This window comes from Solibacillus sp. FSL R7-0668 (assembly GCF_038006205.1).
GTDB lineage: Bacteria > Bacillota > Bacilli > Bacillales_A > Planococcaceae > Solibacillus.
Map to the genome: position 1 here is coordinate 3,600,001 of NZ_JBBOUU010000001.1, position 230,686 is coordinate 3,830,686.

At 38.8% G+C, this 230,686-nt stretch carries 222 protein-coding genes, 24 tRNA genes, 6 rRNA genes, 3 pseudogenes and 1 riboswitch (1 of these 256 cut by a window edge); of the genes and pseudogenes, 59 read left to right on the forward strand and 196 right to left on the reverse strand.

All coding sequences use genetic code 11. The features are described from left to right. The 11 genes from MKX47_RS17945 to acpS form a co-directional block, all read right to left on the reverse strand. Window positions 1-1,589, reverse strand: partial view of a Tex family protein gene (locus MKX47_RS17945; protein WP_340776906.1) — the 5' portion only. The gene continues 583 nt to the left of window position 1, outside the view; the window shows 1,589 of its 2,172 coding nt (coding positions 1-1,589); its start codon is at window positions 1,587-1,589; its stop codon lies beyond the left edge, outside the window. Window positions 1,590-1,715: 126 nt separating this feature from the next. Beyond that, the gene (sigB, locus tag MKX47_RS17950) at window positions 1,716-2,501 is read right to left on the reverse strand and encodes an RNA polymerase sigma factor SigB (protein WP_340776907.1); all 786 of its coding nucleotides are present in this window, start codon (window positions 2,499-2,501) and stop codon (window positions 1,716-1,718) included. Beyond that, window positions 2,479-2,946 carry an anti-sigma B factor RsbW gene (rsbW, locus tag MKX47_RS17955; RefSeq protein ID WP_340777877.1) on the reverse strand — a complete coding sequence of 156 codons (468 nt, stop codon included), beginning with the start codon at window positions 2,944-2,946 and terminating at the stop codon, window positions 2,479-2,481. Before rsbW ends, sigB begins: the two co-directional genes overlap by 23 nt. Further along, a complete protein-coding gene (locus MKX47_RS17960; protein WP_340776910.1) occupies window positions 2,946-3,278 on the reverse strand; it encodes an STAS domain-containing protein in 333 nt (110 codons plus the stop codon). Before MKX47_RS17960 ends, rsbW begins: the two co-directional genes overlap by 1 nt. A gap of 71 nt (window positions 3,279-3,349) precedes the next feature. Beyond that, window positions 3,350-4,345, reverse strand: coding sequence for a PP2C family protein-serine/threonine phosphatase (locus MKX47_RS17965; RefSeq protein ID WP_340776912.1), 996 nt, complete (start codon window positions 4,343-4,345; stop codon window positions 3,350-3,352). Between the two features lie 13 nt (window positions 4,346-4,358). Continuing rightward, window positions 4,359-4,760, reverse strand: a complete 402-nt coding sequence (locus tag MKX47_RS17970; protein ID WP_340777879.1) for an anti-sigma regulatory factor — start codon at window positions 4,758-4,760, stop codon at window positions 4,359-4,361. Window positions 4,761-5,094: 334 nt separating this feature from the next. Continuing rightward, entirely contained in the window at window positions 5,095-5,445 is a 351-nt protein-coding gene (locus MKX47_RS17975; protein WP_340776914.1) for a type II toxin-antitoxin system PemK/MazF family toxin, read from the reverse strand. Window positions 5,446-5,459: 14 nt separating this feature from the next. Next, window positions 5,460-5,741 carry a transcriptional regulator gene (locus MKX47_RS17980; RefSeq protein WP_445683596.1) on the reverse strand — a complete coding sequence of 94 codons (282 nt, stop codon included), beginning with the start codon at window positions 5,739-5,741 and terminating at the stop codon, window positions 5,460-5,462. Window positions 5,742-5,907: 166 nt separating this feature from the next. Then, window positions 5,908-7,026: an alanine racemase gene (gene alr / locus MKX47_RS17985; RefSeq protein ID WP_340776916.1), complete on the reverse strand. Its 1,119-nt coding sequence runs from the start codon at window positions 7,024-7,026 to the stop codon at window positions 5,908-5,910. A gap of 46 nt (window positions 7,027-7,072) precedes the next feature. Continuing rightward, window positions 7,073-8,071, reverse strand: a complete 999-nt coding sequence (locus MKX47_RS17990; RefSeq protein ID WP_340776919.1) for a LolA family protein — start codon at window positions 8,069-8,071, stop codon at window positions 7,073-7,075. Between the two features lie 66 nt (window positions 8,072-8,137). Beyond that, window positions 8,138-8,491 carry a holo-ACP synthase gene (acpS, locus tag MKX47_RS17995; protein WP_340776924.1) on the reverse strand — a complete coding sequence of 118 codons (354 nt, stop codon included), beginning with the start codon at window positions 8,489-8,491 and terminating at the stop codon, window positions 8,138-8,140. Window positions 8,492-8,577: 86 nt separating this feature from the next. On the opposite strand from acpS, the gene MKX47_RS18000 reads away from it, so the two are divergent. Next, window positions 8,578-9,201: a rhomboid family intramembrane serine protease gene (locus MKX47_RS18000; protein ID WP_340776927.1), complete on the forward strand. Its 624-nt coding sequence runs from the start codon at window positions 8,578-8,580 to the stop codon at window positions 9,199-9,201. Window positions 9,202-9,245: 44 nt separating this feature from the next. On the opposite strand, the gene MKX47_RS18005 is transcribed toward MKX47_RS18000, so the two are convergent. The 4 genes from MKX47_RS18005 to MKX47_RS18020 form a co-directional block, all read right to left on the reverse strand. Next, entirely contained in the window at window positions 9,246-10,715 is a 1,470-nt protein-coding gene (locus MKX47_RS18005) for a PH domain-containing protein (protein ID WP_340776930.1), read from the reverse strand. Further along, on the reverse strand, window positions 10,708-11,187 hold the full coding sequence (locus MKX47_RS18010; RefSeq protein WP_340776932.1) for a PH domain-containing protein: 480 nt from the start codon (window positions 11,185-11,187) through the stop codon (window positions 10,708-10,710). Before MKX47_RS18010 ends, MKX47_RS18005 begins: the two co-directional genes overlap by 8 nt. A gap of 159 nt (window positions 11,188-11,346) precedes the next feature. Next, entirely contained in the window at window positions 11,347-12,900 is a 1,554-nt protein-coding gene (locus tag MKX47_RS18015; protein ID WP_340776935.1) for a DEAD/DEAH box helicase, read from the reverse strand. Between the two features lie 358 nt (window positions 12,901-13,258). Continuing rightward, the gene (locus tag MKX47_RS18020; RefSeq protein WP_340776937.1) at window positions 13,259-13,957 is read right to left on the reverse strand and encodes an alpha/beta hydrolase; all 699 of its coding nucleotides are present in this window, start codon (window positions 13,955-13,957) and stop codon (window positions 13,259-13,261) included. 85 nt (window positions 13,958-14,042) lie between these two features. Here MKX47_RS18020 and MKX47_RS18025 point away from each other — a divergent pair, with 85 nt between their 5' ends. Then, window positions 14,043-15,734 (forward strand): methyl-accepting chemotaxis protein, encoded by a 1,692-nt coding sequence (locus MKX47_RS18025; RefSeq protein WP_340776939.1) that lies wholly within the window; start codon window positions 14,043-14,045, stop codon window positions 15,732-15,734. 61 nt (window positions 15,735-15,795) lie between these two features. On the opposite strand, the gene MKX47_RS18030 is transcribed toward MKX47_RS18025, so the two are convergent. The 3 genes from MKX47_RS18030 to MKX47_RS18040 all read right to left on the reverse strand — a co-directional run bounded on the left by MKX47_RS18030 (window position 15,796) and on the right by MKX47_RS18040 (window position 19,105). Next, entirely contained in the window at window positions 15,796-17,163 is a 1,368-nt protein-coding gene (locus tag MKX47_RS18030; RefSeq protein WP_340776941.1) for a UDP-N-acetylmuramoyl-tripeptide--D-alanyl-D-alanine ligase, read from the reverse strand. Between the two features lie 12 nt (window positions 17,164-17,175). Beyond that, complete coding sequence (locus MKX47_RS18035) at window positions 17,176-18,249, reverse strand: D-alanine--D-alanine ligase (RefSeq protein ID WP_340776944.1); 1,074 nt, start codon at window positions 18,247-18,249, stop codon at window positions 17,176-17,178. Between the two features lie 106 nt (window positions 18,250-18,355). Beyond that, a complete protein-coding gene (locus MKX47_RS18040; RefSeq protein WP_340776945.1) occupies window positions 18,356-19,105 on the reverse strand; it encodes a hypothetical protein in 750 nt (249 codons plus the stop codon). 516 nt (window positions 19,106-19,621) lie between these two features. Between MKX47_RS18040 and MKX47_RS18045 the strand changes: the two genes are divergently transcribed. Next, window positions 19,622-20,812, forward strand: coding sequence for an FtsW/RodA/SpoVE family cell cycle protein (locus MKX47_RS18045; protein WP_340776948.1), 1,191 nt, complete (start codon window positions 19,622-19,624; stop codon window positions 20,810-20,812). A gap of 66 nt (window positions 20,813-20,878) precedes the next feature. Here the strand turns inward: MKX47_RS18045 and MKX47_RS18050 are convergent. From MKX47_RS18050 to MKX47_RS18060, 3 genes and pseudogenes are all read right to left on the reverse strand, one after another. Beyond that, window positions 20,879-21,748, reverse strand: a pseudogene (locus tag MKX47_RS18050) (IS3 family transposase); the annotation flags it as partial. Continuing rightward, window positions 21,706-22,269, reverse strand: a complete 564-nt coding sequence (locus tag MKX47_RS18055; RefSeq protein ID WP_340770878.1) for a transposase — start codon at window positions 22,267-22,269, stop codon at window positions 21,706-21,708. The pseudogene MKX47_RS18050 and the gene MKX47_RS18055, both read right to left, overlap by 43 nt. 68 nt (window positions 22,270-22,337) lie before the next feature. After that, window positions 22,338-22,475, reverse strand: a complete 138-nt coding sequence (locus MKX47_RS18060) for an Lmo0850 family protein (RefSeq protein WP_340776952.1) — start codon at window positions 22,473-22,475, stop codon at window positions 22,338-22,340. A 428-nt stretch (window positions 22,476-22,903) separates the two neighbouring features. Here MKX47_RS18060 and MKX47_RS18065 point away from each other — a divergent pair, with 428 nt between their 5' ends. Together MKX47_RS18065 and cls are read left to right on the forward strand one after the other, a co-directional pair. After that, window positions 22,904-23,707, forward strand: coding sequence for a YwqG family protein (locus MKX47_RS18065; RefSeq protein WP_340776954.1), 804 nt, complete (start codon window positions 22,904-22,906; stop codon window positions 23,705-23,707). 104 nt (window positions 23,708-23,811) lie between these two features. Then, window positions 23,812-25,278 carry a cardiolipin synthase gene (gene cls, locus MKX47_RS18070; protein ID WP_340776956.1) on the forward strand — a complete coding sequence of 489 codons (1,467 nt, stop codon included), beginning with the start codon at window positions 23,812-23,814 and terminating at the stop codon, window positions 25,276-25,278. Window positions 25,279-25,315: 37 nt separating this feature from the next. On the opposite strand, the gene MKX47_RS18075 is transcribed toward cls, so the two are convergent. From MKX47_RS18075 to MKX47_RS18085, 3 genes are all read right to left on the reverse strand, one after another. Beyond that, window positions 25,316-26,161: a M15 family metallopeptidase gene (locus MKX47_RS18075; RefSeq protein ID WP_340776958.1), complete on the reverse strand. Its 846-nt coding sequence runs from the start codon at window positions 26,159-26,161 to the stop codon at window positions 25,316-25,318. Window positions 26,162-26,190: 29 nt separating this feature from the next. Further along, window positions 26,191-26,445: a hypothetical protein gene (locus tag MKX47_RS18080; RefSeq protein WP_340776959.1), complete on the reverse strand. Its 255-nt coding sequence runs from the start codon at window positions 26,443-26,445 to the stop codon at window positions 26,191-26,193. Window positions 26,446-26,619: 174 nt separating this feature from the next. Then, window positions 26,620-27,414, reverse strand: a complete 795-nt coding sequence (locus MKX47_RS18085) for a helix-turn-helix transcriptional regulator (protein WP_340776962.1) — start codon at window positions 27,412-27,414, stop codon at window positions 26,620-26,622. A gap of 568 nt (window positions 27,415-27,982) precedes the next feature. Between MKX47_RS18085 and MKX47_RS18090 the strand changes: the two genes are divergently transcribed. Together MKX47_RS18090 and MKX47_RS18095 are read left to right on the forward strand one after the other, a co-directional pair. Continuing rightward, window positions 27,983-28,633: a LytTR family DNA-binding domain-containing protein gene (locus MKX47_RS18090; protein WP_340776964.1), complete on the forward strand. Its 651-nt coding sequence runs from the start codon at window positions 27,983-27,985 to the stop codon at window positions 28,631-28,633. Between the two features lie 341 nt (window positions 28,634-28,974). After that, window positions 28,975-30,495, forward strand: coding sequence for a succinate CoA transferase (locus tag MKX47_RS18095; protein ID WP_340776965.1), 1,521 nt, complete (start codon window positions 28,975-28,977; stop codon window positions 30,493-30,495). A gap of 56 nt (window positions 30,496-30,551) precedes the next feature. Here the strand turns inward: MKX47_RS18095 and MKX47_RS18100 are convergent, their stop codons facing one another. From MKX47_RS18100 to MKX47_RS18155, 12 genes are all read right to left on the reverse strand, one after another. After that, on the reverse strand, window positions 30,552-30,878 hold the full coding sequence (locus MKX47_RS18100) for a hypothetical protein (RefSeq protein ID WP_340776967.1): 327 nt from the start codon (window positions 30,876-30,878) through the stop codon (window positions 30,552-30,554). 285 nt (window positions 30,879-31,163) lie between these two features. After that, complete coding sequence (locus tag MKX47_RS18105) at window positions 31,164-31,445, reverse strand: GNAT family N-acetyltransferase (protein ID WP_340776969.1); 282 nt, start codon at window positions 31,443-31,445, stop codon at window positions 31,164-31,166. A gap of 88 nt (window positions 31,446-31,533) precedes the next feature. Continuing rightward, entirely contained in the window at window positions 31,534-32,454 is a 921-nt protein-coding gene (locus MKX47_RS18110) for a DUF1002 domain-containing protein (protein WP_340776971.1), read from the reverse strand. A 126-nt stretch (window positions 32,455-32,580) separates the two neighbouring features. Next, on the reverse strand, window positions 32,581-33,438 hold the full coding sequence (locus MKX47_RS18115; protein WP_340776973.1) for a CvfB family protein: 858 nt from the start codon (window positions 33,436-33,438) through the stop codon (window positions 32,581-32,583). Window positions 33,439-33,464: 26 nt separating this feature from the next. Next, window positions 33,465-33,884 (reverse strand): transcriptional regulator MntR, encoded by a 420-nt coding sequence (gene mntR / locus MKX47_RS18120; RefSeq protein ID WP_340776975.1) that lies wholly within the window; start codon window positions 33,882-33,884, stop codon window positions 33,465-33,467. 205 nt (window positions 33,885-34,089) lie between these two features. Beyond that, the gene (locus MKX47_RS18125) at window positions 34,090-34,368 is read right to left on the reverse strand and encodes a late competence development ComFB family protein (RefSeq protein WP_340776978.1); all 279 of its coding nucleotides are present in this window, start codon (window positions 34,366-34,368) and stop codon (window positions 34,090-34,092) included. 141 nt (window positions 34,369-34,509) lie between these two features. Next, window positions 34,510-36,630 carry a heavy metal translocating P-type ATPase gene (locus tag MKX47_RS18130; RefSeq protein ID WP_445683597.1) on the reverse strand — a complete coding sequence of 707 codons (2,121 nt, stop codon included), beginning with the start codon at window positions 36,628-36,630 and terminating at the stop codon, window positions 34,510-34,512. Between the two features lie 5 nt (window positions 36,631-36,635). Continuing rightward, window positions 36,636-36,977: an ArsR/SmtB family transcription factor gene (locus MKX47_RS18135; RefSeq protein ID WP_340776982.1), complete on the reverse strand. Its 342-nt coding sequence runs from the start codon at window positions 36,975-36,977 to the stop codon at window positions 36,636-36,638. Window positions 36,978-37,100: 123 nt separating this feature from the next. Further along, on the reverse strand, window positions 37,101-39,512 hold the full coding sequence (locus MKX47_RS18140) for a penicillin acylase family protein (protein WP_340776984.1): 2,412 nt from the start codon (window positions 39,510-39,512) through the stop codon (window positions 37,101-37,103). A gap of 81 nt (window positions 39,513-39,593) precedes the next feature. Next, a complete protein-coding gene (locus MKX47_RS18145; RefSeq protein WP_340776985.1) occupies window positions 39,594-40,346 on the reverse strand; it encodes an exodeoxyribonuclease III in 753 nt (250 codons plus the stop codon). 165 nt (window positions 40,347-40,511) lie between these two features. After that, a complete protein-coding gene (gene murB / locus MKX47_RS18150) occupies window positions 40,512-41,426 on the reverse strand; it encodes a UDP-N-acetylmuramate dehydrogenase (RefSeq protein ID WP_340776987.1) in 915 nt (304 codons plus the stop codon). 85 nt (window positions 41,427-41,511) lie between these two features. After that, entirely contained in the window at window positions 41,512-41,817 is a 306-nt protein-coding gene (locus MKX47_RS18155; RefSeq protein ID WP_340776989.1) for a winged helix-turn-helix transcriptional regulator, read from the reverse strand. A gap of 184 nt (window positions 41,818-42,001) precedes the next feature. Here MKX47_RS18155 and MKX47_RS18160 point away from each other — a divergent pair, with 184 nt between their 5' ends. Further along, entirely contained in the window at window positions 42,002-42,550 is a 549-nt protein-coding gene (locus MKX47_RS18160) for a YceI family protein (RefSeq protein WP_340776991.1), read from the forward strand. A gap of 89 nt (window positions 42,551-42,639) precedes the next feature. On the opposite strand, the gene MKX47_RS18165 is transcribed toward MKX47_RS18160, so the two are convergent. Together MKX47_RS18165 and MKX47_RS18170 are read right to left on the reverse strand one after the other, a co-directional pair. Then, on the reverse strand, window positions 42,640-43,278 hold the full coding sequence (locus MKX47_RS18165; RefSeq protein WP_340776992.1) for an FMN-dependent NADH-azoreductase: 639 nt from the start codon (window positions 43,276-43,278) through the stop codon (window positions 42,640-42,642). A 137-nt stretch (window positions 43,279-43,415) separates the two neighbouring features. Beyond that, entirely contained in the window at window positions 43,416-44,120 is a 705-nt protein-coding gene (locus tag MKX47_RS18170; RefSeq protein ID WP_340776996.1) for a DsbA family oxidoreductase, read from the reverse strand. 114 nt (window positions 44,121-44,234) lie between these two features. On the opposite strand from MKX47_RS18170, the gene MKX47_RS18175 reads away from it, so the two are divergent. Beyond that, window positions 44,235-45,611, forward strand: a complete 1,377-nt coding sequence (locus tag MKX47_RS18175) for an FAD-dependent oxidoreductase (RefSeq protein ID WP_340776998.1) — start codon at window positions 44,235-44,237, stop codon at window positions 45,609-45,611. Between the two features lie 20 nt (window positions 45,612-45,631). On the opposite strand, the gene MKX47_RS18180 is transcribed toward MKX47_RS18175, so the two are convergent. Continuing rightward, window positions 45,632-46,558 carry a manganese-dependent inorganic pyrophosphatase gene (locus MKX47_RS18180; RefSeq protein WP_340777000.1) on the reverse strand — a complete coding sequence of 309 codons (927 nt, stop codon included), beginning with the start codon at window positions 46,556-46,558 and terminating at the stop codon, window positions 45,632-45,634. Between the two features lie 184 nt (window positions 46,559-46,742). Here MKX47_RS18180 and MKX47_RS18185 point away from each other — a divergent pair, with 184 nt between their 5' ends. Next, window positions 46,743-47,531, forward strand: coding sequence for a GNAT family N-acetyltransferase (locus tag MKX47_RS18185; protein ID WP_340777003.1), 789 nt, complete (start codon window positions 46,743-46,745; stop codon window positions 47,529-47,531). 41 nt (window positions 47,532-47,572) lie between these two features. Here the strand turns inward: MKX47_RS18185 and MKX47_RS18190 are convergent, their stop codons facing one another. After that, complete coding sequence (locus MKX47_RS18190) at window positions 47,573-48,415, reverse strand: MurR/RpiR family transcriptional regulator (protein ID WP_340777006.1); 843 nt, start codon at window positions 48,413-48,415, stop codon at window positions 47,573-47,575. A 379-nt stretch (window positions 48,416-48,794) separates the two neighbouring features. Then, a complete protein-coding gene (locus tag MKX47_RS18195; protein WP_340777009.1) occupies window positions 48,795-50,030 on the reverse strand; it encodes an MFS transporter in 1,236 nt (411 codons plus the stop codon). Between the two features lie 210 nt (window positions 50,031-50,240). On the opposite strand from MKX47_RS18195, the gene thrC reads away from it, so the two are divergent. The 3 genes from thrC (at window position 50,241) to MKX47_RS18210 (ending at window position 53,015) form a co-directional block, all read left to right on the forward strand. Further along, on the forward strand, window positions 50,241-51,299 hold the full coding sequence (thrC, locus tag MKX47_RS18200; protein ID WP_340777011.1) for a threonine synthase: 1,059 nt from the start codon (window positions 50,241-50,243) through the stop codon (window positions 51,297-51,299). Then, window positions 51,296-52,204, forward strand: coding sequence for a homoserine kinase (thrB, locus tag MKX47_RS18205; protein WP_340777014.1), 909 nt, complete (start codon window positions 51,296-51,298; stop codon window positions 52,202-52,204). Before thrC ends, thrB begins: the two co-directional genes overlap by 4 nt. 163 nt (window positions 52,205-52,367) lie before the next feature. After that, on the forward strand, window positions 52,368-53,015 hold the full coding sequence (locus MKX47_RS18210) for an NAD(P)-dependent oxidoreductase (RefSeq protein ID WP_340777017.1): 648 nt from the start codon (window positions 52,368-52,370) through the stop codon (window positions 53,013-53,015). Between the two features lie 62 nt (window positions 53,016-53,077). Here the strand turns inward: MKX47_RS18210 and zupT are convergent, their stop codons facing one another. The 11 genes from zupT to hflX form a co-directional block, all read right to left on the reverse strand. Further along, complete coding sequence (gene zupT, locus MKX47_RS18215; RefSeq protein ID WP_340777020.1) at window positions 53,078-53,899, reverse strand: zinc transporter ZupT; 822 nt, start codon at window positions 53,897-53,899, stop codon at window positions 53,078-53,080. A 134-nt stretch (window positions 53,900-54,033) separates the two neighbouring features. After that, on the reverse strand, window positions 54,034-54,645 hold the full coding sequence (locus tag MKX47_RS18220; protein ID WP_340777022.1) for a phosphatase PAP2 family protein: 612 nt from the start codon (window positions 54,643-54,645) through the stop codon (window positions 54,034-54,036). A gap of 111 nt (window positions 54,646-54,756) precedes the next feature. Beyond that, complete coding sequence (locus MKX47_RS18225; RefSeq protein WP_340777024.1) at window positions 54,757-55,089, reverse strand: antibiotic biosynthesis monooxygenase family protein; 333 nt, start codon at window positions 55,087-55,089, stop codon at window positions 54,757-54,759. A 62-nt stretch (window positions 55,090-55,151) separates the two neighbouring features. Beyond that, window positions 55,152-56,204 carry a siderophore ABC transporter substrate-binding protein gene (locus MKX47_RS18230; RefSeq protein ID WP_340777027.1) on the reverse strand — a complete coding sequence of 351 codons (1,053 nt, stop codon included), beginning with the start codon at window positions 56,202-56,204 and terminating at the stop codon, window positions 55,152-55,154. 182 nt (window positions 56,205-56,386) lie between these two features. Continuing rightward, entirely contained in the window at window positions 56,387-57,154 is a 768-nt protein-coding gene (locus tag MKX47_RS18235) for an iron ABC transporter ATP-binding protein (RefSeq protein ID WP_340777029.1), read from the reverse strand. Then, complete coding sequence (locus tag MKX47_RS18240) at window positions 57,151-58,107, reverse strand: iron chelate uptake ABC transporter family permease subunit (RefSeq protein ID WP_340777030.1); 957 nt, start codon at window positions 58,105-58,107, stop codon at window positions 57,151-57,153. The genes MKX47_RS18235 and MKX47_RS18240 overlap by 4 nt, the downstream gene beginning before the upstream one ends. Then, entirely contained in the window at window positions 58,094-59,050 is a 957-nt protein-coding gene (locus tag MKX47_RS18245) for an ABC transporter permease (protein ID WP_340777032.1), read from the reverse strand. Before MKX47_RS18245 ends, MKX47_RS18240 begins: the two co-directional genes overlap by 14 nt. A 253-nt stretch (window positions 59,051-59,303) precedes the next feature. Beyond that, window positions 59,304-60,413 (reverse strand): o-succinylbenzoate synthase, encoded by a 1,110-nt coding sequence (gene menC / locus MKX47_RS18250; RefSeq protein WP_340777034.1) that lies wholly within the window; start codon window positions 60,411-60,413, stop codon window positions 59,304-59,306. Between the two features lie 12 nt (window positions 60,414-60,425). Then, window positions 60,426-61,259: a GNAT family N-acetyltransferase gene (locus MKX47_RS18255; RefSeq protein WP_340777035.1), complete on the reverse strand. Its 834-nt coding sequence runs from the start codon at window positions 61,257-61,259 to the stop codon at window positions 60,426-60,428. A 245-nt stretch (window positions 61,260-61,504) separates the two neighbouring features. Further along, window positions 61,505-62,989, reverse strand: a complete 1,485-nt coding sequence (locus tag MKX47_RS18260; protein WP_340777037.1) for a peptide MFS transporter — start codon at window positions 62,987-62,989, stop codon at window positions 61,505-61,507. 165 nt (window positions 62,990-63,154) lie between these two features. After that, a complete protein-coding gene (gene hflX, locus MKX47_RS18265; protein WP_340777039.1) occupies window positions 63,155-64,432 on the reverse strand; it encodes a GTPase HflX in 1,278 nt (425 codons plus the stop codon). 135 nt (window positions 64,433-64,567) lie between these two features. Between hflX and MKX47_RS18270 the strand changes: the two genes are divergently transcribed. From MKX47_RS18270 to MKX47_RS18285, 4 genes are all read left to right on the forward strand, one after another. Next, on the forward strand, window positions 64,568-65,737 hold the full coding sequence (locus MKX47_RS18270) for a class I SAM-dependent methyltransferase (protein WP_340777041.1): 1,170 nt from the start codon (window positions 64,568-64,570) through the stop codon (window positions 65,735-65,737). 194 nt (window positions 65,738-65,931) lie between these two features. Further along, on the forward strand, window positions 65,932-66,552 hold the full coding sequence (locus tag MKX47_RS18275; RefSeq protein WP_340777043.1) for a DUF47 domain-containing protein: 621 nt from the start codon (window positions 65,932-65,934) through the stop codon (window positions 66,550-66,552). Between the two features lie 19 nt (window positions 66,553-66,571). Further along, a complete protein-coding gene (locus MKX47_RS18280; RefSeq protein ID WP_340777044.1) occupies window positions 66,572-67,588 on the forward strand; it encodes an inorganic phosphate transporter in 1,017 nt (338 codons plus the stop codon). A 124-nt stretch (window positions 67,589-67,712) separates the two neighbouring features. Beyond that, a complete protein-coding gene (locus tag MKX47_RS18285) occupies window positions 67,713-69,824 on the forward strand; it encodes an MMPL family transporter (protein WP_340777046.1) in 2,112 nt (703 codons plus the stop codon). 526 nt (window positions 69,825-70,350) lie between these two features. On the opposite strand, the gene MKX47_RS18290 is transcribed toward MKX47_RS18285, so the two are convergent. The 3 genes from MKX47_RS18290 to MKX47_RS18300 form a co-directional block, all read right to left on the reverse strand. After that, window positions 70,351-70,578, reverse strand: a complete 228-nt coding sequence (locus MKX47_RS18290) for a hypothetical protein (RefSeq protein ID WP_340777048.1) — start codon at window positions 70,576-70,578, stop codon at window positions 70,351-70,353. 17 nt (window positions 70,579-70,595) lie between these two features. Then, window positions 70,596-71,057 carry a hypothetical protein gene (locus MKX47_RS18295; RefSeq protein WP_340777050.1) on the reverse strand — a complete coding sequence of 154 codons (462 nt, stop codon included), beginning with the start codon at window positions 71,055-71,057 and terminating at the stop codon, window positions 70,596-70,598. Between the two features lie 97 nt (window positions 71,058-71,154). Beyond that, window positions 71,155-71,499 (reverse strand): AI-2E family transporter, encoded by a 345-nt coding sequence (locus MKX47_RS18300; RefSeq protein ID WP_445683598.1) that lies wholly within the window; start codon window positions 71,497-71,499, stop codon window positions 71,155-71,157. Window positions 71,500-71,557: 58 nt separating this feature from the next. On the opposite strand from MKX47_RS18300, the gene MKX47_RS18305 reads away from it, so the two are divergent. The 3 genes from MKX47_RS18305 to tnpC all read left to right on the forward strand — a co-directional run bounded on the left by MKX47_RS18305 (window position 71,558) and on the right by tnpC (window position 73,751). Further along, complete coding sequence (locus tag MKX47_RS18305; RefSeq protein ID WP_340770610.1) at window positions 71,558-71,752, forward strand: hypothetical protein; 195 nt, start codon at window positions 71,558-71,560, stop codon at window positions 71,750-71,752. Further along, window positions 71,749-72,102, forward strand: a complete 354-nt coding sequence (gene tnpB / locus MKX47_RS18310; protein ID WP_340770612.1) for an IS66 family insertion sequence element accessory protein TnpB — start codon at window positions 71,749-71,751, stop codon at window positions 72,100-72,102. Before MKX47_RS18305 ends, tnpB begins: the two co-directional genes overlap by 4 nt. A gap of 62 nt (window positions 72,103-72,164) precedes the next feature. Beyond that, window positions 72,165-73,751: an IS66 family transposase gene (gene tnpC, locus MKX47_RS18315; protein ID WP_340770614.1), complete on the forward strand. Its 1,587-nt coding sequence runs from the start codon at window positions 72,165-72,167 to the stop codon at window positions 73,749-73,751. A gap of 54 nt (window positions 73,752-73,805) precedes the next feature. On the opposite strand, the gene MKX47_RS18320 is transcribed toward tnpC, so the two are convergent. From MKX47_RS18320 to ypfJ, 6 genes are all read right to left on the reverse strand, one after another. Beyond that, a complete protein-coding gene (locus tag MKX47_RS18320) occupies window positions 73,806-74,606 on the reverse strand; it encodes an AI-2E family transporter (protein WP_340777052.1) in 801 nt (266 codons plus the stop codon). Window positions 74,607-74,740: 134 nt separating this feature from the next. Beyond that, window positions 74,741-76,438, reverse strand: coding sequence for a M3 family oligoendopeptidase (locus MKX47_RS18325; RefSeq protein WP_340777055.1), 1,698 nt, complete (start codon window positions 76,436-76,438; stop codon window positions 74,741-74,743). Window positions 76,439-76,518: 80 nt separating this feature from the next. Beyond that, window positions 76,519-78,258: a methyl-accepting chemotaxis protein gene (locus tag MKX47_RS18330; protein WP_340777057.1), complete on the reverse strand. Its 1,740-nt coding sequence runs from the start codon at window positions 78,256-78,258 to the stop codon at window positions 76,519-76,521. Between the two features lie 197 nt (window positions 78,259-78,455). Further along, window positions 78,456-80,204, reverse strand: a complete 1,749-nt coding sequence (locus MKX47_RS18335; protein ID WP_340777059.1) for a methyl-accepting chemotaxis protein — start codon at window positions 80,202-80,204, stop codon at window positions 78,456-78,458. Window positions 80,205-80,354: 150 nt separating this feature from the next. Next, window positions 80,355-81,074 (reverse strand): YebC/PmpR family DNA-binding transcriptional regulator, encoded by a 720-nt coding sequence (locus MKX47_RS18340; protein ID WP_340777062.1) that lies wholly within the window; start codon window positions 81,072-81,074, stop codon window positions 80,355-80,357. A gap of 159 nt (window positions 81,075-81,233) precedes the next feature. Then, the gene (gene ypfJ / locus MKX47_RS18345) at window positions 81,234-82,097 is read right to left on the reverse strand and encodes a KPN_02809 family neutral zinc metallopeptidase (protein ID WP_340777065.1); all 864 of its coding nucleotides are present in this window, start codon (window positions 82,095-82,097) and stop codon (window positions 81,234-81,236) included. Between the two features lie 256 nt (window positions 82,098-82,353). Between ypfJ and MKX47_RS18350 the strand changes: the two genes are divergently transcribed. Both MKX47_RS18350 and MKX47_RS18355 read left to right on the forward strand, forming a co-directional pair. Continuing rightward, complete coding sequence (locus MKX47_RS18350; protein WP_340777067.1) at window positions 82,354-82,872, forward strand: sigma-70 family RNA polymerase sigma factor; 519 nt, start codon at window positions 82,354-82,356, stop codon at window positions 82,870-82,872. Further along, complete coding sequence (locus MKX47_RS18355) at window positions 82,865-84,226, forward strand: hypothetical protein (protein ID WP_340777069.1); 1,362 nt, start codon at window positions 82,865-82,867, stop codon at window positions 84,224-84,226. The genes MKX47_RS18350 and MKX47_RS18355 overlap by 8 nt, the downstream gene beginning before the upstream one ends. Window positions 84,227-84,270: 44 nt before the next feature. Here the strand turns inward: MKX47_RS18355 and MKX47_RS18360 are convergent, their stop codons facing one another. The 8 genes from MKX47_RS18360 to MKX47_RS18395 all read right to left on the reverse strand — a co-directional run bounded on the left by MKX47_RS18360 (window position 84,271) and on the right by MKX47_RS18395 (window position 90,865). Continuing rightward, window positions 84,271-84,726, reverse strand: coding sequence for a low molecular weight protein-tyrosine-phosphatase (locus MKX47_RS18360; RefSeq protein ID WP_340777071.1), 456 nt, complete (start codon window positions 84,724-84,726; stop codon window positions 84,271-84,273). A 54-nt stretch (window positions 84,727-84,780) separates the two neighbouring features. Further along, window positions 84,781-85,383, reverse strand: coding sequence for a lysophospholipid acyltransferase family protein (locus MKX47_RS18365; protein ID WP_340777073.1), 603 nt, complete (start codon window positions 85,381-85,383; stop codon window positions 84,781-84,783). A gap of 72 nt (window positions 85,384-85,455) precedes the next feature. Then, complete coding sequence (locus tag MKX47_RS18370; RefSeq protein WP_340777074.1) at window positions 85,456-86,337, reverse strand: NAD-dependent epimerase/dehydratase family protein; 882 nt, start codon at window positions 86,335-86,337, stop codon at window positions 85,456-85,458. Window positions 86,338-86,343: 6 nt separating this feature from the next. Continuing rightward, window positions 86,344-87,180 (reverse strand): putative RNA methyltransferase, encoded by an 837-nt coding sequence (locus MKX47_RS18375; protein WP_340777880.1) that lies wholly within the window; start codon window positions 87,178-87,180, stop codon window positions 86,344-86,346. A gap of 173 nt (window positions 87,181-87,353) precedes the next feature. Then, window positions 87,354-88,253 (reverse strand): polysaccharide deacetylase family protein, encoded by a 900-nt coding sequence (locus tag MKX47_RS18380; protein WP_340777077.1) that lies wholly within the window; start codon window positions 88,251-88,253, stop codon window positions 87,354-87,356. A 114-nt stretch (window positions 88,254-88,367) separates the two neighbouring features. Beyond that, window positions 88,368-89,126, reverse strand: a complete 759-nt coding sequence (locus MKX47_RS18385) for an SDR family oxidoreductase (RefSeq protein ID WP_340777079.1) — start codon at window positions 89,124-89,126, stop codon at window positions 88,368-88,370. Window positions 89,127-89,346: 220 nt separating this feature from the next. Next, window positions 89,347-90,012: a nuclease-related domain-containing protein gene (locus MKX47_RS18390; protein WP_340777080.1), complete on the reverse strand. Its 666-nt coding sequence runs from the start codon at window positions 90,010-90,012 to the stop codon at window positions 89,347-89,349. 142 nt (window positions 90,013-90,154) lie between these two features. Next, the gene (locus MKX47_RS18395; protein WP_340777081.1) at window positions 90,155-90,865 is read right to left on the reverse strand and encodes a YjjG family noncanonical pyrimidine nucleotidase; all 711 of its coding nucleotides are present in this window, start codon (window positions 90,863-90,865) and stop codon (window positions 90,155-90,157) included. Window positions 90,866-90,999: 134 nt separating this feature from the next. Between MKX47_RS18395 and MKX47_RS18400 the strand changes: the two genes are divergently transcribed. After that, entirely contained in the window at window positions 91,000-91,767 is a 768-nt protein-coding gene (locus tag MKX47_RS18400; protein ID WP_340777082.1) for a TSUP family transporter, read from the forward strand. 41 nt (window positions 91,768-91,808) lie between these two features. Here MKX47_RS18400 and MKX47_RS18405 read toward each other — a convergent pair whose 3' ends face one another. The 6 genes from MKX47_RS18405 to MKX47_RS18430 all read right to left on the reverse strand — a co-directional run bounded on the left by MKX47_RS18405 (window position 91,809) and on the right by MKX47_RS18430 (window position 96,383). Then, entirely contained in the window at window positions 91,809-92,486 is a 678-nt protein-coding gene (locus MKX47_RS18405) for a DUF554 domain-containing protein (RefSeq protein ID WP_340777083.1), read from the reverse strand. 60 nt (window positions 92,487-92,546) lie between these two features. Next, entirely contained in the window at window positions 92,547-93,017 is a 471-nt protein-coding gene (locus MKX47_RS18410; RefSeq protein ID WP_340777084.1) for a DinB family protein, read from the reverse strand. Between the two features lie 70 nt (window positions 93,018-93,087). Beyond that, window positions 93,088-93,609, reverse strand: coding sequence for a DNA-deoxyinosine glycosylase (locus tag MKX47_RS18415; RefSeq protein WP_340777085.1), 522 nt, complete (start codon window positions 93,607-93,609; stop codon window positions 93,088-93,090). Then, window positions 93,596-95,176 carry an amidohydrolase gene (locus MKX47_RS18420; protein ID WP_340777086.1) on the reverse strand — a complete coding sequence of 527 codons (1,581 nt, stop codon included), beginning with the start codon at window positions 95,174-95,176 and terminating at the stop codon, window positions 93,596-93,598. The genes MKX47_RS18415 and MKX47_RS18420 overlap by 14 nt, the downstream gene beginning before the upstream one ends. A gap of 15 nt (window positions 95,177-95,191) precedes the next feature. Beyond that, on the reverse strand, window positions 95,192-95,665 hold the full coding sequence (locus MKX47_RS18425; protein ID WP_340777087.1) for a fructose-2,6-bisphosphatase: 474 nt from the start codon (window positions 95,663-95,665) through the stop codon (window positions 95,192-95,194). 148 nt (window positions 95,666-95,813) lie between these two features. Beyond that, entirely contained in the window at window positions 95,814-96,383 is a 570-nt protein-coding gene (locus MKX47_RS18430; protein WP_340777090.1) for a hypothetical protein, read from the reverse strand. 544 nt (window positions 96,384-96,927) lie between these two features. On the opposite strand from MKX47_RS18430, the gene MKX47_RS18435 reads away from it, so the two are divergent. Both MKX47_RS18435 and MKX47_RS18440 read left to right on the forward strand, forming a co-directional pair. Beyond that, the gene (locus MKX47_RS18435; RefSeq protein WP_340777091.1) at window positions 96,928-98,670 is read left to right on the forward strand and encodes an ABC transporter ATP-binding protein; all 1,743 of its coding nucleotides are present in this window, start codon (window positions 96,928-96,930) and stop codon (window positions 98,668-98,670) included. Next, window positions 98,667-100,403 (forward strand): ABC transporter ATP-binding protein, encoded by a 1,737-nt coding sequence (locus MKX47_RS18440; protein WP_340777094.1) that lies wholly within the window; start codon window positions 98,667-98,669, stop codon window positions 100,401-100,403. The genes MKX47_RS18435 and MKX47_RS18440 overlap by 4 nt, the downstream gene beginning before the upstream one ends. Before the next feature lie 51 nt (window positions 100,404-100,454). On the opposite strand, the gene MKX47_RS18445 is transcribed toward MKX47_RS18440, so the two are convergent. Then, on the reverse strand, window positions 100,455-102,656 hold the full coding sequence (locus MKX47_RS18445; protein WP_340777095.1) for an MMPL family transporter: 2,202 nt from the start codon (window positions 102,654-102,656) through the stop codon (window positions 100,455-100,457). 171 nt (window positions 102,657-102,827) lie between these two features. Here MKX47_RS18445 and MKX47_RS18450 point away from each other — a divergent pair, with 171 nt between their 5' ends. Next, window positions 102,828-103,697 carry a MerR family transcriptional regulator gene (locus MKX47_RS18450; RefSeq protein ID WP_340777098.1) on the forward strand — a complete coding sequence of 290 codons (870 nt, stop codon included), beginning with the start codon at window positions 102,828-102,830 and terminating at the stop codon, window positions 103,695-103,697. Window positions 103,698-103,761: 64 nt separating this feature from the next. Here the strand turns inward: MKX47_RS18450 and MKX47_RS18455 are convergent, their stop codons facing one another. After that, window positions 103,762-104,346 carry a CueP family metal-binding protein gene (locus tag MKX47_RS18455; RefSeq protein WP_340777100.1) on the reverse strand — a complete coding sequence of 195 codons (585 nt, stop codon included), beginning with the start codon at window positions 104,344-104,346 and terminating at the stop codon, window positions 103,762-103,764. 120 nt (window positions 104,347-104,466) lie between these two features. Beyond that, window positions 104,467-105,759 carry an FRG domain-containing protein gene (locus MKX47_RS18460; protein ID WP_340777102.1) on the reverse strand — a complete coding sequence of 431 codons (1,293 nt, stop codon included), beginning with the start codon at window positions 105,757-105,759 and terminating at the stop codon, window positions 104,467-104,469. 155 nt (window positions 105,760-105,914) lie between these two features. On the opposite strand from MKX47_RS18460, the gene MKX47_RS18465 reads away from it, so the two are divergent. From MKX47_RS18465 to MKX47_RS18480, 4 genes are all read left to right on the forward strand, one after another. Continuing rightward, the gene (locus MKX47_RS18465) at window positions 105,915-106,577 is read left to right on the forward strand and encodes a response regulator transcription factor (protein ID WP_340777104.1); all 663 of its coding nucleotides are present in this window, start codon (window positions 105,915-105,917) and stop codon (window positions 106,575-106,577) included. Beyond that, on the forward strand, window positions 106,574-107,938 hold the full coding sequence (locus MKX47_RS18470) for a sensor histidine kinase (RefSeq protein WP_340777105.1): 1,365 nt from the start codon (window positions 106,574-106,576) through the stop codon (window positions 107,936-107,938). The genes MKX47_RS18465 and MKX47_RS18470 overlap by 4 nt, the downstream gene beginning before the upstream one ends. Window positions 107,939-108,002: 64 nt before the next feature. Next, window positions 108,003-108,398 carry a hypothetical protein gene (locus MKX47_RS18475; protein ID WP_340777106.1) on the forward strand — a complete coding sequence of 132 codons (396 nt, stop codon included), beginning with the start codon at window positions 108,003-108,005 and terminating at the stop codon, window positions 108,396-108,398. Window positions 108,399-108,401: 3 nt separating this feature from the next. Further along, on the forward strand, window positions 108,402-110,444 hold the full coding sequence (locus tag MKX47_RS18480; protein ID WP_340777108.1) for an MMPL family transporter: 2,043 nt from the start codon (window positions 108,402-108,404) through the stop codon (window positions 110,442-110,444). Between the two features lie 52 nt (window positions 110,445-110,496). Here the strand turns inward: MKX47_RS18480 and MKX47_RS18485 are convergent, their stop codons facing one another. The 6 genes from MKX47_RS18485 to MKX47_RS18510 form a co-directional block, all read right to left on the reverse strand. Then, window positions 110,497-110,790, reverse strand: coding sequence for an RNA polymerase alpha subunit C-terminal domain-containing protein (locus MKX47_RS18485; protein WP_340777883.1), 294 nt, complete (start codon window positions 110,788-110,790; stop codon window positions 110,497-110,499). Window positions 110,791-110,916: 126 nt separating this feature from the next. Further along, window positions 110,917-112,476, reverse strand: coding sequence for an alkyl hydroperoxide reductase subunit F (ahpF, locus tag MKX47_RS18490; protein WP_340777885.1), 1,560 nt, complete (start codon window positions 112,474-112,476; stop codon window positions 110,917-110,919). A gap of 221 nt (window positions 112,477-112,697) precedes the next feature. Then, entirely contained in the window at window positions 112,698-113,261 is a 564-nt protein-coding gene (gene ahpC, locus MKX47_RS18495) for an alkyl hydroperoxide reductase subunit C (protein ID WP_340777109.1), read from the reverse strand. A 443-nt stretch (window positions 113,262-113,704) separates the two neighbouring features. Then, window positions 113,705-115,732, reverse strand: a complete 2,028-nt coding sequence (locus MKX47_RS18500; RefSeq protein ID WP_340777111.1) for a methyl-accepting chemotaxis protein — start codon at window positions 115,730-115,732, stop codon at window positions 113,705-113,707. 188 nt (window positions 115,733-115,920) lie between these two features. Then, window positions 115,921-116,043 (reverse strand): hypothetical protein, encoded by a 123-nt coding sequence (locus MKX47_RS18505; protein ID WP_340777113.1) that lies wholly within the window; start codon window positions 116,041-116,043, stop codon window positions 115,921-115,923. 24 nt (window positions 116,044-116,067) lie between these two features. After that, on the reverse strand, window positions 116,068-116,190 hold the full coding sequence (locus MKX47_RS18510; RefSeq protein ID WP_340777117.1) for a hypothetical protein: 123 nt from the start codon (window positions 116,188-116,190) through the stop codon (window positions 116,068-116,070). Window positions 116,191-116,618: 428 nt separating this feature from the next. Here MKX47_RS18510 and MKX47_RS18515 point away from each other — a divergent pair, with 428 nt between their 5' ends. Further along, window positions 116,619-117,164, forward strand: coding sequence for a glutathione peroxidase (locus MKX47_RS18515; protein ID WP_340777118.1), 546 nt, complete (start codon window positions 116,619-116,621; stop codon window positions 117,162-117,164). A gap of 56 nt (window positions 117,165-117,220) precedes the next feature. Here MKX47_RS18515 and MKX47_RS18520 read toward each other — a convergent pair whose 3' ends face one another. Beyond that, entirely contained in the window at window positions 117,221-117,622 is a 402-nt protein-coding gene (locus MKX47_RS18520; RefSeq protein WP_340777120.1) for a DUF948 domain-containing protein, read from the reverse strand. Between the two features lie 194 nt (window positions 117,623-117,816). Further along, window positions 117,817-117,918: riboswitch (SAM riboswitch) on the forward strand. Window positions 117,919-118,030: 112 nt separating this feature from the next. Between MKX47_RS18520 and MKX47_RS18525 the strand changes: the two genes are divergently transcribed. Genes MKX47_RS18525 through MKX47_RS18540 form a run of 4 tightly spaced genes read left to right on the forward strand, consistent with a single transcriptional unit; the run spans window position 118,031 to window position 121,791 of the window. Next, the gene (locus MKX47_RS18525; protein WP_340777122.1) at window positions 118,031-119,056 is read left to right on the forward strand and encodes a methionine ABC transporter ATP-binding protein; all 1,026 of its coding nucleotides are present in this window, start codon (window positions 118,031-118,033) and stop codon (window positions 119,054-119,056) included. Further along, complete coding sequence (locus MKX47_RS18530; RefSeq protein WP_340777126.1) at window positions 119,046-119,708, forward strand: methionine ABC transporter permease; 663 nt, start codon at window positions 119,046-119,048, stop codon at window positions 119,706-119,708. The genes MKX47_RS18525 and MKX47_RS18530 overlap by 11 nt, the downstream gene beginning before the upstream one ends. A 13-nt stretch (window positions 119,709-119,721) precedes the next feature. Further along, window positions 119,722-120,573 (forward strand): MetQ/NlpA family ABC transporter substrate-binding protein, encoded by an 852-nt coding sequence (locus tag MKX47_RS18535; RefSeq protein ID WP_340777129.1) that lies wholly within the window; start codon window positions 119,722-119,724, stop codon window positions 120,571-120,573. A 15-nt stretch (window positions 120,574-120,588) separates the two neighbouring features. Further along, complete coding sequence (locus MKX47_RS18540) at window positions 120,589-121,791, forward strand: M20 family metallopeptidase (protein ID WP_340777131.1); 1,203 nt, start codon at window positions 120,589-120,591, stop codon at window positions 121,789-121,791. 79 nt (window positions 121,792-121,870) lie between these two features. Here the strand turns inward: MKX47_RS18540 and MKX47_RS18545 are convergent, their stop codons facing one another. From MKX47_RS18545 to MKX47_RS18575, 7 genes are all read right to left on the reverse strand, one after another. Next, window positions 121,871-123,427 carry an NlpC/P60 family protein gene (locus MKX47_RS18545; RefSeq protein WP_340777133.1) on the reverse strand — a complete coding sequence of 519 codons (1,557 nt, stop codon included), beginning with the start codon at window positions 123,425-123,427 and terminating at the stop codon, window positions 121,871-121,873. Window positions 123,428-123,698: 271 nt separating this feature from the next. Beyond that, window positions 123,699-124,463: a glucose 1-dehydrogenase gene (locus tag MKX47_RS18550; protein WP_340777135.1), complete on the reverse strand. Its 765-nt coding sequence runs from the start codon at window positions 124,461-124,463 to the stop codon at window positions 123,699-123,701. A 168-nt stretch (window positions 124,464-124,631) separates the two neighbouring features. Beyond that, window positions 124,632-125,774 (reverse strand): hypothetical protein, encoded by a 1,143-nt coding sequence (locus MKX47_RS18555; RefSeq protein ID WP_340777137.1) that lies wholly within the window; start codon window positions 125,772-125,774, stop codon window positions 124,632-124,634. Then, a complete protein-coding gene (locus tag MKX47_RS18560) occupies window positions 125,728-126,282 on the reverse strand; it encodes a sigma-70 family RNA polymerase sigma factor (protein WP_340777139.1) in 555 nt (184 codons plus the stop codon). The genes MKX47_RS18555 and MKX47_RS18560 overlap by 47 nt, the downstream gene beginning before the upstream one ends. Window positions 126,283-126,373: 91 nt before the next feature. Continuing rightward, window positions 126,374-126,730, reverse strand: coding sequence for a hypothetical protein (locus MKX47_RS18565; protein ID WP_340777141.1), 357 nt, complete (start codon window positions 126,728-126,730; stop codon window positions 126,374-126,376). An 84-nt stretch (window positions 126,731-126,814) separates the two neighbouring features. After that, on the reverse strand, window positions 126,815-127,858 hold the full coding sequence (locus MKX47_RS18570; protein ID WP_340777144.1) for a DUF4097 family beta strand repeat-containing protein: 1,044 nt from the start codon (window positions 127,856-127,858) through the stop codon (window positions 126,815-126,817). 2 nt (window positions 127,859-127,860) lie between these two features. Further along, entirely contained in the window at window positions 127,861-128,175 is a 315-nt protein-coding gene (locus tag MKX47_RS18575) for a PadR family transcriptional regulator (protein WP_340777146.1), read from the reverse strand. Between the two features lie 150 nt (window positions 128,176-128,325). On the opposite strand from MKX47_RS18575, the gene MKX47_RS18580 reads away from it, so the two are divergent. Further along, window positions 128,326-129,552, forward strand: coding sequence for an NAD(P)/FAD-dependent oxidoreductase (locus MKX47_RS18580; protein WP_340777149.1), 1,227 nt, complete (start codon window positions 128,326-128,328; stop codon window positions 129,550-129,552). A gap of 21 nt (window positions 129,553-129,573) precedes the next feature. Here MKX47_RS18580 and MKX47_RS18585 read toward each other — a convergent pair whose 3' ends face one another. The 7 genes from MKX47_RS18585 to MKX47_RS18615 form a co-directional block, all read right to left on the reverse strand. Beyond that, window positions 129,574-130,032 carry a DUF1648 domain-containing protein gene (locus tag MKX47_RS18585; RefSeq protein ID WP_340777151.1) on the reverse strand — a complete coding sequence of 153 codons (459 nt, stop codon included), beginning with the start codon at window positions 130,030-130,032 and terminating at the stop codon, window positions 129,574-129,576. Between the two features lie 23 nt (window positions 130,033-130,055). Next, a complete protein-coding gene (locus MKX47_RS18590; protein WP_340777153.1) occupies window positions 130,056-130,439 on the reverse strand; it encodes a DUF3887 domain-containing protein in 384 nt (127 codons plus the stop codon). Between the two features lie 69 nt (window positions 130,440-130,508). Further along, window positions 130,509-131,849 (reverse strand): sensor histidine kinase, encoded by a 1,341-nt coding sequence (locus tag MKX47_RS18595; RefSeq protein WP_340777155.1) that lies wholly within the window; start codon window positions 131,847-131,849, stop codon window positions 130,509-130,511. 3 nt (window positions 131,850-131,852) lie between these two features. Next, window positions 131,853-132,584: a response regulator transcription factor gene (locus MKX47_RS18600; protein ID WP_340777158.1), complete on the reverse strand. Its 732-nt coding sequence runs from the start codon at window positions 132,582-132,584 to the stop codon at window positions 131,853-131,855. 37 nt (window positions 132,585-132,621) lie between these two features. Continuing rightward, a complete protein-coding gene (locus tag MKX47_RS18605; protein WP_340777160.1) occupies window positions 132,622-133,593 on the reverse strand; it encodes a M23 family metallopeptidase in 972 nt (323 codons plus the stop codon). A gap of 132 nt (window positions 133,594-133,725) precedes the next feature. Then, window positions 133,726-135,432, reverse strand: coding sequence for a sensor domain-containing protein (locus MKX47_RS18610; protein WP_340777162.1), 1,707 nt, complete (start codon window positions 135,430-135,432; stop codon window positions 133,726-133,728). A gap of 546 nt (window positions 135,433-135,978) precedes the next feature. Continuing rightward, the gene (locus MKX47_RS18615; RefSeq protein ID WP_445683599.1) at window positions 135,979-136,350 is read right to left on the reverse strand and encodes a nuclear transport factor 2 family protein; all 372 of its coding nucleotides are present in this window, start codon (window positions 136,348-136,350) and stop codon (window positions 135,979-135,981) included. A gap of 110 nt (window positions 136,351-136,460) precedes the next feature. On the opposite strand from MKX47_RS18615, the gene lepB reads away from it, so the two are divergent. Genes lepB through MKX47_RS18630 form a run of 3 tightly spaced genes read left to right on the forward strand, consistent with a single transcriptional unit; the run spans window position 136,461 to window position 138,044 of the window. Then, entirely contained in the window at window positions 136,461-137,021 is a 561-nt protein-coding gene (lepB, locus tag MKX47_RS18620; protein ID WP_340777164.1) for a signal peptidase I, read from the forward strand. 21 nt (window positions 137,022-137,042) lie between these two features. After that, entirely contained in the window at window positions 137,043-137,585 is a 543-nt protein-coding gene (locus tag MKX47_RS18625; protein ID WP_340777166.1) for a GNAT family N-acetyltransferase, read from the forward strand. Window positions 137,586-137,597: 12 nt separating this feature from the next. Beyond that, complete coding sequence (locus MKX47_RS18630) at window positions 137,598-138,044, forward strand: NUDIX domain-containing protein (protein ID WP_340777168.1); 447 nt, start codon at window positions 137,598-137,600, stop codon at window positions 138,042-138,044. A gap of 46 nt (window positions 138,045-138,090) precedes the next feature. Here MKX47_RS18630 and MKX47_RS18635 read toward each other — a convergent pair whose 3' ends face one another. Then, window positions 138,091-138,681 (reverse strand): histidine phosphatase family protein, encoded by a 591-nt coding sequence (locus MKX47_RS18635; RefSeq protein ID WP_340777171.1) that lies wholly within the window; start codon window positions 138,679-138,681, stop codon window positions 138,091-138,093. Between the two features lie 78 nt (window positions 138,682-138,759). On the opposite strand from MKX47_RS18635, the gene MKX47_RS18640 reads away from it, so the two are divergent. After that, complete coding sequence (locus MKX47_RS18640) at window positions 138,760-139,368, forward strand: Type 1 glutamine amidotransferase-like domain-containing protein (protein ID WP_340777174.1); 609 nt, start codon at window positions 138,760-138,762, stop codon at window positions 139,366-139,368. Window positions 139,369-139,418: 50 nt separating this feature from the next. Here the strand turns inward: MKX47_RS18640 and MKX47_RS18645 are convergent, their stop codons facing one another. Next, window positions 139,419-139,916, reverse strand: a complete 498-nt coding sequence (locus tag MKX47_RS18645) for a GNAT family N-acetyltransferase (RefSeq protein ID WP_340777177.1) — start codon at window positions 139,914-139,916, stop codon at window positions 139,419-139,421. Window positions 139,917-140,048: 132 nt separating this feature from the next. On the opposite strand from MKX47_RS18645, the gene MKX47_RS18650 reads away from it, so the two are divergent. From MKX47_RS18650 to MKX47_RS18670, 5 genes are all read left to right on the forward strand, one after another. After that, window positions 140,049-140,612 (forward strand): sigma-70 family RNA polymerase sigma factor, encoded by a 564-nt coding sequence (locus tag MKX47_RS18650; RefSeq protein WP_340777178.1) that lies wholly within the window; start codon window positions 140,049-140,051, stop codon window positions 140,610-140,612. Next, window positions 140,609-141,634, forward strand: coding sequence for a DUF4179 domain-containing protein (locus MKX47_RS18655; RefSeq protein ID WP_340777180.1), 1,026 nt, complete (start codon window positions 140,609-140,611; stop codon window positions 141,632-141,634). Before MKX47_RS18650 ends, MKX47_RS18655 begins: the two co-directional genes overlap by 4 nt. A gap of 165 nt (window positions 141,635-141,799) precedes the next feature. Beyond that, complete coding sequence (locus tag MKX47_RS18660; RefSeq protein WP_340777181.1) at window positions 141,800-142,261, forward strand: RidA family protein; 462 nt, start codon at window positions 141,800-141,802, stop codon at window positions 142,259-142,261. Between the two features lie 12 nt (window positions 142,262-142,273). Further along, window positions 142,274-143,251, forward strand: coding sequence for a threonine ammonia-lyase (locus tag MKX47_RS18665; RefSeq protein ID WP_340777183.1), 978 nt, complete (start codon window positions 142,274-142,276; stop codon window positions 143,249-143,251). 13 nt (window positions 143,252-143,264) lie between these two features. After that, the gene (locus MKX47_RS18670; RefSeq protein ID WP_340777186.1) at window positions 143,265-143,879 is read left to right on the forward strand and encodes a hydrolase; all 615 of its coding nucleotides are present in this window, start codon (window positions 143,265-143,267) and stop codon (window positions 143,877-143,879) included. 37 nt (window positions 143,880-143,916) lie between these two features. On the opposite strand, the gene MKX47_RS18675 is transcribed toward MKX47_RS18670, so the two are convergent. Both MKX47_RS18675 and MKX47_RS18680 read right to left on the reverse strand, forming a co-directional pair. Beyond that, on the reverse strand, window positions 143,917-144,588 hold the full coding sequence (locus MKX47_RS18675) for an HAD family hydrolase (protein ID WP_340777188.1): 672 nt from the start codon (window positions 144,586-144,588) through the stop codon (window positions 143,917-143,919). 3 nt (window positions 144,589-144,591) lie between these two features. Continuing rightward, complete coding sequence (locus MKX47_RS18680) at window positions 144,592-145,056, reverse strand: GNAT family N-acetyltransferase (protein WP_340777191.1); 465 nt, start codon at window positions 145,054-145,056, stop codon at window positions 144,592-144,594. A 201-nt stretch (window positions 145,057-145,257) separates the two neighbouring features. Here MKX47_RS18680 and MKX47_RS18685 point away from each other — a divergent pair, with 201 nt between their 5' ends. Further along, entirely contained in the window at window positions 145,258-145,776 is a 519-nt protein-coding gene (locus MKX47_RS18685; RefSeq protein WP_340777194.1) for a DUF6773 family protein, read from the forward strand. 6 nt (window positions 145,777-145,782) lie between these two features. Continuing rightward, window positions 145,783-145,980 carry a helix-turn-helix transcriptional regulator gene (locus tag MKX47_RS18690; protein WP_340777196.1) on the forward strand — a complete coding sequence of 66 codons (198 nt, stop codon included), beginning with the start codon at window positions 145,783-145,785 and terminating at the stop codon, window positions 145,978-145,980. Between the two features lie 94 nt (window positions 145,981-146,074). Here MKX47_RS18690 and MKX47_RS18695 read toward each other — a convergent pair whose 3' ends face one another. Further along, window positions 146,075-146,899 carry a ComEC/Rec2 family competence protein gene (locus MKX47_RS18695; RefSeq protein WP_340777198.1) on the reverse strand — a complete coding sequence of 275 codons (825 nt, stop codon included), beginning with the start codon at window positions 146,897-146,899 and terminating at the stop codon, window positions 146,075-146,077. Window positions 146,900-147,234: 335 nt separating this feature from the next. Between MKX47_RS18695 and MKX47_RS18700 the strand changes: the two genes are divergently transcribed. Continuing rightward, window positions 147,235-147,729, forward strand: a complete 495-nt coding sequence (locus MKX47_RS18700) for a GNAT family N-acetyltransferase (protein ID WP_340777200.1) — start codon at window positions 147,235-147,237, stop codon at window positions 147,727-147,729. Between the two features lie 217 nt (window positions 147,730-147,946). On the opposite strand, the gene MKX47_RS18705 is transcribed toward MKX47_RS18700, so the two are convergent. The 35 genes from MKX47_RS18705 to MKX47_RS18875 form a co-directional block, all read right to left on the reverse strand. Beyond that, window positions 147,947-148,018: transfer RNA gene (locus MKX47_RS18705), tRNA-Glu, on the reverse strand. 6 nt (window positions 148,019-148,024) lie between these two features. Further along, window positions 148,025-148,100 (reverse strand) — tRNA-Asn (locus MKX47_RS18710). Between the two features lie 10 nt (window positions 148,101-148,110). Then, window positions 148,111-148,187 (reverse strand) — tRNA-Ile (locus tag MKX47_RS18715). Window positions 148,188-148,197: 10 nt separating this feature from the next. Then, window positions 148,198-148,271: transfer RNA gene (locus MKX47_RS18720), tRNA-Gly, on the reverse strand. Window positions 148,272-148,274: 3 nt separating this feature from the next. Continuing rightward, a tRNA-Phe gene (locus MKX47_RS18725) sits at window positions 148,275-148,350 on the reverse strand. 5 nt (window positions 148,351-148,355) lie between these two features. Beyond that, window positions 148,356-148,431: transfer RNA gene (locus MKX47_RS18730), tRNA-Asp, on the reverse strand. A gap of 3 nt (window positions 148,432-148,434) precedes the next feature. Then, window positions 148,435-148,509: transfer RNA gene (locus MKX47_RS18735), tRNA-Met, on the reverse strand. Window positions 148,510-148,658: 149 nt separating this feature from the next. Then, a tRNA-Ser gene (locus MKX47_RS18740) sits at window positions 148,659-148,751 on the reverse strand. A gap of 12 nt (window positions 148,752-148,763) precedes the next feature. Further along, a tRNA-Met gene (locus MKX47_RS18745) sits at window positions 148,764-148,837 on the reverse strand. 21 nt (window positions 148,838-148,858) lie between these two features. Further along, a tRNA-Ala gene (locus MKX47_RS18750) sits at window positions 148,859-148,934 on the reverse strand. A 7-nt stretch (window positions 148,935-148,941) separates the two neighbouring features. Beyond that, window positions 148,942-149,018, reverse strand: a tRNA-Pro gene (locus MKX47_RS18755). A 23-nt stretch (window positions 149,019-149,041) separates the two neighbouring features. After that, a tRNA-Arg gene (locus MKX47_RS18760) sits at window positions 149,042-149,118 on the reverse strand. A 9-nt stretch (window positions 149,119-149,127) separates the two neighbouring features. Next, window positions 149,128-149,216, reverse strand: a tRNA-Leu gene (locus MKX47_RS18765). Window positions 149,217-149,306: 90 nt separating this feature from the next. After that, window positions 149,307-149,382 (reverse strand) — tRNA-Lys (locus MKX47_RS18770). A gap of 14 nt (window positions 149,383-149,396) precedes the next feature. After that, window positions 149,397-149,471, reverse strand: a tRNA-Gln gene (locus tag MKX47_RS18775). 23 nt (window positions 149,472-149,494) lie between these two features. Beyond that, window positions 149,495-149,570 (reverse strand) — tRNA-His (locus MKX47_RS18780). 17 nt (window positions 149,571-149,587) lie between these two features. Next, window positions 149,588-149,661, reverse strand: a tRNA-Trp gene (locus MKX47_RS18785). A 12-nt stretch (window positions 149,662-149,673) separates the two neighbouring features. Then, a tRNA-Tyr gene (locus MKX47_RS18790) sits at window positions 149,674-149,757 on the reverse strand. Window positions 149,758-149,793: 36 nt separating this feature from the next. After that, a 5S ribosomal RNA gene (gene rrf / locus MKX47_RS18795) occupies window positions 149,794-149,909 on the reverse strand. A 66-nt stretch (window positions 149,910-149,975) separates the two neighbouring features. Beyond that, window positions 149,976-152,903, reverse strand: a 23S ribosomal RNA gene (locus tag MKX47_RS18800). A 215-nt stretch (window positions 152,904-153,118) separates the two neighbouring features. After that, a 16S ribosomal RNA gene (locus MKX47_RS18805) occupies window positions 153,119-154,671 on the reverse strand. Together the 16S, 23S and 5S rRNA genes with 18 tRNA genes alongside form the textbook arrangement of a ribosomal RNA operon. Window positions 154,672-155,335: 664 nt before the next feature. Then, window positions 155,336-155,875 (reverse strand): AAA family ATPase, encoded by a 540-nt coding sequence (locus MKX47_RS18810; RefSeq protein ID WP_340777202.1) that lies wholly within the window; start codon window positions 155,873-155,875, stop codon window positions 155,336-155,338. After that, window positions 155,872-156,531: a hypothetical protein gene (locus MKX47_RS18815; RefSeq protein ID WP_340777205.1), complete on the reverse strand. Its 660-nt coding sequence runs from the start codon at window positions 156,529-156,531 to the stop codon at window positions 155,872-155,874. The genes MKX47_RS18810 and MKX47_RS18815 overlap by 4 nt, the downstream gene beginning before the upstream one ends. A 3-nt stretch (window positions 156,532-156,534) precedes the next feature. Next, window positions 156,535-156,672, reverse strand: a complete 138-nt coding sequence (locus MKX47_RS18820; RefSeq protein ID WP_340777208.1) for a hypothetical protein — start codon at window positions 156,670-156,672, stop codon at window positions 156,535-156,537. 125 nt (window positions 156,673-156,797) lie between these two features. Beyond that, window positions 156,798-158,219 (reverse strand): HlyD family secretion protein, encoded by a 1,422-nt coding sequence (locus MKX47_RS18825; RefSeq protein WP_340777211.1) that lies wholly within the window; start codon window positions 158,217-158,219, stop codon window positions 156,798-156,800. A 2-nt stretch (window positions 158,220-158,221) separates the two neighbouring features. Continuing rightward, window positions 158,222-158,902 (reverse strand): amino acid transporter, encoded by a 681-nt coding sequence (locus MKX47_RS18830; RefSeq protein WP_340777213.1) that lies wholly within the window; start codon window positions 158,900-158,902, stop codon window positions 158,222-158,224. Window positions 158,903-159,152: 250 nt separating this feature from the next. Next, window positions 159,153-159,662 (reverse strand): YfiT family bacillithiol transferase, encoded by a 510-nt coding sequence (locus tag MKX47_RS18835; RefSeq protein ID WP_340777216.1) that lies wholly within the window; start codon window positions 159,660-159,662, stop codon window positions 159,153-159,155. Between the two features lie 146 nt (window positions 159,663-159,808). After that, the gene (locus MKX47_RS18840; protein WP_340777219.1) at window positions 159,809-161,026 is read right to left on the reverse strand and encodes a translocation protein TolB; all 1,218 of its coding nucleotides are present in this window, start codon (window positions 161,024-161,026) and stop codon (window positions 159,809-159,811) included. A 192-nt stretch (window positions 161,027-161,218) separates the two neighbouring features. After that, entirely contained in the window at window positions 161,219-162,874 is a 1,656-nt protein-coding gene (locus MKX47_RS18845) for a DUF4179 domain-containing protein (RefSeq protein ID WP_340777220.1), read from the reverse strand. Beyond that, complete coding sequence (locus tag MKX47_RS18850; protein ID WP_340777223.1) at window positions 162,861-163,394, reverse strand: RNA polymerase sigma factor; 534 nt, start codon at window positions 163,392-163,394, stop codon at window positions 162,861-162,863. The genes MKX47_RS18845 and MKX47_RS18850 overlap by 14 nt, the downstream gene beginning before the upstream one ends. A gap of 471 nt (window positions 163,395-163,865) precedes the next feature. Further along, window positions 163,866-164,405 (reverse strand): PadR family transcriptional regulator, encoded by a 540-nt coding sequence (locus MKX47_RS18855; protein WP_340777227.1) that lies wholly within the window; start codon window positions 164,403-164,405, stop codon window positions 163,866-163,868. Window positions 164,406-164,498: 93 nt separating this feature from the next. Next, complete coding sequence (locus MKX47_RS18860) at window positions 164,499-165,641, reverse strand: YhgE/Pip domain-containing protein (protein ID WP_340777229.1); 1,143 nt, start codon at window positions 165,639-165,641, stop codon at window positions 164,499-164,501. A 296-nt stretch (window positions 165,642-165,937) separates the two neighbouring features. Beyond that, entirely contained in the window at window positions 165,938-166,501 is a 564-nt protein-coding gene (locus MKX47_RS18865) for a YdhK family protein (protein WP_340777230.1), read from the reverse strand. A 99-nt stretch (window positions 166,502-166,600) separates the two neighbouring features. Continuing rightward, window positions 166,601-167,275 carry a response regulator transcription factor gene (locus tag MKX47_RS18870; RefSeq protein ID WP_340777232.1) on the reverse strand — a complete coding sequence of 225 codons (675 nt, stop codon included), beginning with the start codon at window positions 167,273-167,275 and terminating at the stop codon, window positions 166,601-166,603. 2 nt (window positions 167,276-167,277) lie between these two features. Continuing rightward, a complete protein-coding gene (locus MKX47_RS18875; RefSeq protein WP_340777235.1) occupies window positions 167,278-168,648 on the reverse strand; it encodes a sensor histidine kinase in 1,371 nt (456 codons plus the stop codon). A gap of 299 nt (window positions 168,649-168,947) precedes the next feature. Here MKX47_RS18875 and MKX47_RS18880 point away from each other — a divergent pair, with 299 nt between their 5' ends. Next, complete coding sequence (locus MKX47_RS18880; RefSeq protein ID WP_340777889.1) at window positions 168,948-169,115, forward strand: four-helix bundle copper-binding protein; 168 nt, start codon at window positions 168,948-168,950, stop codon at window positions 169,113-169,115. Window positions 169,116-169,209: 94 nt separating this feature from the next. Here MKX47_RS18880 and MKX47_RS18885 read toward each other — a convergent pair whose 3' ends face one another. The 3 genes from MKX47_RS18885 to MKX47_RS18895 form a co-directional block, all read right to left on the reverse strand. Next, complete coding sequence (locus MKX47_RS18885; protein WP_340777237.1) at window positions 169,210-169,695, reverse strand: GNAT family N-acetyltransferase; 486 nt, start codon at window positions 169,693-169,695, stop codon at window positions 169,210-169,212. Between the two features lie 75 nt (window positions 169,696-169,770). Further along, complete coding sequence (locus MKX47_RS18890; RefSeq protein ID WP_340777239.1) at window positions 169,771-170,544, reverse strand: ATP-binding cassette domain-containing protein; 774 nt, start codon at window positions 170,542-170,544, stop codon at window positions 169,771-169,773. 180 nt (window positions 170,545-170,724) lie between these two features. Beyond that, window positions 170,725-171,699, reverse strand: a complete 975-nt coding sequence (locus MKX47_RS18895) for an alpha/beta hydrolase (protein WP_340777241.1) — start codon at window positions 171,697-171,699, stop codon at window positions 170,725-170,727. Between the two features lie 238 nt (window positions 171,700-171,937). On the opposite strand from MKX47_RS18895, the gene MKX47_RS18900 reads away from it, so the two are divergent. Both MKX47_RS18900 and MKX47_RS18905 read left to right on the forward strand, forming a co-directional pair. Beyond that, the gene (locus MKX47_RS18900; RefSeq protein WP_340777244.1) at window positions 171,938-172,531 is read left to right on the forward strand and encodes an RNA polymerase sigma factor; all 594 of its coding nucleotides are present in this window, start codon (window positions 171,938-171,940) and stop codon (window positions 172,529-172,531) included. Then, window positions 172,503-173,639 (forward strand): DUF4179 domain-containing protein, encoded by a 1,137-nt coding sequence (locus MKX47_RS18905; RefSeq protein WP_340777246.1) that lies wholly within the window; start codon window positions 172,503-172,505, stop codon window positions 173,637-173,639. The genes MKX47_RS18900 and MKX47_RS18905 overlap by 29 nt, the downstream gene beginning before the upstream one ends. Window positions 173,640-173,731: 92 nt before the next feature. On the opposite strand, the gene MKX47_RS18910 is transcribed toward MKX47_RS18905, so the two are convergent. The 3 genes from MKX47_RS18910 to MKX47_RS18920 all read right to left on the reverse strand — a co-directional run bounded on the left by MKX47_RS18910 (window position 173,732) and on the right by MKX47_RS18920 (window position 176,198). Continuing rightward, window positions 173,732-174,406, reverse strand: coding sequence for a hypothetical protein (locus MKX47_RS18910; protein WP_340777248.1), 675 nt, complete (start codon window positions 174,404-174,406; stop codon window positions 173,732-173,734). Between the two features lie 153 nt (window positions 174,407-174,559). Next, window positions 174,560-175,336: a GNAT family N-acetyltransferase gene (locus tag MKX47_RS18915; protein ID WP_340777252.1), complete on the reverse strand. Its 777-nt coding sequence runs from the start codon at window positions 175,334-175,336 to the stop codon at window positions 174,560-174,562. A gap of 184 nt (window positions 175,337-175,520) precedes the next feature. Then, the gene (locus MKX47_RS18920) at window positions 175,521-176,198 is read right to left on the reverse strand and encodes a GntR family transcriptional regulator (protein ID WP_340777254.1); all 678 of its coding nucleotides are present in this window, start codon (window positions 176,196-176,198) and stop codon (window positions 175,521-175,523) included. Between the two features lie 207 nt (window positions 176,199-176,405). Between MKX47_RS18920 and MKX47_RS18925 the strand changes: the two genes are divergently transcribed. Beyond that, on the forward strand, window positions 176,406-176,843 hold the full coding sequence (locus MKX47_RS18925; RefSeq protein WP_340777256.1) for an OsmC family protein: 438 nt from the start codon (window positions 176,406-176,408) through the stop codon (window positions 176,841-176,843). Between the two features lie 193 nt (window positions 176,844-177,036). Here the strand turns inward: MKX47_RS18925 and MKX47_RS18930 are convergent, their stop codons facing one another. From MKX47_RS18930 to MKX47_RS18975, 10 genes are all read right to left on the reverse strand, one after another. Next, complete coding sequence (locus tag MKX47_RS18930; RefSeq protein ID WP_340777259.1) at window positions 177,037-177,855, reverse strand: methyl-accepting chemotaxis protein; 819 nt, start codon at window positions 177,853-177,855, stop codon at window positions 177,037-177,039. Window positions 177,856-178,060: 205 nt separating this feature from the next. Then, on the reverse strand, window positions 178,061-178,927 hold the full coding sequence (locus MKX47_RS18935; protein WP_340777261.1) for a glycerophosphodiester phosphodiesterase: 867 nt from the start codon (window positions 178,925-178,927) through the stop codon (window positions 178,061-178,063). Then, complete coding sequence (locus MKX47_RS18940; protein ID WP_340777263.1) at window positions 178,928-179,782, reverse strand: glycerophosphodiester phosphodiesterase; 855 nt, start codon at window positions 179,780-179,782, stop codon at window positions 178,928-178,930. A gap of 116 nt (window positions 179,783-179,898) precedes the next feature. Next, window positions 179,899-181,257, reverse strand: a complete 1,359-nt coding sequence (locus MKX47_RS18945) for an ABC transporter substrate-binding protein (RefSeq protein WP_340777265.1) — start codon at window positions 181,255-181,257, stop codon at window positions 179,899-179,901. A gap of 75 nt (window positions 181,258-181,332) precedes the next feature. Then, complete coding sequence (locus MKX47_RS18950) at window positions 181,333-182,148, reverse strand: carbohydrate ABC transporter permease (RefSeq protein WP_340777269.1); 816 nt, start codon at window positions 182,146-182,148, stop codon at window positions 181,333-181,335. Further along, a complete protein-coding gene (locus MKX47_RS18955) occupies window positions 182,145-183,038 on the reverse strand; it encodes a carbohydrate ABC transporter permease (RefSeq protein WP_340777892.1) in 894 nt (297 codons plus the stop codon). Before MKX47_RS18955 ends, MKX47_RS18950 begins: the two co-directional genes overlap by 4 nt. A 47-nt stretch (window positions 183,039-183,085) precedes the next feature. Further along, a complete protein-coding gene (locus tag MKX47_RS18960) occupies window positions 183,086-184,204 on the reverse strand; it encodes an ABC transporter ATP-binding protein (RefSeq protein WP_340777271.1) in 1,119 nt (372 codons plus the stop codon). A 131-nt stretch (window positions 184,205-184,335) separates the two neighbouring features. Then, window positions 184,336-185,127 (reverse strand): HAD-IIA family hydrolase, encoded by a 792-nt coding sequence (locus MKX47_RS18965; RefSeq protein WP_340777274.1) that lies wholly within the window; start codon window positions 185,125-185,127, stop codon window positions 184,336-184,338. Between the two features lie 298 nt (window positions 185,128-185,425). Further along, window positions 185,426-186,019 carry a glycerol-3-phosphate responsive antiterminator gene (locus MKX47_RS18970; protein WP_340777276.1) on the reverse strand — a complete coding sequence of 198 codons (594 nt, stop codon included), beginning with the start codon at window positions 186,017-186,019 and terminating at the stop codon, window positions 185,426-185,428. Between the two features lie 203 nt (window positions 186,020-186,222). After that, window positions 186,223-186,936 (reverse strand): ZIP family metal transporter, encoded by a 714-nt coding sequence (locus MKX47_RS18975; protein WP_340777279.1) that lies wholly within the window; start codon window positions 186,934-186,936, stop codon window positions 186,223-186,225. 257 nt (window positions 186,937-187,193) lie between these two features. Here MKX47_RS18975 and MKX47_RS18980 point away from each other — a divergent pair, with 257 nt between their 5' ends. Then, entirely contained in the window at window positions 187,194-187,562 is a 369-nt protein-coding gene (locus tag MKX47_RS18980; protein ID WP_340777281.1) for a polysaccharide deacetylase family protein, read from the forward strand. Here MKX47_RS18980 and MKX47_RS18985 read toward each other — a convergent pair. The 4 genes and pseudogenes from MKX47_RS18985 to MKX47_RS19000 form a co-directional block, all read right to left on the reverse strand. Next, on the reverse strand, window positions 187,466-188,698 hold the full coding sequence (locus tag MKX47_RS18985; protein WP_340777282.1) for an MFS transporter: 1,233 nt from the start codon (window positions 188,696-188,698) through the stop codon (window positions 187,466-187,468). The two genes, MKX47_RS18980 and MKX47_RS18985, sit on opposite strands and share 97 nt — an antisense overlap. A gap of 139 nt (window positions 188,699-188,837) precedes the next feature. After that, window positions 188,838-189,464 (reverse strand): LysE family transporter, encoded by a 627-nt coding sequence (locus tag MKX47_RS18990; protein ID WP_340777285.1) that lies wholly within the window; start codon window positions 189,462-189,464, stop codon window positions 188,838-188,840. 370 nt (window positions 189,465-189,834) lie between these two features. Then, complete coding sequence (locus tag MKX47_RS18995) at window positions 189,835-190,362, reverse strand: GNAT family N-acetyltransferase (protein WP_340777287.1); 528 nt, start codon at window positions 190,360-190,362, stop codon at window positions 189,835-189,837. A 221-nt stretch (window positions 190,363-190,583) separates the two neighbouring features. Then, window positions 190,584-190,855: pseudogene (locus MKX47_RS19000) on the reverse strand (CD3324 family protein). A 442-nt stretch (window positions 190,856-191,297) separates the two neighbouring features. Here MKX47_RS19000 and MKX47_RS19005 point away from each other — a divergent pair. Both MKX47_RS19005 and MKX47_RS19010 read left to right on the forward strand, forming a co-directional pair. Beyond that, entirely contained in the window at window positions 191,298-192,320 is a 1,023-nt protein-coding gene (locus MKX47_RS19005) for a S1 family peptidase (protein WP_340777289.1), read from the forward strand. Between the two features lie 71 nt (window positions 192,321-192,391). Further along, the gene (locus tag MKX47_RS19010) at window positions 192,392-192,796 is read left to right on the forward strand and encodes a DUF3221 domain-containing protein (protein ID WP_340777291.1); all 405 of its coding nucleotides are present in this window, start codon (window positions 192,392-192,394) and stop codon (window positions 192,794-192,796) included. A 329-nt stretch (window positions 192,797-193,125) separates the two neighbouring features. Here MKX47_RS19010 and MKX47_RS19015 read toward each other — a convergent pair. The 21 genes and pseudogenes from MKX47_RS19015 to MKX47_RS19115 form a co-directional block, all read right to left on the reverse strand. Continuing rightward, window positions 193,126-193,557, reverse strand: a pseudogene (locus MKX47_RS19015) (TnsA endonuclease N-terminal domain-containing protein); the annotation flags it as partial. Between the two features lie 106 nt (window positions 193,558-193,663). Further along, window positions 193,664-195,232, reverse strand: coding sequence for an IS1182 family transposase (locus MKX47_RS19020; RefSeq protein ID WP_340777293.1), 1,569 nt, complete (start codon window positions 195,230-195,232; stop codon window positions 193,664-193,666). A 283-nt stretch (window positions 195,233-195,515) separates the two neighbouring features. Next, window positions 195,516-197,315 (reverse strand): glutamine--fructose-6-phosphate transaminase (isomerizing), encoded by a 1,800-nt coding sequence (gene glmS, locus MKX47_RS19025; protein WP_340777295.1) that lies wholly within the window; start codon window positions 197,313-197,315, stop codon window positions 195,516-195,518. 573 nt (window positions 197,316-197,888) lie between these two features. Beyond that, entirely contained in the window at window positions 197,889-198,413 is a 525-nt protein-coding gene (locus tag MKX47_RS19030) for a type 1 glutamine amidotransferase domain-containing protein (protein WP_340777298.1), read from the reverse strand. Between the two features lie 141 nt (window positions 198,414-198,554). Further along, window positions 198,555-199,907, reverse strand: a complete 1,353-nt coding sequence (gene glmM, locus MKX47_RS19035) for a phosphoglucosamine mutase (protein ID WP_340777300.1) — start codon at window positions 199,905-199,907, stop codon at window positions 198,555-198,557. 86 nt (window positions 199,908-199,993) lie between these two features. After that, window positions 199,994-201,001 carry a CdaR family protein gene (locus tag MKX47_RS19040; RefSeq protein ID WP_340777304.1) on the reverse strand — a complete coding sequence of 336 codons (1,008 nt, stop codon included), beginning with the start codon at window positions 200,999-201,001 and terminating at the stop codon, window positions 199,994-199,996. Beyond that, window positions 200,994-201,830, reverse strand: coding sequence for a diadenylate cyclase CdaA (gene cdaA / locus MKX47_RS19045; RefSeq protein WP_340777306.1), 837 nt, complete (start codon window positions 201,828-201,830; stop codon window positions 200,994-200,996). Before cdaA ends, MKX47_RS19040 begins: the two co-directional genes overlap by 8 nt. A gap of 154 nt (window positions 201,831-201,984) precedes the next feature. After that, on the reverse strand, window positions 201,985-202,596 hold the full coding sequence (locus tag MKX47_RS19050) for a zf-HC2 domain-containing protein (RefSeq protein ID WP_340777308.1): 612 nt from the start codon (window positions 202,594-202,596) through the stop codon (window positions 201,985-201,987). 13 nt (window positions 202,597-202,609) lie between these two features. Next, window positions 202,610-203,173 (reverse strand): RNA polymerase sigma factor SigW, encoded by a 564-nt coding sequence (gene sigW, locus MKX47_RS19055; protein WP_340777310.1) that lies wholly within the window; start codon window positions 203,171-203,173, stop codon window positions 202,610-202,612. Between the two features lie 145 nt (window positions 203,174-203,318). Then, complete coding sequence (gene rocF / locus MKX47_RS19060) at window positions 203,319-204,224, reverse strand: arginase (protein ID WP_340777313.1); 906 nt, start codon at window positions 204,222-204,224, stop codon at window positions 203,319-203,321. 186 nt (window positions 204,225-204,410) lie between these two features. Beyond that, a tRNA-Lys gene (locus MKX47_RS19065) sits at window positions 204,411-204,483 on the reverse strand. A 16-nt stretch (window positions 204,484-204,499) separates the two neighbouring features. After that, window positions 204,500-204,574 (reverse strand) — tRNA-Gln (locus MKX47_RS19070). Window positions 204,575-204,587: 13 nt separating this feature from the next. Then, window positions 204,588-204,671 (reverse strand) — tRNA-Tyr (locus MKX47_RS19075). A 31-nt stretch (window positions 204,672-204,702) separates the two neighbouring features. Beyond that, window positions 204,703-204,778: transfer RNA gene (locus MKX47_RS19080), tRNA-Val, on the reverse strand. A gap of 43 nt (window positions 204,779-204,821) precedes the next feature. Beyond that, window positions 204,822-204,896 (reverse strand) — tRNA-Glu (locus MKX47_RS19085). 136 nt (window positions 204,897-205,032) lie between these two features. Then, a tRNA-Asn gene (locus MKX47_RS19090) sits at window positions 205,033-205,108 on the reverse strand. A 228-nt stretch (window positions 205,109-205,336) separates the two neighbouring features. Next, window positions 205,337-206,611: an alpha/beta hydrolase gene (locus MKX47_RS19095; RefSeq protein WP_340777894.1), complete on the reverse strand. Its 1,275-nt coding sequence runs from the start codon at window positions 206,609-206,611 to the stop codon at window positions 205,337-205,339. 144 nt (window positions 206,612-206,755) lie between these two features. Beyond that, window positions 206,756-207,388 (reverse strand): FusB/FusC family EF-G-binding protein, encoded by a 633-nt coding sequence (locus tag MKX47_RS19100; protein ID WP_340777316.1) that lies wholly within the window; start codon window positions 207,386-207,388, stop codon window positions 206,756-206,758. Window positions 207,389-208,263: 875 nt separating this feature from the next. Then, a 5S ribosomal RNA gene (gene rrf, locus MKX47_RS19105) occupies window positions 208,264-208,379 on the reverse strand. A 66-nt stretch (window positions 208,380-208,445) separates the two neighbouring features. Then, window positions 208,446-211,373, reverse strand: a 23S ribosomal RNA gene (locus MKX47_RS19110). Between the two features lie 215 nt (window positions 211,374-211,588). Next, a 16S ribosomal RNA gene (locus MKX47_RS19115) occupies window positions 211,589-213,141 on the reverse strand. A 249-nt stretch (window positions 213,142-213,390) separates the two neighbouring features. Here MKX47_RS19115 and MKX47_RS19120 point away from each other — a divergent pair. Next, window positions 213,391-214,038, forward strand: a complete 648-nt coding sequence (locus tag MKX47_RS19120) for a hypothetical protein (RefSeq protein WP_340777319.1) — start codon at window positions 213,391-213,393, stop codon at window positions 214,036-214,038. A 43-nt stretch (window positions 214,039-214,081) separates the two neighbouring features. Here the strand turns inward: MKX47_RS19120 and MKX47_RS19125 are convergent, their stop codons facing one another. Beyond that, window positions 214,082-214,762, reverse strand: coding sequence for a KinB-signaling pathway activation protein (locus MKX47_RS19125; RefSeq protein ID WP_340777322.1), 681 nt, complete (start codon window positions 214,760-214,762; stop codon window positions 214,082-214,084). A gap of 169 nt (window positions 214,763-214,931) precedes the next feature. Between MKX47_RS19125 and gerD the strand changes: the two genes are divergently transcribed. Continuing rightward, entirely contained in the window at window positions 214,932-215,525 is a 594-nt protein-coding gene (gerD, locus tag MKX47_RS19130; RefSeq protein WP_340777325.1) for a spore germination lipoprotein GerD, read from the forward strand. Window positions 215,526-215,545: 20 nt separating this feature from the next. On the opposite strand, the gene MKX47_RS19135 is transcribed toward gerD, so the two are convergent. The 5 genes from MKX47_RS19135 to MKX47_RS19155 form a co-directional block, all read right to left on the reverse strand. Continuing rightward, window positions 215,546-216,601, reverse strand: a complete 1,056-nt coding sequence (locus tag MKX47_RS19135) for a P-loop NTPase (RefSeq protein ID WP_340777328.1) — start codon at window positions 216,599-216,601, stop codon at window positions 215,546-215,548. A 75-nt stretch (window positions 216,602-216,676) separates the two neighbouring features. Continuing rightward, window positions 216,677-217,390 (reverse strand): N-acetylmuramoyl-L-alanine amidase, encoded by a 714-nt coding sequence (locus tag MKX47_RS19140; protein WP_340777330.1) that lies wholly within the window; start codon window positions 217,388-217,390, stop codon window positions 216,677-216,679. A 60-nt stretch (window positions 217,391-217,450) separates the two neighbouring features. Further along, window positions 217,451-219,223, reverse strand: a complete 1,773-nt coding sequence (locus MKX47_RS19145; protein WP_340777896.1) for an ABC transporter ATP-binding protein — start codon at window positions 219,221-219,223, stop codon at window positions 217,451-217,453. 25 nt (window positions 219,224-219,248) lie between these two features. Beyond that, window positions 219,249-220,988, reverse strand: a complete 1,740-nt coding sequence (locus MKX47_RS19150; protein WP_340777333.1) for an ABC transporter ATP-binding protein — start codon at window positions 220,986-220,988, stop codon at window positions 219,249-219,251. Between the two features lie 73 nt (window positions 220,989-221,061). After that, window positions 221,062-221,334 carry a 2-keto-3-deoxygluconate kinase gene (locus MKX47_RS19155; protein ID WP_340777335.1) on the reverse strand — a complete coding sequence of 91 codons (273 nt, stop codon included), beginning with the start codon at window positions 221,332-221,334 and terminating at the stop codon, window positions 221,062-221,064. 203 nt (window positions 221,335-221,537) lie between these two features. Between MKX47_RS19155 and MKX47_RS19160 the strand changes: the two genes are divergently transcribed. After that, on the forward strand, window positions 221,538-222,362 hold the full coding sequence (locus tag MKX47_RS19160; RefSeq protein WP_340777337.1) for a methyl-accepting chemotaxis protein: 825 nt from the start codon (window positions 221,538-221,540) through the stop codon (window positions 222,360-222,362). 108 nt (window positions 222,363-222,470) lie between these two features. Continuing rightward, window positions 222,471-223,505, forward strand: a complete 1,035-nt coding sequence (locus MKX47_RS19165) for a C45 family peptidase (RefSeq protein ID WP_340777340.1) — start codon at window positions 222,471-222,473, stop codon at window positions 223,503-223,505. Between the two features lie 69 nt (window positions 223,506-223,574). On the opposite strand, the gene rpsI is transcribed toward MKX47_RS19165, so the two are convergent. From rpsI to rpsM, 10 genes are all read right to left on the reverse strand, one after another. Further along, entirely contained in the window at window positions 223,575-223,967 is a 393-nt protein-coding gene (gene rpsI / locus MKX47_RS19170) for a 30S ribosomal protein S9 (protein ID WP_241370766.1), read from the reverse strand. A gap of 29 nt (window positions 223,968-223,996) precedes the next feature. Further along, entirely contained in the window at window positions 223,997-224,434 is a 438-nt protein-coding gene (gene rplM / locus MKX47_RS19175; protein ID WP_340777343.1) for a 50S ribosomal protein L13, read from the reverse strand. A 235-nt stretch (window positions 224,435-224,669) separates the two neighbouring features. Continuing rightward, on the reverse strand, window positions 224,670-225,413 hold the full coding sequence (gene truA / locus MKX47_RS19180; protein WP_340777346.1) for a tRNA pseudouridine(38-40) synthase TruA: 744 nt from the start codon (window positions 225,411-225,413) through the stop codon (window positions 224,670-224,672). 7 nt (window positions 225,414-225,420) lie between these two features. After that, complete coding sequence (locus tag MKX47_RS19185) at window positions 225,421-226,218, reverse strand: energy-coupling factor transporter transmembrane component T family protein (RefSeq protein WP_340777349.1); 798 nt, start codon at window positions 226,216-226,218, stop codon at window positions 225,421-225,423. Beyond that, window positions 226,215-227,087 (reverse strand): energy-coupling factor ABC transporter ATP-binding protein, encoded by an 873-nt coding sequence (locus MKX47_RS19190; RefSeq protein WP_340777351.1) that lies wholly within the window; start codon window positions 227,085-227,087, stop codon window positions 226,215-226,217. The genes MKX47_RS19185 and MKX47_RS19190 overlap by 4 nt, the downstream gene beginning before the upstream one ends. Further along, window positions 227,063-227,911, reverse strand: a complete 849-nt coding sequence (locus MKX47_RS19195; RefSeq protein WP_340777356.1) for an energy-coupling factor ABC transporter ATP-binding protein — start codon at window positions 227,909-227,911, stop codon at window positions 227,063-227,065. Before MKX47_RS19195 ends, MKX47_RS19190 begins: the two co-directional genes overlap by 25 nt. A 460-nt stretch (window positions 227,912-228,371) precedes the next feature. Next, the gene (gene rplQ / locus MKX47_RS19200) at window positions 228,372-228,749 is read right to left on the reverse strand and encodes a 50S ribosomal protein L17 (protein WP_008406715.1); all 378 of its coding nucleotides are present in this window, start codon (window positions 228,747-228,749) and stop codon (window positions 228,372-228,374) included. Window positions 228,750-228,806: 57 nt separating this feature from the next. Beyond that, complete coding sequence (locus MKX47_RS19205) at window positions 228,807-229,751, reverse strand: DNA-directed RNA polymerase subunit alpha (RefSeq protein WP_008406717.1); 945 nt, start codon at window positions 229,749-229,751, stop codon at window positions 228,807-228,809. 145 nt (window positions 229,752-229,896) lie between these two features. Beyond that, window positions 229,897-230,286, reverse strand: coding sequence for a 30S ribosomal protein S11 (gene rpsK, locus MKX47_RS19210; protein ID WP_340777357.1), 390 nt, complete (start codon window positions 230,284-230,286; stop codon window positions 229,897-229,899). A gap of 26 nt (window positions 230,287-230,312) precedes the next feature. Continuing rightward, window positions 230,313-230,678, reverse strand: coding sequence for a 30S ribosomal protein S13 (rpsM, locus tag MKX47_RS19215; RefSeq protein WP_340777359.1), 366 nt, complete (start codon window positions 230,676-230,678; stop codon window positions 230,313-230,315). Between the last annotated feature and the right edge of the window lie 8 nt (window positions 230,679-230,686).

A 230,686-nucleotide genomic window follows, 5' to 3' on the forward strand; every position in this document is an offset into this window, starting at 1 on the left:
TTTTTCAGTTGTGCACGTGAAGTGAACTTTCCATTTTCACCGCGCATGCTTACGATATTTTCTGCCACTGTTTTCGATAAGCCCGATACATATTGAAGCAATGAAGCAGACGCTGTGTTTACATCTACGCCGACTTGGTTTACCGCTGTCTCTACAATAAATGTTAGGGACTCTGCTAGCTTTTTTTGTGATACGTCGTGCTGATATTGTCCGACACCAACTGCTTTGGGTTCGATTTTTACTAATTCAGATAAAGGATCCTGCAAACGGCGCGCAATTGATACCGCACTACGCTGTTCCACTTGTAAGTCCGGGAATTCGGCACGGGCTACATCGGATGCTGAATAAACAGATGCACCGGCCTCATTGACGATTACATATGCAACTTGCTCATTTACTTCTTTTAGCACTTCTGCGATAAATTGCTCAGTCTCGCGTGAAGCAGTCCCATTACCAATCGCGATAATGCTAATCGGGTACTTTTTCAATAATGCTTTAATCGTTGTTTTTGATTTTGTCGTATCAGATGTCGTATGCGGATAAATTACACCGATTTCGATCATCTTTCCTGTTTCATCCACTACTGCTAGTTTACAGCCTGTTCGATAAGCCGGGTCCACACCTAATACCATTTTTCCGCGCATTGGTGGTTGTAATAATAAATTACGCAAGTTTTCCGAGAATATATGAATCGCCTGTGTCTCACCTTTTTCCGTTAACTCTGAGCGTAATTCATTTTCGATAGATGGTTTAATTAAGCGTTTATAGCTATCTGTAATTGCGAGTGTAACTTGTTCGACAGATGGACCCACAAAATGATTCGGAATGAAATGCATCGCCATTTGGGCTGTCGCCTTCTCTATAGGTACATCAATTGATACACGGAGTATATCTTCTTTTTCCCCTCGATTTACTGCTAACGTGCGGTGTGGGGCTATACGAGAAACGGGTTCTTCATATTCATAATACATTTCGAATACTTTTTTTTCGTCCTTCTCCGCATTTTTTACAGCTGTTACAAGCTTCCCTTCACGCCACGATAATTTTCGTAACTTTTCACGAATTGCGGCATCGTCTGCAAAATACTCTGCTAAAATATCCCGCGCACCTGCTAATGCATCATCTATCGTTGCAACCCCTTTTTCTTCATTAATAAAACCGGTAGCCAATTGGTCTAAGGATTGCTTTGTAAATTTTAAAATTTGCTCTGCTAATGGCTCTAGCCCTCGCTCTTTGGCAATCGTGGCTTTCGTACGACGCTTTTGCTTAAATGGGCGATATAAATCTTCAACACGCTGTAACACGGTCGCTGCTTGGATGGCTTGCTGTAATTCTTCTGTCAATTTCCCTTGCTCATCAATTAAGCGGAGGACTTCTTCTTTTCGTGTTTCTAATTGTTGTATGTAATGATAGCGATCTTCAATAGCTTTAATTTGCACTTCATCCAAAGAACCCGTAACTTCTTTTCGATAACGAGCAATGAACGGCACGGTGTTCCCTTCTGCCAATAAATCAATAACGGCTTGTGCCTGTTTTAACTGTACATTTACATCTTTTGCAATCATTTGTAGCATTTTCTTCTGTTCCATCGTGCCACTCCTTTTATGTTCGAACTCCTTTTAGTTTACCACTAACAAGCTGTAGCTACTCTTAAAAAACCACAATTTCACCAAACAAAAAGAGCCTACTATGCAAAAATAGTAGACTCCAAACATTTATATTGATACGCTGCCACTTGAAGAAATGGCATCTTGTAATTTTTGTATAGCCTTTCGTTGAATACGCGAAACATGCATTTGTGATATACCTAGTCGTTCAGCAGCTTCTTTTTGACTGAGCTGAGCTAAGTAGGTCAATTGAATAATTTGACGCTCACGTTCACTTAATATATTCATGGCCTCCGCTACAATCATACGACGATCGGTTACTTCATAGCCATCATCTTCTTTCCCAATGATATCAAATAAAGTAACCGTACTACCATCTGAATCGGATTCAATCGAATGATCCATCGATAATGCTTGATAGCTACGCCCCATCTCCATTGCTTCAAGCACCGTTTCATCATTCACCTCTAAACGAGTAGCTATTTCACTTATCGAAGGTGAACGCTGTAATTCTATCGTTAATGCTTCTACTGCTGATTTAATACGGGGTCCAAGCTCTTTAATCCGTCTCGGTACATGAACATCCCATGTTTTGTCACGCAAGAAACGTTTAATTTCCCCAACAATGGTTGGAACGGCAAATGCCTCAAAGCTTCTTCCAAAAGCAGGATCAAATCGTCGAATCGCACCTAATAAGCCAAGCATACCAACTTGTACTATATCATCATAATAAGATTTACCATGAGAATATTTGCGAGCAATTGATTCTACTAATTGTTGATAGTGCAGTACTAGGTTGGTTTGTGATTCTTCACTCGCATGCTCTTGATATTCTGCAATCCATTTTAGTACCTCTTCTTTTGATGCATTTCTAGGTAGTGATTCTTTCGACATTCTCCCTCACCTGCTCTCTCGAGACATACTTAGTCATGAAAACAGTTACGCCGCCTTCATTATTTAATTGGACTTCATCCATTAAAGTTTCCATTAAATAGATACCTAATCCACCTTCACGTAAAAGCGCCACGTTTTCATCCTCACTATATGGGCCAATCTTTGACTTTACTTCTTCAAAATTAAAGCTAACGCCGTAATCCGCAACCATGATTTCTATCTTGTTCTCAAAAAGTGCACAGCCAATTACTACCTCTCCACTGTCACCTTTATACGCATGATGGACAACATTGGTTACAGCTTCACTTGCCGCAATTTTTAAATCCTCAATTTCGTCATAAGTGAATCCAACACGCACAGCTAGACCGGAAACCATCAAGCGAATGACACTTACATATTGCGGTTTAGCGGGTACTCGGATTTCGATATAATCAAATGCTTTCATCATTTCAATTCCAGCTCCTCGTCGGTCTCAATACTCATTAATTCACTTAATCCTGTAATCTCAAATAAGCGTACTAAACGACTGGACAAATTCACTAATTTTAACGATGCATTTTCACGTATTACCTTTTTGTAGAATGCGACAAAAATCCCTAAGCCGGTACTATCCATATAGTTCACTTTTGATAAATCTAGCTCAATCTTTCGCCCTTCTACAATGCGAACAGTTTCCAATTCTTCACGCAATACAGGTGCTGTAAACGTGTCGATTTCGCCTTCGATATAACCACGTAGCACATTTCCATCTTCTCTAAACTGAACATTGACATTCATTATTAGACACCTCCATCTACTAAACTATAGTAAGTTACCCTTATCTCATAAAGTTAAACCTATTTTTGGAATTATTTTTTAAAAATAACGACCGTAAAATCATCTTCTAAGTCAAACTCTGGCATGGATTTTAAATAACTGTACATTTGCTCACACATTTTTTGTGCTGATAGATGGTTATATTTTAAGGCTAAATTTTTTATAACATCTCGCGGATCCAACTCACCCTGCTTGCGGAAATCTGTCACACCATCTGTCATCATTAATATAAAGTCATTTTTTTTCATTTCAATTTCATATTGAGGGTACTTCACTTCAGGCATTACACCTAATAGCAACCCTTTAGACTCTAAATCATAAAAACTTTGCTTGCTTGCACAATAGTAAATTGCCGGCTCATGTCCAGCAGAACCATATGTAAATTGACTGCTTTCAACTTCATACGTGCCATAAAACATCGAGACAAACATACTATCATCTACGCTTTTTTCAATGATGCGATTTAAAACTTCTAATATATAAGATGGCTCATTTGTTGCATACTCTAATGTATCCAAGCCATACTTCACCATCGACATACAGAGTGCTGCGGGTACACCCTTGCCTACTACATCCGTCACTGCGACGCTAACATACTGTTCATCATCACTTAAGATATGTACATAATCACCATTCATTTTACGGATAGGAACGGATACCATACCAATATCGATGGCTTCGATTTTTGGAACGGTTGTCCGAAGAAACATATCTTGAATTTTTGTCGCCACATTCATTTCAGTCCGTAATTCTTCTTGCTGTTCTAGCAAACTTTGATGCTCTTTTAGTGTCAGCCCAAAATGCACCATCACTTCAATTAAAAAATCAAAACTATTTGAAACATCGTCCGGCAAATTCCGATAAATTTCTTCGATTGCATGCTTATGGATATTAATCACTTCTTCAGGTGTTACCTTCTTCAGAATCAATTGTCGAATAAAATTTTGACCAATATATAAATTTCGTTCCGTTTGATTCTCTAAGTAATCAGATAATATTTTCTGATACTGAATTTGTAATTCTTTCAATCGTCATCACTTCCTATTGCATCCATTTTTCAATAACAACAATCGTTCCATTGCCTTCAGACGACTGAATATCCATTGAATCCATCAGCCTTTTGACGCCCGGTAAGCCTGCACCAAGTCCACCCGATGTAGAATAACCATCTTCCATCACTTTTTTTAAATTATTTATACCAGGACCTTTATCTTTAGCGACAATACGAATCCCAGTTTTATCGCCATTACTAATTTGTTCTATTGTTATTTCTCCTGCACGGGCATATAAATAAATATTTCGAGCAAGTTCACTTATTGCCGTCGTAATTCGAGCTTGGTCTACTACGCCAAAGCCTATAGCCTTTGCTTCGTTCCTTCCTAGTTGGCGTGCAGCTACAATATCCCATTCTGTTATGATCTCTACAGTAGACTTTGTATCCATCATAGCGCCTCCAATTTCTTTAATATACTTCAAGAGAATCAACGAATAACCCAAATATTTTAAATTATCAATTAATTATATCAAACTTTGTCATTTTTTGCGTAACCAAATAGCAATAATTATAATTTTACAAAAATAGACAACTCACTATTTCCATTTTAAAGCAAGATTCTAATTTTTACACTATTTAAAACTTGTTTATACTCAATTTCTCATTTAAATTCTATTTCTAGCATATTTCTATTCGTATTGTCGAAAGCTATAGAGCTCCACATCCATTTTTTTATCTATTAAAAAACACCGAAACAATTATGTTCCGATGTTTTTTTATGTATTAAAATTTTACAAGTCCTAAACTAATATTAAGTGCAATATCCACTTCATGCATTAATTTGGCATCTAGCTGCGTAATTCGATCTGTTAATCGAGATTTATCAATAGTACGCAATTGCTCAAGCAAAATTACAGAATCGCGTTCAAATCCATACTTTTTGGCATCGATTTCAACATGGGTAGGTAATTTTGCTTTTTGAATTTGCGCAGTAATTGCAGCGATAATGACTGTTGGACTAAAACGATTACCTATATCATTTTGAATAATAAGGACTGGTCTTGTACCACCTTGTTCTGAACCTATAACCGGTGATAAATCGGCAAAAAAAACGTCTCCACGTTTTACAATCAAATTGTCATCCCCCGCTAACGAGACGCTCCACCATATGTTTGATCCGCTTCATATTCTGCATGTAAGCATTCACTACAAATTGTCAGATTAATTTGCGACATTTCCACATAGCCTTTCATTAAAGCTTCCCGTATTTGATTTGGTTGCATATGCTTTGTATATTCCTTAGCCGCTAAATACGAAATCATATCACGATTATTTGTATCGCGACCTAACTTTCTCTCAAATTGCACAATTAACTCGTTTGGATAATTAAACACTACTTCTTCTACATTGACAATATCTTTTGTGTACAAAACAAGCACCTCCACCGAACATCCCATTTCCATATCATTCTAACATTGAATGATTGCGAAGAAAAGACAAGAAAGTAAAAAAACTTACAATTCTCGCGATGGTCATGACAAATAAGTGAAAGTACTTGCTTTAATCTACAATTTTTCGACAAAGCTCATCGTACAATTACTGATATTTTCTAGGAACTCGAGCCGTAATGACACAAGGCACTTCATAGTTGATGGTCTCTAACTTATTTGCCCAATCATCTAATGTAATTTCCTCTTGGCCTTGACGTCCAATTAATACAACAGGCTCTCCAATATTATATGCTTTTGGTAATAAAATCATACTTTGATCCATACAAATTCGTCCAATAATTTTAGCACGCTCGCCACCTACAAGTACCTCTTGCCCACCAAGCTTACGAAGCATACCATCTGCATAACCAATCGGAATTGTCCCAACATAAATATCTTCTTGTGCGGTAAATGTCGCACCATACCCCACAGATTGCCCTGCTTGAAGCGGTTTTACATGAACTAACTCTGTTTGTAACGAAAATGCCGGCTGAATTGGAAACGGTAAAATTTCTCCAACATATGATGAAGGAAGTAAACCGTACATTGAAATACCAAATCTTACAGCATCATATTGTAAAGATATATCTTTAACTAATGCGGTTGCGGTATTAGCTACATGTACAAGTCTTGGCTTCGACGGCAATGCCGCCAATAATTCCTTAAACAAGGACACTTGGTTATCAAAGTACAAAGAATCTTCCTCATCAGCCGTTGCAAAATGCGTAAAAATGCCATCGACAATGAAATGCGGTGAATCGGTAATCATTTGGTATAAGGGAATAAGCTCCTCTTTTGAAGTTACTCCAATGCGCCCCATACCCGAGTCGACCTTAATGTGTAACTTCACTGGTTGTGCCTGCGGTAAATAGCTAGCCGCATATTTTATCCAATCTGTTGAAAAAACAGTCAGGGTAATATTTTCCTTTGCAGCGTATGGAATAAAATTCGGTGGTGTTGCACCTAGTATTAATATATCAATTTCCGGGAAATGTGCTCTCATATGTACTGCTTCATCTGGTGTGGCAACCGCGAGCATTGTTGCCCCCGCTTCAATTGCCGCTGCTGCTACCTCTACGTCACCATGGCCATATGCATTTGCCTTTACAACGGCAATAATTTGCACATTTTTTTGGAGATGCTGGCGCAATGACGCAACATTTTGCTTGATCGCTTGTAAATTAATTATTGCTTCTGTAGGTCGATAATTCGTTTGAATATCCATCGTTAACATTACCCTCTTTTTGTAAATTTAAACATATACTTATAAACTATTTTTGACTACCTTCTTGAACACTTGCCGCTACTTCTAATAGCTCTTCTTTTGTCAACTTTGTTGATGCAATGAAGAATGACATGCCATCTTTGTCCCATTGAATAGAATGCTCTGTAATCGCACCGATTGTATCTCCTAAATCAGCCGGATCCCCTGTAGAAAACACAGGTAGCATACTTTCATTATAATTGATTGGCTGTTGCATCATCGTATATGGCTTTTCCCCTTCAAACGTTAAAATGACACGTGAGCTTCCATTATCCTGCACTTCGTACTCATCCGTTAATTTTGTATGAGCCCAATCGACTGTTGGATAATAAACTTTGAACTCTGTGTTAACTATATCGGCACTAGCTGCCTTTTTTTCCTCATTTTCCGAAAATTTTTCTACCGCATATTCTTCCGCCTTATGATGTGCACCTAAATTGATGTCTTTAAATTGAATAACGACTTGTTCCTGCAGCTCTCCGTCTAGCACACTCACTTTTGTTGGCAACATCGTCTTTTTGTTGATCGAAATTTGTTGAACTGGTAATGCTGTACGATCGACATTTCGTGTAGCTAGCTCAAATATAAAGTTTTCTTCATCTTCTGTCATCACTACATTTTTATCTGCCAATAAATCTTCTGCTAAAGCACCAATTAAATACCCTTGACTATTTTGCTTCGGCCATTCACTTTGAAACTTATGTGTCTTACGTAGTGCTGGGGTTACGACAAATACCCCTTCTTCATTGCGAACAATTAACTGCTGCTCTGTCTCACCTTGTGGATTAACCGATACACGGTAAAAATCCGGTTTCGTATGCCATACATTGACATCATAAATTCTCGGCTCGTTTCCTGTTCGAACTTCCATAGATGCTGTTAGTTCGTAGCCTTTTGGATCATTCCACTTTTTATTGACATCTTCAATCACTTCTTCCTGCGTCACTTTTCCACAAGCCGCTAAAAAAATACAAAATGCGACAACTACGAGCAATCGAATGTTCAATGCTCCACCCTTTCCTTCATCTGTTCTCGATAAAACAGCATATGAAAGAAAGAAGGCATGTATGTATTATTGCATTAAGATTACTTGCGCAGCAGCTGTTGTTTTCGTATGTGTAATGGATATAAAGCCATTTACTTGTTCCCCATCAAAGAAGAGTAGCGGCTTACCGACTTCATCTTTTAATATTTCGATTTGCATCAGCTCGCAGCCCTTTCCAATTCCTGTTCCATTTGCTTTTGCGTATGCCTCTTTCGCAGCAAATCGCCCCGCTAAAAATTCAACTTTGCGTGCATGCGAAAGTGCCTCAAAAATAGTTCGTTCTCTTACCGTCAAAATGCGTTCGACAAATTTAGTTGAGCGTAACATCATTTTTTCGATACGTTCTAATTCGATTAAGTCTAATCCAATTCCTTTAATCATTTGAAGGCTCTCCCTTTCTTTTACGTAATATTCCAATGTATAATGAAAATAATTCGTTTTTTTATAGGACGTTATCGAGGTGAAATATGTTTATTCGTAGAGAAAGTTTTAAGCAATACATTCGGTTATACCCTGTTGTATCGTCACTCATCGCCATCAATTTAGTCGTTTATTTACTGACGTTAATCCCTGGCTTTGGTCGCAACCTTTTATATATGGGTATGAGCGTAAATGCTCTCATTGCTCAAGGTGAATGGTGGCGCATCATTACATCCATGTTTTTACACCTGGGCTTTACACATGTGCTATTTAATATGTTTTCCTTATTTTTATTTGGTCCTGAGCTCGAAAAAATTGCAGGCAAAATGCGCTTTTTAACGATTTACTTTTTAGCTGGTATTTTTGGTATTGCCGCCAGCTTTTTAATTGAGGATCCTACCTATGCAAGTGTTGGTGCAAGTGGTGCGATTTATGGGATGTTCGGTGCGTTCGCTGCTTTAGTCTATTACACAAGACATTTATTCCCTCAGCTCAAGCAAATCATCTTACCGTTAATTGTCGTTAGTGTTATTATGACATTTTTAATGCCAAATATTAATATTACTGCCCATCTAGGTGGACTGATTACCGGCTTTATTTTAGGTTTTGTCTATTTCAATCCGAAAAATATGGTACGTTGGCGCGAAAAAGGCATTCGACGTGTAAAATAAGATATGGGTGCGTTAAAAGTATTTCGACTTTTAACGCACCCATTTTAATGTTCATACCAATCTAAAATTCGCTCCACTTCCTGCTGTTCAATATGACGTACTGTAGCAGATGCTCCTGCCATCCCAGACATTACAACAATCTTTGCCGAGCCAATATCGCGTCGCTTTTGAAAGTACGTTTGACGCCCCTGTGTTACTTGAATACGCTTTTTCACCGCAAAAAAGGTAACGCGACTAATCATACGAGATGTAATCGTAATTTGATTGTCGTAAAGGGTATAGCCTGTTGTATTGAACTGCCATCTCCCTAATAAAAGAATCGGTATTATAAGTAAAAGCGACAATAACCCATACGGATAAAAGAAGTAGGATATCACTCCAACAAGCGGCACAAACCAAATAAAATCAATGCGATAGAAAAACGGCTGTGCTTTTTTTGGTGGCTTTACATGTGATGAATAGGCAAAATCATAATCCGGAAACAGTTCTTGCAGCGGTGTAAGCAACTCCTTTTTCGCTATGAGTGGAAACAAAATAATTTTTTTATCCGCCTCTCCGCTAAAACCGCCACCTGCACTTTCTACCGCAACCGAAGCAAGCCCTAATACTTGTTGAAAGGGGTTTTCAACAATCTTAATTGCCTGTACGCGATTCAACGGAATTGTCACACGCTTCTTTTCAATCAAGCCTCGCGTAATAATTAACCGCTCCTGCTCTTTTAATACCGTAAAATTATAATAATTTAAACAGGTAAAGCCAACTGAAATAATCCATGTTAATAGCAGGGCAAGGGCAATTAAAATCGCTACCACAATAAAGCTATATTTCATCAAAAACGCCACTTCATCATAAATTGCATCAAACGGAATAAACTCTGCAAATTGCGAAACAATGGCAAATACCCCGGCAAGCACTACACCTACACCGCTTGATGTTGTTGCAAGTAACAACAGCTCTGGAATTTGCATTTTATGTACGACCGTTGATGGCATTTCTTCTTGAATTTGTGGTTCGTTTTCTTCTATTGATGTTTGTTTATTTTTCGCCTGCTTCATTCGAATTTCAATTTCATCAGCCGCAGCACGTGTCACAGCCGTCAATTCTGCCTCTGCTTTTCCGTTTTTACTACCAGCTGTTTCTACTTGTACTTCCACCAGCTTAAAAATTCGGTGAAATATACCTTCTTTATAATTTAAATTTTGTATACGTTCAAAGGGTATATAACGCTTCTTTTTTACAAATAAACCATATTCTACACGAAGTTCGCTATCCTCAAACCAATAAACGAAGGTCCACCATTTAATTCCCCCATTGATGAGCGTCCAAAGTAACATAATGAATAAAATCATCAATGGTATGATTTCTGCAAAAAAATCCTCACTCCGAAAATCTAGATTAAAGTTAAATCCATTGGCTACTATAATAATGACAATGGGCACTAACAGATCCTTCAATGCCTTCACAACATTGATCAATACCGCTGCCGGATGAAGTTTAAATTTTTCGTTAGACATCATCTTCCGCCACCCTTGCTAATTCTGAAATCTTCATACGTAACAAATCTGCATCCTCTAGCTCCAACATCGGAATCGTATGAACCGTTGCCGCTGACGAAATCGAAATATTTGCCAAATTATATTTCTTTAGAATAGGACCTTGCTCGGTATCGACATGTTGTACGCGCACCATCGGAATTAATGTACGTGTCACAACAAATAAGCCGCTTTGAATTTCAATCTCCTGCTCACGTACTTCATAGCGCCAAATATTCCAACGAACAGTTGGAAAAATGATGATGGAACAAATAATTGATAGGACAACAGCGGCAATCATTACCCACTGAATCCATGTTGGCCAGTCAAATCGAACTGTTAGGAATATGGCCCCTGCTGCAAGTAATGCTAAAATCATCGTTTGAATCAATCCATACAAACGCCAAACTGTTACTGCTTTTTTTGGCAATTTGTATTGTGGTTGTGCTCTCATCTTTTACACCTCATTTTCTCTAACTAGTTCTACGATTTAAATCATCTTTTGTTTCACTTTATTTTACTATAAGACTTCCACATTTTTGAAACTTAACACAAATAATTAAGAAAAAACACACCAGCAAAATTTTGCTGATGTGTTTTGCTTTGTAATAAATTAGTCTTCGCGACGTTGACGAGGACGACGATCACGAGAAGTTGAACCTTCGCGACGTCCGCCACCATCACGACGACTTCCATCACGACGTTCGCCTCCGCGATTACCACCTTCGCGACGACGGTCTCCACCGCCTCCGCCACGACGATCTCCACCACGATAGCCACCGCCACCACGGTTACGGTCATTGCCACCGCGACCACGGCCACCACCATGAGAACGATCGCGACGCATTGGTAATGGACGCTCTTCTGTTAATGAAACAGGAGTTGCATCTGGCTCTTTTGTAATAGATTTGAGTGCAGCTGCCACTAAATCTAACGCTTCGTTATTTTCTAATAACTTCGCCGCTAATTCACGGTAGTTGCCTAAATCATTGTTTTGTACTAATTCCACTAACGATTGCATTGCATCTTCTTGTAAGCCTACTAATGCTTCCTCTGATGTTGGTGGACGTAAAGGCGTCATACGTTTTTTCGTAGTTTCTTCTACGATACGTAAGTAACCCATTTCACGAGGTGTTACGAATGTTACAGAAGTACCTTGTTTACCAGCACGGCCTGTACGACCAATACGGTGAACGTAAGACTCTGGGTCTTGTGGGATATCGAAGTTGTAAACATGTGTTACACCTGAAATATCTAAACCACGAGCCGCTACGTCTGTTGCGATTAAAATGTCAATTTTGCTTTCTTTGAATTGACGTAATACCGAAATACGTTTTGCTTGTGATAAGTCACCGTGAATTCCTTCTGCTAAGAAACCACGTAAGCCTAATGCTTGAGATAGCTCATCAACACGTCGTTTTGTACGACCAAAGATAATAGCTAACTCTGGTTTTTGAGAATCTAATAAACGAGAAAGTGCATCGAACTTCTCACGCTCAGTAGCTTTTACAAAGAACTGCTCAATGTTTTCCATTGTTAATTCTTTTGCTTTAATCTTAACGATTTCTGGGTCTTTCATGAATGTTTCAGCAATTTTGCGGATTGCAGGTGGCATTGTTGCTGAGAATAATAATGTTTGACGATCAGATGGAACTGATTCTAAAATCGCGTTAATATCATCGATGAAGCCCATGTTTAACATTTCGTCTGCTTCGTCTAATACTAACGTTTGTACTTCGTCTAATTTCATCGTACGACGGTTAATATGGTCTTGAATACGACCAGGTGTACCTACGATAATTTGTGGACGATTTTTAAGCGCACGGATTTGACGGCCAATTTCTTGTCCACCGTAAACTGATAATAATTTTACGCGCTTATCATAGCCTAATTTATAAAGTTCTTCTGAAACTTGGATTGCTAATTCACGAGTTGGGGCAATTACTAAAGCTTGGATATTTGGATTTTTAGGATCGATTTTCTCGATTAATGGAATACCAAATGCAGCTGTTTTACCAGTACCTGTTTGCGCTTGACCTAATACGTCACGACCAGCCATGGCAAAGTTAATTGTACCTTCTTGGATTGGTGTTGCTTCTTCAAATCCCATACGTTTAACTGAACGTAATGTAGACTCACTAATGTTTAATTCTGAAAAATTTGTCAAACTCTTCAATCTCCTTTTTCCTATATAAGTTGACAAATGGTTACATTTTCAGATGAAATGGCGGCAAAGTTCGAGCCATTATAAATGGAACGTTTCCGTTACTAAAAAATTCTCTCTACTTACAAAACGTAGAGTCTCTTATATGAAGGGAAAGCCCGGTCATTGCCGAGCGGTTCGATTCTACAGTTTCTTATTGGCAATACATAGTTAAAAAATAGAATAAAACCGTTATCAAAAAAAAGCACTCTTCACCTAAAACGCTTGAAGAGTCTTTGCACAAAATGTATCCATTGCTTTACATAGTCTAACACGGGACTTCTCGGTATGCAACGATTATGCTTTTTTGAAATGCTTTACACTAGCTAGCTGTCAAAAAATCAAAAACTTCCTGAAACCAAATTTCACAATCATCGCTATAGCAAATATGGTGTTTGCCCTGCTCAGAAATGTACAATTTTTGCTCGGATGCTTGAAGCAAATTTTGCAAATAAGCAGCTGTTGAAAATGGAACAATCCCATCTAATTTCCCTTGTACGATAAATGTCGGGCATTTTACGTTTTGAATATACGGTGCAGTTTTTTGCACAACACGTGTAAATTCAACTGTAGCCGATAATGGGACATGCTTAAACTTAAATTTATAGCGTGCAAATAATTCATTGTCCTCTAATTGATGATGCATAAAATCTTCAGCCATTGCACGAATGTCTTTGACAAGCTGTGTCGGACTAATATATTTTGCCGCCGCACTAAGCAGCACTAGCTTTTTCACCTGATAACGAATCGCTAAATACATCGCAATAACGCCACCCATTGAAAATCCAACGACGATGACATCATCCACTTTTTTCTTTAAATTTCGATAGGCAATTTCCGCTTCCATCATCCAATGCTCCGCCTTATAGCCCTTCATCGCCAATTCTTCCGCTTCCCCATGCCCTGAAAAAGTGGGAATGCTTACTTCCCATGTTGTACGCTGCTGAATAAAGTCTGCAAATGGCTGTACCTCATAGGGTCCTCCCGAAAATCCGTGTAGAAAAAGTATACCCGTCGACATCGTATCACCTACATTCACAAATTTTTGTTTATTATTCCCAGTAAAATAGTATAATTTATTTATTAATAAAAGAAAGGGAATGAATATGAAATCATTATCAATTGCCACGAAAATTAATGGCTTAGTCATCGCTAGTATTGTATTGATTGCACTTGCCGTTAGCTTCGGCGTCAATCAAATTGTAGAAAAAACATTATTACATACATATGAAGAGAATTTACTAAGTTTATCCCATAGTAACTACCAATATTTAGATACTTTATTTAAAGGAGACTGGCATGTCCAAGATGGCTCGCTATTTAAAGGGGAGGAAAACGTTGAAAATATGAGCGACGAGCTCGATCTTATTTTATCGGATATGGGCATCGTATCAACTATTTTCTTACATGATACCCGTATTGCCACGAATGTCAAAATTGAGGGCGAACGCGCTGTCGGTACAACAGCCTCTGAACAGGTTTCTCAAAAGGTATTAAGCGGCGAAACCTATATCGGAACGGCTGATGTAGTCAATACACCCCATTTAACGGTGTACACACCTATAAAAGATGCCAATAATCATGTCATTGGCATGTGGTTTGTTGGCGAATCCATTGAGACCATTGATACAGCCATCGCCACTGTCCAAAAAATTATTTTAACCATCATTACCGTAGTAGGACTATTCGCTATCGCTATTAGTATGTTTGTTGCACGTAAAATTGTAGCACCTATCAAAACAATTCGTCAGCAGCTTTACGCGATTTCTAAAGGCGAGGGTGATTTAACGCAAACCCTCCAAGTAACAACAAAGGATGAAATTGGAGACTTAGCAACTTCCTTTAATGACATGCTGGTAACCTTACGCGATATGATGAATGAAATATCCAATACTGCGGAAGAGATGACCGTGTCCTGCGAAGATTTATATGAAAGTGCCGCTCAATCGACCAATTTTACAAATAGTATTACGAACTCGCTACATGAGGTAGCAGACGGTGCAGTGACACAGCGTAAAATTACCGTGCAAAGCGAGCGGGATATTGATTCCTTACACGATAATATTAATCAAATTGGACAGGCTGTGGATCTTATCGAACAATCTACAATTCACACATCAAACCAAGCAAGTGCTGGCAATGACGCCATCCAAAAGGTTGTCGCACAAATGGAATCCATTCGTGGGTCTGTTTTAGAAAGTGAAAAGGTAATTCAACAATTAGGTGAGCAATCCAATGAAATCGGCTCTATTTCAGATGTCATTACAACGATTGCGGATCAAACGAACCTACTCGCCTTAAACGCAGCCATTGAAGCAGCTCGTGCAGGTGAACATGGTAAAGGATTCGCGGTCGTCGCCGAAGAGGTACGTACGTTAGCAGAGCAATCAAAACACTCCGCTTATCAAATTACAGAACTGATTGCAGCGGTTCAATCGAATACAGAAAAAGCCGTTCATATGATGTCACAGGGCTCACAAGAAGTGACTTCTGGCATTCAAGTTGTTAGCAATACCGAACACGCCTTCTCTGCCATTCATGACGCCATTCAATCCGAAAATGTTCTATTCAAACAAATTGTACAACTGACAGATCAAATTGAAACAAGCATTCAAAGCATTCATGAGCTTACATTGAAAACAAGTGCCATTGCTGATCAATCTGCTCGTAAAGCTACACATACAGCCGAGCTTTCAGACCAGGAGCTCGCTGCAATGGAGGAAATTACAGCTTCTGCAAAATCATTAGAGCAGGCTTCTGAAGGCTTATCCAACCTCATTCACCGCTTCAAATTTTAATAAGCAAAAAGGTGTGGACCTAACAGCTAAAATGCTGCTGGTTTCCACACCTTTTTATCATTTATTGCGCTACGCCTTGGATAATCGTTTCAAGCTTCATACCGCGCGAACCTTTTACTAAAATTAGTGTATCGTTCGTTGCTTGTTGTTTGATTGTTTCAATAATCGGCGCATAATCTGTTTCTGAATAAATAAGACGTTGTGATTCAAATTGACCTTGTAGCTTTTCATATAACCATTTCATACGTGGACCATATAAGCATACATAGTTCACATCACCCATTTTGATATGTTGAGCGATTTTTTCATGCATTTGTTGCTCCTCATCGCCTAGCTCTAGCATATCTCCTAGCACTAACCATTTGTCACTGCGAATCGATGTTTGATTGACAAATTGAATGGCTGCTTGCATGCTGGTCGGCGCAGCATTGTAGGCGTCATTAATGAATAGCACCTCGCCTACAGGAATTAGCTGCATACGCATATCCGTTAACACGACCTGCTTTAATGCCGCGCGAATTTGCTCATCCGTTAAGCCAAGTGCCTTACTGACTAGCATTGCATTTAACGTATTTTTCACCTGGTGTTCACCGAGAACCGAAATAAAGAAATCCCCCTCGATGGCTCCTTCAACATGGAAATTGCTACCTTCAGCTGTTGCTACAATTTCAGAGGCCACCAAATCAAGACACGCTGCAAAGCCCACTGATTGCGTGCTTAAAGCTGGCTGCTTTGCCACAAGTTTTTGTAGTAATGGCTCATCCCCATCAAAGAATAATACACCGCTTTCATCTAACCCTTTAATAATTTCAAACTTGGCTTTCGCAATACCTTCGCGAGAGCCTAAATCTTGCATATGTGCTTCACCAATATTTGTAATAATTGCATAGTGAGGGCGTGCTAGCTTCGTTAAAAACTCAATTTCACCAAAACCGCTCATCCCCATTTCCAGTACTGAAATCTCCGTGTCCTCATCCAGCTGTAAAATCGTAATAGGTAAGCCTAATTGGTTATTAAAGTTACCGATTGTTTTTTGTACTTTATAGTATGGAGCTAGTGCGCTTGCTAAAATATCCTTCGTTGATGTTTTACCATTTGAACCCGTAATACCAATAAAGGTTGCTTGATGTTCGTTACGGTAGCCCTTCGCCATTTCCTGTAGCGCGATTTCTGGATCATCGACAAAAATTAATGGATAATGCTGCGGCGGATTCGGTTCATCACTCATCCATAAAGCAGCCGCTGCCCCTTTTTCAAATGCTTGCTCCACAAAGCGGTGACCGTTTACAGCCTCTCCGCGAAACGGAACAAATAAGTCCCCTTTTTGAATCGTGCGCGTATCAATGGACACACCTGTAACAATGGTATCTGGAAATGCTTGATTTTCAATGTTTAGCCAATTTGCTAGCTGTTGTAAATTCTTTTTCACGGTTTACCCCACTTAGTCTTTGTTGTATTGAAGTTGTTGTTTTTCTTTATAACGTGCTACTGCAAGCTCGATTAATTTTTTGATTAGCTCTGGGTAAGGCACATTTGTATGCTGCCATAATAATGGATACATACTTACCGGTGTAAAGCCTGGTAATGTGTTCACTTCATTGATAAAGATTTCATTATTTGCTGTCACGAAGAAGTCTGCACGTACTAGTCCTGCTCCATCAATGGCCTTAAATGCTTTTTTCGCCATATCTACTAAGCTCGCATAAACTTGCTCTTCTAATGGAGCTGGAATAATTAACGCTGTTGAACCATCTTTATATTTCGAATCATAATCATAAAACTCCGTCATTGGCTTAATTTCACCAGCAACAGATACTTGTGGATTATCATTTCCTAATACAGCTAGCTCAATTTCACGCGCGATTACCCCTTGCTCTACAACGATTTTACGGTCATATTGTAGGGCAAATGCGACCGCTTTTTCTAATTCGGTAGCATTGGAAGCCTTACTTATTCCGACACTTGAACCTAAGTTTGCTGGTTTTACAAACATCGGATAGCCTAATGCTTCTTCACATTTTGCTGTATAGCCTAGCTTATTGCTTTCCCACTCACTACGAATGAAATGGACATAGGGCACTTGCGGTAAGCCTGCCATTTCAAATAATTGCTTCATCGCCACTTTATCCATACCAGCAGCAGAACCAAGTACACCGTTACCTACGTAAGGAATATTTAAGACTTCTAAAAAGCCTTGTACCGTACCATCCTCACCATTTGTACCGTGTAATAACGGGAAGATTACATCAAATGGATTTTCCATATGTGCCGTTACAAACTGCATAATATTATTATCAGATTGCTCTGATGTGGCTGTAAATTGTAATTGTTCGATTGATTGTGCGGCTTCTGTTAGTTGAGGTCCCACGCGCCATTCACCATTTAATGTAATAAAAATCGGAAAGACTTCAAACTCGCTAAAATCTAAAGCTTGTGTAACTGCCTTCGCTGTCGACAGTGATACTTCATGCTCGGCAGATTTGCCCCCATATAATAAACCGATTCTTTTTTTCATTTCTTTGACCTCCAGTTTTCACTCATTACGAGTGTATCATTTCCCTAAAACGATGCGATCGAGCATTCGTCATAAAAAACACCCACTGCCTATTTTGCTGTGAGTGTTAACTAATTTGTATTAATTCATCATAGCCGAGTTTTAAAATTTCATTTAAGTCATCCCATACTTCATCTGGATAATCATAGTCACTAAGCATGCGAACTTCGACTCCATAATGCGCATGAGGCTTATCTAATTTATATAGTGACAGTAACGCGCCTTCCTTCACATATGGTCTATATAATCGTAATGTTGAAGGATCTATTGTTGGAAAATTATTTTTACTTTTTCTTCGCCAAAAACTTCCCGCACCTTCTTTTTCCTTAATCATTTGATTAAACAAATTCGACACGAGCAGTTCAGAATCCCCGATGAAACGATAATAAACTTTCGTCATTTTATCTGCAACGGATGAATAATACATATAGCGGTTTTGTAATTTATTAAAGAATGGTGTCGCCAGTGGCTCACGCTTATGACTTAAATAGAGCAGTTCAGCCTGTTCAAAAGGTGTTAGTGCATTGACATTTTTTTCAGATGCAAAATCAACCCAACATAGGTCCTGTTTTAAATCACTTTCTTTTTTCAAAAAATCGGCCATATCTTCATTCGTTACAAAATCGAATTGTGTATGCATATTAAACGAGCCATCTTCGTAAGCGTGCTTTAACAGCAGAATATTTTTCATCGGCTCAACAGAAGTAATAAACTGCTTCACCGTTAACCCACTATATACGACAAAATGTTCAACATCGTTCATATGTATATAGATATGATGCATAAAATCTTCTGCTGCTTTCATTTTTTTCGCCACGAAATACACGCTCCTTTAATACGAATAATAGATTTATTATATGACTTCTTGTGCAAATTTGAAACATTTTATCATTCGTTTCGTCCAACTTTTAAGTTAGAAGAAGTTCAAGTATTTTTTCAAAGAATATGATACAGTAATTAAGAAAAGTGCATTCGCGCCCTTTTAGCTCCGAGTGGGCAAAACGCCACGTCCATGTGGCATGCCCCCAATGACTCACATCGTGTGAGCCTGTGGCATTGGAGGGCCCGACTAGAAAGTAAACGCTTCACCACTTTCCACGGCGGGATTGAAATGACCGAGGAGCTGGCGCGAATACCTAGAAATTTTAAAATGCTTTGTCTTTTGCGTTTATTCTACTTTACATAAAGTAGCGCATCAATTCAATGAGTAGAGATACTTACACAAAGTAGCATCAACTAATAAATATTTATGATAGATACAAAAAACACAGTCTTTATTTTGTTAGTATCTTAAGCCCCCATTGGGTAATTAAAAAATATAAGGTGAAACGATATGGATACAAACAATTATAATTTTAATAAGCGTTTCGATTGGCCGCTTACCATTATTTTATTTTTATTTTTAGGGGTTAGCCTGCTTGCCATTGCATCAGCTCAAACTTCAGGGCAATATGGCGAAAACTTCGTGCTCAAGCAAGCGATTAACTATGTGATTTTTGCCATGATTGCCGGGGTTGTCATGTACTTTGACCCCGACCAATACAAAAAGCTCGCCTGGCCTCTTTACGGTATCGGTCTTGTGCTTTTAGTTGCCGTAGTAGCGATCCCTCCTTCATCTGGAATTACTGTGGAACGAAATGGAGCACAAAGCTGGTTCCAAACACCTATTGGTAATATTCAACCTGCTGAATTTATGAAGACGTTTTATATTTTAGCTGCTGCCTACTTAATTAGTAAGCATCATGAAAAAAATCCGAACAAAACTGTTAAAACCGATTTTATGTTACTCGGTAAAATCGCATTAACATTAGTCGTTCCTTTAGCACTTATTATGTTGCAACCTGACTTAGGCTCCGGTCTTGTATTTATTGCCATTACTGCAGCACTTATCATCGTTGCAGGAATTACATGGAAAATCATTTTACCACTATTTGGTGGGACAGCTATAATTGGTGCTTCCCTTCTTTGGATGGCACTGTATATGCAAGATTTCCTTGAAAAAACATTTGGCTTCGAACCCTATCAATTTGCACGAATTTATTCTTGGATAGATCCCTATTCTTATTCTACATCCGAGGGCTATCACTTAATTACCTCTCTAAACGCGATTGGCTCTGGTGAAATTTTTGGAAAGGGCTTTATGTCACGTGAAGTATATGTAGCTGAAAACCATACCGATTTTATTTTTGCTGTCATCGGGGAAGAATGGGGCTTTATCGGTGCAAGTGCCGTTATATGCTTATACTTCTTACTCATTTATCATTTAACCAAAACAACACTTCTGTTAAAAGATCCGTTTTGTACGTATGTTTGTGCTGGAATTATCGCGATGATTACGTTCCATGTCTTTGAAAATATCGGCATGACGATCCAATTATTACCGATAACTGGTATTCCACTTCCTTTCATAAGCTATGGGGGTAGTTCAATGATGGGGAATGCGCTCGCAATTGGTCTAGTCTATAGTATGAAATTCCACTACCGCACATACATGTTTACAGCAAATGATGCAGATGATGAATAAAAAACAATATAAAAAGCGACCGCAGCCAAACGCTTGGGTAGTGACCCCTTAAAGTTAGAGTTTTTATTATGCAGCTAATTGGCTGGCATGCGTTCGATATTGTATCGGACTCATGCCGGCCAGTTTTTGTTTAATACGCTCGTTGTTATAGTAGTGAATATATTTTTCAATTTTCTTTTTTAACACGTCATATGAAACTAATTCTTCTCCGTAATACATTTCTTGTTTGAGTAAGCCAAAGAAGTTCTCCATTGCCGCATTATCTGCACATGTTGCTTTACGAGACATGCTTTGGAAAATCTTGTTCTGCTTTAATGCTTTGACCCATTTTTTGTGTTGATAGTGCCAACCTTGATCGGAATGGATGGTTGTTCGATATTCTGCACGTTCTTGAATGATTGGAAGAGCTTGTTTCAAAGAATCTAGCACAAAATCGAGTGTCGGTCGTTTAGACATACTAAATCCAATAATCTCGCCGTTATATAAATCCATAATTGGGCTCAAATACAATTTTTCATCATTTGTACATTTGAATTCTGTTACGTCGGTTACCACTTTTTGAAGGGCATAAGGGGTATTGAAACGGCGATTCAAACGATTTTTCGCCACTTTTCCAACCGTGCCTTTATACGATTTATAGCGTGATTTGCGGACGAACTTCTCACACTTCAAATTCATTTCCTGCATGAGACGCTGAACTTTTTTATGATTAATTGTGTACCCTTTCCCTTTCAATTCCGCATGAATACGACGATAGCCATATCGACCTTCATGTTTCTTAAACGCCTCTAAGATTAACCTTTTCCAGTCTTTATCTGAATCGGCCTGATGCATTTGCTTGATGTGATAATGATACGTCGCTGCTGGAATATCCACGCGTACAAGGACATCTTTTAATCGGAATCCTTCTGTTTTAAGTTCAAAGGCAATCGCTGCTTGTGCTTTTCGAGGAAGGCATTCGGATTCTCTCGAAAAGCCTTCAACTTTTTTAAGTACGCAACCTCTAGACGAAGCAGTTCATTTTCGCGTTCTAACTGCTCCTCACGTGACATTTCTTTTTCCTGCTTAGTTGAAATTGATTTTGGTTTTTTAGACATAGACGGGCGCCCCTTCACTTTTTCTAGCAGGCCCTCTATTCCTTGTTTTTGGAATATACTGTTCCAATTAGCGATTAAACTCGGGTTGTTCATCTTAAATTGAATCGCCGTATCTTGATAAGAAGCACCTGTTTGTTTCATAAAGTGTAATACATCTACTTTGAAATGAACAGAATAGACTTCATTTTTGCTTTTTCGTTGTAAACCCTCTTTTCCATAAGCTTTATAGGCAGTTACCCATCGTTCAATCACAGACTTAGATGGAATTGAATATTTTTTCGCTAACAACTGAAACCCCAATGGTCCTTTTAAATACTCCTTCACAATCTGTAACTTGAATTCATCGCTATATTTTGACATAGAAAAACACCCCAAAAGTTAGTTTTTTAACTCTAACTTTTGGGGTGCAGCACCTTGCGGTCGCTTTTTTAATTTTGTGCTTGCGGAGTTTGCGTTGGTGGTGTTAATACTTTTAAAAGCTCAAGACGCGATTTTGTAACTGTCGCTGTAACACCGACTTTTGCTAAATTGGTAACAATTCGTTTTAAATCTAATTCTTTCGCCATTCTGTACACCTCAAACTTTCCTATTGTCATTTATATAACGTATTTTGAATCTAAAAAGTTTCATTTTTAAAGGTCAGACCTTATACTTCTATATATTACCACAATCATTGTTGTCTGAATTTTTCAGATTTGTTACAAAAAAAATGACTCACTTATTTATTACCAATTAACCCCTCAATTAAACACACGGAATTAACTTGTAACTATTCTCATGTATTTCTTGCTAATTAATAATTTACACTATGTTCGCAGTAAAAACGATAGGTAAATTGCAAGAAAGAGTGTTTAACAAATATTTTAGGTGGAAATATTGTAAAGAGCAGGAACATCTTATCCTTAAAATTCGCCTAAGAATAAATAACAGCCGAGCTCAATATGATACATTACGTTCTTTCACATAAAAAAAGCATATTAGGAGGTGCTTCTTAATGAACCATTACGAAAAAAACATCTATGTTCCAAAAGAATTAATACATTTCCAGACTCGCTTAACACAGTCCGCTGAACAGGTCGCTATTTTAAATCCTGTTTTTCAACCTGCATTTTTGCAGGAAAGTAAATTTGCAGGACTTCCATTTTTGACACATGAGCTGGAACATCCAAAAGATGCACAGAACCAGTATATGCTGTTTTTAGCACAAATCAATTTTGAAGAATTCCAGCTTGAACAGCCATTTCCTGCGGACGGGATTTTACAATTTTATATTTCTCAACAATGCTATAAGCAAGTTAATTATCATGCGCAATCTGGTCATTTCAAAGTACAATATTTTCCTAAAAAAACTCTGAATAAAAATTATCTTCAAGACTTTACGTATTTGAAAGATGCCAATTTAACTCATTTTCCAATTCAGCAGGAAATGAAGCTACGTGCGACAACACAATTCGAGCCCGTTTCGGCTACAGATTATCGCTTAAATGACTATTTCAATCCAGAAATAATGACGACTTCCATTACGTTAGATGATCGCTCTTTTGAAGATATTTATTTGGAAAGCTATTTGGCAGCCGAACATAAAATTGGGGGCTACCCCTATTTTATTCACGAGGATTTCCGAAAGCAGTCGTTTCATTTACAGTATTATGATACATTACTACTGCAAATTGTATCGAATGATGCACAAAACATCATGTGGGGTAACAGTGGTATTATTAGCTTCTTCATCAATTCTGAAAAACTAGCGAATCGTGACTTTTCTGATATTTACCTTCATATGGATGAATATGAATAAACAATCCATTTTCACACTCGGTATACAAAGGACCGAGTGTTTCTTTTTGCGTTCCATTCGTTTACGATATAATAACAAACACGTATATACTATTAAAAAAGTAGGTGAACTTTTTGAGCGCAATTATTGAAAATTACTTTCTTGTTCCAATCACCCTCTTCATCAATATCATCTTTGCGATTACTGTCATCTTTTTAGAGCGCAAAAAACCTTCATCCACATGGGCTTGGCTACTTGTCCTTTATTTTTTACCATTTGTCGGGTTTTTTCTCTATTTACTATTAGGTCGACAGTTGCGTAAAAAACATTTATTCCGTTGGGATGGCAAAAAGGATATCGGTATTGACCGTCTTATTAATTATCAAATCGAAGCTATTAAAGATGATCAGCTCGACTATCGTACGGATCACATTAAGGACTACAACCATCTTATTTATATGAATTTAACAACGAATAATGCTGTCTTAACTCAAGATAATGCTGTACATATTTTTGATGATGGTGCCGATAAATTTGAAGCACTCATTAAAGATATTCTTGCAGCTAAAAATCATATTCATATTCAATATTATATTTTCAAGCTCGATAATTTAGGTCAACGAATTTATAACGCGCTATTAAAAAAAGCAAAACAAGGGGTAAAGGTGCGCATTTTGTATGATGAAATGGGTTCACGTGGCGTACGTAAACGTCATTTTAAGGAGCTCCTTGATTTAGGTGGCGAGGTAGAAGTATTTTTCCCATCGATTTTACCGCTAATCAATCCACGCTTAAATTTCCGCAATCATCGAAAAATTGTCGTCATTGATGGTCGGATTGGCTATATTGGGGGATTTAATGTAGGGGATGAATACCTCGGATTGTCTGACCGATTTGGTTATTGGCGTGATACACATTTGCGCATTGAAGGAAGCTCTGTACATCCACTACAAACACGCTTTATTTTAGACTGGAATCAAGCAAGTGCTAAAAATGATATTCAATATGCCGAGCGTTACTTCCCAATCATTCCGCAAAAAGGCACGGCTGCATTACAAATTATTTCAAGTGGGCCTGATACAGACTGGGAGGTCATTAAAAATAATTATTTACGCTTAATTAGTAATGCAAAGCGTTATGTTTATATTCAAACACCGTATTTTATTCCGGACGATGCCTTCTTTGATGCTATCCGGGTTGCGGCACTCGCTGGAATAGATGTGCGCATCATGATTCCAAATAAACCTGACCATATGTTTGTTTACTGGGCAACATATTCCTATGTTGGTCAGCTCGTTGAAGCAGGCGCAAAAGTATATCACTACGAGAAGGGCTTTATTCACGCCAAGATGATTGTTGTTGATGATGAGGTAGCCTCTGTCGGAACGGCCAATATTGATGTGCGGAGCTTTAGCTTGAACTTTGAGGTCAATGCTGTTTTGTATGACCGTCTATTAGCACATCAGCTTGCGGAAATTTTCGAGAACGATATTTTAGAATGCACAGAATTAACACATGAACTTTATAAAAATCGTTCGAATATCATTAAATTTAAAGAGTCGATTTCTCGTTTGTTAACACCAATTCTCTAAAAAAACGTGTGGAAAGTGATCACTTTCCACACGTTTTTTATTCTAACCCTAAATATTCTTCTAGCGTAACACCTGAGTTATATACTTTCGTTGCTAAGTCACCCTCTAAATAGCGGAAATGCCATGATTCATACATAAAGCCTGTTATCTCTTCTTTCCCTTGTGGGTAACGTAAAATAAAGCCGTACTTGTGCGCATTGTTAACAAGCCATTGTCCTGCCTTGGATTCTCCAAAGGCACTTGTGAGCCATAAATCCTCGCGTCCCTTTTCTCCAATATCAAATGCTAGTCCAGTCTGATGCTCTGAATAACCAGGGCGAGCACTGTAACGGTCTGCTGCATCCTTACCATCCTTTGCTACATAGCGATCATACAGCGTAGTTTGGTATTCATAGGAACGGAAGCCACTAAATGCTACTAGCTCCAAGCCTTCTTCTTTTGCTGCTGCAGCCATTTTGTCAAATGCTGCTTTTGCTACTGGATCCTCACCCTTATTATACGTTGCTGGCAATGGGTTCTTTTTATTTACAATCATAACCCCTTGGACATAGGTAGGCTCAGTCGGTGATTGCTGCTCCTCTGGATAGCCATTGACCGTTTTTGGCTCCGTTGTTGGTGGCTCTGTCTGCGGTGTAGATTCTATTGGTTTCTTTTCAATAGGCTCTTTTGGTGCCTCCACATCATTTGTTTTGGAACTAGAATTATCCACTCCATTATTATTCGGTACCTCTTGTTGTTGTCCATCTTTAGCATTATTTTGCGATTCAGAAGATTGTGCAGCCTCATATTTATAATAGACTGAGCCTAAAATCGCGATTAATAAGACACATGAAATCGACACAATGACGACAAGAGGGCTCTTTTTTTGCTGTTTTGAGTTCATTATTATTCGCCTTCTTCTTTTAATCTTTTTTATCCATTCAACATAACGATAGCCACTAACACCGATAAGACAGCAAAAATGATAGACATTTTACGCATCCAGTTTGCTTCTTTATCATGTCCCTTTTCTTTAAACGTTCTTGAACGGAAAAAGTTTGTTAATGTAAACATTAATGTCATCGATAAAATTGCTGCATCCATGTTTTGTTTAATAATAAAAAATAGTGCCGATAAGCTTAAAGCGGCTACTAAAACAAGCGAAATTGCCTTTTCATACTTCTTCATGAAAATCTCCTTCTATTCTATTAATAGCATTCTTCATGATTATATACCAAAATAAAAAACCCTCCACCCTTTTGCCTCAATCATGCTAATAATTTGCATGAAAATGAGCGTGCTATGAATGGAGAGTTTATCTGATTAATTTTTGACACTTGCTATTTCTGCACAACATAATAATTAGATGGTTTGATACGCTACTTCAGCTATTTCAAAGCGGAAAAATTCATGATGCAATTCATCGCGGAAGTGTTTTGGTGTAACACCTGTGTATTTTTTGAAAATACGTGTGAAATAACTTTGATTGCAGAAATGGAATTGATCTGAAATGGACGTAATACTTTTATTCGTATGTCGTAAATAATATTGAGATTCTTCGACACGGCGCACATTTAAATATTCTACTAGCGTAATCCCTACATGCTCACGGAAGATTCGTGATAGATGGCTCGTGCTAATATGGAAATTCGCTGCAATACTCTCAACTGTCAAGTCATTTTCAAGCTCGTCATTTATGTACATAATTACTTTGTTAACCGTTTGATGACGGAATGTTGGCTGCTTACGGTCTGCGATAAAGTAAACATAAAAGTCGATTAAATCATCTGCAAACTGTAAAAATTCTGCATCCTTCATTTGGTTATCTACCATATCTGCACAGGCTAAATTAAATGCAAAGGCCTTTTTTGAGGGCACTTGATTATCTAATAATTTACGTGCGACAATAGAAGATAAAATAATAAAATATTGACGTACCACTTTAATTACTTGTTTTCCAAAACGTAAAGTTAAGATATCAATAATATCATGTAAGGTTTTTTTCGCCTTCGAAGCTTCTAAATGATAAATTTCAAATAAAAGTTTTGATTCCAGTACGAAAAAATCCTCGATGCCAGCATATTGATTAATATGATCAATTTCCTGGAAATAGCGTTTTGAAATTGTTTCCGAGATTGAATGTTGATGTAGTTGCATAAATTACCCCATCTTTCTTCAGAATAGCTATTCTGTTTCTTGTTTGAAAAACTTTAACACTGTCTTTCACACATGCAGATAGAGCTGTTTCTCGCATCCACCAATCTACCTACATTTTTTCATAAAAATGTTAGATTACAATAAGCAATCTATACATAAGGTTAAATTTATTAAGAGAAATGATTATTTATACGATTCAAGAAAAACATCATACAATACTATGTTTTTGCATATTTATATTCGTAATATTAGTAACTATAGTGAATATTACCATATATTATATTTTCCTTTCAACCTAAATTTAACAATTTTTATAGTTCGAAATTATCATGACAACCTGCATTTCCCTAAAAATAGATGTTAATTAGACCAAAAATTCTTGATTTCATGCACTCTTTCATGCATAAAGCTTTGTTATTATTATCCAAATGATAATTACCAAATTTTTCACTTTACTTTGTCAAAGATAACTTTTTACTAATAAAAAAAACTTCTTAACCTAATTTCTTTAAATATGTAGTAAAATAGTTCATAATTGTATAAAATGCTTATAAAGAGGTGTTAGAGAGTGGATCCAAGACAAATAGAAGAAATTATGGAAGTCATTAAAGAATTTTTCCCGGAAAATACGTCAATTGCTATTTCAGACACAAATGAGTATATATACTACCAACCTAGCAAAAAGGTAGATTTAAAAATCAAACCTGGCGATCCGATTAAGGAAGGTTCAACGGCTTATAAAGCGTTAACTTATGGTCAAAAAATAAACTCATACATCGAATCAGATGTGTTTGGTGTTCCATACTACGGTATGAGTATTCCCTTAATTGAAGAGGGTGAAACAAAGGGCGCAATCACAGCCATTTTCCCTCAAAAGCCTTCACCATTTTTAACAAACTACATTACCGTTAAAATCGATGATTGCTGGTACCCAATTAAACATAACCAAGTAATTTATCTTGAAACTCAATTACGTAAAACATTCGTAAAAACAATGCACCGAGAAGGTTATCACCGCTTAAACTTAAGCGATTTAGAGCTATTTTTAGCACCAGATTCCTTCATTCGTTGTCACCGTTCATACATTGTCAATATTGATTTCATCGATGAAATTCAACCAGATTCTCATTCAACATTTTTATTAATTATGAAAGACGGTACGCGCATTCCAGTTAGCCAACGTTATGCAAGTTACTTCCGTCGCTCATTAGGCTTCTAATAGACACAAGGCGATTTCTCATTTGAGGAGTCGCTTTTTTCAGTTCATTAGTTAAATAGTTAGTCTTTTTACCCTCTTTTTTAGTCGTTATTGCATATTTTTGCTACACAGCCCTTATTTTTTGCATCCACCATTGCGGTTAATTTGTCGAATTTGTCGTATTTTATCTCTAAATAACGTTTTTTAAGCGCTTTTTTACATTACGTGAAGAAAGTGTGACAATATGGTGATACTATTAACGTAACTGCCACTGTATTCAATGGCGAAAAAAACAGAAAATTCTAATAAAATTTTCTAATTGCTCAAACCATCATAAAAACTTTTTAGGGGAGGATTTTTTAATGGATCCACGAGTTGAGAAACGTTTAGGTTTAAAAGAATTAGCAGGTAAAATCATGTCTGCTCAAGAAGCAGCCGCTTTAATTGAAGACGGTTCAGTAGTAGGGATGTCAGGCTTTACTCGCGCTGGGGACGCGAAAGTTGTTCCTATGGCATTAGTAGAGCGCGCTCAAAACGAAAAATTCAAAATTGATGTATATACAGGGGCTTCATTAGGTCCTGAAGTTGATAACCACTTAGCAGCTGCTGGTGTTATTAACAAACGCGGTCCTTTCCAAGGGGACGCGGTAATGCGCGGTTTAATTAACAAAGGCGAAATTTCATACGTGGATGCTCACCTTTCTCACAATGCGGAGTTAGTACGTCAAGGTGTTATTGGCCCAATCAAACATGCAATTATCGAAGCAGTAGCAATTACTGAAGATGGTCAAATCATCCCAACAAACTCTGTTGGTAACTCACCGATTTTCGCACAATATGCGGAAAACATTATTATTGAGTTAAATATTGCTCACCCAGAATCATTAATCGGTATCCACGACATCTACGTTCCAGCTGAACAAGGGAAACGTGAGCCATTCCCGATTACTAATGCAGAGCAACGTATCGGTACAAAAGGTATTGTCGTTGATCCAGCAAAAATTCAAGCAATCGTTATTTCTGAAGAGCCAGATGCACCTTCATTAATCGTTCCTCCAGATGAGGAAACACAAAATATGGCAAACATCTTATTAGACTTCTTCCGTTCTGAAATTAAAGCGGGTCGTTTAACTAACGAGTTAATGCCATTACAATCAGGTGTAGGTTCTGTAGCAAATGCGGTATTAGATGGCTTTGCGAACTCAGAATTCGAAAACTTAGTCGTGTCTTCTGAAGTATTACAAGATGCGGTATTCAACTTAATCGACGCTGGTAAAGTAAAATTCGCAGCTGCAACTTCAATTACACTAACTGAAGAATTACAGAAAAAAGTTTATGGCAACTTAGAAAAGTATGCTGATAAAATTTTATTACGTCCACAAGAAATTTCTAACCACCCAGAGCTTATCCGTCGTTTGGGCTTAATCTCAATCAACACAGCGCTTGAGTTAGATATCTATGGTAACGTAAACTCTACACATGTTTCAGGTACAAAAATGATGAACGGTATCGGTGGTTCTGGTGACTTCGCTCGTAACGCTCGTCTTGGTATCTTCGTAACGAAATCATACGCGAAAGGCGGCGCGATTTCTTCAATCGTACCAATGGTTTCTCACGTAGACCACACTGAGCATGACGTAGATGTAATCGTAACAGAACAAGGTATTGCCGACTTACGTGGTCTTGCACCAAAAGAGCGTGTTGAATTAATCATCGAAAACTGTGCTCACCCAGACTTCAAAGAGCAATTACGCGACTACTACAACCGCGCTGTTGAAGCAACTGGTAACGCACAAACACCTCATATCTTAGAGGAAGCTCTTTCTTGGCATGTAAACCTTGCTAAAAACAAAACAATGAAAAAAGAAGTTGTAAAAGCTTAATTTTCTTGTTTACATGATAAAAGGCTTGTCTCGCATATGCAAGACAAGCCTTTTTCTTATTGTTGCTTATTGTATTCTGTAATTGTTCGCTGTGCGCCACCCTCAGATAAAAATTCATTTTCATTAATGGTTAATGTATCTGGGCTTGCTGCTGCTTCCGCTACATCTCCCGCTACTTTTCCAACCGGCTGCATTTCTTCATTCACTGAATCTGTATTCGCTTGGTAATTTTGCTTCGTGTCTGTCATAACCTTTGAGGCCTTTGTTTTTGCATCATTTAAAAAGTCCATTGCTTTATCACGATTTTCCTTTTTACTTAAAAAGGAAGCTGCACCCGCTAATAATCCTGCTACTACAACACCTTTACCTTTAAATTTAGCCATTGTATATTACCTCCTAAATCTTGATGATTACACATTATTTAGATTACCCTTTGATTTGCTTATTCAAACATTTTCAAAAACGTGATTAAAAAATGCGAAAAATGGGTATGCTAAATATATTACAGATTAAAGGAGTGTTGACCATGTTCCAAAATAAAGAAGTTCAATACAAAGGTGTTGAAGTATTAAGTTTATTAGGGGTGGCGACATTCCTAACATTCGTTATTTCAATTTTTATTAGCTAAAAAAGAAGGCCCATGAAGTGATACACGGGCCTTCCTTTTTTTATGCTTTTACATCATCATAGGCATCGCTTTTTTCAAACGCCGAAACAACATAACTACAAATGGCATTCATTTTCAAATTATTTTCACGCGCATAGTTTGCTGCTGTGTCTAATAATTTTTTGGCTACCCCTTGTCCGCGCAGTACATCAGATACATAGGTATGGCCCATATTCATAACCCCATCGCGCAAAACCCATGTAATTTCTGCTACACGCTCACCTTGTTGCTCATACTCAAATGCACCCTGATTATTCCCTTTGTCTCGATACGTAAATTCCATATTTCTCCCTCCTTGTTCCTTTTACTATAGCATATTCAGTAGGCAATCAAGCAAAAAAGCTCTCAAATTCGAGAGCCTTCTCTATCCATTATTCTTTTGAGAACCAAGATGACACCGTGTCGATTAAATTATTAAAGAAGTTTTTCACACTTTGCCAGAAGCCTTCATCCTCTAATATCGCACCGAATTTTTCATCAAATTTAGCAGTTAAATCAGAAAGCTGATCGGACCATTTACTAAAATCAATATTTAGGTTGCTAATGCGATCCATTAAATCGACCAATAATTGACGGTCTGCATCACTTAAGTTAATTTGGAATTTTGCCAACTGCTCTTCAACAATTTGTTGTACTTCTTCTTTTGATTCCGGTTTGTTTTCAGCAATGACTTGTTTAATTTGTGTTAACAATTCTGCTACTTGCTCATCTGTTACCCCTGCAGATTCAGCAAGTGATGTTGCTACAGATAATTCGTCGTTTGCTACATCTGTACGTTCGATATCAAGTGTTTCACCTGTTTTCGCTTCGTAGGCCTTATAAATCCCTACTAACGCCGAGTGCCCAGTTACTGGCTTTGGTGCAGCGATTTCAACGATTGCATCCTCTATACCGGCTGTTAACATCGCACTTGCATACATTTCTGATGTCACTTGTGTAATATTTTCTGGTGTAACAATACTAATTGTAAGCCCTTTTCCTTCATCCTGGCGTGTAATTTTCGCAGACGAGAACATACGTGAGCTTGGGTTTGAGTCTTTAATATATTTTGCTAAATCTTGTCCTGTAATGGTAATTTCGTCTACTTCGGTTTCCTTGTCTACGCGTAAAGCTATTTTCACAGTTTCCTTTTCATCCGCAGATAGGTTCCCACCATAAACAACGATTGGAACACCTAATTTTTCATTAATTGGATTTTTAGTTTCCGTTGTTGCAGCGAATGTGCTAACTGGCATTACGATTGAAAGCATTAAAACAAGCGCAGCAACTAGTGCGATCCATTTTTGTTTCATAATAATTCCCCCTTCGAAATATATATGCCTTTGCATGTACATTCCATTATTAATACGGTTAAAAAAAGTAAAAGGTTGCACTAACAATTGCCTTTTACTTTTTTCATCGTACAATATTATCGTTCGTTAAACAATTTCTGTCCAACCATCTTGCTGTATAATTTTTCTTGCCTTCATTAAAGTACCTAATGCACGTTTGAAAGCCCCTTTACTCATATTGAACATTTCTTGGATTTCTTCCGGTGTGGATTTGTCTCCAAATGGCATTTTACCGCCAACGCTTTCTAAATAGGCGAAGATTTTTTCAGCATCATCTCCTAAACGCTCATGCTTACGCGGTAAAAACGAGCCATTTAGTGAGCCATCTTCCTTTACGTCGATTATGCGCACCGTTACATCTTGACCTAAACGCGGCTCAGCCTTCATTTCAGATTGATGCACAAAAATACGGTATGGTGCTTCTACACCAAGTAAAAATGAGCCTACTGGTAATAAACGATATGGGCGAGCCGTAATCGTTTTATTGAACATATCTTCTAGCGCGCCTTCGTACATATCATTGACTTTTTCTTCTGTAATGAGACGACCAAATAAGTCGCCATTACGATCTGTGCGCAATGTCATGTATAAATGGTCACCTGGCTCTGGCCACACCTCTTGGATTGCCGGTAAATCCTCTGCACGTACGAGCACCTCGCGCGACGTACCAATATCACAATACGCGCCTTCTTTTGTTACCTTTAACACACGAGCCCAGCCATAATCTACCTCTGTTATATGAGGAATTGCGGTTGTCGCTTGTAAGTCCCCGCGACGATCTGTATATAAAAATACCTTTACTGTGTCACCAATTGCTACCGTTTCTACTACATCAGAAGCATTTAACGGAACTTCGATATCTCCGTTTGTTAAAATATAGCGTGAACCTTGCTCCTCTAATACCGTCAAACGAACAACTTGTCCTGATTTCATTAATTGATTCATTGATTTCTCCTTTTCCTTGTCAATCATTACATATTATGATTTGATTTCATTTCTTCTAGCTTCTTTGTCATTTGTGGCTCCTCTTCCAAGAGCTGCACAAGGTCTGCAATTCGATCGATTGAATTCCAGCTTAAGTGATGCTCGATGCCCTCTACATCTTCGTAAATTCGTTCTTCATCAACCCCAATTAAACGCAAAAATTGTTCCAGCAGCTCATGACGTTGTACTAAACGCTTACCTAATTTTTGCCCTTTTGGCGTCAATGTTAACCCTCTATATTTTTCATAGACTAAGTATCCATCTTTATCTAACTTCTGTACCATTTTCGTTACTGAGGAAGGTAGAACAGATAAAGCTTCTGCAATATCGGACACACGCGCATATCCCTTATGTTCAATCAATAAATATATTTGTTCTATGTGGTCCTCCATGCTAGGTGTTGGCATAACTGTTCCCTCTCTTTCCAATTGCTCCTTTAAGTGTACTACAATTTTAGACAAAAGGTTAACCGAAAAACCGTATTCGTCATGAAAAGAGACGATTCAAGTTTAAACGAATACTTGAATCGCCTCTTTTTAATTTCTATACTACTTTTAAACGTCGCCAATTATTTAATACTTTACCAATAGGCACGCTTAAAAGGATTCCTCATTAATGGCGTGGATTTCGACCAACGATATGAAGTGCGTGAATAATTTGCTTGTTAATCTCTTCAATATTTTCTGGGGTATTCAATTGTTTGAACACGGCATCCCTTGCCTTTTCTGAAGCAACATAGCGCGTAGGCAATGCATTTAGTGCAATTGCATTTACATCCATTTCACACTGCTCACAATGGCAAAAGGTTTGATACTCAACACCATGTAGAAGGAAGCTGACAAGCCCTCGGACAATTTCTTCGGTCACATTTATTAATTTAACATTTGACATCTCTATCCTTCGCCTCATTCGCCTTCTTTTTTATTCTAATTAATCATATAACGTTCTTATAAATAACTCAAGATTAATAGAATTATAATTGAAACTTGCTTACCGATAAGTATGGAATGGTAGTATTACATATTAACCAATTTAAGACGCTTTATTATTTTTTAATAATCTTAAAGCATTTAATATGACTAATAATGTTGCGCCAATGTCGGCGAAAATGGCAATCCATAATGTTAGCCATCCTGGAATTACAAGCAATAGCGCAACTAATTTCAATCCAAGTGCGAAAATTATATTTTGTTTAATAATCGTCAGTGTTCGTTTACTTAGCTTCATTGTAAATGGTAGCTTTGTTAAATCATCACGCATGAAAACAATTTGTGCTGTTTCAAGTGCTGCATCGGAACCAGCACCACCCATCGCAATACCAATATCCGCAGTGGCTAATGCCGGGGCATCATTGACACCATCTCCAACCATTGCGACAGAACCATATTGCTGTTGTAGCTCTTTAATCGCCTGTAGCTTATTTTCTGGTAGTAAGCTGGCACGAACATCGCTAATCATTAAACGGTCGGCAATTTTTTGCGCCGTTAATGGAGCATCTCCGGTAAGCATGACCGTATGCTCAATCCCACTCTTATGAAGTGCTTCAATGACGGATTTACTCTCTGAACGCACTTGGTCAGCGATTGATACTATTCCCAATACGCGTTCTTTATTGGCTGTCACAATTACCGAATGACCATTTGATGCGTGCTCTTCTATTGCCTTTGATAGATTTTGTGGAATAGCTACGATTGATTCAATCCAACTGACACTACCTACATAAATAATTTCATCCTTCACCGTTGCATAAGCCCCTTTGCCTGTTACAGATTGGAAATTTTCGGCTTGAGGGATATCAATTTTTTCATCAAAAGCTTTTGCTAATATGGCACGTGCTAACGGATGCTGTGATTTCTTTTCAACCGCTGCCATTTGAGCAAATAGCGTTCGTTCATCATAATTATTTGTCATGATGTCTACTACTTCAGGCTGCCCTTTTGTTAACGTACCTGTTTTGTCGAACGCCACCGCGCGAATATGACTAAGCTGCTCTAAGTACGCACCGCCTTTAATCAGTACCCCTTGTCGTGCTGCATTACCAATTGCGGTTACAATGGCTACGGGAGTTGATATGACTAATGCACACGGACAACCGACAACTAACACAGCCAGACCTTGGTAAATCCAATGTGCCCAATCACCTGTTACGAAACTCGGAACAATGGCTACCACTACCGCCACGAGCATAATCGCCGGCGTATAATATTTGGCAAAACGGTCGACAAATTTTTGAGACGGCGCCTTTTGTGCCTGTGCCTCCTCAACTAAATGGATAATCTTAGAAATGGTTGTATCTTCCACACGCTTTGTTACTTGAATTTCAAGTGCCCCAGCTTCATTAAGCGTTCCTGCAAAAACATGGTCTCCTACTGTTTTCGTTACCGGGATAGATTCGCCCGTTATCGCTGCCTGATTTACAGTAGAAGTACCCACCATTACAATACCGTCCATCGCAATTTTCTGACCTGGCTTTACGAGTAGTATATCCCCTATCTGAATTTGCTCAGTCGCCACTTCCATCTCATGAAAATGCTGGTCATGTGCGCGTTTGATCAGTGCTGTTGTCGGTGCAAGCTCTACTAATTGCGAGATGGATTGACGAGCCTTATTCATCGAGTAAGCTTCGAGCGCTTCACTAATTGCAAATAAAAACACGACAACTGCTGCTTCCTGCCACTCGCCGATTAGCGCTGCTCCTATAATCGCGATAGTCATAAGTGTTTTCATATCAAACTCAAGGCGTAGTAAGTTTTTTATACCCGTTTTAAAAATCGGATAGCCACCTACAACAATAGCAATGGCAAACAGACTGTTTACTAAAATATGCCCTTCTCCTAGTAATAGGCTCCCAAACAAACCTAAAATGACAAATACTAATGAAAAGGCTGCTAGTTGATTTTCTTTACGTTTGTAGAAGGGCACGGTTTGTACGACTTTACGCTCACTTGCTTTTGATACCTTTATGCCATCAAATGCACCCGCTGCTTCTAATTCGGCAACGGTTGCCTCACCGACTATCGTTAATTTTGCTGCACCAAAATTAAGCTGTGCGTCTTGTACGCCTGCAATTTCTTTTACGTTTTTTTCAAACTTTATCGCACAATTTGCGCACGATAAATTTTCCAATCTGTATTGCTCCGTTTTAACTGCCACATTGCTCACTCCTCCGAATGTTCATATGCTAATCGCACAATTTGGTATACATGCTCATCTGCTAACGAATAATACATAAGCTTTCCTTCACGCGTCGATTTTGCCAAGCCGTTCTCTTTCAAATTTCGTAAATGGTGAGAGGTCGTTGCAATACTGGCCTCAATGATCGTCGCAACATCACAAACACAAAGTCGCTGCTCGATTGTCAGTGCATATAAAATTTTTAAGCGTGTCTCATCCGATAACACTTTTAGCAATTTCGATACAGCCGTTAATTCGGGCATTTGTGCTTTTACTTGTGCAACAGCCTCATCATTGACGCATGTTACTTCACACACATCCTTCATCTAACTCACCTCATTCAAATTTCTATTTGAGTGTATTATATCGTATGCAGCAAAACATTCAAAGGTTAATTTGAATGAAAAAATAGCTCCTCTTTACCGTAAAGAGAAGCTACAGAGCGATAGTTATTCAGCTTTCAATGTTAATTCATAGCGTACATCCATATCACCATTTATTTTCGTTTGATGATAATGACCTTCCACCCAGTTTACTACTTGGTTATCATACCACTTTGATTTTACATGACCACTTTGCCCTGGACCTACAATATGTTGTGCAGATGATAAATCATTTAAATCCGCAACAAAGCGCCAGGATGCCCCGTGTTTTACATTACCATACCCATCCTCAGCTGCAGCCTGTACCGTAACACTAGATCCCCCTACAGCTAACTTGTCAGGATTTAAGTAATTGGCTAATAGATCAGAGGCACTTGATAATGGGTGATTAAATGTGAGCTTATTATAGCTACCCCATTGCCATTTTGACACAGATGTACCAAGACGATCTTCAATTTTTATTACAGCATCTTCAAAGGCCGTATAGACAAATTGATTCAATCCACCCTCGCCCTGTATCCATACCCCTTCATTTCCAGCGAAGGCATCTCGTAGCATTTGGTCGGTAATTTGTGATTTGGCGGGCATTAATTTATACATATCTGCTGGCATGGCATCTTCAAATAACGCTTTTTCCATGTTTTCAATCAAGAAATGATAAACAAGTGGTGCACCTTGCTCTTTATCATCATAGTATTCCCACTCTTCTAATAAGGAAATAACCTTTGCATACTTGCCCTCTGCATCTTGTTCCTTAATTGTTGCTACTAAACGAGGTAAAAATTCCTCGGCATGTAAGTTCTTCTGATCCATTTGCATTACTTTCATATAGTCTGGCGTCAATTTTAATTGCACACCTGTTTTTTGATCAATTGATGGGTTTTCTATCATTTCGACAATGCGCTCGTAGCGATATGGCTGTGCCCAAAGATTGGATAGATGATACGGGTAGTGTTCGCCAACGACTTCATTATTGGCCGTTGCAATATACCCCTCTTCCGGATTAATCACTGTTGGTAGCTCATCAAACGGGATATAGCTTTCCCAGCCATATTGTGAGGAGTTCCCGGGTACTGGCAATGCACCTGTACCTTGTTTACGAATGGGTACGATTCCGTTTGCTTTATAGGCAATGGTGCCATCGGTTGAGGCAAAGACGAAATTTTGTGCGGGTACTTTAAAGTCCTCTAATGCCTTTTCAAACTCTTTCCAGTTTGTTGCTTTATTTAAACCTATAATGGCTTTTAATTCTTGTGTAGATTGAAGTGCTGTCCATTGCATAGAAAACACTTCCTTCACCTCTGTATCTTTTAACATAATATTTGAAATAATAGGACCGTGACGTGTTTCTACTACTTCAAAGTCTACCGTTTCGCCGTCCTTTACTCGAATTGGCTCTTGACGAACAGTAGCGTCCTCCCATTTCCCATCATATTCAAATTGGTATGGGTTTTTCGGGTTTGGCACCTCAATATATAAATCCTGTACATCCGGATTGACATTCGTTACACCCCAAGCGATTTCTTCATTATGTCCTAAAATAATTCCGGGAATCCCCGCAAAAATAACACCGCTTACATTTTGCTCAGGTGATTGTAAATGCATTTGATACCAAATTGACGGCGTACTCAAGCCTAAATGTGGGTCATCTGCAAGTAGTGGCTTACCAGATTCCGTTAATTCGCCGCTAATTACCCAGTTATTACTACCATTAAATTCTGGCGGTAAATAATCTGGTGTAAATGCTGTCGCAATATCCGCTTCTATATTTAGGTTGGCTTCAATAATCGATTGTGCGTTTTCTGGGTACTCAACAAATAATTCTTTTGCCTCTTCTTCAGTAAAGTTTTGTAATGCCCAAGAACGGAATGCTTGCTGATTCCAGTTACCGCCTAAATCATAGGCCATATATTTCCCAATGGTTAATGAATCCAGTGGCGTCCATGGCTCCGGGGTATAGCCTAGTAGTTTAAATTCATACGATAACTTGCTTGTGCTCTTCACTTCTGCAATAAATGCATTCACCCCTTCAGCATACCATTCGAGTATTTGCCTCGATTTTTCGTCATAGTCTTCCCATGAAAGCTCTGCCGCATGACGTAAGCTAAATGTACGGAAGTATTTATCGGTTTCTACCGCAGCCTCCCCAATTACTTCCGCGAGCATGCCACTTGCCTGTCGACGTGCTAAATCCATTTGGAATAAACGATCCTGTGCTTGTACATAGCCTTGCGCGCGGTAAAGGTCGGCTTCTGTTTTTGCAAAAATATGGGGAACGCCTATCTCGTCCCTTGTTACTTCAACATCTTCATCTAGAATTTTGACAACGGTCTCCCCTTCAATGACCGGCTTCGAAGTTGCTAAGTAAAAATGGAGCCCTGCAAATGCTGCGCCACCTATTATAATAATGACACCTATTATCCAACTCAGAATCTTGACCCATTTACGCCTTTTTGATTTACTCACTTGTTGTGCCATAAAATCCACCCTCCAATTTCAATATTAAAATCGTTGAAAATTGATCGTGCTTCTTTACCCAACAGAATTTTCTATCTTACTCTACTTTAACTTTAAAAGAATCGGACAATGATCGCTCCCTAAAACTTGCGAATGAATCGCTGCATCTTCTATTTGTCCTACGATACGGTTGGATACGATGAAATAGTCGATGCGCCAACCGATATTACGTGCACGCACTTGATTCATATACGACCACCATGTAAAATGGTCCGTTTCATTTGGATGGAAATGGCGGAACGTATCCGTAAAGCCGCTTGCTAATAACTCGGTCATTTTTCCGCGTTCCTCATATGTAAAGCCCGAATTCCCGATATTCGATTTCACATTTTTTATATCCATTTCTTCATGGGCCACGTTTAAATCGCCACAATAAATGACCGGCTTCTTGCTATCAAGGTCCTTTAAATACAGCGCCATACGTTCCTCCCATAAAAGCCGCTCTGCTAAACGTGTCAAATCACGTTTTGCATTTGGAACATAGGCATTCACTAAATAAAAATCCGCATACTCCAACGTCAAAATTCGTCCTTCATCAGGAGCTACTTCATTTTCAATCCCGTAGCTTACGGATAGTGGCTCATGCTTTGTGAAAATGGCTGTTCCTGAATAGCCCTTCTTGACCGCCGAGTTCCAGTATTGATGATAGCCATCAAGGTGAAGCTCGATTTGCCCTTGTTGACATTTTGTTTCTTGTATACAGAAAAAATCCGCGTCCATCTCGTGAAAATAATCTAAAAACCCTTTCTTGACACATGCGCGGATGCCGTTCACATTCCATGAAATAAACTTCATAATGCTCTTTCCCCTTCGTCGTAGTATATGTATGAATAGAGGCTACTAGTAGAAAAATAGATTTCGCACATAATCGTACGAAATCTTATTTTTTCACCTTATGCATTTTGTTAACAATTGCCGCTCAAATATACACTCATTTTATAGGAATGTGTCTACCTATTCTTAAGCCTCTTCGCCGACAATTTTTACTTCCATTTCTAAATCCACATCAAATTTTTCCTTCACAACGCGCTGTACCATTTGAATGGTTTCGATGTAATCTTTTGCAGTTGCATTGTTTTTATTGATGATAAAGCCTGCATGCTTCGTTGATACTTCGGCACCACCAACGCCTTTGCCTTGTAATTCGCTATCTTGAATAAGTTTTCCTGCAAAATAGCCTGGAGGTCTTTTAAACACACTCCCTGCTGATGGATATTCAAGCGGTTGCTTTGATTCACGTTGGTATGTTAAATCAGCAACCTTGGCATCAATTTGCTGTTGCTCGCCTTTTACTAATTCAAATGTAGCAGACAGTACAAAATAGCCTTTTTTCGCAATAATGCTTTTACGATAAGAAAGCTCTAGCTGTTCATTGGATAGTACTAGCACTTCACCTTCCACTGTTACGACCGTGCAAGATGTGACGATATCTTTAATCTCACCACCGTAAGCACCGGCATTCATAGCCATCGCACCGCCAATTGAACCCGGGATACCACAGGCAAACTCAAAGCCCGTTAAACTATCTTCTGCGGATTGCTTTGAAACTTCTTTTAATAATGCACCGCTTTGTGCAAAAACAGTCGTACCCTCAATACGAATCTCATTTAATAGCGCAAAATGGATCACGATGCCACGTACACCGCCATCACGCACGACCATATTCGATCCATTGCCAAGCATTAACAATGGAATTCGGTTTTGATGTGCATATCGAATCACTGCTACTGCCTGTTGTTCTGTTTCCGGCATAACAAATACATCTGCATTGCCACCTAGCTTTGTCATCGTATATTTTTTTAACGATTCATTTATCTTTACATTCGTTGATGGAATCCACTGTAATAAATCATTTACCCATTGCTCAATCGTCATAAATCATAAATTCCTTTCCCTTGAAGCTTTGTATCTTTTCTAGTATCTGTTTTTAACGCAACATTTACAAGTAAAATACGATAGGCTAGAGCCATTTTTTTGACCATATTTCAATTTCACGAACGGCTTGCTCAAGTGAGAGTCCTTTGCTCGTCAAATTGTACTCCACGCGAATCGGTACTTCTGAAAATACTTTTCGCTCAACAATTCCCTCTTTTTCAAGCTCCTTTAGGCGTTCCGACAATAATCTGCCACTTATCGGTAACGCCGCTTCAATCGCATTAAAACGCTGCGGACCTTCTAATAATTGATAAATAATTAATGCGGTCCAACGCTTACCCACAAGTTCCATTGCCTTCGATAAACGTGGACATAATGCTGTTTCTTTCATTTTTTCACCTCATATTTAAACAAATTATGCATTTGTTCTATTTATAATCCATGTAATTATTTTAACACTTCTCTTCAATTACGAAAAGTAAGTAGCTTACTCCAAGCAAAATCCCATTGTAATCTAAAACTTTATATTCTATGATGGATTTAGAAAATTGTTACAATTAAGGGAGGGAAACTACATGGCAACTTATATAGTTGACGTATTCCATTCTTCTGTTAACTTTACAATCAAGCATATGATGATTACAAAGGTTAATGGAACATTCGATTCTTTTTCAGCTCAAATTGAAGCGAATGATATCGAAGCATTCGACATTTCAACCATTCGTTTTGATTTAGATGTGGCAAGTATTAATACCCGTGATGTTTCGCGCGATCACCACTTAATATCTGCTGATTTCTTCGATGCAGATCGCTACCCTAAAATTTCCTTCGTTCTAACATCTACAGAAGGAACCAATAATCCATATAAGCTTCATGGCAATTTAACCATTAAAGATGTAACAAGACCTGTTACATTTGACGTTACATACAATGGTCATGTAAAAAGTCCATGGGAAGCCGAAGCCTATGGTTTTTCTTGTACAACGGTTATCAACCGTAAAGATTTTGGCTTGGTATATAATGCGACACTAGAAGCAGGGGGCTTTCTTATCGATGAGCTTGTGACGATTTCGGTTGAATTGGAATTAGAACAACACAAACACTTACTACATAACAGTATTTGATACGCTTGACTATTACATTAGATTTCGTAAGAACTTAAAAAGGCCACTCGCTAATTTGGATGCGAGTGGCCTTTTCATCTAACCGACTATTATGCAGTTACTTTTGCTAATTTTTGAGCTGCTGCTTTAACATTTTCTAATCCAGCAGCAATGATGTTTTCTGCTTCTGCAGGGTTGGCATTGTGACCTTCGATAATTACTTCTTCTACTTTTTCCATACCATAAACGCCACCAATTACACTGTTCATGTAGTTAACTGACATTTCCATAGGAGCCATTTCTGGTGTTGAGTAGTAACCACCACGAGCATTTAATAAGATGTATTTCTTGTCTGTCATTAAGCTAATTAATTGACCTTGCTCACCATATTTAAATGAATAGCCAGCGCTATAAGTGTAGTCAATGAATGATTGTAAAGCTGCTGGAATTGTTAGGTTCCATAATGGGAAAGCAAATACAACTACTTCTGCTGCATCTAAAGCTGCACGAGATTTGTTCATTGAATCAACTGAAGCTTGTTCACGAGCTGTTAAAGCTTCACCGTTTTGTAATTTACCGAATGCATTGAATAATTCTTGACCGAAGTATTCTAAGTTTTCTTCAAATACGTCAAATGTTGATACATTTAACCCTTCAACAGTTGCTACCTCTTCCATGAAAGTATTATACATTTTTGTTGAAATACCGTCTGGACGGTTGTTTGCTTTTACTACTAATACGTTTGTCATTATATTAAAACTCCCTTTATTTTTTATTTTTAAATTATATATCTTTGTTGCGAGTATCTCAAATTCGAGGTACTTTTATATAATATAAGAACAACCGCAAAAAATCAATACGATTGCTCTCGGACTTTAGACTGAAATTAGATTTCGCATGAATCATCCGTGCATGTAGCACCATTACCACCCTGCATTTTTAATGGTTTACGTAAGCCCGCCTCTTGTGCTGCTTTTTCGATGGCTTGTTCAAACACTTCTTTTGGTTGTGCGCCTGAAATACCATATTTTTGATCAATTACAAAGAAAGGCACGCCTCGTACACCTAGTTGTTGTGCAACGGCAATATCTTGTTGCATCTCCGCTAAATAATCATCACTTGCTAATATGGCTTGCGCTTGTTCACGCACTAAACCAACTTCCTCAGCGATTTTTAGTAAGGTTTCATCTAGTCCAATTAATTGACCCTCTGTAAAATAAGCCTTTAATACGCGTTCTGAAAATGCTTTGCCCTTGCCTTTTGTTTCAGCCCACTTTGCTAAACGGTGTGCTTTCACTGTATTGGCATTTTTCATTTCATCGAAGTTAAAATTCAATCCAACTTCACTGGCACGGCCTACTATATTTTGCGTCATGTTTTTCACTTCTTCGATTGACATGCCGTACTTTTGTTGTAAGCTCTCATACACCGGCTCTGATGCATCTTCCTTCACTGTCGGATCTAGTAAATAACTTTTCAGCTCTACTTCAATAGCCTCTCCGTAACCTGCTTGTTCTAATACTTGCTCTAATTGTGTTTTACCAATATAACAAAATGGACACACATAATCTGACCATACTTCAATTTTCATTTTTCTCACTCCTTATCCACCTCATTGTAATGAGTTCACATTAAAAAGTACAATTAAGTGTACTTGTATAAAATACTGTTCAATGAATCATACTGAAAAATAAAAGGTGATTATTTGAGACAATCGCTCTGGCTATCTGACCAGCAACCTAGCTCTGCTCCATCTGTCCAACAGTCGATTACTTGCGACATTTGTATCGTAGGAGGGGGCATTAGTGGCATTTATAGTGCCTATGTATTAGCAAAACAAGGCTTTTCAGTTGTACTAATTGAAGGATTATCACATTTTGCCAACGGAACAACTGCCTACTCCACTGGCAAATTATCCACACAGCATGATTTAATTTATTCCAAGCTTTCGCTAGAAGATGGGCTTCTTTATTACAAAGCAAATCGTCAAGCAATTGAACAAGTTATGGAGCAAAATCCAGCGAGCTTTTCACGCGCTACATCCTTTTTATATAGCACCACGCAACAAGGCAAGGCGCAATTGATGGAGGAAGCGCGACGCTATGAACAATTAGGCATCCCTCATATCGCAACAAAGGAAACAGAGCTTGCACTTTCCGTCGAGCTGGCTCTCGGTATAAAGGACGAGGCACAAATTAACCCTGTCGCCTTTACTAATCACTTTGCGGCACTGGCTAAAAAGCATGGGGCACAGCTCTATTTAAATACACGTATTACAAAAATCGAGTTAAAAAAGCGCCTTTTGCTAACAAATTTAGCGCATTCTATACACTATAAAAAGCTTATTTTATGTACGCATTACCCCATTGAAGCTTTAAAAAATTTAACGATGCTCAAATTACAAGTAAGCCGTTCCTATTTATCCGCAACAAAGTGCAATGATTTACTTGAGGGACAATATTTAAGCATCGATCCATCCAGTCGAACAATTCGAACGGCCGTCATGGGGGAGGATTCTTATTTACTATATGGGGGCTATTCACATATAGTTGGAAAGCAATCTGATGTGAATTACTTCGGGTCCCTTCAGCATGAGGTGCAGACGTTGTTTGAACTACCGGCACCTAGCTTTTGCTGGGATGCACAGGACATGATGACATTTGATCAAATCCCATATATTGGGCAAGTAGACGAGTCCGATGATTCGCTCTATATGGCAACAGGCTTTAATAAATGGGGGCTGTCCTCATCACTTGTCGCGGGGCATTTGCTCTGTGATTTATTAAAAGGAATAAAAAATCCCACTAGCGCCTTATTTTCACCGAGTCGCTCGAATTTTGGGAAAGCATTATATTTTATGTTGCAAAACGGAAGCTTTATCGGGAAGGAATTTGTCAAAGGCTATGTAACCCGCCAAGATGCACCGCGCTGTACGCATTTAGGCTGTAAAACAAGATGGAATGAAGACGATGAGACTTGGGACTGTCCATGTCATGGCTCACGCTACAATAAAGACGGCCAAGTAATCGAGGGACCTGCTGTTTATCCGCTTGACATCAAAAAATCCGGTCATTCCAATTAAGGAATACCGGAATTTTTTTATTATTTTAAGCCTTCTGTTAAGACAGGAACGATTTGTTTTTTACGAGACACAACGCCTGGTAAAGCAATTCGACCATTAATAATTTCTGCACCAAAGCTTCGCGCTGCCGCTTCTGCAACTTGTCCTGCAGCGACTGCCGTTGAATCGTTATTTAAAATGTCTGTTACGACGAAGAAGAATAAATCTAACCCGTTGTCCGCTACATTTTTATTTAATAAGTTCACTAGCTCTGTTTGACGACTTAATACGTCCTCGATATCTACTGCGTTTACCTGCGCAACTGTTGCTTTGTATTCGCCAAACTCGAAACCTTTTGCGTCTAATGATAATAAGTCTTCTAATGACTTATCTGAAAGGTCTGCACCTGCTTTTAACATAGCTAAGCCGTATTCCGCTGCGTCAACACCTGCGATTTCAGCTAATTCTGCACCTGCTTTTACATCTTGCTCTGTGCAAGTTGGTGATTTGAATAATAATGTATCTGAAACAATAGCTGATAACATAAGACCCGCGATGTTTGCAGGAATTGCTACGTCATTTTCTTTAAATAATTTATTTAAAATCGTAGCCGTACAACCAACTGGCTCTGCACGGAAGTAAAGTGGGTCAGCTGTTTGGAAATTGGCAATACGGTGGTGATCGATGACTTCTGAAATTTGAACTTCTTCAATACCATCCGCTGATTGTTGGAATTCATTGTGGTCTACTAAGATTACTTGAGTTGTCTCGTCTTTTACGTTAGCGATTAAGCGCGGTGCTTCGAAACCAAATTTGTCTAACGCAAATTGTGTTTCATTATTCACTTCACCTAAACGTACGGCTTCTGCATCTACACCTACTTGTTGCTTTAAGTATGCATAAACGATAGCAGATGTAATTGTATCTGTATCTGGATTTTTATGTCCGAAAACTAATGTTTTACTCATGAGTTGATCCTCCTATATAAAATACGCTTCGATTACCATTTTAACATAACGCTTTATAGAGAAAAATAGAAGTTTTCTTGTAGTTTTTGTTTAAAATTTAATATATAATAATAATTTTTTGATATTTTTGATGTATTTGTTATACAATAGGCTTTGGAAATGAAAAGAAATGAGGAATTCCCCAATGAAGAAGATGGAAAGGAAATATATTCCATTAGCACGTTTTTTTGAAGCCTGTACGCAAAGTACATTTACTCTTACATATGATGAAATTCAAAATATTATGGGTCATGAACTACCAAACGCAGCGTATTTAAACGTAAGCTGGTGGAAAAAAACGAAGGCGCCTTCCACGCATTTTTTTGCTTGGATTAACTATGATTACTATGTAACGAATGTCAATTTAGGACATTCAGTAACATATTCATGTACCGAGCAAGATGCTATTAGTGACGCTAAGCCACAAAACACCTATATTACACGGCCTATTGAAGCAAATGATGCCCGTGCCTATATTAATTTACAAGAAGAATTATTCACACAATCTTCTTTTTGTTATTATCACCCGCAAGAGCGTAATTTAACTGTACAACAAGTACGTAAAACGATTGCAGATTGGCGCAAAGACAAAACAAGTACTGTGCTTCTTTGCATATACAATGGACATTTTGCAGGCTATGCCGCGCTTTTAGGCAATACAGCCTCTAAGACCAAGCATCTTGCACATGTACGCATCGCAATTCACAAAGATTTTCAACAAAAGGGCCTTGCTACCGTTCTATTAAAAGAGGCTGAAAAATGGGCTCGTACAAACACCATTTCACGTTTAGAAGCCAGTGTGACAACAACAAACACAGCAGCTCAACATTTATTCGACAAGCTCAACTATGTCAAAGAAGGTACACGTACACAGGCAATCAAAATCGATGACCAATTCGTCGATGAAATACTATACAGCAAGATTTTAAAATAGAAAAAAACGTAAAGGTCCCCTATAACCTTTACGTTTTTTCATTAGCTAATTGCGATGAGCTTCGGTTGGCTTCCAATTTTTTGTTGCTGTTTAAATTCTTCATATTGCTGTGGTTGTTGACTGACCATTTCTTCCACTAATACATGCAATAATGCAAAAATTGCAATCGTACATGTAGCGCCACCCTCCTGCGCAGATGGCACATATAAAACAACATCCGCAGGTTCATCGGAAGTTAATGGCTTATCACGAATCGCTATCACCTTTACATTTTTACGTTTCGCAATTTCTACAGTCGTTGCCACATCTTCATATTCATCATCCAAAGCAATCATGAACAATAATGAATGCTCATCCATCATTGCAAGCTGATGGGCAATTTTGTCTGCTTCATGATCGATTGAAAATACATTCTTTCGTTGCATATCTAAATTCGTATACATCCACAACGCAGCAGCTGCAGATTGTCTAAATCCTAAGAAATGAATACTTTTTGCGTTATGCAATAATTGAATCGCTTGTTTAACATCCTGCTCCACTAACTCATTAAATGTTTTTGAAATGCCTGCTAAATCTTGTTTTACAATTTGGGCACCGAGCTGATTTTTAATTTTTTTCGTAGGCAATGCCTTTTTTACAGCCGTCATTTCACCCTTATCAATCAAATATGCCTTTATTTGATCTTGCAAATCACTAAAGCCCGATAAATCCATCGCATAGCAAAAGCGAATCACCGTCGATTCACTCACATCTGCCAAACGACCTACTTCCGAAGCAATTTGTGTTGCGACCACATTCGGATTATCCATTACAAATTGGGCAACTTTACGCTGTCCTTTGGATAAACGAATGTATTTTCTTTTAATTTCTTCGCAAATACTCAACTTTCTCCCTCTCCTTTTCTCTAGCTCCATTCCATTTTCCTATTACCTATATGCTTTACTATATATGTGTGAAATTAATCCCAAAATAAAGAAGGCACACAATGCTGTATCAAATTGCGTACAAAATTCCTAATAATAAAAAATACAGTAACATGAATATTAATAGAATTCAACGAGTTTTCTGAAAAAACTTTAGTCAACTAAAGAATTGACGATTTTATGTAGAAAACTGACATGATTTCGTAAAGATTTAAAGAATACAAAAAGAATTATTAAGCATGTACTTTTCTTATAAAATTACTACGATTAAATATATTGTATATTTGATGTTTAAAAGGGCCCATTTCATGTAGAAATGAGCCCTTCAAATTAGAAGGCGTTATTGTAATTCCGTTTGCTTTGTTTCTTTGCCTAAGAATATAACCCCAAGTACACCAATGATAATAGCTCCACAGAAAATCGTGAAGATGTAGCTAATATCATACCCTTTGGCAAGTAGGGACCCTACTAATAACGGGCCAAAAATACCACCGACACGTCCGACCGCTGCCGCCATTCCTGCGCCTGTTCCACGCACAATGGCAGGATATTGCTCTGGCGTGTACGCATATAACGCGCCCCATGCACCTAAATTAAAGAACGATAAGAACATCCCCGAAATAAGTAATGTTGTTGCCGTTTCAGCACCACCAAATACAAATGCACTTGCCGCCGTTCCTAATAAATATGTAACAAGTACAAATTTGCGTCCGAATTTTTCGATGAACCATGCTGCCGTAAAGTAACCCGGCAATTGGGCCAATGTCATGATTAATACATATTTAAAGCTGGAAATTAAATCAAAGCCTTTTCCAACCATAACACTTGGTAACCATAAGAACATACCATAATAAGAAAATACAACAGCAAACCATAAAATCCACAGCATTAATGTATTGCGCGCGTATTTTTTATGCCATACTTCTGCGATATTTTGAAAAACTGAGCGTTTTTTCGATTCAGCTTTTACTACAAACTGTGGTGAGTCAGGTAGCTTCATACGAATGTAGATTGCATAAAACGCTGGTAAAGCTGTTAATAATAATGCCACACGCCAACCTTCAATTGGCCAAAAATCTGCTGGAATAACGAAATAGGATATCACAGCAGCAATTAACCAGCCACCAGCCCAAAAGCTTTCTAATAAAACAACGACGCGTCCACGTTCTTCTGCTTTTACACTTTCTGAAACAAGCGTTGATGCAACCGGTAGTTCACCACCAAGCCCCATTCCTACAAAGAAACGTAATAGTAAAAATGCTGTTAACGTTGTCGTAAAGGCGGATAAACCACTTGCCACAGAAAATATAATTAACGTCCACATAAAAATTTGTTTACGTCCGACTTTATCTGCTAATACTCCAAACAGTAGTGCACCCACTGCCATACCAATAGAGTTAATGGAACCGATCCAACCCATTTGGGTACTATTCAATCCCCAATCTACCGCAAGCGCTGCAATAACGAACGAAAGAATACCGACATCCATTGCATCAAACATCCATCCAACACCCGCAACGCCTAGTAATTTATTGCGTGATAGTGGCTGTGGTTGTTGTTGTTTTTGTTCGGTCATTTTACTTTTCCACCTTCCACTTGTCTTTACACTTGACTTAACGTTTTCTATCATACATTTATTTCGTAAAAGTGACAACTATTATCTAATTTATTGAATTGTATGGACAATTTATCGTTTCCTATTGAAATAGACATCTTATAGGTTTAAAATGTCTTGTATATAAAAACAACTGTTCATCTAGCGTGAACAAAAGGAGCTAATTTGTCTATGTGGAAAGGTCTTATCGAAGAATATAAACAATATTTACCTGTTACAGAAAATACACCTGCTTTATCTTTAAATGAAGGAAACACACCACTTATCCCTTTAGTGAACTTATCTAAAGAGTTAGGAATTGAGCTTTACGGGAAAATTGAAGGCGCTAACCCTACTGGTTCATTCAAGGATCGTGGCATGGTATTTGCTGTTGCTAAAGCCATTGAAGAAGGTTCAAAGGTTGTTATTTGTGCCTCTACAGGAAATACATCTGCGGCAGCTGCTGCTTATGCAACTCGTGCTGGCATCCAATCCATCGTCGTGATTCCAAAAGGAAAAGTCGCGCTTGGTAAACTTGCTCAAGCCTGCATGTATGGCGCAAAAATTATTGAAATTGACGGCAACTTTGATGATGCCCTTAATATTGTGCGCAAAATTGGGGAAACTACTCCTATCGCCCTTGTTAACTCAGTTAATCCATACCGTATTGAAGGACAAAAAACTGCGGCCTTCGAAATTGTTGATCAGCTTGGGCAAGCACCAGACTATTTATGTATCCCAGTAGGTAACGCAGGAAATATTACAGCGTACTGGAAAGGCTTTAAAGAATATAATGAAGCAAAACAATCAGGTCTTCCTAAAATGTACGGCTTTGAAGCAGAGGGTGCTGCAGCCATCGTAAAAGGTGAACCAATTGCTAATCCAGAAACAGTCGCAACAGCAATTCGTATTGGGAATCCTGCAAGCTGGAAATTCGCTGAAGCTGCACGTGACGAATCAGGCGGTATTATCGATTCTGTAACAGATGAAGAAATTTTAGCAGCCTATCAATTAATCGCAGGTCGTGAAGGAATTTTTGTTGAGCCAGGCTCTGCTGCATCATTAGCAGGTGTGATTAAATCTGTAAAAGCAGGGAAAATTGCTCCTGGTAGCCGAGTTGTTACGGTATTTACAGGTAACGGCTTAAAAGACCCTGATACAGCGATGAATGTTTCAACTGTTGACCTAGTGTCACTTCAAAATGATGAGCAAGAAATCCGCAATTACATCGAAGGCGTATTCAATCTATGAGTAAATGGCAAATCAAAGTCCCTGGTAGTACAGCAAATCTAGGACCTGGATTTGACTCGATTGGACTAGGGCTTTCTCTTTACTTAACATTAGACGTAACATTACAAGGCAAGTGGGAATTCGTTCATATTGGTGAACATGTTCCTGCTGATACAACAGTTGAAACACATTTAATTTATAAAATCGCTCAGCAAGTAGCCGCACAGTATCATGCAAAGTTAAAGCCATGCAAAGTGGAGATGACCAGCGAATTACCACTTGCACGCGGTTTAGGTAGCAGTGCTGCAGCGATTGTTGCGGGAATTGAATTGGCCAATCTTTTAGGAGATTTGAACTTAACGACACAAGATAAGCTCGATATTTCTTCGCAAATTGAGGGCCATCCCGATAATGCAACCGCTTCTGTTCTTGGTGGTTTAACGATTTCTTCAATGAATGAACAAGGGCAGGTCGATACCCTGCATATTCCAGAAGTAGATGCAGCCTTTGTCGTGTTCATTCCAGATGTGGAGCTCAAAACAGCGGATTCACGAGATGTTCTACCACAGGATTTCAGCCGTGGCTATGCGGTTCGAGCAAGTGCTAATGCAAATATGCTCGCCGCCTCACTCATCGCAAAAGATTATGTACGTATCGGGCATTATATGGAGCAAGACCTGTTCCATGAGCCGTATCGAGCACAGTTAATTCCAAACTATGCTGAAATTCGTTTAGCCGCTAAACAGGCAGGTGCATACGGTACAGCATTAAGCGGGGCAGGTCCTACATTAATTTCGATTATTCCAACAGCCATTCAAGAGTCCTTTTTGAAGGCTATGAACGCACAGTTCCCAGGACATCGCATCGTCTTAACGCATGCAGATGCAATCGGCTCTCGCGTAGTGGCGTACGAACAAAAGTATTAACCGAAAGAGTGCATGAAAAGATACGCTTTTCATGCACTCTTTCATTTGATGGTGAGCAATTCCATATTTTCTCATACTAAAGACTGACATTTTACTATTTTTGCATACTTTTCAATATAAATGGGTATATTAAGTAATCTACAAGTTGAAAGGGGTAATAGATATGAAAATTGCTGTGATTGGAGCTGCTGGTAAGGCAGGGACTCATATTTTACGTGAAGCAATAATGCGCAACCATGACACTACAGCCATCGTTAAAAATGGTGCAACATTACAGATCGAGGATGTACTAGTTATTGAAAGTGATTTATTCCACTTAACAAAAGAACAACTTGCTCCTTTTAATATTATTGTCAATGCCTTTGCCCCATTACCGGGTGAGGCACATTTACACATTACAGCCGGAAAGCACCTCATCTCGCTATTAGAAGGTACAGACCAAAAACTATTTGTCATCGGATGCTCGGGCTGTCTTTATGTCGATAAGGCCCATACAAAACGGTTGATGGACACCGAAGACTACCCAGAAGAGCTCGTTCCAAATGCGAAGGCACAATTGCAAAATTTACAAGATCTAGAAAATTCATCGATCAATTGGACTTTTGTCATTCCTTCTGCGATGTTCGACTCAGACGGGCCGCGTACAGGGCATTATATTACAGGCAATGAAAAGCTATTAGTCAACTCCCAGTACAATAGTTATATAAGTTATGCAGACTTTGCCGTAGCCCTGTTAGATGAAATCGAAAATAATGAACACCCAAATACAAGCTTCACCGTTGCATCGGAAAATGTAACAACCGCTTCATAATACTATAAAAGCACCGAAATTTTACAGCGTGTAAAATTTCGGTGCTTTTTTCAATTTCCTTATTATGAAAGAAGCACGAGACTTACTGCCATAACAGCCATACCTGCAATTAAGCCGTAAATCGATGAATGTGCTTCATCATATTTTTTGGCTGCTGGTAATAATTCATCGATTGAAATGAACACCATAATCCCAGCAACTCCAGCAAAAACAATACCAAACATCGTATCTGTCATAAACTGCATCAAGATTAAATACGCAATTAGCGCGCCAATTGGTTCAGATAATCCTGAAGCAAATGACCATTTAAATGCCTTCATACGCTTCCCTGTCGCATAGAAAATCGGAATTGCCACTGCAATACCCTCTGGAATATTATGAATCGCTACGGCAATCGCAATAGCAATCCCGACATTAGGATCCTGTATTACCGACATAAACGTCGCAATACCTTCTGGGAAATTATGAATCCCAATCGCAAGGGCTGTAAATAAACCCATTTTCATTAAACGATCCGCTTCCATCTCTTCCTGACCGAGGCGTTGCGCATTTTGTACATCTTCTACTGATTTAACTTCATGTGGGTTGTTGCCCTTTGGTATAAAACGGTCGATTAAAGCAATAATAAACATCCCACCAAAGAAACCAACTATTGTAAGCCAATACCCCATCTTGTCGCCATGAACATTGACTAAGGCCACTTTTGCTTTCACAAAAATTTCAACAAGTGAAACATAAATCATGACCCCTGCCGAAAAGCCTAATGCAATCGATAAAAACTTTTTATTTGTACGTGTGGTAAAAAAGGCAATTAAACTACCAATCCCAGTAGCAAGACCTGCAAAGAGCGTTAAACCAAGCGCTAATAATACATGTTCATCCATATGATTCTCCTTCTTTATTTTATTAATTAGTCTGATTATAACGCTAAAGTTTCCTTTACGCAACTTTTTTCAACCAAGTAACATCTTATGTTATCGACCAACTTTCTGAACTAAAAAAAGAATCCCTAAAATCTCTAGGAATTCCTTTTTTTGAATTTACGCTCTCGTTGCTCATACCACAACACACAAATAATAAACCATGTATAGCCTATACTCCACCCTGCAAGTACATCCGTAGCAAAGTGACGACTTTCTGCAATTCGTGATAAGCCAATTAAGCAAGCTAACACAATGGCGGCAACCCATACAATGGTTATACGTTTGTGATTCGTTGTTATTTTTGAAAATAAATACGCTAACATAAACAGATAAAGTACACCCATTTGCGAGTGCCCAGATGGGAAGCTATAAGATGTTAATTGCTCTAATATTTCAGGTCGCGGGCGTGCAAAAAGTGCCTTTAGCCCCTGATTGATTGTTGTTCCTACTGCCATCGTTAATACAATATAAAGCATAGCACGATAATTTTTTTCCCTAAACCAAATATAAAAGAACACCAGTAATGTCACAATCACGACAAACACCGTCTCACCTAAATAATGAAACAGTCCAATAAATTCATTGCCTCGCACTATCGAAGCTATTTGTTCATCAAACGCCATAAAGCTTGGCGATTGAAAATTTATTGCCATTACTAAAAAAATGGCTAATGTAACTAACGCTAATGGATATGCCCATCTTTTCAAAATAATTTCCTACTTTCTACTCGAACAATTCTTACTTGTATTTTAACATAGCCACACATCCAAAGAAAAAACTACTTCACCTTTTTCGGATGAAGTAGTTTAACTAGACACTTATTCTACCACTGAATAATTACCATGTTCCATTGAAATGACAAACTCTGGCTTCGGCGGCTTTCCACCGTGCTCAGCAATTTTCTTTTTATGGCCAGCAATATGCTCCGGACTCTTTTCCCAAGCTTTCCATGCCTCTTCGGATTCCCAACGAATTATCATAACAACCTCTTCTTCACCTCGTCGAACATTTTTTACTAAAAGTTCGCGACTAATGAAGCCTTCACGTTGCTCTAATAATGATAGGCCTTGATCTGGCTTTTTGCTAAAACGTTCAATAATTTTGCCTGAATTGCCTTCTGTTACTGTCCATTTACGGATTTGTACGAACATCAAAACAGCCTCTCTTTCTAAAAAGCATGCCTCAAGTTTGAGACATGCTCCATATTTTGAAATTATTTTAATTCGTTTAAGATTTCATCTAACTTGTCTGCTTCAGTTGTGACACCGTTTGAAGAGAAGTACCAGTTTACGCCATCAAGGTAAACGATTTTACCTTCTTTATAAGCACGTGTTTTCTTGATAATATCGTTTTCAATGTCTGCTTTGATTGTTTCTACATCAGAAGCTGTACGGTCGATGATTAATAATACTTCTGGATCTACAGAAAGGATTGACTCATAAGAAAAGTCCGAACCATGTGAAGATGAAGTAATTTCAGTTGTTGCTGGTTTAAAACCAAAATCATTATATACATAAGCAAAACGTGAATCTGGACCGTTATCGAAACCAGAGATTTTTTTGTCGTTGTACATTGCTACTAAAGCATTTTCATAGCCAGCAGTTTTTGCTTTTACTTCGTCAACTTTTGCTTGTAAGTTTGCTTTTAATTCTTCTGCTTTTTCTTTTTTACCGAAGATTTGAGCAGCTAAGTCTACTGTTTCAAATACACCATCAATGTAGTTTTCGTTATCAGAACCAATGAAGACTACGTTTGGTGTAATTTCTTTTAGTTCTTCATAGAATGGCGCTTGACGACCAGAGATGAAAATTGCATCTGGGCTAGCAGCTGCTACTTTTTCAAAGTCAATTTGTTTTAATGAACCAACGTCCGCTACTGAATCAGTTACATATTTATCTTTAATATGTGTTGGGATATTTCCTTTACCACCGTTTGCTGCGATACCAACAATACCTTCAACGCCTAATGCGTCAAGTGTATCTAAGAACCCATAGTCGAATACGATAATGTTTTTTGGCGCTTCTTCAAATGTTACGTCTTCGAAAGTAATAGATTTACCGTCTTCTGTTTCACTACCTGCTGATAATGAAGATACAGTCATTGGGAATACTGGTGCATCTGTTGCTGCATTTTCTTTGTTATCAGTTGTAGTCTGCTCAGTAGCAGCTTGATCGTTTGTACCTTCTGTTTTTGACTCTTCATCTGAACCACATGCTGCTAACATTAATGTTAATGCTGCTGCCGTTAAAAATTTCCACTTTTTCATTTCTACTATTTCCTCCTAAATTGATACCACCGAACGATAGTGATAATCGTTTTCATTTGACTACCGTTAGTCTAAAACAACAGAGTGGTATTGTCAATCGTTTTTATGAAATTAAGATTCATTCTCATTTGAGTTTAAGAAATAAATGCATAAGCGAGAAAAACTTATACATTTATTCTACACTAGCTATGTGAATTGAAATACACGCAAATACGACAACCATCCTGCTCTTGAACAGGAATATGCATATCATATACTTCTCGTAATGCTTCGGAATTAATAATTTCATGTGTCGGACCATCTTTTACAAGACGTCCATTTTTCAATGCAACGATGCGATCTGAGTATACCGATGCAAAGTTAATATCATGTAGGACGATGACAACCGTCTTGCCTAACTCGTCCACTAGCTTACGTAAAATTTTCATTATTTGAACCGAGTGCTTCATATCTAAGTTATTTAACGGCTCGTCCAGTAAAATGTACTCTGTATCTTGCGCAATAACCATCGAAATAAATGCACGCTGCTTTTGACCACCTGATAACTCATCTAAAAACTTATCCTGCATATCACCAAGCGTCATATATTCAATGGCGCGGTCAATATGCTCTTCGTCCTCTGGTGTTAAACGCCCCTTTGAGTAAGGATAACGGCCAAAAGAAACTAACTCACGCACTGTTAAACGAACATTGAGATGATTGGACTGACGCAAAATTGCTACTCGCTTGGCAAAATCATTGGACTTCATCTTTTTGACGTTATTTTGATCTAATAGCACCTCACCCGTATCGGCATCCATTAAGCGACTTACCATCGACAATAGCGTTGATTTCCCCGCACCATTTGGCCCGATGAAGGATGTAATGGCTTTTGGCTCAATCTTTAACGTCACATCTTCCACAACTGGTTTTTTGCCAAAGCTTTTCGAAAGCCCTTTTATTTCAATCATGCTGCTCTCCTACTTTCTCTCAGGATTAGGTAAATAAAGTACAGACCACCGACAAAGTTGATCATTACACTTATTGTTGTACTCAAGTTAAAGACATGTAGAACAAGGAACTGCCCTCCGACAAGTGCAATAATACTAATCAAACTTGCACCCGCAATTAATACGGAATGCTTATACGTTGCAAAATATTGATACGCTAAATTCGACACGATTAACCCTAAAAATGTAATCGGTCCAACTAAAGCGGTAGAAGTAGCAATTAAAACGGAAGATAAAATTAATACTTTTAACACGACACCATCATAATTGACCCCTAAATTCATCGCATTTTCGCGTCCTAAAGACATCACATCTAAGTCACGTAATAGGCGATATCCATAAATAAACGCAGCGCCTAAAATAACAAGCGCAATTAATAACAGCTCTGTTTTCACATTCATAAAGCTTGCAAATAAACGCGATTGTAAGCTTTCATATTCTACCGGATCAATAATGACCTGTAGAAATGTAACAAAGCTTCCGAGCAATGTCCCAATAATCATTCCTGCAAGTAGCAATAAGAAAATCGGATATTTATCTGCACGGAATAAGAAACGATACAAAATAAGGGCAAATAGCACCATCGCTACAATCGATAAACCAAAGTTTAAATAACGGCTTACTACAAAGACCGATGCAGAGCCCGCAAAGAAGAAGATGACGGTCTGTACAACTTCATACATCGAGTCTACCCCCATCATAGAAGGCGTTAATAAACGGTTATGCGTGACAGTTTGGAATGTCACAGTTGCATATGCAATCGCTGTACCTGTAATAATCATCGCAAGTACGCGCTCTACTCGCTTTGGAAAGGCATAGCTAAAGCCCCCTTGGATATTATAAAAACAAAACAACAACACACAAATAATAGCAATCACTGCTAACACAATAAGCTTCGTACTATTTTTTCGCATATGCTTTCCCCCTAAATAACATCACTAAGAAGATGGCACTGCCGATTACAGCAACGGTTGTATTTACTGGAATTTCAAATGGATAAACAATAATACGACTAATGATGTCACAGAACAATAGGAATGCAGCCCCTAAGAAAATCGTATGTGGAATCGTTTTACGTAAATTGTCTCCTAAATACAACGAAACTAAGTTCGGTATGATTAATCCTAAAAATGGAATAATCCCAACAGTTAATACAACCGTTGTAGAAATAATTGCAACCAGTACTAAACCGAGATTTAATACAGTACGATAGCTTAATCCTAAATTCTTAGCAAAGTCCTCACCCATACCTGCAACCGTAAATTTATTCGCATATAAATACGCTAAAAAGATGGCTGGAACTGCTACATACAGTAGCTCATAACGACCTGAAACAACAAGCGTAAAGCTACCTAAGAAGAATGTGTCTATACTTTGCATCACTTCTGCTTCATAGGCAATAAATGTCGAAATCGCACCAATAATATTTCCGTACATAATCCCGATTAATGGAACGAAAATAGCATCCTTGAATTTAATACTTTCAAGAAGACGCATGAAAATCATCATACCGATTAATGCAAATGTAAAACTGAAGAGGATTTTCTCCATATAGCCTACACTTGTGAAAAATACCATCGATACTACAATACCAAGCTTTGCAGCATCAAGTGTTCCCGAAGTTGTCGGTGATACGAACTTGTTACGACTTAAGCTTTGCATAATTAAACCTGAAATACCCATCCCTGCCCCAGCAAGTATGATCGCCATTAATCGCGGCACTCGACTCATTAAGAAAATCTGTGTTTTATCTGAATCAAGGTCCAATAAATCAGATGGTTTAATGTCGATTGCTCCGATAAATAGTGATACGAAGGACAAGATGATAGTTGCGACAACAAGCATCCAAAGTCTCATTTCATTCTCCCACTATTCTATCTATATATTTTTATGTTCTCACTGAAAATGAGAATCATTTTTCCCTTCATTATTATATAATTGCTGAGAATGAAAATCAAACACCCTATTTTAAACTGAAAAAGCATTACGTTGAAAAAGACGAAAATTTAGTTCTTTCAAGCAATAATGACGTATGTTTGAACAAATTATGTATTTTATATTTAACGTTCAATAAAAAATGACTATGCAGCAAAATGCATAGTCATTTTTGTTAGATTGTAAAAACTCGTTTGTTCATCGTATATTTTTCAAGTGCCATGCGGTTTACCTGATAACCTAAACCTATTGCTTGTGGCACGGTTATATAACCGTTATCTACTATTACTTCTGGCGTAATAATATCCTCATCCCAATAACGACTTGATGCAGCCGTATCCCCTGGCATCGTGAAATTTGGTAGACTTGTCAATGCTACATTTTGCGCACGACCAATCCCTGCCTCTAGCATGCCACCGCACCAGACTGGAATATTTTTTTCCTCGCAGTAATCATGGATGCGTTTTGCCTCACTAATACCACCTACTCTAGCAATTTTAATGTTCACAACACCGCATCCACCAGCTGCAATTGCCTTAATCGCATCCTCTAAAGACGTAATACTTTCATCTAAACAAATTGGTGTTTGAATTTGCTTTTGTAATGCCGCATGGTCAATGAAATCATCATGGGCAAGCGGCTGCTCAATCATCATTAGCTTAAATTCATCGAGTTGCTTTAAATGCTCGACATCTTGTAGCTGATACGATGAGTTGGCATCTGCCATAAGTGGAACATTCGGAAAGACTTTGCGAATCGTTCGTAAAAGCTCAATGTCCTTGCCCGGTTTAATTTTCACCTTGATTCGTTTATAGCCCTGCTCTAAAAAACGCTCGATTGTCGCAAGTAGTTGCTCATCAGTCGGCTGTAATCCGATGCTAATCCCCACTTCAATTTTTTGCCGCGTACCACCGATTGCTTCAGCTAAAGATTGGTTTTGCTGCTGGGCATAAATATCCCATACCGCACCTTCAATGGACGCTTTTGCCATTTGATTTCGACGAATCGGGCGGAACATATCATATACTTCATCCGGATGTGTTATTTCCTTACCTAGCAACATAGGAATTAAAAAATCCTCTAGCATATGTAGCGATGTTTTAAAGGTTTCCTCCGTATAGGAAGGCTCCTCAAACGCCACGCCCTCTCCCCAACCAATCGTACCGGCTTCATCCTTTGCTTCAAGTACAATGAATTTCTTATTTTGCATCGTGCCTAAGCTAGTTGTAAAAGGCGTTTTCATGTTCATTTCGACTTCATATAATATTACTTCTACTAATTTCATAATTTACTCCTCTTACAGAGCAAATAGTGTGCGCTTTACAAGTACATAATGACTAAGATGCTCATCTTTTTTGATAAGATGAATGATTTTATAGCCTTGCTCAAACATTTCCTGCAAAATATGGCGTGTTTTATAGCGCCAATCTTCCGCTAATGCTGGGCTTTCTACTTTGATTTTTTGAAAATATGTCGGAATCGGTAATAGATATGCGTCATGAATTAGTGCTTCCCCCTTGCGAAACGTATGCTCTGGATCTAATGTAGGGAGTCCCACCATATTCGCAGTGCATGCTACAACAGGCTTCGCTTCCTCAATTAATTCATCGACTTTGGCATCCCATCTTAAATAATCGTTATCGACTAGCTGCCATTCGACACAAAGGCGATCCGTCGGTAATGCACGATTGAACGGGTCTTCCATTTCACCGTAGCAGTTTTCAATATACGTATCACTATGGCTTCGTAATTTCGTAAAGCTTAAAAACCCACTGCGTGCTTCAAGCGGATCAAACGTCCAACGGCAATCGCGATAGCCTCGATCACGTGCAAGATCCTTTAAGAAAATTTTTAATAATTCACCGACACCCCGCTCACGATAATTTCGCTTAATGCCAAGCATATGCGAATATAAATAAACCGATTCATTGATATAGCCTGGGCAGCTATAATTAAAGCCGATCAGCTCATCATTTAAATATGCACCTAATACAATACCGCCATTACGAATCGTAGCGATTGTCTGATGAACTGGTATGCTGCCCACTGCCCAAATTTCATGTTCTAGCTTGCGTGCCTCTTCTATTTGCTCAATTGTCGTTAATTCCTTAATCGTTACTGATTCTAACATACTTCTCTTCCTCCTCTGTAGTTACTTTTCGTCAAGCTTAATAAACAGCGCTTGTTCATGCCATTGCCTGTTTTATTACACGCAATACTATCCCGACAAAGTTGTTTATTTTCGCAAATATTCTTATAATTCCAATTATAACCTACTACAGTATGAGTAAGTAGCATTGTTTCTATTATTCCTTTTTACCAAAAAGAAAAACCCCTATTTATAGAGTTTTATCTATAAAATAGGAGTTTACTGCATTATTTAATGCCACGCATGGCTTTTGTAATAATTGGTGAAATGAGTAAAATGATCATACCAATTACAATGGATAAACCACCTAATACACCAAAGTACACTGTTTCTGACACGAGCTCATAAACACGAACAAGCTGTGCATTAATTGCTTGGGCAGCCGCTGATGCTAAAAACCATAAGGCCATTGTTTGACCTGCGAAAGCTGCTGGCGCTAATTTGGTAGTAGCGGATAAACCAACTGGGGATAATAATAATTCACCAGCAACTAATAAGAAGATGGATAGTACCACCCATAATGGATTTACTAAAGTACCTTCTGGCGTTACTACAATTGCGGCGATGATGATTAAGAAAGAAACACCTGCAAAGAATAAAGAATAGGCAAATTTACGAGGCGTTGATGGCCCTGAATCACCTAATTTTGTCCATAATATCGCAAATAATGGAGCCATAGCGATAATGAATAAGGGATTAAATGATTGGAACCATGCTGCTGGAATATCAAAGCGCCATAGATGTAAATTCGTACGTGTATCAATAAATGTCGCTAAAATCGTTGAAGATTGCTCAGCGATTGCCCAGAACATTACTGCACATATGAATAACGGAATATAAGCTAAGAGACGTGATTTTTCATCTGCACTTGTTTTTGGACTACGGTACATATAAATGATAAATACTGTAGGAATCATAACTCCTAAAAATGTGATTAATAACGAGAAGTTTTCGACACTTGCATTCCCAGTCCTGTATGCCACTATACCTAATGCAAGCATCACTAAACCACCGATTGTGAAGTTACGTGCTGTTGTTTTCTTTTCTGCAGCCGATAATGGGTTAGGCGCTACAGAGCCTGCTAAACCAAGGCTCTTTTGTGACATGGAGTAAACCACTAAGCCAATAAACATCCCTACTGCAGCAACACCAAATCCTGCGTGGAAGCCCCAGTTCTTTTGAAATAAACCAACAAGTAATGGTGCTATGAAACCACCTAAGTTAATCCCCATATAGAAAATAGAGAAGCCTGAATCACGACGAACATCATTAGGTGCATATAAATCTCCGACGACGGATGATACATTTGGTTTTAGTAAGCCTGTCCCAATAATAATGAAGAACATCGATAAGTAAAGCGCTGTCGCACCAAGTGGTAATGCAAGTAAAATATGACCGATCATAATTAAGATACCGCCATAAAATATTGCTTTACGCATGCCTGTAATTCGATCGGCAATCCAACCCCCGATAATGCCCGACATATAAATTAACGACCCGTAAATCGACATGATAATATTTGCTTGCGTCCGGTCTAACCCTAAGCCACCATCTTTAAGAGAATAGTACATATAAAATAATAGTATGGCACGCATACCATAATATGAAAATCGTTCCCAAAACTCTGTAAAGAATAAAGTAAATAGCCCTTTAGGTTGCCCTACGAAGCCAGTTTGAGGAACCGATTTCACAATTTCTTCTTTAGAATACATTTGAAACCTCCTCCGATTTAGTAAATATTCTGATAATTGATTTTTTCAGTACTTTCCTAGTATAGAGGATTTTCTAGCGTTTGCAAAATGGTTTGTTTAACTAACAGGGGAATGCAAAGAGCTTGTCCTGAACTATTCTTCAAGACAAGCCCTTATTTTCGCCGTTTATTTCACTTCATAATTTTCATATTTATTGTAATCCGCTTGTTTGAGCTCCAAGGTTAATAGCGTGCCTTGTTCTTCATAAGCTGTTTCTAATATCGTTGCCTGTTCATTCAAATAAGAAACGACTGCTCCCTGCTCATATGGAATAAGCATTTGGCATGTAACATAATCCGAGAAAATTTGCTTACGAATCATTTGAAGTAATTCATCTAAGCCGACTCCCTCTTTTGCTGCAATCCAAATATTATCCCCGCTAATTAATGGATATTCTAACTTTGCCAAATCTGATTTGTTGTACACATAGATTGTCGGGATATTTTCTACATCAATTGCTTGTAATGTATCGTTCGTCACATCCATCATAAAGCGATATTCCTCATTCGATACGTCCACAACATGCAGTAGTAAATCTGCTTCACGCGCTTCCTCTAGCGTTGAACGGAAGGCCTTTACTAAATGGTGCGGCAACTTACTCACAAACCCAACGGTATCCGTTAATAAAAATGATTTATTATCCTCTAATTCAATATTGCGCACCGATGTTTCAAGCGTAGCGAACAGCATATCTTTTTCGAAAACTTGCTTGCTATCGTCCTGACCAATCTTCGCTAAAAGTTGGTTCATGATTGTTGATTTACCTGCATTCGTATAGCCTACAATTGACACGACAGGCATTGCATTTTTACGGCGCTGCTTACGCTGTGTTTCACGTTGCTCTTTGACTGCTTCTAATTCTTTTTTGATTTTTGAAATTTGGTCCTCGATTTTACGGCGATCGAGCTCCAGTTTTGTCTCCCCGGCACCACGGTTTTTAAAGCCACCACCTGTACCACCACCCTGACGTGAAAGTGAGGCATGTAAACCAACTAGGCGTGGTAGCATATATTGAAGCTGTGCAAGCTCTACCTGTAACTGAGCCTCTCGTGTTTTAGCACGGCGACTGAAAATATCTAAAATGAGCATTGTACGATCGATAACTTTACAATCTAAATCACGCTCTAAATTACGAATTTGCGATGGCGATAATTCATCATTGAAAATGACAATATTAGCACCTGCTTCTTCGTAAAACGCTTTAATTTCATCAATTTTTCCTGTGCCTACGTAGTGCGAAGGTGTCACACGCTCTAAGTTTTGTGTCACCATCCCCACGACTTCTACATGTAAAGCTTCTGCTAAATTCGCTAATTCTTCCATTGAATAATCAAAGTGCTCGTCCTTTTGCAAATTCACGCCGACTAAAATGCCGCGTTCAATTAATATTTCTACCTCATTCAAACAGTTAGCCTCCTCAAAAGATCATTCTTTCATTTTATCGTAACATACATACTAAAAGCCTGTACAATCACACCGTAAAACGCATTGTGATAAAATAGAAGCAACAATATTTTCATTATAGAAAAGGCGGTATTTATGGAATTTCAACAAATGAAAGAGCAGTTGATGGCTCTTTTACAAAATAAAACACTCATTCAAGCAACAATCAGCCAGCCACGTCTCAAATCAAATGACCTAAAGCGTGTAAAGTTAAAGCCTATAGAGCTTCGCGGTGACTATCTGATTCAGCTTGAATATCAATACGAGCGTATTTTAAAACACGAAAACGTACCACTTGCTGATGTGGTGCTAAAGCTGGACGAATTATTTGATCAATTTCGCCAAGCACATGCGGAATTTACAGAGCAAACCGTGCAAATCCAATTATCAAAGAAAAACAAAGTGCTATGGAAACCTAATGCGAGTTCCTCAACAAAGCAAGTGAACTTATCCCATAATCGTAAAAAGCAATATTTATTAGATGACTCATGTGTGCATCCGTTTTTAGTACGCTTAGGTGTGCAAGCAGAAGACGGAAAAATTAAAAAGCAAAAGTACGATAAATTTAAGCAAATTAATCGCTTTATTGAATTCATTGACGATTCTTTAGCACACTTACCAAAGGATAAGCAAATCCGCATTTTAGATTTTGGTTCAGGTAAATCGTATTTAACATTTGCGCTTTACCATTATTTAAAAATAGAAAAAGGGTTAAATATCCGTGTGACTGGGTTAGATTTAAAGAAGGAAGTTATCGAAGAATGTAATCGCATCGCGCAGGATTTACGTTACGAGGACTTGGAATTTTTAGTGGGCGATATTAATGATTACAACGAAGAAACAGCTGTCGATATGGTCGTAACCTTGCATGCATGTGACGTTGCAACCGATATGGCATTAGCGCGTGCGGTCAAATGGGGGGCGAAGGTAATTTTAAGTGTGCCTTGTTGTCAGCATGAACTAAACCGTCAGCTACAATCACCAGAGCTGTCCTTAATGACACAGCATGGCTTAGTGAAAGAACGATTTGCAGCACTTGCCACGGACGCAATTCGCGCTGAGTTACTATCACTTGTCGGCTATGAAACACAGCTATTAGAATTTATCGACATGGAAAACACACCAAAAAACATATTAATTCGTGCCTATTTCACTGGAAAGAAACCTACCGACGAGCAGCGTTCGAAATATGTCGAATTTGTGAGATTCTTAAATGCACAGCCATTTTTAGAAAAAGAACTCCAGGATTCATTAAATCAGGCTTAATAATTCTTTTATAAATCTCTTTTTTCTATATTACGACTGGATATACTGTAAAAGTCATGTAATCCTTTTGTTACAGAATTGTAAAGTTTAAGATGTATTGAGTAAATTTTATATAGATTTTTTTTAGATTTTGTTATGATAATTAAGGTCAATTTTTAAGTCGGTTTGATTATATAATTCCAGGAGGCAATTCCATGTTTAGTTCAAAAAAGCAAGATCCATTTTTCGCGACATTATTAAAAATTGCTGAAAATATGCGTGAAGCAGTACATTACGCGAATGATTTCCGCATCGAAACAGTTGCTGATTTAAAAGAAATTAGCGTTCGTATGAAGCAATACGAAACAGCTGGCGATAAATTAATTCATGAGTTAATCGTAATGTTAAATAAATCATTTATGACACCGATCGAGCGCGAGGATATTTTATCTTTAGCAATTCGTATGGATGATGTATTAGATGGTACAGAAGGCACAATTGGGCACTTCGAAATGTTTTCTTTAACAGAAGTTGACGACTCTATGCGTAACTTCTTAACCTATATCGTAAAATCATCAGATGAAATTGTAAAAGCAATGGTGCTTTTAAACAAAAAGGATCTTGTTGGTATGCGTCAGCATGCAATTTTAATTAAAGATTATGAGCGTGAGTGCGATGAAGTATTACGTTCTTCCATCAAACAATTATTTTTACATGAAAAGGACCCTATTCGTTTAATCAAATTTAAAGATATCTATGAGCAACTTGAAGAAATTGCTGACTATTGCCAAACAGTAGCCAACACAATCGAAACAATCATTATGCGTAATGCATAATAATAGGGAGTCTTAGAAAATGAACACACTATTAATCATTACCGTATTAGTAGTCTTTTTTGCACTAGCATTTGACTTCATTAATGGTTTCCATGATACGGCTAATGCTATTGCTACATCTGTTTCTACACGAGCCTTACCGCCACGTGTAGCTGTATTGATGGCAGCATGTATGAACTTTATCGGTGCTGTTACCTTCGTCGGTGTAGCAAAAGCCATTGCATCTGATATTGTTGACCCATTCTCATTATCAACACCTGAAGCACCCTTAATCGGTTCTGTCGTTATTTTAGCGGCTCTGCTTTCTGCCATTACGTGGAACCTAGTAACATGGTATTTTGGGATTCCATCTAGTTCATCTCACACATTAATTGGTTCGATCGCCGGTGCTGCGATTGCTGCTTCTGGTTTTGGTGTATTAAACTATAGCGGGTTTTCAAAAATCATTATTGCATTATTAGTCTCACCTGTAATCGCAATTTGCGTTGGTTACTTAATGATGACTTTAATGAAATTCCTATTTAAAAACATGAACCTTTATAAAACCAATAAAGGCTTCCGTATTATGCAAATTTTCACTGCGGCCATTCAATCGTTTACGCACGGTACAAACGATGCACAAAAGGCGATGGGGATTATTACAATGGCATTAATCGCTGCCAATTGGCAAACAACGGATGATGTACAAGGCTGGGTTCGTTTTGCCTGTGCCCTTGCAATGGGGCTAGGTACTTCAATTGGTGGTTATAAAATCATCAAAACAGTAGGTGGGAAAATCATGAAAATTCGTCCTGTCAATGGCGCTGCAGCTGATATCTCGTCTGCATCCATCATTTTCGGGGCAACATTAATTCATTTACCTGTTTCCACAACACATGTTATTTCATCTGCGATTATGGGTGTAGGTGCTGCACAAAATGTTAAAGGCGTTAACTGGGGCATCGCACGTAAAATCGTTACAACTTGGATTATTACAATGCCGATCTCAGCTGTTATGGCAGCCTTGATTTACTCTGTTTTAAATTTATTTTTCTAATCGTAAGCCTCCAGAATTCAACAATTATTCTGGAGGCTTTTCCTTTTTTATTTATCGAGGGACTTTTGCCGAAATAAGTTAAATCTATTACACTAGAGATAATGAAATAGAGAGGCGGTATATTATGAAGCACTTTGCAGCTTTTGTTACAAAATTTTCAAAACCAATTGTCGCCATTTGGTTTGTTATTTTTGCGCTCTTCGCATTTTTTGCCCTACAGCTTCCTTCTAAATTACAGGGAGATGGCTTCTTTGTAGATGGCGATCATACTTACGTAACAAACGAGCTTTCTGAAACCTTTGATTTACCAGCAAAAACGATTTTTATTTTATTTAAGGATAAGTCCGACGCTGAAATTACAGCTGTTATGGAGAAGCTCGAAAAGATGGACGCGGTACATGCCATGACTTCTCCTGTAGGCAATGCCGCATTAAATAAAGGCAACTATGCTTATGGTCTGCTTGAATTTGACAATACAATTATCGATTACTTCCCTATTATTGACGACATTCGGGAAATCATTGACAAGGAACAAGGCATTTCCATTACAGGAGAACCCGTCATTTCAAAGGATATTAACGTAGCTAGCCAAAAGGATTTAATTAAAGCCGAGGCAATTGGCCTACCAATTGCCTTAATTGTTTTATTGTTAGCATTTGGCTCCATTGTCGCCTCCTTATTACCATTATTGATTGGCGGCGCAACGGTTGTGATCGCGCTAGGTATTTTAACACTATTAGGCGACCAATTTAACTTATCCATCTTCGTCATGAATATTGTACCGATGTTAGGTTTAGCGTTAAGCATCGATTTTGCGCTGTTATTTATTAACCGTTACCGTGAAGAGCGCGCACAGCATTCGGTGAATGAATCGGTTCAAACCGCAATTCAAACGGCTGGGCGTTCCATCGTTTTCTCTGCACTCTGTGTCATGATTGGCTTAGGGGCAATGGTTGTTATCAATGTAGAAATTTTCATGAATATTGCACTTGGCGGTACCATTGTTGTATTCCTAGCCGTACTAACAGGGCTTACTTTTTTACCAGCAACGATTACGTTATTAGGGGATCGATTAAATAAAGGGCGTATTTTCCGCGTAAAAGCAAGTGCTTCTCGTTGGCAAAAGTTTGCGGCCTTTGTCATGAAACGCCCGGTGATGATTATCTTTATCGCGGTGCTTTTACTATGTGTAGCGATGGTTCCAATTAAGGATATGAAATTAACAATTCCTTCTACTGAATCATTACCAGCCTCCTACGAATCCCGTCAAACGTTCGACACGCTTGAAAAGGAATTCGGCATTGGTGAAAACACACCTGTCTTTTTACTCGCTGAAAACTATGAGGCATGGGATTCGACGGAGGGTCGTGAAAAAATATTAGCCATTCAGGAGCAGCTACTTGCTGATCCTTTAGTAGACCGTGTTACATCCATATTTACAGTAGCAAATATCGAATCGGTTGAAATGTGGGAAGTGGCTAATAATAATCCACAAGCACCTGGTGCACTTGATGCAGTCGCAGAAAACTTTATTCAAAATGATAAAATGTATATGATCGCCTATTTAAATACAACAGGGGCTACAACTGAGGCACAGAATTTTGTACGTGAATGGACGGATAAGGATTTAGGTGTGGACTTCTCATTGTCTGGACAAGCGAAGTTCAATCAAGAAATTTTCGATGAAATTGCCAATAAAGTGCTCCTTGCCATTTCAATTATTATCGTTTCAACGTTTATTATTTTAATGATTGCCTTCCGTTCAATTTTAATTCCGCTAAAGGCCATTCTCATGAACATTCTAGGACTTGGCGCAACATTCGGGATACTCGTTTACATTTTCCAATACGGGCATTTTGGCTTGGAAGCAGGCACAATTGTGTTAATCATTCCAGTACTTGTATTTTGTTTAGTCTTTGGCTTAAGTATGGACTATGAGGTATTTTTAATTTCGCGTATTCAAGAGGAGTATTTAAAAGGAGCAACGAACACAAAAGCGACAGTCGATGGGCTTGTTTCAACAAGTAAAATTATCACATCTGCTGCGCTAATTATGATTGTCATTACCGGTGCATTTGCCTTTACTGATGTTATGCCTGTCAAGCAAATCGGGGTCGGCATTGCGATTGCCATTGCCATTGACGCTACAATCATTCGCCTTATGCTCGTACCAAGTTTCATGAAGCTCCTTGGCGATTGGAACTGGTGGCTACCATTTAAAAAGGATTCAAGATAATATACGAACTACAGCTTATTTGTATTTTAATTCCATTTGCTAAAATGGGGGATATTTCGTTGGAAAATGAGCAATTAATTATTGAAATGATTCAATACCTGACAACAAGTATGGATAGCTTTAAGAACGAGGTAAAGTAAGATATACAGAATCTTAGAACAGAGCTAAAGCAAGACATAGGTGCTGTTAGATCAGAGTTATCTGATTTTAAGAAAGAGGTTAATAATCGTTTTGACCAAGTCGACCATCGCTTAGATCAAGTAGAAAGCCGCCTGAAAGCAGTGGAAAACAAGCTTAATAGGACAGGGTAAAACTTCAACCAGAATCCATTGCGAAAGTTAATGAAACCCTTCAATATCATACACATAAAATTATTGAGCATGATCAAGAACTATTTACAATGCGACATAAGCAATAAACGCCACTACAATATAAAATGAAAAGGCTGTTCAAAGACAAAATACATCGTCTTTTGAACAGCCTTCTTTGTTGTCATTACGTACTGGATATACATTGATAGAAATTTTTAAACTAAACGTAATAGATTGTCATAATGAAGCATTGCTGATTTTGAATAGCTTGGCTTTTCATTTTCATCTTGGCGCTCATTTTGCGTGGGCTCTTTTGGCTCCCATAGCATATAAAACGCTTGAATGACACCGACGATAATGATGGAAGCGACGACTATTGTACCTAAAATAATTTTCACCATTTTATTACCAGACATTTCTTTTGTTTGATGCGATTGCTCCATACTTTTCCCTCACTTATCTATTTTGAAAGTCGGAAACCCTCTTCACGTAAATAGGCTACTGCATCTTCACGCGTGCCGAATGTTTCCTCTAAATTCCCTTGATGATAAATGTTCCATGAACGATTGTTAAATTCTAGCTCTAGCTTCGTGCCTTCACGTGACGTCCAATTTTCGATTATTGGTGAATCGTCAATTTCCTCAGACAAATAATGGATCGCTGTTTCGATAATTTCGCGCAACTGCTGCTCGCTATAGTCACGAATGTTGACTAAGCCTTTGTCATTCGCTTCTTTTTCGTATTTTAGTAAATCCCCGACAAAGACAAAGCCATTGCCGTTTGGATGTAGCTTTTCGACAACATTTGTTTTTTCGTATAGACTCCCTTCAAAGTGATAGTTTAAACGCTTTAACGAAATTTCCTTTTTCGCTAATTGCGGAAATGATTCAATAATGGCTTGCTTCTGTTCAAATGTTAGCATCGTATGCTCCTTTAATCGTTCTTCTCAACTATTAAGTATACCGTTTTCGCTTTAAATAAAAAAGTGAAGCATATGCTTGTCACATATGCTCCACAATTTACACGGACTTAGTCATTTCTTTTTTTATTTTTTGGCGTTCATGGTAAAGATTTTGCACCACTACTTTAATGACGCCATACGTTGGAATGGCAATAATAATTCCAATGAAGCCCGCAATATTCCCTGCTGCTAAAACGAGTGATATAACAGTTAACGGATGGATATCTAAAGATTTCCCCATTACATTTGGCGTAATTAAATTACTTTCTACTTGCTGTGCCACTAATGTAATGACACATACCCAAATGACTAAGATTGGATCTTGAATAAGTGCGACAATCACTGCCGGCACCAGTGAAACCCACGGACCGATGAATGGTAAGCCCCCAATCAAATAACGCATATAAACACCCTGGCACCTCCGGTACGATAAACGTATCAATTTAAGGAGGTGCTTTTTTATGCCAACGAATCAACCGACAATTGTGCCAGTTTATCTGGATCCTCTGCCAACCAAACAATCTTCGATGTCTTCTTTCCCACATGCAGCTGGGCCAAGCTGTGTGATTAAAACCGCTGCGGCTGAAATTTCCTTTTTCAATGGTGTAGAGGAGCGCATCATTCAAGCCGTGATAAAGGAGCTGATTCAAAAATGAAGCACGATTTTACGCGTGTGCAAAATATTTATATTGTCTGTGGAAAAACAGACATGCGTAAAGGGATTGATGGTCTAGCGACCCTCGTTCAAGATTCATTTGAACTCGATCCTTTTAGTGACTCGATTTTTTTATTTTCAGGTACAAGTAAGGACCGCTATAAGTGTCTTTATTTTGATGGGGATGGCTTTGCGTTGCTTTATAAAAGGCTAGACAGTGGCCGATTACAATGGCCGAAAAATGAAAAAGAAGTGCGCAATCTCTCTCAACAGGAATTGCGTTGGTTATTAGAAGGCTTATCTCTTCAACAACCAAAAGCGATTTTAAAATCTGCAAAAGGTGCCTTTTAATCCTAACCTTCCAAATGGTATAATTAACCTCATATTATTCGAACGGAAATGTGGTGAATCAGATGAGTGCAGAAGCAACTGAAAAAATAATTCAGTTATTAGAAGAACAACTCGCTTTTATGAAACAACAAAATCAAGAGCTTTCGAAAAAATTAGATGCATCGTTCGCCCAAAATAAATACTTATCTGAACAAGTTCGCCAATTAACAAAAATGATTTATGGTTCACGCTCAGAGAAGTCAAAATACCAAGCACCCGATGGGCAAGTCTCGCTATTTGAGGATGACCCATCTTTTAATGATTCTGAGCAAACAGAAGAACAAAGCACGGAAACTGTAACCTATACAGTGACCCGTTTAAATAAAAAGAAAAAGCGCAATGATTCATTCATAGAAGGTGTGGAAGTAGAGGAAATTCACCATCATCCAACCAATCTCGAATGTGACTGTTGCCAAAATCAACTACAAAAAATTGGCTCCACAATTGCTCGGGAAGAAGCAACATTTATTCCAGCTAAGTTGGTGCGCGTGCAGCATATTGAGCATGCCTATGAGTGTAAGCAATGTAAAAAAGATAACGAGCAAAGTTCGTTTATTCAACGCGGAAAAGCGCCAACGGCGGCGATTCCTCGTAGCATTGCAGGGCCAACGGTGTTGGCAAAAGTAATTTATGATAAATTCTCGCTTTATCTACCGCTTTATCGTCAAGTCAAAGAGTGGACACGTGCAGGATTAATCACGAATGATAAAAATCTTTCGAATTGGGTCATTCGTGTAGCTGAAGATTGGCTATTGCCAATTTACGAGGAAATGAAAAATGTCCTTTCGGCCAAAACACTGCTTCATATTGATGAAACGGTTGCTAAAGTATTAAATCGTTCCGATGGAAAACGTCCACAATCAAATGCGTATAACTGGGTATTCCGATCCGTTCCAACAGAGGGGCCAGTGGTTATTCTATTTGAGCATGCATTAACGAGAAGTCGAACGGTATTGGAGAACTATTTGGCTGACTTTAAAGGCACGGTTATTTGTGATGGTTACGCTGCCTATGATAAGTTATCCAACATTACGTTCGCTAACTGTTGGGCGCACGTTCGACGCTATTGGGGAAAGGTTGAAAGCAAGAATGGGCGTATTGGCTTGGCTTACTGCAACAAACTCTATGTATTAGAACAAAAATTCAAAGGACTACCACCGAAGCAACGACAAAAAATGCGATGGCGATATGCAAGAAAGGTTATTCGTAAGTTTTTTGGCTGGCTTGAAAAGTCACAGTTCTTTGGTAAAAATGCATTAGCTACGGCAACCGAGTATACGTTGAATAGAAGAAAAGAGCTGAAAGCCTTCCTGTATAATGGGCAGATCGAAATTGATAATAACCCAGCAGAAAATGCGATTCGTCCAACGGTAATCGGTCGAAAAAATTGGCTCTTCTCTGTAAGTGAGGCGGGTGCAAAAGCGAATGCGATTTGTTTGAGTTTAGCGGAAACAGCAAAAGCAAACGGAATTGATTTCTATCAATACCTGGTAAAGCTTTTAACGGAACTGCCGAATTTACCAATTCACCAGCAACCTGAATTATTACAAGAGTACATGCCTTGGTCGGCTAAAATTCAAGCAACATGTGCCAAAATCAAAGCAGCATAATAGCCAGCTTTCTGAAAAAAACGTCAGAAAGCTGGCTATTTGTCGTGCGTGCAGTCAGGTGCGCTTGTTTTTTGAATTCGGGCTTACGATGAATGGAATCATATTCATGAAAAATGCGAATACGGCTAATAATAGCGAGTATTCTAATTGAATAATTAAATAGCCGATTAACATCATCGTTGCAAGTAGAAAACTTACAAGCACTTGTCCCTGTACATAGCTGCGTAATACCTTATCAATATCCTCTAATGTTTTCTTAATCCAAGAGCGTGTGCTTCCTGAAAAAATATCATAGATTTGAGGAGCAAATTTTTCATGATCCTTTAGCATAAAGATAAAGAAAAACGGTACTAAAATTAATGTAAATGTGACCGATACCGCGCCACTTACAAAGTTGACAAAATAGCGACTACTTGTAATGGCAATATTTTGAATAGAACTCGTAATCGATGTTACAAATTCTTCCACTTGAGGTGGTAAAATTTCACGATTTTCCAATACATAGTTGATCGCCTGCTCAATTTGACTGGCGATGTTTGGTGCGTTATCTACTAGACGATTCACCTGATTCGCAATAGGAGTTCCGATTAACAAGAAAACCGTTGTTAAAACACCTGCTAATAATAGGACAATCGTCGATAAGCTCCCCCATCTCGGCATTCCTCGTTTCTCGAGAATCCGCTGTAATGGCTCCGTAATATAATACAGTACACCGCCTAATAATAACGGTATCATAATCGTTTTGAAAATGATGATGATTGGATCAAAAATATGATAGATTTCCATGAAATATTTTATAATTAATAACGTAATTAATAATCCGATTCCAATTTGAAACCATAGCTTTCTCGTCATTGACTCACTTCCCTTTTCTACTATCTTCATGTTAATATGTTGTACGTTTTAGCATGCCATAAAGTGTCATAAATTACAAAAGAAAAAGGACATTTCGTATGTTTTACACATACGAAATCCCCTCCTAACCATTCTTATAAATTTTTATCATCCACTGCGTTTAAATAATCTTCAATTGGTCCAATTACGGATTCTACGCAGCCCTCTTCAAATGGTGAAATAAGACCCGCTTCTTCAACGAGCTTTGTGAAGGCAAAGGATCCACCTAATCGGCAAAGATGTAAATAATCTTTCCATGCCCCTTCGAAGTCCTCGCGTGAGCGTTTCCAGAATTGGAACGCACAAATTTGCGCTAATGTATAATCGATATAGTAGAATGGGCTTGCATAAATATGACCTTGACGCTGCCATACCGCACCTGATTCTAAATAGTCGTGCCCGTCATAATCACGATGTGGTAAATATTTTGCCTCTATTTCCTTCCATGCGGCATTGCGCTCAGCTGGCGTCATTTCAGGATTTTCATACACAACATGCTGGAACTCATCCACTGACACACCATATGGTAAGAATATTAAGCCGCTGCTTAAATGTGCGAATTTATATTTCTCTGTTTGATGCTTGAAGAATAGCTCCATCCAAGGCCATGTGAAGAATTCCATACTCATTGAGTGAATTTCACAAGACTCATAGGTTGGCCATAAGTATTCTGGAATTCCGATATCACGACTGGAAAACACTTGAAATGCATGACCTGCTTCATGGGTTAAAACGTCGATGTCACCTGATGTACCATTAAAGTTTGAGAAAATAAACGGCGAATCATAGTCTTCGATAAACGTACAATAGCCGCCACTTTCCTTCCCTTTTTTCGCCACTAAATCCATTAAATCATGCTCGATCATATAGTTGAAAAATTCGCCTGTTTCTTTTGAAAGCTCTTCGTACATTTTCTTGCCGTTTGCAACAATCCATGCAGCATCGCCTTGTGGGACAGCATTTCCTGTTAAAAATGATAAGCCTTCATCATAAAACTTGAATTCATCTACCCCAATACGCTCTGCTTGGCGCTCATATAATTTCGATACAAGTGGCACGATAAATTCACGTACTTGCTCGCGGAATTTTGCAACCATTTCTGCATTATAATCTACGCGGTTCATGTTGACATAACCAAGCTCTACATAGTTTTTAAAGCCTAACGTTGTCGCAATTTTATGACGTAGCTTTACTAATTGATCATAAATCGAATCAAACTTTTCTTTGTTGTCTGCAAAGAAATTGAAATTTGCTTCACGAGCCGCTTTACGTACAGCACGGTCTGTTGATTCTGCATAAGGTGCTAGCTGTGCTAAGGTTAATGTTTTGCCGTCAAACTCAATTTGCGCTGAAGCGACAAGCTTGCTATATTCAGACGTTAATTTGTTCTCTTGTTGCATCAATTCAATAACTTCTGGCGAGAAGCCTTTTAACTGATTTTCTGCTAATGCAAATAATTGTGTGCCCCACTTTTCCTCAAGCTGTGCGCGGAATGGTGATTTTACGAGCTCTGTGTAGTAGTTAAATACAAGCTCTTCTACTACTGGATCGATTTCATCAAAATAATCACGCTCTTTTTGATAAAATTCATCATTTGTATCAATTGAAGCACGAATATAAACGATATTTGCCATCGTTGAATACGTATTGCGAATTTTGTTAAGCTTATCAATTGCTTCACTTTGTGTTTCCACAGAACTCGCTGCTTTAAATTCCTCTAAAAGCATCGCGTATTGCGCCTTCATGTCCTCTAAATTCGGACGTTTGTATTCAAAATCTTTAAATGTTGCCATTCTATTCACCTCATATTTAATTCGGATTCCGAAACGATTATACTCCATTATTTATTATATTTTCATAAATTGCAAATATTTCAAATCTTAAAGCGTTTGATTGAGTTTTGTAACCCCGCGATTTCATCTGATAAATCACTTGCTGAGGTCGTTACTACCGCAATCGCACTTTGCTGTTCTTCTATTGATGAAGTCATTTCTTTTGCCATCGTGGCATTTTCTTCACTTACATGTGAAATACGCTCTACCGCATCAATAATCGTCACCTTTGACGCATTTAGTTCTGCTATGCTTGCCGATACTTCTTCAATTGAGCTACTAATTTGTTGAACAGCTAATTCGATTTCTTTAAACGCATGTTCTGTTTGCCCTACGGAATTATTTTGCTCATGAATGATATGATAGGTCTTCTGCATCTCTGCGGTTACAACCGTCGTTTCCCCTTCAATGCCGTACAATGTTTTTTGTACTAATTCCGTTGCTTGCGTTGTTTGGTCCGCTAATTTACGTACTTCCTCTGCGACAACTGCAAAGCCCTTTCCATGCTCCCCAGCACGTGCCGCTTCAATAGATGCATTTAATGCTAATAGATTGGTTTGATCCGAAATATCATTAATCGTTCCAACAATGCCTCCAATTTCTTTGAGCTTAAGCATTAGCGATGTGAACACGCTTTGCATTTGTTCAATGAGCCTAGTGGATTCATTTGAATGCGTATTTAGGGTAACTAAATTTTGAAGCCCTTGTGTATTTGATTTTTGCATTTGCTCAGATGAAACGAGCATTCTTGCATTTTTGTTGTGTAATTGTTCAATTTCCTGTGCAAATAACCCAACTGAGTGATTCATGGACTCTGTATCTGTCGCTTGAACTGCTGCCCCATCTGCTACAGCGCTTACCGACTGAATGATATCGTCACTATAAGCCGTTGTTTCTTCTGCTACCGCGGTTAAATTTAAGGAGGTTTGTTGAATTTCAACAATCGTCTCTTCTATTTCTGTCACAAGTAACTTTAATTGATCACACATTTCATTAAACCCATCATTCAATGTCGCAATTTCATCTTTACGATGCATTTCATTGCGTTCTATATTTAAATTGCCCTGCGCTACTTGACGTACCTGCTTTGCTAATTGATGCAGCGGCGTTGCCAAATGACGCGAAAACAGCACGGTCGCAATTGTTGCTAATACAATAGACACGATTAATGTAATGACTAAAACCTTTATTAAAGCCATTGCAGACGCGTTAAAATCCTGCATATAGCTTCCTGATGTGACAATCCAGTTCCAATACGGATCTACAGCCGAATAAATAATTTTTGGCGCTTCTACGTCCATATTTGGTAATGGAAAACGATAATATGTATACCCACCGCCAGCCTGGGCTTGTTGCTTTACTTCTCGAATATAATATTTTCCAGAACTATCTTGACTTTCCCATAAATTATCGCCTTCTCTTGTAGGGTGTCCAATTAACGTTCCTTCTTCGTCCATAATGTAAATATAACCATTGTCCCCTAGGTCACTTGTGTTTGTAATATTGCGCTTGCCTTCACTATTTTTCTCGCCTATTAATTCGCTACGAACGAGTTCCTGTGCCTGCGCTAATGTTAGCTCGCCACTTTCTACACGCTCATTGGCCATTGCGATTAATTGTAGTGATGTTTCCACGCTATTTTTAATAATCGTTTCCCCTAGTTGATCCATACCACTCTTTGCTTGAATATAGCTTGCTGTCCCAATGACCAAGCTTGGAATTAAAAATAGTAGAAATGAAAAAACAAATAGCTTCCCCCGAATGGATTGAAAAACCTTCACAAAATCCCCCCAAATCATTCAATTCCCTTTGTTTTAAGTATTCCAATATAATATATTTTTTACTTAAAAATCACCATTTTAGCTAACTAAAGCGTGATTCATGTTTTAGTATACCACTGTGAAATGAAAAAACTACAAAAAAATCACACTATCCTTTACGATAGTGTGATTTTTTAAGTTATTGCTTCAATAGATAGTTAAACATTGAATTTTTGCATTTCTGAAACAACATGCTTCGAATGGCTATCTAATTGATGTACGACTTCTTTTAAATGATCCACGACCTGTGTTTGATCATCCGAAGCATAGGCTAAATGTTTTGACTGCTCGGAAGTATCGTTGACAAGTCGGCTCATTTCTTCCGTTGACGCTAATATTTCTTCCGCACCGGCAGACATCTGCTCCACTACTGCCGAATCATCTTGAATGCGGTTATTGACATTATGAACAGACTGTAAAATCTGTTGTAAACGTTGCCCTATTTCATCCACCGCTTGTGTACCTTCTTTGACGCCTTCCGTTGTCGTACTCATATCTACTAGTACGCGCTCCGTAATTTGCGAGAACATTTGAATATGTGTTGAAATTTCATCAGCGGATTGACGTGACATTTCCGCAAGCTTTTTCACTTCATCAGCTACAACCGCAAAGCCTTTGCCCGCCTCACCTGCACGAGCTGCCTCAATCGCCGCATTTAACGCTAATAAATTCGTTTGATCGGCAATACTTGTAATGACGCTAATCATTTCTTTAATGGCCGAGAAGCTTTCGCCCATCTCACGCACTTGCTCGGATGTATGTTCTACCGATTTTTCAACACCTTGAATTTGTTTCACAACAACCGTAGCATTTTGTGAGCTATCTTCTACCATTCCAGTCATATCCGATGAAATTTCAGCAATTTCGTTAATCGTATCGGCTAATTTTTGAATTCCAATGGCCATTTCATTCATCGCGACACTTACTTCACCATTACTTGTTTGTTGCAAGGCACCGCTATGCGAAATAAGTGCAATATTTTCAACCATACCATTATTAGAGTCAATCACTTGGTTGGTTGACGTCTCGATTTGATCTACAACCATTCCTAAATCAATTGTACGCTCTTTTAATACTTTAAATGTATTCGATAATTCACCTAATGAATTACTAAAGTTTTTCGCGAATAATGTAATTTCGTTGTTCGCTTTAAAATCCATCTCATCTAGCATTGCTTTTGATTCCAAAATATCACCTGAAGCAAATTTTTCCGCCGCCGCTGATATCGTATTAAGTGGTGCTAGTGCTCGTTTCACATAGATACGAATTCCTATTAGTGCAATCATAATAATAGCAACAAATAACAGTGTCATGAGCGGTATAATTTGCTCCGCTACATCGCTCGTTAAGCTATCAATATAGGATGCATCAATATCAACACCGAGGTAGGCAATCGTATCACCAGCAGCATTTTTCACTGGCACAATACCTGTTACAAACTTACCGTAATCACTTGTTAAAATATCTGTAGCATAGTGGCCTTTTTCCATTACTTGCTCAATATGCTCATATTTTGTAGCGCCCGATACCTCATAGATTGCTGCAGCACTCTCTGTTTCATTTATAGGCATGCCATCGACTAAAAATTCAATATCTCCATTCTTCTCTGGTACAAAATACGTGTACGCATAGAGAACACCATTATGCTCTCGAAGCTCATTTAGTTGTTCTCTTAATTCCCAATATAAGTCATTCTCACTTGGATCTTTAATGAATTGTTCGTATTTTGCTGCATCAATAAATGTCACCATATTTTCGGCTACTTCTGTTGTTCGGTCTTTTACAGCAGACTCTACTGAACTAAATGTATTCTTCACCATCATAAAAATATTTAATACTAAAATAATAGCAAAGATGATTCCAATAAGTAGTATAATTCGACTACCTAATTGCTGCGTCTTTTTCATCTATGTTTCTCCTAATTATATTATTTTTGGTACATATATTTTGAATTATCAGAGGAGCTTTTGCAATAGCTTTCATAAAACACGCATACTTCTAACTATTTTCTAAAAAAAAAAACTCAAAGGAAATGATCCTTCAAGTCTTTTTACCTATTATTCGCCTAAATCTGCGTTATGGTATACGCGTTGAACGTCTTCTAAATCTTCTAAAGCATCAATCATTTTTTCGAATTTTACTAAATCGTCACCAGTTAATTCAACTTCTGTCATTGGTAACATTGTTAGCTCTGCAACTGTAAATTCCTCGATTCCAGCAGCTTTAAATGCTTCTTGCGTTGCATGGAATTGCTCTGGCTCAACATAAACAATAATTGTGCCTTCTTCATCCATAATGTCGCGCATATCTAAATCTGCTTCCATTAGGATTTCTAGGATTTCATCTTCTGATTTTCCTTCAATACCGAATACTGCAGTATTTTGGAACATATGCGCCGCCGAACCCGACACACCCATATTCCCGCCATTTTTACCGAATGCCGCGCGCACTTCTGAAGCAGTACGGTTTACATTGTTTGTTAAAGCATCAACAATTACCATTGTTCCCGCTACACCAAAGCCTTCGTAGCGTAACTCGTCGAATTGCTCATCGCCGCCACCTTTTGCTTTGTCGATTGCTTTTTCAATGATATGTTTTGGTACTGAGTATGTTTTCGCACGCTCTAATACGGTTTTTAATGCACGGTTTGATTCTGGATTTGGTTCACCTGATTTTGCAGCTACATAAATTTCACGACCAAATTTTGCATAAATACGACTGTTCGCTGCATCCTTACCAGCTTTTTTGTCCTTAATATTATTCCACTTACGACCCATTTCGTTCACTCTCTTTCAATAATCTATTAGATAATGTTATATAAAATCGAAAAAATATTTTAACCTAATTATTATACTTGAACTCTTAAAAAAAGTGAAATTACTATCCATAAAAATGCAAAAGTTTTAGCCTATTTTTCTTACTCTCCATTTGCTTTCTTATAACTTAGATGCTTCAATGCTAAATGTATCGCCGCCTTTTAAAGTACCACTTTCATAGCCTTTTTCGAACCAGCGCATACGTTGTTCACTTGTTCCATGCGTAAAGCTTTCTGGGACCACATAGCCCTGCGCTTCCATTTGAAGAGTGTCGTCTCCAATTGCATTGGCTGCTGTTAATGCTTCTTCAAAATCGCCCTTTTCTAAATAGCCTTTATTTTGCACATAATGCGCCCAGACACCCGAATAATAGTCTGCCTGTAGTTCTAATCGCTTCACCGCTTCATTGTATTCTGCTTGAGAGACTTTCCCATTTAGTGCATGTACTTGCTGTGATGCACCTAATAATGTCTGAACATGATGCCCTACTTCATGTGCCACAACATAGGCCATCGCAAAATCTCCTGGTGCATTGAAGCGGTTTTTCAATTCCTTATAAAAACTTAAATCAATGTACAATTTATAATCAGCTGGACAATAAAACGGCCCTACTGCAGCACTTTGTAGACCACAGCCTGAACTAACGCTATCCGTAAAGAGCACAAGTGTAGGATTTTTGTAAGTGCGGCCATTCTCTTCAAACACATGCTGCCACACATCCTCTGTATCTGCTAATACTACAGAGACAAACTCAGCAAGCTCTTGCTCTTCAGCAGTTGGCTCATAATTTTCAGTGGTTTGTCCATTTTGTGTGATGCCCTTTGTCACCTCATTCAGCACATCACCCGCATCGCCGCCATTTAATAATGTGAAAATAATGGCAATAATAATCCCAACACCGCCTAGCCCGCCACCTATTTTCCCAGCGCTCATACCACGGCGATCTTCAACGTTCGTACTTTTTCGTCTTCCTTTAACATCCATTTGATTTTCCCTCCAAGTAAAGTTCCACTTAATATCTCAAATAATTACCCGAAATGATGCTTACAATAACTTATCGTATAAATAGCCCAAGTGTTTAAATTTTTTTCATTTGTACTAAAACGTACTTGGCATTTTCCTCGTCTAATGGATAAGAAAAACAACCTTTGCGCCAAAAATAATGTGAATAGCTGTCTTTCTATATGTGATAACGTATACTTTCCTGTTCACCAAAAAGGAGAAAGGAGCGGATGCTTAGATGCTACTCTCAGATGAACATGCTTTTGGAGAGGCGATGAAAGCACATAGTGATTATTTGTTACGAATTGCGTATTTATACGTTAAGGATTGGCAAGTAGCTGAAGATATCGTACAAGATACATTTTTAACATATTATTTAAAATTTGAGCAATTCGAGGAGCGTTCTTCTCTTAAAACCTATCTTGTTCGAATCGTCATCAATAAATGCAAGGATTATTTAAAAAGCTGGAAATATCGCAAGCTCACACTGACGAATCAGTTTTTCGGCAGCAAAAAAGAAACGGCCCATACAATCGAAAAGGAAGAGCGGCTTGATATTGCTGAGGCCGTATTAGCATTACCGATTCATTTACGAGAGGTCATTATCCATTATTACTATGAGGAACTATCTGTACTAGAAGTCGCTACATTACTAGCGATTTCCGATAATACCGTTAAAACAAGACTTCGTAGAGCACGGCAATTATTAAAAGGTCAATTATCTCAAGATGCATGGGAGGTGCTCTCACATGAATGAAGTGAAACGCCAGCTCGATCATAAGATGGGCAATACATCACAAAGGGTGGAACGCATTATGAATCACGTCAATGATAATAAACGACAAGCAAAAAATAAAAAAGCAACACAAAAGCTGTACTATGCAACATTTGCGGGGTTTATCGCATTGCTTGCTGTCATTGCGGTCATCATCAATCCCTTTTCAACAAATGAGCCAAATAAAGCAACACGAATACCTACCGAACTAGAGGAACCATCAGTTGAAATAAAAGAGCCAAAAGACTATCGTGAAACGCTTAAAACATTCTTTAAGCAAGACGGCGATGTCGCGCACTTTTTAGGCTCGGGTAATGAGTTTGCAAGCTTTACAGAAAAAACGACATGGTTATTTGATGATTATGTCCAAATTTTAGAGGATAATGGCGGGGCCGTTTCTCAAAAGATTTATCGCATTACAGACAAAACCATTGAACTTGTCTACCAAGAGATTGCCGAACCAACAGCTAAAGTATTTACTGAACTTGAATTATCAGCTCTGCCAACAGCTCAAACGGTTTTACAATGGCCTCTTACAAATGAAGACAAGGTTGGCGATCTGTCTATTCAAATGCCTGTAGAAATTAAAACACCGTACCAAACGTTCTCTAATGCCATTATGCTTACGGAAGAAGTTGAGGGGGGGGAAAATAATTATTATTATGTAGAGGGCTATGGCTTAGTCGCTCGGGTTTTCGAGACAAGTGACGGCTATCGTGTAGCGTCTTCCCTTGCCTCAATTAATGAGCCACCTGCAACGACATCTGACGAAACCATTTCGATTTTAAACGTCGACACAAATGAGCTCGAATTACTACCGCTGCAGGAATTACCCTTTATTGATCCGATGCAGCCTTACACGACAACGGATGATTTTGAAATCACATACGAGCCACTATTCCGAACAGACGAAGGAGAGTTCGGGATGTTCGCTGCTTATTGCGGGGATTATAATTGCCAGCTTGCATTTGTCGTTCGAAACGGCAAAACCATTATTAGTGGGCCTGTTGTTTTTGGAAGTAAGATGAGTTTCAAACGCTCACCAAATCTCGAAAAGGTAATCATTGCATTGCGCTATATCGAGCCACTTGAGGATACCCTTATTGAACGCTCGATGCTCCAAATTGTTAACATCACAACGATGCAAGCAGAGGTGCCTACTTCTCAAGAAGTCTACTTTAGTGAACAAAGCTATCCCATCACTCATTATGATTGGATAGATGATACTATGATTCAACTGGAAGTAGCTGACATAAATGATGCCAAAGCAGATACAATTTATCATTGGCAGCAATATAACAGACCAACAAAAACAACCGAAGTTTATTTGCCATAAACCAAATGCCCACCATTCTTTAATGATTGGCGGGCATTTTTAATTTAACCTTCTAACACTTTCTCCAATAATGCCTCGCAGCCTTCCACGCATAAGTCATACGTCTCTTGAAAATCACCGGTATACCACGGATCAGGCACATCCTTTTGATGTGATGTTAAATCTAAAAAGCGAAACACCTTTGCATCGCCCTCTGCTCGTAGCATCTCAATCGTATTACGCACATTGCTCTCGTCCATGCATACTAAATAATCAAAATCATGTAAATCCGAGCTGCGTAATTGGCGTGCTCTCATTCCGCTCGTTGTGATGCCATATTGCTGTAGCTTTGCCTTTGTTCCCCGATGTGGGGGCTCGTCAATATGGTAATCACTTGTGCCAGCTGAATCGACTTTAATTTGGCTAGTTAATCCGCGCTTTTTTATTAAATCGCGCATCACTGCTTCAGCCATTGGGGAACGACAAATATTGCCTAAACAAATAAAAAGCACCTTTTTCATTTTTTCACTCCTCATTGAAAGAAGCTGCACGAAAAGTTTCGTACAGCTCGCATCTTATTTTACTTCGGGATGTTTGGCTTTTAGCTCGTTCGTTAAACGCACTAATTCTTCTTCTAAAAATTGCACTGATGCGTCACGACCTTCTTTGCCAGACTCCACTGTAAAAGGCTTGCCGTAAATTAAATAACCTTTTTGACGTTTGAATACACTCTTTGCATCTTTTGGTCCAATATAAGCAGCTGGTAATATTTGCGATTTCGAAAGCTGTGCAATCGTTACAGCACCCGCCTTTAGCTCTGAATTTTCTGAGCTACGTGTGCCACTTGGGAAAATACCAACAATTTTGCCTTCTTTAATTAATTGACGAGGAATTTTAATAACACTTGGTCCCGGGTTGTCACGGTCTACCGGAAAGGCATTTAATTTAGTAATAAGCCAGCCTAATCCTTTAATGTCAAATAACTGCTTCTTGGCCATGAAATGAATTTCACGAGGCAGCATCGATAAACCTAAATTTAAAATATCGATATAGCCATTATGTGTACACGCCACAACAAAGCCGCCCTCTTTTGGTACATTTTCGACACCATATACTTTTGCCTTGGACCCATTAACCCCTAAAATTCCGTTTACTACACCTGCGATAAATTTATACACGATTCGTTTCCTACCTTATTCGTTCATTGTCATTCTATTGTAAGCGATAATTCACTATTGCTTCAACCGAAACTATTTCTCACTTGCTTTGGCAATTGCTTCAACTAAGCTTGGCAACCAATCCGCCAAATGACTAAAGGCAAAACCTTTTTTCGTTGCACGCTCATTATTCATATACCATGATGCCGGAATTGCATAGGGTGAACGAATTTCGTCTGTACCGAGCAATGAAATTTTCGCACGTTTATTCGTTTTTTCTTCAATTAAGGCAATTAAATCTTTCAATGAAATGATTCCATTCGCTGTTGCATTAATTGGGCCTTCTATATCTTTCATGCCTACCCATGCTAAAAACTCTGCTGCTTCAGTTGCTTGAATGAACGACATCTCGGCATCCATATTAACAAATCCAATTGGCTCATCATTCAGAATGCGTTTGATATGGAAATGCAGCCGACGCGTGTAATCATCCTCGCCCATAACAATTGGGAATCGAACCGCTACAACTGGAAATTGTGCATATTTGTAAAATACGGCCTCAGCTTGACGCTTCCCTTCACCGTACGTAAACTCATGCGTATCGCCCATACGTATTTCGTAATTATATGGATTAAAATCTTCTTCCACATGGGCAATACCATTGGCTTCATAGGTAGACAATGTCGATGTAAAGACCAATTTTTGTATTGATCCGTTGAAAATTTCACAAAGCTGCTTTGCTTCATTTGGTGAATAGCAAATATTATCGAAAACAACATCGTATGTTCTATTGGCTAACGCGGTTTGAAAGGCCTCAGCATCTCTACGATCGACCTTAATATGCGCAACCTTGTCACCAAAAGGATTTTCGGACATCCCGCGCGTTACAATCGTTACTTCATGGTTATCGGCTAATAAATTTTCAACTAATTTTCTTCCAAAAAAGCGTGTGCCACCTAATACTAAAATTTTCATAGTCCATTACTCCATTCCAATTAATAGATCTAAATCAATCGTAATTTGCTGTAGCTTAATATTTTCCTTATGTTCAATATGCCATCCAATCGGCGTCATTTCTAGTAATTTCTGCACCAGATGTTCAGCAAGTGGAAGCGTATAGGTTACTCGTTTTATATCTACCTTGTTAAAGCTCGCCTTAAAGCGCTCGACCGTTCGCTCATTGGAATAATTTTCTTTTTCTGAATCAGCAAAGGCTTGCACACGTAATTCCTTTAAATAATTTTCCTGAGGTACGACTTTAATCACCTTACCCCCCGGCTTTAAAAGACGCTTAAATTCTTCGTAATTTGCAGGCGATAAAAAATTTAAAATGACATCAAATGCTGCTTCATTGTATGGACTGTTTGCTAAATCGCCTACACACCAAATCTCTTCATTATAAAACTTTGCTGCAGCAACAATGCCTTCCTTTGCAATATCAACACCAACGCCTATTGCGCCATCAAGTCGCTGACAAATACGGTGTAGATGGGAGCCCTCCCCGCAGCCTGTATCTAAAATAATGGGATATTGGTCGTTTATTTCCCCGGCAATAACCTGTTGTACTTGGTCATATATGCCTGATTGAATTACTTCATGACGCGATTCAAATAAGTCTTTTGAATACATCGATTGCATCGGATGACTTAATAAATAGATATACCCTTGCTTGGCAACATCAAAGGAATGGTTCGACGGACAGCTCATTTTACCTTCATCGCTCATTGTCATTTGTTGTTTACACAGTGGGCATGCAAAAATTTCAATTATTTGTTGAAACTGTTGAATACTTTGCGCGCGTTTTGATAATAGACCCATCATCAGATTCTCCTTCTCTTGTTGTTCGCTAGTATCGTACCATAAATGATGTGAAATTAGAAAAACTCCATTCTTGCCACATGCTTGCGAGTTGATAGGTCTTCTTCCGCTAGATCCCCTTAATCACTATAAAAAAGGGAACTAGTGATCACTAGCTCCCTAAAATTATTATTCTATTGATATAATTCATCAATCGTCACAAATTCATAGTTTTCTTGCTTTAAATATTGAATAACGGCGTCTAGTGCATCCGCTGTTTCCTGATGAATATCATGCATTAAAATGACACTTCGATCTTTTGCATGTAATTTTACACTCTCTAATGTTTTAGCAGGTGTTTTATGCTTCCAATCCATTGTGTCGATATTCCATAACACCGAATTGACCTTAATTTCGTTGCGTACATTCTCATCAATCGCTCCATAAGGTGGACGATATGCTGTTGGGTACTGTCCTATTGCCTCAAATATTGCATTGCTTGCACGGTCGATTTCCTCATGCATTTGAGCTGGTGTTAATTTCGTCAAGTTTTTATGACTCCATGTATGACTAGCAATTTCATGTCCTTGTTGCGCCGCTTGTTTTACAATTTCCGGATGTTTTACTACATTTATCCCTAGCACAAAAAATGTTGCCTTCACATCATGCTTTTGCAAAACATTTAAAATTTGTACTGTACTCTTATCGTTAGGACCATCATCGAATGTTAGCGCTATTTGTTTGCGCTGTTCTTGTGGCTGAGGCTCTTCAATCGGTTCCTTTTGATTTTCCTCTTCGGTCTCTTCTGTATTTACCAATAACTCACTCACCGTTATGTATGCTTCACAATCACGAATAACACGGTGAAGTCCACCTTTATCCATATAAAAAGGATGACTCAAGTCCATTTTATTCCATGTTTGTTGTGGTAATTGCTTTACAAATTGTTCATAGCCTTGTTGTTCGTGATACGTCGCGTTCATACCTATATTTTCAGCATTTGTACCAATTGGACTTGCCGGCCATCGAATAATCAGCAAGCTTACCAACCCAACTAAAATACCGATTATTATTATTATTATTTTTTTGCGCATCTTGCTACCCTCCACCCGTCTATTCTACATATATAGACGTATGAAGAACATCAAAAAGTTGATAAAATATAAAAAAATGCTCGAAAAATTTCCGAGCATTTCAAAAGTCATGTATTAGTAGGCTGTCCACCCTGCATCTGCCGTAATGACAACACCATTTACAAAATCTGAATCTTCCGTGGCCAAAAATAGAGCGACACGTGCAATATCTTCTGGCTCCCCCGAACGTGGATTGAATCCAGCGCCTGCCATTGCACGAGCCAAACCATGTTCATTTGCACTTTGGAAACTTGCTCCAATATTTGTATTAACTCCACCAGGGGCTATTGCATTACATTTAATTCCTTTTTCTGCATATTGGAAGGCGGTGTTCTTCGTAAGTCCGACTACCGCATGCTTAGCTGCTGTATAGGCTGCACCAGCACGTGAACCATATAAACCACCTACAGAAGCGATATTAATAATTGTACCTGCACCTTTTTCTAAGAAAATCGGCATCGCTTGACGAATTCCACGCATAACACCTTTAACGTTCACATCAAACACGCGGTCCCATAATTCATCTTTTACATCCCCTACTGGAGAGAAATCATCCATGATGCCTGCATTATTGACTAATATATCAAGTGTACCATAGCTATTTTGAGCTGCTTTAATCAGCTTATGAATGTCTGCTTCAACTGCTACATTGGATACAACAGCCGTTGCCGTACCTCCCAATGCTGTAATTTCTGAAACGGTTGTACCCGCACCCTCTAACGTCAAATCTGAAACAACAACCTTTGCGCCCTCTTTAGCAAATAAGATGGCAATGGCTTTCCCCATACCGGATGCTGCCCCTGTTACAACTGCTACTTTACCTTGTAATCTCATGAAAAAACCTCCCAAACAGAAATTTTTACTACACTCAGTATTTCGACAATTCACTACAAAATCCTCTGCACCATGGATTCTTTTTTTCATTAGGGAACCCAAATTATTCTAAATCGTACACTTTTATGTCTTCTTTATCTATAGCTGTTCCCGTATAGCCAATTCTCCACAAAACATAAAAAAAGCTAAGCAGACACTTCTAATCTACTTAGCTTAATGTTTATACAGTCGATACCTTATTTGCTTTTAACAGAGCACTCTTTGTATTCATCGTGCTTTCTAATGCCACAAATAATGTTTGAATGTCAGGTTCTGAAATGGCTTTCCCCTTGAGCGTACTCGTCCATTTTTTTAGATCCTTCATTTTTAATACTTCTACATTTTCTGACTCAATTTCAATTTGCTGGAACGAACAATCATTTGTGAATAATACGACAGATTGAAATACCTGTTCATCCACTTCTGATAGCTGATCTTGTAGAGCAAACATGAGAAGCTTTGTTTCATGGATTGGATTATTGAATGTACGACTCTTTCCCTTATGTAATAACTCTTTCCATTCATAATCACGCTCACGGCCATTAATCCAACCTGATTTTGCTCTCATATCAATCACATAAATGCCCGACTCATGTAATAATACCGCATCGATTGATTTTTGCTCATCATTCACTGGGATTTGTACATCCACCAAAATTTTGTGGGGACCATTTACTTGATTTAATACATCAACTATTTTATACATTTTGCGAATTTTTTTGCTGGCTAGCATATCTAAGTAAGAATACCCCGTCAGTTTATAAAATGGGGAATTATCATGACGGTATATATTTACCATAAAGTAACTTATTATAACAAGCGCTACTACTATTAAAACTAGTGCCACAGAGCCCACTCCTTGCCTCATGCTTCATTATCCTTCATTTTAACAAACCTCATGGGTCTTTTCTATGCACCTATAGACCACTTTTACTATTACAATTATCCTTTGTATAAAGCAAGAAATAACGGAAAAGTACTAGTAATCATCATTTTTTTAGTGATTGCTGATCCTGACCGATGAGAGCAACCAGCTGCTCTAATTTTTCTATCGTATAGGTTGGCAAAACGGTTGTTGTTGGCGCCTTTTTCAGTGGATTTAGCCAGCATGTGTCAATACCAGCCCCTGCACCACCGATTATATCTGCACTATAGGAATCCCCGATAATCATTGCCTTTTCGGGGTCAAAATGCGGAATACGTTCAAATACATAATCAAAAAATGGCTTCATCGGCTTCTGATAGCCTGTATCTTCAGAGACAAATACTTGCTTAAAATACGGGGCTAAGCCTGTTACTTGTAGGCGTTTGGCTTGTGTTTCTGAAATGCCATTTGATGTAATATAGAGCTCATATGTTGGGGCTAATAATTGAATCGTTTCTAGAGCGCCCTCAACAAATACTTTGCTTTCTGCTAAGTAACTACGAAATTCTGCATCTAATGCAGGACCGTCTACATTGCGGCCGAAATATTCAAATGTTTTACCGAAACGTGTTGCCATTAGCTCTTGTCGTGTTACCTGTCCTTGCTCTAAAGCCGTCCATAATCCACCATTAATCTTCTGGTAAACATGCTCCACTTCAGGTGTTAGTGGAAAATCATGCGCTGCAAATAATTTAGGGAGCGCTATCTTTTCTGCTGCTTTAAAATCTAATAATGTATCATCTAAATCGAAAAATAAAAATTGGTAGTCCTTCATTTGCTTAAAACTCCATTTCGTTCAATCTCATTCACTTACCTTATCATAAACCCCCTAAAATATTAACTATTTACACCATCAACATCTTTCGTGTAACATGCCTATAGTGAATGTATAGAAAGAAGGTTTCTTTTATGGGTTTTGATTTAGACCCACAGCTCATTATTATCTTAATTGGCTTTGGTTTTTTGGCGGCATTTATTGATTCGGTTGTTGGTGGAGGTGGCCTTATTTCATTGCCTGCACTCATGTTCGCAGGTTTAAGTCCCTCTGCTGCAGTAGCTACAAATAAACTAGCTAGTTCGATGGGCGCTTTAACAAGTACGATTACATTTTATCGGTCTGGTAAATTGGATTTAAAATCGGTCTTAAAATTTGTACCATTTGTCTTTATTTGTTCGATTATAGGTGCATGGATCGTGCATTTGCTCGACCCCAATTTATTAAAACCGCTCATGCTACTCATGTTAGCGATTGTAGCGGTTTATACAATATTAAAAAAGGATTGGGGTGGCATTTCTGGGGTCAAAAATCTTTCAAAGCCGAAATATCTCTTATTTTTCCTTGTTATAGCATTAATTGGCTTTTATGATGGCTTTTTAGGCCCGGGAACTGGCTCCTTTTTAATCTTTGCCTTTTTAGTAGTAGGCTATGATTTTTTAAAAGCAGCAGGCAATGCCAAACTACTTAACTTAACGAGTAATGTCGGCGCATTATTGATGTTTATCTATTTAGGTCAGGTTAATTATGGGTACGGAATCATTATGGGCTTATCGCAAATTGCCGGGGCAATGGTAGGCTCACGCTATGCCATTAAACGAGGTAGTGGCTATGTGCGCGTGCTATTCATTATTGTGACATTTACACTGCTTGCCAAAAATGCGTATGATTATTTCTTTTAATCAGAAAAAGCTTGTTCGAATTATAATGAACAAGCTTTTTGTCATATTAAGCCAATGATGATAAACCAAACAACCGGTACCAGAAGTGCCGGGAGCATATTTAACGTTTTACTATCCTTTATTCCTAAAATAGATAGCCCCGACGCTAAAATAAGCACACCCCCAACAATCGATACTTCCGTCATTAAGCTCTCCGTTAAAAACGGCTCTAAATAACCAGCCGCTAAATAAATGCCGCCCTGCCAGAAAAACAAGACCACAGCAGCAAACATAATACCGATGCCATATGTCGCTGCTAATGCCATCGACGTCACCAAATCAAGCGTAGCATTTGTTAATAAATAGGTATGGTTATTATATAATGCGCTTTCAATCGGACCTAAAATAGATAAGGTCCCAACACAAAATAATAAAATCGCGGTTGAAAGGCCCTTACTTAAATTTGAATTTCCAAAGCGAGCTACAAGCATATTAAATCTCCCATCTACATTCAGCATAGCGCCGATCAAGCCCCCGATTGCTAGGCTCATAATAAATAGTACGGGATAGGTACTTTTCGGCATATTCTGCACGATTGCATTTGCGCCTAATGCAACTGCGGCAAAGCCCATTGCATTAAATAATGCTGCCTGGTATTCCTCTTTAATGCCCTTTTTCAATACTGTACCGATAAGTGTTCCTAAAATAATTAATACCGTATTGACGATTATTCCAAACATCCGGTAAATCTCCTTGTTTTATGTATGAAAAAACTCCGAAAAACTTCGGAGCTTTATAAATTATTGCATTTCTATTGTTGGTCCCATTACTGGTGGTACACTTAGCCCTGCTTGGCGCAATAATACCGTCATTTGGCCAACATGATGCGTTTGATGTGTAATGACTAAGCGCAATAATGCCCCGCGCTTCATTGTTCCACCTAATGCTGGTACTTCTTCAAGCAGCTGCTGTTCTGTTAATGTCGCCGCTTCCTTTTTATAAGCTTCGCGCACCTGTTCATACATATCTGTGATTTCAGCCATCGTTTCCGGCTGCTTCATATCAGGGCCAGGTGCTGGAATTTGTAGCCCAGCAAAATGGCCAAATGCCCCTGCAACTTGAATCAAATGCCATGATAGCCAACCTAAAGAGTTATGATCTTCTATAATAGCTACACCCATCTTGTCATCTGGAATGGCTTGCATCACTTTTAATACCCCTTTAGATGCAATTGCCCAATCTTGAACAAAATCTTCTGCTACACGATACATATATAAATCCCCCTTATATTTTACTACCATTATCATACAAAACTCTCTCGCATTACGCTATTTCAAACACTTATCTAAATGCCTTTAATACTTGCCATACCTGTACTTTTTCCTCAAAGGACTTTATATTTTTTCCCGGGATTGGACTTGTGGAAGGCATTTTTTCATAAGCTCGGTTTCCAAGTACCTGTAAACCAACATGCTTTTTAAAAACATCAAAGCTCTTTCCACCATTAAACAACACGAGTTGAATTTGCGGGTATTGTTGAAATAAGGCTTCAAAATTATTCGGTACTTCATTTTTAATCGTTGCATCTAAGCTACCTTTTCTTTCGCAGCTCGCAATGGAGTCCCATAGCCCGATGTAATTGGCACGTAAAAGTGCGATTCGTTCTTCATAGCTATCTGGGATTTCAATATGAAACAATTCACCGATAATTGGCCAAAAGTGATTGCGTGCATTGCCGTAATATTGCTGTTTGTCGAGCGACTGCTTACTTGGCATAGAGCCAACAACCAAGACACGTGTGTTTTCGTCCACAATCGGCGGTAGGATATTTTGAATCGGTTGCATCTTGTTATACTCGCTCATAAACAACCTTCCCAGCTACAACAGTTTTCAAAGCGATTGTTTGTAAAATTTCCTCTGATGCACAGGTTAATAAATCACGATCTAAAATTGTAAAATCGGCATCATAGCCCTCTTTTATTAATCCGCGCTCATGCTCCTTACAAATCGCCTGCGCACTACCGAACGTATACATTCTCACCGCTTCGTAGCGCGATAATTTTTGGGCAGCATCATAGCCATCATGCGTATCGCCCGCCTTTTTACGTTCCACTGCCGCATAAATCGTTTCAAACGGGCTAATGGCTTCAATCGGTGCATCTGTTCCCGCTGCACAAATAAGACCTTGTTCTATAAATGTTTTCCATGCATAAATATGCCCAGCTCGATTATGCCCTAGTTTTTCGAGCACCCATGGAAAATCAGACGTCACAAAGGCCGGCTGCAAATCTAAAATAACCGGTAGCTGTTTAATCCGCTGTAATTGGCAATCTGAAATATAGCAGCAGTGAATTAAACGATCACGCTTGCCTTGAGGTACAGGATATTTTTCTAAATATGTAAGCACTTGCTCCACACCCGCATCGCCAATTAAATGAATCGCTACAGCTTCATTATAATGACGGGCTAATTGAACAAGAGTCTCGATTTGATCATTCGTATGAATAAGCATGCCTTTATTCGTTGGATCATTTGCATAAGGCTCAAGAAGTGCGGCAGTCGAACCCCCAAAGGAGCCATCTGCATAAAACTTCATCGCACCTGGCTCAATAAATGGTTCGTTAAAGGACGCCTGCTGCTCATTCATCTGTTCAAATACGGCATGATGGCGCAATAAATTAACACGGAAATGTTGATGCACTCCAATCGTTCTATGATAGGCCGTTAATGGATTGGTATAGTCACCAAAGTAACTCATCTCCTCCGTATGACCACCTGTTAAGCCGTACTGTTGCATATCTGCAATTGCCAGCTCGAGCGAATGTACTAAACTGTCAATATACGCCTCCCCCTGCTGCTGAAAGGTTTCGGACACTACATTCATCGCTTGTTCATATATTAAGCCATTCAGCTGACCATCTTCAGTGCGTCCAAACTTTCCACCTTTAGGATCTGGTGTTGTAGATGAAATATTCGCTTGTTCAAGTGCTGCTGAATTCACAAGCGCAACATGGTGACAAATGCGATTTAAATACATAGGATGAGACGTTACCATATCGAATTGCTCTTTTGTCGGAATAGTGCTGTCTGTAAATTGATTTTCATTCCAACCTTCTCCGATTAGCCACTGACCCGGTTGGAGCTTATTTGAAGCTTCACCAATCAATTGCAAAAGCTGTTCGCCACTTTTAGCATGTGTTAAATCCAAACGCTTCAGCTTTTCACCATGCCCTATCATGTGTAAATGACTATCAACAAAGCCCGGATACATAACCGCGCCCTGTAAATCGATTATTTCGTCTGCTAGAGGCTGTAACGCATCGAGCGTTCCCGTTGCAAGAATTTTCCCACTCTCTACAAGTACAGCTTGCACTATTTCCCATTCATATTCCATTGTATAAATAACGCCATTTGTCCACAGTTGCCTCATTGTAATATCCCCATTCTACATATCAAAAACTTGTCGTGTATACGGCTCTCCAATATTCATATGGTCTAAAATTGATTCATATGAGCCTTTGTGAATAAACGTGATTTCCTCAAGTTCTGCGAAATTTTCAAAATAAGATTTCGCTAATGTTTCTACAAACATCGATGCCCCAGCCGAACCTTGAATGGTATAAACATCATCACCTAAATTTAAAATCAAGCTCTTATTGTCATTCTCAAAGGTATAATCCAATAGCTCAACCTCATGCTGATTAACATGTTCAAAAATAAACGGTACTAAATCTGCATCATTCCCTGTAAAGGATTCTTCATATGGCATCGTATATTCTGCATTGCTATCCGCTTTATAAAGTACAATTGTTTCTGCTTCTTCTAATTTTCCTTGTCCCGTATTCGTAGGCTCTTTTTTATCCGTCCCACAAGCAGCCAACACAACGGTCATCAATAATACAAAAACTAGCTTTTTCATGCGCTCCCACTCCTTATGATGTATTAACTTTACGATAACGAAAATAATCTAAATTTTCAAATACCAACTACACCGAGGCATAATTGCGTACGTATTTTTAAGCTCGTTAAAAAAACCCCCTTATCACTATGTAAAAAGGGGGGCATTTTCATTTGATATAGCTCTGGATTTCTTGAATAATCTCTGTTAATTCTCGATCCGTCGTTTGGATACGAATGAATTCACTTTCTAATGCATGGAATTCTTCAACAAAACGCTGGCGCAATGCTTCATCATTTAATTGGTCGTCTAAAAAGCCTCGACCACGTGCATCTAAACGCAATTGACGCTCACCTTCTTCTACATCTAAATAGAATATGTAGTCTGGCTTTCGGATTGTGTAAAGTTCTGTTTCGTATTCATATTTTACATCCACACCCTTTGCTCGGTGCGAAACAACGGTATCGATAAAATGGCGAATACAATAAATATTATGGTCATGCTCAGCCATTTTTTCATTGATTACCTCTGTTAATTGAACATTTGATGCTAAGTAGTATAAATAGTGTGCGGTTGGTGACTGATGGAATAACTTTTCATCAATATCATGGCGATTTGATGAAAATGGATATGGCGGTGATTTTAATAATGAAGAACCTGGATCTTCGAAGTGCAATTGATCGCCAACTGTACTCGTACCACTGCCATCTAAACCTGTAATAACAACTAATTTACCCATGAAAGTTCATCTCCTTTCGAATCCTCAAAAATGTACCATACTTCCACTATTTCGTAAATGAATCCTAGTATAACTGTTCATATATCGTCACAATAATTTCCAGACAAATACCAAGAAAGAAAATAAAATATTTTCTAAAAATATTGACAATGAATATTCACTACACTAATATTAAGGAACACTAAATAATTTAAACTAAGTAAAGGAGGCAATGACCATGATGAACCCAATTGTAAAATTACAACCAAACTATACAACATCATACATGCCTACCTTAACTCTTTGTTTTAAATGTTAATTCGAACGTAAATAAAAGGGCACAGGTATGGTTATATCTGCGCCCTTTTTCGTTTTGACACCTTTTCGAAAAATCGGATTGGTGTCTTTTTTGTTTGTATGACAGACAAAACGACAGATATTTAGTGAAAAAATTCTTGGGAGGGCTTTGTATGATGATTTTCATGCAACGAAAACTATTAAGACAGGATCTCTATGACGATGGGTAGCTACTTAGCAAACTTCAAAGAAAGAAGGTACACAACTAATGTTTAATGTGTTTGTCAAAATGAAATGGTTTTTTAAAGAATACCGTAAACAATACATGCTCGCGATTACATTACTAATGATTGCGAGCGTTATCGAAGTCTTGCCTCCTATGATTTTAGGGGAAGCGATTGACTCGATGACGAACGGTGAAATGAGTAGTACACTGCTATACAAGTATATCGGCTTCATTCTTGTTGCAGCAGCGGTGAGCTATGCACTGAATTTTGTATGGCAATATCAGCTATTTGGTGGCTCGATTGCCTTAGACCGTATTTTACGAAAAAAATTAATGCATCAATTTTTACAAATGACGCCGACGTTTTATGAAAAGAATCGTACGGGTGATTTAATGGCCAAAGCAACAAACGACTTAAATGCTGTTACCTTAACAGCAGGCTTTGGGATTATGACATTAATTGATTCGACTGTATTTATGGCACTCATTATTTTAGCGATGGGCTTCTTCATCTCTTGGAAGCTCACATTCTTTTCTATGCTCCCTATTCCGATTATGGCGATTATTATCCAATATTTAGGTAAAATTGTTCATGAGCGCTATATGATCGCACAAGGGGCATTCGGCGAAATGAATGATAGCGTTTTAGAATCAGTCGCTGGAACACGTGTTATTCGTGCCTATGTTCAGGAAACAAAAGACGAAGAGCGCTTTAGTGAGATGAGCGAAAATATTTTCGCAAAAAACATGCGTGTTGCTTACATTAATGGTCTGTTCATGCCGATTACGAAAATCGGTACGGGCATATGCTATGTCATTGCGCTTGGCTACGGTGCAGTGCTTGTTTCGAATAACCAATTATCCGTAGGTCAGCTTGTTTCATTTAATGTTTATTTAGGTTTAGCGATTTGGCCGATGTTTGCAATTGGAGAGTTAATCAATGTTATGCAGCAAGGGAGTGCTTCATTAGACCGTGTTCAAGACACATTAGACTATGAGGCAGATGTGAAAAACCCTGCGCATGCAACAGCCTTTACATCACCAAACACGATTGGATTCTCGGAGTTCACGTTCCAATATCCATTATCTCAAGCAAAAAACTTACAGCAAATTTCGCTGAATTTACAAAAAGGGCAAACGCTAGGTATCGTAGGAAAAACAGGTGCTGGTAAGACGACGTTCATTCGTCAATTACTGCGTGAATACCCTCTTGGTGATGGTCATATCGTCATTAACGATACGGACTTAGCAAACATGAACAAAGAACAAGTTTTAGACTGGATTGGCTATGTACCACAAGATCATGTGTTGTTCTCACGTACGATTCGAGAAAACATATTATTTGGTAAAGAGGAGGCAACGAAAGCTGACATTGATGAAGCCATTCGTTTAGCCGATTTCGAAAAAGACTTAGCCAATTTACCACTTGGCATTGAAACTCTTGTTGGTGAAAAAGGGGTGTCTTTATCAGGTGGACAAAAACAGCGTGTATCCATTGCACGTGCTTTAATTAAAGACCCAGAAATTTTAATTTTAGATGATTCGTTATCCGCGGTAGACGCGAAAACCGAATCAAAAATTATCGAAAACATTCAAACAGAGCGTGCTGGAAAAACGACGATTATTTCAACACATCGCTTATCAGGAATCCAACATGCCGACGAAATTATCGTGCTGGATGATGGACTGATTGTAGAGCGCGGTACACATGAAGAGCTTCTTCTATTAGGTGGCTGGTATAAAGAACAATTCGACCGCCAGCAGCTTGAGGAGGTGGAATCATGAGTACGTCAAAAAGACTTTATCTCTACGCATTACAATTTAAAAAGCCGATTTCAATCGGGTTATTCTTACTAACAATTGCCGTTGCTACCGATATTGCAGGGCCATTTATCGCCAAATATATTATCGACCATTACATGACACCAGGAAGCATCGAAGCAAGACCAATCATTATTTTACTTTCGATTTTCTTCCTACTTTCTGTGTTAACCGCTGTATTCCGCTATGCGATGAATATTTTCTTGCAGCGCGGCGCAAATCATGTTGTTCAACAGCTACGTAAAGATATTTTTGGACATATTCAAAAGCTACCAATTGAATACTTTGATAACTTACCAGCCGGAAAAGTTGTTGCCCGAGTAACAAATGATACGGAGGCAATTCGAAACCTTTACGTAACAGTACTTTCTCAATTTGCCAACAGCTTTATTACAATTGCAGGCGTCTATATTGCGTTATTCATTTTAAATTGGAAAATGGCGTTATTTGCGCTACTGTTAATTCCAATTGTCTATGCATGGATGATTTTATACCGCAAATACGCATCACAATACAACCACGTGATTCGTACAAAAATCGCGGATATTAACGCGATGATTAACGAATCCATTAATGGGATGACGATTATTCAGGCGTTTCGTCGCGAGGAGCAAATGAAGGCTGAATTCGATGAGATGAACGACGAACACTATGCCTACAACCGTAAATTATTAATTTTAGATTCTGCGACAAGTCATAACTTAGTTAATATTCTGCGCTTGTTGATGTTTGCTGTATTTGTCTACTATTTCGGTACTCAATCGATGACTTTACCAGAGGCCATATCGGCGGGTACTTTATATGCATTCGTTGATTACATCACACGTTTATTCAATCCAATCACGAATCTAGTCAACCAATTCTCTCAATTAGAACGTTCACTTGTTGCAGGTTCTCGTGTGTTTGAACTACTAGACCAAAAAGGTGAAGATGTTAGTCTAAAACGCATTGATCGCTATAAAGGTAATGTTGTATTTGATAATGTATCGTTTGCTTACAAAAACAACGACTACGTATTAAAAAACATCAACTTTGAAGCAAAGCAAGGTGAGACGATTGCCCTTGTTGGTCATACCGGCTCAGGGAAAAGCTCAATTATGAACCTATTATTCCGCTTCTACGATCCACAAAAAGGGCGAATCGTTATTGATGGGCAGGACATTACAAAGCTGCCGCGCCAAGCAATTCGTGAGCATATGGGCATCGTATTACAAGATCCTTACTTGTTTACAGGAACCATTGCATCAAACGTGAGCTTAAATGATGCGCGTATTACACGTGAAATGGTGGAAAAGGCGTTAGAGGCAGTTGGTGGCGAGCGTGTATTAGCGAAATTTGAAAAAGGGATTGATGAGCCTGTCATTGAAAAAGGAAGTACGCTTTCTTCAGGTCAGCGCCAACTTATTTCCTTTGCACGTGCCTTAGCATTTGACCCCGCCATTTTAATTTTAGATGAAGCGACTTCGAATATTGACTCAGAAACTGAGGAAATTATTCAACACGCGATGGACGTCTTAAAGCAAGGCCGTACAACGTTCATCATCGCACACCGTTTATCAACAATTAAAAATGCTGATAAAATCCTAGTATTAGACCGTGGCGAAATTGTTGAGCAAGGTAACCACGACGAGCTCGTAGCCTTAGGTGGGAAATATGAGCTAATGTACCGATTGCAGTCAGGTGCACTAACTTCATAACATTGAAAGGCGTATGGCCTCTTCACTTTGAAGACTCCATACGCCCTTTTATTATTTTAATAATTTTTTATTTGGCCAATAGGACCATTTACCAAACACCGTAATCAATGCTGGCACGAGCAGTGGACGTACGACAAATGTATCCAGTAATATACCAACTGCTGTTACGATACCAAACTGAACTAATAATTGAATCGGTAATGAGGCCAATACTAAGAATGTTCCGGCTAAAATTAAGCCTGCTGACGTTATCACTGCCCCTGTTGACGCAATCCCTTCACTAATCGCCTTTTTATGCTCGATCCCATGCTTACGATTTTTCCAAATGTCTGAAATCATGAAAATATTATAATCATTTCCAAGCGCAATAATAAATACAAAGCTGTACAACGGAATAGCACTCGCCATTGCTTCATGCCCTAAACCATAATGAATGATTAACCAACCCGCGCCTAGTGCCGAGAAGAATGAAATCACCACGGTAATCATTAATTGAATCGATGTAATAACCGCACGTAAATAGACTAACAATACAACAAAAATAATCATAATCATTACTGGTTGAATGAGCTTTTCATCACCAAGTTGTACAACCTTGTTATCTAACTGTGAACTCGTTTCACCACCAATCCAAAATGCCCCGTCAGCTAAGCTATGATCTGCTAAAATCGACTTCACATCAATTTTCATTTGCTTAATATCATCCATTGCTGCATTTGAATAGGGATCTTTATTTAACTCAATTTCATAAAGCTGGATATTTGCATTCGTTTCACCTGTACGCACATCTTTCACTACCCCAACATAAGGTAAATTGGCTAGTTGCTCGCCAATATTTATCTCCTTACCTTGTGTATCTACTAATAACTGTACAGGCGCTAACTCACCAGCCGTGAAATTTTCCTCGATGATCGTAAAACCTTCACGTGACTGCATATCTTCTGGGAATGAAGAAATTAAATCGTAATTGTATTTTATATTCGTTGAGGTAAATGCTAAGCCAATTAAAATTGCACCTGCAACTACGATTACTAACAACGGTTTTGCCGTTACAAATTCCCCTACTGCACGCATAAAACGATGGTTTTCTTTTCGAGCTTTTAGCGCTTTGTTTTTCTTTTCTGCTTGTGCCTTTTCTGCTATCTCTGTACGAGGAATAAATGGCCAAAAAGCCGCGCGCCCCAAAATGCCGAGAATAGCTGGTAATAGTGTCACAACGGCAAAACCGGTAATAAGTACCCCAAAACTAAACGGGACTGCGAAGCGCTGGAATGCACCATAGTCTGCCAACCCCAATGTAGCCAACCCGATTACAACGGTTAAACCACTCATAACAATAGCACCTGTTGATTCGCGAACTGCCTGTGCAAGTGCTGTAAATTTATTTTCCTCCGTTAATAATTTGTCACGATAACGCGTGATTAAAAATAAACAATAATCTGTCCCAGCACCGAATAAGAGGACAATCATAATCGATACGGCTTGTGCATCCTTATCAATCCATCCATTTTCAGCCATTGCCCCGAGTAATGGACTCACGACTAAAAAGGCAATTCCTACAACAGCTAAGGGAATAATCGCTAAAATTGGCGAACGATAGATGACCAATAAGATCACTAAAATAATGATGACGGTTGCAATCATTAACTGTACATCAGCCGATTTAAAAAGGTCTGTAGCATCTACCGAAATCCCAACTGGACCTGAGAAGCGTGCATGTAAGCCTTCATCTTCTAGCTTATTTTCGTATGGATTTTCACCAAATTGCACTTCGGTTTTTTCAGCTAACACTTGTAAATTTTCTTTTAATACTTCCGTTGTTTCGTCCGCTGAAAAGAAAATTGGCGTTACAAGCGCAGCACCATTTTCTGATAGTGAACCCATTAACGCCTGCACGGGCATTTCATGGAATGGCGGAATCGTTTCTTGCCCTGGTAATGGATTTTGTGCTAATTCCTTATAAAGCCCTTGAATATTTGTTACATCTTGTTCTGTTAAACCGGATTCGTTATACCATGTAATCAATAGCGGAATCCCACTATCTGTAGCAAATTGTTCCTCGATGATTTTTCCAGCTTGAATCGATGTATATGTTTCTGGAATTTCTTCGCCAGCATAATTTTCCACACTGTTAATTTGCGGGAAAATAAATGCTAAAACGAACGCAAATACAATCCATAATGCTGCAACAACCCAGCGTGTATTTTTCCCGCCCATTAAACTTCCCCATTTTTCTAATGGATGCTTCGACATGACTCGTTCAACCCCTTCTTTTTTCATAATTAAGTAATTTGCCAACTAAACTTAAATATCCTTCACCAACATTATACAAACATTGTACAAGAAATGAAAAAGATTTGACAAGGGTTTTTATTTTCGCTTCAATAGAACTAATTATTACTACAATCATAGGGAGGTGTCATTTTGCCTGAACAAACCTACTCCATTCAACAAATATCGGAGTTAACTGGATTATCTAAGCAACTCATCCGTAAATGGGAAGACCGCTATCAAATCATTCAACCACAACGACTAGCAAATGGTTATCGTGTGTATACCCACAACGAGCTACAAGTATTAACCACAATTAATGAACTCATTAACACTGGGTTCAGCGTAAGCCAAGCTGTCGAACATTATAAAAAAAAGTTAGCACAACCAAAACAAGATGATACACAAGCAATCCTCAAAGCATTAATCATTGCTGGAACACAGGCTGATGAACATCAGTTATTACATTTACTTGAGAAAGCACATCATCATTTCGGTGTCGAAAAATTACTCGAGAAAATAATTATTCCGTTTCTACATGAAGTTGGACAGTTGTGGTGTGAGCGAGCATGGGGGGAATATCAGGAAGCTATTAGTAGTCAAACGGTACGTGATTTTTTAACACATATTCGTCGTCAATTTTTTGTAAAACAAGATGCACCTCTCGTATTAGGAAGCTGTCTACCTGGAGAACGACATGAAATCCCTATGCACATATTACTTATTCAATGTATGCTGCGAGGCTATCAAACAATGATGCTCGGTCCTTCACCAGCACCGACCGCAATTCAATCAACCATCGCGTTAAAAAAGCCAAAAATCGTCTTGTTATCAGGATCAACAGATGTACCCTTTACCGAGCATGCCGAAGTTATCCAAAAGCTCGAAAAATTAGCTACAGGTCACCAAGGTATCACATTTTATATTGGCGGGGCTGGTTCCGAAAAGTATTATAAACCATTCAAACTTCAAGCACTTAAGCTCTCCCATTCCATTCATGATATTTTGCCAACATCATACTAGGAAAGGATATATTTTTTTGTATTAAAAAAGGAATTGGAAGTTTCTCACCTCCAATTCCTTTTGCTTAAATAAGCTGTAAAGTTGTGACACAAGTTCCGTCTTCCTCAAATGTCGTCAAGTCTCCCGAAACCTTTTTGCCGTCATGGCTCAGTTCAATAACATAGGCCTCATCACGTGGTAGCCATAAATCAATAAAGCCGTTTTGCATAGTTGTCATCGTTTCATCGACAAGCACTTCACCGTTTTCATTTTCAATCAATACATCGATTTCTTTCCCTACAAGCTCCCCTTGGCAACCTGTTAAGCTATGATCTTTACAAGGATGTGTTTCATTGATATAGGGTGCAATTGATATGAAAAATTCATCCTCTGGTAATGCATATACCGTTTCGTTGGCATCTGCATCCATTACAATTAATTGCTGTGACGTAATCGATGCTTTTTCAGCCGTTGTTTTATTGCTGCTATAATTAGCTACTAATCCTTTAATATCATCGGTTTGCCCTTGTGTGACAGTTGGCGTTTTTTGCTCTTGCTGCTCGCTTTGTGCTTCTTTTTCAGCGATGCCCTCACTTACCGTTTGATCATCACCACATGCTGCTACTATTGCTACTGCTAAAAAGGCTGGAACTGCAAATTTCCATTTCATCGAATCATTACCTCCTACATTTCTTCCTATTGTAATTGAAGTAAGTAAAAATAACTGTGAACAATACGGGACATTTCTATGACATGTTATAATTTCGCTCGTTTATACAAAATCCTGTTGTTATGAGCGATATAATCCTTTCAAATACATTGCTACGCGATCAATTTCCGGATAAATGGTTGATTCATTGATTCCAACGATATTCAACGCCTGCTTAATACTTTTTTTGTAGGCGCTCGGAATAATCAATTTCACCTTTAATCCATCTGCATTTCGAAGGCGTAGTTGATTTAGCGAAGCAATACAATCCTCTCGATTTTGTAGCCCACCGACGATGAACGCCCCGCTTTGACGAATAATTCGATGATTATTTTGCAATGGCTTTACAAAATGAGGCTTCACCAGCTGTAACGGGTCCATCTGCAACCCTTGATTCATCGTAAGGCGACCAATACGCTTCGTTATTTGCTTTACTTCATATTGTGCATTAAAGGTTTCCAGCATTTCTAAATGTATATGATGGATCGCCGTATCTGCTTGTTCAATGTATTTAGTGCGTAAATCATCTGACGCGATTGCTTTTAATTCCTCATGAAGCTGTACTTGAATCGGCTCCACCTTTTGCTCATAGTCACGCACAAAATGCTCCGCCAAATGCTTCAAATGTAGCTTTTCAGAAAAAGTAAGCTTCGCCATCGCACAGGCAATTTCGATTGTATCATTATCATAATATAATACGTCTTCTGGCTTTTGATTGAAAATAATGATCTCTCCATCCCGATCATTAATACTATCGGCAGCAAAGAAGATCGCCACCAATAAATTAGTCGTGACATCCAGCAGTCTTGTTGGCATCGAATAATGCTGCATCGTCGTTAAAATATCTAAATGCGACGTTGCTTTCTCAAAATCCTGTGGACATTTAATTTGCAGCTCATAATGCATTTTGTCCTCATTTACTAAGTATTGCTCTGTCCTAAAAATACTTGGCAGCAAATAAAAATTACTGTCTACTTGACCACGGTAATAATAATTTAATGTAACACGCTTAATTTGCTTTTCAAATGCCTCTTCTGCGTGATCATCCGGAACTTCCGTAGCAATATCACGTTCAAGGACATTCGGTTCAGAGGTGCGTGACTCATTAATATCAATCACCTCTTTAATAATCTTATGTAGTCGCTTCCCCATAAAAACTGGTAGCACTTCGGTTGGATCATATGCATAGGCCTTACCAAAACAGTGTACGACATGATATTTATTTAAGTTAATTTGGTCTACGAGCAACTGTTTATTTTTATTAGAAACCTTCCCTTTTCGATCCATTAAAAAATCATCTAAACATATATAATCATTACATTTCAGTATTAATTCCATTGCTTCAATTAATTCCGTTAATTTTTGAGCTTCCACACTGTCACCTTCTAAGTCAATTCGTTACTTTTATTATAGTCTGCCTGCAAGAGAAACACTATTGAATCTACCAATGCCCCACACTTAACTTGCGATTCCATTTTCTTCATGTCATAATCCTAGGCAATGAATTCGTTTAAAGGATGCGATCTGTTTTGAGAAAAATATTACTTGTAGATGATGATGATGCAATTTTAAAATTGCTCGAAACTTATTTTAAGAAATGGCAATATACGACACTAACCGCTACGAATGGCCAACAAGCACTCCAAGCTATGGATGAGACCATCGATTTAGCAATTGTTGATGTCATGATGCCACTCCTTGACGGTTTTGAATTAACAAAGCGCCTTAAAGAAGAATGGGAAATCCCTGTACTTTTACTTACTGCCCGTACACAGCTAGAAGATAAACGTACGGGCTTTTATGCAGGTGCTGATGACTATTTAGTTAAACCGTTTGAACCAGAGGAATTATTGTTCCGTATACAAGCTATCTTACGGCGCTACGATAAACCAACCGAAAACAAAATAAGTTGTGGCGATTTACTGTTAAAGCGTGATCAATATGAAGTACAAAAAGGAGCATTTACCCTTGTATTACCATACAAAGAATTTGGATTACTCGCTATTTTATGCAGTCGCCCTCGCGTATACGAAAGACTGTACTTGATGGAGCAAGTATGGGGAGATGTTGTCAGTGATGATACATTAAACACACATATTAAACGCTTACGCGAAAAATTAGCCCGTTTAAAAAGCACGGTAACGATTAAAACTGTGCGCAACGTCGGCTATCAAATTGAGGTACTCGAATGAAAACGCTCTATAGCAAATTTACCGTATATACACTTGTCATTATGATTATGAGCTCCATTGTAGGTTTCTTAATAACTAACACCTTGTATCATCAAGTCGTAAAAGGACAAAATGACGAAAAGTATACGATGTTAGTTCAGGATATCGCAAGCTATATTGAGCAGCATCCCCCCACTTCTTTAGATGCCTATTTGACACAACTCGGTCAAATTGGCTATCAAATTTATTTAGTAGAAAACAACAACCAGCGGCAATTTTATGGTGCTAACTTTCGCTTAAACGAACTCTCTCAACCTGTTGTAGATTCTGTTCTTAGCGGTGAAACCTATCACGGCATAAAAGAATATCCTCAGCAATTATTTATTACGGGCTTTTTCGCAAATGACCTTAAAAACACTGTTGGAATGCCTTTTACGTACAATAACCAAACTTATGCCATGTTTGTTCGATTAGATATCAAACTTTTATTTAACGAAGTCCACTTTATATTAGGGGCTTTATTAGTTTTAATTCCGCTAATCAGTATTATCGCTATGATATTGGCCGCAGCCTATTTAATAAAGCCAATTCAGTATTTATCAGCAGCCACGAAGCTAGTCGCGGGCGAAAATTTCGATGCTTACGTAGAGCTTTCACGTCAAGACGAAATTGGCGTCTTAGCAAGGAACTTCAATTTTATGACAGAAGAATTAAAAAAACAGCGGGAGTCTCAGAAAGAGTTTATACGAAATGTTTCTCATGATTTCCAAACACCGCTTCAAAACATTAAAGGCTATGCAGCACTTATCCAACAGCATCGTGAAGATCCGCTGTTACAGGAATATAGCTCTATTATTGAAGCAGAAAGTAATCGACTTTCCTATTTAACAAAACAATTACTGCTTTGGCAAAATGCACCAAAACTAGCCAAGCAGCGTCAACTTTTTTCACTCGATCAGCTCATTAAGGAAGTCGTTCAAGATTACCAATGGTCCCTCCAGCAAAAACAAATAACGGTCTGGATGGAACTTGAAGAAGTGACCATGTTAGGAAACGAAACACTGTTAACATATGCAATTGAAAATATTTTATCCAATGCAATTAAGTACGGACATAAACAAGGAGAAATTACAATTACTAGTCAACAAAAAGCACAACATGTTGAACTAGCAATTCAAGATAACGGCATTGGGATTGCAGAGCAGGAAATACCTTTTATTTTCGAGCCCTTCTATCGAATAGATACTTCAAGAACTACGAACGGCACTGGCTTAGGGCTTGCCATTGTTAAGCAAGTAATTGACATGCTTAACGGCTCAATCGAAGTGCATTCAATTGAACACGAAGGCACAACATTTATAATGCACTTACCTCACCATTAATTCAGATTCAGTTCAGATTGCACGTTTATACTCTCCTTATCTACTAAATAAGGAGAGATTTTTTATGGAGAAAAAATGGAGTATTCGACTTATTCAACTTGCGGCTATTTTCGGCATGGTTGGCGTAATAATCGGTTCTGATATGTCAGGTTCAGGCAATTATCAACTACGTGCCATTCACGCTCATATTTTAGTTGTGGGATGGTTATCTATATTTGCATGGGGGTTATTTTACCGTGTGTATACCGTGCGTTCAAAAAAACTAGTAAACTTCCATGCATGGACAGCCGTCATTGGTTCGATTGGGCTGACAATTGGGATGCTGCTATACAATGTAAACCCTTTGAATTTAAGCGAAACATTTACGCTCATTTTCTTTATCATAGGCGGATCGATTTTAATGATTAGTTTTGCCATCTTTATTTGGATTACTTTTACTTTAAAATCTGAGGAATTGTAAAAATTGAGAGAAAAAAAATTATGGATTGGAATTTTAGCTGCATGGCTCATTGTCATGATGACGCTTTCTATGGTAGCACCATCATCTAAAGAAATGAAAGCCCCTATGACAAATAGTGGGTTACCAGCAGATTTCCAATCTATTGAAGCTACTAAATTAGCTGAAGAATACTTTCCTAGTGACAACGGGGTTCCTTTATTTGTCGTATTTTCACAAGACAACAAATTCACCCAAGAGGCAATTACAGAATACAGTAAAAACCTGAATGACGTTTTATCGCAACATCCATTCCGTATAATCGAGTTTGCTCAATTACCACCTGTCTCTCAGCAATCATTTATTAGCGAAGATGGCAACACATTCTTCGTTCCGGCCTTTTTAACAGCCGAATTAGAAAATAAACAGCTGAAAAAAATGCTTGATACGATTAAAGAGGACATGGCTAAGCTTGATTCAGTTGAAGTAGACTTCACTGGTCCTGTAGGGATTATTTCAGATACGTACGAAATGTTCTCAAAAGCTGACGTTGTATTAATGCTCGCAACGATTGCTGTAATCTTTATTATTTTAATCGTTATTTACCGTTCGTTTATTTTAGCACTTCTACCATTGATTGGTGCGACTATTGCGTACGAGGTTGTTAACCGATTAATCGGATTGTTCGGAGATATGGATTTATTTACTGTCGAGGGACAAGCCTTATCGATTATGATGATTTTACTGTTTGCTGTTATTACCGATTATTCATTACTATTATTCGCTCGCTATAAAGAGGCAATTTTAGCAGGTTTAGCACCTACACCTGCGATGAAACAAGCGATTTCACAAGTAAAAGAGCCAATCCTATTTAGTGGTGGTACTGTTTTAATGAGTATGCTTACACTGTTCTTCGCAGTGTACGAATCATATCGCAACTTCGCACCAGTGTTTGGTATTGCGATGTTCGTCATGATTCTTGCCGGTTTAACTTTAATGCCTGCATTATTCGCTATTGCAGGTAAACGTAGCATCAAGGCACAAAAAAAATCTAATAAAGAACCATTCTGGGATCGTTTCAGTAAGTACGTAACCAACAGTCCATTTAAAGTAATGATGCCAATTATTGCGGTACTTGTATTTTGTATTACATTATTTATGCCTGCGAACTATATGTTCAATTTACTTGATTCATTCCCCGATGATATGTCATCCGTACAAGGTTATGATCAATTAAGTGAAGCATTCAGTGAAGGGGATATTGCTCCGAGTACAGTTGTTTTAGAAAGTAAATCAACTTTAGATGAAGAAGATGTTCGAGCTTTCATGGACGATTTAAAAGCACATGATTCAGTCGCTAACGTTCATTCATTAAATTTCACTGAAGATCAAAAGGTCGCAAAATTCACGTTAATCTTTGACAGCAATCCATATGTGAAAGAAACGTTCCAGTCATTACGTACAATACTTGATGAACAAGATGACATTTTAAAAAAGTATGAGTTAGAAGATAGCAAAATGTGGATTGGCGGCGAAACAGCGATCCATGCAGATATAGAAGACGTAAATAAAAAGGATACATTATTGATTCCAATTTTAATGTCTGTATTAATTTTCATTACATTGTTAGTACAAACACGTTCAGTATTATTCTCATTAGTTATTTTAGGTAGTATTTTAATGTCCTTCTTCGCAACAATGGGAATTACCGTCTTTACGTTCCAAACATTGTTTGATTATGAAGGAATCAGCTATCGCATCCCGCTATATACGTTTATTTTCTTAGTAGCGCTTGGTGTGGATTACTCGATCATGATGATTTCCCGCATCAAGGAGGAGCAAAAGAATTATCCTACATTTAAGGAAGCTGTTCAGCACGGTTTAGCTAAAACAGGTGGTGTTATTTCATCTGCCGGCTTAATTTTAGCTGCTACTTTTACTGTTTTAATTACACAACCAGTTGCTGAATTACGTGTATTCGGCTATGCTGTAGCAGTTGGGATTATTATTGATACTTTCTTAATTCGACCAATTGTTATTCCAGCATTATTAGTAAAACTAAAAAAATAATATTAAAGAGCTGTAACGAAAAGGTTATTTCCTTTTCACTACAGCTCTTTTTCTAATTTTTAAAATCCAAGTTTTCTTCCTCTAATGCTATTTTTAAAATTGGCATCGTAGCTGGGCCTACACCATGTAAGGCTAAGATCTCTTTTTCACTGTATTCGGCCAGCTGCTCTAGCTCTGTTATACCTTCATAAATTAACGCATTGCGCGCAGGTGAAGAAAGTCTTGCTAAAAACCCTTCAGTCGGCTTGTTTTCCTGCTCGCATTTTGGACAGGTACCACAATCTGTACTTTTATAATAACGATGCCCCTTTGGACAAATGCGTAAAGTTCGTTCGTGTTTTACGATAACGTCCACACTCCTTCAAACTGCTTTTGCATTTAATGTAGCGTATTACGGGCTGTCTTGTCGACTACGTATCTATTCCAAGAAAAAAATCCGCTGTACGAATAATTCCATACAGCGGACATTGGTTTATGCTTCTATTAATTGGTTGTCGGTTACATTTCGAATCATATAATCAAATGCGCCAAGTGCTGCAGTTGCACCTGAGCCCATTGAAATAACGATTTGCTTGTATGCTGCATCTGTACAATCCCCTGCTGCGAATACACCTGGGAGATTTGTTGCACCGTGCTTATCAACGATGATTTCACCATGCTCCGTCATGTCAATCACACCTTGCAGGAATTCTGTATTCGGTAATAAACCGATTTGAATGAACACACCCTCTAATGCAACATGCTTTTCTTCACCGGATACACTATCAATATATGTTAAGCCGTTCACTTTATCGGTACCCGTAATTTCTTGTGTTAATGCATTTGTAAGAACGGTTACATTTTTTAGTGATCGTACGCGCTCTTGTAATACTTTATCAGCCTTTAGCTCCGCGCCACGTTGAATTAATGTCACATGATTTACGATACCCGCTAAATCAATTGCCGCTTCAACGCCTGAGTTACCCCCACCGATTACAGCCACATTTTTACCTTTGAAAATCGGGCCGTCACAGTGTGGGCAGTACGCAACACCTTTATTTTTAAACTGTTCTTCACCTGGTACATCTAATTGACGATAGCGGGCACCTGTTGACACAATAACTGTTTTTCCTTTTAATACCGCGCCGTTTTCTAATGTAACCTCAACGAAATCCTTTTTCTCGACTTTCGCCGCACGCTGAGATTTCATCACATCGATATCATAATCTAATACATGTGCCTCTAAACTTGATACGAATGCAGGACCTTCTGTAGCCTTTGTTCCGATAATGTTTTCAATCGATAATGTATCATTCACCTGACCACCGAAGCGCTCTGCTACAATGCCGGTACGAATCCCTTTACGAGCCGAGTAAATTGCAGCCGCTGCACCAGCAGGACCACCACCAACTACTAATACGTCGAATGGGTCTACATTGTCAAATTCAGAACCATCTGATACTTCACCAAGCTTCGTTAAAATATCCTCTAATTCCATACGACCGCCACCGAAGTTTTCGCCGTTTAAGAAGACGGTCGGCACAGCCATAATATCGCGTGCTTTAATTTCATCCTGGAATGCGCCACCTTCAACCATTGTGTTGGAGATGTTCGGATTTAACACCGACATAATATTCAATGCTTGTACAACATCTGGACAGTTGTGACATGTTAAGCTTACGTATGTTTCGAATTTCATTGGTTGCTTAATCGCTTGAATACGTTTAACAACCGCGGCATCTACTTTCGGAGCACGACCTGAAACTTGCAATAGCGCCAACACAAGTGATGTAAACTCATGACCTAGTGGTAAACCCGCAAAAACAATCCCCGACTCCTCAGCCTCTGCTTTATTAATGCTAAAACTTGGCGTACGCTCTAATAATGCGTGCTGCACCGTAATACGTGGTGACATTTTTTCCAATTCTTCTACTAGGTTTAACATATCCTGAGACGTTTTATCATCACCAGCACTTACTTTAATCAGTAAGTCGCCTTCAAGCATTGTTAAATACTGCTGTAATTGTGCTTTAATTTGATTATCTAGCATTATATTTGCTGCTGTATCTATAGTGCGTTATTGATTTACAAAAAATAATGCACTATACACTCGCTAACACAGCAACAACTCACCTCTTTTCCGTATTTATTCTTAGACAGAGAGCCAATCTATTTTTATTCCCTAATTAAAAACGTAAGCGACAAAAATCAATCCATTAAGGTTAATTTTTGCCGCCATAAAAGTTGTCTTGATTAACGTGTAGTCGTTAGAACTTAGATTTTACCTACTAAGTCTAAGCTTGGTGTTAATGTTTCGCCGCCTTCTTGCCATTTAGCTGGGCAAACTTCACCTGGATTGTTACGTACATATTGAGCTGCTTTAATTTTGTTTACTAAAATTGAAGCATCACGGCCGATACCGCCAGCGTTAATTTCTAATGCTTGTACAACACCATCTGGATCGATGATGAATGTACCACGTTCAGCTAATCCATCTTCTTCGTTTAATACGTCGAATGCTTTAGAAATTGTGTGAGATGGGTCACCAATCATGATGTACTCAATTTTACCGATTGTATCAGAAGTGTCATGCCATGCTTTATGTGTGAAGTGTGTGTCAGTAGATACTGAGTATACTTCTACACCTAAAGATTTTAATGTAGCGTATTCGTTTTGTAAGTCTTCTAATTCCGTTGGGCAAACGAATGTGAAGTCTGCTGGGTAGAAGCAAACTACAGACCATTGTCCTTTGAAATCTTCTGATGATACGTCGATGAATTCACCTTTTTGGAATGCTTTTGCATTAAATTCTGCAATTTCTTTACCGATTAAAGCCATGTGTATTTCCTCCTAAAATGTATATAAATGATTAACATTATAATTATTATAAAATAATTATTATTACCATTAAGATTATCTTATATTAACCAATTTTAGTCAACCTATTCGCTCTAATAATAAATTACAGCCAATTCAATCGTCACAATCCAAACTTACCACCTACACCTCAGCTCTTACATCGATTATGCTGTTATTTTCTACTTAATGTCGTTTTTTATGCGGAAGGAAAAATCATTTTTCCGTATCACCACTTTATTTTTGTCTAAAATAATATTCTTATCCCAAAAAGTTCGTTTTTCGCCACAATGAGAAAAGAGCGAAATCGATGATAATCGAATCCACTCTTACGCTATTTCCTTCAATTCTCGCTTAAGTACTTTTTTATTCAATAATTGAGAAACAATCCATTACGCTGAGATTTTAACGCCGTCTCAATCCACTTAGAACAATTTTTCTAATTCGCCTGTATGATTTACTAATTTATCAAGCAATTCATCTAAGCGGTGCACCGATACCGAAACATCCTCTACCATTGATAATAGCTCCTCGCTGTTAGCTGCATTACTTTGAATACTTGAATACAGCTTAGAAAATATTTTATTTTCTTCGCTACTTCCTGCCTTTAAATGCTCCACTAATGCATCCAGCTGCTCAATTTTTTGATGGGATTGCTCTGTATTATCAATTAACAGCTCAATCGCTTCACGCGCATCGTCCATTTCAGATTTACTCGTTTCAATCGTTGCGATTTGCTGGTCATTACTGTCCTTCGATAATTGTATTTCACCCTGTAATTGTAATAAAATGTTGCTAATTTCCCGCGTTGCTACCGTACTTTGCTCTGCTAATTTACGCACTTCTTCTGCAACCACTGCAAAGCCCTTGCCATGCTCACCTGCACGTGCAGCCTCAATCGATGCATTTAATGCCAATAAATTAGTATTATCCGCAATACTTTCAATTAATTGAATGATTGTACTAATTTGCGCTGAGCTTGCTAACAACGAATTAACACGCTCTCCATTATAGACAACCTCGTTAGAAATCGTTTCGATCGTTTGTGATAACACATCGATGCCATGAACACTGCCCATCATGGTAGATTTCGTTTCTGTTGAATATTGGGCTAATTCATCCGTTTGTGTTAATACTTGCTGTAAAATATCCGTATTCATTTCGAGATTTTTTTCTGCTCGAATAACCTGTTCGGCCTGTTGCTGTGAATGGCTCGCTGTTGCCCGCACAGCCTGTGTTACTTCTTTTAAAGTTTCTGCCGTTGTACGCATTTCGGCTGAATATTCGCCCTGTGCTTTCGAAACAATTTGCGTATTGCTTTGCACAGATGTTAAGAGTTTCTGATAATGCGCGTTCACTTCATCAATGGCATCCTGAATCGCTCTTAATTCGGGCTCTTTGACATCTACCGCATTCGCATTAGAGCCGAGTTCGCGTAAGCGCTGTGCAAATATTGAAAGTGGCTTTAATTGTCGATTAATCATGCTCGCTAAAATAATTAATAAAATAACCGTTACAGCAATACTTCCAAGCATACTATTCTTAATGGATGAACCAATCGCATCATTTACTGTAGCTAACGCATCGGTTGTATAGTTGGTCGCTATAAAATAGGGCGTTGTATCAATTGAAGCATACAGTGCATAGCGTACAGCACCATCATAGTAAACAGGTGCATATACTTCTGCTCTATTTTCGTCAAATGTAACAGAGGCTTCTGCTCCTTTAAAAATAGCACTTACTTTTTCATCGTCTGTAATCATGCCTTTTTCAAATTTTGATGTATTGCCTTCGATTGTATTATCTGTTAATACTAAATTGCTGCTATCAAATAAATTTAAGCTATGTAAACCAAAGTCTTGGTCGAAAAAAGTGGTTAGCATTTCTTCGATTGCATCAGCTGCTAATGCTGATTGTACAATCCCATTGCCATCAGCACGTGGAATCGCTGTAAATTTAAAAATTTCGCCCGTTTCTACTTTTATCTTTAGTGTAGATGGTAACACATCCGCTTCTCCAGTCATTAGCATCTGGTAGCCATCCCAAATATCAAATAGGCTCATACCCGTAGCATTTTCCTCAGTAGTAAGTGTAAATGTACCTTCTGGATCGGTAAAATAGTAATCACTCATGCCCGTGGTTTCCTTCAATTGTTCCATTTGCGCGATTGTAACCTCACCATTTCGATCCATTTCCTTTAATATCAGGGCGGCACTTAACATGGAATTGTCTATTTCTTTTTCCATTGTCGTTACTTGCTCTGCTATTAAGGCTGTTAATCGCTTTAAATCCTTTTCAGCTGTTTCATTTGCCTGAACAGCTAATGTCGCTGTTGTTTCTGTTGCTTGTTGATCGATTTCATTGCGCTCGATTGCTAGCATGACGCCAACAATTCCAATTAACACAACTGTGAAAACAACAAAGAAGCTTAACACTTTTGATTTTATCGACATTACTTTCCTCCTTATGATTATGAAATACTTAAGGATTCCCCACATAAATAGTACCAATATTTTCAAGTTCCTTCTATAATTTTTGGAATATTTAACAAATTATCCTTATTACCTAATGGAGGCATTTTAGATAAAATAAAAAAAGCCAAAGTCGATTTAACTTTCGACTTTGGCTTTTCATGTATTGATTAGTTTGTAAATGATAATACGGCATTTGAGTATTGTGCTAACATTTTAGCCGCCTCATTTTTTGTTGTGTATTCGAACATACGAATATCGTTTGGATTATTGAATACTGTTACTACCCACATGTTTCATTTCTCCTTTTTTTAAAATTAGTTTGTGTATGATAATACCGCGTTTGTATATTTTGCTAATTGAACTGCTGCTTCACTTTTTGTTTTGTATTCGAACATACGAATATCATTTTGATTATTAAATACTGTTACTACCCACATGTTTCATTTCTCCTTTTTTATAAAGCTGTATTATAAAATAGTTCATTCCCCAATGACTTATGCGACTTGTTGTATAACACCTTATCTGAATCCTATTCTACTCCGATTATTTTAAAAAGAAAGCAATATGTTCACCTTTTCACAATGTGTTCAAAATTAAAACGCTTTCTTTGAACACTTTGTGACACTAGGTTTTTAGACGAATAATTCGGAAACAAGAGAAAAAATCCACGAGCGAGCATCTACTGTTGTAGTACAGAAGAAAAACGCTTTCATTTGATGTTTTTGACACGACACAAAAATCCAATGAAAAAATTCGAAACAGTTTTCATCGAGCTTTTTTAGTGTGAACAAATCAATTTTATGGAAAAGCAACCGTTATCTTTATATAATTACGAGGAAATGAGATACATATTGGAGGAATTTCAGTGAGCATTTATAATTACTTAGTACAAAAGCCAAACGGTGACATATTATCAATGGAAACGTACCGCAACAAAATTATGCTAATAACAAACACAGCAAGCCAATGCCAATTTACATATCAATATGAAGATATGCAAAAGCTCTACGAAAAGTATAGTCCCCAAGGCTTTGAAATTTTAGCTTTCCCTTGCGATCAGTTTGGCAACCAAAACCCCGAGGACGGCGTAACAACTTCTAATCAATGCAAACTGCAATATGGTGTAGCGTATTCTGTTTTCGATAAAGTCCAAGTGAATGGCAACCAAACACACGCATTATTCAATTATTTAAAGCACGAAGTCGATTGCCCTCAATTTGAACAGCAAACAATGCAACAAAAAATGCTGTATAACCGCATTCAAGAGCATTACCCGGACTACTTAATCGGTCGCAATATTCGTTGGAATTTCACGAAGTTTTTAGTCGACCAAAATGGTAAGGTGATTCAGCGATTTGAGCCTGATGCTTCCATGTTAGATGTAGAAAAAGCAATCGAAAGCCTTTTATAAACAGCAAAAGCATACAGGATGTTCGGGACTAGCCGCCTCATCCTGTATGCTTTTTTCTATCCATTGCGTTTTAAGAAACCCATAGCGGTATTTGTCCACTGTTCCACTTGCGCTTGGCGTACTGGGTCCTCCGCTGCTTTTTGCATCACTTTAGATGTTAGTGCCTGCGAGGAATCATTTATTTGATTTAGCACTTCACCCGTATTTTTCAAAGATTGTACAACGCCCTGCACAGTCTCCTTTTTGTATTCAATATCGTATTTCATTTTTTCGGCAGTTGCTGACAAAAGCATCGCTTGCGTTTGAATGCCGTTCATCTGTTTTTGAATCCCATCTGCATGCGAAAGCAAAACCGTCACTGTATTTTTGATTGGCTTGATGACTGCAATCATGCATACGATTAGTATAACAACTGCTAGTATTAATAGGATTACCGAAGCTAATAGCCAACTATTCACCTTAACGCCTCCTACTCATTTTCTTTATTTTATTATAGATACCCCATTTCTCTCTAGTGATAAGTAAATTTTTATCCTATTCATTTGTAGGCAATTCGTATTTTTCAGAAAAACAAAAATTATATAATTTTTATATTGACAAGTGGTTTACTTGGATTTATGATAAGACTCATAGCAAACGACAACTACATATTTTCTTATCAAGAGAGATGGAGGGACAGGCCCTTTGAAGTCTCGGCAGCAGCTAGTCTTAGCGTTGTGCCAAATCCTGCAAGTATACACTTGGAAGATAAGAGCAAAAGTTTTGATGACTATTCAACTTTCGTATCTTATTTTCAAGATGCGAAAGTTTTTTTATTGTCTCAAGAAGGCTTCGCATCAAGCATTCTAGTAAAGGTGGGTTTTAAAATGATTGAATTTTCGAATATATCAAAAATATTCAAAACGAAGGATCGAGAAGTTCATGCTGTGCGTGATGTCAATTTAACTATTGACCAAGGTGATATCTTTGGAATTATTGGGTTTAGTGGTGCTGGCAAAAGTACATTATTACGCCTGGTGAATTTACTTGAAACGCCTTCAACTGGCACCGTAAAAATTCAAGGTACCGATTTAGCAACACTCCCTCAAAAGGACTTACGCCAATTACGTCGTCGCATTGGAATGATTTTCCAAAATTTTAACTTAATGGCGTCAAGAACGGTTGCGGGGAATATCGGCTATCCGCTGAAATTAGCAGGTACACCAAAAGCAGAAATCGAACGTCGCACAGCCGAGCTTTTAAAGTTCGTTGGCTTATCTGAAAAAGCACGTGACTATCCTGAACAACTATCCGGTGGGCAAAAGCAGCGTGTAGGTATTGCTCGTGCGCTTGCAACAAATCCAGATATTCTTATCTGTGACGAAGCAACCTCAGCACTTGACCCAGAAACAACGGCTGATATTTTAAAACTACTAAAACGAGTAAATGAAGAATTCGGCATTACGGTTTTATTAATTACACATGAAATGAATGTCATTCAATCGATTTGTAACCGTGTCGCTGTGATGGAGCAAGGACAAGTAATCGAGCAGGGCGATGTTTATGAGGTGTTTACACAACCTCAGCACCCGACAACACAACGCTTTATTCAGTCAGTGCATCAGGATATCCCATCAGAGCAAATTTTAAAGGAATGGCAGCAATCTGGTGGTCAGCATTTATATCGTGTGCTATTTAAAGGGTCACTCACACATAACCCTCTACTATCCGAAATTACGCAAAAACATCAAGTACCATTCAATATTATTTACGGTTCGGTACGCGAGTTACAAAATAAATTGTTTGGTAACTTACTCATTTCGTTCCAAGGTAATGATACGCAAGTTAAAAAAGTAATCGACGAGCTTTCACAGCAAGTTGAAATCGAGGAGGTACAATTACATGAAAGTTGATTGGAATACATTTTGGCCGAGGATTGTAGAAGCAACAGGTGAAACGCTTTATATGGTTATTTTAACGCTTGGTTTCGGCTCAATTCTTGGTATTTCGATAGGAATTCTCTTATTCGTAACACGCGAAAACAATATTCTAGAGAGTAAGCTGACATTTAACTTACTCAATCTGTTAATCAATATTGTGCGACCGATACCCTTTTTAATTTTCTTAGTCGCCATTTCCCCACTTACACGAATTGTTATGGGGACGACAATTGGGACTAGTGCAGCCGTCTTCCCAATGACTATTGCTGCCGCGTTCGGAATCGCCCGCATTGTAGAAACAAATTTAATTAGCATTGATCCCGGTGTAATTGAAGCAGCAAAAGCAATGGGTGCTAGCCCACTGCAAATTATCTTTACCGTATTAATACCAGAAGCATTAGGGCCGCTTATTTTAGGGCTTACATTTGTCACAATTAGTTTAATCGATTTCTCAGCTATTGCAGGAACAGTTGGCGGCGGTGGTTTAGGTCATATCGCCATCACATATGGCTACCAACGATTTGATGGTAGTGTCATGATCGTCACAGTCGTCATATTAATTGTTTTAGTTCAACTGGCGCAATGGCTTGGCAATACATTAGCAAAGAAAATTTTAAGACGATAGGAGTCCAATCATTATGAAAAAAATCTTATTAACAGCGATTACAGCTTTATCCGTGTTTGCATTAGCAGCTTGCGGGGATGACAACGAAGTGATAAAAATCGGGGTAAACGGTGCAGATGGTGCACAATGGCCCATTTTAGAAGAAAAATTAGAAAAAGAAGGCATTGACATCGAGCTTGTCGAGTTCGCTGATTACACATTACCTAATAACGCATTAGCACAAGGGGAAATTGATTTAAATGCATTCCAACATATTTCATTCCTTGCAAGCTATGTAAACGAAAGCGGCAATGAATTAATTCCTCTTGGCTCTACAGTATTTGCGCCACTTGGCTTATACTCTGAAAAAATTACAGACATTAAGGAAATTAAAAAAGGCGACAAAATTGCCATTCCAGACGATCCATCAAACCAAGCGCGTGCATTACGTTTATTAGAATCAGCAGGCTTCATTGAACTTGCAGATGACTTTGGACTATTCGGTGATCCAACGAAAATTACAGCAAACAAATTGAACTTGGACATTATCCCAATGACAGCACAACAAACACCCCAAGTACTACCTGATGTCGTAGCTGCCATCATTAACAACGGTATTGCTGGTCAAGCCGGCTTAAATCCAGGCGAAGACCCAATTTACCGCGAATTAGCCGAAGATGAAAGCGTCTATCCATATGTCAATATCATCGCTGCCCGTGCAGAAGATAAAGACAATGAAGTGTATCAAAAAATTATCGAGCTTTACCATACAGAAGAAATTGAAAAGGCCATTGCAGAAGATACAAATGGCGGTCAGTTAATGACAATCTTATCTGACGAAGAGCTACAAAAAACATTCGAGGACTTAAAAACACAATCGAAATAATAAGGAGGAATTTCCATGACAGTAACCGTAGAAAACGAAGCAATCATTGCCAATTCAGTAAAGCAAAATAGTGAAAAATATATTGCAATAAGTAAGGCTATTCACGCCAAACCGGAAATCGGAAATGAGGAGGTGTTTGCAAGTGCACAGCTTGTGACACTTCTTGAAGAAGCAAACTTTGACGTAACAACAGCGGTTGCAGGTCATGAAACTTCTTTTTATGCACAAAAAGATAGCGGCAAACCTGGTCCTACAATTGCTTATTTAGCGGAATATGATGCATTACCAGGTTTAGGTCATGCTTGCGGTCATAATATTATTGGTGTAACTAGTGTTGCTGCTGCAATCGCATTGGCTGATACACTTGCAACAACTGGTGGTAAGGTTGTCGTACTAGGGACACCTGCAGAAGAAGGCGGTCCTAATGGTAGTGCGAAAGGCAGCTTTGTACGCCACGGATACTTAAAGGATGTTGATTTAGCCTTCATGCTACACCCTTCTGGAAAAACAGGTGTGACAAATGAATCGCTTGCCGTTGATCCTCTTGACTTTCATTTTTACGGACAAGCAGCGCATGCATCGGCTTCACCTGATAAAGGCATTAATGCACTAGACGCCGTTATTCAATTATTTAATGGCATTAACGCACTACGCCAGCATGTACCATCGGATGTGCGCATTCATGGGATTATTACACATGGCGGAGATGCACCGAATATCGTACCCGAATATGCATCAGCTCGCTTTTACATTCGTGCAACTTCTTGGCCAAAAACAGTGGAAGTTTCAAATAAAATCCGAAAAATTGCAGAGGGTGCGGCACTTGCAACTGGGGCTACAGTGAAAATTGAACGCTTCCAAAACGAAGTAAAAGACCTTGTTGTCAACGAAGTAACCGATCGTATTTTAGCCGAAAAGCTAGCAGCACTTGGAGAAGACGTTCATCCACGCGGTCACCGTTCACCTGGCTCAACAGATGCTGGAAATATTAGCTATGAAGTCCCTACTTCTCACGGCTATATTAAAATCGGACCGAATGATTTAGTTGCACATACAAATGAATTCCGTGAAGCAGCAAATTCTGAGCAAGGTTACCAAGCACTTATTACAGGTGCCATTGCTCTTGCACAAACAGGTCACACATTTTTACAAAACCCTTCCCTTATAGAGGAAGCTAAGGTTGCCCATCAGAAAGCATTAGAGCAAAAAAACACATAACGAAAAAAACATCAACTCACATGAATTTAGCGTGAGTTGATGTTTTTCGTATGTGAATGACACGGAAATAACGTTTCTACTATAAATAACGACGTGCACCTGAGTAATTCTTTTTATACGTACCTTGATTCATCGATTCAATTTTTACTTTAGATGCATAATGTGGCGCATGCAGCATTTTTCCATTACCAAGATAAAGCCCTACATGATACACTTTCCCTTTTCCTCCATTATAAGCGAAAAAAACAAGGTCCCCAGGCTTTAAATCCTTCTTAGCGACTGCTTTTCCGCCTGTCGCCTGATAAAACGAATCACGTGGAATCATAATACCATGTGTTCGGAACACACCGTATAAAATGCCTGAGCAGTCATAGCCCCAAGAGGACGTCCCTGCCCATAAATAAGGTAAATCTAAAAAGCGTTTAGCCTCTTTAATAATCGTATCGGCAGTTGGCTTTGGTAGATCACTATAGTTTTGATAAGATTTGGCATCACTTTTCTTTAATAGCTTGATCCCATCACTTGGCGTTTCTACGTAGAAGAACTTCGCATCTTCGTCGATGATTGGTAATATCGTGGCATAGCTAATATCTAAAAACGACTTTTGTGTTTCTTCGTCTAATAATGTCGTTTTCTTTGCTGTGATAATAGCTTTTGCACAGTCATCATAATTTTTTGTCGTTGCCGCCACATGTGACACGGGAACCCAACCCGGATAGCCGGCTTTTAAATAAGGCACATATTGATCTTTTGCCGCAATACGTTGCCAATTTCCTTTTGTCTCTAGAAGCGATACTTCATCACCATATAATGCTTGTGTATCAGTTTTCCCTACTAACCATTTCTTTTGTGACAATGACATTGAAGAAATCCATTTTTGCATTTCTACTGGATTTTTCGTTGAAGGGTAGTCCACTTGACGAGCCTGATTGGAATTATGCCATAAGTTTGTTACGGCTACATCGACTACATAGCGTTTTTTCCCTGTATCAACTGCACAGCTCTCAAATACAGGCTGTTCTGGTTCCGTTATGCGTATAAAAGGTTCCATAATTCGGGCTAAGTACGAAGCAAACTGTCCACGTGTCATCATTGCATTCGGTTTAAATTTTTCATTTTTCGCTGGTATAATAATTTGATTGGCAATAAAAGCTTGCACGGCAAAATAAGCAGGATGATTTTTTGGAATATCTGTATATGCTTGTGATGCTTCCCCAGTTAAACCATAAACTTGTGCCAAAAGTTTTACCGCTTGCGCACGTGTTACCGTAACATCTGGATTAAACTTTCCATCATAGCCGTTCATAATTTTTGCCTGAGAAATGGCCGCAATGACAGGCATTCTTTTATCATCTGCCTTAACATCTAAAAATGTAGGAATACTACTGAAATCTGGCTCTAATTGCAGTGTGCGTACTAAAAATTCAGCCATTTCATAGCGCGTAATGGCATCATTTACTCGAAGGGGCTTATCTGGTGTTAATGTAATGGCACCATAATCGCTTAAAACCATTAATTCTTCATGTAATTTGGAATCGTCGGGCACATCTTTAAAGGTTTTGGCCTGACTGATTGAAGCAGCACTTGTAAGAATAAGGGTTATTACAAGCATTTGCATCATTATTTTTTTAATCATCTCTCCACCTCGTTCTTTTATTTTCGACAATATGTCTTACTATTTTTTCTATCACTACATTAAATATATACCATTTATTATAAAATAATAGATTAATTGTAAAGATACATATGTTTTATAGCGTATTATTATTTTATAGCTTATATTTTGTCAAAAAAGAACGTTTTTCACGTGAAACATTTTGCGACATATTGCGCTATATCTCGCTTTTCAACGCCAATAAAAAAAGCCCCCTCAGTTGGGAGCTTCTTTTACTATTATATACGTTGGATTAATAAGCGCTCCAGCCGCCATCTGCAGCTAAAACAACACCATTAATATACGATGATTCATCACTTGCTAAAAATAGGGCGATGTTTGCAATTTCTTCTGGCTGTGCAACGCGGTGCATAATGCCTTTTACTCCACGTGATGCCTGTCCTAGACCAAACATATCATAGCCTTCAATTGATTGTGTCATACCTGTATCCACTTGTGCTGGGGCGATGGCATTACAACGAATTCCAAGTGGGCCGTAGTGAGAGCCTACGTTTTTCGTCATTCCTGATACTGCATGTTTTGCCGCAGTATAAGTGAAACCACCACGACCACCCATTAAACCTGAGATGGAAGATAAGTTAACGATAACGCCACTTTTTTGCTCTTGGAAATATGGTAATACTTTACGCATACCGCGCATCACGCCACCTACGTTAATATCCATTACGCGATTCCAAATGGCATCTTCCACATTATGCGCTGCTTGCATTTTGTCTAATACACCAGCACAGTTTACTAGAATATCGACTTGTCCAAAGTGAGCAACCGTTTCTTCTACCATACGTTGTACATCTTCTTCAACTGCGACGTTCACTTTTACGCCAAATGCTTCTTTCCCATCTGCTTTGAATGCTTCAACTGTTGCATTTAATGCCTCTTCATTGAAATCGGCAATGACAACTTTTGCCCCTTCTGCAGCATATTTCGTTGCGATTGCTTTCCCGATTCCGTTCGCTGAACCTGTAATAATTGCGACTTTATTTTCTAAACGTCCCATAAAAGAAACGCCTCCCTTAAATAATATAGTTTAATTGTAAACCTCTTGTTACTATGCGTCAAAAGATAGGATTTATCCTTTTGTAATCGCTACCAAAATTATTGTATTCCTCTAAAAAGTATCGAAAAATCCCTACGATGATAACTAGAAATCATCGCAGGGATCTCATTATTTAAAGCGAATCAAATAAATCGGGCGGTCCGGTCCCTCACTCGTAACAACCAGCGTGCCATCCTCTGTAAAACGTGGTGACACAAGGCGCTCCTTAATTGTTGGTAACGAAGAAATGCGCTTTAACCGCCCCTCTTCCTCTTCAAATAGCTGCACGGAATTGCTATCCCCTTTTTGTACAGCTACTGCAAAATGCTGACCGTCTGTTGCGAAATCACCTACTTTAACTGATGTTTTTAGCGTCGTAAATCGATTCGTTTCGAGGTCCAGTACACCAATTTCACCCGGTTGCTCAACATTACTATGCCATACATAAGCATATATTTTTTTATCATGGAGTGAAATGTCTTGCACAGTATCATATGGGATATTATATGTCCCTACATTTGTTAATTGCTGTAAGTCATGAACAGAAATAATGGTTTTCTCTTCATCATCCATTTCGATTTGATTAGAAATGGTCATATAGTTTCCATCCACATTGGACATAGTACCAGTACTTGTTACTTCGATTTCCTGAATTATTGTTGATTGTTCTGTTAGGATATTATATTTTTGATAACTCACTTCTGATCTTGAACCATCAATTGGCTTCAATGCTAAATAAATGATTTCATCGCCCTGTAAATGTACATCAAAAAAATAATCTGTCTCTATTACTTTTACCTCATTCGTTAAACGGTTAAATACATGGAGTTTTTCCTCATTATTTACCGCTGCGCTCCATACAATCCATTTTTCAGATGCTGCATAGCCATAGCTCATCTTAGAACCCGCCACTAATAAGGTTTCCTGCTTTTTAGCAACATCAAAGGAATAAAAACCATCCTCTTTTTTATAGACAAATTCATTCGTTGCATCGATATAAACAGCATGGTATAACGCATCATATGCGGATTGCGGGAATACCACCTTCTCCACTGTAAACTTTTGCTGCATAAAAAAGGCTTGATACACATACGGGCCGGCTAAAAATAGCGACAAAATGAGTACACATGCAGCCACTAGAATAGGTACTACTAGGCGTTTTTTCTTGCTCGTTTTCATGGCTTGCGGCTCCATATTCCCACGTGTTTTTTCGATAATCCGCTCCTTATTTTTCGCTGTATCGCGCAGTGGTGTTAAACGGTAGTTCGACATCTAGTAGCACCTCCCATTCTTGCTGTTGTAGCTGATTCTTTAATAGCTCCTTACCACTTTTTAACCTTGATTTAATCGTGCTTTCGGGACGTTCGAGCAGCTCTGCTATTTCCTTCACGGACAAGCTTTCTAAATAATAGTACACAATCGCCTCGCGCTGCTTTAATGGTAAATTTAAAATCGCTTGATCAAGGGCATTTAATTCCTCTTGCTCTACTAGTTTGTCCTTTGGTGCTTTATAATTTTTCGAAAAGATTTTTTCAGTCAGCTGCACTTTGCGATAGGCCCAGCTTTTCAAATAATCTTTGCTTTTATTCGCAGTCATTTTCGATAAATAGGCGCGTAGCTCCCCTTGCTCTACGTAATTTGCACAATATAATTTCATGAACACATCCTGTACAATATCCTCTGCAATGTAGGTATCTTTCACATAATAATACGCAATACGAAACAAGAGCTCGCTATAATTTTCCATCGCCTGCTCCACTAATTGCCGTGAACGCTCCAAAGTCCTCGCCCCCCTCTCTCTAACATAAACGAAGCTAACCCAATAAAAGACGAAACAATTTTTCCCCATTATAAAAAGCCTAGCATAATTGCTAAGCTTTCAAATGAACAAATTCAATTGTTTTGCATCGTTTTTTTAAGATATCTAACACATCATTTAGTTTTGCTAGTTCATCTTTTTCCACCATAAAGGCATTTTCATCATGCTGGGCAACATAGGAGCTGCTTAAAAATTCTTCATTTTCCTTTGTAATCAAGCGCACATAGCCGAACGTCATGCCCGCTTCTTTATAATCAACACGTAAAATATCACTGTATACTATTGTTTTCTTGCGTGGCTTCGCTTTTTGAATGAACAAAAATTTTTCACCCGCATAATCGATGGTTACTTCGGTTTTATCTAAGTGTACCTTGTAGCCACCAAACAACCTAAAGCTAAATGTATCCATTGTCATTACTCCATTTCCAACTTCATTAGCTTTATTATACGGATTTTACATTGGAAATTCTAATTTCTGCAATGCCCTTGCTTACTAGGCACCCACTTCCTCAACAATAATCTTGCCATTACTTGTTTTTAAGTGAATTTTATTTTCTTTTGTCCCATGTTCATAGTGTGATGTTTGCACATTATACATCGTCGCTGAACCCCAACTTGTTGTTCCTTCAATTAGTACATTTTCTAACTTTCTTAAAGTTGAAAGTTCTATTCGGCCATTTTCCGTTTTAAGTGATACGGGGTGACTTATTTGTGCAAATTGTGCCTCGATTCGGCCATTACTTGAATAGGCTTCCACTTGTGCATCTATCTCTTTTAATTGTACGCGGCCATTTGAGGAATCCAATTTAAATTTCTGCCCTCTGCAGTTTTCGACAACTACGCGTCCATTGTTTGAGCTAGCCTTTACATGTTGTACTGTTGAATTTTCTAAAATAATACGACCATTATCTGAATGTGCGTATAAATGATCGCCTTGAATGGCATTCATCATTACACGACCATTATCTGATTGTAAATCGAATTGAGCTGCACTTATATCTGACACTTTGATCGCGCCATCTTGATTTTCGACAATTAGCTTTTCGTAATACTTTCTCGGTAAATGCAAAATCGCATTCACTTTATCAACTGAGCTAACAATGGTAATAAACCAAAAACGACGGATTTTTCCCTCTTGAGCCACATTCACAACGAGCGTATTATTCTCAATCGTCAGCGATGTTTCGATGGCTTGATCTTTGTTATTTGTTTCAATCATTGCTTCATCTGCATCTGTTGCAACAATGGATAGATTTACATTATTAGCCTTCACTTTAACTTTAAGATATGGTACATCTTTGTCTTTCTTTTCAAGTATTATAGCTTGTACAAAATCCTCTTCATCATAGGAAGCTAGTAATTCTTCTGCAAGCTCGTCTAATTCACCAAATGATTGAATAATTTCTTCAGTTGTTTTCCCTTCTGCTCGTCCATTTTCGAAGTATTCTTCAAAATCTCTACGAATGTCTGCTCGCTCTTGCTCATTGATTTTTTGTAAATGACTTTCAAGTATATCTAAAAATTGTTGTTCATTCATTTTTAATTACTCCCTTGAATTAATGTATTTACGCCTGCACTAAAGCTTTTCCATTCTGCCTTTAAGCTATTTAACTGCTCGATGCCTTGTGATGTGATTTGATAATATTTGCGCGGTGGTCCCTCTGTGGATTCCATTAAATACGTTGTAAATAAACCTTCATTGGTCAGCCTTCGTAATAATGGATAAACTGCGCCTTCTGATATTTCAATTTGAGTAGAGATGGCTTGTACCAGCTCATAGCCATACATATCTTTCTTTTCTAAAAGAGCCAGCACACATAAATTCAGCACGCCTTTTTTAAATTGAGGATTCATTGCTTCACCTCACTACTATTTTATGAATAATAGTGTATCAAATGCTATTATTCATTGCAAGGTACTGACTTAAAAAATATATACTTTCTTTTAGATTCGTTTTATGTAAATTAGGGAAATGTTTATCAAGATAATTAAGGAGGGTTTTTTATGGAACTACATAACGGAATGCTCTATTGGCCAACTACCTTTGTAAAACCTAGTCATACAAATCCAGCAATAAAAGGGCGTTATGATGTGATTATTATCGGGGCTGGCATGAGTGGTTTACTCACAGCAAATGCACTGATGAATGAAGGTTTAAGCGTAGCCATTTTAGAACGTAACGAAATTGCATCAGGTAGCACCTCTGCCAACACCGGTTTGTTACAATATTCAAATGATATTATGCTGCATGAATTAGCGGAACAGATTGGTGAACAAGATGCCGTTCGTTTTTATACCTTATGCTACGAGGCGCTTGAAACGTTAGATAAAATTGCCGCCATATTACCCGATAAGGCCGATTTTATTCGTCGTCCAAGCATTTGTTTTGCAAGTAAAAAGAGCGATGTCAAAAAGCTTGAAGCAGAATTTGAAATGCTCCATAGACATGGTTTCCCAGTGGAATTTTGGAATGATATCATCGTAAAAAATCGGCTGCCCTTTGAAGCTCCTGCAGCACTTTATACGATGAATGATGCAGAAATTAACCCATTTAAATTTGTCGTCTATTTAGCCGAACAGCTTAAATCACAGGGGGTGCATATTTTCGAAAATACTTTTGGTAATATTATTGAAGAAGAAGGTACACAGCAAATAATTAAAACGATGCACGGTGATTTTAAAACATCGCGTATTGTTTATACGACCGGCTATGGTCGGCTACCTTATGGGAAGATGAAAGGTGCGAATATTAACCGCTCTTACGCAATTGTAACCGAGCAAAACCCGCGCTTTAAGGGCTGGTACGAAAAGGCGCTTATTTGGGAAACTGCGCGTCCTTATTTATATTTACGAACAACCGTTGATAACCGCATCATTATCGGTGGGCTAGATGAAAACCGTGCACACCCCGCAAAAGATGAGGAAAAAATGGATACAATGGCAAAAGCCTTGCTTGAAAAATTGCAGGGGCTCATCCCAAACGAACAATTCCATGCGCCGTATAGCTACAGTGCCTCTTTTGGAGAGTCCTATGATAATCTGCCGTTCATCGGTCAGCATCCCCAAGAAAAAAGTCACTATTATTTACTAGGCTATGGTGGCAATGGAACCGTATATAGCATGCTCGGTGCTGAAATCCTCGCTGACTTAATTATGGGACGCGCTAATGACGATGCCCGCCTTGTTACGCTTGATCGTAAATATGGCTTAAAGATGAAAATGGATGTGTGAGCAATCGCCACACATCCATTTTTATATAGACTTTAATTTGTTATTTTTTAAGATATACCATATAACCGTCGCTGTCGTCATCGCTATAAATATACCAAACTCCCAAATGCCTAAGTGAATTGGATAGCCAATTGATGTCACTACTTCCTTTAACGTCAAAAAGGACATGAAAAGTAGCATTTCATTTCGAAGGGCATGAAGCATGTTTACACTATTTTGGATCTGTGCTTCATTTAACGGCTCGCCACCATTTGGCATATTAATATATTCAGGAAATTTACCAATCTGTCCAAGTAATAGCCAAAGTCCAAAACCTAAAAGCGGTAAAAAGAAAATAAACCATTTATTAGCCCAAGCATCTGCCTCGCCCATTATGTTGTAATGACTCGGCACCTCACTTGGTAAATTCGGAAATTGAATCGCAGTAAAAGCAACGGTAATGAAAAAAACTACGAGTGTCATCCTGTTGAAGAGCTTCATTCCACCTTGCCCCTATCTAAAAATTACTGAACAAAAAGACCGGCGATTTTATCTTCGCCATCATAGGAAATGGTAAAGACACGTTTATCGTTGCTATATTGTGCAACTAATACAACCACCTTCATGCCATCTTTTTCTTCTACCGTCGATTTTTCGACCTGTTCAAAATCACCTGATTGCTCGATAACTGGCTCAATTTGCGCCAATTGATCCACTGTTAACTGTGCGGTTAAATTCGCATCAAATTGCTCAATTAAAGGCTCGTAGTTTTTTTCATTTAGCCATTTTACAACATCTTCAGCCTTTTCACGATACACTTGTGATGTGTCTTCATCGGCTTTATTACCACAGCCGATTAATACAATACTTAACATCATACCTACTAAAATAACTGCCCACTTTTTCATAGAAATCCCCCTCATTACTAAGTTATCCTTATTGTAAACGATATTTTTTAGTATTGTTGGGACATTTCATCATCGGTTCTTTTTCATTCCTGAATGGTTATTTTTCATAATGAGCTTTTGTTCGAAGACTTGCTGCTCTACTGCTGTAGATAAGGTGCTATTCGGATGCTGATTGGTAATTCGTTTAATCGAATAGAGTCCAAGCCCTCGCTCTATCCCTTTTGTAGAATAACTTTTTGCATATAATTCGCCTAAAGCAGGTGGTGAGGCATCAATGCTATTTTTTACGATGCAATATTGTGTGCCATCCACTGTAAATAACGCTATATATAAACTACGCTCCGTTGATTTTTCAGCTGCTTCGATTGCATTATCTACTAATATCGATACGATACGGATAAAGGCCTCTGTCGGCATATATAGCTCCTCCATGGGCTCTGGAATATCAATCGTTATGGTTAACTTCCTTTGCTGTGCTGTTACAATTTTTACACTTAGCACTGCCTTTACTTCGGGAATCATCACGCGAGACAACTTTGTTAGCTCCAGCTGCTGATGATTAACAATGGCAGTCGTTGGTGCAATAATCCCCTCATAAATCTGCTTCATTTGCTGGACATCCTCCGTACGCACGGCTTCCCCCATTGACAGCATTAAGTTCATATAATCATGACGAAATGTTGCCAGCTCATCATGCATAAATTCTAGCTTTGTCACATAATCCATCAGCTGCTCATGCATTTTCTTTTCATGCCGCTCGATCAACTGTGCTCGCGAGCGATACATATTCATCGAAATCATAAGCATTAGTACAATCGAAATTATCGTTAATCCTATGTATAAAGCTTCGCCGTACAATTCATGTAAATTCGCTAATACACGCACTGTCGGGAAATTGATAATAAGTAAAAATACCGTACAAATTGAAATGATGATAAAGGTAGGTATAAAGAGCTTACTCGTTCGCAAATATTGACCCGTTAAGTAGATTTTCCTGCGTGCACCGTACATTAACAGCAACACCACAAGCAATGTCCCAACCAGTAGCACACTCGACGTCCAGCTATAATACGGAAACGGGCTATCTAAATAGACCGTGTAAACAAGCGTGAACAGACCATTTTTAATAACGGAATATAGCACGACACTCAGCATGGCAAAATAAAGAATTTGGATACTAGTTCCCGCCTTTGTAAGCCAGCCAAGAATCATTAAAAAGCCGATCAATGCCACAATATTTAATTCAATAAAGCCCGAATAGCCGATTAGCATGGATAAAAGCACTGTAAATAACATACTAATCAATGCATAAAAGCGCTTCGAAACCTGTGTTGCCCCTACTAGCAATTGAAACAAATAAAAGTGCCCAAACCCGATGAGTACATAGCCTAGTAAATTATAAAACAACATCCCTTATCCTTCTTTCAACAATGTTTTCATCGTTTTCATGAGCCTTCGTGAAACCGGGACTTGTTTGCCACTTGTTAATTGGACAAGCTGCTGCTTTGAATCTAGCTGCTGCATATGCATCTTATTAATCAACACCGACTTATGACAACGTACGAGGCGTTCATCCATCTGTTCGATTTCTTTCAGCGTGCCATAAAATCGGATGAGCTGATTGGTCGTCACAAGCTCCAAGCGATGTGGCTCATCCGTCATAATATATTCAACCGTATCAAATGGCACTTTAATCGTTGTATACGAATTGTCGATAACGAAATAATCCTTATCCATTACACCCTTATTTGTCTTAACATAGTGTGCCAAGCAATCCTTAATCAGCTTTCGACGCATGTCATAAGGCAAATCCTTTTCAATAAATGTTAAGGCCGATACCATATATTGATACGAAATCGGTGCAAGCTCAGAATGGGTTGTCACAAAGACAATAATACCCTCCGAATCAATCGTGCGTATCTCTCGCGCCACCTCTAAACCCTTCCTTATTTCCTGCTTAATTTCAATATCTAGAAAATAGATTGGTGTATAGGTGCAACATGCAATTTTTGATACAATTTCATCCGCACGACTTGTCGTTTCGATAAAATTGTATGGTATTTGCTCTTTTTCACAAATGTCTTGAATCATTTGCTGCATGCGCTGTGCCTGATAGAGGTCATCTTCCAATATAAAAATACTCATAGCCCTCCTCCTTTCATGGCGCCTCAAAAACATCCCTTTATTGAATAAATCTCCAAATCGCCCGTGGAATTAACATTAATACTTCTGCTAATGTAGCGATTAAATCCAAATGTTCCGCCTTTTCTCCCATCGATTTTTTCATTTTTTTGCTCACTACGGTATCTCCTTGAATAGGCTCCTTTCCATCATGAAATCGAATGCGCCGTGATTTGCACTTTGTAAGATTTGGCGCATCCATCACTTGAAAATGCAAATGAGCCTCCGACGAATTGCCTGAATTACCACAACGTCCAATCCTAGTGCCCGTTTTTACTTGCTGACCCTCTTTTACAACAATCGAACCCGGAATCAAGTGAGCCAACAAACTATATTCTTGATTGGCATGCTCCAAAATAACGTAATTGCCCGCAGGATTTTGCTCATCCATTTGCCCTGGGACATTATCTGCTATTCCATCCACCACTTCTAAAACCTTCCCATCAAGCGGTGCTACGATTGCTTCGTTATATGCCAAGTAATGCTCATTATGCTCAGCTATATCTATATATGTCAGACCATCTTGTACTTTAACAAAATCATAGGCAAATTGCTGTGTTTCATAAGCATAATGGTAATTAATTAACTCATTTGCCCCACCCCAAAACACAAACCACTCCCCTTTAAATGGATAGTGATATTTATTTTTTGTATAACAATTATTTGCTTGCTCATCTATCATGAAAGGGGTTAAAAATAAGCTTTCAATTTCAGATTGACGATTAAATGTCACAACAATCGCCTTTGATTTGGAAGTATCCAGCCAAATCGTTTGCTTGCTTTGCTGTAACACGGCCTCGTATGTTCGTTCAAATTGTGTAACATCTTCTACAAAAGGGACTGCAATTTCAATAAATTTATCGTACGGAATATAGTGCTTAAATTCAGCTGTTGTTGCCGTATAAATCGTTTCAAATTGCTGCTTTAAAAATAAGGTGCCAATTGATGTGTTTAAATCCGACTGCCTTTCCATATTTATGCCCTCCGAATACAAAGAATTTTCTTACTCTTTTACGGTTCAATACGTAAAAAGGTTTCACCCTATGAATCTACGGCTGCCATAAAAAAAACCGCGTTCAGCCTTTATAGCTAGACGCGGATTGGATTAATGGAAGAAAGTCCCCTGCTCACTTAAACGACTCGAAAAATCATCTACTTTTAGAGGTCGACTATAATAATAGCCTTGTACAAACTCGCAATTAAAATCTTTTAGTAACTGAATATCCTCCACTTCTTCCACACCTTCAGCCACTACCTGTAATTTCAATGCGCGTGCTAATGAAATGATGGCTGACACCATTGCTACATCCGCGCTATTTTCATTCATTTTATGAACAAATGAGCGATCGATTTTTAATGTATCTACAGGGAATTTTTTTAAATAGCTTAAAGAAGAATAGCCTGTACCAAAATCATCGATTGATAAGGTAATGCCCATTGCCTTTAATTGCTCAATCGTATTTAATAAGCTCATATTTTGGTCTAAAAAACTCATTTCTGTAATTTCAATTTCAAGCATCGTAGGCGGAATTTCATTTTCCTGCAAAATCAAATGGAGTCGCTCTACAAAATTGTCTTTTGCTAAATGGCTCGGTGAAATATTGACAGCCACACGTAAATTCAGCCCAAATAAGGCATTCCACTGCTTTACTTGGCAGCCAGCTTCTTTAATAACCCATTCACTTATTTCCGTAATCAGGCCAAACTCCTCAGCAAACGGAATAAATTGATCCGGAGGTATATAACCTATTTCCTCATCAAACCAACGAATCAATGCTTCCATTCCTTCGATTTGATTCGTTTGTAAATTCACTTTCGGCTGATAGTAGAGCTCAAATACTTGATTTTTAATGGCTTCATGCAATTTTGTTTCGAGCGTTAATACTTGGTTCGGTGTAAATCGTTTCTGATCTTTATATAGCACATAAAACTTATTATTACTTTTTTTGGCCTCATACATGGCTAGATCGGCATATTTTAAAATATCTTGTGCACTATCAATGGACTCCGTATAATTGGCGACTCCTACACTTACTGAGGCATAAAATGTGTGACCCTCTAAATTGAAGTAATCTACAAACTGATTTTGTAAGCTTGTAACTAATTCATCGAGCTGCGCTGGCTGCTTCAATATGCCGACAAATTCATCCCCACTTAATCGATAAAATGTAATGAATGAATTTGTTAAGGTTTGCGCCCGATTCGCAATTTCGATTAAAAATAAATCACCAATATGGTGGCCTAAGCCATCATTGATATTTTTAAAACGATTTACATCAAACAATAATAGTGAAAATGGTTGCCTATCTTCGTCAATTAGTTGCTTTAAATCCAGCATTAATTGACGACGATTTGGTAATCCCGTTAAATCATCATGATGTGCGATATGAATCATCTCCCCGATATTCTTTTGCGCTGTAATATCTGTACGAATCGAAATATATTGATAAGGCTTTCCCTTTTCATTTAAAAATGGCACAATCGTCGTTTGAACCCAATAAATCGAACCATCCTTTGCACAGTTGCATATTTCCCCTTTCCATGTCTCCCCCGTGCCAATTGTACGCCACATGTCTTTAAAAAATTGCTTCGAATGAACGCCTGAATTCAATATACGATGATCTTGACCAATTAATTCTTCTCGCTTATATTTTGAAATATCACAAAAGCGATCATTTACCATCGTAATGACACCGCGTGCATTCGTAACTGCTAAAATAGATGACTCATCCAGAGCAACCTTAATATTTTGTAGTTCCTCCACAGTTAATTGCATCGAACTTAATACATTTGCTCCCCCGGTTTTAAACACTTGCCCCACCTCATAATAATTTTAATGATTCTTTTTTATCATAAAAACTCATATATTCAACATCTATTCATTATTATAGTCCTTTTAGGTTAAAATTTACAGTGATTGGAGGATTAAACGGAAACTATAGTTGACTTTCTAATAAAAAATTACATATTTATTCAAATTTAAAGGGAAATAAGAAATAATACGAATTACCCACTCATTCTGATACCCTGTTTTCCCTGTACTTAGTTCGTGTCGCTCGTTGATTAATATTAAGTGGTTTTTAATAGAAATTACCAATTCCCTCCACCTTATTATCGACAAAATTTTTGGATAAAATAATATTAAAAAATTTGAAAGTATGTCAATCCATGCCGTTTGAAAACTTCATTCAAACAAAGCAGGACTGGATTGGTGATAACAGCTTTTGGGTCATTGAAGTTGATGGCATTTTACGAGAGGAATGGGAAGCATTGAATCGTTAACGAAGCTGAGTACGGTGTTATTTGATTGGATGGCTTTCCTGTATACGTTAAAGAAGCCTTGGTAATCGAAAGCTACTCAAGCCTTTTTCAATACTTCTTCTAATGACAATGGCGTGATTGTCCCTTGATGAAAATATAATTGCCAACGCCCATCGATTAATTTCCAAATCGAGCTACGGTATGTATTACGATTTCTAGTTGTATCGACGATATAGTATGTCGTTAGGACAACATCATCTGCCAGTGGATACATGGCAAAGTTATGCATCGTCATGTCCGATAACACCACCCCTGTTTCGAGGCATTCCATTTTATCATACATATAACCAGAGCTGCCAATTTCAAAAAACTCGTCCGCTAAAATTTCATCAAGCTTTCCCATATTTTCTCGTACATTTGGTGTAATATGACTTTCTTCTAATCGCTTAATATGCTTCTTTAAATCCATAAAAATCTACCCCTTCAAAAGAATTACAATAACTTTACTTGTGATTAATTGTAAAAGCAACTAGAATTTATATTACTTACACAAAGAATAAAGGATTGAGGTGTCTAAAATTGAAAAAAGAAAAACATGAGCTTTTTGAATGGCTAAAGGTCATTGCTTTAACAGCCGTCTTTGTTATCGGGATCCGCACATTTATCTTTTCGCCCATCATCGTAGACGGTGCTTCTATGATGCCAACATATGAGGACGGGGACCGAATCATCGTCAATAAAATTGGCAAAACGATGACGGACTTAGAACGCTTTGATATTGTTGTGTTTAAAGCACCCGATGAGCGCAACTTCATTAAACGCATTATCGGTTTACCGGGTGATCATATCGAATATAAAAATGATGAGCTCTACGTCAATGGGGAAAAACTTGAAGAGCCTTATTTATCCCAAAATAAATCGGCTTTAAATGGCTTTGGTGATTTGACAGGTGACTTTACGTTAGAGCAGCTGACAGATCATTCGAAAATCCCTGAAGATTATTATTTAGTTTTAGGTGACAACCGCCTCAAAAGCAGTGATAGTCGTGACTCACGTGTTGGCTTAGTGGCAAAGGACCAAATTATCGGCAAGGCCAATATTCGTATTTACCCATTTGATGAGTTGGGTTGGGTAAAATAATTGAAACTGGGGGTGATAACAATGACCTTTCCTATTTTAGAAACGGAACGGCTTATATTACGACAATTAAAGATTGAAGATGCTAACGCTATGTATAGTTACGCTTCAAACGATGACGTAACAAAATTCGTGCTATGGGATTCTCATACGTCGCTTGAACAAACAAAACAATTTTTACAGTTTATGATTGATAAGTACAAACAAGAAAACTATGCATGGGCTGTTACTTTAAAAAATTCAGATGAGTTTATCGGCACGATTGATTATGTCATGCTCGATAACAACGAACACATTGGTGAAATCGGTTATGCGTTATCACACCTCCATTGGGGCAAAGGTTATATGAGTGAAGCTGCACAAGCAATTATTCAATACGGCTTTACGGAACTCAATTTAGAACGCATTCAAGCACGTTGCTTCGCTGGAAACGTAGGCTCTGAGCGTGTTATGCAAAAGGCCGATATGGTTTATGAAGGCACAATGCGCAAAGCTAAATTCTCTAAAGGGGCTTACCATGATATGAAAATATATTCGATTATACGCGAAGAAGCGAATATATCGTAAGGAGCAGAAAGAATGCCACAAGATTTAACGGTGCCTCTAAAAGAAGGAAAGCTCAATATACGGGTAGCCATTTGGATTGAACAGGAAGAAAACATTCTTGTAAGTGAATTTCCAAACGATCTCATTACATTACCTGGTGGACGTATAAAATTTGATGAAGCGAGTAATGATGCTGCCATTCGTGAGCTCTATGAGGAAACAGGTGAACGGCTCATGAACGTGAAGCTATTTGCAATTATTGAAAATTTCTTCTTACTAGGACAAGCCTACCATGAAATTTTATATGTCTATCGCGGCACAATTCCCTTTAAAGAAACATATGTTGGTACCGATTATGATAACCAAAAACTATATTGGCTACCGAAAACTGAAATACACCAATTAAAGCCACGAGCATTCGCGCAGCTTTTGGATAAGCAAGAGGATATAGGTGTTGTGCATATTGTGAACAGGGATTGAGAAAAACGTGAGACGCTGAATTTTAACATGCAATGTCTCACGTTTTTTATCTGTCTAAATGTGTGATTTCATTAAAACTTTTTATCGTCCATGTGCTATTCTTGTATTCAATTTTTGATAAACAAGCATTTGCGAGCTTTGTTTTTCCTGAACCAATCTCATTGTTAGAAAGAATCGCTAAAATACAGTTAATAACTGCTCCATGTGCTACTAAAATTATTTTGTTCTCACTATGTTGCTCCGTAATCTGTTCCAATCCTTTTATTATACGCTGAGCTAAAATCTCCTTGGATTCTTGATTTGGATAATGGCGGTTAGGAAACTTTGTGATGCGTTCTTCATAATTCATTCCCTCTGCATCCCCATAATTTCGTTCGATAAATAGCGGCATTTCAATTATTTGTAAGGCATTTTTTTGTGCAATAATTTGCGCTGTTTGCTTAGCGCGTTTAAGCGGACTTGTGAGCACTAATTCATAACCGTTCCCTTTTAAAATTTGAGCGCACATTTCTGCCTGCTTCATGCCGTTTTCATTTAAAGCTATATCCGTATGCCCTTGTAGCTTCCCAAGCTTATTCCAATCTGTTTCACCATGCCTTACTAAACATATTTCGATTTTCGTAACCTCACTTATCAAAAATAGCATTGTTTTAATTGGAAATTACTGTACAATACATAGTCAATGAATAACAAGATATCGAAAAGGATGAGATAAATGAACCGACACATACTCGCCATTTCAGGAGGCGGATTTTCTGAGGAACAACATGCAGCCATCGATCAATATTTGATTCGGCTTACGCAAAAAGATTCTTCTGTAAAAATTGCCTTCATTGCTACAGCAAGCAATGATAACGAACATTATATAGAAAAATTCCACACAACCTTTCAACAACATAATACAATACATATTACACAAAAGGATTTTCATAACCCCAACATTCAAAACATCATTAATGAGCAGGATATTCTTTATGTAGGTGGTGGCAACACGAAATATATGCTCGATTGTTGGAAAGCAACGGGATTTAATAAAGTATTAAAAAATGCATATGCACAAGGGGTCATTTTAGCCGGTGTCAGTGCGGGTGCTATGTGCTGGTTTGAGCATTGTTATAGTGAAGTTGACGGTCGTTACATACAGTTTGAAGGATTAGGACTATTAAAAGGTGCCTTCTGTCCGCATTATCAGGAACTGGTGCGTAGGGAATCATTTGATAAATGGGCGCAGACGAATGGAATTACACCACTTTATCCATTAATGGATCCAGAGAATATCCATTTCACCAACGAAAAATGCGTTATGAAATTAATTAGCTATTAATGTGTATAGTCAAAGCCAGCTATCATAATTGTTCATTAGCTGGCTTTACTTTAATTGCGTTTGTATTGAATTAATACGCTTTCTTTACCTAAATATTGTTCACTTCCAATTCTACTTACCTCTTGAAACCCGAGCTTTTGCAGCATATTCCTAGAACGAAGATTTTCTTCATGGGTTTCAGCTGTAAATTGGGTAATTCCTAACTTCTCTGAAGCAAACTCGAACAAGCACAGTGCCGCCTGAGAACCAAGCCCCTTCCCCCACACATCACTATTCCCTATCGCTATTCCAAACTCCGCAGTATTTTCTTTAATACAAGCTAAATCCACATAGCCTATTAACCGATTGCTTTCCTCAATCCCTAGCCGTATAAAATCTGGTGCCTTATTCGTTACACAGTGCGCCCACCATTGATACAATTCCTTTTCTTCACGATTCATTTCCCAGCCATTTGCTAGACAAAAAGCACGGTCCTTACTCCATGCTAAAACATTGGTATAATCGTCCAGCATTATCGGACGTAGCTTTAAAAGTTGCGGATTGTTCAAGATTCTTCCCCCTCTAATCAAATCGTTTTTCTTTGCAAATTTAATTTTTATTAAAAATAATGAGAATAACTTACTACTCGCTTCGTTGTACTGTATGAAAAAGCTTTTTTACTAAAATAAGGAGCCTTACAGATGAAAAGTTCACCTAAAAATTTTATCGATCGATTAAAAAAACAAAAGGAAGATGCCCTTGATTATATTATCAATGTTTACATGCCACTTGTAAAAACAATTTCCAAGAAAATACTATACACGCATTCACAGCAAGATATCGACGAATGCATCAATGATGTGTTTTTAAGTGTTTGGCAAAATGCCGCGCAATTTCAAGGAAACGCAGAGGACTTTAAAAAGTGGATTGGTATGATCACGAAATATAAAGCAATCGACCGCTACCGACAAAACGAAAAGCGCGCAGCACGTGAACAATCCGATGAAACATTACAACAGCATCAAGCGAGCTTCACAATCGAGCAACACATACTCAAACGCGAGCAAAAAAACGAGCTGCTCTTTGCACTCAGCCAATTAGCCGAACTCGATCGCCATATCTTTATTATGAAATATTATTTAGAACTAACCAATATTGAAATTGCTGATACCCTCGGACTTACAAAGGCGGCTGTTGATAATCGTTTATATCGCGGCAAAAAGGAACTCGCACAACATGACATTTTAAAGGAGCGTTTTATATGAAAATGAAAGAGTGGATGGAGCTCGACATCGATAACCTCGAATTAGAACAAGTAACGGAGCTTGAAAAACAACTCGTCAAACAGCATGTCTTCAAAAAACGGAAAAAAGCTCCGATTTGGAGATCGATAGCGATGGCTGCTGTAATACTTATTAGTGGCGCAGCTATTACAACATTTGCATTTCCGTCTGTAGCCTCTCAAATTCCGTTTATGAATAATGTCATCAGCTATTTTGATGATAGTTATGGACAATATACAAACTTTGAAGGATTCTCTGATGATTTAGGCCTTGTGGATTCAGACAACGGCATTTCGATTTTAATCGACCATGCTGTATATGATGGAACGAATATTATCGTTTCTTATGCCCTTGAAACTGAAAAAAATCTAGGGAAATCCATTGCTGTTAGTGGAGGAAACTGGTTTGATGTTAAGGGCGCCATTGCGTTGGGTGGTAGCGATCAAATTATTCAAATCGATGAACATCACTATGCCGGCGTGGCTGAATTTACCCCTCGTTTTGAAAATGACGAACAACCTGAAACAATTGAAGTAATATGGACGCCAAAAGCATTTTATAACCACGATACAGGAGAAGAAATTAAGGGTGATTGGTCATTTAACTTCTCGCTGGATCGATTAGAGGGTATCGTACTAACTGTCAATAAAACAGGTACAAGTAGCGATGTCAGCTTAACAGTAAATTCCATCGAATTCACAGACGTTTCAACGGTTTTATCGTATAAACAATTCGCAAGCGATGAACTCATGGAATCTTGGCTATCGGTAACACCTACTTTCGCAGTAAAAGACGATTTAGGAAATGTGTATATAGATGGCATAGGCGGTGGTGGACAAACTTCCGATAACTTTAAAACGTTCACAGGCACTACTTCATTCGGTGCAATTAAAGAAGGTGCAACCAAGCTATTCATTGAGCCAACTGCCATTGCAAGCTTAGAAAGTGGTCTTGGTCATAAAAAAATTACGCTTGATACGATTGTAGTAGAGTTACCAAAATAACTTAGGTAGATTATTAGAAATAACTAGTAGGTCATTTTCTCCGTCCTTGCATAATAAGGACGGAGATTTTTTATGTACATAGAATTGAAACGACCAAAAGAAGGATTTCCCCCAAGCTTTCTTGAAATAGTAATAGGCAATACTACATCGAGAGGAGTTTTTTACTTGAGCACCATTGAACAGCGCCTACATGAATTAGGCTTACAGCTACCTGAAGCTACACACCCGCTTTACCACTATGTACCCGTAACAATTCACCAAAATGTTGCATATATTAGCGGACAAGTACCACGTATCAACGGAGATATTCCTTATCCTGGTAAGGTCGGGCAAGATGTCACAATCGAGCAGGCAGGTGAGCTCGCTGAATACTGTGTATTAAAAGGCCTTAGCTGCTTGAAAGCACAGATTGGTTCACTCGACCAAGTCGAAAAAATCCTTAAAGTAACCGGCTATGTTCAAGTAGCCTCTGACTTTTACGAGCCGTCAAAAGTGCTTGATGCCGCCTCAGCGTTACTCGAAAAAATCTTTGGCGAAAAAGGACGCCATGCACGGACTGCAGTCGGTGTCGCAACACTTCCTAGTAACACACCGATTGAAATTGATTTTATCATTGCAATTAAATAAAGGAGCGAATCGATGATTACATTAAAAGAGATTCAAGAGGCAAGACAGCGTATACAAAATGTCGTCTATGAAACACCACTTCTTCAATCAGAGCAATTGTCGAATTTATGTGGCAACCAATTATTTTTAAAAGCAGAGCACCTGCAAAAAACAGGCTCGTTTAAAATACGTGGGGCTAGCAATATGGTCATACATGCAATTGAAAACGGTGCTCAGCATGTCACAACGGCATCATCCGGCAATCACGGACAAGCCGTAGCTTACGTGGCTAAAAAATATGGCGTGCCATCAACCATCGTTGTGCCTGAAAATGCAAGCCAGTGCAAAATTAATGCCATCATCGGATATGGTGGACAAGTCGAAAAATGCGGAACAACATCTGGTGAACGTCTACCAAGGGCACAGCAAATTGCCGACGAACAAAGCGGCATCTACATCCCACCTTATGATGATCCGCTCATTATGGCCGGACAAGGAACAGTAGGATTAGAAATTTTACAGCAGCTTCATCATATTGATGCGATTGTTGTACCAATTGGAGGTGGCGGCTTAATATCAGGAATTTTAACGGCTGTAAAAGAAACAAACCCCGCCATTCAAATTATTGGAGTTGAGCCTGAGCTAGCGAATGATACATATCTATCTCTACAAAACCAAAAAATCACAGCGATTCCTGCAACAAACACCATTGCAGATGGCTTGCGAACAAACCAGCCAGGTGATTTAACATTCCCTGTGTTAACGAAGTACTTAGATGATTTGGTGCTTGTAAGTGAGGATGAAATTCGTATGGCCTTTAGTTTTGTAATGGAACGTACAAAGCAACTCATTGAACCTTCAAGTGCTACAACAGTTGCAGCCGTGCTTTATAATAAGCTCAATATGCAAGGAAAAAATATCGTTACGCTTATATCTGGTGGCAATGTTGACCTTGAAAATGCCCAAAGTATGATTGTAGATACAGCAAAGTTTTCACAGATAAACAGCTAGGGTTGGTGACATCATGGGATCTAGAATTATGCATGCCATTATCGCTAAAAAAGTGGCTGATGCTTTACACATTACGAATAAATCAAATTTTATATTAGGTGGAATTGCAGCAGATGCTTCTTCCAATAAAGAAGCATCTCATTTTTACGCTGGAAAGCATGAGGATTATACACGTAGAATTGATTATGACGCATTCATTAATAAATATAATGAACATGCTACCAATGACTATATTCTTGGCTATTATGTACATCTTATTGCCGATGAATATTGGCTTCAAGGTTTCTATTTGCCGTGGTTAAAAAATCGAATTGAGGCAAACACCGAAATACTTTCGCTATATCATCAGGATTTTAGAGTACTGAATTCAAAGCTTATTCATTATTATAATTTAAAAGATGAACTCATCGCTTCTTTAACAAATAGCGCTTCAATATTAAAGCTAGATGAAGTTCAGCCTAGTGAAGTCATGCCATTTTCGCGTTCTGTTATCAATGATATGAATGATGATATTGGTAATCTTCACGCCAATCTAAACGTATTTACGCTAGAACAAATTATTGGCTATATTGAAACAGCCGTTGCAAAAAGCGTTTATCTAATTAAGCACAGACAAGGTAGCATGTAGTTAATCATTCCAATAGCCAAAGCCACTAACTTTATACTTAGTGGCTCACCTTTTCAAAATTTTCGAGTACGGGTACTAATTCGAGCAAATCCTCTATCACGACATCTGCCAAAACTTCCTCCCACCCAGCATCCTTTTTCCAAATGCCCTTCATTCCTACTTGCTTTGCTGCTCTTACATCGTTTTCAGGGTGGTCTCCAACAAACACACTTTCACAAGGTGCAACTTGTAACTGATTTAAAGCCTTTAAAAAAATCCGCTCATCAGGCTTTTTCATGCCCTCCCATTCAGACACCAAAATGATATCAAAATAATGTTCGATTTGTAACGCCTTTATATTATCCATCTGAAATTGACCATAGCCATTCGTAATAATGCCTAGTCGATAATGCGCGTTCTTTAAACTTTCTAACATTTTCAGCAAATTCGGAAAGGCCACACAGCTATATTTGAATTCATGCAAATAATCTTCTAGTAGCTGCTCTGCCGTCATTTTCGTAATAGCAAACTCCTGTACAATTTGCGCATACACTTTATCTTTCCAAACATAGCCACGCTGATCCAGTTCAATAAAACGCTCAATATATCGCTGCTTCGAAATATGTCCCACAACATCCTGTAAACGCTCATATTGCTTTTCTACAAAAACTTTTACAGATGCATCTCGATTTAATAAAGTCCCATCCAAATCAAATAGGATTGCCTTCACGCTTTAAACCTCCTTTTCCATCGTCACTGTCGCCATTACAAAACCAGTTGGACTTGTCGTCATTTCTTCCTTCGTAATTTCATAGCCAAGCTTATTATATAAACGAATATTATTTGTTTCTGATTTTCGCACTTTGCAGCGAACATTGTGACTATTTTCCTGCAAAGCTCGTTTTTCAATATAATCAATTAAAGCCGATGCAATGCCCTTTCCTTGAAAAGCGGGTAGCACTGAAAGCCTCGAAAAATAGAAATAATCCTTCTGCCGTAAAACCTTAATAATCCCTACCAATTGTTGATTTACATAGGCACCAAATATAAGAACCCCTTGCTGTAATTCGCTTTCAATTGTTTTTTCCGTTTCGACTAATGCACTTGAAGGCATCGTATCCATTTCATAGCGTTTAAATGCCGCATGAATTACTTCAATTATTTGCTGTGCATCATTAACAGGCTGAATAACATCCATTTTGGCAAACCTCCCTTTACTAACAAGAGTGTTTGTATAAAAATAACATAATATGAATTAAAATTCAAATTAATTCTCAACTACTATAAAATTGAGATTCCAAAAAGACAAAAATATATTTCTAAAAGACATATATAAATTTCATTATGTAATTTATATTGTATAATCAAATTAATAAAAAGAAATAGGGAGGAATTGTTTATGGGGTTATTTAAACAAAAAATTGTTGATGAGCGCGTACAAAACATGCAAAACAAAATTTACCGTGAAATTTACTACATTGTGTATTTGATCTGTATCAGTTCATTAATTATTAAAATGTTTCTTTACGGGCGCGGGTTCGAACATGTAACAACTGAACTGATTATCTTATTGACATGCGCCATCTATTATAGTATTCGCGGGATGTATAGCGGGGTTTTATCCGAAGAAGTTGAAATCCATGATGCCAACAGCAAATATCGCTTTAGCACAAAAACAATCGTAATTGGCATCCTTTGTGGTGTTGTAATTGCTCTAGCTATGGCATTAAATAGTGCCATCAATTATGCAGATTCTAATGCGCAAGCTCTTGAGTATTTCTTTATCGTATTTTTAATTTCATTAGTCATCTATGCACCATTTTTAGCCGTATTTTTATTTATTGGCCAGCAATCAGCCGTTAAAAAAAGCAAGAAAATTAATGATAAAATGCTTGAAGATAACGAAAATGAGTGGTGATAAGGATTGAAAAATGTACGCTTAAAAATGGCTCGAATTGAAATGGATTTATCACAAGAGGAGCTTGCAAAAAAAGTGGGGGTAACACGCCAAACGATCGGCTTAATTGAGCTTGGCAAATACAATCCAACACTCAGTGTATGTATCGCCATTTGCAAAACATTAAATAAGACACTTGATGAATTATTTTGGGAGCAAGCCTAAATAAAATATCATTAATAATACCACTAATCAATTAATCCAAAGCATAATTGATTAGTGGTATTTTCTTCATTTCGATAGCGATTTCATTTGCCCATTACTCATACACTTTTATACTTTCACCATTTGACCTAAATTCAACATCACCAGGACGCGTAGTATAAATTTGTGCTCCAGCTGCTTCAAGTGCCTCGACGGTTTCAGGCTGCTCCGGGTTTTTATTAGAGCAAGTAATTAATGCATATTCAGGCTGTACTGCTTCAATGAGCACAGTCGTTTGCTCATTATAACGGCCATGATGTGGAACCTTCAAAAATGTATGCGACATGGCCATGCTTGAATGCGCTAATAGCTCTGCAATGCGAGGCGCTTCAATATCACCAGCAAATAAAAAGCTCGTCTCCCCGTACCGCAAACTCATGACTAAAGAATGATCATTATCCCCATTAAAATTCAATTGCTTCGGCGGATAAATTTCCCCCTTTGCCATTCCTATTGAAAGCTCATAGTTTTCTGTGATTGTTTCAAGCGTCATCTGTTTTTCATCCACTGCCTGCAAAAATTCTAATGTCTGTTTACTATTACTAACATAATTCGGCCCATAAATATGCTCGATATCCAAGGACTTTACAATATGATCCGCACCACCTACATGGTCCTTATCATAATGCGTAATAATGAGCGCCTGTAATTTATTTATACGGTTCTCCTGTAGATAGGCCACAATTTTTTCACCATCATCTTCTTCCCCAGCATCGATTAATACATATTGCCCTTGATGAGAAACTAATAAGCTATCTGCCTTCCCCACTTTAAAAGCATGTACAATAAAGTTTTCCTCTAACGACGTCTCCTGTCCGCTACAAGCAGTTACAAGCAGCAAACAAATAATTATATAAATTTTTTTCATCGATTTTGTCACGCTTCCTCATTAGTCGTTTATTTTTACGACAACTCCAATTTCAATAATTGTTCATCCGTTGTACTCTCTTATCCGTATCTCCTATCACCGCCGTTTTACATGCCGTGACTATCAAAAAAGCATTGCAATACCTAGCCAGTATTTTAGTAAAAGCAAAACCTCCATTTCTTCCTTGTTTATGACGTCACTATTTTTCCTACTGTAAATTAAAAATTTCCATTTTTATTGTAAATCAATGGTACACTAAAAATGGTAAACATGAGATATTTTTTAATCATTATTTCTTTATCCCTTGTTTTTCATTTGAGACGATTTTTTGTAGGAGGCGTTTTTTTATGTTAATAAGACAAGCAAACGAACAAGATGCACCACATATTTTAGAAGTAATGCACGACGCTGAAGCTTCTGGTTTTATGCTATTTGAACCAAATGAAAGACAGCTTACCTCTGATTCCTTAAGCAAATATATTAAAACAATGAACAGTGCTCCTAAATCCAGCTTCTTTGTTGCAGAAGATAAAGGAAGAATTTTAGGCTATCTACTAGTAAAGGCTGAGAATTTGGCTCGTACCTCTCATCGTGCGTCCATTGCAATAGGTGTACACAGCCTTAGTCGCGGAAAAGGTACAGGTACTAAGCTATTTCAACATGTACTCATTTGGGCAAAACAGCAACAATTACACCGCCTAGAGTTAACTGTTATTGAGCATAATAGCCATGCCATTCATCTTTATAAAAAAATGGGCTTTACAAAAGAAGGTATAAAAAAAGACTCGCTATGGATCAATGGACAATTTGTTAATGAAATTTATATGAGTATTCTTCTCTAACCCATTACAAATCCTCTTCACAATCTAATTGATTTTTTCGCCGCTTACACAAGAGAATTTGAAGATGCCCTTAATCACAAAAAAGAACCAAAGAAGCAGTCCATTTAAAGCTTCTTTGGTTCTAATTTTTTATTCGTTAACTAAGTTTTAGTTTTTCTGCATTTCACTAAAATTTGGCTATAAAAAAGGCGTGTAGCCTATGCTACACGCTTAAAAATGACCCGTACGGGATTCGAACCCGTGTTACCGCCGTGAAAGGGCGGTGTCTTAACCACTTGACCAACGGGCCATGCAATGGCTCCGAAGGCAGGACTCGAACCTGCGACCTGCCGGTTAACAGCCGGATGCTCTACCAACTGAGCTACTTCGGAATAATTTATATGGTGGGCCTAAATGGACTCGAACCATCGACCTCACGCTTATCAGGCGTGCGCTCTAACCAGCTGAGCTATAGGCCCTATATAAAACTGGAGCGGGTGATCGGAATCGAACCGACAACATCAGCTTGGAAGGCTGAGGTTTTACCACTAAACTACACCCGCATATGGTGGGTTTGGACGGAATCGAACCGCCGACACTTAGAGCTTCAATCTAATGCTCTACCAACTGAGCTACAAACCCACAAATGGCGGTCCCGACCGGGATCGAACCGGCGATCTCCTGCGTGACAGGCAGGCATGTTAACCGCTACACCACGGGACCATTTGGTTGCGGGGACAGGACTTGAACCTGCGACCTTCGGGTTATGAGCCCGACGAGCTACCACTGCTCCACCCCGCGATAATTGTATTACTTTGTCTTATTGTATCATCGCGCTCTACTTGGTTGGCAGCTACTTCTTTGAAGCTGCTGCTAATCGCTACCTTCGTTTAGCGATTTGCTCCACCCCGCGATAATAATATCACTTTATTACAACTATTTAATTAAAATGGAGGAGGTAGAGGGATTCGAACCCCCGCGCGGTCTTACCCGCCTGTCGGTTTTCAAGACCGATCCCTTCAGCCGAACTTGGGTATACCTCCGACATATTAAAGTGGCTACCGAGGGAGTCGAACCCACGACCTTTCGGGTATGAACCGAATGCTCTAGCCAGCTGAGCTAGGTAGCCATGATTGATATAAAAATTAAATGGTGGAGCCTAGCGGGATCGAACCGCTGACCTCCTGCGTGCAAGGCAGGCGCTCTCCCAGCTGAGCTAAGGCCCCATTGTAATGGTCGGAATGACAGGATTCGAACCTACGACCCCTTGGTCCCAAACCAAGTGCTCTACCAAGCTGAGCTACATTCCGCTCTGTCATTTTAAAAATTTATATGGCGCGCCCGACAGGAGTCGAACCCATAACCTTCTGATCCGTAGTCAGACGCTCTATCCAATTGAGCTACGGGCGCGTATAAAAATGGTGCCGAGGGCCGGAATCGAACCGGCACGGTGATCACTCACCGCAGGATTTTAAGTCCTGTGCGTCTGCCAGTTCCGCCACCCCGGCATTTTAAATTAAAGTACGATTTCAATATCTCTAAACTACTTCTATAAAATGCTTAGAATTTATATTCTGACAATGTATATGATTATAAACTGGTGAGCCATGAAGGACTCGAACCTTCGACCCTCTGATTAAAAGTCAGATGCTCTACCGACTGAGCTAATGGCTCTCTAAATGAGAAAATGGCTGGGGTACCTGGATTCGAACCAGGGCATGACGGAATCAAAATCCGTTGCCTTACCGCTTGGCTATACCCCAAAGGTATTAACTTAAATTTTAAATGGGGCGACTGATGGGAATCGAACCCACGAATGCCTGAACCACAATCAGGTGCGTTAACCACTTCGCCACAACCGCCATTATTATTTAAAGATTGGCAGGGGCAGTAGGAATCGAACCCACACTGACGGTTTTGGAGACCGTAGTTCTACCTTTAAACTATGCCCCTATAAAATAAAAATGGTGGAGGGGGACGGATTCGAACCGCCGAACCCTAAGGAGCGGATTTACAGTCCGCCGCGTTTAGCCACTTCGCTACCCCTCCGACATATATTACTTATTGAAGCATTAAAAAAAATAAGCGAAGCGACGTCCTACTCTCACAGGGGGAAACCCCCAACTACCATCGGCGCTAAAGAGCTTAACTTCTGTGTTCGGTATGGGAACAGGTGTGACCTCTTTGCCATCATCACTTCACTTATTGGTTTGAAAGAATTCATTCTTTCAAAACTGGATAAACGTTTCATTGATGTTCGTAAACATGTGGTTAAGTCCTCGACCGATTAGTATTCGTCAGCTACATGTGTCGCCACACTTCCACCTCGAACCTATCTACCTGATCGTCTTTCAGGGGTCTTACTTACTTGCGTAATGGGAAATCTCATCTTGAGGGGGGCTTCATGCTTAGATGCTTTCAGCACTTATCCCGTCCACACATAGCTACCCAGCGATGCCTTTGGCAAGACAACTGGTACACCAGCGGTGTGTCCATCCCGGTCCTCTCGTACTAAGGACAGCTCCTCTCAAATTTCCTACGCCCACGACGGATAGGGACCGAACTGTCTCACGACGTTCTGAACCCAGCTCGCGTACCGCTTTAATGGGCGAACAGCCCAACCCTTGGGACCGACTACAGCCCCAGGATGCGATGAGCCGACATCGAGGTGCCAAACCTCCCCGTCGATGTGGACTCTTGGGGGAGATAAGCCTGTTATCCCCGGGGTAGCTTTTATCCGTTGAGCGATGGCCCTTCCATGCGGAACCACCGGATCACTAAGCCCGTCTTTCGACCCTGCTCGACTTGTAGGTCTCGCAGTCAAGCTCCCTTATGCCTTTACACTCTGCGAATGATTTCCAACCATTCTGAGGGAACCTTTGGGCGCCTCCGTTACCTTTTAGGAGGCGACCGCCCCAGTCAAACTGTCCGCCTGACACTGTCTCCTACCCCGCTAAGGGGCATGGGTTAGAAGTTCAATACAACCAGGGTAGTATCCCACCGACGCCTCCTTCGAAGCTGGCGCTCCGAGATCTCTGGCTCCTACCTATCCTGTACAAGTTGTACCAAAATTCAATATCAAGCTACAGTAAAGCTCCACGGGGTCTTTCCGTCCTGTCGCGGGTAACCTGCATCTTCACAGGTACTATAATTTCACCGAGTCTCTCGTTGAGACAGTGCCCAGATCGTTACGCCTTTCGTGCGGGTCGGAACTTACCCGACAAGGAATTTCGCTACCTTAGGACCGTTATAGTTACGGCCGCCGTTTACTGGGGCTTCAATTCGCAGCTTCGCTTGCGCTAACCACTCCTCTTAACCTTCCAGCACCGGGCAGGCGTCAGCCCCTATACGTCACCTTACGGTTTTGCAGAGACCTGTGTTTTTGCTAAACAGTCGCCTGGGCCTATTCACTGCGGCTCTCGTGCGCTTGCACGCTCAAGAGCACCCCTTCTCCCGAAGTTACGGGGTCATTTTGCCGAGTTCCTTAACGAGAGTTCTCTCGCACACCTTAGGATTCTCTCCTCGACTACCTGTGTCGGTTTGCGGTACGGGTACCTCCCACCTCGATAGAGGCTTTTCTTGGCAGTGTGAGATCAGGAACTTCCTCCATACGGAGTCGTCATCACAGCTCAATGTTACAGTACGCGGATTTGCCTACGCACACACCTTACTGCTTGAACAGAGACAACCAACGCTCTGCTTACCCTACCCTACTGCGTCCCCCCATTTCTCAAACGGTGGGGAGGTAGTACAGGAATATCAACCTGTTGTCCATCGCCTACGCCTATCGGCCTCGGCTTAGGTCCCGACTAACCCTGAGCGGACGAGCCTTCCTCAGGAAACCTTAGTCATACGGTGCATGGGATTCTCACCCATGTTTCGCTACTCATACCGGCATTCTCACTTCTAAGCGCTCCACCAGTCCTTCCGGTCTGACTTCAACGCCCTTAGAACGCTCTCCTACCACGCATACCAACGGTATGCATCCACAGCTTCGGTGAATCGTTTAGCCCCGATACATTTTCGGCGCAGCGTCACTCGACCAGTGAGCTATTACGCACTCTTTAAATGATGGCTGCTTCTAAGCCAACATCCTGGTTGTCTAAGCAACGCCACATCCTTTTCCACTTAACGATTACTTTGGGACCTTAGCTGGTGGTCTGGGCTGTTTCCCTCTTGACTACGGATCTTATCACTCGCAGTCTGACTCCCGTGTATAAATATCCGGCATTCGGAGTTTGTCTGAATTCGGTAAAGCGAGATGCCCCCCTAGTCCAAACAGTGCTCTACCTCCGGTATTCTTCATCACGAGGCTAGCCCTAAAGCTATTTCGGAGAGAACCAGCTATCTCCAAGTTCGATTGGAATTTCTCCGCTACCCACACCTCATCCCCGCACTTTTCAACGTACGTGGGTTCGGACCTCCAGTAAGTGTTACCTCACCTTCATCCTGGACATGGGTAGATCACCTGGTTTCGGGTCTACGACTACATACTAATTCGCCCTATTCAGACTCGCTTTCGCTGCGGCTCCGTCTTCTCAACTTAACCTCGCACGTAATCGTAACTCGCCGGTTCATTCTACAAAAGGCACGCTATCACCCATTAACGGGCTCTAACTACTTGTAGGCACACGGTTTCAGGTTCTATTTCACTCCCCTTCCGGGGTGCTTTTCACCTTTCCCTCACGGTACTGGTTCACTATCGGTCACTAGGTAGTATTTAGCCTTGGGAGATGGTCCTCCCGGATTCCGACGGAATTTCACGTGTTCCGCCGTACTCAGGATCCACTCTGGAGGGAATGACTTTTTGGCTACAGGGCTGTTACCTTCTCTTGCGGACCTTTCCAAGTCGCTTCGCCTAAATCATTCTTTTGTAACTCCGTATAGAGTGTCCTACAACCCCAAAGAGCAAGCTCTTTGGTTTGGGCTCTTCCCGTTTCGCTCGCCGCTACTCAGGGAATCGAATTTTCTTTCTGTTCCTGCAGGTACTTAGATGTTTCAGTTCCCTGCGTCTGTCCTCATCACGCTATGTATTCACGTGTAGATACTATCCGATTAAAGATAGTGGGTTCCCCCATTCGGAAATCCCCGGATCAAAGCTTACTTACAGCTCCCCGAGGCATATCGGTGTTAGTGCCGTCCTTCATCGACTCCTAGTGCCAAGGCATCCACCGTGCGCCCTTATTAACTTAACCAAAAGTTAAACTTACTTAAAAAGTAAGATTTTAAGGATATTGCACGATCAATTTCTTGATCTATGTTTGTTTATTACTTATCAATGTCGTTTTATCCAGTTTTCAAAGAACGAAGTTTTGAAGTATTTCATTCAACTAAGAATGAACCTTCAAAACTGAACAGCAAACGTTAATGAGCCCCTTCTCCAAGAGAAGGTTTCCGAATATATCCTTAGAAAGGAGGTGATCCAGCCGCACCTTCCGATACGGCTACCTTGTTACGACTTCACCCCAATCATCTATCCCACCTTCGGCGGCTGGCTCCAAAAGGTTACCTCACCGACTTCGGGTGTTACAAACTCTCGTGGTGTGACGGGCGGTGTGTACAAGGCCCGGGAACGTATTCACCGCGGCATGCTGATCCGCGATTACTAGCGATTCCGGCTTCATGTAGGCGAGTTGCAGCCTACAATCCGAACTGAGAACGGTTTTATCGGATTAGCTCCCCCTCGCGGGTTGGCAACCGTTTGTACCGTCCATTGTAGCACGTGTGTAGCCCAGGTCATAAGGGGCATGATGATTTGACGTCATCCCCACCTTCCTCCGGTTTATCACCGGCAGTCTCCTTAGAGTGCCCAACTAAATGATGGCAACTAAGAACAAGGGTTGCGCTCGTTGCGGGACTTAACCCAACATCTCACGACACGAGCTGACGACAACCATGCACCACCTGTCACCGTTGTCCCCGAAGGGAAAACTGTATCTCTACAGTGGTCAATGGGATGTCAAGACCTGGTAAGGTTCTTCGCGTTGCTTCGAATTAAACCACATGCTCCACCGCTTGTGCGGGCCCCCGTCAATTCCTTTGAGTTTCAGTCTTGCGACCGTACTCCCCAGGCGGAGTGCTTAATGCGTTAGCTGCAGCACTGAGGGGCGGAAACCCCCCAACACTTAGCACTCATCGTTTACGGCGTGGACTACCAGGGTATCTAATCCTGTTTGCTCCCCACGCTTTCGCGCCTCAGTGTCAGTTACAGACCAGACAGTCGCCTTCGCCACTGGTGTTCCTCCAAATCTCTACGCATTTCACCGCTACACTTGGAATTCCACTATCCTCTTCTGCACTCAAGTTCCCCAGTTTCCAATGACCCTCCCCGGTTGAGCCGGGGGCTTTCACATCAGACTTAAGGAACCACCTGCGCGCGCTTTACGCCCAATAATTCCGGACAACGCTTGCCACCTACGTATTACCGCGGCTGCTGGCACGTAGTTAGCCGTGGCTTTCTAACAAGGTACCGTCAAGGTAGCGCCAGTTACTACGCTACTTGTTCTTCCCTTGCAACAGAGTTTTACGAACCGAAATCCTTCTTCACTCACGCGGCGTTGCTCCATCAGACTTTCGTCCATTGTGGAAGATTCCCTACTGCTGCCTCCCGTAGGAGTCTGGGCCGTGTCTCAGTCCCAGTGTGGCCGATCACCCTCTCAGGTCGGCTACGCATCGTTGCCTTGGTGAGCCGTTACCTCACCAACTAGCTAATGCGCCGCGGGTCCATCCTATAGTGATAGCAAAACCATCTTTCAACTTTAAACCATGTGGTTCAAAGTATTATCCGGTATTAGCTCCGGTTTCCCGAAGTTATCCCAGTCTATAGGGCAGGTTACCCACGTGTTACTCACCCGTCCGCCGCTAAATCATAGAGAAGCAAGCTTCTCTATTCATTCGCTCGACTTGCATGTATTAGGCACGCCGCCAGCGTTCGTCCTGAGCCAGGATCAAACTCTCCATAAAAGTAGTTTGAAAGCTCATTTGCTTTGCTAGCGATTCTAACCGTTAAGTTAGAAATCATTTTTGCTTCATATAAGAAGCTATATTCATTAACGTTGCTTGTTCAGTTTTCAAGGTTCATGTTGTTGTCGTTTTGGCGACTTATCTAATTTAACATTTTAACACTTCATTGTCAATCATTTTTAAAAAAAGTTTTTTAAGCAATTTCAGTAGTTGTTAATGTTTTTGGATGCGTCTTAGCGACTCTTAATATATTACAACAGCTCCATCTAATCGTCAACAATTTTTTCGATAAAAGTTTCAACTTAGTTAATATTATAGCTAAAATAATTAAATATTATGAGTATCTACTATTTAAATGTACAATTAACAAAAAAATTAAAGATACCCTCATAAATCGTAAATTATAACTGCTTTAGATTAATTATTAAAATGAATTTCAGTTTAAACAGATATTCATTTTCCACTGTTTGATCAGGACCGTGATAAGGATTTTACCATCAAAAGTTTCACAAAAGATATTGCATCGAAATTTTATAATTCTCAATAACCTTCTTTTTTATACATAACACTTGAAAAATCTATCTTTATAGTCCATTTCCTTCCAAAATTTATAATCCATATGTCTGTCCCTGCCCTTCATTCATTTTGTAAAAAACCTTTATAATCATAGCGTTTTCAACTGCTGGATTTCGTTCAATATGAATTTAATAATTGTCTCTACATTTACATTCTCTGTAGCAATCTCTCGTCCAAAGTTATACTTCTCATAGGCGTCTAAACATTTATCGGTTTGATGGAAGCACCAATTCCCCTCCTGCTCCCCACGTTCCTTAAGTCTTTTATGAATCGTTTCCTTACTGGCTGTTAAACAAAAATGATAGGTTTGTTCGTCTATACTTTTGAAACCATTATAAATATAGTCAAAGTACTCAGGCTTCCGGATGGTCATAGGCACAATTAAATGCAGCTGATAGTGCTGAACTAAACGTCTTGCCATTTCTACCGTTAGTTCTTTCCATAATACAAAATCCTGAAAATCACCTGTCGTTGCTTCTGCACGCTTAATATCATTTGGGAGAATATGTCTCAGCATCCCCCCGACCAATTCAGGGTCATAAATCATACTGTTCGCCAATTCTTCATTCAGTGCCTGTGCAGTAGTTGTTTTTCCAACACCAAAAGCACCGTTTATCATAATGATCATGTAGTTTGCTCCTTTTCCTTTAAATCCAGTTCATCTACGATAGTCTTTATTAAGGGGTCTAATGGATTTATAATCTCTGCGTCTACTTTTTTCGAGGCATCCACCATAGATAACAGGGCTACTGAAATAACCTTTTCTTCTTTAATCATCGTATTTATATAGTCATAAATAGTCTTATCATATTGTGACTTGTGGCCCTTCGTGATTAAATCAAACGTGTTTTCAATAACCTTTACCTCTATATCAATGTTTTTTTGATGTTCGTGCGCATATTGATGTAGACGTGACAACGTACCGCTAACTGTAGCCGGGTTTGTAAATAGCAGGACTTGTGGACTTTGGATATTACAAATACATTCAAAGTAGGGCTCATCAATTTTTAGTATTGGGAGAGAAACTGTATGTTCTTGTAAAATAACAATATAATTCGTACATGTAATTAAAATCGCATCGACATGACAGCTAGCAATCCATTCTAATTGCTCCTTCACCTTATGTTTCGCATCATCAATTGTGAAAGCGCTATTTGTAGTAACTTGCTGCATTAATGCTGGGTCAACAAAATGCAGGAGCTCAATGTCATATAAGGATAGTGCATTTTCGATATACGCAATGTTGGAATGATGCGCATGTAAACAGGCTAATGTTTTTTTCATATACTATTCACCCTCACTAGTAACCTTTTTTACAGGTAGATATTGATCGAGCTTGTCCACAACTTTTGGTTGTTGCCTTGTTGCAGTTGCTTTTGAAGATATATTTATTTGTTGAATATTGTGGGGGAATGTTATTTTCACAGTTTTCCCTCCAATTTATGAAGCTTTTTGATTGTTATCGGAAATTTTTAGTATTTATTCAATTAATTGAACTGATTCACCAAAAAAAAGCGAAGAGCGTCCTCAGCTCTTCACCTTCTTCCTGTTTATTTCAACCAATATTCTATAATTGTTCGCCAATCACTTTCAACATGACTTAGTTCAAATGTTTGAAGTGGGTATGGTCGGAATGTTGGGGCGGATAAGTTGCGATTGGTTTCATCTAAGAAAATAGGATATAGTTCTTCCGGTCCCGAAATAACCGCTACATCTGTCAGTTCTTTTTTTTCTGCTTTTGGCTTGGATTCAGCCTTTAAATCTACCGTCTGGATGCGTGGTGGTGTAGGTTGTTCTGTCTCTTCGACTACCCCATGATCACTCGAATCCACTGCTAATGCCTCATGTTGATTTAATTGTGATTTATAGACAAAATATTTTTCAACAGGCTGTAGCTGAGTATTGCCGTTTTCATCAAGCAGATAGATATACTGCGCTTTGTCGTCCTCATCGTTCTCAACTTGAACGAGCCAGTCATTATTTACACCGAGGCTATATGGCTGTTCATGGACCGTAATATCCACAGTGGCCAATGTGCCTATAGGCGTATCGGATAAATCCTCATTTAATAAAATACTAACTTCATATACCGTTTCATCAGCATTGATTTTTTCATGCTTTTTCATTTCTTGAAAGGCTATCGATGCACGTGCTGGAATTTGTTGCTTTTCGATCACGGTGCCATCTATCGTTAATTCATTATCCTGCCCTTCAAACAATGTTATATTGGCAAATTGATTTTCTTCAATTTCTTGCCATTGCTTTGGCGTTACATACGTAACAAGCTTCTTATCAGCGGATTGGATATGGAAGATAATCGAATCCCCTTCTAGCACAATTTCCTTCACAACGCCTTCTACAGGAGACGTTAGCATATTGTTTTCGCTCAACTGGGCAATACGACTAGACAATAATTCCATTTGACGCTCTGTTTCAGCTATGGCACGTTGAATAATCGCAATTCCCTCGATTGTTGGTGTTCCTTGTTCAATCCCTAAATTAATGGATAGTGTCAAATTCCAAATATCTTCTACACTTACCGAATCAGAATCCACTGTAGATGTTGGGGATGTCTCGGTACCAACGTTTTCTAGCTGTGAAAGAACATCTCTTAAATCTTCCAGCTCATTTTCATAGGCAGCTAGATCCGATTGTAGTCGTGCGGTTTCTTTCTCTGTTTCCTCTAGCTTAAACAGTACTAATTCTCCCAGAACATCTACAGTTTGTCCTTCCGTTACGAGCACTTCATTAATCGCTTGAACAGGGGCTGCGATAAATTGCTCATTGCTTGAAGTGACAATGGCATTTGTCGAGAGGATTTTCTCATGGTCTTTCGTTACGGCAAAATGTGCATCATTTATATAATATTTCTTTAAAATAATATCATTATCTCTTAATAGTAAATAGGCATTCACGAATACAAGTAATGCCATGATTGAACCTGTGATTTTGACCTTTTTTGATAGTTGCATTATTAACCAAGCCACCCTTCAATCCATGTAGCCACTGGTAAAATGCTAATAAAGGCTACAATTGCTGCAAGTATCAATTGAAGAAGAATTAGATTAATAAGTAAAGCCTTTTTTCGATTTTCCCATTGTGCTAAAAATGTATATTGAATCCAAACCGTTACAACAGTTGCAGCCGTAATCTGATTAAGGAAATAGAGCAAATAATCCTGATAATATACATACGAAACGATTGGAGCCATCGAGAAAAATGTAAATGGTGTTGCAAAGCCAACCGCTGCAAAAATAATAACAGTAATCAACTTTTCTACAATAATAATCGGAATTACATAAAGCTGTATCTTTTGGATCCAACGATAGGGAATATCATTCGTAAAAGCATATAAAATGCCCGGAATAAAATAATAATAGAATAGGAAATAGAAAACTCCTGTCAAAACAGCGCCAACTAACGAAATTAGCCGCGCAAAACGGTACTGATCATACTCTCCATTTACGAGTAAATATGTCAGTTGCGTTGTGTTCATACCCCATATCTCACGTACAACAAAATATGTGAGAGTAAACCCTAAAATAATTGCTACCCACTTTATGTAACCTTTTAGCTTTCCGTTCTCGCTACTTTCTAAATTATGTGTTAGGCGAGAGGGTTGGGAAAGCTGTTGCCAGTAATGAAATTCACTCATATTCTCACCTCGTTTAAGTTTTATTCCCCAATTCTACGTATATCTAACTATATGTAAGATTATTATTAACACTTCCTATTAAATTCGTTCTCTATTATACACTCTTTTTCGATTCAAATTGTTCTAAATAAATATTTAATTGCTGAATAAGAATAGAGCCGATATTTCTGTTCTTAGAGTTCATACATCCGCAAACTTTTATCTAACTAAAAAACGAAACAGGCCATTTTCGCTGCTTCGTTTTAGCTTGTTATTGAGCTAATGCATTTTGAATATGTGCTAGGTGGTGCTCCTCATGCCATGCGAGCTTAGCGATTTTAGTTGCCACCCTGACTTCACCATTTACCTGATGTGTGAATATGCGTTGTAATTGGGCTTCACTCAGATGCTTGCCTAATTCTACAATGCGTTCGTTGAGGCCCTCTAGCATTTTAATCGAGCTTTCTACAGGAAGGTTTGTGTCTGGCTGAATGGCCCACTTTTCCTCATCAAAAGCTGGTACTGTCGGGTTATTATCGGTTAATGCGAGCTTTAAACGCTGATACATATTCAACTGTGAATCCGTGATATGATGTACAAGCTGACGCACATTCCAGCTACCTTCACGATACGTTTTATTTAAATCCTCATCACTTAGGCCGTCTACCACTTCACGCAAACGCTGTGTATATGTTTCGATTTGAATTAACCATTCTCGAACATTTTCAGATGTTACATGTTCAGGCACTTGCAATTGACCAATTGGGTATTTTACGTCCATTTTCATCTTCCTTCCTTTTGATATTAAGTTAACTATATCGAATCAGATTCATAATTGCATATTATTAATCCAACTTTTTCAACATCGCACAAAGTCTCTAAAAAAAGGAACTGTCATTACAGTTCCTGAAATCATTGGCTATTTCATTAATTTGTATCAAAAAAAGTTGGAGCAACATCTACATTTTTTAACCATCGTTGTTCTTGGCCATTCATTTTATCTTTAATCCATACATCACCCTTGTTTGCCTTTTCAGATGTTCGATACCAAGTAATCGTTGAACCAACCACTTGAGGAGAATTGTCTAATTGATTGTTCTTTGGAAAAGTTAGCTGCATTTGTTCTCCTGTTTGAATGTTAATTAGATAAAGCACTGTAAGCATCGTTGGAACTGGGCCCTCGTTCCACTTTTTGTTTTCTTTTGCCCGAGCAACAATTATTTCATTGGGGGAAAGCCATTCTAAATCAAGGTCAACATATCCTTTTGGTGTGTATTCCTTAGGTTTATTTGATGTTGGAATATCGGCAACGGCTGTATTTTTGTTTTCAACGTAAAATCTCCCTTCACCTGATATGAAGGCTAGTTGATTTTTTGTAGGTGCCCATTTGATCCAACTTCCATTCCCAAGCATTTTTCCAATCACTTGAAAGTTGTCCCCTACTGAAGATAGTACAGAAAGTGTATTGCTATCCATGGACCATGATGCGGTGGGTGTTAAAAGAAAACTATCCCATTTCCCATCAGGACTCCATTTAAAAGATTCTGCATCAATCGCAAATAAGTCGCTTGTATTTGTTTGAACAGTATAAAAAGGCTTTATCTTATTCGTATCAAGATTTGCATCTACGGGCACTTTAAATAGACGTACTGGTTCCCATCCCGTAGGAAGTAAATTGGACCCTGATGAAACGATAAAATCTTTTCCATTTGGGAACCACTCAAAATCACCAACACCTAAAGCTACATTTTCAAAGCCTTGAGGTCGTCCATTCTTTGTTTGTGTAACGTTTAGGACACCACCCGATGTGTAAGCTAGTTGATTAGATGTCGGTGACCATTTATAATTACTTGTTTTAATTGAAATATAGGGCAAATAGCTTTCTTTTTTCTTCACATCATAAATAAACAAGTTGGGGTTCTCACCATTTTTGTAACCAGTTGTATACGCAATAAATTGACCATCCTTTGACCACTGGGGATTGGAAACATACGTACCTTTTGTAAGTTGCGTTTCCTGATCGCCCTCTTTCAACCAAAGCTGATAATCCCGTATAAAGGCCGCTTTTAGTGGTGCTTCAGCAACAGCATTTATAGAAAAACTAAAGCTCATAAATAGTAGGAATAATAAAATTCGAATTGCCAATACTCACACCTCCTACTTATAAATTGTCCTTACGAAAGAGATATATCCGTAAATTGAACATAGCAGTAGTTGGTACTTATGATGATTTATCACAAAGGATAACAGCCACTTTTTCAGAATTCGTCATTCCATTAACTTCATGTAGCAATAGAATGAATACCTCCTAGTTCCAAACGGCATCGCGTCGCCACGTTATTTTCCAGGCTTAAGTGGAACACGTAGTACATCATCGTGATCATGGGTTGTATAATTCGAAATGAAAATGTCGAGCTCGGTTTTGTCAAAATTCTCATACACGTCCATTCTTTTATTATTCTCACTGCCAAATATCCCCTGAATAGCAGGCATTCCATACTGCCGCTCTTTTCCGTCCATGTAATAGGTTTGAATAACTCCACCGAATATTGTGTCTGAACTTGAAGATTCCACATAGAGGTTATTATCCTTCATATAATACGTCCATGAAATCGGATATCCCGCAATATGGGTTGTTAAACTTTGGGGTTCCACTGATATATCCGTCAAACGTATCGGATTGTTGTCGCCTTCAGCTTCATTGATACGGTGCTTGGCGATAAACGTCATAGGTTGATTCGCTAAGGACATCGCATCAATCCCAGTAATTTCAAAGCGTAGTTCCATCTCGTTAGGACCCATCCTTTTATCTAAATCTAGCATATACCCAGTTAACAGAGTTCCCCCTATATCCAGTTGATAATCTGTGTAAGGGAAAGTGTAATATCTACCTCTACCTTCAATGATAAGGCGAACTTGAGTTGGTGTTACCGTCATCTCGCGAATTTTTCTTTCCATCGGCATATTGTCCATTGGAATATTTAATACTTCTTTAAATGATGCATTTTTCAGTTGTTTTTTTTCTAAATTTAAATTTATGTTCCAAATGCCATTAGTAGTTTCTAGTGTTTGATCATAAGTTAACTGAAATTTAGCATTTTCTGCACGTAAGCTATCCGTTTTAAATACTTGCTGGCTTAAGTATTCTCCTTTTGCTCCAGGGGTTCCAGAAATAGAGATTCCAGCTTTTTCAATTGGTTGATTCATGTCATCCATTACTTCAATATGGGTCCAGCTTTCACTTGCCATTTTATTATCTGTAAACATGATGGATGTTCGAAGTAGTGTTTTTTCTTCAGGTTGCTCAAAAGCTTGCAATGTCACACTATCAATTCCATCCTGCTGAATTTTGAAAAACTGCGTATCGAAATTGTTAGGATCATAGTTAATTGGTCGACTTGTATCGCCTATGAACTTAATATTCTCTATCACAAACTCAACATTCATAGTCTTCTCTTTCGCTATCCAGTCCGTTTCAAAATACCCTTGGAACACACCGAGTTCATCGTTCCACTCGTGCACATAATTCCCTTCAATTAAATTACCATTTTGATCTTTCAATCCAATTTGCTCAAATCTAATATCTTTTCCACTCCATGACGCATTAGGTTTTATGCTATACAATAAAAACGTTCGATTATCATCTATAGATGCTGTATGCACGGTTAGCGTAATATCGTTCTTTGTAATGGATTGCTCGATTGATTGTCCGAATCCTTGTTCTAATGCTGTCTGAATCCCTTCTCTATAGGAAAGTACGTTAGACCAGTCATAAGTTAGTGCTCCATAAACAGGTGTTGCCAATAATGCAACGGTTAAACCCGCTATTAAAGCAAATCGTTTTCGTTTTCGAGGAACAATTACAATTGGTTTTCCTCCATTCGTTTTCAATTTATCCTGCTGAATATCGCTCCACATTTGATCAAAATCAGGGTAAGATATATTATTCGATTCCTTCATTTCTTTTTTTATCTTCTTTTCAAAGCGTTCCAAATTGATTCTCCCCCTTCAACCATGAGTTGTGATTAGATTCAAGCTTTTTGCGCAATATTTTCAATGCCTTGTGTAACCTCGATTTCACTGTGCCCACAGGTATTTTTAAGGTTTCAGCGATTTCTACCATCGATAGCTCTCCAATATAACGGAGGGTAACAACCGCCATCAATTTGTCCGGAAGCTGTTTCAAAAGTTCCTCCCACTCCGCTGCAACTGTTTTTTCCAATAGGATTGTGTCTACCGATTTAACTGATGTTGTGATTTGTTCATGAGACCTTTGGATTTGGTCCTGCTTTTCACGTTGGGTTTGATTTCTTTTCAGTAAATTTAAGCAATGATTCATCGCGATGCGCATAATCCATGCCCGTGTATGCTCAACATCTTTCCAATCTTGGCGAAAAATTGTAACAAACACGTCATGACAAATATCTTCTGCATCTTGTTTGTTCCGTAGCATGTAATAACAAGTACGGTACACATCTTTGTTATAGGCATCGAATAATTCTCGTTCTGTCAATTCGAGGCACTCCTTTCTTGGCGTTATACTTTATAAACAAATGACCCTTGGTAAAGGTTCACTTTTTTTAGTTACTACAACACATTGCAAAGGAAATTTATTAGGAGACTACACATGAAAATTGAACGGCAATAATTGACTGCCTTGAAACCCCCAACTTATTTAAATAATTCTTCCTGCGTAATCTTCTTCAATCCACGAATCCTATTTTTCATAATATCTCCTAGATTAATTCCAAGTAAGCTTTATAATTCGTTTTTATTTCAACTAATAAAGCTCCTATTATTAGTAAGTTTACAGGAAAATCAGAAAATAAAATCAAAATAAAAAAGGGCTAATCCGTAAGATAAAAAACTTACAGATAGCCCTTTATTTCTGTACTATACTTCTTTTAACACATCTTGCTTCTACGTTAGACGTATCAACATGTCATCAACCTATTCGAAAACCACTACCAAAATCTCATTCTTTCTATATTTCCTCTTTTTGCAAATGCTTTATCAATCTCTCTAATTGCTTTATAGAGCTATCTATTTTATAATTTGCATAATCACTTACAAATTCCGCTAATACCTCTTGCCCCGGCTCAATAAAATGTTTGCCCTCAAATTTCAACATTTTATCCCAGGTTGTTTTGATTACGCTTATCTTTTTTTCTAAAATAACGATGACTTTATCGCGCTCTACATATTTCATATTGACTAAACCAATAATCATATCACCGATTGTTTGTGCATTTTCAAATAGTTTATAAATCTTTTTCGGTAACTCATCTCGACCTTTTTCAGTAATCGCAAAAACTTGTTTGTCTGGTCGATGTTCTTCTTTAATGACTTCTTTTACCTCGATAAATCCTTGCTTTGCCAATGATTCAAAATGGTAATATAACTTGCTTTCAGTCAAGCCATTTATCGTTTCAAGAGGCTGTAATTCTGAAATTTGTTTTTTTAATTTATATGGGTAATTATTTTCTTCCATTAATTTGGTCAAAATAAAAATTTGGATTGCCATTGTTTCAGCTCCTTAGGCAAATATTAGCTTTATTGTATCAAAACTAAACATTTACTTCAGCAGAAATTCAACATATACAATTTGTTTTCTATCCTATGCTTTATCTACTTGTAATGGCTTATGGAAAATCCAAACAATCACAATGTTAATTAGCATCGCTACAATACCAACTAAAGTTAATCCCATCAAAAATGGGCTGACGCTTGTGCTACCAAAAATATTAGCAAAATATGCTTGTACTGAGTAGTACATTGGTGAAATATAACTTGCCCACTCATATGGTGCATACATTAAGTCACGTGAAATCGTTGCTCCGTTTGCAATCGTTTGAAATAATAATACTGGTATATTTAACAGCATACCCGCTTCGCCAAATAAGAATATTACAGTTGCGGTAAAGTTAAAGCTTACCCAGTAATTTAGAATTTGTTGTTCCCAAATTTGGATAAACATTTCACCACTTACATCATTGATACCAAATGCTATTGCGGCAGAAATTAAACCAGCCAAAATACCAATGATGACAGCAGTTACTTGTACGTAGACGAATAAACGCGTTTTTGTCGCCTTTCCACGATTTGCTTTAAACGCACCAACTAATTGCATGGCGGCAATCATCGCCCCTACATATAAAGCCATCGTTAAAAACATCGGTAACATATTGTTATGCATACCGTCTGGAATATCATTAATCGTCACGATATTCCCTACATAGCTATTATCTATCTTCTCGGCCATTTCTTGCGCTTGCTCTTTAGGTACATTTAAGTTCATTAAAATACCTTCTGCTGTTTGCTGTGAAAATTGCGTACTTAATTGTGTATTAATTTGCGAAACAACTTGATTCATAGTAGATGCTACAACTGTTGCGCTCGCTTCATTGACAGTAAAATCGATGCTAGATGAAACATCTCCATTTTGTAAATTAGCTGAAAATGCTTCAGGTATATGAATCACTAAAGCAAGTTCATTATCTTCTAAATCTTCTAATGCTGCTTTATTTGAAATATTCGTTTTTATTTCTTCAAACGGAAGCTGTCCTTTTAAATTTTCTGCAATTTGAGCCCCGACTTCTCCTGTATCCTCATTAACAATCGCAATTGGTAACTGATCAATATTTCCCGGAATTGCTGTATAGCCAGGTAAAAAAATACCCAACATACACACTGCATAAAAAATCCCCATAAATATTGAGGATTTTGCGCCTTTCCCCTTTAAAAACTCTGTAAACTTCATCAATTAATTCCTCTCTAAAAAATCTCCATATTTATAAAATGAGTTTAATTAAACTACTCAAATTAAACTATGTCTGTAATTCTATAAAATTATGATTTCAATTGCAATTTAGACATTCTATCAAGGTAAATATTATTTTTATTTTTTGTCCAAATTATGAATAGCCCCTTTTATAATTACTATTTACCTATTAACAATATGTGCCGAAAATAAAAGTGCGGATTTATACAAAAGAATTGTACAAATCCGCACTTCATTAATATAAAAAGACTTAGTAGCTATAAAATATAAATAGTTTAATCAGCCAATTCGTCCTCTGTTACCCATTTATGATTCGTTACTTGCTCGCCTGTTGATGCTGTGAAATCCACCATATATACCGTTGTTTCGACTGCTGAATCAATTGTTGCAGTTGCTCCATTCATACCTGCCATATGATCTGCGTTCAATACAACCTCTGTTCCTGGCTTTAATGGTTTTTCGCTTGCATTTTCTAACTCCTCATGAATGACCCATTTATGATCGGTTACTGCTGCTCCACCAGTAGTTGGCGTATATGAAACGGTATAAACAACAGTATCAAAAGCACCTGAAATAGTTGCCTCTGCACCCTTCATACCATCCATATGGTCGGACTGAATTGTCGCTTTACTCCCAACAGGAAATGTCGGATTTTCAGCCTTTTTCAAACCCTCCGGAACTTCACCTGAACTAGAATGATTCATATTTGAATGATCCATTTCCGCCATGTTTTCCTCTTCAACATCTGGTGTTTTTTCTGCTTGATCACCAGCACAGGCTGAAAGTAGTAAAACGGTCGTTATTGAGGCTACGCTCATCACCATTTTCTTTTTCATCATTTATTCTCCCTTCTGTTTAACTTTCACCGCTTAGTATAGAGAAAAAATGTGAAAAAATTATGCAGAGGGTTGTTATTTTTTAATGAATGGCGCTTTTCATTAACACCATTTATAACCGATTCCCCACGCCGTCTTTAGAAAATCATCTGTTGGAAATCCTGCCTTTTTTAATTTATCTCTTAAATTGCGCATATGGGAATCAACGGTACGTATATCGGTTTCGGTTTCGTATTCCCAAGCCACATTTAATAACTCTTCTCGTGTGTAAGTTTTAGTTGGCCTCGAAATTAATGCTTTAATAATAGAGAACTCCTTTAGTGTCAATTGGCTCATGCAATCATAATAGTGTAGGCTATACATTTCCGTATTTAAAACAAAATCCTTAAACATGATTATTGTATCCGCGGTTCCATCCGAGCTACGACGCAACAAGGCATGAACCCTTGCTAATAACTCCCGATCATCAAATGGCTTTGTTATATAATCATCTGCGCCTGTATTTAATCCTTTGATAACATCTAATTTATCCGTACGTGCTGTTAGCATAATAATCGGGATATTGGAAAACTCCCGAATTAACTTACAGACATCCCAACCATCCATTTCGGGCATCATAACATCAAGCAGTACGAGACTCACTTTTTCTTTCTTTAAAATGTCTATTGCCTTTATACCGCTCGTTTCTTTTATGCATCTATACCCTTTAGGCACTAGAAATAATTCTAATAAATTTAACATTCTTTGTTCGTCATCAACTAAGAGAATGGTTTGCATCGTCAACTCTCCTCTAATGTTATTTGAAAAGTGCTGCCTCCCCCAACCACACTTTTGACCTCAATCGTCCCGCCATGTGCCTCTACTAACTCCTTCACTACTGCCAAGCCAATACCAGAACCACCATATTCCCGTGAGCGCGATTTTTCCACTCGGTATAATTTCTCGAAAATATAGCCAACTTTATCTGCCGGAATGCCAATCCCTGTATCTGTCACAGAAAGGATTGTTTGCTCTCCCTTTTTATAGGCATGTAATGTTGCAACTGAATGCGGGTTCGAATACTTTAACGCATTATCCAATAAATTCAAGATTACTTGCTCCATTCTTATCGGATCAGCAAATAATTGAAAATCCTCTTCGCAAATTAAATTTAAGGTCATTTCCTTTATTTCATAGGACGGCGCAACAAGCTTATAAATCGTTTCGAGAAAAGGACGAACCGGAAAATACACTTTAGACACGGTAAAGGAGGTTTCGTCAATTCTAGATAAATCTAATAAACTTTTCACTAAATCCTGCATGCGCTTTGATTCTTCACCAATAATTTGGAGATAGTGATTGCGTTCTTCATCAGTTAATTCTGTTCTCATCGCTACTTTCGAATAGCCCGATAAATAGGTTAAAGGTGTGCTCAATTCATGGGCGATTGCAGCAAGAAATTCATTTCGTTCACTCTTATAATGATTTAAATCATTGGCTAATTTCTGAATAGAACTAGATAACTCACCTAGCTCGTCTTTCTCCAGTACTGGTAGACTCACATTAAAATCACCCTTACTTAACTTTTCAGTAGCCTCTTTCATACGGATTAATGGTCTTGTTAAAATTTTAGATAGCACAAAATAAACAATTAATAGCACAATTAAAATGACCACTCCCGATATAATAAAGTGCCTGTTCATCTCGTCTACCATTTGGTTCAATGAATCCGTATTTTGAAACATAACGACATAGCCTGTTTGCTGGTCGTTCACTTCATAGGGATGTGCGCTTACGATGTAAGGAGACGTTAACCAATCCGAGACGATTACTGCATCTTCTTCGTTATGAAGATTATGAATAAGTGATTCGTATTTTTCGTTTAACTTGGTTGATTGAGCTGAGCTATTCAAAACGGCTCCTTCTCTATTGGTAATCATCACTTCTCTATTGCCATTCTTCTCCATGAGCACTATATGTTCAATGGTCATTTCCGTAAAATTTTCAACAAGGACATCTCGATGATTTGCACCATTCGCTAACAATAATGAAAATTCCTCATCCACTCTCGTATTCAACATATTTTGGTGAAGATGATACATTAAAAAGATTTCCATTATGAAAACGACAAGAAAAAAGTATGTAGCTAATTTAGTAGATATTTTACTCAAGCTTGAATCCGCTCCTCTCCAAAAAAGTATAAGCAAATAATGTGAAGAAAGTATGCAGAATAATGCTGTGTTTAGATATACGAGGCAGGGGTATGTTATTAACGTATCACAAAACACCGAGGAGGATTCAGATAATGCATAATCAATTTAAAGAATGTATCGAAGAATGTCTTACGTGTTTAACCATATGTAATCATTGTTATGATGTATGTTTAAAGGAAAAAGATCTCAACCTGTTAAAAGATTGCATCCGGTTAACTCGAGAATGTGCTGATATTTGTACTTTCGCTGCATCTGCTATGTCTTATGGAAGTCAGTTTGCTACTCAAATTTGCCAACTTTGCGCAGACATTTGTGACGCTTGTGCCACAGAATGTGAGAAACATAGCGATCACCATGAGCACTGCAAAAAGTGTGCTGAAGCTTGTAGAAGAACTATGGATGTTTGTAGAAACATGGCAAACTAACAAACAAGAAATTTTCGGTTCATTTCGAATTTAAAACGCCCTTGATTTTCTAGAAATGATGTAGCTCTAACCGTAGAAAATCAAGGGCATTCTATTATTTAAGTACGTCATCCTCCTTCACCATCGTAATAAATTCAGCTACTTCACTGCTAAACTCAGCTACTTGAACAAAACCAAGCTTTCGATATAAATGAATGGCTCTTTGATTAAATTTTGCCACCGTCAATCGGATGGGCGTATTTTTATAATTCTCTTCAATATACTGAATAACATAGGTGCAAAATTCAAAACCATTGCCTTTACCCACAAGATGCGGATTCATACCAATACCCATATCCACAAAATCTCCTGTGTAAACACCAAATCGATTTCCGATAGGTACTTGAGCATTTTTCCCAATGCAGAAAAAGCCGATTAATACTTTCCACTCATCAACAAGGGCGTAGTATGAGCCATCGAGTAATTCCTCCAACGCTTCATCTGACCGTTCATTATTATAAAAATCATAGGGCTTTTCGTATTTCCAATCCAGAATGCTGTTTGCCATTCCTTCCTTCATCTTTTCAATAACTAATTGCATATGCAAATCCCCCCTCATTTGTTTGATTTTTTGAAATTGCTTTCTTTTATGTAAAAACAGAAAAAGCACCCTGAACTAACGGATTGTACGTTGTCTCGGATGCTCGGCTAATACACTCTTTCTTAATTTTAAGGCTACTGGGTTCGTAGATGCAATAAATTGTTGTACATGCTCATATTGTTCCACCATTCTACCATTCTCTAAAATAGCAATTTGATCGGATAATAGGTACGCCGCTTTAATATCATGCGTAATAAAAACAAAAGTTAATTGTAATTCTTTTTTCAATCGCTTTAACAGCTCAATGATTTTCAATTGATTTACCACATCTAAACTACTAATGGGTTCATCTAGCACCAAAAGTTTCGGCTTTAAGGCAAGCGCTCTAGCAATATTAATACGCTGTAGTTGGCCACCACTAAACTCACCTGGATATTTGGTTAAATCATTTTTGTCTAAGCCCACTTGATGTAGCAGCTCTATAATATACGCCTGTTTCTCAAGCTTTTCAAAATTATCGAGAGGCTCTGCAATAATTTTTTCAGCCGTCATACGCGGATTGACCGCCGAAACAGAATCTTGAAAAACCACTTGTAAGTCGCGGCGTAACTGCTGCATCGTGGCACTTTTGGTCGTGTATAAATTTTGGCCTAAAAAAGTTACTTGTCCAAAAGTTGGTTTTTCAACACCTAAAATAATTTTGGCAAGCGTTGATTTTCCTAAACCGCTCGGACCTAAAATCGTAAAGTATTGTCCTTTTTGGATAGAAAGTGAAATCATGCGGAATGTGTGCGGTTTTCGGAATTCACGCGAGAATCCCCATTTTTTAACTCTTTTTTGGAGTGGCAATGTTCATGCACAAGCGCTTATAAATCCAATTGAATCTACTTCATTATGGAAAAAAGCATGGTATCTCTAACTTAGAGTGAAGAGTTATTTTCCAACAAAAAAAGACAACCATCAGCTTTGTACTGAGGTTGTCTTTTTTCTATAAACATTTAACATACATTTGTGAACAAGCGCAGGATTTTATTTGGCTTCTTCTATCTGCTCCACCCCTGCTGTTACTCGGCCAAGCCCTATTTTGATGGCATTTACGTATTCTTTTACCACTTGCTGCGCTACTTCCGATTGTGGATTTAGCATGTCAAAGCCATGGTAGGCACCTGGATATAGATGGAATTCCACATCAACGCCAGCCTGTGCCAATTTTGTCACGTACATAATCGTTTCGTCTCGGAAAGGATCTAACTGACCTACGCATGTATACGTATACGGCAAATTGCGATAATCCTCAGCTCGTGCCGGTGCAGCATAAATTGGTACATTCGCCGTCCCATGTAGCTCCCCTAAATAGCATGTCCAGCCAAATTCATTTGTTTTTTGATTCCAAACCATTCCCTCTTTCACTTCATTAGCAGAAGGCGTATTGTTGCCTTCATTAATCATTGGATAGAGTGGCATTTGGAAACAAACTGAAGGATAAGCGCGATCACGTGCCAGTAATGTCAAACCAGCAGTCAAACCACCACCAGCACTTGCTCCAGCTACACCTATTTTATGGGCATCTACTTGTAATTCTTCGGCGTGATTGGCAAGCCATGTTAACGCACTATAGCAGTCTTCAAGTGGTGCAGGATACGGGTGTTCCGGTGCTAGTCGATAATCCACCGAAACAACTACACAATTGGATGTTTCAACAACTTGTACACAAAGAGGGTCATTCTCGTTAATCCCCCCTAAAATATATCCGCCACCGTGAATCCAAAGTAAAGCCGGTAATACTGTCGTTTGATGTGCCGGTTTATAAATGCGAATACGGATATCATTTTCATCCACACCTAAAATTACTTTATCAAAAATTTCGACTGTTTCGGTACTAGCTAATGGCTGCTTTAATTCATCCATTGCTGTACGCATCGCTGGTAAGTTTTCCACCTTAAATTCAAAATCTTGAAAGGCTTCTAATCCAGGTAAAAACTCAGGATTCACTCGGTTAATCATGTCCATTCCTCCGTTGTCACTGTCAATTTTGACGCTCTGTACTAATCTATCGAGGGAGTAGTACAATCTCGAGAACGTTATTTTCCAACTGCTCCTAATATATGTATAATCAATCACACCAAGGCTTCAACTAATAGTGTTAATCTGTGTTTATAGTTATTTTTATCCTTAATTTTTTATAGTTGTCACAAATACCCATTATTTTCAGTTATATAAGCGAGAAAGGAGGGTGAATCGTTTGACTGAACTAAATAAACCTAAAGAAAATGCGGATTTAGTAGTAAAGCCTATTGTAGAACAAGTTCAAGCAGGTGATATCCATGCGTATACAGAAATCATTCGTCGCTTTCAAAAGCAAATATATATTTATTGTTATTACCTACTAAATAATAAGGAAGAGGCTGAAGATGCTGCACAAGACATATTTATCAAGGGACTAGAGAATATCAATCGTTTTTCTTATACAGTCTCCTTCTCGGCCTGGCTTTATAAGATTGCGCATAATCACTGCATTGATTTAACCAAAAAGAAAAACAAGCGCTTTAAGTTTATACAAAGCTTCCAAAAGCAGCATGTACATGATTCCGTACAAAACCACGAATCTAAATACGATGATATCATTCACGAGCTTTTAGATAAGTTAAATGCAGAAGAAAAAAGGATTCTACTGCTACGGTCTATAGAGGAATATAGCTTCGATGAAATTGCCTCTATTATGGAACTTAAACCCGCAACGGTTCGAAAAAAATATGAACGTTTACGCAAAAAGCTTATTCACGAAAAAAAATTAGGAGGGGGATATCTTGAACACTCGTTTAAAACGGAAGGATAAAGAGCTGGACCAGTTAGAGTTAGAAAGGTTAATTCGGGAAACACCTGTAGAAATTGATTTGGTCAATCGTACGATGAATAAATACGATAGTAGTCCATCTGCAAGCCATTCAGTGAACGTTAAAGCATCCAAAACCATCCGAAAAAGGCTGTTTCGGATTACCGCTTCTGTAGCAATGATTTTTAGTTTGATCATTATCACGGGTTTAATATCACCAACGATGGCGGCGACGATGAAAGAAGTGCCATTATTATCATCTGTTTTTAAATTTACAAGGGATCTTGGTCTGCACGCAGCAGATGAAAAGGAACTCTCAACAAAATTGAATAAAAGCGTTACGCATGAGGGCTATACATTAAATGTAACAGAGGTCGTGTATGACGGTACACGTGTTGCAATTGGGATTGAACACCTGCCTAAAGAGGGTGAAAATTCAAAAGAAAGTTTGTCAGATCAGATAAGTAAGATTGAACTTTTACTAAATGGTAAACCATTGGATCATACCAATTTTAGCGGCATTGTTGGACAACCAAGTAAGGATAATAATTCTGCGATTTTTGAATTTGCAGATTTGAGAAATCAAGGTGGAAAGCCTTTCCCGAAGCAGTTTAATTTGACATTATCCGCTACTATAACTGGGATTTCTGAGCCTTTTAAAATGGATATTCCAGTAAGTGATATTGGTAACTATGTAAAGCTACAACCTAATATAAGTAGAAAATACAAAAATAATCAGTTTACCATTGAACAAATTATGCTAACCCCTATTACAACTAGTATTACGACAAGAATAGCCTTGCTTGATAAATCAACTACTGTAGATTCTCGGGGAGGAATAAGTATCGACGTTTTTGATGAACAAGGTCATAAATTAAAAATAAGTAGTGGCAATAGACGCCGTGAGACAAATGAAGGAACTAGCGATTTAATCGAGGATTTACGGTTACACCCATTTGAAACCTTACCAAAAGCTATTACAATCAAACCGTATACCCATCTCTATGATTCCTACCCAAACGGATCATTCAAATTGGATAAAAACGGGGAACCAATCATTCAATACATCCCAGAGCTAGAAATAACAATACCGATTAACTCAAAAGAATAAAGTTTCACCGAAAACTCCCAATTAAATCCAATTCCCTTCAAAAAGCTATTGTTTTGAAGAAACCTCCATCAAAACAATAGCCCCCTTATTTTTTAAGCTTCTAATTGAAATTCAATGGATTTGGCTTGATACATTTTATCGCGATATTCATAACTAATTACAACACTACCAACAAAAGCACCTGGAGATAATTGTGGATGTAGTGTCGCAATAAGCTGATTATTTTTAACGCCATAATTAATTATGCTTCCAAAGTAAATCTCATTAAACATGGTTTCGGGGAGGAGCTTTAACTCTTTTACATTAATGACATCATGTTTCTCCCCAATCATTATTTCGGCCTTGCTTGGCGTTAAGCTTGCTTTCACATTTTTATTTATGATTGCCATCGGATGATCAACAAGCACCTCTTCAAAATGATTCGTATCTATATGAAAAACATGCACTTCTTGGTCTAAAACACCTGTACCATAACCTTTTGTTAAAATGACGATTAATTCGTTCTTTCTATCTTTATTAATATCTGCGTAATGTATTTGTGGCGCATAGGCTGGATTCGTCACATTTACCCAAAAAGGTCTTGAATAACTTTTCCCCTTGAAATCTATTTTAAAATCTCGAAAAACCCCATCCTTTTCCTTGGCATAGATCGTTATATTCTCTTTATCCAGTTTCGCTACCACAGTCTGTTCTGGAGTTGCTGCTACTGCAATATAAAGAGAACTTGCTAGAAGAATTACGAGTATAATCATCATATATTTTTTCATCAGGTCACCACCTCTTTGTACTAGTGTTCCCTAATGATGTTTTGCAATTCCTCTAATACATTCCATTAGTGTCATAGCAAGTTATAAATCATTTCGACACAACTCGATTCCAGCACGATAACCACCATTCACAGAGCCTTTCACCAAACTCACTTACTTTGAATCTGGTGACTGGTAGCCATAGGAATAAGCAAGGCAGTCAAAGCCGCATTTCTCTAAGATTGGTTTGCTCATTGGGCTAGCATCAACGGTAAGGAAAGGATGGTCCTTTTCATAAGCCTTTTGTGCACGCGCAGCTAGCAGCTTCGTGTAATAGCCTTTTCCTCGAAATGACGGTAATGTTGACCCACCCCAAAGACTAGCAAAGGATGAGTTTGCCTCCAAGTACATCCACGCCGCGCTGACAAGCTGTGTCCCTTCATAAATTCCGTAAAGGTATAATGTGTCCGGGTTACTTTGTTTATCCCGCAAAAGTCTTTTTCCAAGCTCTGCATGGGACTCATTCCAAATAGTGTCTTCCAGGTTCACAATTGCTTGAATCCCCTGTTCGTCCGTTATTTCCTTTACATCATGGAGCTGGCTATTGACCAGAAATGGATGCCCATCTGTTAATTTCATGACCATAAGTGCTTCAGGCTCACCATCTGTAAAGCCTTTCTGTTCAAGTAAGTCCTTCAAATGATCCGGCTTATCATAGCTATACACCTTCCACTCAAAATCTTGCTGAAGATTTTTAAAATAGCTTACTTCATTTTTGATAACCGCTGTTGCATTGTCACTATTGATATTCGAAGCAAGAATAAACCCCGATTCACCAAATTTTGAAATGTGACGCACTACATGCTCGGTTTCTTCCCTTATGTATCCAGGTGTTTGGGCCTCATACCTCAGTTCTTTGTGAAATAGTGAAATGATTTCAGTTTTATCCATCGTCGAGCTCCTTTTCGGTTAGATTCATTTGCTCATTAAATATATAACAGAGTAGATTCCTCTAGATTTAGTTATACGCTAACACGAAAAACTCCTGCATATCACTACAGGAGTTTCAATGTAACTGTTTTTCTAATCCCACCTTGCTTGTTTGCAAAATAAGATTGCCTATTTTCACAATACCTTATTGTGGGACTAGCATCTCCAGTAATAATGATACGTCATTTGTGGAGCCAACAGAAATGACCTTTTTTCGGTCGTCGTTAATATAACTCTTCAGATTCTCTGCGATATCTGATCTAGTAATAATAAAGTCTGCATCTTGAAGCGATTTCATGAGCGCATTTTTCGAAGTGGACACATCAATCTTATGAATTTCAGCAGAGGTCATTCGTTTTATTTCATCCAAATAAAAAATACATGAACTCATTTTACACTCAACAAAGAGATACCGCCGCTCTCGTTTCAAAGGTTGACCAAATAGCTGTATGTAGGCAAATCCAGATAGCAATACGTTCTCAACATGATAGCCTGCATCATCAGCCTTGTTCATGATTTGTTCTAAAAATGAAAAGTATGGGTTTTGTGTTTTAAACTGATTAATTTTTTCCACACTGGCAACTTGAGTTCCTTTACCACGTTGTATCGTCAAAAGTCCATCCTCTTTTAATTGGGAGTAGACACTTTGAATTGTGTTCCGATTAATCGATAATTGATTTGCTAATTGATTCGTTGAGGGCAGTATATCGCCCGGTTTAAGCAAATCTTTACCAATTAACAACTTAATCTGCTCTTTAATCTGCACATGAATCGGCAATGAGGAATCGGAGTCAATTTTAAATAGAGCTCTTGAATATTCCATGTTTAAGTAACCAACTTTCAAAGTTAACTAATTCTCTATACATGTTGAGTTTAATTAAGACAAACTAAAAAATCAAGCTAGACCCGTTAATTATACATCAATAGAAGTTATGAAGTTTGACAATCATCACATTATAATTGTAGAATAAAACAAAGTTAACTATACAACTAGTTAACCAAACATATCAACATGTTAGGAGTAGAATAAATGGCGGATGTAAAAACAACTTTAAAAACAGTTTGGAACGGCAATGCAAAAGGAAATGGTACGATTAAAGCACCTAATCTGGAAACAGATCTTGCAATTCCAGTAGCTTTAGGGGGTACCGGAGAAGGATCAGAGCCTAAAGAGATGCTTATTGCCTCTGCAACAGCTTGCTTTACAATGACACTAACAGGCATGCTACAAATGAAAAAATTCCCGGTAGACCAAATCCTTGTAGATACAGAATCAACAAATTCAAAAGAAGACGGCTTTAAAATCAACCACTCTTGCCAAATTGTTTTATCTGCTGACGCAACAGATGAGCAAGTTCAATCTGCTTATACGGTCATTGGACTTGCCGATAAAGGCTGCGCAGTTGGAAATATGTTAAGAAAAGCGGATGTACAAATTGTAGCTGACGGCAAAGTAACTGTAGCTTAATAACACATTAGAAAAGCGCTAAAGCCCATTTTAGCCTTGATATCATTGGAGAGCCTCACTATAGAAAGGAGGCTCTCTTCTGGTTTTCAGACATACAAAAAACACCTCTAAAATGGTTAACATATAGCTATGACAAAACCCTTTTGAAAGATGTTTTATATATTTCCAGCTACTTGATGATGCTTCTTTTTAATTAGAACATCGTTTTCATAAATGCTTCTAGCTTTGTTGATACTTCATCTAACTGTTCGATTACATTCGAAACGTCCTGCGCTAATTTTGCTTCTTCATTCGATGCTTCTGAAATTTGATTCATGTTTTCTAATAAGGATTTCAAATTCTGCTGTACATTTGATAAAGACGACTCAATTTTCGAAGTCGATTCATCCGTTTGCTGAGACAGCTTACGAACCTCTTGTGCCACAATGTTAAAGCCCGCGCCATATTGTCCTGCACGTGCCGCCTCAATCGAAGCATTTAAACCTAAAAGATTCGTTTGACGTGAAATATCTTTAATTAGGCGTGTAATATCATTTGTCTTTGCGGAATCTTCTAATGCTCGTTCAGATTGCGAACGAATTTCGGTGCTCGTTGCAGCCAGCTCCTCTGAATGTGACGCCATGATATGTGTTTTATCCTGCAATGTATTGACAATGCCTCTTACGGATTCAATATATTCCTCTAATTGCTGTTCTTTATCTAATGGTCTACCGAAGCCTAATGCTCCTACCACTTCACCATTTTCACGAATTGGAAAAGCATAGGCATTAATCGCCATACCATAAACGCTCGCATCTAAATAAATATCTGAATCACGGCCGCTCAATGCTGTCATTAAATTGGTATCGCCTGCATTTACTTTGTCGCCTTCTTTATAGTCTAACTTTATATTTTCTCCAGGAATATATTTCACTACATTGCGATCCTTATCTGCAATTACGACAACGGCTTCCTTTTTTAAAGCCATATGAATATATTCCGACATAATACCTAATGATTGTATAAATTCCATTTCTCTACCCCTCTAATATCACTATCCTATTTCTTCTTATACTAGCATATTTTACGTCTAGTTACACTAGTGATACAGGAACAAAGAAATAGTGTAAGCCCAGATTGTACCTGAATTGTGTACTCTAATAGGGCTCGTTGCATCGTTACAAATCGTTTTTGACAGAGCGGTTATATGGAAAAATCCGAATATTGACCAATGGCTATTACTGCAATAGCTGCTTCGTATACTCAATATAATCTGTAAAGTAGCCATCTACATGGAATGCTTTTATTCGCTGTTGTTCCTTTTTTTGTGTTTTGCGATTCGTAAAGTACACATGAACTTCTTTCCCGTTTTGGTGTAGTTTCTTCACAACACCACGAGTGATATCGGATGACTCAATCCCAATGAATGGATAAGGCGAGGTCAACGCATCCTTCAAATTAAATTTCCCTTTCTTATATAAAAGCGTTAATGGTATTTTTGGGTGTAGCTCATGAATTTTATTCAGGCTTTGCTTGGAGAAGGACTGAATCGTAACTAAGCCCTTTTCAAGTAATTGGTATTCTTCCAGCAATTCGATTAACGGCTCTTCCATCTTTAATTCACCATTAACTAATCTTGTTTCAATATAGTAATGCTCCGTATCCGTAAAAGTGGAAAGGATTTCGTTCAATGTAGGTATTTCCTCTGTAAAAGTTTGACCATGGTACTCCCCAATCGTCAGAAAAGATTTTATTTCCTCCAAAGAATAATCACTAACATCCCCTTGCCCATTCGTCGTTCGGTTAATCGCTTGGTCATGCATCGCGATCAGCGCACCATCCTCTGTCATACGCAAATCAATTTCTAGTGCATCCACGCCATCAGCCGCTGCCATTTTGTAAGCTGCAATCGTTGCTTCATTAATCCGATCATTTGCGCCACGATGTGCAATAATTTTAGGCGATTCTGTAACTGACGGCGTCATAACAGCCTGTTTATCTGGAGGCTTAGTTGATTCGGCTATTAAACCTGCCACCAATATTCCTACTGTATAGCTGATGATGAGCACCGCTAATGTAAGTATGAGCTTCTTTATTTTGTTCAATTATTGTTGCTCGTTTCTAATGGATAGGGCTCTTTCCGGATAATCCGTTATAATGGTATCCACACCTAAGTCCAATAATTGCTTTATTTCTTCTGGCTCATTGACCGTCCAAACGCGTATTTGTTCATAGAGATTGTGAAATGCATCAACCGCATTCGTGCTTTCGATAAAATCAATTAGCTGTTTAATTTCATTTGCCTCTGATACGTTTAGCGTACTTATTAAATACATTAATTTTAGTGCTATATTTTTATTTGGTAATACAATGGATTTTGCTATATGTAAGGCATCTAGTTCCAACGTTTGTAGCTGATCGTTTGGAAGCGTAATTTTTTCGTTTAGTAACCAAGCGATTTTTGCCTCCGGAGATAACTTTTTTACACGGAGTATCGTCGGTAAATGAAATGAAGAATAAATAACTTTACGCTGATTGCCATATGCTTTTACAATTGATAGTACCTTTTCTTCGATTCCTTCATACTTTTCAATAGTCGTTTTTAACTCAATATTCAGTTCAGTTGGATATGGCTTCAATAGTTCAAAAACTTCCATTAGTGTAGGTACACGCTCTGCTGTCCATAGTTCTTCGTCATAGTTCGGAAAATGGGCAAATTTGCTTTTCGGTCCCGCACTAAATTGCTTAATTTCTTCTAAGGTCATGTCTTGAATAGAGCCTTTCCCATCTGTTGTACGCTCTAGGCTTTCATCATGAATGACGACGATTTCGCCATCTTTTGTCATATGTACATCCAATTCTAAACCTTCTACACCTTGTTCAATTGCTTTAGCAAATGATAATAATGTGTTCTCAGGGTACGTGCCTTTCGCACCGCGGTGACCATAAATTTTCGTCATGAAAGCTCTTCCTTTCTATTTTTTTCATACGAACTCGATATAAAAAGGATAGGGGACTGTCCCAAAATTACTTCTTGTTCAGTCCCCCTCTATATATTTTCTCGAAATTAGTTTATTTATTCGCCTCTTGCGGCATTTGCCTGTTTGATAGCCGCATTAAATTGGTCAACAGCAGCACGATGCGCCTCATCTACATCTCCGCCATTGTAAATTGATTCAAGAGCCGTTTCCATAATTTTTCGACCCTCAGGAAGCATATCCATTAATGCTCCTTGAGTTGCATAAGAGGCTTTTGTATCTTGTAGCTGATCCACTGTCACTTGTAATTGTGGTTTTTCAGCATATGCGTCTTTTACCACTTGCTCGTCATAAGCGGCTGGGTTAATCGCAAAGTAACCTGTTCCTGTATGCCATTCCGCTTGTACTTCTGGCTTTTGTACATACTTCATAAATTCCCATGCTGCTTTTTGCTCTTCTTCGGATTTTCCGTCAATCATCCAAAGACTCGCCCCTCCAATTACAACACCTTGACGCTCTTTAGCTTCTGGATATGGTAAATAAGCAATGCCAACTTCGAATGGTGCTTTGTCAATCACGTCTCTTGAACTAGCAGACGATTGTAAGAACATCGAAACATCACCTGCTAAGAAGCCTGCCATCATATTATCGCCATTTGTACCATAGTTTGCGAATGTGCCCGCATCCACCATATTTTTCACCCAATTTAAGATTGATTTCCCTTCCTCTTCCGTCCAACCAATTTCAGTAGGTGTTGCAGTACGCCCATTGTCGTTATTTAATAATAATGCGCCTTGGTTCGCTAATAACTGCTCCCATAGCCAACCATATGCTTGTAATGCAAAGCCTTTCATCTCGGGATTGGATTCCACAATTGCTTTACTTGCCGCTTCTACTTCCTCGTAAGTTGCTGGTGGCGCTTCTGGGTCAAGTCCTGCTGCTTTAAATGCATCTTTGTTGTAATACATAACAGGTGTTGAAGAGTTAAACGGCATTGAATAGAATGTACCATCTAATGAATAGTAATTTGTAATATTTTCTTCCAAGCCACTCATATCATATCCGTCTGCATCGATTAATTCTTGAATCGGAACAATTTGACCACTGTTAATCATTGCCTTTGTACCAATTTCAAATGTTTGAATAACTGTTGGTGCACTATCTGAACCCGCTACCGCATTAAACTTTGTTAAGGATTCATCATAAGTTCCTTGATATTCTGCATTCACTTGAATTCCATCTTGTGAACTATTAAAGTTTTCAACGATTTTATTTAACGCTTCTTGACCGGCGCCACCCATAGAGTGCCAAAACGTAACCTCTTGTTTTTCTGCCTTTCCCGCAGAGGTTACGTCTTCTCCAGTACCCTCTTGTTCCTGTGTAGAACTTCCGTCTGAGCTACATGCTGCTAATAACAAAATCATGCCAAATGTAAGGAATGCTAGTAGTTTTTTCATTCGTATTTCTCCTTTTGTTTAAGTAAATTTCTACTTGCTCTATCACACGCTGAACTCACTTTTAAGTTCAAGCCCTTATTTTAATGCTCCTTCTGTTAACCCTTTTTGAAGCTTCTTCTGCCCAAAGAACAGCAAGATTAATGTTGGAATAATCACGATTACGGCACCCGCCATTATGACGCCCCAGTCATTTAACTGCTCTTGAGTTTGTAATTGCTTCAAGCCGATTTGTACCGTACGCACTTTGTCATTTGTTGTTGCTAAAAGTGGCCATAGATACATATTCCATGAAGTTAAAAATCCATAAATCCCTAATGTCACTAAACTAGACTTTGCTATGGGTAATACGACGGTTAAATAATATTTAAAATCACCCATGCCCGCAATTTGGCTTGCTTCCCTTAATTCCTTTGGGATTTGCTTGAAATTTTGTCTTAGCAAAAATGTACCAAAAGCCGTTGCAAAGAAAGGAACGGCCAAGCCTGCATAGGTATCAATCCAGCCTAAATCACGGATAATGTGAAAGTTAGGAATAATCGAAACTTCAAAAGGAACCATCATCGTTGCGATAAAAACATAAAATAATAAATCTCGACCTTTAAACTCCAAAAATACGAAGGCATAGGCTGCCAAACTAGATAAAAGAAGTTGCCCCATCGTAATGACAATCGCAATCAACAAGCTATTAAATAAATAGCCAAAGAGAGGAAATCGTTCAAATGCTTGGGCATAATTATCCAACGTGAGTGACGTTGGTAGACTTCCTGTTAAAATATCCTGATTGCTCATAAAGCTCATCATAATGGCCATTAGCATAGGTCCCGCTAACATCAAGGCAGAAAGGATTAGGATGATATAAAAAATGACTTGTCTACTTTTAGGCATGATCATTGATAATGCACCTTCCTTTCCCCAAGCTTAAATTGCAATGCTGTCATAATTAAAATAAATATAAACAATACAATCGCCTGAGCACTTGCAGAGCCAAATTTATAATTGACAAAGGCCTCTCGATAAATCGAGTACACAAGTAAGTTCGTTTCATTCACTGGCCCACCCTGTGTTAAAATATCGATTTGACCAAAGGATTGAAACGCATTAATAATGCTTACAGTAATGACAAAAAACAGCGTTGGCGATAGCATTGGGATTGTTATTCTTCTTAATTTGTATAAATATCCTGCCCCTTCGATATCCGCGCTTTCATATAAGGATGAATCGATGGATTGTAAGCCACCTAATAAAACTAAAAATGTAAAACCTACATTCATCCAGATTGTCGTAGCAGAAACGGATAGCAGTGCCCATTTCGGATCAGTGAGCCATCCGATTGCCTCAATCCCAAACAGACCGAGCATTTCATTGAGTAATCCCATCGTTGGATTAAACAAATACAGCCAAAATACAGAAGCTGCTGCAACTGATACGCCCATTGTTGAAGAAAAAATTGTTCGGAAAAAGCCGATTCCTTTTAGTTTTTCATTTGCAATAATAGCAAGGAATAAACTAATGATCACCGTAGTAGGGACCGTATACAAAACAAATAAAAACGTAGACTTTATGCTTTTTAAAAACATCGGTGAATTAAACATATTCACATAGTTTTCTAAGCCAACGAATACCGTAGTATCCCCGTTTGCTTTCGTGAGGAAAAAGCTTAAATAGATCGTTCGGAACATCGGATAGAACAAAAAAACACTGAATAATATAATGGAAGGTAATAGAAATGCCATCCCTTTGTAAAAGCTTTTTATTCTCATTTTCTTTTTAACTTGTTCCATTTTTACCAAGTTGCTATGATCGACTGTGTCGGCTATGTTTGTCATATTCATGTAGATAAAACCTCTTGTTCTTTCCCTTTAGAGGCAGATTGAATTAACTCGCCCGTTTCCGAATCAAAAAACAATAGATTCTCAGGTAATATGTGCACAGGTATTTTTTTCCCCACTGAAATGGACCATTGCCCAGGCCATTTAGCCGTCCATAACTCTTGGCCAACATCAAATGCAATCGATGTCTCATTTCCTAATTGCTCGACATTCACTACTTCCAAAGTGTGCTTTATAGTTCCATCTGTTTCAGGAAGTATGTGCTCTGCTCGAATCCCGATCGTTAACGGTCGATTTTTAGGTATGTCCTGTCCAAACGATGCATCGATTGGAATCTGAAGCTGGTCTTCTACGATTAAATGCTTTCCATCCTTTGAAAACATAGCCTTTCCCATATTCATCTTTGGGGAACCGATAAAAGTAGCGACAAACAAATTAGCCGGTTCGTTATAGAGGTTGATGGGTTTGCCCACTTGCTGGATTTTCCCATCATTTAATACCATAATTCTGTCCCCCATCGTCATGGCTTCCACTTGGTCATGGGTAACGTATATCATCGTCATGCCTAATTTTTTTTGTAATCTGCGAATTTGAACACGCATATTTGCGCGAAGCTTTGCATCCAGATTTGAAAGTGGCTCATCCATCAAACAAAGTGGTGATTGACTTACAATGGATCGAGCTAAAGCTACACGTTGTCTTTGACCGCCAGAAAGTTCTCTTGGCTTGCGTTTTAACAATTCAGTTAAGCCCATCATTTCCGCAGCTTCATGTAATCTTTTTTGCTGCTCCTGTTTCTCCACTTTTTTTGCCTTTAAACCAAAGAGAATATTTTGTTCAACTGATAGATGAGGATATAAAGCGTAATTTTGGAAAACCATAGATAAATTTCGATCCTTTGGCGGAATGTGATTGACCATGTCTCCGTTAATTTTTAATACGCCCCCAGAAATCTCCTCAAGCCCTGCAATCATTCTAAGCAATGTACTCTTGCCTGACCCTGAAGGACCAACAAGGACAAAAAACTCCCCTTCGTCAATCGTTAAATTGATTTCATTCAATACGTCTTCTTGTTTGTCGTATGATTTTGAAATTTCAACTAATTCAATTCGGCTCATACCTAGCCTCCTCTTTCTTGTACTTGGCGCTATATTATTTAAGCATATAATTTCTAGCAAAACGGGTGGTTTTCCATTTTATAACAAAACATTAATAATGTTCATAAATACTCAATATTTTTAAAAATTATTTAACTTATTAACGCTGCATGTAACTCTTGCATCGTACTCATAATATACTTTGGTTTATACGATATACTTTTTAGTTGTGCGGTTGTCGATGCTCCGGTTAAAACAAAGCAAGTGTCAATTCCAGCTTGCGTGCCCAGTAAAATATCCGTATCAAGTCGGTCACCAATAATTAAATAGTTTTCCTTTTTCACATCCAGCAGGCGCATAATATGTTGTGCGAAATAGGAAGATGGCTTGCCGATAATTACATCAATTTGGCTGTCGGACGCAATTTCAACGGCTTTGGCAATGGCCATTGTATCCAATTGGAATCCATTTGGTACTGGGCAAACTTGATCAGGATTCGTGACAATCAATTGCGCACCATTCCGAGCTGCAACCATCGCATTATTTAGCTTTTCAAATGTAATTTGGCGATCTAAGCCGATAATTACATTTGTTGCTCGAAGTGGATCAGCCGTCAGTTGAAGCTGTTCATATTGAAATTCCTTGCTAATTGCCGCTTCACCTACAATGTAGGAAATACTTGTTGGCATATGCTCTACTACATACTGGGCTGTTAAATAAGCCGTTGTAATAACTTGGTGAGCTGTTATATGTATGCCAAAGCGTAGTAGTTTTTCAACGACATCTTGACGCGTTTGTGTCGGTGAATTTGTGATGAAAAAGATATGCTTCCCTTGCTGCTGAAGGTGGGTGATTGTATTGAGTACACCTGGGAGCACTTGATCCCCAACATAAATTGTTCCATCTAAATCGAAACAGTACGCATCGTATGCTTGTATCGTCATAAATGTATTCACCTACTTTCGAGCAATTTGCTACTTCATTTAACTTGCTGTTTTTAGCATGTATGATAGCCCAATTTCACTCTGTTTTTCCTACTGCCATAAGAGGTTAATCACAACAAATAGCAATGCAAACTTTGACCACAATTTCTCTCCTCCTAAATGGATAGACATAAAAAGGCCGCAAAAAGTCATTTAAAATACGACAATTTGCGGCCTCTCTCATATACGCCTATTACTATTTACTTTACGTTTCTTACTATAAACCTCAATCATTAAGCTACTGTGTGGAAATTATTAATTAATTATTGATAGTTTGTAAAATTGTTCCCTTCCACAAATTTTTATTAGATGTAGTCACAGCATGTGCGCCATGTGCTAATGCCGCTTCCGCATGTTCGATCTTATCTAATAAGCCCCCTGTAATAATGGGCTTCTCCGTCACCTGAGTGAGCTTCTGTATAAAATCTGGCGCGCGACATGGCATAATTTCAATCATATCTGCTGTATGATGAATTGTATGTGTTAACTGCTCATACACCTCTGTATCAATTAGAAATATACGTTGAATGACAAACATATTCTTTTGCTTCGCCTTCTTAATAACATTCGCCTTCGTTGTAACAATTGCAAATGGCTTCACTACTTCGCTTATAAAATCAATACCATATTGATCTAGCTGCAAGCCGCCAATTTTTTCAACATGCACAATAACAGGCAATCCCGCCTCATGAAATAGTTGGACATAGCTTTTGATATTCAAAATATTTCCTGTCATTAAAATGACCGCGCTAATATTGTCCTTATACTTCAATGCGACCTCAATGGCTTTTGGCTCTTTAATCGCCGCAATGAGCTTTTTTTCAGCAAGTCTCTCTTGGAATCGTTTATACATACGCGCTTCCCCCTCTTTGATTGCATTATAACGGGAATCAGCTGTCTATAAATGGTTCCATGCATTTCTTTACAAAAGATTAAAAAACTTAAAGGAAGAGATTATTTTTGCCCAACCCTTTAGTTGAACTTCCAAACTCAAAAAAGTGTCGGATAGCTTAATAATTAGCTCCTCTTCTGGTACTCAATAGTTCACGTTTACAACTATAATAATTTTAGATAACCGCCCATTATGCAGAGGCCTATGAATGTCCATAATACAACCTTAGCTATTGAAGATTGGTTGAATGCAGGATGTAAGATTTCTGATACCGTAACCATAAAAATAATACCTATAGTTAAGCCAATTAAGCTGGTGTGTATTGATTGATAAGAAAATCCCCCAAATTCACCGATTAAAACACCTAAAGCGACCGGAATGGATACCGCTAAGGAAATGAAGAAAACAGAAATAACGCTTAACCCCGCCAATATCAAAGGCGTAAACAAAATAATTCCTTCAGGGATACTATGGAATAACAGTGCTTGCAATAATGCCATTGTCAAATTGGATTCCTGATTTGCACCTAATGTGATTCCCATCGGTATATTGTGAACTGTGAAACTCATAATTAATAATAACCCTGTACGAATATGCCATTGCTTCGTTGTTGCACCATTTTTATCTAAGTTCACGTGCAAACGACTATGTAATACTTTGAATAGGATCATCCCAATCGTTAATCCACTAAATGTACTTAACCATCCGCCTAGCTCAATGGCTTCTGGAAAAAGCTCAAAACTAATTAAGCCCAAGATTATTCCTGCACAGAGGCCATTAATAATGTCTACCCTTTGCTGTAATCCCTTAAAAAGCCATGCAATCATGCCGCCTATAAATATCCCTGAAGACGTCCATAAAAAACCTACTAACCACATTCCACATAATCACCTTTCAATGGGTATAGTTAGTGGTATGGTGGATTTTGATGATTTATGAAAAAAACTTTCATAGCATGTCTAATATTTATAATACATATATGGAAAGAAGGTGCGCTGTGGAAAAGATGCTGGTGTTGATTGAGATTGAGGTTTTCTTAGTTTTCCTACTACTGCTAGGCACTTATAAATTAATGAACTCTAGAACGTTTCAGTTATTTTGGGGCTTAACTCAACAAATAGAAACAAATCAATAAGTGGTTGCTTTAACCTTTGATGACGGTCCAACCGATAACACCAATCAGATATTGCAACTATTTGAAGAGTCCAATACTAAAACTACCTTTTTTCTGATTGGTGCAGATATAGAAAAATTTCCAGAGGAAACAAGAAGAATTGCAGAATACGGACATCAATTTGGCAATCATACGTATTCCCATAATCGGGTGATTTTCAAGAGCCCCCACTTACTACAAAACGGAAATAGATGTTCGACCACCCAATGGGAAAAAACTGATAGGTCTTATCTTCATACCATTTTATTTGATTTTTCAATTTCATCGACTTTGATAAACTTCAAGACAACGAAAAAGAGGATGAATCCTAACACACCTGCCGTAATATAGCTGACGTTGAGATAATTTTTCATGACAAGGGACATAATAGGAGGACCAGCTGCAACACCGATAAATCTTGCCGAGCTATAAAAAGAGGAAACTGTGCCTCTTAACTCTTTCCTTATATTGTCGGTAATAATTGTATCAAGCGCAGGCAATAGTGCACCAATAGCAATTCCCACTATACTCGCCACCACTAATAGAAGAATCAGTTTTTTGCTTGTAAATCCAACAAATATAATACTGGTAGACATTGCAATTAGTGAGATAATGATTATTTTTTTCATCCTTAATAGGTTTCCTTTAATTTTTCGACCAGAAATATAAGAAGCAGTACAAAGTAATAAAAGTGGGATGGCCAGAACAAAACCTTTTTTAATGCCCTTTATATTATGAACTTTTTCGAGGTTTTCTGATAAGAAAAATAACATACCGAATAATATTAGCATTACGAGGGCCCCATTAAGGAATACGGTATACAGCCATCTTCCTTCCTCCTTGAAAACTTGCTTTGTGTTACGTAAAAACTCCTTAAACTTTAATGGTTCATCATCATCTTTAGGGGCTTTAACGAAGAAAAAGATAAGTGCAATAGAGATTAAACTAAGGGCTGAAATAGAAAAGAAGGGTAAGAACCATAAAAACGCTGCAAATATTGACCCTAATATAGGACTTAACACTTTTCCAAACGTGTTAGACGTTTCAATTAATCCTAAAGTAGAACTTATTTTTTCGTCATCATCTTGATAAATGTCACCCACAAGAGGCAATACAATTGGCATGGCACCAGCTGCTCCAATACCTTGGATAATTCTACCGATAATAATCATTGTGTATGGATCATCCATTTTCCATGAAGCAAAACCAGCAATCAGCCCCCCAATTAAAGCCAAGATTAAACTAGGTAATATTACAATTTTCCTACCAAAGCGATCCGATAAATAGCCAGCTACCGGTATGAGAAAAATGGCCGCGACTGAATAACTTGTAATAATCATACTTGACTGAAATGATGAAATCCCAACCTTTTCTTCTAGAATTGGGAGCACGGGAATAAACATCGAATTTCCCAACGTCATGATGAGAGGTATAGAAGTCAAACTTATAATACACCAAATACTTACTTGAACCTTGCCTTTTTCCATGACCACACCTCGACTAATATTGTTTTATCATTATAAAGGTATGGTTTCCTGTCGGGTTCATTTTATGCATTCTATTGTTTTTGAAAGACTTTTAAATAACCGATGGAATACAGACAAATGAAATCTGTTGAGACGTGTATTAAAATAATGCTTGAAAAGCCATTTTGCCAAAGTAAAGTCCGAATCCAATCATTAAAAGGGATGAAATGAAGGTAACCGTTTTCAAAAGGTTGATTGTTAATAATTTTCGAGCAACACTGGATAAAAAGGAATAAATTAAATCCACTAAAATAATGCCAATTAGAATGGCGATACTAAGTAAAATGATTTGATATCCTGTAGTGACTCCAGCGGTTTTCGCAAGAATGGACCCATAGATCCCTAACCAAAAAAGGATAGTTAACGGATTCAAAAAGGACATGAAGAAGCCAGTTAGGATTGATTGTCTAAGTCGGGTTCTTTTACCGGTAGTTGAATTCATCTCAATTCTATTTAGTGACAGTAAATTTTCTATACCGGTATACAAAAGAACAAAACAGCCGAAAGACCAAAGTATTGTTTTCAATAATAACGAATCAATGAATTGACCCACTCCAAAATAAACTATGAACATATACATGATGTCGGTTATCAAAGCACCCAGACTAAAAAACCATGCATGAAAAAAGCCATTTTTTAACCCCGTATTTAATAGGACGGTCTTAACAGGTCCAAATGTTGCAGCCATCGATATGCCTAAAAAGATATAGGTAAAAATAGAATCCATGAATAATCCTCCACTAATCAGATGTCCTTGCATTTTATTCGAAGGCAATGACTTTTAGGACAATTTAAAGGGATGTTTTAATAGGATTTTCGGGTTTGTCTTCACTGTTTCAGAGGAGTTTTATTAACATAATTATTAAGCGGAAGTGTTTCCTATAATTTTTATTTAGAATAATGTTCAATCGTTTATCTGCCCATATGTTGGTTAGGAATAAAGATTGATTAAAAAGATGCTGCAAACGTTGATCTTATTTATAGAAGAAACCCATATATTTTGAATAAAGATTGATCAAAATACATGGGTTTAATTTCGGGAATTAAAAAGTTTTTATAAAAAAGCTTGATTACAATTGGAATAGAAATAATGCTTTTTATTTTTCATAGTCACTTTTAAGTATAGACATTATTATTTCATCAGAATAATTGCCATTATAATTTAAAGACTCGCGTAAGATACCCTCTGTTCTAAAACCTGTCTTTTCATATGCTTTAATTCCACGTTTATTATGACTTAATACTTCTAACTGTAAACGATTTAATTTTAAATCTTCAAATACAAACTTCAAGATAAGTCGGATTGCTTCAGTACCATAACCTTTACCAGTTAGTTCAATGGAACACATTGAAATTCTGAATCCAGCTTTATTATTATCCTGTTCTATATCAAGAATAGATAATTCTCCAATCATTTTACTATTTGAATTTAAACATATAGCAAAATCATAACGTGAGGGATCTTCATTTATATTTTTTATATGTTGTTGAATTTGCTCTAAAGTAAATGTAGATTTCGTACCTGTCATATACCTTATTTCTTTGTCTTGGGTATTTGTCAGGAGAACAGGGGCGTCTGTTTCTGCTAATGTACGAAGATAAATTCTTTCACTCTTTAAATTCATTATAATTCCTCCATAAAATAAATTAACTTTAAAATACTCAGTGAGTTATCTCTTGAATCTAATGTTACTTCATAATCATGGTCAGAAATATAGACAGAACAATAATGAACTATTTAATACCTAATTGATTGGTTAACGATTTAAAATTAATTGGTATAATTCGGAAAAAGAAAAGGCTATCTAGTAGATATATAAAAATCTCCTTAGATTAGCCTTGTTTATTATGTACATTTTTTTGTATAAACAATCTTTTTAATAGTTTCAACTGATAAAAAATACTTTTCAGATATTTCTTGTATACATATTCCACTTTTAAAATCTTCTTGAATACCTAACTTTCTTTGATACAGTTGTTTTTGTATACCACTAACTGACCCCCTTTTTTTCGAGTGCTCTGTTGAATTGGAATATATAATGTCTCACCTTGTATATACTTTAGAACTTCTATTAATAACTCTTTAGGTAAAATTTTTGCAACATTTATATAACTCAAATTTGCTCTCTCCTTATTTCTTGTAAATATGAATAAGGTGCAAAACCAAAATATTAGAAATTTTATACAGCGATTATATATTTTTCCTCATGCAAAGTATCGCTCTTCTAATTAAAGGCTTTGCATGAGTTTGAGTTTTATTATTAACTGAAATAGATTTCTTTTTCAATAAATACATCCCTTTAGATTAAAATAATCCAAAGGGATGAAAAGATGCAACTTTTTAAAAACGGTATAGCATTATTTAAAATCTACAAAAATGTTGGATTGGAATAAAGATTGATTAAAAATGGGCAGAGAACGTAGATTCTATAATAGAAGAAACCCACATATTTTGAAAAAAGATTGATCAAATTGTGTGGGTTCAATTTTGGCGCGATGAAATTTTTATAAAAAAGATTGATCAAAATATTTCCGCAAATTAAAAGATGATGTTTTAGCTATGTACGGTCGTGATGCTTTTCTTGGAATGTATATTGATCAAAAAAATGGTGGAGTAGTTAATATTGCTCTTCGTAAGGGTACTCATACTCCATTAATAAAATCTGAAAACCTTATTGCAACTAAATATGGTTCAGATCTGCCAATTAATTTCTATGAGGCAAAGTATTCTGAAAGCGACTTAGATCGTATTATGGATGATATAAACAATAATATAGATATCTTAAGTAAACAGATAAACATTCAATATGCAAATGTCGATTTTATTAATCAGAAAATTACTGTAGGAATTAAAGATAATGGAACTCCTATAGCAGAGGCATCAAAAGTTATCAGTGATTTGCTAAAACAAGACGAAACATTATTTAATGTTAAAGTCGTTGACGAAAACTTCAAGACATCAGATGAAGCCAGATACACAACTCAATCACCTATTCTCAATGGCTTAGTAATCGATAGCTCAGCAGGTACACTTGGAAACTGTTCTGTTGGATTCTCCGCTATTGATTCAAGCTCTAATCCGTATATTGTTACAGCAGGACATTGCTGGAGTTCATTGGGCACTGGTATTTATCAAGGATCAAATTATATTGGTCATGTAAGTAAGAGGCACTATGGAAATAACGCAGATGCAGAAGCAATAGCTGTCTCTTCCAACACTTTATTAAGTAACAAATTATATGGAACAGCGACATTATTAACAAGTGTACAAGTAGCAGGAAATGATGTATTGGGTGAAAGAGTATGTAAGTCGGGTATGCATGGAGATTCGTGTGGAACACTCCTTGGGAAGAACAATAGTGGTTATTGGGGAGCGAATGATACCTGGTTTGATAATCTTCGCGTTTCCAATTATGAAAGTTCTAGCGGGGATAGTGGCGCTACAATTTATGACGGTAAAACTCTCAAGGGTATTCATAAGGGGACTTTGCCTGAAAATGGGGTAAACTATCGTGTATATAGTCATGTAACCAATGTTTCAAGCCGCCTTAATTTAACTCCTGTGAATTGGTTAAGCCAATAATTAAAGCGAATTTTGTAACCTTTCGAAATATTAATACGTCTATAAGAATATAAATGAATGGGGGGAAACGTTTGCGCATACTACAAGCAACTGTCATTCTGTTTTTACTTTTCTCCAGTCTATCAGGATGTTCAAGCGGAGGGAACGATTTGAAAAGCCTTTCAAGAAACAAAGTAAGTGAACCGTCTAGCTTGTCGAATGAACCGATAGATACAGCTGATGTAGAAGGGTATATTATAGACAAAACAGAAGATTCTTTAACGATTGTATGGAATGTTCAACAAAAAGACATTACTACGAAAACTAAAAAGGAAATTCTTACTATTGCAAAACCCAATGCTTTGACTGTTTCCTATTCAAATGCTAGCAATTTTAATATTTACGATAAAGTAGCCATTTGGACAACAGGCCGTTATGAAGAGTCATATCCTAGTCAAGGTGTTGCAACAAAAGTAATATTACTCCAAAGTAAATGAATAGTACAAAACTTTTTAAAAAGTAAAATAGTAATCTCAAGTGGGATTATTCTGAACTGCACGCTGTCAGTCAAGTAGACATTGAAAATAATAAAAATTGAGTTAAACGGCTTTAGCCCTACATTCTATAGGACTAAGGCCGTTTAATTTTTTTTGATAGCGGCTATTTGTAGATAAGCTACAATATACTTCCTAGGTGTAATATCATCATCTAAAAAGGAAAATGAACGATCTTTGATATCCGTTAATGTTGGTTTGAAATAAAAATTTATTAAATTAGTCATGCAAATGTTGATTTTACAATAGGAGAAACGCACGAATTTTGAACAAAGAACTCGCTCATTTAAAAGCTCGTCCTTCATCTTTATCGTTCTCGCAAGCTCTATAAATCCTTGTCCTTTATCTACAGTAAGAAGAAAATCCGTTGTCATTACAATCGGCTCATTCGTTTTGGGATCTGTAGGGTGTTTAAGACCTAATTCATCCGCAATAACTAGAGTTTCTTCCAAAGGCAACAAAGGAAACTGTTCTCTAATACCCATAACGAAATCAGAGTATTCAGTTATATAAAAATAGTTACGTTCCAAATCTGATAGAAATTCATGCTGTCTATTAGTTTTAATGCCTCTTAAACGTGTGGATCTTCCCAATGAAGAAACATCTTGAATGTTTAACCAAGGTTTATAATCAGCACCTATACCAGAACCTCGCCCTTCTTTAATCCATTTTTCGATTTTAGATGTTCTTGCTCGTTTAGACATAAAAAAACGAGGCTGGGACATAAATAGTTCTGGTCCACACAAAAAAACGAAATGACGCCATGTCATTTCGTTTTTTTGTGTGGCGAAGTGAAAATGGAGGACCCCATTACCCCCTTGCCACGTATTTCCGGATATTCACGGCCATCAATGCAATGCCCGTCTCAATCTCGACCTTCGATTCCCAACGAACCGAAAATCGCGTGAAACCTAAATTAGCTTTCAGAAATCCAAAAACTGGTTCTACATCTGTTTTGCGTTGCGCATACAAATGTCCAGCTTTTTCTTCTGAAAGCTTCATGCGTACATATTCTTTTTGTTGTGCCCAGCGCACATTCACCGCCAGTTTCCGATGCTTACCTTCCTCGGCTTTTGTACAATTAGCACGAAACGGACAACCTGTGCAGTTTTCACATTCATACACTTGGAACGTACGCTCAAATCCGTCTTTATCTTTTCGTTTCGACGTATAGCGGAACGTTAACACTTGCCCGTTTGGACACGTATACGTATCTGTTTTTTCATCATACGCCCAGTTGCTCGTTTTGAATGGATCTTGTTTATATTTTTTCGTCTGTTCTTTTCGGAATTGGTTATACGTGATGAGTGCCTCACAGTGGCGCTTCTCTAAAATATCCTGATAATTGGCTTCGCTGCCATACCCAGCGTCCGCCACAATGTGTTTCGGTAAGGCAAAAAAATCCGTTTCGATGCGATCTAAAAAGGGCGTCAATGTTTTCGTATCCGTTTGGTTCGGGTAGACGCCGTATGCCAATGTGTATTGTCCTTCTGTCGCAATTTGTACATTATAACCTGCTTTTAATTGACCATTCTTCATATAATCGTCTTTCATGCGCATAAAGGTCGCATCTTGATCGGTCTTCGAATAGCTATTCCGTGTGCCGAAAATCTCAAAATCACGCGCGTACTTTTCTTTGCGTGTGACCCATTCCGATACTTGTTTCAATAGTTGCTTCGGTGTTTTGCGGGCACTTCGTAACGCTTTTCGTTCTTCGGCTTGCGTAGACGCTTCGATTTTTTCTGTATAATCGGCAACCACTTCTTCTAGCTTTTCTGCCATTTCTTTTAACTCAGAAATTGATAATTGTTCGTCTGATTCGCGCTCAATGGCCGGAATGATTTGGTGTTGAAGCAGTTCTTCATACAAACGGTTTGATTTTTCGATGAGACTCGCCTCATATTTTTCAATCGCACGTTTCCACACAAACGTAAATTTATTCGCATCTGCTTCGATTTTTGTACCATCAATGAAAATGGCTTCTAGATCAATGAGTTTTTCCTCAACCAATTGGCAACGGAATTGCACGAAACATTGGCGAATTAATTCCTGCATCACGGGATGAACACGGAAGCGATTAATCGTACGATAACTTGGTTCGTAGCCTTGCGCAAGCCACATCATGCGCACGCTATCTTTTGTTAAATCCTCGATACGACGCCCTGAAAACGTCGATTGTGTGTAGCCACATAAAATAATTTTCAACATCATACGTGGATGATACGAAGGGCAACCTGTATGTTGGATAAATGGCGCAAATGCTTCATTGGGAATACTTTCAACCAATTCATGAATGACAAACGCAATATCATTTTTTTGTAATTTGATTTCTAAATCAAGCGGTAAAGTTAATTGATTCATGTTATAATCTTTAAACATAAGGACACTTCTTTCGTTTTAAATTTGGTGGTAGGATACTTAAATTTTAACAAAGACGTGTCTTTTTTTGTACTCAAAATCAAAGCCCCTGGAAATTTTACTGTTCGTAAAATTCCAGGGGCTTTTCAGTTAGAGGATGGGTTTTGTCCCAGCCTCATTTCATCGCAACTTTTTTACAACCATCGCGACTTTATTTTAAACATCGTATCTTTTTTATAAACATCGCAACTTTATTTCAAAGCTACATTAAAATCTACAAAAAAACCAAAATTAACAAAAGCCCCTACTCAACCGTAACAGACTTGGCTAAATTTCTCGGTTTATCCACATCACAGCGACGGTGAAGGGCTGCGTAATAGCTGATTAACTGCAACGGTACAACTGATACTAATGGTGTTAATAGCTCATGTACGTGAGGAATCACGAGACGGTCGCCCTCTTCCTCCATTCCTTCCATTGCAATGATGCAGGCATTGGCACCGCGCGCGACTACTTCTTTCACATTACCGCGAATGTTGAGTGCGACATCTTTTTGCGTTGCCAAAGCAAATACAGGTGTACCTTCCTCGATTAACGCGATGGTACCATGTTTTAGCTCACCACCAGCAAACCCTTCCGCTTGAATATATGAGATTTCCTTTAATTTTAATGCGCCTTCTAATGACACACAGAAGTCCATATTACGACCGATGAAGAATGCATTACGCGCGATTTTTAAATAGTCCTCGGCAATTTGCTCCATGGCATCTTTTGAATCGATCATCGCTTGGATTCCGTTCGCCACAATGGCAAGCTCTTGTTTTAAATCAAAATCAAGTGCGATCCCTTTTTGATTCGCTACCGCGTACGCAGCTACCGCTAAAACGGCTACTTGTGCCACATAAGCTTTTGTCGAAGCTACCGCAATTTCTGGGCCCGCGTGTAATAGTAATGTGTAGTCCGCTTCACGAGAAAGCGTAGAGCCTGGAACATTTGTTACAGTTAATGCTTTGTAGCCCAGCTTTTTAATTTTCACTAATACTTGGCGGCTATCTGCTGTTTCACCTGATTGTGAAATGAAAATGAATAATGGCTTTTCAGAAAGTAATGGCATATTGTAGCCGAACTCACTTGAAATATGCACTTCTACTGGAATTTTGGCGATTTTTTCGAAGTATTGTTTGCCGATTAAACCAGCATGATAGCTTGTGCCTGCCGCAATAATATATAAACGGTCGGCTTCTGCTAATGCATTTAAAATAGCCGCATCGATTGTCACATCATCGCCGTGTTCGTATGCTTGAATAATTTTACGAATGACAGTTGGCTGCTCATCCATTTCTTTTAACATATAGTGTGGGTATGTGCCCTTTTCAATATCAGAGGCATCTAGCTCTGCTGTAAATGGTGCGCGTTCAACAATACGACCATCTAACGTTGAAATCTCCACATTGTCTTTACGTACAATGACAACCTCTTTATCATGTAATTCGATAAATTGATCAGTTACTTGAAGCATCGCCATAGCATCTGATGCGATTACGTTAAATTCTTCCCCAACGCCTACTAAAAGTGGTGATTTATTTTTTGCGACATAAATGGTTTCTACGTCTTCGTTATCTAATAAAGCTAACGCGTAAGAACCGTGCACTAATGATAATGTTTTACGAAATGCCTCTACTGTTGATAAGCCTTCTTTTGCAAATAGATCGACTAATTGCACGATGACCTCTGTATCTGTATCAGAATTCATTTGAATCCCTTTTAAATAAGCTTTTTGTAATAGATGATAGTTTTCGATAACCCCGTTGTGCACTAATGTATAGCGACCTGATGCACTTGTATGAGGGTGTGCATTTAAGCGGTTTGGTACACCATGAGTTGCCCAACGTGTATGACCAATCCCTACTGCTGCTTCTACATCGCCATCTACTGCCTTACGTAAATCAGCAATACGGCCTTTTTCCTTGAATACTGTTACGCCTTCTTCGTTGTGTACCGCAATACCCGCTGAATCATATCCGCGGTATTCTAATTTTTCTAAGCCTTTTAATAATATTTCCTTTGCGTCTAATACGCCGTTATATCCTACAATTCCACACATAATCCATTTCCTCCGCCCAGCATACATCACTTTTAGGCAATAGAAAAAAGCATATTCCGCTTAAATAAAGCCGTACTTTGATTCACCAAAAGTAAACTACTAATCTACTTTTACGGAACTCAAAGAAATTGTGGCGTTTGCTCTCGTTTAGCAAAGCACCCACAAGTATTAACCGTAAAAGGTGATGTAGCTTGTCATATTATTTGTTTAGAAATGCCGTTTCGTTTATTTGTGCAAGAAATTGCTTTCCTGTTTTGAAAACGAAATTACAACCGGGCATGTGCAGTTGGGAGGTACCCGCCGAAAATTCGATAAACCTCCACCTCGTCAGCTAAGAATTTGTGACCGTCCGATTTTCTTAGCTCTGGCGCTATAATTGTTTTCCCGATTTGTTTTATGCGCTAATACTTCACTCCTCTCGCGCAGCTCTTTTTACGAGCATTTACATCATACACAAAAACATTTTCATTCGTCAATGAATCCCTTCAAATGAAAGCGCTTCAGTTAAAAATATTCCCCATTTCGCCTGAAAAATGGGGAATATCTCTATTTTATTGTATGCAAGTAGACTCATTAAAGCTTCTTATCTGTCAATAGTTTCACAATTTCTCGATTAAACGCCGGTAAATCTTTTGGTGTACGACTTGTCACGAGCTGCTTCTGGCAATCAAATACTTCCTCGTCATGATATTTGGCGCCTGCGTACTCTAAATCAACTTTAATGGATTTATAGCCCGTTGTATCCCGGCCTTCTAACGATTTTGCCGTAATTAATAATTGTGGTCCATGGCAAATCGCAAAGACTGGCTTCATTTCATCCATAAAATGCTTCGCAAAAGCGACCACCCGATCATCATCACGCAATAAATCTGGCGAAAAACCACCTGGGATAAATAATGCATCGAACTGCTTTGGGTCAACTTCTGCTATGCCTTTATCAATTGAAACTGTTGCCTCACCGCGCTTGCCTGTAACCGATTTATTCCCTTCCTTATCAATCGTTACAAGCGTATGTCCTGCTTGCTCTAGTGCCTCTTTTGGGCTCGTGAATTCCACATCTTCAAATTTGTCGGTAATTAATGTTGCAATCTTCGCCAATGCAAAACACTCCTTTATCATTTTAGAATACCTTTATTTAATTCCCTTAAATCTGGTAAGTAAAACCTAATCACATGAAAAAACACCGGTAAGTCACTCTAAAAATAGAGTTACTCCCGGTGTTCCCACAATTGCTACTAATTATTCTGTTAAGCCCATTTCCGCGCGTACAACTTCTGCAATACGATGAACAAATGTTTCGCATGCTTCTACTGTCGCTGCTTCCACCATGACACGCACTAATGGCTCTGTACCCGAAGGACGCACTAACACACGACCATTGCCGTTCATTTCTGCTTCTACTTCCGCGATGACCGCAGCCACTTTTTCATTTTGTGTCACAGCGTGCTTGTCTGTTACACGAACATTTACTAACTTTTGAGGGTAAATCGTCATTTCAGCCGCAAGTTCTGAAAGCTTTTTACCAGTTGCCTTCATGATCGCTACTAATTGAATACCCGTTAATAAGCCGTCACCTGTTGTGTTGTAATCTAAAAATACAATATGACCGGATTGCTCGCCACCAACGTTATAGCCGTTTGCACGCATTTCTTCCACGACATAACGGTCACCAACCGCTGTTTGAACACTTGTCATGTCGTTTTCTTCTAATGCTTTATAGAAGCCCATATTACTCATTACTGTTGAAACAACTGTATTTTTCGTTAAACGACCTTTTGCGTTTAGATACTTACCGATGATGAACATAATTTGGTCACCGTCTACGATTGTTCCATTTTCATCTACTGCAATTAAACGGTCGCCATCGCCATCAAATGCTAATCCAAGATTTGCACCACGCTCGACAACAAATGCAGCCATTGCTTCAGGATGCGTCGAACCAACACCTTCGTTAATGTTTAGCCCATCTGGTGAAGCACCCATTGTTGAAATATCTGCTTCTAGATCCGCAAATAAATGTGTCGCTAATGACGATGTCGCTCCGTGTGCACAGTCTAACGCTACGTGCAAACCAACGAAATCCTCATCGACTGTTTGTTTTAAGTAAGAAATATATTTTTGTCCACCCTCGAAGTAGTCTGTCACTGTACCAATGGCAGCCCCAACTGGACGTGGTAATGTATCTTGCTCTGCATCAATTAACGCTTCGATTTCTGCTTCTTGTGCATCTGTTAATTTAAAGCCGTCTGGACCGAAAAATTTAATGCCATTATCCGCTACAGGGTTGTGTGACGCTGAAATCATCACACCTGCCTCTGCGTTCATCACACGTGAAAGATAAGCAACACCTGGTGTACTTATTACGCCTAAGCGCATTACCTCTGCACCGATTGATAGAAGACCTGCTACAAGGGCACCTTCTAACATTTCCCCGGAAATACGAGTGTCACGTCCGATTAATACTTTCGGGTGATCTTTAGCATCCTTTGTTAGCACATAGCCACCAATACGACCTAATTTAAATGCGAACTCTGGTGTTAACTCACTATTTGCGACACCACGGACGCCATCTGTTCCGAAATATTTACCCATTATTTTTCTCTCCTTCAACGCCTGACATCTCATACATTATTAGATGATTCGTCTACAACAAATCGATTAATAATTATGATGTGCAATTAATTTCCCTCTGCCTCGTCAGTGCCTGCTTCGACATCAACTTCGCTAACAGTATCCTCGTTAGCCTGCTCATTAATTACATCTGCATGAATGGTCAGTTGATCTTGTGATAATTTTGTTGCACCTGCTGGTAAAGTAATTTTAAAGTCATATGAACCCGATTCCTTTAGTTGAGCTCGGTCCACTTCCACAACGACCTCTTTTAATTCATCAATCGCTATTTTTGTACCGTAAACCGTTATTTTCGATGGATCTAACGATAGTTTTTCAATCGTTACACCTTCTGGAAGCTCTCCTTTTTCTTTCAGTGTAATCGGGAGCTCTCGGCTATATTCATTAATTTCGACCTTTACATTTACTTTTTCTGGATTCACTCGCACATCCAGCTTATTTAAATCACGGTCTAATACCTTTACTGTAGCCTCTTGCTCAAATGATTTATCAATTCCTTTATCTCCAGTAACCGTTGCCTTTACATAGCTTATGCTATCGATGACGCTTTTCGCTCCAGTAATCGAAACGCGTGTTGGTTCAGCTATCTTACTTTTTACGATAAAATCCTCTTTGACTAGACGGCTATTCATTTCAGGCTCAACACGGAACTCTTCTGTAATCTTTTCTTCAATCTTCACATTGACCGTTTTCGGTTCGATTGAAACATTCAGTTTTTCAGAAAAGTTTTCTTGCTGTATTGTAACGCTATGTTCGCCAATTAACAATGAGTTTAAATCGACAAATACTTTAAAATCCTTTTCTATCTTAGTCGTCATGATGATTGCAGATGGTCCTGAAATTTTTACATCTACCGTTTCAGGAAGCCCTGTTACAAACAAATTGTCATGGTCATAGTACACTTCTAACGGGACATTTGTAATAACATCTGTTTCTTTAGACAAATCTGATTCTGCTTTGCGTTTTTCTTCGGTTTGAACATAAAGAAAAAGCGCCAACGCCAAAAATAATGCCGTTAACCGTAGCATCCAAGGGCTATCGAATAATTTATCCATTCTTTTTCCCTCCCCAAGTCCACTTAGAAGCTAAGTTAGAATCTTGCTCAGGGCCAAACCACATTTTACGTAGTAGGTCTTCAAATTCTGATATTGACAGATTACGGTGTAAATTACCATTTGCTGTAATACTAATCGCTCCTGTTTCCTCAGACACAACGATCGTGATTGCATCTGTCACTTCACTCAGGCCAAGCGCTGCACGGTGACGCGTACCGAGCTCTTTTGAAATAAAGGCACTCTCGGATAGTGGTAAGTAACAGGCTGATGCAGAAATTTGGTTTTTTTGGATGACTACCGCGCCGTCATGTAGCGGCGTATTGGGAATAAAAATATTTATCAATAGCTCAGAGGAAATACTCGCATCCATTTTGATACCCGTATCCACATATTCATTTAAACCGGTTTCTTTTTCAATCGAAATCAAGGCACCGATTCGACGCTTTGCCATATAACTAACCGATTTTTTCATCGCCTCTATTAAACGAGATTGCTCATCCTCTTGCTGATTGTTTGCGCGTTGGAATATTTTACCTCGTCCGATTTGTTCTAGCGCCCTACGTATTTCTGGCTGGAATATAATAATAATCGCTAGGAAACCAAAATCAATGACCTCTTCTAACAACCAATCCAACGTGTTTAATTTAAACACATACGTAGCTAACTTCGCTAACACAATTATTAATAACCCTTTTAATAATTGAACTGCTTTCGTTCCTTTTATGAGGGTCAATGCTTTGTAAACGACGTACCACACGAGCAGTACATCTAATACCTTAAAAATAACACCTACAGCTGTGATGTCTGTAAATTGCTCAAATATTTGCATGTGGCATCCCCCACTTTTAATAGCTAATGATACTGTACTTAAGTATAGCACAAATCAAGTCCTGATTAACTTTCTTAACAGAAAAAAGTCTACCCAAGCGAGTAGACTTTGCTTTCTTTAATAGAACGTCATTTTTTTCTAGAAAGTTTCAGTTTTATTGAAAAAGTGCTGTCAAATCATTAAAGCCATTTTTAATTTTATACCAAAGCCATTCGAACATTTCATCGATTTCTTCAACTTGCCCTGTTACGACAGCAGTAGATGCCATGTAGTTCCCATTAATCACCGTAATATTGCCATCTACTTCTCCCTCTACGATAATGTCACCGTTTTTTACAACGATATCACCCTTTACAACCTCTCCAGCAGGTACAGTGACCGTTTGACCATCTACCACTAAGTTCGGCTGCTTCGTTACGGAGAATTGCTCGTCATTGGGGAAGCTTCCTAACAACGTCGCACTCATAAACAAGCAAAACACAGCTGCCGCCACAAGCACTGGATGATGACGGAACCAACGCTTTATGCCAACCCCACTTTTGCGCTTCGGTAAACGGCTCATTACTTGTTCCTCTAAACCAGGAGGGGCAGTAATATGTGCTGCACTCTTGATAAACGCAACCGTGTCACTTAATTCATGCATATGTTGTTGGCAATCTGGGCATGTTTGCAAATGTTGCTTTAAGTTCTTCTCATGCTCACGACTAATATCACCATCTAAATATTCGTGCATATAATCCACGAATTGTGATGCACACGTTTTCATGCGTATCGTCCTCCTACAATTTGTTTAACTGTTTTCTTAATGCTTCTCGGCCACGATGGATACGAGTTTTTACTGTTCCTAATGGCATATCTAAAATTTCACTAATCTCCTGCAACGACAACTCTTCAATGTATTTTAAAACGATGACCGAACGATATTTATCAGGTAATCGGCTGATTTCATATTGAATACGCTCTTGAAGCTCCATTTGCTCTACTACGTCTTCTGGTAATTGCTCATCAGCCGCAATCTGCGAGTACATATTTAACCCTTCCGTACCAGCAACCTCTGCATCTAAGTAATAATCGGGCTTCTTTTTACGTATGCGGTCAATGCAAAGATTCGTCGCAATTCGGTAAATCCACGTCGAAAATTTTCGTTTTTGATCATACGAATGAAGATTGATATAGGCACGTATAAATGCCTCCTGTGTAATATCCTCGGCTTCTTGTTTATTGCCTAGCATACGATAACACACTTGATACAGCTTGTGCTGGTAGAGGTTAACAATATCGGCATATGCGTTTTGATCACCTTTAAGCACTTGCTTTATTCTTTTATTCACTAACGCATCCATCTGTCTTTCCTCTCCACCTTTTCAGCTGTTCTATATATACGGTTGGAATGTTCAAAGGTTTCACTTTTTACGAAATATAAATTTTAAAATCGATTCTTTTATTATAACAAATATTCACTTCTTCCATTATATGTTTTTTCAATATTCATACTAAAGTTTCCCCAAATAACGAACCAATTAGTGCAACCGCCACATCTGCTGTTTTATTTCGTTCATCTAAAATGGGATTCACCTCTACAAATTCTGCCGATGTCAGCAGACTCGACTCCTGAATCATTTCCATTGCTAAATGACTTTCGCGATATGTAATCCCTCCTACAACAGGTGTCCCTACGCCTGGGGTATAAAGTGGATCTAGCGCATCTAAATCCAGCGATAAATGCAACCCATCAACTTGTTGTGCTTTAAAAAAACGCAGCGTCTCTTCCATAACATGTGTCATGCCTAAACGATCTATTTCATGCATTGTATACACTTTTATGCCCCGTTCTTTAATTAACACACGTTCCCCTTCATCTATGGATCTTCCGCCAATGATAATAATATTCTCTGCCTTAATTTTTACTTCGCTATGCAAAATTGATGTTAAGCGCTCATGCCCTAGCCCAATGCTCGTCGCAAGTGGCATACCATGAATATTACCTGACGGGGTTGTGTCTGGTGTATTTAAATCCGCATGTGCATCAAACCAAATAACCCCTAAGTTTTTGTAATGCATAGAAAGTCCCGCAAGCGTCCCAATGGCAATACTATGATCCCCACCTAATACAAGTGGTGTACGATTCCTTTTTACAACGGCATCTACTTTTTTAGCAAGCGCTGTACTCATACTTACAACCTCTTCTAAATTTAATAGTCGTTGATCGTGCTGCGCTACCTCATCTACATCAACTACCTGAATATTGCCCTCATCTGCAACATTATAGCCAAGTGTTTTCAATCGTTCCTGTAATCCCGCATAGCGAATCGCACTTGGTCCCATATCAACCCCACGTCGCTGCTGACCATAGTCACATGGCACCCCTATAATCGAAATTTTTTTGTTTTCCATCTTACGCATCCCCTAACATATCTTGATGTTCTAACTCCACTCTACTTAACTATGCTTAACTTGTTCTTTTCGTGTTTTCATCTGTTTTTCCCTTTTTTAAACGCAAAAAATCCTTTACTCAAAAAAATTAAGTAAAGGATTGTAATTTTTATATTTAAGTACACTTCTAAATGTTCAAAATAAAAGTGAGCCATGAAGGACTCGAACCTTCGACCCTCTGATTAAAAGTCAGATGCTCTACCAACTGAGCTAATGGCTCATAAAAAAATAAAAAATGGCTGGGGTACCTGGATTCGAACCAGGGCATGACGGAATCAAAATCCGTTGCCTTACCGCTTGGCTATACCCCAAACATTTTATAAATGGTGGAGGGGGACGGATTCGAACCGCCGAACCCTAAGGAGCGGATTTACAGTCCGCCGCGTTTAGCCACTTCGCTACCCCTCCGACATGTTATAACACATTGTTTGAAAATTAATGGTGGAGGATGACGGGCTCGAACCGCCGACCCCCTGCTTGTAAGGCAGGTGCTCTCCCAGCTGAGCTAATCCTCCATACTAACAAGTGTTACGCTTTATTTTTTTATGAAGCCTTAAATGGTGACCCGTACGGGATTCGAACCCGTGTTACCGCCGTGAAAGGGCGGTGTCTTAACCACTTGACCAACGGGCCGGATTGTAACATATTTGTTGCTCTCTTTAAGACAAGATTTATAATATCATTATTATCCTAAATACGCAATAGCTTTTTGAAATATTTTTTAAAATAGGCTTTATTTAAACTATTTAAGATTTAAAACGCAAAAAAATGGCTCCGAAGGCAGGACTCGAACCTGCGACCTGCCGGTTAACAGCCGGATGCTCTACCAACTGAGCTACTTCGGAACGCTTCTATTATGTACATTTTGTTGCTCTCTTTAGTACATTTCTTATTATAGCAACGTTTTTAATTAATACAAGCGGTTTTTTCAAAATAACCCCTCTATTTTTCTATTTATTTTAAATTGTTAAAATAATTGAGCATTTCCATGTTGTTTTAGCTGATTTTTTGTAAGACAAAATAAGAACCAGGTATCCAAAAAGCTATGTCCTTTTGAATACCCTGTTTCACACTCATTTAATGAAATTAACAATTTCTTCAATCAACCCGTTCGCTAATGGAAGTTCGGGGGTAGTATAGCTAGCGATATTTTCTTGATAATCCCCTTTGATATCCTTTAATACATGGTTCATTTGCTCAAAATAATGGACGGTTGCTTTTTTATTTCCTGCTGCTAATGCCTTTGCATCGGTTTCTGTAATTTGTATATCCTTTTTCCCCTGAATAATCAAAATAGGGACCGTTACTTTTTTAATTTCCTGTTGAGGGTCGTATTGAAGCCATGATCTCATATATGGCTGCACGGATGGTCTAAATAACGCCATTAGCTCATTTGAAACATTGGCTATCATTTCCCCTGCCTTTATTTTTTGGAGTGCTTCTTTGGATTCATTTAATAGATTCGGTGGTAAGCTTGCTGATAATTGCTCGAGTAAAATTTCATCTGCTGGACGACCCGCACCAGCTACTACTATTAATGAAGCAATTCCATCGTGTTGTGCGGCCAGCGTCATAATTAATGCCCCTTCACTATGACCAAGTAAATGAATCGAAGTAAAACGACTGTCTTGCTTCATATACGCGACAATTGATGAAACATCATTTATATAATGAGTAAAGGTTAAATTCGCTTCATTTGTCATCAACGCTGTATTTTCTCCAATACCTCGTTTGTCAAAACGCACCGAAGCTATACCCTGCGCTGCTAATTCTTCTGCAAGCATCTTTAAGCTATTATTCTTCCCGCTGCCAATTGTATTACCGTCTTTGTTTGTAGGTCCTGATCCGGCATGAATAATGACTAAATCGCCTGTAGGATTTTCTGGCATTTGCAACGCTACCTTGAGCTCACCGCCCTCTACCGGTACAGCTAGCTCTTCATATGTAACTTTTGCTTCCGTATAGGGCTTTAATAATAGTGGATACGCTTGACCCTTTTGTGTAAAAGTCGCATCGATTTGATTTTTGTCCAATATTCCTTCAATTTTTATCAATGAGCCAGCCAAATCAATTGTTATTTCTACTTTTTGCCCATCATACTTGACACTTTCAAACGGATAGTCACTCAAACGTTGTGCTGGAATTGAAAAATGACCGCCCTCTTGTTGCAAGCTTAAAATAATTTCAAGTGGCATCTGTGGATGTTCAATCAAGCCCTGCCATTTTCCTAATAGTGCCTCGTTCATGACAATCGCCTCCTGTTCCTGCTTGGATACCTCTTGTTGTTCCTCTGATTTTTCATTCGTACACGCTGTAAGTAACAATATCACCACTAAACTATAGATCATTTTACGCACGGATTAGCCCCCCTCTTAATAGTTTTACGGAAATAAGAGGAAAAAGTTTCAAAACCAAAAAAGCTGTAAACTTTTTTGTGTTTACAGCTCTTACGTTTATATTTTTATTCTTTTTCACAAATTAACCACATATTATTAGGATAAATTTCGAGAAACAAATTGTTCAAGTTTCGTATAATCAGTCACATTCCCATTACATGCAAGTACGTCATCACAAATATAGTTGCTATAAGAGGTGTAATGATCACCATTGCCTTTTACCGTCGCTGTAAATAAATGCACGGCACTATGTTGATTACAAATTGCACATACCCCTTTGTTTGATGTAGATGCCTCATATACGCCACGTAATGCTGTATAATCCCCTTCATTTTCTAGGACAATATACTGACGGTTTGTACCTTTATCAAGCCAAGAAAGATAACTTATCGTTTGCCAATCAATCAAATCCAACTTCGGTAATTTCAGCTTTTTATCCTTCTTAAAAAGCTTTTGAAGACTCTTATCAGAAATGGCTTTAAACGGGATTGTATACGCCTTTAAGCTATGGATAAACAGTTCTGCATTAAGATTGTCTTCTATATGTTCAACTTCTTTCAGAATCTCTTCATTAACTACACTTAGGTTTTCACGTAATTCTTCAATTGCTAGTCCTATTACTGTATTTATTATTTTCGTATCGTTTGATGATGATTTTGCACGAAGGATTTTCTTCACTTGCTTTTCGATTAATCGCACATCAGCAACAGTTAAAAATGGTGCTGTCATATTATTTTCCCCCAAATTTTAAATAGGATTTTATTTATAAAATTACATTTACTCATTCATAGTATTGTTTTTCTTTCATTACGTCAAAGGGGAATTGTTGAATAAATGGCGTCTCATCATAAGTTGAGGATGATATATAGTAGTATTGTTATAAAGTAATTGAGATTTTTGAGTATGGGCAACTATCTAAGTTAAACTTTAAAACAGGACACAAAGACGGTCGATTACCGCTAGTTCGTTTAGATTTTGGAAGCTCACAAATTTACGAACAGCCAGCTAAATTTTTGATGCGTTTGAAAAAACACATTATTAATTTTCAACCATCTCCATAAATCTTCATTTAAATATAGTTGTAGGGTGTAGGGCGGTAGAAACATCAATTGAAGTCAATTTTATGCGCCTTGATGTACTGCCCAACAGTCATTCGGATCCGCTGAATAATTTCAGTGATTGCAATATTATTCTTACTCGTGAGATGTAAAAAAACTGCTTGATAACGCTCAAGAGTCGCTTGTTGTTTGTTTGGTGCATGGCTAATTAAAGTTCTTGTAATTGTTCGCTACTGGGCATATAGATGCAATCTTTCGAAAAATGGTTTATATCCTTTACCGATTATTTTACACAAGTTGAAAAGTTTTGTTCAGTTTATTTTTCTTTAATCATTTCACAAATAATCTCTGGAAGTTTCAAATATATCATGCAAATTCATAAATGAAACCTAAAAATCGTCAATATTAGGATATGAGCCCATAAAAAAATCCAAATAACTGTGTATTTACTCACAATCATTTGAATTACGGTATCTATATGTATGTTCTTATTTATTCATAAATATAAAAAAGCCACTACTGACTGAATCAGCAGCGACTTTTTGAGCGAAGCGATGTTCTACTCTCACAGGGGGAAACCCCCAACTACCATCGACGCTAAAGAGCTTAACTTCTGTGTTCGGTATGGGAACAGGTGTGACCTCTTTGCCATCATCACTTCACTTATTGGTTTGAAAGAATTCATTCTTTCAAAACTGGATAAACGTTTCATTGATGTTCGTAAACATGTGGTTAAGTCCTCGACCGATTAGTATTCGTCAGCTACATGTGTCGCCACACTTCCACCTCGAACCTATCTACCTGATCGTCTTTCAGGGGTCTTACTTACTTGCGTAATGGGAAATCTCATCTTGAGGGGGGCTTCATGCTTAGATGCTTTCAGCACTTATCCCGTCCACACATAGCTACCCAGCGATGCCTTTGGCAAGACAACTGGTACACCAGCGGTGTGTCCATCCCGGTCCTCTCGTACTAAGGACAGCTCCTCTCAAATTTCCTACGCCCACGACGGATAGGGACCGAACTGTCTCACGACGTTCTGAACCCAGCTCGCGTACCGCTTTAATGGGCGAACAGCCCAACCCTTGGGACCGACTACAGCCCCAGGATGCGATGAGCCGACATCGAGGTGCCAAACCTCCCCGTCGATGTGGACTCTTGGGGGAGATAAGCCTGTTATCCCCGGGGTAGCTTTTATCCGTTGAGCGATGGCCCTTCCATGCGGAACCACCGGATCACTAAGCCCGTCTTTCGACCCTGCTCGACTTGTAGGTCTCGCAGTCAAGCTCCCTTATGCCTTTACACTCTGCGAATGATTTCCAACCATTCTGAGGGAACCTTTGGGCGCCTCCGTTACCTTTTAGGAGGCGACCGCCCCAGTCAAACTGTCCGCCTGACACTGTCTCCTACCCCGCTAAGGGGCATGGGTTAGAAGTTCAATACAACCAGGGTAGTATCCCACCGACGCCTCCTTCGAAGCTGGCGCTCCGAGATCTCTGGCTCCTACCTATCCTGTACAAGTTGTACCAAAATTCAATATCAAGCTACAGTAAAGCTCCACGGGGTCTTTCCGTCCTGTCGCGGGTAACCTGCATCTTCACAGGTACTATAATTTCACCGAGTCTCTCGTTGAGACAGTGCCCAGATCGTTACGCCTTTCGTGCGGGTCGGAACTTACCCGACAAGGAATTTCGCTACCTTAGGACCGTTATAGTTACGGCCGCCGTTTACTGGGGCTTCAATTCGCAGCTTCGCTTGCGCTAACCACTCCTCTTAACCTTCCAGCACCGGGCAGGCGTCAGCCCCTATACGTCACCTTACGGTTTTGCAGAGACCTGTGTTTTTGCTAAACAGTCGCCTGGGCCTATTCACTGCGGCTCTCGTGCGCTTGCACGCTCAAGAGCACCCCTTCTCCCGAAGTTACGGGGTCATTTTGCCGAGTTCCTTAACGAGAGTTCTCTCGCACACCTTAGGATTCTCTCCTCGACTACCTGTGTCGGTTTGCGGTACGGGTACCTCCCACCTCGATAGAGGCTTTTCTTGGCAGTGTGAGATCAGGAACTTCCTCCATACGGAGTCGTCATCACAGCTCAATGTTACAGTACGCGGATTTGCCTACGCACACACCTTACTGCTTGAACAGAGACAACCAACGCTCTGCTTACCCTACCCTACTGCGTCCCCCCATTTCTCAAACGGTGGGGAGGTAGTACAGGAATATCAACCTGTTGTCCATCGCCTACGCCTATCGGCCTCGGCTTAGGTCCCGACTAACCCTGAGCGGACGAGCCTTCCTCAGGAAACCTTAGTCATACGGTGCATGGGATTCTCACCCATGTTTCGCTACTCATACCGGCATTCTCACTTCTAAGCGCTCCACCAGTCCTTCCGGTCTGACTTCAACGCCCTTAGAACGCTCTCCTACCACGCATACCAACGGTATGCATCCACAGCTTCGGTGAATCGTTTAGCCCCGATACATTTTCGGCGCAGCGTCACTCGACCAGTGAGCTATTACGCACTCTTTAAATGATGGCTGCTTCTAAGCCAACATCCTGGTTGTCTAAGCAACGCCACATCCTTTTCCACTTAACGATTACTTTGGGACCTTAGCTGGTGGTCTGGGCTGTTTCCCTCTTGACTACGGATCTTATCACTCGCAGTCTGACTCCCGTGTATAAATATCCGGCATTCGGAGTTTGTCTGAATTCGGTAAAGCGAGATGCCCCCCTAGTCCAAACAGTGCTCTACCTCCGGTATTCTTCATCACGAGGCTAGCCCTAAAGCTATTTCGGAGAGAACCAGCTATCTCCAAGTTCGATTGGAATTTCTCCGCTACCCACACCTCATCCCCGCACTTTTCAACGTACGTGGGTTCGGACCTCCAGTAAGTGTTACCTCACCTTCATCCTGGACATGGGTAGATCACCTGGTTTCGGGTCTACGACTACATACTAATTCGCCCTATTCAGACTCGCTTTCGCTGCGGCTCCGTCTTCTCAACTTAACCTCGCACGTAATCGTAACTCGCCGGTTCATTCTACAAAAGGCACGCTATCACCCATTAACGGGCTCTAACTACTTGTAGGCACACGGTTTCAGGTTCTATTTCACTCCCCTTCCGGGGTGCTTTTCACCTTTCCCTCACGGTACTGGTTCACTATCGGTCACTAGGTAGTATTTAGCCTTGGGAGATGGTCCTCCCGGATTCCGACGGAATTTCACGTGTTCCGCCGTACTCAGGATCCACTCTGGAGGGAATGACTTTTTGGCTACAGGGCTGTTACCTTCTCTTGCGGACCTTTCCAAGTCGCTTCGCCTAAATCATTCTTTTGTAACTCCGTATAGAGTGTCCTACAACCCCAAAGAGCAAGCTCTTTGGTTTGGGCTCTTCCCGTTTCGCTCGCCGCTACTCAGGGAATCGAATTTTCTTTCTGTTCCTGCAGGTACTTAGATGTTTCAGTTCCCTGCGTCTGTCCTCATCACGCTATGTATTCACGTGTAGATACTATCCGATTAAAGATAGTGGGTTCCCCCATTCGGAAATCCCCGGATCAAAGCTTACTTACAGCTCCCCGAGGCATATCGGTGTTAGTGCCGTCCTTCATCGACTCCTAGTGCCAAGGCATCCACCGTGCGCCCTTATTAACTTAACCAAAAGTTAAACTTACTTAAAAAGTAAGATTTTAAGGATATTGCACGATCAATTTCTTGATCTATGTTTGTTTATTACTTATCAATGTCGTTTTATCCAGTTTTCAAAGAACGAAGTTTTGAAGTATTTCATTCAACTAAGAATGAACCTTCAAAACTGAACAGCAAACGTTAATGAGCCCCTTCTCCAAGAGAAGGTTTCCGAATATATCCTTAGAAAGGAGGTGATCCAGCCGCACCTTCCGATACGGCTACCTTGTTACGACTTCACCCCAATCATCTATCCCACCTTCGGCGGCTGGCTCCAAAAGGTTACCTCACCGACTTCGGGTGTTACAAACTCTCGTGGTGTGACGGGCGGTGTGTACAAGGCCCGGGAACGTATTCACCGCGGCATGCTGATCCGCGATTACTAGCGATTCCGGCTTCATGTAGGCGAGTTGCAGCCTACAATCCGAACTGAGAACGGTTTTATCGGATTAGCTCCCCCTCGCGGGTTGGCAACCGTTTGTACCGTCCATTGTAGCACGTGTGTAGCCCAGGTCATAAGGGGCATGATGATTTGACGTCATCCCCACCTTCCTCCGGTTTATCACCGGCAGTCTCCTTAGAGTGCCCAACTAAATGATGGCAACTAAGAACAAGGGTTGCGCTCGTTGCGGGACTTAACCCAACATCTCACGACACGAGCTGACGACAACCATGCACCACCTGTCACCGTTGTCCCCGAAGGGAAAACTGTATCTCTACAGTGGTCAATGGGATGTCAAGACCTGGTAAGGTTCTTCGCGTTGCTTCGAATTAAACCACATGCTCCACCGCTTGTGCGGGCCCCCGTCAATTCCTTTGAGTTTCAGTCTTGCGACCGTACTCCCCAGGCGGAGTGCTTAATGCGTTAGCTGCAGCACTGAGGGGCGGAAACCCCCCAACACTTAGCACTCATCGTTTACGGCGTGGACTACCAGGGTATCTAATCCTGTTTGCTCCCCACGCTTTCGCGCCTCAGTGTCAGTTACAGACCAGACAGTCGCCTTCGCCACTGGTGTTCCTCCAAATCTCTACGCATTTCACCGCTACACTTGGAATTCCACTATCCTCTTCTGCACTCAAGTTCCCCAGTTTCCAATGACCCTCCCCGGTTGAGCCGGGGGCTTTCACATCAGACTTAAGGAACCACCTGCGCGCGCTTTACGCCCAATAATTCCGGACAACGCTTGCCACCTACGTATTACCGCGGCTGCTGGCACGTAGTTAGCCGTGGCTTTCTAACAAGGTACCGTCAAGGTAGCGCCAGTTACTACGCTACTTGTTCTTCCCTTGCAACAGAGTTTTACGAACCGAAATCCTTCTTCACTCACGCGGCGTTGCTCCATCAGACTTTCGTCCATTGTGGAAGATTCCCTACTGCTGCCTCCCGTAGGAGTCTGGGCCGTGTCTCAGTCCCAGTGTGGCCGATCACCCTCTCAGGTCGGCTACGCATCGTTGCCTTGGTGAGCCGTTACCTCACCAACTAGCTAATGCGCCGCGGGTCCATCCTATAGTGATAGCAAAACCATCTTTCAACTTTAAACCATGTGGTTCAAAGTATTATCCGGTATTAGCTCCGGTTTCCCGAAGTTATCCCAGTCTATAGGGCAGGTTACCCACGTGTTACTCACCCGTCCGCCGCTAAATCATAGAGAAGCAAGCTTCTCTATTCATTCGCTCGACTTGCATGTATTAGGCACGCCGCCAGCGTTCGTCCTGAGCCAGGATCAAACTCTCCATAAAAGTAGTTTGAAAGCTCATTTGCTTTGCTAGCGATTCTAACTATTAGGTTAGAAATCATTTTTGCTTCATTTAAGAAGCTGTATTCATTAACGTTGCTTGTTCAGTTTTCAAGGTTCATGTTATTTCGTTTGTCGCGTCATCTCTTGGCGACTCACTTATAGTAACATCGTATTGTTATATTCGTCAACACTTTTTCATAAGTTTTTTATATAAATACGTTTCAGACTCATAGAAAGAGGGTATTCTAACATGTTTAAAGTATTGGTATCAATGGCTTTATGCTTAATTATTGTTTTCTTTTATTTCGATGAAAAAAATAGTATTTTACCTGTATTTCAATTAACAGAGGCACCAGCAGTGATTACTAAAGGTCAGTATGGCGCTAGTTTAATTGTTGAAGTTAGTTATACTCATGAGGGTTTTGAAGAATGGGTCGCTTCCTTATCTAAACCTTACCCACTTTTTTTGCTAGATACAGATTGGGTACTACGGAGTCCAGAACAAGTAAAACTACTAATCGAACGAAATATTCCACTAGGCTTGCTAGGTTCTATGAGTAGTGATTATGAAGAAAAGGACTCTCTATTAGATAGCCAACTTTCAATTTTTAAACGGGACTTTCAGCGTTTGCCGCTTTGGTTTGCCACACGGGATTATACAGTTAGTGAAACAATGCAGCAATCCTTATATAAAAATGGTATCAACATAGTAGCACCTACTTATTCCTTCGCGAAACCAAATACTACTATAGTAGATGGTGATTTTATTAGTATCCCTTTGCATCGCGATCAAACTGTTTCTTTTCAGGAACTTCAACAATATATAAAAGCCTATCCATTTATACCAATTGAACAAAATCTATTAGGATATGATATTGCAACGAAGCGCTTTCCATGAAAAAAGGGAATGTCCTAGAATCAGCTCTCGGACATTCCCTTTTCTATGCTTTAGTTGCGCTTGTTACTTCTTTTCTTGCTTTACGGCGCTCTTCTAATTTTTTTCGATCTCGCTCAGATTGCGCATTGTATTTTGGCAACATCAAAATCTGGAATGCATTAACCGCTACTAATGGGAATAATAATAAAGCTACATAAACATCAATATTACCTTGGCGTCCCATTAACGCAATAATCCACTCCAACGACGTCACAACAATCATAAAGAAGATTGTTGAAATAAGAACATGTGGTTTTTGAGTCATTTTTACTTTTTTGATCGCCGTCAAAATGGCTACGCCTACTAATACGACAAGCAACGTACCATAAATAACCCAATCAAGCGTCGTTTCTGCACCTGGAGCAAAACGGAATAATACAATATCTACCAATACAACGATTATTAGCACTACCTGTACCCAGTTCCATAAAGTTAAAGTTCTAAAAATATTAACTCCCACTTGATGCAAAGTTAAATAGGCAAAGAAGCCAGCCTGTGCCATCACACTCATTGTAAATCCTAAAATAATATTCCAAATAACTGCCGCCAAAAATTCACCAATCTCACCGTTCGTTAAATATGGTTGGTAAAAGTCCCAACGAATAATTAATGAGGCTACTGCATTAACTAAGCCACCAATTAATAACGCCCAAAAAGCGAATTTACCCCAGTTTCGTATCGTCACGAACATCCCCCCATTTTTTTAATATCCTTGTATATTTTAGCAACACCATCATAAAAAAGCGACCTCGCATAAAGCTTCTTACATAAATTTTATAAAATTGTGAACAATAAATGAAAGCACTTCTTATCATTAAGCTTTGTTATTACTATGGAGAAAGGACGGAATTTTGATGCGACGTATTTTCGTTTTGCTGTTACTTGCACTGTCACTCGTCGGCTGTAGTGATGCGAAATCAACAACACTTTCCTATGAAGAAGTCAAAAAAATTATGGTCGATGCCGTGCAAACAGAAGATGGTAAAAAAGCGATTCGCCAGCTGTTTGAAGATAAAAGCTTTCGCGAGCTCCTCATCCTAAATACCGAAGAAGTCAAAAAAGCGACGGAAGAAGCATTACTTTCAAAAGAAGCAATGGATTTTTGGATAGCAACATTTGAAGACCCTAAATTTAAAGAAGCATTCGCCAAAAGTATGCAAAAGCAGCAAGAGGATTTAATGAAAGGTTTATTAAATGATGCCTCTTATCAAGAGGATTTAACCGCCTTTTTCGGTCAACCTGATATGCAAAAACAGCTCGAGAGCATTCTAAAGGGGGCTGTTATGCGAAAAGAACTTGAAAAAGTAGTTATGGAAACAATCGAAAACCCACTCTTACAAACGAAATGGCAGGAGCTCATTAAGAAAAGTGGCGAAGAGGGTAGTGACTCGAAGACCAAAAAAGAAGAATCCGGTGCAAAAAAAGAAAAAGAGGCGTCTTCGCAGTGAAGAGCCTCTTTTTGATGCCATTATTTCGCTAGTGCATCTATAATGCCTTGCGCGATTTGTAAATAAATTTTTCCAGTAGGATGATCTGCCGCATAGATAGATGGCGCAAAATCTTCCTCTGTCCAATCTGGCTGGCCAAGTGGAATTTGACCAAGTAGTGTTGTACGCAATTCGTCAGCAAGTTTTGGGCCACCGCCTTGACCGAATACGAACTCTTTTTCTCCAGCTTTGTTTTCATACCAAGCCATGTTTTCAATAACACCTAAAATATCATGGTTTGTTTGTAAGGCCATTGCCCCAGCACGTGCTGCTACAAATGCAGCTGTTGGGTGTGGCGTTGTAACAACGATTTCTTTTGAGGCTGGTAGCATTTGATGAATATCCAGTGCTACATCACCTGTACCTGGTGGTAAGTCTAATAGTAAGTAGTCTAAATCGCCCCACTCTACATCGCGGAAGAACTGATCTAATACTTTACCTAACATTGGGCCGCGCCATACGATTGGTGCATTATTTTCTACAAAGAAGCCCATCGAAATCACTTTTACCCCTAAACGCTCTACCGGATAAATGCGATCGTCTTTTACTACGGGCATTTCCGTAACACCCATCATATCTGGCACAGAGAAGCCATAAATATCGGCGTCGATTAAGCCTACTTTTTTGCCTAAGCGCGCTAAAGCTACCGCCATATTAACCGATACCGTTGATTTCCCTACGCCACCTTTACCTGATGCAATCGATATAAATTGCACGCTTGATAATGGTGATAAAATATCTTGTGCCTCCGCTTCTGTTGCTTGTCCGCGGAACGCTTGTAATACTTCTTGAGATAATTCTTCAAAACGAATGCCTACTGAAGCCGCGCCATTCTCTTTTAGCACTTCCACAATTTTCATTTGAAGTTGCATTTGTTCAGGCGTATTTGTTTTTGCAATCGCAATACGAACGCTGACATGCCCTTTTTCTGCTTTAATTGAAACGTTTGTTACACCTTTTGTTTCTGCCAATGATTTATGTAAAAACGGGTCTTGTAATTCGCCTAATAGGTCTCGGACTTGTTGCTCGTTTAACATATCAAACACTCCCCCTAGAATGAATTTTCCATAGTTAGTATATCATAATCGCTTCGTATTGTTATTACATGTTGCCTAGTCGAATGATGCGTGTACGTAATTTTCGATGCCGCGCGCAATTGCAAATGCCATTTTGTCTTGGTAACTCTCACTTGCAAGTAAGTTTCGTTCCTCTTCATTGCTTAAAAAGCCTGTCTCCACTAATACAGCGGGAACTTCTGCCTTTTTCAATAAATAGACTTGCTTAATCGATAATGCCTCGCGTGTCGTGTTTTCTAACGTTTCGCGAATCGTTTGTTGAATGGACTTCGCTAAATGCTCACTGTTTGCATGGCCTTCCTTATGATAAAACACCTGTGCCCCACGCCACTTACTATTTGGAATCGCATTGGCATGAATCGTAATAAACATATCCGGCTCATGCTGCTTGACTAACGCCTCGCGCAAGAAAATATCCTGCTTTTTGCGCTCACGATTTGTTGGGAAATTTTCGCTTGGTGCATGCTCACTTAATACATCCCCATCTTTCGAGCGTGTTAAAATTACTTCAGCCCCCAACCGTGTCAGCTGTCGCGCTACCTTTTTGGTAATCGCTAGCGTAATTTCCTTTTCAATTATTTCCCCATTCGATGCCCCACCATCTAAGCCTCCATGCCCTGCATCAAGCACAATTTTCATACCACCTAATGGCTCAGGCAAAAAAAACCGTTTATCCGATGCGCTCGTTTCATAAACAACGACCATCATGGAGCAAAACATGACAAACATTAGTGCAAGCCAACGCCTCAAAAAAACCACCGCCCTTTTTGCCTACTATACGCAAAAGGGCAGTAGAATATTCAAATGGATTTAATTCGCCACAAGTTGTTGCTGCAGTGATGCGTAAAATCCATGCGCCTGCATTAAAGTTTCATGATTACCTTGCTCCAAAATTTGCCCATCTTTAATGACTAAAATTTGATCGGCGTTTTCAATTGTTTTTAGACGATGTGCAATGACGAAGCTTGTCCGTCCTTGCATTAAATTAGTCAGGCCTTTTTGAATATGCACCTCTGTCATTGTATCAACACTCGACGTCGCTTCATCTAAAATTAAAATATCCGGGTCTTCTAAAATCGCTCGTGCAATGGCGATTAATTGACGCTGCCCCTGACTTAAATTCAAGCCACCACTCGTCAATACGGTATCATACTGCTCTGGTAAATATTTAATGAAATTATGTGCGTAGGCCATTTTCGCTGCTTCCTCTACCTCCGCATCCGTTGCACCAAGCTTGCCAAATCGGATATTTTCACGCACCGTCCCTGAAAATAAATACGTGTCTTGCAGAACAACCCCTACATGGTCACGCACATTGCTCATTTTATAATTGGTAATCGACTCACCGTCTAATAAGATTCGCCCTCCCGTCGCATCGTAAAAACGAATCAGTAGCTGAATAATGGTGGTCTTCCCAGAACCTGTTGGACCGACAATGGCAATCGTTTCCCCAGCCCTTGCCGTAAAATTAATGCCCTTTAGCACTGGCTTGTCCGGTTCATAACCAAACTGGACTTGCTCGAACACGACATCACCATTTAAGGTTGCCTTTTCTTTCGCATTCGGGCTATCCGCCACTTCCTGAGCCTCATCTAAAATTTCAAACACACGCTCGGAACCAGCAATAGCTGACTGAAACGTATTGAGTAAATTCGATAATTGATTAATCGGACGGAAAAATTGGCGTGTATACGTTACAAATGACGCAATCACACCGATCGACAAACCACTGGCGACAGCCATAATTGCCCCTGTACCGATAACTAAGCTTAGACCTAAGTTGTTCATAAAATTATTGATCGGTCCCATGAAGCCCGAAATAATATCCGCACGCATTGCAGAACCGCGTAGCTTTTCATTTGCTATTTTAAATTCAGCTAATGTTGCGGTTTCTTTACCAAACAGTGTAATAATATCCGCATTGGATATCGTTTCTTCAATATAGCCGTTCAAATTTCCTAAATCACGCTGACGTTCCTTATAGTTCACACTGCTGCGCTTAATAATTTGCTTCGTTGCCCAGACGATGATTGGAATAATCGTTAACGTCACGAGTGCCAGTCGCCAATCTAAATAAAACAGTGCAAAGGCCGTCCCAATAATCGTTAAAAAACTCGATACGATTTGAATCACACTTTGCGACAATGCCGCGTTTAGATTTTCCACATCATTGGTCATCCGGCTCATTAAATCGCCCTGCTGCTTGCGATCAAAAAACGACAGCGGCAATGCTTGATATTGTTCAAATAGCTGCTGACGTAAGCGGCGAATCGTTTTTTGCGACACACGGATCATTACAATTTGCTGTGTCCAACTTAAAAAAGATGATGCTGTATAAACACCCGCTAAAATTAGCGCCATTCGAATAGCACCTGACACATCGAGCTTCACGATGTGGTTGTCAATCGTTTGCCCAATCATATACGGGCCGACTAAACTTAGTAGCGTACTCATTATGACAAATACAACAACACTCATTAATTCAACACGCTGAATACGCAAATAACCCCAAATGCGTCGTAATGTTTGCTTTTGATTTTTCGGTTTGACAATCGGGCCTGTTAAACGCCCCTGTCTAGCCATTGGTGACGGTGGTCCGCCTTGCTGCCTATTCACCTACAGTCACCCCTTTTTCCGCCTGCGTTTTCGCCATTTCTTGATATAATGCGCTTGTTTCCAACAGCCCCTCATGCGTGCCCTGTGCAATAATTTCTCCATCATCCATCACGAAAATTTGATTGGCATGACGAATCGATGAAATTTTTGACGAAACAATAAATTTCGTAGCTGTAGCAAATTGGGTGGCAATGGCTTTTTGAATCGCTTTCTCAGACATACTATCAACCGCGCTCGTAACATCATCTAATATTAATAGTTGTGGTTGGCGAATGAAGGCGCGTGCCATCGCAAGACGCTGCTTTTGACCTCCCGATAAATTCGTTGCCCCCTGTGTTAGCTCATGTTCGAAATGAGCGGGCAATTTATCGACAAATTCCTGCGCATTGGCTGCTGCTAATGCCTCTACTAGTTCTTGATCCGTTGCTTCCGTTTTACCGTAACGCAAATTATTCGCAATTGTTTTGGAAAACAGTGTGGCCTTTTGCGGTGCATAGCCAATTGCTGCACGTAAGTCCTGTAAATCATAGTCTTTAATTGGTCTACCATCTATTTTGACAATGCCTTGATCGACATCAAAAAGTCTCGGTAACATTTTTACTAAGGTGGACTTCCCACTACCTGTCATGCCGATAATGCCAACTGTTTCACCAGCATTCACATGGAAGCTCACATTTTTTAATACGGCCTCAGTTCCGTTTACATATGAAAAATGCACGTTTTCAAATGTGACACTCCCTTGAATCGGATGCTTGGCCACATTTTTAGGATTCGTTAGCTCTGTTTGTTCTTCAATCACTTCAACAATACGCTCGGCACTTGGAATCGCGCGCGCTAATTGAATAAGGACATTGGATGAGCTCATTAAGCCGTTCATCACCATCATTAAATAGTTGATGAACGCTAAGATTACACCGACTTGAAGCGTATTATTATCGACCTTAATCGCCCCTAACCACAGTGCAGCGACAATTCCTAAGTTGACGACAAACATTGTAAGTGGTCCTAATACCCCAATAATTTGGTCGGCCATCATGCTACGCTTCATCAGTTCTGTATTAACATCTGTAAATTGCTCGATTTGGTGGCCTTTGCGATTATACGCTTTAATTACACGAATACCAGCTAAATTTTCCTGCACCTTCGTATTGACTTGATCCACGACCTTTTGCACTTTATAGAACAACTTGCCTGAAAGTGCTGTAAAGTAATACATGAAAAATGCTAATATGGGCACAACGACTAGTAAAATCGGGAATAGCTCACGCGCTGTAATAAAAACAATAACAATTGCCCCGATAAACATCATTGGACCGCGCACGAAAATTTTCAGCAGCATTGTTAACGCACGCTGAAGCATTTCAATATCACTCGTTAAATTGGTTACTAGCTTACCAAGCGTAAACTGATCCTTACTTTTATTCGAGAAATAAGTAATCGTTTCATATAAATCCTGACGTAAATCGGTTGAAAAGTTGACAGCTGTGCGAGATGCATAAATCGAGCATCCAACACCCCCAATCAATCCAATCAATGACGTAACTAACATCAGACCAAACATTTTGACGATATACGCCGTATCACTTTTTGCAATCCCATCATCAATAATATGCTGTAAAATGGTTGGCTGTAATAAATCCATCCCCACCTCAATTAGCATCATCACTGGTGCGATAATCGCAAAAAGAATATACGGCTTTACGTATTTCGCTAACTTCCAAACGGCCCGCATAAAATTCGTTCACTTCCTTCCTATCAATAACCTTGCATGCCAATATAGGACACTACGAAATGACATATAAAGTTTAATCCTCCTGTTGCGCCTGTTCTAAAATTTCATTGAGCTGAAATAACTCGATAAAATCATTCATAATGGATTCTGTAGCCTTTAACTCGCCCGCAATTACAGGATGAATCGACTGTAATTCCGGTGCCTCCAACTGCTTTTTTAATGTATCTCTTCTTGTTTCCAACTGACGATAAAACGCTAACGCCCGCCCACGACGAAATGTTTGCGCTCCTTTTTGACGTGGCGAGCACTCTCCATCACCATGGCGTCCTCTTCCCTCTGGTCGCATCTCGTTTCACCTCATCTTTACAATTGATTTTTGAATACAATTGTATACAAATGTACTCGATTTTGCTAGCACTATTTACAGGCATGCGAGAATTTCCCCTTATACCATTTCCACTTACAATATTTTGGTATATAGTAGAAGAAACCGAGATATTGGACCAATTATTTGTCAATCAAGTGATTCTAATAGAAGGAGTGAATAAGATGAACCCGAAATTAAAGGTCATTGTGGATTCAATTGATTTTTATCAAGCGACCTATCCTGAAGATGCTTGCGTTTTGATTTTTGATACAGAAAAAGTCATTGGCTACAAACGGGGAAAACAAGTCGATTTAAAAATTACGCTTGGCGAAACGGTGGAGCAGCATCGAAATACAACAAGTGTACGTGCGATGAAAAGTGGCAAATTTTTGCGCGAAGAACGTAGCGCTGAAGGTTTCGGCTTCCCTTATATTGCCTCATCTGTACCAGTCATTGATCATGGCCAAGTTGTCGGGGTTGTAACAGGTGTTATCTCAAACTTCCGCGTCAGCAATATGCGCATCGTGGCCGAGGAACTTTCAGGTGCTGTCCAAGAAATGTCAGCCACTACTGAACAGCTTGCACATGCCAGTTCGGATGTTTCTAATCGTATTGAGGAGCTATCGCAATATGCCGAGCTGATGAATGGCAATATCCAACAAATTAACGCCATTGTAAATGCAGTAAAAGATATCGCCATGCATTCAAAAATTTTAGGCTTGAACGCTTCCATCGAGGCCGCTCGCTCTGGTGAACATGGGAAAGGTTTTGCTGTTGTCGCTAACGAGATTCAAAAAATGGCCCAAAACAGTACCGATAGCGCCAATAACATCGCCAAACAGCTTGTGGATATTACAAATTCCATCGAACATATAAATGCTTATACGAAACAAATATCAGCATTCACGGAAGAATACACAGCAAGCATGCACGAAATGAGTAGCGGCTACATAAGTATCAATCAAATCGGACAAAAGCTACTCGACCTTGGCGAAATTAAGCAATAATATTTTTACATTTCATGAAAGCACTTTCACAATGGAAGGTGCTTTTTTTGCGTCTCCTACTAAAAACCGCTAGGATAAATGTAATTCATTTTTTTAAAGGAGCTTTCAATGAAAAAAGTTACAAGTGACGTCCTACAATTCAAAGGCTCACATTATGATTTTGGCGTTTATCAAGGAGCACTATTAAAACAATCACCGCTTTTAAAAAACAGAGAAACTATGTATAAACGATTCATCCAAAAATTCACCGTGGATGCACCACAGATTAAACACTTATTGAATACATATGCACCGCACCTGACAGATGAAATTGAGGGGCTTGCCTATGCATTAGACCTTTCCGAAACAGAAGCATTGCTCCATTTTGCCGGCTACTATGCCAATAGTAAGAGTGGCTGCTCGATTACGACAAACTCGCACTACATGATTCGTAATTACGATAATGCGCCTAACTCTTACGATGGGCGCTTCGTATTCTTTGCTCCAACCGATTCGGGCTTTGCATCGATGGGTCCCACAATGCAGGTCACGGGAAGAATGGACGGACTAAACGAAAAGGGACTCGCAATTGGCTATAATTTCGTCAATTCCAAAAACAATGGAGATGGCTTTGTTTGTAATATGATTGGTCGTATGCTTCTTGAACGCTGTGCGTCTGTAGATGATGCTATCGAGCTACTACATGACATTCCACATAAGCATTCCTTTAACTATGTATTATTGGATGCAGCTGGAAACGCCAAAATTGTTGAGGCATCCCCACGTCATATTGCCGTACGTGAACATACTGCTTGTACCAATCATTTCACCATTTTACTCGAAGAAAACCGCTATCGTATGGAGGATTCACTTGCACGTGAACAAGTCATTTCAGATGCACAACAAAATGAGCTAACAGTGCAGGAAGCCTTTACGTTAATGAACGGCATTGACCGCGGTGTATTCGCAACAAAGTACGGCGCTTGGGACGGTACGCTTCATACAGCTGGTGATTTACCAAGTGAGCGCAAGGCTATTTTTGCGCTTGGTGGTGATGCTTTGCCTGTACTGTTTGATTTAGATGCATGGCTTGAAGGAGAGCGCTTATTGATTACGAGGCTAAATGGTGTGCTCGATGCTAAAGAGGGCTTTGCGAATCAATGACACTAAAAAACCCTTTCTCGAATAAACGAGAAAGGGTTTTGCCATTTCGCAAAATAGTAATCGTAAAGATTATCGTTTTGAGAACTGAGGTGCACGACGAGCGCCGCGTAAACCTGGTTTTTTACGTTCTTTCATGCGAGAATCACGAGTTAATAGACCTGCAGCTTTTAAAGCTGAACGGAAGTCTGGGTCAACTTGTAATAATGCACGAGCGATACCGTGACGAATTGCTCCAGCTTGACCTGTGAATCCACCACCGTTTACGTTAACGTGAACGTCATAAGAACCTTTAGTTTCAGTTGCTTCTAATGGTTGGTTGATGATTAAGTGTAAAGTTTCGTATGGTAGGTAATCTGCAACATCACGGTTGTTGATTACTACTTTACCTTCGCCTGGTACTAAACGTACGCGAGCAGTTGAGCTTTTACGGCGACCTGTGCCGATGTATTGTACTTGTGCCAAAGTTATTTCCTCCTATTATAATTTATTTATTAACCACGTAGCTCGTAAGCTTCTGGTTTTTGTGCAGCATGTGGATGCTCAGAACCAGTGTAAACGTTCAGTTTAGAGAACATTTGACGACCTAAAGAGTTCTTTGGAAGCATACCTTTGATTGCTAATTCTAACATTTGAGTTGGGTACTTTTCTTTCATTTCTCCAGCTGTACGTTGTTTTAAACCACCAGAGAATTGAGTGTGACGGTAGTAAATTTTCTTTTGTAATTTGTTACCTGTTAACTCAATTTTGTCAGCGTTGATGATGATTACGTGATCACCTGTGTCAACGTTTGGTGTGAAAGTTGGTTTATGTTTACCGCGTAAGATAGCAGCTACTTCAGAAGCTAAACGACCTAATGTTTGGCCTTCTGCGTCAACTACTAACCATTTACGTTCTACTTCTTGACCTTTAGCCATGAAAGTTGTGCGCATGTTTGTATCCTCCTAATCGATATAAAATTACCGTTATTTTTCATTATATACACTTATAAGTTTTCGGGGCTTATTTTGTGGTGGTAATGAAAATACCATACATCATCATATAATAATCGTATTGATAAGTCAAGATATTTAATTGAACACCTGGAGAGGTTGTTAATACCTTTTGTAATGCCATTTTCACTCGTTTTTTAAAATAAAAACACCATTTCCCGAAAAATTTTTTTATTTATTCATAAAAAACTTGTTCTAAATATAAGCCATGTGCAGGCGCTGTTTTACCAGCATTTGCACGATCCAGTGAAGCAATGGCCTGTGCAACAGAACCCACCTCACGACGCCCTGTGCCAACTTCCCATAACGTGCCTGCAATAATGCGGACCATATTGTATAAGAAGCCTGTACCTGAGATTGCCATATGCAATTCCTCGCCGTGCCAACTAAGCTCTAATCCATGCACCGTACGCACCTTATCAACGACACTTGTATTCGCCGCACAAAAGCAGCTAAAATCATGTGTCCCAATAATCGCAGCAGCCGCTTGTTGCATCGCTTCTACATCCGGCTTCATACCATTTGTCTCAACTGCGTAATGGCGACGAAATGGGCTTTGTACTGCGCTACAATCCCAAATATATCGATAGCGCTTGCCTGACACATCATAGCGCGCATGAAAGTCATCTGCCACTTGTGCCATTGCTACTACACGAATATCGCGTGGGAGTTGTACATTTAATGCCTTCTGATACTTTTCAATAGGAATCTGAAGTGATGTATCAAAATGAATGACTTGCCCTGTCGCATGTACGCGTGCATCGGTACGACCACTTGCCGTAATTTTTACCATAGCACCCTTATGCATCTTAGCTAATACCTTTTCAATTTCAAGCTGAACCGTACGCTCGCCTGGCTGCACTTGATAGCCAGCAAACTGCGTACCATCATAGCTAATCGTTGCTCTTAATCTCATCATGATTCTCCTAGCTACGCAGCATAAATAGGATAATGGCCACGATTACAAGTAGTGCTAAGTTAATTGTATCTCTAGCCATCCATTTAAGCTGACGGTATTTCGTACGCCCCTCTCCACCACGATAGCCACGTACTTCCATCGCTGTTGCTAAATCCTCCGCACGCTTAAACGCACTAACAAATAGCGGTACTAACAGTGGCACAACCGCCTTTAAACGATCCTTGATTGGTCCGGCACTTAAATCCGAGCCACGTGCCATCTGTGCCTTCATAATTTTAGCTGTCTCGTCCATCAATGTAGGAATAAAGCGCAATGAAATCGACATCATCAACGCCAGCTCATGCACCGGTAGCTTGAAGCGTTTAAATGGATTTAACAATGTTTCTAGACCGTCTGTTATCGAAATAGGTGACGTTGTTAATGTTAAAATCGATGTCATAAACACGAGCATTAAGAACCGTAACGAAATGAACACCCCTTGACGCAAGCCACCTTCATAAATTTTCATAAAGCCTAAATCGAAAATAACCGCACCCTCTTTTGTCATTACTAAATGCAAAATCAGCGTGAATAGCATTAAAAAAATGACGGGCTTAAGCCCATTAATTAAAAAATATAGGCGGATTTTGGAAAGCAAAATCACAAAAAGTGTCAAGCCCAACAAAATCGCATAGGTCACGACATTATTGGCTAAAAACACGACAATAATAAACGCAAAGACAAACAATAATTTTGAGCGTGGATCCAGCTTATGAACTAATGAATCCCCCGGAATATACCGGCCGAAAATCATTTTCTCCATCATGCCTCATCACGCTCCTTTCGAACAGTGTGGCCAATTTCAAGTGCCAATTCTTCTTCCGTTAAGCATGTTTTCGTCAATTGCTTTCCCAACATTTTTTCCACTTGACGCTGGAATTTAACAACGCGTGGTGGCTCTAAACGATACTTTGCCAGCAACTGTTCATTTCCAAAAATGTCCTGTGGCTCGCCAATTAGCACACAGCTACCTTCATGCATGATTGCTACTTGGTCTGCATAGCGTGCTGCGTCTTCCATACTATGCGTTACCAAAATCGTCGTTAAGCCCTTTGTTTGATGTAACTCATAAAATAAGTCCATAATTTCCTTTTGACCTCGAGGATCAAGCCCCGCAGTAGGCTCGTCTAGCACAATCACTTCTGGCTCCATAGCAAGCACTCCCGCAATGGCCACACGCCGCATTTGCCCACCTGATAAATCGAATGGGGACTTATCTAAAATACTTTCCGGTAAGCCTACAAGCGTAATTAAATGACGTGCTCGCTTTTCCGCTTCCTGTTGCGAAACACCGAAATTCATCGGTCCAAACATGATATCCTTTAAAACCGTTTCTTCAAATAATTGATGCTCTGGAAATTGAAAAACAATCCCGACCTTTTGACGAACGGCCTTTAAGTCTTTCGCTTTTTTTTCGGCTTCAATTATGCGCTCACCAATTTTCACTGTACCTTCTGACGGCTTTAACAACCCATTAAAATGCTGCAATATTGTCGACTTACCAGAACCTGTATGTCCAATAATCGCCTGATATGTACCACTTTTAATCGCTAAGTTCACATCATGCAATGCATACTTTTCAAATGGCGTGCCTTTGGAGTAGGCATAGCTTACTTGTTGAAGTTGGATGTCCATAAATCATTCACCAGCTCTTCTTCTGTCATATGTTTTCCTACAAGCTGTATGCCTTGTGCTTGTAAAAGTTTTGTCATTTTCATTGCAAAGGGTAAATCGAGCCCAAATTTCACAAGCTCCTCACCTAATGCAAAAATTTCTGACGGTGTACCTTGCGCATACTTTTTCCCTTCATTCATAAAAATAATACGATCAGCTAACATAGCCTCTTCTAAATCATGTGTAATGGCCAATACCGTTAAGCCAATTTCTTCACGTAGCGCCTGAACAATCGTCAATACTTCCTCTCGTCCTTGCGGGTCTAGCATCGAAGTCGCCTCATCTAAAATCAGAATTTGCGGCTTCATCGCCAACGCCCCCGCAATCGCGACACGTTGCTTTTGTCCACCTGATAAATGATGCGGCTCGTGATTGATATAGCTCTCCATTTTAACTTGCTGTAAGGCCAACTTTACACGTTGTACCATTTCTTCATGGGGGACGCCGTTATTTTCTAATGAAAACGCGACATCATCTTGCACCGTAGCACCGACGAATTGGTTATCTGGATTTTGAAACACCATCCCAATTTGTGCACGGATGTCCCAAATATTTTCTTCTGTAATCACATCACGCTTAATACGTACTTCACCTTGCTGAGGAAGCAACAAACCGCTCATAAGCTTTGCCATCGTCGACTTGCCTGAGCCGTTATGGCCTACAATCGCAATCCACTCACCTTTATTAATTGAAAACGTCACATCTTCCACAGCGTTTCGTACGGTCTCTTCGTCCGGTGTATAAGAGAATGTCACATTATTAAATGATAAAATCTCATCCTTCATTGTCTTGTGTAGCCCCTTCCCATTTGTCATCTATTTAATTTGAGGCTGCCATTGCCCAGGAAATAACAACTATTATCGACATATATAAAAATAAAGCACGTTTTCAAACAAGTTTTGCCTCAAATGGCTACCTATTTAAACGTACTTTATGTTTGCATATGTATCGGAAATCAGGGGCTCATTCCTTCAATCCAAAATAAAAAAGCGCGCACCTCATTCAGAGAAATGCGCTTGTCGTTACATTTACAAAACACCCGGGTGCTCAAGCCCTGATATTTGTTGAATGAGGTGCGGAGAGCTAAACGAGACGCCTAAGTTACCTTATCGCTCATCATAACGCTCAGCTTAATTATTGTCGTATAAATCAATCACCTCTTTACAGCAAGCTGAAAGAAGTTAAAAAAGAGGGGTGCGGGTTCAACCGGTGAACCGGACACCCCTCTCACCTGTATGTTAAGAATTAAACTAATTCGATAACTACTACTGGTGCGCCGTCTCCACGACGAGGACCTACTTTAAGGATACGCGTGTAACCACCTTGACGCTCCGCATAACGAGGTGCGATATCATCAAATAGTTTTTGAAGTGCGAAAACAGTTTTTTCTTCTTCGCCTTCTCCAACTGTTACTAGCTCACGACGGATGAATGCTGCCGCTTGACGACGAGCATGTAAATCACCGCGTTTACCTAAAGTAATCATTTTCTCAACAGCTTTACGAGTTTCTTTAGCACGCGCTTCTGTAGTTTCGATGCGCTCATTGATAATTAAATCAGTAGCTAAGTCACGTAATAATGCTTTACGTTGAGAACTTGTACGACCAAGTTTTCTGTAACCCATGGACGTTTACCTCCTTTTAAAATATATCTGATCTAGCTAAATTGTATAGTTTTTCGCTTAGTCTTCTTTACGTAATCCTAAACCAAGCTCTTCTAACTTATGCTTAACTTCTTCTAAAGACTTACGACCAAGGTTACGAACTTTCATCATATCGTCTTCTGACTTGTTAGCTAATTCTAATACCGTATTGATACCAGCACGCTTTAAGCAGTTATAAGAACGAACAGAAAGATCAAGCTCTTCGATAGTCATCTCTAATACTTTTTCTTTTTGATCTTCTTCTTTTTCAACCATGATTTCAGCAGTTTGTGCCTCATTAGTCATGCCTACGAAGATATTTAAGTGTTCAGTTAAAATTTTCGCTCCAAGTGAAATCGCCTCTTTAGGACCGATGCTTCCATCTGTCCATACATCAAGTGATAACTTGTCGTAGTCAGAATTTTGTCCAACACGAGTGTTCTCTACTTGGAAGTTGACGCGTGAAACTGGAGTGTAAATAGAGTCGATCGGGATCACGCCGATAGGAAGATCCTCACGTTTGTTTTGATCAGCAGGAGTATAACCACGGCCACGTTGAGCGTACATACGCATACGTAAATGTCCGTTTTTAGCGATCGTTGCGATATATAGGTCTGGGTTTAAAATTTCCACATCGCTGTCATGTGTAATGTCAGCTGCAGTAACCGTACCGTCACCCTTTACATCAATCTCAATAACTTTTTCTTCGTCAGAGTAGATTTTTAAAGCTAACTTTTTCACGTTTAAGATGATTGATGCAACATCTTCTACAACGCCTTCTACAGTTGAGAATTCGTGTAAAACGCCATCAATTTGAATTGATGTTACAGCAGCTCCAGGTAAAGAAGACAGAAGGATACGACGTAGAGAATTCCCCAAAGTATTACCATATCCGCGTTCAAGCGGTTCTACAACAAATTTGCCGTACTTGGCATCTTCGCTAATCTCCACTGTTTCAATCTTTGGTTTTTCAATTTCGATCATTCCAATTTACCCTCCTTCAAAACATCTAATGTATAGGTTCAAATCATCATAGTTGCTAATCTAAGATAGATTTTATAATGCACAAGACTTATTGTACAAGTAACATGATGTACCTAGAAGTTATTATACCCCTAAGTTTCACCCATTACACACGACGACGTTTTGGCGGACGGCAACCGTTATGAGGAACTGGAGTAACGTCTTTAATAGCAGTTACTTCTAATCCAGCAGCTTGAAGTGCACGAATTGCAGCTTCACGACCTGAACCAGGACCTTTAACTGTAACTTCTAAAGTTTTTAAACCATGTTCCATAGAAGTTTTTGCAGCTGTTTCAGCAGCCATTTGAGCTGCGAATGGAGTAGATTTACGTGAACCACGGAAACCTAAAGCACCAGCTGAAGACCATGATAACGCGTTACCTTGCGCATCAGTGATCGTTACGATTGTATTGTTGAATGTAGAACGGATGTGAGCAATACCAGATTCGATATTCTTTTTCACACGACGTTTACGAGTTTGTTGTTTACGAGCCATGTTAAGAAGGAACCTCCTTTACTTAATTATTTTTTCTTGTTCGCTACAGTCTTACGAGGACCTTTACGCGTACGAGCGTTGTTTTTCGTGTTTTGACCACGAACTGGTAAACCACGACGGTGACGGATACCACGTAATGAAGCAATGTCCATTAAACGTTTGATGTTTAATGAAACTTCACGACGTAAGTCACCTTCAGTTTTGTATGAAGCTAATTGTTCACGGATTAGGTTTAATTGATCTTCTGTTAAGTCTTTAACGCGGATGCTTTCGTCAATACCTGCAGCTGCTAATACTTTTTGAGAAGTCGTTTTACCTACACCGTAGATGTAAGTTAATGAAATTACAACGCGTTTATCGCGAGGAATGTCAACACCAGCAATACGTGCCATTCGTTAGT

What these genes read in the sequence shown, in the direction of transcription:
- MKX47_RS18640 (WP_340777174.1), top strand. Translation starts at nt 138,760, where the DNA reads ATGAACCGACACATACTCGCCATTTCAGGAGGCGGATTTTCTGAGGAA.
- MKX47_RS18410 (WP_340777084.1), bottom strand. Translation starts at nt 93,017, where the DNA reads ATGTATCGTGTAGCAGAAGATTTTGTTCAAGATTGGGCAATTGCATCT.
- MKX47_RS18580 (WP_340777149.1), top strand. Translation starts at nt 128,326, where the DNA reads ATGGAACTACATAACGGAATGCTCTATTGGCCAACTACCTTTGTAAAA.
- sigB (WP_340776907.1), bottom strand. Translation starts at nt 2,501, where the DNA reads ATGTCGAAAGAATCACTACCTAGAAATGCATCAAAAGAAGAGGTACTA.
- MKX47_RS18870 (WP_340777232.1), bottom strand. Translation starts at nt 167,275, where the DNA reads ATGCAAACCATTCTCTTAGTTGATGACGAACAAAGAATGTTAAATTTA.
- MKX47_RS18305 (WP_340770610.1), top strand. Translation starts at nt 71,558, where the DNA reads ATGCCAACGAATCAACCGACAATTGTGCCAGTTTATCTGGATCCTCTG.
- MKX47_RS18180 (WP_340777000.1), bottom strand. Translation starts at nt 46,558, where the DNA reads ATGAGTAAAACATTAGTTTTCGGACATAAAAATCCAGATACAGATACA.
- MKX47_RS18295 (WP_340777050.1), bottom strand. Translation starts at nt 71,057, where the DNA reads ATGCTAACATTTGAACAGAAGCAAGCCATTATTGAATCATTTCCGCAA.
- MKX47_RS18350 (WP_340777067.1), top strand. Translation starts at nt 82,354, where the DNA reads ATGCTACTCTCAGATGAACATGCTTTTGGAGAGGCGATGAAAGCACAT.
- MKX47_RS18585 (WP_340777151.1), bottom strand. Translation starts at nt 130,032, where the DNA reads ATGAAGCTCTTCAACAGGATGACACTCGTAGTTTTTTTCATTACCGTT.
- rplM (WP_340777343.1), bottom strand. Translation starts at nt 224,434, where the DNA reads ATGCGCACAACTTTCATGGCTAAAGGTCAAGAAGTAGAACGTAAATGG.
- MKX47_RS18420 (WP_340777086.1), bottom strand. Translation starts at nt 95,176, where the DNA reads ATGAGGCAACTGTGGACAAATGGCGTTATTTATACAATGGAATATGAA.
- MKX47_RS18965 (WP_340777274.1), bottom strand. Translation starts at nt 185,127, where the DNA reads ATGACGATACAAGCATACGATGCGTACTGTTTCGATTTAGATGGAACA.
- MKX47_RS19150 (WP_340777333.1), bottom strand. Translation starts at nt 220,988, where the DNA reads ATGCGGGCCGTTTGGAAGTTAGCGAAATACGTAAAGCCGTATATTCTT.
- MKX47_RS18360 (WP_340777071.1), bottom strand. Translation starts at nt 84,726, where the DNA reads ATGAAAAAGGTGCTTTTTATTTGTTTAGGCAATATTTGTCGTTCCCCA.
- MKX47_RS18270 (WP_340777041.1), top strand. Translation starts at nt 64,568, where the DNA reads ATGGAATTTCAACAAATGAAAGAGCAGTTGATGGCTCTTTTACAAAAT.
- ahpC (WP_340777109.1), bottom strand. Translation starts at nt 113,261, where the DNA reads ATGGCTTTAATCGGTAAAGAAATTGCAGAATTTAATGCAAAAGCATTC.
- MKX47_RS18080 (WP_340776959.1), bottom strand. Translation starts at nt 26,445, where the DNA reads ATGAAGAAGTATGAAAAGGCAATTTCGCTTGTTTTAGTAGCCGCTTTA.
- glmM (WP_340777300.1), bottom strand. Translation starts at nt 199,907, where the DNA reads ATGGGTAAATATTTCGGAACAGATGGCGTCCGTGGTGTCGCAAATAGT.
- MKX47_RS18440 (WP_340777094.1), top strand. Translation starts at nt 98,667, where the DNA reads ATGAGTACGTCAAAAAGACTTTATCTCTACGCATTACAATTTAAAAAG.
- MKX47_RS19095 (WP_340777894.1), bottom strand. Translation starts at nt 206,611, where the DNA reads ATGATCTATAGTTTAGTGGTGATATTGTTACTTACAGCGTGTACGAAT.
- MKX47_RS18370 (WP_340777074.1), bottom strand. Translation starts at nt 86,337, where the DNA reads ATGAAAATTTTAGTATTAGGTGGCACACGCTTTTTTGGAAGAAAATTA.
- MKX47_RS18195 (WP_340777009.1), bottom strand. Translation starts at nt 50,030, where the DNA reads ATGACCGAACAAAAACAACAACAACCACAGCCACTATCACGCAATAAA.
- MKX47_RS18590 (WP_340777153.1), bottom strand. Translation starts at nt 130,439, where the DNA reads ATGAAAAAGTGGGCAGTTATTTTAGTAGGTATGATGTTAAGTATTGTA.
- MKX47_RS18665 (WP_340777183.1), top strand. Translation starts at nt 142,274, where the DNA reads ATGATTACATTAAAAGAGATTCAAGAGGCAAGACAGCGTATACAAAAT.
- MKX47_RS18505 (WP_340777113.1), bottom strand. Translation starts at nt 116,043, where the DNA reads ATGTGGGTAGTAACAGTATTCAATAATCCAAACGATATTCGTATGTTC.
- MKX47_RS18995 (WP_340777287.1), bottom strand. Translation starts at nt 190,362, where the DNA reads ATGAATTTAAAGAGTGAAAGAATTTATCTTCGTACATTAGCAGAAACA.
- MKX47_RS18445 (WP_340777095.1), bottom strand. Translation starts at nt 102,656, where the DNA reads ATGTCGAAGCATCCATTAGAAAAATGGGGAAGTTTAATGGGCGGGAAA.
- MKX47_RS18165 (WP_340776992.1), bottom strand. Translation starts at nt 43,278, where the DNA reads ATGACAAACGTATTAGTAGTAAAAGCAAACAACCGTCCAGACGGTATT.
- MKX47_RS19120 (WP_340777319.1), top strand. Translation starts at nt 213,391, where the DNA reads ATGTTTAAAGTATTGGTATCAATGGCTTTATGCTTAATTATTGTTTTC.
- rpsM (WP_340777359.1), bottom strand. Translation starts at nt 230,678, where the DNA reads ATGGCACGTATTGCTGGTGTTGACATTCCTCGCGATAAACGCGTTGTA.
- MKX47_RS18550 (WP_340777135.1), bottom strand. Translation starts at nt 124,463, where the DNA reads ATGGGACGTTTAGAAAATAAAGTCGCAATTATTACAGGTTCAGCGAAC.
- MKX47_RS18320 (WP_340777052.1), bottom strand. Translation starts at nt 74,606, where the DNA reads ATGACGAGAAAGCTATGGTTTCAAATTGGAATCGGATTATTAATTACG.
- MKX47_RS18525 (WP_340777122.1), top strand. Translation starts at nt 118,031, where the DNA reads ATGATTGAATTTTCGAATATATCAAAAATATTCAAAACGAAGGATCGA.
- rplQ (WP_008406715.1), bottom strand. Translation starts at nt 228,749, where the DNA reads ATGGGTTACAGAAAACTTGGTCGTACAAGTTCTCAACGTAAAGCATTA.
- MKX47_RS18530 (WP_340777126.1), top strand. Translation starts at nt 119,046, where the DNA reads ATGAAAGTTGATTGGAATACATTTTGGCCGAGGATTGTAGAAGCAACA.
- MKX47_RS19155 (WP_340777335.1), bottom strand. Translation starts at nt 221,334, where the DNA reads ATGCGACCAGAGGGAAGAGGACGCCATGGTGATGGAGAGTGCTCGCCA.
- MKX47_RS18575 (WP_340777146.1), bottom strand. Translation starts at nt 128,175, where the DNA reads ATGAATCCTCAATTTAAAAAAGGCGTGCTGAATTTATGTGTGCTGGCT.
- MKX47_RS18105 (WP_340776969.1), bottom strand. Translation starts at nt 31,445, where the DNA reads ATGGAATTTACGTATCGAGACAAAGGGAATAATCAGGGTGCATTTGAG.
- MKX47_RS18025 (WP_340776939.1), top strand. Translation starts at nt 14,043, where the DNA reads ATGAAATCATTATCAATTGCCACGAAAATTAATGGCTTAGTCATCGCT.
- MKX47_RS18830 (WP_340777213.1), bottom strand. Translation starts at nt 158,902, where the DNA reads ATGAGTGAATTTCATTACTGGCAACAGCTTTCCCAACCCTCTCGCCTA.
- MKX47_RS18985 (WP_340777282.1), bottom strand. Translation starts at nt 188,698, where the DNA reads ATGGAAAAAGGCAAGGTTCAAGTAAGTATTTGGTGTATTATAAGTTTG.
- MKX47_RS18595 (WP_340777155.1), bottom strand. Translation starts at nt 131,849, where the DNA reads ATGTTGTTTTATAATTTACTAGGCTATGTACTCATCGGGTTTGGGCAC.
- MKX47_RS18255 (WP_340777035.1), bottom strand. Translation starts at nt 61,259, where the DNA reads ATGTTAGAATCAGTAACGATTAAGGAATTAACGACAATTGAGCAAATA.
- MKX47_RS17970 (WP_340777879.1), bottom strand. Translation starts at nt 4,760, where the DNA reads ATGGATACAAAGTCTACTGTAGAGATCATAACAGAATGGGATATTGTA.
- MKX47_RS18095 (WP_340776965.1), top strand. Translation starts at nt 28,975, where the DNA reads ATGGATCCACGAGTTGAGAAACGTTTAGGTTTAAAAGAATTAGCAGGT.
- MKX47_RS18500 (WP_340777111.1), bottom strand. Translation starts at nt 115,732, where the DNA reads ATGTCGATAAAATCAAAAGTGTTAAGCTTCTTTGTTGTTTTCACAGTT.
- MKX47_RS18920 (WP_340777254.1), bottom strand. Translation starts at nt 176,198, where the DNA reads ATGGAATATTCAAGAGCTCTATTTAAAATTGACTCCGATTCCTCATTG.
- MKX47_RS18355 (WP_340777069.1), top strand. Translation starts at nt 82,865, where the DNA reads ATGAATGAAGTGAAACGCCAGCTCGATCATAAGATGGGCAATACATCA.
- MKX47_RS19195 (WP_340777356.1), bottom strand. Translation starts at nt 227,911, where the DNA reads ATGAAGGATGAGATTTTATCATTTAATAATGTGACATTCTCTTATACA.
- MKX47_RS19145 (WP_340777896.1), bottom strand. Translation starts at nt 219,223, where the DNA reads ATGGCTAGACAGGGGCGTTTAACAGGCCCGATTGTCAAACCGAAAAAT.
- MKX47_RS18010 (WP_340776932.1), bottom strand. Translation starts at nt 11,187, where the DNA reads ATGAGAGCACAACCACAATACAAATTGCCAAAAAAAGCAGTAACAGTT.
- glmS (WP_340777295.1), bottom strand. Translation starts at nt 197,315, where the DNA reads ATGTGTGGAATTGTAGGATATAACGGCGTATTAGACGCAAAGGAAATA.
- MKX47_RS18865 (WP_340777230.1), bottom strand. Translation starts at nt 166,501, where the DNA reads ATGATGAAAAAGAAAATGGTGATGAGCGTAGCCTCAATAACGACCGTT.
- MKX47_RS18155 (WP_340776989.1), bottom strand. Translation starts at nt 41,817, where the DNA reads ATGAAAGAAACAGCATTATGTCCACGTTTATCGAAGGCAATGGAACTT.
- sigW (WP_340777310.1), bottom strand. Translation starts at nt 203,173, where the DNA reads ATGGATGCGTTAGTGAATAAAAGAATAAAGCAAGTGCTTAAAGGTGAT.
- MKX47_RS18955 (WP_340777892.1), bottom strand. Translation starts at nt 183,038, where the DNA reads ATGGAACAAGTTAAAAAGAAAATGAGAATAAAAAGCTTTTACAAAGGG.
- MKX47_RS18280 (WP_340777044.1), top strand. Translation starts at nt 66,572, where the DNA reads ATGAACACACTATTAATCATTACCGTATTAGTAGTCTTTTTTGCACTA.
- MKX47_RS18260 (WP_340777037.1), bottom strand. Translation starts at nt 62,989, where the DNA reads ATGTATTCTAAAGAAGAAATTGTGAAATCGGTTCCTCAAACTGGCTTC.
- MKX47_RS17960 (WP_340776910.1), bottom strand. Translation starts at nt 3,278, where the DNA reads ATGAATGTCAATGTTCAGTTTAGAGAAGATGGAAATGTGCTACGTGGT.
- MKX47_RS18510 (WP_340777117.1), bottom strand. Translation starts at nt 116,190, where the DNA reads ATGTGGGTAGTAACAGTATTTAATAATCAAAATGATATTCGTATGTTC.
- MKX47_RS18340 (WP_340777062.1), bottom strand. Translation starts at nt 81,074, where the DNA reads ATGGGTCGTAAGTGGAATAATATTAAGGACAAAAAAGCTGGTAAGGAT.
- MKX47_RS18135 (WP_340776982.1), bottom strand. Translation starts at nt 36,977, where the DNA reads ATGAAGGATGTGTGTGAAGTAACATGCGTCAATGATGAGGCTGTTGCA.
- MKX47_RS18425 (WP_340777087.1), bottom strand. Translation starts at nt 95,665, where the DNA reads ATGAAAAAGCTAGTTTTTGTATTATTGATGACCGTTGTGTTGGCTGCT.
- MKX47_RS18470 (WP_340777105.1), top strand. Translation starts at nt 106,574, where the DNA reads ATGAAAACGCTCTATAGCAAATTTACCGTATATACACTTGTCATTATG.
- MKX47_RS18605 (WP_340777160.1), bottom strand. Translation starts at nt 133,593, where the DNA reads ATGGAAAGGCAGTCGGATTTAAACACATCAATTGGCACCTTATTTTTA.
- MKX47_RS18170 (WP_340776996.1), bottom strand. Translation starts at nt 44,120, where the DNA reads ATGAAAATTGAAGTATGGTCAGATTATGTGTGTCCATTTTGTTATATT.
- MKX47_RS18880 (WP_340777889.1), top strand. Translation starts at nt 168,948, where the DNA reads ATGTCTTATGGAAGTCAGTTTGCTACTCAAATTTGCCAACTTTGCGCA.
- MKX47_RS19050 (WP_340777308.1), bottom strand. Translation starts at nt 202,596, where the DNA reads ATGAAAACGTGTGCATCACAATTCGTGGATTATATGCACGAATATTTA.
- MKX47_RS18615 (WP_445683599.1), bottom strand. Translation starts at nt 136,350, where the DNA reads ATGGATTTAAAGAAGCATATTAAGCGATTAGAAGAAAGTCATATTACA.
- MKX47_RS18230 (WP_340777027.1), bottom strand. Translation starts at nt 56,204, where the DNA reads ATGAAAAAGTGGAAATTTTTAACGGCAGCAGCATTAACATTAATGTTA.
- MKX47_RS18700 (WP_340777200.1), top strand. Translation starts at nt 147,235, where the DNA reads ATGTTAATAAGACAAGCAAACGAACAAGATGCACCACATATTTTAGAA.
- MKX47_RS19135 (WP_340777328.1), bottom strand. Translation starts at nt 216,601, where the DNA reads ATGTTAAACGAGCAACAAGTCCGAGACCTATTAGGCGAATTACAAGAC.
- MKX47_RS18185 (WP_340777003.1), top strand. Translation starts at nt 46,743, where the DNA reads ATGAAGAAGATGGAAAGGAAATATATTCCATTAGCACGTTTTTTTGAA.
- murB (WP_340776987.1), bottom strand. Translation starts at nt 41,426, where the DNA reads ATGACGATTGAGCAATGGGTAAATGATTTATTACAGTGGATTCCATCA.
- MKX47_RS18210 (WP_340777017.1), top strand. Translation starts at nt 52,368, where the DNA reads ATGAAAATTGCTGTGATTGGAGCTGCTGGTAAGGCAGGGACTCATATT.
- MKX47_RS18815 (WP_340777205.1), bottom strand. Translation starts at nt 156,531, where the DNA reads ATGAAAAAAACATTAGCCTGTTTACATGCGCATCATTCCAACATTGCG.
- MKX47_RS19205 (WP_008406717.1), bottom strand. Translation starts at nt 229,751, where the DNA reads ATGATCGAAATTGAAAAACCAAAGATTGAAACAGTGGAGATTAGCGAA.
- alr (WP_340776916.1), bottom strand. Translation starts at nt 7,026, where the DNA reads ATGGATATTCAAACGAATTATCGACCTACAGAAGCAATAATTAATTTA.
- MKX47_RS18235 (WP_340777029.1), bottom strand. Translation starts at nt 57,154, where the DNA reads ATGATTGAAATAAAAGGGCTTTCGAAAAGCTTTGGCAAAAAACCAGTT.
- MKX47_RS18005 (WP_340776930.1), bottom strand. Translation starts at nt 10,715, where the DNA reads ATGTCTAACGAAAAATTTAAACTTCATCCGGCAGCGGTATTGATCAAT.
- MKX47_RS18115 (WP_340776973.1), bottom strand. Translation starts at nt 33,438, where the DNA reads ATGAATCAATTAATGAAATCAGGACAAGTTGTTCGTTTGACGGTATTA.
- MKX47_RS18650 (WP_340777178.1), top strand. Translation starts at nt 140,049, where the DNA reads ATGAAAAGTTCACCTAAAAATTTTATCGATCGATTAAAAAAACAAAAG.
- acpS (WP_340776924.1), bottom strand. Translation starts at nt 8,491, where the DNA reads ATGATTAAAGGAATTGGATTAGACTTAATCGAATTAGAACGTATCGAA.
- MKX47_RS18545 (WP_340777133.1), bottom strand. Translation starts at nt 123,427, where the DNA reads ATGATTAAAAAAATAATGATGCAAATGCTTGTAATAACCCTTATTCTT.
- MKX47_RS18405 (WP_340777083.1), bottom strand. Translation starts at nt 92,486, where the DNA reads ATGTTTGGAATAATCGTCAATACGGTATTAATTATTTTAGGAACACTT.
- MKX47_RS18990 (WP_340777285.1), bottom strand. Translation starts at nt 189,464, where the DNA reads ATGGATTCTATTTTTACCTATATCTTTTTAGGCATATCGATGGCTGCA.
- MKX47_RS18395 (WP_340777081.1), bottom strand. Translation starts at nt 90,865, where the DNA reads ATGAAGGACTACCAATTTTTATTTTTCGATTTAGATGATACATTATTA.
- MKX47_RS18325 (WP_340777055.1), bottom strand. Translation starts at nt 76,438, where the DNA reads ATGGCAACATTTAAAGATTTTGAATACAAACGTCCGAATTTAGAGGAC.
- MKX47_RS18975 (WP_340777279.1), bottom strand. Translation starts at nt 186,936, where the DNA reads ATGTGGTTAGTAGGTTTTTTATGGACGTCTTCAGGGATATTTATAGGC.
- gerD (WP_340777325.1), top strand. Translation starts at nt 214,932, where the DNA reads ATGCGACGTATTTTCGTTTTGCTGTTACTTGCACTGTCACTCGTCGGC.
- MKX47_RS18855 (WP_340777227.1), bottom strand. Translation starts at nt 164,405, where the DNA reads ATGGCAATCCAAATTTTTATTTTGACCAAATTAATGGAAGAAAATAAT.
- MKX47_RS18385 (WP_340777079.1), bottom strand. Translation starts at nt 89,126, where the DNA reads ATGAGATTACAAGGTAAAGTAGCAGTTGTAACAGGGGCAGCATCCGGT.
- MKX47_RS18415 (WP_340777085.1), bottom strand. Translation starts at nt 93,609, where the DNA reads ATGAGCGAGTATAACAAGATGCAACCGATTCAAAATATCCTACCGCCG.
- MKX47_RS18290 (WP_340777048.1), bottom strand. Translation starts at nt 70,578, where the DNA reads ATGGAGCAATCGCATCAAACAAAAGAAATGTCTGGTAATAAAATGGTG.
- menC (WP_340777034.1), bottom strand. Translation starts at nt 60,413, where the DNA reads ATGAAATTAGTAGAAGTAATATTATATGAAGTCGAAATGAACATGAAA.
- MKX47_RS19020 (WP_340777293.1), bottom strand. Translation starts at nt 195,232, where the DNA reads ATGTTTAAAGATTATAACATGAATCAATTAACTTTACCGCTTGATTTA.
- MKX47_RS18915 (WP_340777252.1), bottom strand. Translation starts at nt 175,336, where the DNA reads ATGGATAAAACTGAAATCATTTCACTATTTCACAAAGAACTGAGGTAT.
- MKX47_RS18475 (WP_340777106.1), top strand. Translation starts at nt 108,003, where the DNA reads ATGGAGAAAAAATGGAGTATTCGACTTATTCAACTTGCGGCTATTTTC.
- MKX47_RS18380 (WP_340777077.1), bottom strand. Translation starts at nt 88,253, where the DNA reads ATGCGCAAAAAAATAATAATAATAATAATCGGTATTTTAGTTGGGTTG.
- MKX47_RS18020 (WP_340776937.1), bottom strand. Translation starts at nt 13,957, where the DNA reads ATGTCGACGGGTATACTTTTTCTACACGGATTTTCGGGAGGACCCTAT.
- MKX47_RS18455 (WP_340777100.1), bottom strand. Translation starts at nt 104,346, where the DNA reads ATGAAATGGAAATTTGCAGTTCCAGCCTTTTTAGCAGTAGCAATAGTA.
- MKX47_RS18685 (WP_340777194.1), top strand. Translation starts at nt 145,258, where the DNA reads ATGGGGTTATTTAAACAAAAAATTGTTGATGAGCGCGTACAAAACATG.
- MKX47_RS18275 (WP_340777043.1), top strand. Translation starts at nt 65,932, where the DNA reads ATGTTTAGTTCAAAAAAGCAAGATCCATTTTTCGCGACATTATTAAAA.
- MKX47_RS18055 (WP_340770878.1), bottom strand. Translation starts at nt 22,269, where the DNA reads ATGTCAAAATATAGCGATGAATTCAAGTTACAGATTGTGAAGGAGTAT.
- rsbW (WP_340777877.1), bottom strand. Translation starts at nt 2,946, where the DNA reads ATGAAAGCATTTGATTATATCGAAATCCGAGTACCCGCTAAACCGCAA.
- thrB (WP_340777014.1), top strand. Translation starts at nt 51,296, where the DNA reads ATGAGTAAATGGCAAATCAAAGTCCCTGGTAGTACAGCAAATCTAGGA.
- MKX47_RS18925 (WP_340777256.1), top strand. Translation starts at nt 176,406, where the DNA reads ATGGCGGATGTAAAAACAACTTTAAAAACAGTTTGGAACGGCAATGCA.
- MKX47_RS19100 (WP_340777316.1), bottom strand. Translation starts at nt 207,388, where the DNA reads ATGACAGCACCATTTTTAACTGTTGCTGATGTGCGATTAATCGAAAAG.
- MKX47_RS18430 (WP_340777090.1), bottom strand. Translation starts at nt 96,383, where the DNA reads ATGGGTAAATTAGTTGTTATTACAGGTTTAGATGGCAGTGGTACGAGT.
- MKX47_RS18810 (WP_340777202.1), bottom strand. Translation starts at nt 155,875, where the DNA reads ATGATCATTATGATAAACGGTGCTTTTGGTGTTGGAAAAACAACTACT.
- MKX47_RS18970 (WP_340777276.1), bottom strand. Translation starts at nt 186,019, where the DNA reads ATGTATAAACGATTCCAAGAGAGACTTGCTGAAAAAAAGCTCATTGCG.
- MKX47_RS18540 (WP_340777131.1), top strand. Translation starts at nt 120,589, where the DNA reads ATGACAGTAACCGTAGAAAACGAAGCAATCATTGCCAATTCAGTAAAG.
- MKX47_RS18435 (WP_340777091.1), top strand. Translation starts at nt 96,928, where the DNA reads ATGTTTAATGTGTTTGTCAAAATGAAATGGTTTTTTAAAGAATACCGT.
- MKX47_RS18960 (WP_340777271.1), bottom strand. Translation starts at nt 184,204, where the DNA reads ATGAGCCGAATTGAATTAGTTGAAATTTCAAAATCATACGACAAACAA.
- cdaA (WP_340777306.1), bottom strand. Translation starts at nt 201,830, where the DNA reads ATGCAAATATTTGAGCAATTTACAGACATCACAGCTGTAGGTGTTATT.
- MKX47_RS19185 (WP_340777349.1), bottom strand. Translation starts at nt 226,218, where the DNA reads ATGATGGAGAAAATGATTTTCGGCCGGTATATTCCGGGGGATTCATTA.
- MKX47_RS18075 (WP_340776958.1), bottom strand. Translation starts at nt 26,161, where the DNA reads ATGAACTCAAAACAGCAAAAAAAGAGCCCTCTTGTCGTCATTGTGTCG.
- MKX47_RS18945 (WP_340777265.1), bottom strand. Translation starts at nt 181,257, where the DNA reads ATGAAAAAACTACTAGCATTCCTTACATTTGGCATGATTTTGTTATTA.
- MKX47_RS19005 (WP_340777289.1), top strand. Translation starts at nt 191,298, where the DNA reads ATGTACGGTCGTGATGCTTTTCTTGGAATGTATATTGATCAAAAAAAT.
- MKX47_RS18140 (WP_340776984.1), bottom strand. Translation starts at nt 39,512, where the DNA reads ATGGCACAACAAGTGAGTAAATCAAAAAGGCGTAAATGGGTCAAGATT.
- MKX47_RS18555 (WP_340777137.1), bottom strand. Translation starts at nt 125,774, where the DNA reads ATGTCGAACTACCGTTTAACACCACTGCGCGATACAGCGAAAAATAAG.
- MKX47_RS18570 (WP_340777144.1), bottom strand. Translation starts at nt 127,858, where the DNA reads ATGAATGAACAACAATTTTTAGATATACTTGAAAGTCATTTACAAAAA.
- MKX47_RS18110 (WP_340776971.1), bottom strand. Translation starts at nt 32,454, where the DNA reads ATGAAACAAAAATGGATCGCACTAGTTGCTGCGCTTGTTTTAATGCTT.
- MKX47_RS18085 (WP_340776962.1), bottom strand. Translation starts at nt 27,414, where the DNA reads ATGCAACTACATCAACATTCAATCTCGGAAACAATTTCAAAACGCTAT.
- MKX47_RS18000 (WP_340776927.1), top strand. Translation starts at nt 8,578, where the DNA reads ATGTTTATTCGTAGAGAAAGTTTTAAGCAATACATTCGGTTATACCCT.
- MKX47_RS18335 (WP_340777059.1), bottom strand. Translation starts at nt 80,204, where the DNA reads ATGAAAAAGACGCAGCAATTAGGTAGTCGAATTATACTACTTATTGGA.
- MKX47_RS19165 (WP_340777340.1), top strand. Translation starts at nt 222,471, where the DNA reads ATGAAAAAAGTTACAAGTGACGTCCTACAATTCAAAGGCTCACATTAT.
- MKX47_RS19190 (WP_340777351.1), bottom strand. Translation starts at nt 227,087, where the DNA reads ATGGACATCCAACTTCAACAAGTAAGCTATGCCTACTCCAAAGGCACG.
- MKX47_RS18860 (WP_340777229.1), bottom strand. Translation starts at nt 165,641, where the DNA reads ATGAAGTTTACAGAGTTTTTAAAGGGGAAAGGCGCAAAATCCTCAATA.
- MKX47_RS18160 (WP_340776991.1), top strand. Translation starts at nt 42,002, where the DNA reads ATGGCAACTTATATAGTTGACGTATTCCATTCTTCTGTTAACTTTACA.
- MKX47_RS18625 (WP_340777166.1), top strand. Translation starts at nt 137,043, where the DNA reads ATGACCTTTCCTATTTTAGAAACGGAACGGCTTATATTACGACAATTA.
- MKX47_RS18885 (WP_340777237.1), bottom strand. Translation starts at nt 169,695, where the DNA reads ATGCAATTAGTTATTGAAAAGATGAAGGAAGGAATGGCAAACAGCATT.
- MKX47_RS18630 (WP_340777168.1), top strand. Translation starts at nt 137,598, where the DNA reads ATGCCACAAGATTTAACGGTGCCTCTAAAAGAAGGAAAGCTCAATATA.
- MKX47_RS18125 (WP_340776978.1), bottom strand. Translation starts at nt 34,368, where the DNA reads ATGTCAAATGTTAAATTAATAAATGTGACCGAAGAAATTGTCCGAGGG.
- rpsK (WP_340777357.1), bottom strand. Translation starts at nt 230,286, where the DNA reads ATGGCTCGTAAACAACAAACTCGTAAACGTCGTGTGAAAAAGAATATC.
- MKX47_RS18940 (WP_340777263.1), bottom strand. Translation starts at nt 179,782, where the DNA reads ATGACGAAAATTTATGGTCACCGCGGTGCGAAAGGCACGTACCCTGAG.
- zupT (WP_340777020.1), bottom strand. Translation starts at nt 53,899, where the DNA reads ATGGATGAACATGTATTATTAGCGCTTGGTTTAACGCTCTTTGCAGGT.
- MKX47_RS18835 (WP_340777216.1), bottom strand. Translation starts at nt 159,662, where the DNA reads ATGGACGTAAAATACCCAATTGGTCAATTGCAAGTGCCTGAACATGTA.
- MKX47_RS18535 (WP_340777129.1), top strand. Translation starts at nt 119,722, where the DNA reads ATGAAAAAAATCTTATTAACAGCGATTACAGCTTTATCCGTGTTTGCA.
- MKX47_RS18930 (WP_340777259.1), bottom strand. Translation starts at nt 177,855, where the DNA reads ATGGAATTTATACAATCATTAGGTATTATGTCGGAATATATTCATATG.
- MKX47_RS19160 (WP_340777337.1), top strand. Translation starts at nt 221,538, where the DNA reads ATGAACCCGAAATTAAAGGTCATTGTGGATTCAATTGATTTTTATCAA.
- thrC (WP_340777011.1), top strand. Translation starts at nt 50,241, where the DNA reads ATGTGGAAAGGTCTTATCGAAGAATATAAACAATATTTACCTGTTACA.
- MKX47_RS18300 (WP_445683598.1), bottom strand. Translation starts at nt 71,499, where the DNA reads ATGCGTTATTTGATTGGGGGCTTACCATTCATCGGTCCGTGGGTTTCA.
- MKX47_RS18910 (WP_340777248.1), bottom strand. Translation starts at nt 174,406, where the DNA reads ATGAAAAAATATATGATGATTATACTCGTAATTCTTCTAGCAAGTTCT.
- MKX47_RS18375 (WP_340777880.1), bottom strand. Translation starts at nt 87,180, where the DNA reads ATGGGTCTATTATCAAAACGCGCGCAAAGTATTCAACAGTTTCAACAA.
- mntR (WP_340776975.1), bottom strand. Translation starts at nt 33,884, where the DNA reads ATGCCAACACCTAGCATGGAGGACCACATAGAACAAATATATTTATTG.
- MKX47_RS18565 (WP_340777141.1), bottom strand. Translation starts at nt 126,730, where the DNA reads ATGGATACATTTAGCTTTAGGTTGTTTGGTGGCTACAAGGTACACTTA.
- MKX47_RS18145 (WP_340776985.1), bottom strand. Translation starts at nt 40,346, where the DNA reads ATGAAGTTTATTTCATGGAATGTGAACGGCATCCGCGCATGTGTCAAG.
- MKX47_RS18035 (WP_340776944.1), bottom strand. Translation starts at nt 18,249, where the DNA reads ATGAAAAAAAGAATCGGTTTATTATATGGGGGCAAATCTGCCGAGCAT.
- MKX47_RS18950 (WP_340777269.1), bottom strand. Translation starts at nt 182,148, where the DNA reads ATGATCATGCCTAAAAGTAGACAAGTCATTTTTTATATCATCCTAATC.
- MKX47_RS18060 (WP_340776952.1), bottom strand. Translation starts at nt 22,475, where the DNA reads ATGGCGAAAGAATTAGATTTAAAACGAATTGTTACCAATTTAGCAAAA.
- MKX47_RS18825 (WP_340777211.1), bottom strand. Translation starts at nt 158,219, where the DNA reads ATGCAACTATCAAAAAAGGTCAAAATCACAGGTTCAATCATGGCATTA.
- MKX47_RS18245 (WP_340777032.1), bottom strand. Translation starts at nt 59,050, where the DNA reads ATGAGACTTTGGATGCTTGTTGTCGCAACTATCATCTTGTCCTTCGTA.
- tnpC (WP_340770614.1), top strand. Translation starts at nt 72,165, where the DNA reads ATGAGTGCAGAAGCAACTGAAAAAATAATTCAGTTATTAGAAGAACAA.
- truA (WP_340777346.1), bottom strand. Translation starts at nt 225,413, where the DNA reads ATGATGAGATTAAGAGCAACGATTAGCTATGATGGTACGCAGTTTGCT.
- MKX47_RS18600 (WP_340777158.1), bottom strand. Translation starts at nt 132,584, where the DNA reads ATGAGTATTTTTATATTGGAAGATGACCTCTATCAGGCACAGCGCATG.
- MKX47_RS18895 (WP_340777241.1), bottom strand. Translation starts at nt 171,699, where the DNA reads ATGATTAACCGAGTGAATCCTGAGTTTTTACCTGGATTAGAAGCCTTT.
- MKX47_RS19040 (WP_340777304.1), bottom strand. Translation starts at nt 201,001, where the DNA reads ATGGATAAATTATTCGATAGCCCTTGGATGCTACGGTTAACGGCATTA.
- rocF (WP_340777313.1), bottom strand. Translation starts at nt 204,224, where the DNA reads ATGGAAAACAAAAAAATTTCGATTATAGGGGTGCCATGTGACTATGGT.
- MKX47_RS18670 (WP_340777186.1), top strand. Translation starts at nt 143,265, where the DNA reads ATGGGATCTAGAATTATGCATGCCATTATCGCTAAAAAAGTGGCTGAT.
- tnpB (WP_340770612.1), top strand. Translation starts at nt 71,749, where the DNA reads ATGAAGCACGATTTTACGCGTGTGCAAAATATTTATATTGTCTGTGGA.
- MKX47_RS18045 (WP_340776948.1), top strand. Translation starts at nt 19,622, where the DNA reads ATGGATACAAACAATTATAATTTTAATAAGCGTTTCGATTGGCCGCTT.
- ypfJ (WP_340777065.1), bottom strand. Translation starts at nt 82,097, where the DNA reads ATGGATGTTAAAGGAAGACGAAAAAGTACGAACGTTGAAGATCGCCGT.
- MKX47_RS18240 (WP_340777030.1), bottom strand. Translation starts at nt 58,107, where the DNA reads ATGCGAAAAAATAGTACGAAGCTTATTGTGTTAGCAGTGATTGCTATT.
- MKX47_RS18655 (WP_340777180.1), top strand. Translation starts at nt 140,609, where the DNA reads ATGAAAATGAAAGAGTGGATGGAGCTCGACATCGATAACCTCGAATTA.
- MKX47_RS18285 (WP_340777046.1), top strand. Translation starts at nt 67,713, where the DNA reads ATGAAGCACTTTGCAGCTTTTGTTACAAAATTTTCAAAACCAATTGTC.
- MKX47_RS18680 (WP_340777191.1), bottom strand. Translation starts at nt 145,056, where the DNA reads ATGGATGTTATTCAGCCTGTTAATGATGCACAGCAAATAATTGAAGTA.
- MKX47_RS18400 (WP_340777082.1), top strand. Translation starts at nt 91,000, where the DNA reads ATGGGTTTTGATTTAGACCCACAGCTCATTATTATCTTAATTGGCTTT.
- MKX47_RS18100 (WP_340776967.1), bottom strand. Translation starts at nt 30,878, where the DNA reads ATGGCTAAATTTAAAGGTAAAGGTGTTGTAGTAGCAGGATTATTAGCG.
- MKX47_RS18225 (WP_340777024.1), bottom strand. Translation starts at nt 55,089, where the DNA reads ATGTTCGTACAAATCCGTAAATGGACAGTAACAGAAGGCAATTCAGGC.
- MKX47_RS18065 (WP_340776954.1), top strand. Translation starts at nt 22,904, where the DNA reads ATGAACCATTACGAAAAAAACATCTATGTTCCAAAAGAATTAATACAT.